The organism is Labrys sp. HAY1-8F (genome assembly GCF_056754975.1).
Genome location: NZ_JBPGWZ010000001.1, coordinates 2,501 through 233,186 on the forward strand (window position 1 = coordinate 2,501; position 230,686 = coordinate 233,186).

The following is a 230,686-nucleotide window of genomic DNA, read 5'->3' on the forward strand; positions in this document are numbered from 1 at the left end:
TCCGGTGAGTATTGATAATGAGAGCGATCAAGCGTCTTAAGGGCATTTGGTGGATGCCTTGGCACTGAGAGGCGATGAAGGACGTGGTACGCTGCGAAAAGCTTCGGGGAGCTGCGAACAAGCTTTGATCCGAAGATATCCGAATGGGGAAACCCACTTCCGACAATTATTATTTTGGGGTCGTGAGACTGGTGGAGCAATCTGCCGGTCCTGCGGTTCTGGATTAATAATTGTCAAATGGAGGTATTTAGTCCCTGAATACATAGGGGATTAAAAGCGAACCCGGGGAACTGAAACATCTAAGTACCCGGAGGAAAGGACATCAACCGAGACTCCGTTAGTAGTGGCGAGCGAACGCGGACCAGGCCAGTGCTCTTGATTGAGTCAGCAAAAGCAGATGGAAAGCTGCACATGAGTGGGTGATAGTCCCGTATGCGACGATGATATCGAGAGACTTGAGTAGGGCGGGGCACGTGAAACCCTGTCTGAACGTGGGGGGACCACCCTCCAAGCCTAAGTACTCCTCAGTGACCGATAGTGAACCAGTACCGTGAGGGAAAGGTGAAAAGATCCCCGACGAGGGGAGTGAAACAGATCCTGAAACCGGATGCCTACAAACAGGTGGAGCCTGCAATGGTGACACCGTACCTTTTGTATAATGGGCCAGCGACTTAGTGAGACGAGCAAGCTTAAGCCGGTAGGTGTAGGCGTAGCGAAAGCGAGTCTGAACAGGGCGTTCAGTTCGTCTTATTAGACCCGAAACCGATGTGATCTAGCCATGAGCAGGTTGAAGGTGGGGTAACACCCACTGGAGGACCGAACCGGTGTCTGTTGAAAAAGCCTCGGATGACTTGTGGCTAGGGGTGAAAGGCCAATCAAACTCGGAAATAGCTGGTTCTCCGCGAAAACTATTTAGGTAGTGCGTCGCATGAATACTCCAGGGGGTAGAGCACTGGATGGGCTAGGGGGTCTTACCGACCTACCAAACCTAACCAAACTCCGAATACCTGGAAGTAGTGTGCGGCAGACAGACGGCGGGTGCTAACGTCCGTCGTCGAGAGGGAAAAAACCCTGACCACCAGCTAAGGCCCCTAATTCGTGGCTAAGTGGTAAAGGATGTGAGGATCCCATAACAACCAGGAGGTTGGCTTAGAAGCAGCCATCCTTTAAAGAAAGCGTAACAGCTCACTGGTCTAAACAAGGGTCTTTGCGCCGAAAATGTAACGGGGCTCAAGCCACGAGCCGAAGCTGTGGGTGTGCATGCGAGAGTATGTACGCGGTAGCGGAGCGTTCCATAGGCCTGTGAAGGAGTACGCGTGAGCGGCTCTGGAGGTATTGGAAGTGCGAATGCTGGCATGAGTAACGACAAACAGTGTGAGAGACACTGTCGCCGAAAGTCCAAGGGTTCCTGCGTAAAGCTAATCTGCGCAGGGTTAGTCGGCCCCTAAGGCGAGGCTGAAAAGCGTAGTCGATGGGAACAAGGTGAATATTCCTTGACCAGTGGGTAGTGACGGATCTCTTCCGTGGTGTGTGCTTATTGGATTGTGCATGCCATCACGAGGTTCCAGGAAATAGCTCCCACATCAGACCGTACCCGAAACCGACACAGGTGGACTGGTAGAGTATACCAAGGCGCTTGAGAGAACTATGCTGAAGGAACTCGGCAATTTGCCTCCGTAACTTCGGGATAAGGAGGCCTCGTTCGTGGGCAACCATGGGCGAGGGGCACAAACTAGGGGGTGGCGACTGTTTAACAAAAACACAGGGCTCTGCTAAGCCGCAAGGCGACGTATAGGGTCTGACGCCTGCCCGGTGCCGGAAGGTTAAGAGGAGAGGTGCAAGCTTTGAATCGAAGCCCCGGTAAACGGCGGCCGTAACTATAACGGTCCTAAGGTAGCGAAATTCCTTGTCGGGTAAGTTCCGACCTGCACGAATGGCGTAACGATCTCCCCGCTGTCTCCAGCATAGACTCAGTGAAATTGAATTCCCCGTGAAGATGCGGGGTACCTGCGCTTAGACGGAAAGACCCCGTGCACCTTTACTATAACTTTACACTGGCATTCGTGCTTGCATGTGTAGGATAGGTGGTAGGCTATGAAGCATGGGCGCCAGCCCGTGTGGAGCCACCCTTGAAATACCACCCTTACGATCATGGATGTCTAACCGCGACCCGTCATCCGGGCCCGGGACAGTGTATGGTGGGTAGTTTGACTGGGGCGGTCGCCTCCCAAAGAGTAACGGAGGCGTGCGACGGTGGGCTCAGACCGGTCGGAAATCGGTCGTCGAGTGCAATGGCATAAGCCCGCCTGACTGCGAGACTGACAAGTCGAGCAGAGACGAAAGTCGGCCATAGTGATCCGGTGGTCCGTTGTGGAACGGCCATCGCTCAACGAATAAAAGGTACGCCGGGGATAACAGGCTGATGATTCCCAAGAGTCCATATCGACGGAATCGTTTGGCACCTCGATGTCGACTCATCACATCCTGGGGCTGGAGAAGGTCCCAAGGGTTCGGCTGTTCGCCGATTAAAGTGGTACGTGAGTTGGGTTCAAAACGTCGTGAGACAGTTTGGTCCCTATCTGGCGTGGGCGTAGGAGAATTGAGAGGATCTGTCCTTAGTACGAGAGGACCGGGATGGACGTACCTCTGGTGGACCTGTTGTGGCGCCAGCCGCAGTGCAGGGTAGCTATGTACGGTCGGGATAACCGCTGAAGGCATCTAAGCGGGAAACCCACCTCAAGATAAGTTCTCCCTCGAAAGCCGTGGTAGACCACCACGTTGATAGGCCGGGTGTGGAAGCGGAGCGATCCGTGCAGCTTACCGGTACTAATAGCTTGATCGGCTTGATCGCTCTCATTTATCAATACTCACTCGCGGTGAAAAATACCGACAGTGACCTGGAACATTCCATTCTTGCTTCAGATTTTGCTTCGCCGGCCTGGTGGCACTAGCGAGGAGCCTCAACCCGATCCCATCCCGAACTCGGCCGTTAAACTCCTCAGCGCCGATGGTACTATGTCTCAAGACCTGGGAGAGTAGGTCGTTGCCAGGCCTGCAAAGCAAAAATCTCGAATACCATGCAAATTACCCGCCGCGGGGTGGAGCAGCCCGGTAGCTCGTCAGGCTCATAACCTGAAGGCCGCAGGTTCAAATCCTGCCCCCGCAACCAATTCTGTCATAAATCGCTAACCGTCCTGATATGAATATCAGGGCGGTTTTTGCGGCTGCCGGAGCTCAACAACAGGGCCGAGAATTCGCGTTTGTCGCCACGAAAATGAGAACTGGCGATGCAAGATTTTCGGTCCTCACAGTTCCGCAACGGCTCGTCACCATCTTCTCCGCCGTTTGCAAACGCGTCGTCCCGCTTGGGCTTGTCACTCCGCCCTTGCCCCCCGTCTTCATCGTCTGCCTGTCATGGCGCGGCGTAAAGCCGTCACCGCCGCTTAAAAGATACGAGGAGGTGCACAATTCGTTCTCGGTGTACATCGACGGTAACGTGGCGACGCCGTCTTGAAGGGGTATTACTCGGGGATATATTACATGAGTATGTTTCGGTGCGGTTTGATCGCGGCGGGAAGGTCATCATTTCCGAGGAGTGCGAGCATTTCCCGTTCGATCGTCCGCTTCAAGGCATCTAGCGGCAATGCGTTCGGCTCCAGGCCGAACGGTTCCTCGAGTTGGTGGCCGAGAGCGTCAAGGCCGAAGAAGGTGTAGGCGACGAGCAGAACGGGAAGTAATGCCCACCAATCCAGCGTACCGGCGAGGGCGAATGGCAGTGTCACACAAAAGACGAGAGCCGTTCGGTGCAGCAGCAAGGAATACGCAAAAGGAACTGGTGTGTAGGCGATGCGCTCGCACCCACCCTGCACCTCGGTCAGGGCGCTGATCTGCTGTTCGATGACCGAGTAGTGAATTGGATCTATCCGCCCCCTATGCATGAGCGTCAGGCAATATTTGCCAATCTGGTCAAGGACGGCATTTGTCAGATTGGGATTGTTTGAGGCGGTGCCGATATCGAACCAGTGCGTGATGGCCTTCAACTCATCTTGACCCCGCAGATGGGCGGCAAGCCCCGCGGAGAAAGCGCATAGTCCCCGGAGCAGGAAGCGCCGGTCATCCGCCTCCAGTGTGGATGTCTGGCGCGCGAGGGATCGACAGGCGATGATCAATTCGCCCCAGAGTCTGCGTCCCTCCCACCAGCGGGCGTAGCAGGCATTGTTGCGAAAGCTCATGAACACCGACAAGGCGATGCCGATCAGGGTGAAGGGAATGGCGCTGATCCGCGCGAAGATGCCCGGATGCTCCTGTGCTGCATAAATCGCCAGCACGCTGATGAGTGCGATTGCGAGGAGACGGGGCGCTATGCGTGGCAAGATGGAGCCGTTGACGGCGAATAGAATGTCCTTGAAGCCGGGCTTTGAGCGCAAGATCATGCAGCCGTCCCTGTCATCGCGATCCCCTCTTTGCGCAGGCGTCGACCTGCAGGCCTAGATGCCGTCGATCTCGAGCAGCGCGATGCTTTCGAGAAAATGGCCCCGGTCGAAATGGCCATTGCAGCGAACGAAGCCTGCGGCTCCCCTGATCTTGGGCGGTCGTTCTGAAAGCATCATTCATGCCACTTCCCGGCCGGACGACACATCAATGACTTGGCGCCGAAGATCCCTGATTTCTTGGACATTTTGTCCGCGCGAAATGGACAAAATGTCTATAGATTTCAAATAGATAGAGTGTTTTACTGCGTGCTCGACAGTTTCTGCGGAGCGGTTTCGAGCATGGCCGACAACAAGCCTCAATATAAGACGTACCATCATCCGGCAGGGGGCTGGGGCGCTGCTGCAGCGACTGCCAAGGTACTGCTGGAGCAGAGCGTCATCACCAAGGGGTCGCGCGCGTTGCTCGCCATGAACCAGCCTGGCGGCTTCAAATGCCCCAGTTGCGCCTTTCCCGATCCCGACCACAAGAAGACTCTCGAATTCTGCGAGAACGGCGCCAAGGCGCTGGCCTTCGAGGCGACCAAAAGAAGGGTCACGCGGGAGTTCTTCGAAAGGCACAGCGTGTCGGAACTCATGGAGCAGTCGGATTACTGGCTCGAAATGCAGGGCCGGCTGACCGAACCCATGCGCTACGATGCGGCCTCCGACCGATATGTCCCCTGTAACTGGGAAGCTGCCTTTGCGCTGATCGGCCATCACCTGAAAGCGCTCGAAAGCCCTCACCAAGCGGAGTTCTATACATCGGGGCGCACGCCCAACGAGGCCGCCTTCCTGTATTCCATCTTCGTTCGGGAATTCGGCACCAACAACTTTCCCGACTGTTCGAACATGTGCCATGAGCCGACGAGCCGTGGGCTGCCTGCCTCCATCGGGGTCGGGAAAGGGACGGTGGTGATGGAGGACTTCGAGCATGCCGAAGCCATTTTCGTCATCGGCCAGAACACCGGCACCAACTCGCCGCGCATGATGACCAATCTAGTCGAAGCCCGAAAACGCGGCGTGCCGATTGTGGCCGTCAACCCGATGCCGGAACGAGCGCTCATACGCTTCACCGAGCCGCAGGATGTCGTGCAAATGGCGACATTCGGGTCGACGCCGATAGCGAGCGAATTCGTCCATATCCGCATCGGGGGGGATCTGGCCCTGTTCAAGGGCATGATGAAGGTGATCTTCGAGCGCGAGGCGCAAGGCGAAAACGTCATCGATACCGATTTCGTCAACCGGCATACCGTTGGCCTGGAGGCGATCCGCGCCGATGTCATGGCGCAGGAGTGGACGGACATCGTGGCGATCTCCGGACTGGAGGAGGACCAGATACGCCGCTGCGCCGAGATCTACATTCGTTCGCGCGCAACCATGATCTGCTACGGCATGGGCCTCACCCAGCATCAGGAGGGATCGCGCCTGCTCCAGCAGGTCGTCAATCTGCTCCTGCTCCGGGGTAATTTCGGCAAGCCGGGAGCGGGGATTTCACCCATTCGCGGCCATTCGAACGTGCAGGGAGACCGCACCGTCGGCATCGACGAGAAACCCTCACAGGAGTACTTGGACCGCGTGCGCGATGTGTTCGGCTTCGAGCCGCCCCGTCATCACGGGCATCACACGGTCGAGTCCGTGGAGGCGATGGAAAAAGGTACCGCCAAGGTCTTCATCGGGATGGGCGGGAATTTCGTTCGCGCCATCCCCGATACCGACAGATCCTATGCGGCGATGCGCAAACTGGCCCTGACGGTCGGCATCGCCACCAAGCTCAATCGAGGCCATCTCGTTCACGGACGCGATGCGCTGATCCTGCCTGTGATCTCTCGATCCGAGGTGATCCATACGGCGGCCGGCGAGCAGTTCGTGACGATCGAAGACTCCATGTCGAACGTCACCGCCTCGCGCGGTGTCCTGACGCCCGCCAGCGCCCATCTCTTGCCGGAAGTGGAGATCGTCTGCCGGATGGCTCTGGCGAGCCTGCCCAACAGCAAGGTCGCCTGGGCGAGCTACATCCACGACTACAATCTCATTCGTGACAAGATCACCGAAGTCTATCCGGACATCTACGCCGGCTTCTCGGAAAAGGTGAAGAACCCCAAGGGTTTTCATCTCGATGTGCCACCGCGGCGCCTTGTCTGGCCAACACCGAATGGCAAGGCGAATTTTCTGCTGCTGCCTGGTCTCGATGTGAACGTGCCGGTCGCTGACCCGTCGATGTTGCGGCTGGCCACGGTCCGTTCGCACGACCAGTTCAATACGACCATCTACAGCAACAATGATCGTTATCGCGGCGTCTACAACGACCGCATGATCCTGTTCATGAATTCCGAGGACCGTGCGGCGCGAGGCCTGGACGCAGGCTCCCGCATTGCGCTGGAAACGATCAGCGACGACGGCGTCATGCGTCGCGTGGAGGGCCTGACAGTGTTGGACTATCCGATGCCCCGAGGGGCGGTCGCGGGATATTACCCTGAGCTCAATCCGCTGCTGCCCCTCGAATATTACGACAAGATCAGCGGGACTCCGGCCGCCAAATCGATACCGGTGCGCGTCGTCGGGGCCTAGAGCAAAGTGCGATTTCTCCGAACCGAACTTTGCTCTAACTCTTTGTTTTTAACGCGTTTTATTGAACGAAAAGTCTATCGACTTTTCTGGAAAACGCTTCGGCCGTCCCGCATCATTGGGAAAAGGATCCCCGGCGTCAGCCAATTCCGAGGACGGTATCTTTCGGCTTGTTTGAGAGGAGGGGACGTTGCTAGGGCAACTGGATGCGGTGATCTTGGCGCGTGCGCAGTTCGCCTTCACGGTGTCGTTCCACTTCATCTTTCCGGCGTTTTCCATCGGGCTTGCGAGCTATCTGATGGTGCTGGAAGGGCTGTGGCTCAAGACGGGCAAGGGCGTCTATGCCAATCTCTATCGCTATTGGCTGAAGATCTTCGCCGTCGTGTTCGGCATGGGCGTCGTGTCGGGCCTAGTCATGTCCTACCAGTTCGGCACGAACTGGTCGGTCTTCTCGACCAAGGCGGGCCCGATCATCGGCCCGCTGATGGCTTATGAGGTGCTGACCGCCTTCTTCCTGGAGGCCGGCTTCCTCGGCGTGATGCTGTTCGGCATGAGCAAGGTCGGCAAGGGGTTGCATTTCTTTGCCACCTGCATGGTTGCGCTCGGCACGCTGATCTCGGCGACCTGGATCATCGCCGTCAACAGCTGGATGCAGACGCCGGCAGGGTTTGCCGTCAATGCCAATGGTCAGTTCGTACCGGCGGGGTCCTGGCTGGCGATCATCTTCACGGCCAGCTTTCCCTACCGTTTGGTCCACACCGTGATCGCCGCCTATCTCACCACAGCCTTCGTGGTGGGAGGCGTCGGCGCCTGGCACCTGCTCAAGGACGGCGACAATGCCGGCGCGCGCAAGATGTTCTCGATGGCCATGTGGATGGCGGCAATCGTGGCGCCCATCCAGATCCTGGCCGGTGACGCCCACGGGCTGAATACACTGGAGCATCAGCCTGCCAAGGTGCTGGCCATGGAGGGCGACTACCAGCCCAGCCCTAATGGCGCACCGCTTGTGCTGTTCGGCCTGCCGGACAATGTGGAGGGGCGGGTGCGCTATGAAGTGTCGATACCGCATATCGGCTCGCTGATCCTCAAGCACGATCCCTATGCACCTCTTCCGGGTCTCACCGATTTTCCGCGAGACCAATGGCCTCCCACGCCGATCATCTTCTGGTCGTTCCGGATCATGGTGGCGCTCGGCTTCGCCATGCTCGGCATCGGCCTGTGGAGCCTGCTCGCACGCATGCGGGGCAGGCTCTATGACTGGCGCTGGCTGCATCGCGCAGCCGTTGCCATGGGACCGGCAGGCTTCGTCGCCGTGATTGCGGGCTGGGTGACGACGGAAGTCGGGCGGCAACCCTTCACGGTCTATGGCTTGCTGCGAACGGCCGAATCCCATTCGCCGCTCGCTGCGCCGGCCGTTGCCGCCTCGCTCATCGCCTTCGTGCTGGTCTATTTCAGCGCGTTCGGGGCCGGCACCTATTATCTCCTGCGCCTGATGGAGAAGGCGCCCGGGCGTAGCGAGAGCCAGCCACCGAACCTGCCGCAACGCGCGGCCGGTATCACGCCCGCAGCAAGCGTCGGCGTTCCCGTGCCGGCGAAGGATTGACCGTGATGGGCAGCATCGATCTCACCATCTTCTGGGCGGCGGTCATCGGCTTTGCTGTGATGGCCTATGTCGTCATGGACGGTTTCGACCTCGGTATCGGCATCCTGTTCCCCACCTTTGCGGTGGGCGAGGAGCGCGACCAGGCGATGAACTCGATCGCGCCGGTGTGGGACGGCAACGAGACCTGGCTGGTGATGGGCGGCGGCGGCCTGCTTGCGGCCTTCCCGCTTGCCTATGCCATCATCCTTCCGGCGACCTATCCGCTGATCATCGCCATGCTGCTCGGGCTCGTCTTTCGCGGCGTCGCCTTCGAGTTTCGCTGGCGCGATCCGCGCCACCGTCCGTTATGGGACGCGGCTTTCAGTCTTGGCTCGTTCGTCGCGGCGTCGGCACAGGGCGTGACGCTCGGTGCGATCCTGCAAGGCGTCCACGTCGAGAACAATGCCTATGCCGGCGGATGGCTCGATTGGCTGAGCCCCTTCAGCCTGTTGACGGGGCTGGCCGTGGTGACCGGCTATGCCTTGCTGGGAGCCTGCTGGCTGATCTGGAAGACGGAAGGGACGAGCCAGCGCCATGCCCGCCGCCTGGCGTTCTGGCTGGGCTTGGCCACGCTCCTCGCGCTCGGCGCTGTCAGCGCTGCAACGCCGTTCCTACATTATGATTATTGGCGACGCTGGTTTGCCATGCCCGGCGTGCTGCTCACGGCCCAAGTGCCCCTGCTCGTGGCGATCTGCACCGCGACCTTCTTCTGGAGCCTGCGGCGCGAGCGGGAGCAGTTGCCCTTCCTGATGGCCCTGGCACTGTTCCTGCTCGGCTTCATCGGGCTCGGGATCAGCATCTATCCCTATGTGGTGCCGCGCGCCGTGACGATCTGGGAGGCGGCGGCACCGCCCGAGAGCCAGGCCTTCATGCTGGTCGGGGCCCTCGTCATCATCCCCCTCATCCTCGTCTATACCGGCTGGGCCTATTGGGTATTTCGCGGCAAGGCCGGCATCCATGGCTATCATTGATGGCGTCGAGAACACCCTTCTGGAAACGGCTCGCCTGGATGGTCGTGATCTGGGCCGCCAGCATCGGCGTGCTCGGGATGATGGCGGCCGCGATCCGGCTATGCCTTCTGCGCTAGTCCGGGATGGATCTTCTCGAGCCGGATCGGCGTTGGACGATCAGGCATGGGCTCGCGCAGCCCACAAGTCTCTGCCTTCGGGGATTACAGCATAGCGGCATTCATCTGAAAGCATCCGACAGGGAGGCGAAATGACCAGAAGAGCCAAACCCGAGAACGACATTCATGGGGCACCGGAGCCGGCAAATGCGCCGGGGCCGACAGCGAAGGCGACGGAGCAGCCCGATCCATCTCCGGCCGGATCAGCCGACGATGCCGCTGCGATCATCGCTAGGCTCGAGGCTGACAATGCCGCGTTGAAGGATCGCTTGTTGCGGGCGCTGGCCGAAACAGAGAATGTGCGCCGCCGTGCCGAGCGTGAGCTGAATGATGCGCGCCAATATGCTGTCGCGAAATTTGCCGGCGACATGCTGGGGGTGGCTGACAATATCGAGCGCGCCATCGCCAACGTGCCGGCGCAAGTCCGCGAAGGCGACGAGGCGGTCAGGACGCTGATCGAAGGGGTAGAGCTCACGGAAAAGGAGCTGCTGCGTTCCCTGGAAAGACATGGCGTCAGGAAGCTCGATCCCCTGGGAGAGCGCTTCGATCCCAATTTCCATGAAGCGCTGTTCGAGGTGCTCGATCCTTCGGTGCCGAGCGGCACCGTCAGCAAGGTCATCGGCGCCGGGTATTCGATCGGAACGCGCTCCTTGCGCCCGGCCAGGGTCGGCGTTTCCAGCGGTGGGCCGAGGCAACCCGCGGAATCCGGGGCCGGAAGGCAGCCCTGACGGCGCGACTGGCAGCGATGGCCGGCCATCGAACCTGTCGGTTTCTGGCTCAGCCGGCTCTGCCTGCGGACACTTTGTCTGCGGTTGCACGGACATGTTGTCCTGATCAACCGGGAACTCTCGCATAAGCCTTTGATATCGCTGTGTATCCAGTCTGGCACGTCTGTTGCTGTCACATCGAGGCCAGCGCTCGGCGGCAGCGCCACAAACAGACGGGACATCATGGCATCGTACTCGACGATATCCGGCCGCCCCGCATGGCCATCCGGAACAGCCAGGTCAGGGCTGGTCCTGGACGAGCCAAAACGCCCAATGCCGTCTCTCGGAAGAGAGGCGAACTGCCCGCTGTCGGGCAGCAAATCCTCCGCCTGAGACATCTCGACCGCGGCAATCACAACAAAAGCGGCAACACATATTCCAGCAATCAAGTAACAGGGAGCATCTTCATGGCTACGATCATCGGAATTGACCTGGGAACGACCAATTCATGCGTTGCAGTCATGGATGGCAAGAATACGCGCATCATCGAGAATGCCGAGGGTGCGAGGACCACACCGTCGATCGTTGCGTTTACAGGTGATGGCGAGCGTCTCGTCGGGCAGCCTGCCAGGCGGCAGGCGGTGACTAACCCGACCAACACGATCTTTGCGGTCAAGCGGTTGATCGGCCGACGCTACGACGACCCCACCGTCGAGAAGGACAAGGCCCTCGTCCCCTACAAGATCGTCAAGGCGGCCAATGGCGATGCCTGGGTGGAAGCCCAGGGCAAGGCCTATTCGCCTTCGCAGATCTCGGCGTTCATCCTGCAGAAGATGAAGGAAACCGCCGAAGCCAATCTCGGTGAGAAGGTCACGCAGGCCGTCATCACGGTTCCCGCCTATTTCAATGATGCGCAGCGGCAGGCGACGAAGGACGCCGGCAAGATTGCGGGCCTCGAGGTTCTGCGCATCATCAACGAGCCGACGGCAGCGGCGCTTGCCTATGGTCTCGACAAGAAGAAGCAGGCCAAGATCGCGGTCTACGATCTGGGCGGCGGCACGTTCGACATCTCCATCCTCGACATCGGCGACGGGGTCTTCGAGGTCAAGTCGACCAATGGCGACACCTTCCTCGGCGGCGAGGACTTCGATATGCGCCTGGTGAATTACCTTGCCGACGAGTTCCAGCGCGAGCAGGGCATCGACCTGAGAAAGGACAAGCTGGCCCTGCAGCGATTGAAGGAGGCGGCGGAGAAGGCCAAGATCGAGCTCTCCACCATCACCCAGACTGAAATCAACCTGCCCTACATCACGGCCGATGCCAGCGGTCCCAAGCATTTCCAGATCAAGCTGACGCGGGCGAAATTCGAGTCCCTGGTCGAAGATCTCGTGCAGCGAACCATCGAGCCATGCCTCAATGCGTTGAAGGATGCGGGACTGGCGGCCAAGGACATCGATGAGGTCGTGCTGGTCGGTGGCATGACCCGGATGCCGAAGATCCAGGAGATCGTGCGCAAGATCTTCGACAAGGAGCCGCACAAGGGCGTCAATCCAGACGAGGTGGTTGCGGTCGGGGCGGCAATCCAGGCGGGCGTGCTGCAGGGCGATGTCAAGGACGTCCTGCTGCTCGACGTCACCCCCCTCTCGCTCGGGCTGGAGACGCTGGGCGGTGTGTTCACGCGCCTCATCGAACGCAACACCACCGTTCCAGCCAAGAAGAGCCAGGTGTTCTCGACCGCCGAGGACAATCAGAACGCCGTCACCATCCGTGTCTTTCAGGGTGAGCGTGAGATGGCGGCGGACAACAAATTGCTCGGCCAGTTCGATCTGATGGGTATCGCGCCGGCCCCGCGCGGCGTGCCCCAGATCGATGTGACCTTCGACATCGACGCCAACGGCATCGTCAACGTCTCCGCCAAGGACAAGGGGACCGGCAAGGAGCAGCGCATCCAGATCCAGGCGTCCGGTGGCCTCTCCGAAGCCGACATCGAGCGGATGGTCAAGGATGCCGAAGCCCATGCCGCCGAGGACAAAAAGCGCAGGGAGACGGTGGAAGCGAGGAATACCGCCGAAGCGCTTCTGCATGCGACCGAGAAGGCGGTTGCCGAGCATGGTGGCAAGGTGGCCGAGGCGGATCGCCGGGCGATCGAGAATGCCATGGCCGATCTGCGCGAGGCGGCGAAAGGCGAGGATGCGGCCGCTATCGCCGCAAAGACGGGCACCCTGCAGCAACTCTCGCAGAAACTGGCGGAGGCGGCCTCTGCGCAGCCGGGCGCGTCGCCCGATACGGGCTCTCGTGCCGGCGGCGATGATGTGGTCGATGCCGAATTCAGCGAGGTGGATGACAATGATGCGAAGAGATCGAGCTGATCCGGCGGCAGAGCCTGTCACGAAAGGCATTTTGACCGAGACGCGGAGCCTTCCTGACTGACCGTGAAAAATGATCTAGCATCGAGGGCCTGCGCCGGGTTGAGGTCCCGGCGCTTTCAGCATCGACCGGAGGCGCGATGGGGCGCCCCCCTTGAAACCTATGAGCCAAACCGCAAAACGCCGTGGAAATGCTATCGGAGTAGGTTGTGAGAAATCCTTACGAGGTTCTAGGTGTTGCCCCGACGGCATCTTCGGCCGAGATCCAGAGCGCCTATCGCAAGCTTGCGAAGAAACTGCATCCGGATCTCAATCCGGGTGACAAGAGCGCCGAGGAGAAGTTCAAGGAAGTCGCTGGCGCCTATGACCTGCTCAGCGACGCCGACAAGCGCAAGCGCTTCGACAATGGCGAGATCGACGCGAGCGGTGCGGAACGCCCGCCGCAGCATTTCTACCGTGAATATACAGAAGCCGATCACGACCATCCCTACGCCGATACTTCCGGTTTCGCCGACTTCATGGACGGGGAAGATGCGTTTGCCGAGCTGCTGAGGCGCGGCCAGCGCGCGCGCGCGAACCGGCGCGGACAGGATCTGCACTATCGGCTGCCGATCGAGTTCGTCGAGTCGGTCATGGGGGCGAACAAGCGCCTGACCCTGCCGGATGGCGGCACGCTCGACGTGAAGATTCCCCCGGCCTGGTGGATGGACAGACCCTGCGCCTGAAAGGCAAGGGAGCGCCGGGCGCCGGTACGGGCGGTCCCGGCGACGCCTTGATCGAAGTGGAGGTCCTGCCGGATCGGCGCTTCACGCGCGAGGGCGACGACATCACGCTGGAATTGCCGGTTTCGCTGTCGGAGGCCGTGCTCGGAGGACGCGTGCGTGTTCCAACCCCTACCGGCGACGTGACGATGTCCGTGCCGAAAGGGTCGAACACTGGCACGACCCTGCGTCTCAAGGGAAAGGGGGCGCCCCGCCGGGGCGGAGGGCAGGGCGACCAGTTCGTCAAGCTGAAGATCGTCCTGCCGAAAGCGCCCGATCCGGAACTCGAAGCCTTTGTTTCGAACTGGGCCAAGGGCAAGGACTTCAATCCCCGTGAGGATAGAGCATCATGAGCATGAACAAGCAGGAATTTCTGGCGAGTTCCGGCATCCAGGTGCAGACGCTGGAAGTGTGGCTCGAGCAGCGCTGGCTTATTCCTCGACCGACCCCGACTGGCGTGCAATTTACCGAAATCGACATTGCCCGCGCACGCCTGATCCACGAGCTGAAGAACGATATCGGAGCCAATGACGAGGGTATCGACGTCATCCTGCATCTGATGGATCAGCTTCATGGGCTGCGTCAGGCTCTGGCGCAACTGCGCGGGGATATGCAGGAGCGTTCGTAGCTAGAGGGGGAGAGTGGAATGAGTGAAAGTCCAATCGCGTCCGAGCAGGGGATCGATGTCCTCATCCTGCAGGCCCTGGTGCGCAAGCTCGTGGCCAAAAGCATCCTTTCGCCGGACGATGTGCGTGCCTTGCTGTTCGAGGCAGCAACCCGCCTCGACATCGACGGCAGCCAGCAGACGCCTCAGGCGGCCCGGGAGATGGTGGAAGAGAGTTTGGCACCGGCGTTTCTGGGCGGCTGACGGTTCTCCGCGTCTGGCCAGGGTGAGGTTGGGAAGGAGTGTTGATGTCTGAGGATCCAGCTCGCGATGCTGCCGGCCCTGCCGCAGATCCACAGTTCGGGCCGTGGCTCGCCCAGGCCTCGATCCTGGTCGTCGACGACGAGCCGGGCATGCGCAATTTCCTGGTCAAGATCCTGGGGCCGCGTTGCAAGCTGATCGCCGAGGCTGCGGACACCAAACAGGCGTCCCAGAAACTCGACCAGCAGCATTTCGACGTGGTCATTCTCGACAATATCATGCCGGGACAGAACGGCCTGGATTGGCTTGCCGAACAGCGTGCCGTCGGGTTCTTTGCCGATGTCATCCTGATGACGGCCTATGCCGATCTGGACACCGCGATCGGTGCCTTGCGGGCCGGCGCCGTCGACTTCGTGCTCAAGCCATTCCGCTCCAACCAGCTTCTCAATGCGGTCGCCCGCTGTCTCGACCGGATCAGGCTGCAGCGCGAGAACGACGTTCTGCATCATGAACTGAAATCGCCGGGCCACCAGATCTTCCTGCGGAACAAGTTGCTCGGCAACTCCAGGGCGATCCAGAATGTGCGCCAGACCATTGCACGCGTTGCGCCCTTGCCGACTTCGGTCCTGCTGACCGGCAAGTCGGGGACCGGAAAGGAAGTCGCGGCGCGCTCGCTTCATTTGCTTTCCGGTCGCTCCGACAAGCTTTTCGTGCCGATCAATTGCGCTGCCATCCCGGCGGACATGATCGAAAGCGAACTGTTCGGCCATTTGAAAGGGGCCTTCACCGGGGCGGGCAGGGCTCGGGAAGGGCTTTTCATGCATGCGCAGGGTGGTACCGTGTTCCTCGATGAAATCGGGGACCTGCCCTTTTCGCTGCAGACCAAGCTGCTGCGCGTCCTGGAAGATCGACGTGTCAGACCGGTCGGCTCGGAGCGCGAAGTTCCCTTCGACGCCCGCTTCATCTTTGCCACCAATGCCGATCTTCCCAAGCGCGTCGAGGCCGGCAGCTTTCGCGCCGATCTCTATTTCCGCATCAATGTCATGCAGGTCCATCTACCGCTGCTGAAGGATCGCGGCGACGACGTGCAGGAACTCGCGGCTCTGTTCATGCGCGAATTCGCCCAGCAGCTCGGCATGCCTCCCGTCACCATCGACGACAGGGTGCGCGCTGCGCTCGCACGCTATGATTGGCCGGGAAATATCCGGGAGTTGCGTAACCTGATCGAGCGGACCGTGATCCTCGGCGGTTTTCCGGAAGATATCGAACGCATTGCCAGTGACGGCGATGACGACAGGGGCGGCCAGAGCCTGGCCGAGGTGGAACGGCGCCACATCCTGTCGGTGCTGCGCGAGGTCAAGGGCGATCGCGAGGAGGCTGCCCGCCGCCTCGGCATCTCGCGCAAGACCATCGATCGCAAATGCGTCAGCTGGAATGTCTAGGGACCAAGCCTCGAAGGCCGGACGAAGAAGAAGATCGGTGCGCTATCGCTTGCTGGCGATTGCGCTCGTACCCATGCTCGTGATCTTGCCATTGCTGTTGGGTATCAGCCTCTACCGTTGGAATGCCCGGTTCGATGCCCTGGCAATCTCCAAGGTCAATGACGACTTGACGATTGCCCATCAATATCTGGCCCGCATTCTCGAGAACACGGATTCTCGACTGGCCTCGGTGAGTGAATCGGCATGTTTCCACGACCTCCTTCAGAACAGCGACTATCCAAGTTCGGCGTTTACCTTGCTCCTCAAGGAGACTGCACAGGCACGCCAGTTTGATTTCCTCTACATCGTCGGCGAAGACGGCAGGATCCTCACGAGTGCCTATGCCACGGCGTCTTCCTCCGTGCGCTCGAGCTGGCCGATCGTCCGGTCGGCTCTCGAAGGGCATTCGAAGACGGCCATCGATGTTTTCGAGGCCGAAGAGCTTGGTGCCTTCTCTCCCGATCTCGCCGCACGCGCGCGCATCGAGATCGTACCCACCATTGGCAGTACTGCCGCTACGCTCTCCCAGGAAACTCGCGGCCTGGTGCTCCAGTCGGCCACCGCTTTGACATTGCCGGATGGTCGGCGGGCGGCCCTGGTCGGCGGCACGCTCCTCAACCAGAACCTAGCCTTCGTCGATACGATCAACGACCTGATCTACCATGAGGCTGGCTTGCCCGAGGGAAGCCAGGGTACGGCTACCTTGTTCCTGGGGGACGTGCGTATCAGCACCAATGTGGGGTTGTTCGAAGGGCGGCGGGCGATCGGAACCCGCGTTTCGGAAGTCGTTCGCAACGCCGTGCTCGGTCAGGGGCGGACATGGCGGGGTAGCGCCTTCGTCGTCAGCGACTGGTTCATCTCCGCCTATGAGCCCATCATCGACAGCTATGGCCGCCGGGTCGGCATGCTCTATGTGGGTTTTCTGCAAAAACCGTTCACACAGGCCAAATATGAGACCTTGCTGACGATTGCCGGGGCGTTCCTGGTGGCGGTGGCGGCTACGGTTCCCCTGTTCCTGATCTGGGCAACCAACATTTTCAGGCCCTTGGAGCGGATGACGGGCGCGATTAGCCGCGTCGAAGGCGGTGACCTGTCCGCGCGAACCGGTCATGTGAAGACGAAGGACGAGATCGGCCAGGTGGCTTTTCACCTCGACCATCTCCTCGACTTGCTCCAACAACGCGATGCGCAATTGCGCCGCTGGAACGACGAGCTCAATCGCCGTGTCGAGGAGCGGGCCCACCAACTGCACCAGGCCACCCTGCAGCTGGAAAACACGACCAGGCAGCTCGTCATGTCGGAGAAGCTTGCCGCGATCGGGGAGATCAGTGCCGGCATTGCCCATGAAATCAACAATCCGATCGCCGTGATGCAGGGCAATCTCGAGGTGATCCGCGAGTTGATGGGCTCCGACGCCGAAAAGGCCAAGGTCGAGTTCCGTCTTATCGACCAGCAGATGGCGCGTATCGGCGAAATCATCACCAAATTGTTGCAGTTTGCCAAACCCCAGGAATATGCCGGCTACACCGAGCATTATGCCGTCGCCACCATCGTCTCCGATACGCTGCCGCTTGTTCAGCATCTCATCAGGAAGACGACGATTACCCTGGAGCGGGAGGATCGCGCATCCCGCCTCATCGCGATGAACCGCACCGAGTTGCAGCAGGTCCTGGTCAACCTACTGGTGAATGCCATCCATGCCATGCCGCATGGGGGGCGACTTTCCCTGCGAAACCACGACAGCGACATGGATGGTTGGGCAGGGGTAGCCATCAAGGTTGCGGATACCGGTGCCGGCATTTCGGCCGACGTGATCGAAAAGATCTTCGACCCGTTCTTCACCACCAAGACGCGCGATGGCACCGGACTTGGCCTCTCGATCAGCCAGATGCTGGTGACACGACAGGGCGGCAGGATTTCCGTGTCGAGCGAACCGGGTAAGGGCACGTCATTCCTCGTCTGGCTGCCCGAAGCAAGCTGACGCCGCCGCAGTGATACGGACATTTTGTCCGCTAGGGCTTCGACATAGTGTCCGCCGCCGTTGGATGCGAAGTTCTATCTGATTGATTTCGCTTTCCTTTCAAATTGGCACGCCAGTTGCTCCTGGAACTGGGCAGCCGTGCCGGACATTCGCGCCGGCGGGTGTGCGGCGGCAGTGAGGAAGAGCAAAGCTATGAGGAGGACGCCGTGCCACGGCATATGGGATCTGCATGCGACCTTCATGCTCGTGGCCCGTCGAGGAGAGGCGCGTGCATTTCGACCGCTTTCGTTTTGACCGGATATCGTTGCCGTGAGGGATGGCTCGATGAACGTTGATAAATACACCGATCGCGCCAGCGGCTTCATCCAGTCGGCGCAGTTCCTCGCCTCGCGCGAGGGAAATCCGCAGCTGACGCCGCTCCACCTCCTGAAAGTCCTGCTCGACGACAAGGAAGGCCTCGTTTCGGGACTGATCGACCGATCGGGCGGCAATTCGCGTGCGATCCTGCAGGCGACCGAAGAGGCTTTGGCAAAATTGCCGAAGGTTTCCGGTACGGGCGCTGGACAGATCCATCTGGCCCCCGAGACGGCGCGCCTTCTGGCTGCCGCGCAGAGCACCGCGGAAAAGGCCGGCGACAGTTTCGTGACGGTTGAACGCTTGTTGCAGGCGCTTGTCGCGGACAAGAGCGGTGAGGTCGGCAAACTGCTCGCCGAGGGTGGTGTCGACCCCCGTAACCTCGGTGCGGCCATCGATGCACTGCGCAAGGGCCGGCCTGCCGACACTGCCTCGGCCGAGAATGCCTATGATGCCTTGAAGAAATATGCCCGCGACCTGACCAGGGCGGCGCGGGATGGCAAGCTCGACCCGGTCATCGGCCGCGACGAGGAAATCCGTCGTACCATCCAGGTATTGTCGCGGCGCACCAAGAACAACCCGGTGCTGATCGGCGAGCCGGGGGTCGGCAAGACGGCGATCGTCGAAGGACTGGCGCTGCGTATCATCAACGGCGACGTGCCCGAGAGCCTGCAGGACAAGAAGCTGCTCGCGCTCGATCTCGGCGCCCTGATTGCAGGCGCGAAATATCGCGGGGAGTTCGAGGAGCGGCTCAAGGCCGTGCTGCAGGAGGTGACGAGCGCCGAGGGCGGCATCATCTTGTTCATCGACGAGATGCATACCTTGATCGGGGCCGGCAAGACCGATGGCGCCATGGATGCTTCCAATCTGCTCAAGCCGGCCCTGGCGCGCGGCGAGCTGCATTGCGTCGGCGCGACCACACTCGATGAATATCGCAAGCATGTGGAGAAGGACGCCGCGCTGGCACGGCGCTTCCAGCCGGTCTTCGTTCCTGAGCCAACGGTCGAGGACACGATTTCGATTTTGCGGGGCCTGAAGGAAAAATACGAACTTCATCATGGCGTAAGGATCGCCAACTCGGCTTTGGTCGCGGCAGCCACGCTGTCGAACCGGTACATCACCGATCGCTTCCTGCCGGACAAGGCGATCGACCTCATCGACGAGGCCTCGGCTCGCCTGAAGATGCAGGTGGATTCCAAGCCGGAGGAGTTGGACTCGCTCGATCGCGAGATCGTTCGCCTCAAGATCGAACAGGAAGCGCTCAAGAAGGAGAAGGACGCCGGCTCCAGGAGCAGGCTGCAGACGCTCGACAAGGACCTGGTCGAGCTCGAAAAGAAGTCGGCCGACCTGACTTCGCAATGGCAGGCCGAAAAGAGCAAGCTTTCCGACGCCCAAAAGATGAAGAGCGAGCTGGAACGATTGCGCACGGAACTCGCCAATGCCCAACGCAAGGGCGAGTTTCAGCGGGCCGGCGAACTCACCTATGGCAGAATTCCGGAGTTGGAGAAAAAGCTGGCTGTCGTCGAAGCCAGCGAGAATTCGTCGATCAGCGAAACCGTGACTGCGGACAACATCGCGCAGGTGGTTTCGCGCTGGACGGGCGTACCCGTCGACAAGATGCTGGAAGGCGAGAAGGACAAGCTGCTCCATATGGAGGACATGCTCGCCAAGCGTGTCGTCGGGCAGGCGCAGGCCGTACGTGCCGTCTCGACGGCCGTGCGGCGCGCGAGGGCGGGCCTGCAGGATCCCAACCGGCCGATCGGGAGCTTCATGTTCCTGGGGCCGACCGGTGTCGGCAAGACCGAACTCGCCAAGGCACTCGCGGAGTTCTTGTTCGATGACGAAACAGCGATGATCCGTATCGACATGTCCGAATTCATGGAGAAGCATTCGGTGAGCAGGCTCATCGGCGCGCCTCCGGGCTATGTCGGCTATGACGAAGGCGGTGCGTTGACCGAAGCCGTGCGGCGGCGGCCCTACCAGGTCGTGCTGTTCGACGAGATCGAGAAGGCCCATCCCGACGTCTTCAACGTGCTGCTGCAGGTGCTGGATGACGGGCGCCTGACGGACGGGCAGGGCCGCACGGTCGACTTCCGCAACACCCTGATCATCATGACCTCCAACATCGGCGCGGAATATCTGGTGAACCAGGCCGAAGGCGAGAAGACGAGTGCTGTGCGCGAACAGGTGATGGCGATGGTGCGCAGCCACTTCCGTCCCGAGTTTCTCAACCGGGTCGATGCCGTCATCCTGTTCCATCGCCTGCAGAAGAGCGAAATGGGACGGATCGTCGAGATCCAGTTTGCCCGCCTGCGCAGGCTCCTGGACGATCGCAAGATCGAGCTTTCGCTCGATGCCAAGGGGCGGAACTGGCTGGCCGACAAGGGGTGGGACCCCGCCTATGGCGCCCGTCCGCTCAAGCGCGCAATCCAGCGCTACGTCCAGGATCCACTTGCCGAGATGATCCTGGCGGGCGAGATCGGCGACGATATGAAGGTGAAGATCTCCGCAGGCAAGAAGAGCCTCATCTTCAATGGCAAGGCTCCGGAAATCGTGGATGAGGATGAATTCGAGGCAGCCTAAAGCAGCGCAATGTCATCCGATCGATAGCTGTATGGCGCATGGGTCAACAAGGGAGAAGTGCGATGAAGGACCAGATCGAGGCACATATGGACGTAATCGGAGCCGATGGCGTGCATGTCGGGACGGTCGATCGCGTCGTGGGCGATCGTATCGAGCTCAAATTGAGCGACAGCTTCGGGGCGCATCGAGGCCACCACCACTATATCGAGATCGGTTTCGTGGCTGGGGTCGAAGGCGAGAAAGTCAGGTTGTCCGCCAATGCCGACATTGCCGTGACCCTCGAAGAAGAAAAATCCGGGCGTCCGGTCGATTTGGGCTGAGGCCGGCAACCGGATGGATAGCCGTATGGAGTCGAGTTTGCCAACCGTCATTTCGCAGCCGGTCGTTGCTCCCCTCTCGCGTTCAGCCATTTTCCTGGTGGTGACGGTCAAGCCCGGCGGGGAGTCGGAGGCGGCGGTCCGGGCGCTGTGCGCGGATCTGTCGGGGCTTTTGCGGGCGGTGGGGTTCCGGGATCTCGAGGGTCGCCTATCCTGTGTGATGGGTCTGGGCTCGCAGATGTGGGACCGGCTGTTCGGAGCGCCCCGGCCGAGGGATCTGCATCCCTTCCGCGAGATCCGCGGCGTCCATCATGCGGTCTCGACCCCGGGGGACATCCTGTTTCACATCCGCGCCCGGCGCATGGACCTTTGCTTCGAACTGGCGACGCAGATCATGGCGCGGATCGGGCACGCCGTCGCCGGCAGCGACGAGGTTCATGGCTTCAAATATTTCGACGACCGCGACCTGATCGGCTTCGTCGACGGTACCGAGAACCCGGTCGACCAGGCGGCGGTGGATGCCACCCTCATCGGCGAGGAGGACGGCGCCTTCGCCGGTGGAAGCTATGTGATCGTGCAGAAATATCTGCATGATCTGACCGGATGGAACCAGGTGCCCGTCGAGCAGCAGGAGAAGATCATCGGGCGCGCCAAGCTGTCCGACATCGAGCAGGACGATGCGCTCAAGGCGCCGTACGCGCATAACGTCCTGACCTCGATCGAGGAGAATGGCGAGGCCTTGGAGATCCTGCGCGACAACATGCCGTTTGGCGACGTCGGCAAGGGCGAGTTCGGCACCTATTTCATCGGCTACGCCCGCTCGCCCCGCCGGATCGAGCAGATGCTCGAGAACATGTTCGTCGGCCGGCCGCCGGGCAATTACGACCGGCTGCTCGATTTCAGCCGGGCGGTGACCGGCTCCTTGTTCTTCGTGCCGTCGGCGACGTTCCTGGACGATGTGGCGGCCGATGCTGCCGCGCCGGCGACGGCCGAACCGGTTCCCGCAGATATCGAGCCTGCGCAAAGCCCTGGTTCGCGGCCGGCTGGCGGTGACGGCTCGCTCGGTATTGGATCGCTCAAGAAGGAAGCAGGCCATGAATAATCTTCATCGGGAGCTGGCACCGATCTCCGACGGCGCCTGGGCGCAGATCGAGGAGGAGGCGACGCGCACCCTCAAGCGCCATCTGGCCGGCCGTCGTGTGGTGGACGTCGAGGGCCCGCAGGGCCTGGCGACATCGGCGGTGGGAACCGGTCATATCCTGCCGCTTGCAGGGCCGGACGAGGGGGTCCAAGCCGCCCAGCGGGAGGTGAAGGCCTTGGTGGAACTGCGCGTTCCCTTCGAGCTGGCACGCCAGGCCATCGACGATGTCGAGCGGGGTGCGGCGGATTCGGACTGGTCGCCGGTGAAGGAGGCGGCGCGCAAGCTGGCCTTCGCCGAGGATCGCGCGGTCTTCGATGGCTTTGCCGCGGCCGGGATCGAGGGCATCCGTCAGGGCCTTTCCAATCCGGCGCTGACGCTTCCGGCCCAGGTGAAAAGCTATCCGGACATCGTCGCACAGGCAGTGAGCCAGTTGCGGCTGGCGGGTGTCGACGGACCCTATGCGCTGGTGCTGGGAGCCGATGCCTATACGGCTGCCACCGGCGGCAGTGATGACGGCTATCCGGTCTTCGAGCATGTCGAGCGCCTGGTGGAGGGGGGAATCATCTGGGCCCCGGCGATCGAGGGCGGGTTGGTGCTGACGACGCGAGGCGGTGATTTCGAATTGTCCGTGGGCCAGGACATCTCGATCGGCTATGCCAGCCATTCGGCGACATCGGTCCAGCTCTACTTCCAGGAAAGCCTGACCTTCCGCCTGCTGACAGCGGAGGCAGCCGTCGCGCTCCTGCCCAGCAAGAAATAGGACGTTGTCGGCATGAGGCGCGCGCTGCCGGCGGGCGCGACCAGGCGACATATTCGGCGCGCCGAGTTTTTGCGTAAACGACCCGGCTGTCAAAAATGCGCAAAATCATCGCCGGCGCGTATGTAGATCCAATCAATACCCGCATGGTCGGCCCACTTGATCGTGCAGGCGAGCAAGTCGTTCAATAGATGGAAGGCACCGATCGGAACGGACGGTACGCTGTCGCCGGTGGACGTGGCGCTGTTGATCGACCAGACGGGGCCTTCCCTGGTGAGCAAGACCCAGTCTCCCCGCTGCGTGGGGTATTCGTTGTCCTTCAACCATTTGATCTCTGCCATGCCGAGTTCCTCGATGGGGGAGGCCCGATGCCGGCCTGACCGTTGCAGATAGTCTGTTTGGGCACAGACCATTTTGGCCGGATGCGGGAACTGCTCGGCCCGCGCAACCTGCCGATCCTGCGGATTGGAAGGCCGTGATCTTCCACTCCTATAGTGCGGTCGCCACGGCGGCGACCGAGGATGCTGCCAGGCATCAGAACAATGCAATGACGCTTTTGAGCGTGACCCAAAGGCCCCAGAAAATCGGAATGGCGACGGCGGCCCAGGCGAACAGGGCCTTGCCCTCCAAGCCGCCCTTGCCGATCCCGAAAGTCCCGATCGTGCCGTCCTGGGCAGAGGCGGGCGCGTCCTGAAGGGCTGCGACCTCGGCTTCGGACATGAACCACTTGTCGGCCAATGGCCGTATCAATGCGTTGGCGATCAGGCCGAGCGCCAGCATGCCGGCAAGAATATACATCGTGAAATCATAGACTTGTGCGCGCGATACCCCGGCAGCCAACTGGAATTCGCGTATGTAATTGACGATCACCGGTCCGAATATGCCGGCCGTTGCCCAGGCCGTCAGCAGGCGACCATGGATGGCACCGACGAATTGTGTCCCGAAGATGTCGGCGAGATAGGCCGGTACGGCCGCAAATCCTCCGCCATACATGGAAACGATGACGCAGAAGATCGCCACGAACAGGAGCTGGCTGCCCGAATGGGCCGCGGATGGCGCGGCCGCATAAAGCGCGATGCCAAGCAGGAAAAAAACGTAATAGGTGTTCTTTCGGCCGATCTTGTCCGAAAGCGAGGCCCAGAAGAAACGGCCACCGATGTTGAACAGGGATAGCAGCCCGGCAAATCCGGCTGCTATCGCCGCAATCGCGACCTTCTGGTCGGGTGAGAGCTTGTCGAAGCTCAGGTCCGGCAGACCGAGCAGCCGGCCGCCGAAGATCTCCTGCAGCATGGGGGAGGCCATGCCGATCACCCCGATGCCCGCCGATACGTTGAGGCAGAGGACCAGCCAGATCAGCCAGAACTGCCTGGTCTTGTGAGCGTTCCTCAGGTGGACATGCCGGGTCGTGATCATAGAGCGCCCGGCCGCGGACGGCGGGGACCAACCCTCGGGGCGCCATCCCGGCGGCGAAATCCGGTAGCCCAGCGCCCCGGCCATCATGAAGGCAAAATAGATCGTGGCCATGACGACGAAGGTCTGCCAGACACCGATGCTGTCCGTTGTCTTGAAAGTTCCCATCAGGAGATTGGCGAGGGGAGCGCCAATCATGGCGCCACCGCCGAAACCCATGATCGCCATGCCGGTTGCCATGCCGCGCCGGTCCGGGAACCATTTGATGAGGGTCGAGACGGGCGAGATATAGCCAAGGCCCAGGCCGATGCCGCCAATGACGCCCGCACCGAGCCACATGAGCCACAATTGGTGGAGGATGACGCCAACCGCGGCCAGCAGCATGCCGCCACACCAGCACAGGGCGGACACCACCCCGGCCTTGCGAGGGCCGGCTTTTTCCAGCCAGCCGCCCCAGATGGCCGCCGAGCAGCCGAGCAGCACGAAGAACAGCGTGTAGATCCAGCCCAGATCCGACACGCGCCAGTTGCAACTCGTGGTGAACAAGGCTGCCATGAGGCTCAGGTCGGGACATCGAGCCGACGGGGCGGGACCGAGAGCCTGCGAAAGCGGCAGCCAGAACACGCTGAAGCCGTAGGCCATGCCGATACACAGGTGAATGGCCAGTGCGGCGGGAGGCACCATCCAGCGATTGAAGCCGGGCTTGGCGATGATCCTTTGCCGATCGAGAAATCCGGTCCTTCGTGGCGCAGACAATACGTCATCTTGTGTGTCCACATCCGTTGTCATGACAATTCCGCCCTGTCTTCTCAGCATTCCGTCGGCTGCATCCGTCGATGTGATCCGGCCCATCGTTCGGCGGGGCCGATGCTCGGCCCAAGGCCGTTGGCAAGGCGTTAGCAAGACGCATGCCATTCGACATGGTGAGAAATATCAATGGATTACGAGATTGGCAGATGGCAGCAGCGGGCAATCTGTCCGAGGCGGCGAACAAAATGTCCGGCCAGGCTGGGTTCGCACGAGGCCGCAAACCATGGCGGCCCGAGCGCGAATACAAAGCCACGAACCAGTGCCAGGCGCCGTCGCGCGATGCGGCGCGTCATGCGCTCATGCGCCGGCGGCGAGCGTCGTCATCTGGATGTGCCGGGACGTTTTGTCCGGCCGGCGCTGACAACTTGTCCGAAATTCAAAGGATCAGCCTGGCGAAAGCCCGGATCTTCCCCTGTTTCGCCTTGGCATGCGGGTTGCTTTCTGATCGGCAAGGCGACAACGCCGCCTTTGTCGACCACTCCGCCTGCACTCGCTGCGCGGTTGAGGCTCGGCAACAGTAGTGGAGTGGCGGCAGGCGCGACCTACATTCCAGCGAGCAGGGGAAGACGATGAAATTGCAACGGCTCCAAAGCAAGGCAAACCTCGACAACTTCATCATCCAGGATGGAGATATCGATCGCTCATATGATCCGCTGAAGTCCCCGCCTGGAGGTTTGGCCTGGACGTTGTGCGTCATAAATATCACCGATGCCGAATATGAATATGCTGCGCTTTCCGAGCAGGGCGGTTCCTACGGCAAGTGGTTCAGGATTCCGGTGACCGGCAAGACCTGCCAAACAGATTACGACGAGTGTCTGCGAACGGGAGGATGGAAGGTCATTTTGAGCCTGCCGAGGGCTACAGCGCCTTTTGACCTTCGGCTGGCGACTGGCCGCGACGAAATCGGCAATGCGACGGGAGCGGAATTTCTCGGGATCGAGCTGGATGGCGCCTACGATGGCGGCGTGGTCGGAATTGACCTCCTATTCTGACGCGGGATCGATGAGCATCCGACCACATAACCATGGGTTGATGCTCAACATCTTGTCATCGATGTCAGAACCGAGTGAGCGAAAATCTTAGTATGCACAAGACCCTTTTGCTTAAGTTATTGCTCGGTGCAGTACGATGATCTGGCTTCGATATGAGCTGTTTGGTCGTTCATCTACATCGTATTCCCTCGCGGGAAAACGCGGTTAGGGGCATCGTGGCGTGCTGCCGCGTAGGACTTGGTTGCGGGCCCCCGCAACCACTCTAAAGCGCGCTGCACTACGATCGCTTTCTCCCCTAGGCAAAATTGAGAGGGCATCCTTTTGAGCCGGCCTACGGCACGCGCAGCGGAGAGAATGGGAAAGCACCGAAATCCGTAGCATCCGCTAGCGCTCTTTCTGTACCTCCCGCTCGGGACATCGATATTAACTGCGTAATGCGGAGAGGTAACTGATCGCATGCTGGTGATCAAATGATCGATTCCTATCCCCAACTCGCCAGCAGAGCAGCATGGAGAACGCCGACCCTACGACCCAACCACCTTCGGCACGCTACGCGCAGACAGCAATCTCCTGGATGAAATCCAGGAGCGCGCGGACCTTTGCGGGCGGGAGATGCCGCGAGGGGTGGTAGGCATAGAGCGGATAGAGTTCCTCCGACCATTCCGGCAGGATCTGAACAAGCTCGCCGCGCGACAGGAACGGCTCCATGCCGATCGCGAGGCTCTGGAAAATGCCTTGGCCGGCCAGGCAAGCGGAGATCGCGACGGAAGGGTCGTCCATGACCAGGCGACTGGAAACCTTGACCTCGTGGACCTCCCTGCCGCGCCGGAACTCCCAGGCGAAGGGCAGGCCGGTCTGCGGATCGCGGAAGAGAAGCGCTTCGTGATGGACGAGGTCTTGGGGGGATTGCGGCTCGTCATGCTTTTCCAGATAGGTCGGTGAGGCAACCGTCAGGATACGGGTCTCCAACAGCTTGCGCACGATGAGGGATGACTCGTCGGGCGGGCCAAAGCGCACCGCCACGTCGACGCCCGTCATCATTTCCTCGCGGTAGTTGCTGGTGGACAGATCAACCGACAGCAGGGGATAGCGGACCAGGAACTGCTGGAGCTTCGATGCAAGCGTCATACGCGCGAACCACGGATCCACCGACACGCGCAGCCGGCCGCGCACGACCGCCGCCGCGCCCGCGGCCTCGGTGGCCGCCTCTTCCAGGCCGGCGAGAAGCGGCATCACCTTCGTGTGGAAGCGGCGCCCTTCCTCCGTGAGGCTGACTTCGCGGGGATTGCGATCGAAGAGCCGTACGCCCACCCGCCCCTCCAGACGCGCCACCGCCCGGCTCACCGCGGAGGGTGTCAGGCCGAGCATCTCGGCGGCGCGGGCGAAATTCCCTGCCTCCGTCACTGCCGCCAGGACACCGATGCCGGTCAGAAGCCGCGTGTCGAAAGCCATTCGATTTCCCTTCGCCTCCGCAGATCCGCGTCGGAACACCTGAGCAGTGAATTGAAGTCACCGTAACATTGATTTTAATACCCGTGAATCACGTCATGGCACAGCCTACAACCGGGCATCGCAGGAATATCCGAGGCGAGCGTCCGGGAAGATCGGGCCTCCTTCGACCCGGACAGGAGTGAGCCATGACCAACCTCACACGCAGGACAATGCTTCAGAGCGGGGGAGTGCTGGGAGCCATCCTGGCTCTCGATGCGGTCGGCCCCGCGCTGGCCGTCGCAAACCCCGCCGGCTCGTCAGTCCGCTTCAAGGCGGTCGACGACGCCTTGCGGGGAGGCGTTTCGAGAAACGACGTGGCCGGCGTCATCGCCGTCGCGGCGACGCCAAGAGGCGTGGTCTATGAGGGTGCTTTCGGCAAGGCGAACGTCGCAACGGGCGCCCCGATGACGCTCGACACGGTGTTCTGGCTGCTGTCGATGACCAAGGCCTTCACGGCGACGGCATGCATGCAGCTGATCGAGCAGGGCCGCCTCCATCTGGACGACGATGCGGCGAAATACTTGCCCGAACTGACCTCTCCCCAGGTCCTCGACGGCTTTGCCGAGGATGGGACACCGCGACTGCGGCCCGCCAGGCACGCGATCAAGGTGCGCCATCTGCTGACGCACACCTCCGGCTATACCTATTCGATCTGGAGCGAGGCCCTGACCCGCTACGAGAAGGTAACGGGCATGCCCGACATCGCGACCTCCAAGAACGCCGCCTTCACGGCCCCGCTCGAGTTCGAGCCTGGCGAGCGCTGGGAGTACGGTATCAGCATGGACTGGGTCGGCAAACTGGTCGAGGCGGTGTCCGATCAGTCGCTCGAGATCTACTTCCGCGAGAACATCTTTGCGCCGCTCGGCATGAAGGATTCGGGGTTTCTGATCGGGACCGAGCAGAAGCGGCGCGTTGCCACTTTCCACAACCGCCGCGCCGATGGCGGGCTGGATCCGGCGCCCTTCGAGATGCCACAACGGCCAGAGTTCTTCACGGGCGGCGGCGGCGCCTTCAGCACGCCGCGGGACTACATGGCGTTCCTGCAGTCGCTGCTGAACGGCGGCACGCTGCATGGCGCCCGAATCCTGCGTCAGGAGACGGTCGCCATGATGATGCAGAATCAGATCGGCGAGCTGAACGTCCACGAGATGCGCTCGGCGCAGCCACCCTATTCCCGCAGCTTCGACCAGTTCCCGGGACAGCCGCATAAATGGGGCCTGTCTTTCGACATCAACACGCAGCCGGGACCGAACGGGCGCTCCGCCGGCAGCATCTCCTGGGCGGGCCTGCTCAACTGCTACTTCTGGCTCGACCCGGTGAAGCACGTCACCGGCGCGCTCTTCACCCAGGTTCTGCCCTTCTTCGACGAGCGCGTCGTCGCGCTCTACGGCGCGTTCGAGCGCGGTCTGTATGCCGGGCTCGCCTGAGCCCACGCGATCGACATCAACTTTCTGGAGAACCATCATGTACGCAATCACCGGAATCTCCGGCAAGGTCGGGGGCATGCTCGCGCGCAGCCTTCTTGCCGCAGGACTGCCCGTCCGCGCCGTCCTGCGCGACGAGGCCAAGGCCGCGGCGTGGAAAACCCGCGGCTGCGAGATCGCCCTGGCCGAGATGGACGACTCGGCAAGCCTGGCCTCGGCCTTCAGGGGTGCCACGGGCGTCTTCATCCTGCCGCCCTCCGAGTTCGATCCGGAACCCGGCTTCCCCGAGGCCAGGCATGTCATCGAGGCCGTGACGTCGGCTTTGGTCGGGGCTCGCCCCGGCAAGGTGGTGTGCATGTCGACGATCGGCGCGGACGCACCGCACGAAAACCTGCTGACCCAGCGCACGTTGATGGAACAGTCGCTTGGGCAGATCGGGCTTCCCGTCACCTTCCTGCGGCCTGGCTGGTTCATGGAGAATGCGCTCTGGGACGTTGCCTCGGCGCGCGATGAAGGCGTGCTGCGCAGCTTCCTGCAGCCCGCTGACAAGCCGTTCCCGATGGTCGCGACACAGGATGTCGGGCGCCAGGCCGCCACGCTTCTCCTCGATGACTGGAGCGGAACGCGGGTCGTCGAGCTGGAGGGGCCGGCACGCATATCGCCGAACGATATCGCCCGCGCCTTCGCCACGGTGCTGGGGCGCCCCGTCCGGGTCGAGACGGTACCGCGCGAGAGCTGGGAGCAGATCTTCCGCTCGCAGGGCACGCGAAATCCATTGCCTCGGATCCGGATGCTCGACGGCTTCAACGAGGGATGGATTGACTTCAGCGAACGGGGCCGGTCGGCGGTGAAGGGCACCACAGCGCTCGAAAGCGTCATCACCGAACTCGTCCGGGCGAGCCAGGCCTGAACATCCACCTGACACCGTGGCCCGTGTGTTGGCTTGGGCCTGCCGGCGGCGCGGAAGGGTGACCGCATCGACCCGTCGGCGGGAAATTCAAGAAAGGAAAACATTATGGAGACGATCAAGACACAGGGTGTCGCGATGCCTCGCCTCGGCTTCGGCACCTTCCGGATGCCGGGAGCCGACGCCCAGCCGGTCGTCGAGAGTGCGATCGCGCTGGCTCTGTCGCAAAGTTGGATTGTAGACGGGCATGGGCGGACCTGATCCGGTTCAGAGGGAGAGGATTTCGAACTGCTCGGCAAGGGACGGTGCTGGATTGAAGAATACCTCGCTTGTCGTTTGCGCATCATATGAACCATCTCGATGCCAGACGTGATCGTCACCGCACAGGCCATTGATTTGAAGCCAAGCATCGACCGGATCCGTCGCTTGATGCGACGGTGATCTTGCTCGATGCGGTTGTTGAGATATTGGCTGGCGCGAATGCCGATAGCCTTCAGCTCCAACCGTCCCTCGCTTCGCAGTCGGCTTTCACTATCACAGGCGATAATGGCCTGCCGGTTGGTCTGGCTTCCATCGATGACGATGCACTCGGGTCTGCCGTGACGCTTCAATGCCGTGCGGATGAAGCGCTTGGCGGCCATCAAATCGCGGTGCTCGCTGAAGTGGAATTCGACAGTGTCGCCGACGCTGTCGATCGCGCGATACAGATACATCCAACGGCCGCGAACCTTGATGTATGTCTCGTCCATGTGCCACTTGCCGGTCACGGCTCGTTTGCGCCGGTTGAGGCGTTTCACAAGCAACGGCGAGAAGTGAATGACTCAGCGATGGATCGTCGAGTGATCGATGCCGATGCCGCGTTCCGCCACAAACTCTTTCAAGTCGCACAGGCTCAGGCCGTAAGCCAGCTACCAACGCACGCAAAGCAGGATCACCGAGCGTTCGAAATGGCGGCCCTCGAACATAAACGCACTCCTTCGGACGGATGGCGCTCTCATTGCAAACATTGCTCAGCGAGGAGTTTGCAACACAACCCAATAACCGGATCGAACAGGATCATCGACGCGCCAAGCGTCGCATCCGGCCTATGTTCGGCTTTAAGTCAATGGCAAGCGCCGGGGTTTTATCCTCTCTGGCATCGAGCCGGTCCACATGATGCGCAAGGGACAGACGAGAGTTGCCCATGATCCACGCCCGTCACTGAAAGCGCAGTTCGAACTCCCGGCAGCGTGAATGGTGGCGTAAACACCTCTTCTTACGAACTCCGTCTGGGTTTGCGACAAACCCCTCTGGAAAAGCAATTTGATCCACGTCACGGTTCTCCAGTTGCGACGCTGGCACGGCTCATGCCGAGCCAAGGAAAAGGCTACGTCATATTGGAAGATGGTCTGCTCGAAGGCGGTTCTGCCACCATTGAATCGTCTCGGACAGCCGGTCCCGCATCGTCCAAACCGGCCGATATCCGACTTCATCATGTAGCCTCGTCACATCCGCGACGATGACGGGAAGCTCATTGGGACGATCCGGAAGAGCCCCGAAGCACAGCTCCCCGACGCCGCCTCGACTTCCTGATCCAGGAGCCGGTTCGGACCGTCATGCTCCACCGATCCGGCGCCCCGGTCGTCGTGCCGTCGCCGCAGCGATATGCGGTGCATAAATTGATTGTCGCCTCACGGCGGCAATCGGATGCCAGCAGTGCTGCAAAGCGTGAGAAGGACATCCAGCAGGCGAGCCTGCTGATCGAGGCCCTCGGCGAAACCCGCCGTGGGGACGATCTTGCCGAAGCCTTCACCGAGGCTTGGAATCGGGGCCCTAACTGGCGCGCAGCCATCCAGCAAGGCTTGAACATGCTAACAGAATGGCAAAGAACGTCAGCCTTATTGACGATCCAGGTCGGCCTGGCTTCGATCGGCGCAAAACTGGATGGCTTCACCGGGACGGGATCGATCGCAAAGACATGACATGCCCTCGATAGTGTGGCGTACGAGGGAAGCTGACGATTTAACTATCGATCGGAGAGCATTCGTCCGTCCTTTCGTCGGTACCGGTGTCTTCCTGCATAAGGCGGTGCCGTAGCGCTCGTTAGAGTGAGAGAGTGGACGGGATTTTCGTGACGGGTTGAGGGTCGGGAGAGAGGTCTCCGGCGCCCGTCATGGAGATTGGTTCCATGACCATTGAGGTTCTTGATAGCCGTCGCGACGCAAGCGATGAATATAAGGTCGATGTCAGCCGCGGTGAGCGGATCGGCCATGTGTCTTCCGAGGGTTCTGTCGCAAACTGAGCGTCAACCATGTGACGGCATGAGTGTCCGCCTCATTCAGAGGATGACTTCATGTTTTCAGGCCGCCATTTCGACCGCTCGGTGATCCTGCTTTGCGTGCGTTGGTATCTGGCCTATAATTTAAGCCTGCGCGATCTGGAAGAAATGATGGTCGAGCGCGGCATCCGGGTCGACCATTCCACGATCCACCGCTGGGTCGTTCGCTTTTCACCGCTGTTGCTGGAGCGGTTCAACCTGCGAAAGCGCACAGTCACCGGGAAGTGGCATGTTGAGGAGACGTACATCAAGGTTCGCGGCCGTTGGATGTATCTGTATCGCGCGATCGACAGCGTCGGCGACACTGTCGAATTCCACTTCAGCGAGCACCGCGATTTGATGGCCGCCAAGCGCTTCATCCGCACGGCATTGAAGCGTCACGGCAGACCCGAGTGCATCGTCATCGATGGAAGCCAGACCAACCGGCAGGCCATTATCGCCTGTGATAGTGAAAGCCGACTGCGAAGCGAGGGACGGTTGGAGCTGAAGGCTATCGGCATTCGCGCCAGCCAATATCTCAACAACCGCATCGAGCAAGATCGCCGTCGCATCAAGCGACGGACCCGGTCGATGCTTGGCTTCAAATCAATGGTCTGTGCAGTGACGATCACGTCTGGCATCGAGATGGTTCATATGATGCGCAAACGACAAGCGAGGTATTCTTCAATCCAGCACCGTCCCTTGCCGAGCAGTTCGAAATCCTCTCCCTCTGAACCGGATCAGGTCCGCCCATGCCCGTCCACAATCCAACTTTGCGACAGAGCCAAATTCCCTGCGGATCGAGACTTTCGTTGCTTGCCAGGTTCGGACCATCATCCGTCGCGCCCGCCAATAATTGCAAGTCCGCGCCTCGCGTCACGGGGGCGATAGTGAGGGTATGGCTATCGATCTGATGCAGCCCAGACATCTTGCACACATAGCCGCTCGACGATAACGATTTAGATAGATGAGCGCCATGCTCAGCAAATGAGCGCATGAGGATCGTATGCCGCGTCGCCCCCTACAGAGACTCCAAGCCTCTCTCGTTGCTCGTCGCTTCTATCTCCAGCAACAGACGAAGTCCCAGATCGCCGATGAATTGGGCATCTCGCGGTTCAAGGTTGCTCGTCTGATCGATACCGCATTGGCGGAGGGGATCGTGCGGATCGAAATTGAGGAGCAGGGCGACCTCAACATGGCGTTGGCCGAACGCCTGCGCCAGATCTACGGGCTCAAGGCCGCCCTTGTCCTCGAAGGTCCCGACCTGCAGTCGAACGAACTTTTCGAACCCTTGGCGCTCCTCGCCGCGGATTTCTTGGAGGAGACGCTCGTGGACGGTCAACTCCTTGGCATGTCTTGGGGACGTACGTTGGCGGCCACGGCCAAGGCGCTCACGAAATTGCCAAAAGTGGATGTCGTTCAGGCGGCCGGAAGCCCGGCTGGCCTCGATCTATCGCAGAATCCAACTGATCTCGTGCATCGTTTCGCACGCGCCAGCGGCGGCGTTGCCTATCCGCTTTTTGGGCCGATGTGGGTGGAAGACAAGGGGCTGGTTGCCAAATTGCGGAACGAGCCTTCCATCGCCAATGCCATGTCTCGATATGACAAGATCGACGTGCTCGTCGTCGGCATTGGCTCTTGGAACCCTCAGGAATCGTGCTTGTGCTCAGGGTTCCCCGAGGATTGGCGGCGGGAGGCTCTCAAGCGCCGCGTATGTGCGGATCTTTGTGCGACGCTTATCGACGACCAGGGGCGCGAAGTATCGAGCCCGCTTGACGATGTCGGCCTCTGTCTTGGTACTGGGCAACTTCGAAAGATCCCTGAGCGGATTGGCGTGGGCGGGGGGGTTCAAAAGTCAGAGGCGATACGGGCTGCCTTAAAAGGGGGGTGGATCACTACGCTCGTGACGGATGCGGGTGTGGCCCGACGCCTCATTTGATGGGTATTTGCATTTTGCTCAAATGAGCGATTATGCACTCACTTGACGAGTAAATGAGATCTGCATATGGTGACCTCAACCAAGGGAGGACCATGCATGCAGTCGGACAGCGAATGGCTCGATCGCGCCAAGGAGGTTGTCCGTTCGGATGCCGACGCTATCCTTGCGGCCCTTGAGGGAATTGATGGCGAGTTCCTGGCAGTGGCGCGGTTGTTCGCCGAATGCCGCGGAAAGATCCTGGTTACGGGCAGCGGCACGTCTGGAAACATTGCCGGCAGGGCCGCGCATCTGCTTTCAGTCGGGGGCACGCCCGCGTTTTATCTACCTCCGGCGGATGGCCTTCACGGCGGTCTTGGTGTGCTTGGGCCCGAGGATCTCGTGCTTGCGCTGTCGAAGGGCGGAAGCTCGGACGAGCTCAACGAGTTCTGCAAGAGGGCCAAGACTCTCTGCGCAGGCCTGATTTCCATCACCGCCGACAAGGCCTCTGCGCTGGCGGCCCTTTCCGATCACGTCATTCATCTCATCCTGCCGGCGAGAAGCGATCTGGGCGCGGTGGTCGCCACCGGCAGCTCGCTGGCAACGGCGGCCATAACCGATGCGCTGGTAGAGGTTTGCCGCGTGGCTCGCGGATATAGTTGGGATAGGTTGCTGTTCACCCATCCTGCCGGTGCGGTCGGCCGAGACGCAGAACAGAGCCTCAAGCGACTTCACGGCGCGGAAGGGTAATCCGATGTCCCGCGACCTGGTTGCCGGCATCGATTCTTCCACCCAATCCTGCACGGTTGTGCTGAGGCGTATCGAGGATGGTGGCGTCGTCGCGCACGCGCGTGCGCCCCATCCGGGCACAACGCCGCCGAGAAGCGAGCAGGCTCCTGAGGCCTGGTGGGATGCCCTTCTTGCCGCCTTTGGTGAGTTGATGCCCTATCAGTCGCGGATCGCGGCGATTTCGGTCGGCGGCCAGGGGCATGGGTTGGTCATGCTTGACGGCGAGGGCAAGTCGCTTCGCAATGCCAAACTGTGGAACGATACGGAGTCGGCGCCGGACGCGCATCATCTGCGCGAGCGACTGCCACCGCAGGAATGGGCACGGCGTACCGGTTCCGTCCCGGCTCCGGCCCTGACGATCAGCAAGCTCGCCTGGACGGAGCGCAACTTCCCCGGTCTGGTGTCCCATGCGCGGCACGTCCTCTTGCCGTCCGACTACATCGTCTTCCGCTTGACGGGACGTGCCATCACCGAGCGGGGGGTCTCCTCCGGCACCGGCTATTTCAACCCGTTCGCCAATAACTGGGATCTCGAACTCGCCGAGATGGCGGTCGCCGGTGTCGACTGGGATCGGATCCTGCCGGAAGTCATCGAGTTCGAGCGAGGCTGCCGGACGGGCGATCGGTGGAGCCGGGCTCCAGGCTCTTGGTGGTGCCGTCGTCGGTGCGGGATCCGGTGACAACATGACGGCTGCCCTCGGCATGGGAATCCGGGCGGGCGACATCGTGATCTCGCTGGGGACGAGCGGTACGCTCTACGGGCTCACTCCCGTTGGCATCAAAGACGGGAGCGGCGCCATCAACGGCTACGCCGACGCAACCGGCGCTTTCCTCCCGATGATCACCACCATGAATTCGGCCAAGGTTACCGATACTTTCCGGCGCTTGCTGCGCACGGATGTCGAAGAATTTGACAATCTGGCGCTGGGGACCGAGCCCGGTGCCGGCGGTGTGGTGCTCGTTCCCTATCTCGATGGCGAGCGGACCCCGAATCTGCCGGATGCGACGGGAACGCTGACCGGGTTTCGCAGCAACGTCACACCGGGCCAGATTGCCAGGGCAGCAGTCGAAGGCGTGATCTGCGGCCTCCTCGAAGGGGGAGACCTGCTGGTCTCGCATGGCCTCGAGACGGATGGCCGCCTGATCGTCACCGGCGGTGCCTCGCGATCCCGGGCCTATCGCCAGATTCTTGCCGATCTGACCGGAAAGCCGGTTTGGACCTGCGACCTGCCTGAAGCTGCCGCTGCAGGTGCGGCAGTGCAAGCCGCTTCGGCCCTGCTGGGGCGGTCGACTGCCTCGGTAGCGGAGGAATGGCGGCCGAACTACGAGGTGGTCGCCGAGCCCAATCAGGATGCTGCCCGCAAAGCCGAGGACGTCAGGGCCAACTACCGTCTAGCCTGCCATCGTGCCCAATAAGACACAAGGTAAGGGAGGTAAAATGACCGACTTAACTCGGGCAAATGTCAAACATAGCCACGGCCTCAAGGTTCCTGCCGAGGCCGGGATTGCATTCGTGCTTTTTGTCGTGTTCATAGCCGGCTCCTTGGCATCGCCCAATTTCTTCACCGTCTCCAACATCTTCGTTCTGTTGTTGAACGGAGCGGTGATCGGTTTCCTTTGCCTGGGGCAATCCTTTGTATTGTTTACAGGAGGCATTGATTTGTCTTGCGGCTCGATCGTCGCAATGACCTGTGTGCTCGCGGCCGTATTCATGGAGACGGCGGGACTGCCCTGGCCGATTGCCACTATTCTGGTGCTCGTGGTCGGGGCCCTCGCCGGCGCCGTGAACGGCGTGATCATCGACAAGACCGGCGTGCCTCCCTTCATCGTCACTTTTGCGATGATGGGCGTCGCCGCCTCGATCCCGCAGATCATCACGGGCGCGGAGTCCATTCGCGTCATGCAGCTGGGTTATCGGATGATTGGACAGGCAAAGGTCTTCGGCATTCCCTTTCCCGTCGTCGCACTTGCCGTTGCAATCGTCGTTGCTGTGTTCTTCCTGAAGCGCACGGTCACCGGCAGGCATATCTTCGCGGTGGGCGGCAATGCGGAAGCAGCCAGGCTGGCAGGGGTCAACACCTCCCGGATCACCATCCTCGTCTATGCGATTTCCGGCTTTTGTGGTGCCTGCGGCGGCCTGATCTACGGTTCCCGCCTGATGACGGGATACCCGACGGCGGGCCGAGGCGACGAGCTGTTCTTCTCGATCGCCGGCGCGGTCGTCGGCGGCGTCAGCCTGTTTGGCGGCATCGGCTCGATCTATGGAGCGATGATCGGCGCAACACTGATCGCGACCATCTCTAATCTCATGAACGTCCTCAATGTGAACGCCTACTGGCAGCCGCTGGTGATTGGCCTGATCATCCTGGTGGGGGTGACGTTCGATACCCTGCGCTCCTCCAGTCGCTTGAACATGCCCTGGACCCGGCTGTTGCAGGGCAAACTCTCGGGTGGCAACTGACGCCGCCTGGAACCGGCGCCGGCCGACACCGGCAGATCACATATCAACGATCACCATCCTAAACGGGAGGAATGCCATGATGGGAATGGGCAAGGGGGTCTTCTTTGGTGCGCTTGTTGCATCGCTGTTGACGTCAACTGTGGCCGTCAATGCCGAGGACAAGAAAGTACTCGGGGTTTCGCTGCCAAACCTGACGAACCCCTATTACGTGGCCATGAAGAAGAGCTTCGAGCAGAATGCGGCTGCGCAGGGCTTTGATGTTCGCGTCCTCATTGCCGACAATGACGATGCCAAGCAGCTTTCTCAGGTCCAGACCCTGGCCCAGCAAGGCGTCTCGGCCGTGGCTCTGAACTGCGTTTCGTCGGGGCCGTGTGTGGCATCGGTCTCCGAACTGAACCAGGCGAAGATCCCGGTCTTTACCATCAATCTGCTGCCCGATCCCGAGAGCCTCAAGGCGCAGAATCTCAAGGTCGAGCAAGCGGTTCAGACCGATCAGAAGGCGGGCGGCGTCTATATCGGCGAGCAGCTCCTGAAGGACATCGGCGCCGACGGGCATGCCGTCATCGGCATCGTCGGCGAGCCGACTTCCGTTTCGGCCAACATCCGCGACGAAGGATTCAAGAGTGCGCTTGTCTCCAACCCCAATGCGAAATTCGTCGCGCTGGTCAACGGCAAGGTCGAAGAGACGACATCCCTGAAAGTGACCACCGAAATGCTGCAAGGCAATCCGGGCATCACGGTCGTCTATTCCGACACAGAGCCGGCCGCGCTGGGGGCCTTGGCGGCCATCCAGCAATTGGGGCGCGAGGACGTGAAACTCTACGCCTTCGTCGACAAGCTGGGCGTCAAGAACATCGAGGACAACTCGATCCTGAAGGCGGGGGCGATTCAGGAACCGGCGAAGCTGGCGCAGATCCAGGTGGAGAACATCAAGAAATTCCTCGCCGGCGCGAAACTGGAGCCGGTGATCAACAGTCCGCCGCTCTTGGTCAACAAGGACAATGCCGCCCAGACGGCGGAGAAGGCCTACTGAGATGATAGACGCGCGGCCCATTCGGGCCGCGCGACCCCTAGAGCAAAGCGCGTTTGGGCGGAAACGCCTCTTTGCTCCAACTCTTTGTTTCGGCGCGTCTTTGCGATTCGAGGTGATTCCGTCAAATCGCAAAACGCCCTGGAGAGGCGGAAATGACTCTGGCGGCAAGCTACAAGGCCCAAGGTATCACGAAGTCATTCGCGGGTGTCGGCGTCCTGCACGGCATCGACTTCGAGGTGAAGGCCGGCACGATCCATGGGCTTTTCGGGCATAACGGCGCCGGCAAGTCCACACTTCTCAAGATCCTCGCCGGTGCCATCATACAAGATCAGGGTGTGCTTTCTCTTGGATCCGAGGCGCTCGCCTTGTCTTCTCCGCGCGAAGCGTTGGCGAAGGGGATCGGCTGTGTCTACCAGGAACTGCGGCTCATTCCCAATTTGACGATCGCGGAGAACCTCTTTCTTGGGCGGGAAATCGTCACCCGCGGCTTAAGAGACAGCGCAGCGATGGATGACTATGCGCGCAAGCTGATGCTCTCTTATGGTCTGGATCTCGATGTGACCAGGTTCGTAAAGGGGCTTTCCCATCCCGAGAAGCAGCTGATCGAGGTGATCGCCAACCTCGACAGCAAAGCGCATTTTCTTTTTCTCGATGAGCCCACGACCGCGCTCGATGGCCAGCAGTCGGCAGATCTTCTTGCTCAAGTCCGCCATATCGCGCGTGAGCGCAATATCGGCATCGTCCTGGTTTCCCATAAACTCGACGAAGTCCTAACCGTTTGCGACGAAGCAACGGTACTGGCCGGCGGCAAGGTGGTCCACCGAGCCCTAGGCGGAAACATCAGCAAGAAGGCCATTGTCGATGCTATTGTCGGCGATGCCCATCCGCATATGGTCGAAAGGACCAGCACGGTCAGCGACGCCAATGATGTCTTCCTGAGCGTGCAGGGCCTCGTCGGGCCTCGTCTGAAAGGCATCGACGTGGAGGCCCGCCGTGGCGAAGTACTCGGTCTCTACGGCCTGGTTGGTTCGGGCCGTACACGGTTTCTGCGATCCCTATATGGCGTGGAGGCAACCTCTTCCGGCCGGATCGAGCTACTGGGCAGGGCATACAGTCCAAAAGGGACCAAACATGCGATTGCCAGCGGCATTGCATTCCTGACTGAGGAGCGCAAGCATGACGGCTTCATCCCGCTGATGTCGGCGTATGAGAATGTGGTTCTTTCGACGCTGCAGCGTTACCGCTTCGGCGGCTTCGTGAATGTAGTCGGAGCGCACAAATCGGCGACGCACACCCTTGCGCGGATCGGGACCCGCGGCCGTTTGGATAGGCCGGTCAAGTCCCTGTCTGGCGGCAATCAGCAGAAGGTGCTGCTTGGTCGGATAATCGAGCAGAATGCAGATCTCATCCTGCTCGACGAACCGACCAAGGGGGTCGACATCGGCGCAAAGGCCGACATCTACGACATCATCCGCAATCTGGCCAATGAGGGCAGATGCATCATTGTCGTATCGAGCGAGGAAGAAGAGCTCATGGAGGTTTGCGATCGTATCGCGATCTTCCAGCACGGTCGCTGCAGCCAAAAGGCGTTGCCGGTCAGGGACTGGTCGCTCGGCAAGCTTCGCGAAGCGGCCTGGGCTCATCGAGCATGATGCAGCTGTCCGCCTCTCTTTTCGCCGCCGATCCGCTCCGGCTCGCGAACGACATTGCGGCGGTGTCGGCTCATGTCGAGTCATTTCATATCGACATCATGGATGGATCCTTCACGCCCGATTTCGGCCTGAACGCCAGGTTGGTCAAGGAGCTGCACTCAAGGACGCGAATTCCCCTGGACGTTCATCTGATGATTCGCGAGCCGCTGGCGGTGGCGATCCGCTATGCGGAAATGGGGGTCCGCTCCATTGCCGTGCATGTCGAGGCCGTCTCCAATTTTGCCGAAATCGCCTCGATTATCAAAAGTAATGGCGTTCGGGTATTTGCCGCGCTTCGGCATACGACCGCCGTGAAGGATCTGGCGGCGATCAAGGGTGAAGTCGACGGTCTTCTGTTCTTGACCGCGCCGGCAGGTGGCGGCGAATTCGACGAGGCTGCATTCGAGCGCCTAGCTGCGCGTCCAAGAGGCTTGAAGTCGGTTGTCGATGGCCGGATCGAGCCTGCACATTTTGCGAAGCTGTGTGCTCTGGACATCAATCTTGCCGTCGTCGGAGCGGCGTTGTTTGCCACGGACCGAGTGGACGAGCGCGCTAGGATGCTGTCGAATATGATCTCCTAGCTGTAGGCGCTTGCTGACGGAGCGGGGAATACTCGCAAACATCGCGGATTTCTGCTTGCATTGACTGCCAGTGGCGGTGCGGGTCTGCTCACGCTTTGCGCCAATTTGCTCGTCAATATCTGTGGCTGCTCGCAATCAACGGTGGCATGCTCAAACTGGGTACCAGTGGAAAGGGAAGGATTCAAAGCGGAACGCCGGCTATACGAAGCTGTTAGGTGAATTCGCGGGCTTGTTCCGGAGCAAGCGTGCCTGCCAGAAAGGCGCGCACGTCCGAAGGCCGGGCGTTGAGCTGGTTTATCGTGGCGGCAGCATTGTAGCCGTTGCGGGTCAATGTTGGCTTGAGGTCACCGATGGCGCGAGACAGAACCTGCTCTACAACATCAGCGGTGACTGGATTAGCCCCGCTTCGCGCGACGAGGCTTTGGGATCAAAGAGCAAAACCCTTCGGCCGCGCCGGAATGGTGGATCGGCCACATCACTCTACGCGTGATGCATTGGCGCACGCATAGTCTTCGCCGCTCACGTGATGAAGCCAGCACGTCCCCGCAGCCTCGGTCTCCAAGAGGGCAATATGGGTGAAAAGGCTGCCAGCCGCCGCGCCGTGCCAGTGGACGGTGTCCGGAGGCACCACCGCGACGTCTCCGGGATAAAGCGAACGTGCCGGCTCGCCTTCGATTTGAACGAACCCGTGGCCGACGGTCGCGATCAGGATCTGTCGAAAGTCATGCTTATGCCACGCGGTCCGCGCTCCAGGCGAGAACGTTACCGCCGTCGCATTCAGTCTCGACGGCCCCTCCGCGGCAATGAATTGGTCAAGGAAAACTTGGCCTGTGAAAGTGTCGGCTGACCCGGACGTCGTCGTCCGCTCATCGGGTGTTCGGATCATGGTTGACTCCTGCTACTTTGGCTCCGCCGGTTCCCCTAAGGTTTCCAGTACAACGCGCGCGGCCGCCATCGATGCAGGCCAGCCGGCGTAGAACGCGACATGGGTGATTAGTTCGCTGATCTCCGCGTATGCGACGCCGTTCGAGCGCCCCAAGACGAGATGATCGGCCAGCGCTTCCGGTCGGTAGGTCGCGACTAGCGCAGCGATCGTGATCAGACTTCGGTCACGTTTCGAAAGCTCCGTGCCTTCCCATACTTCGCCGAGCAAGATGCTGTCTGTGTAGTGGACGAGCGTCGGCACGATTGTCCGCACGCGCTCTCGCAACTGCTGTCGTTGTTCGGCCATGGGCTGTCTCCGCAAAGCATCTCGTTATAGGAAGAGATGTAAGGGACAATCATTGACTTGATAATGGGAATGAAGAGGCATAACCTGTTTAGCATGGCTAAACAGTCGGCATTAAGATCGGAAATCGATCTTTTTGAGGGGATTCCACAATTCTTGGCGGTCGCCCGCAACACCAGCTTCCGGGCCGCGGCGCGAGAACTGGGTGTGACGCCGGGTGCTATAAGCCAATCCGTCAAGTCGCTAGAGCGACGGTTGGGGGCACCACTCTTCATTCGCAGCACGCGCCACGTTGCACTGACGGACGCCGGCAGTGTGCTTGCGGATCGCATCGGCGATGTGCGCTCCGTGGTGGCCGATGCGATCCGCCAGATCGAAGGCTTGCAGGATCGACCTGTGGGAATCCTGCGGCTTTGCATGCGACGCTTAGCGTTTGGACCGATTATCGAACGGGCCTTGCCGAAATTTCGGAGCGCCCATCCGAATGTCGCGATCGACATCGAAGTCCGCGACGGGCCGATCGATCTCATCGCCGAAGGATTCGATGCCGCCGTGCGGATTGGCGAATACCTGGAGCCCGACATGCTTGCCGTTCGGATTGGAAGGCCCTTTCATTGGGTGGTCGTCGGCTCGCCCAACTACCTTGCGGAGAGAGGAACACCCAAGACGCCAAGTGATCTCCTCAACCATGACTGCATTGGCTATCGCATTGGCGGCGAGCCGATGCCGTATCAATGGGAGTTTCGCAATCGAGATCGCGATCTACGCGTACGCCCGTCTGCAAACCTGATTGTCAACGATGCCGGCGCGCTCTGTGCCCTGGCAGAACAAGGCATGGGCCTCGCTTACACTTCGGATAACGTCGCCGAGGAAGCGCTGCGCGAAAAACGCCTTCGTAAGGTCCTGAGCGACTACATGCCGTCCGAGGACGCGCTCTATCTCTATTTCCCCGCAGGGAACCGCAACGAACCGAAGCTCCGCGCGTTTGTCGACACCATAATCGCCTCACGCGATCTTTGAGGCGACATGTCATTTCTCGAAATAAATGCGACTCGCTCGAATTAATTACGATTCGCCGACCGAGTTTGGGGAGGACGATGCGATCGGAGTAGGTGTGGCCGGTTGACTTCAGCGGCGGTCGGCTATCGACGTTATCGCGAGATTCCGCCCGAAAAATTTACAACGGGCTCGCAATCGTCGTCATCTGTTCACATTATGTGAGATAGTCGCGGGCGTGTTGCAAAACTCATTCGCATATGTAGGGGTCTCGCAAAAATCGGGAGATCTGCGACATGACCATTTTAGCTTTCTCTCTCCAGTCGATGGTTAGAAAGTGCATGTATTTTCTTCAGGAGAAGCGATTCTATGCTGAACCAAGAAGTAAGAATGTCGAAGATCGGAGAGATAATTGATGAATATTTGAGAAAATATGCACGTTGAATTCGTTCCCGTGCTTAAGGGCCGAAAGCTAGCCTGGAAGCGAACCGCGTCCAAAGCGGACTTCGATCTCTGCATTGATCCCATTGACCAGTTGGGAAGCCTGCCAAGTTGGTGTTCGTTTACGAGATCAGACGAGATGATCCCGCGAATATCGCAAATTGCTCAGGAGTCATTCAAGGCGGCCATCGCTGATTTAAATGACGTGGTCACGCTTGATGATCTGGCGAGTTTGTTTCAACGCAGGTCAAAGATGCATTTTCAGCGCTTCTCGCTGGAGAATTACATGCAAACCGATTTGGCCCAGGGGCTGGTGCTTATTTCGATAGGACAAGAGCAAGCAGGGTACGAACTTCTTGATAGATTTTGTAACCGGTTCAATCTGGAACGCCACCTAGCCGCTCTCGGCAAAGCAGAGGCAGAGGCGAAACTAACGTCGTCGCATAAATCCTGAATTTGGCGACGTTGCGGAAGTCTGATGCTAAAGTCATTGCAGAAGGTAAGAGTTTCGCGACAACTCCAAAAACAGGGAAGCTAGCCACGCTGTCGTAGAGAGCATCACCGCGAAGACCGTCCGTCGTACCCTTCACCAAGGCTGCGTCGATCTTGTCCTTTGTCTGCCCCATCTTCGTTACTCCGAACTATCGGCGTCGTGAGCCAATCTCAGGCAATTTGATAGAATACTACAAGATTGGCCTTCCCTATGGTCATATAGCTTGTGCGGATTGCTGGATCACGGGTCTCAATCCGCGGTGGGCAAGCGGCCATACAAAAGTGGACCTCGCGCCCCTGACAGGGGTTCGAGGCCCGCAAAACGGCCAGACGATGTGTCCGCACCGATGGAAGGGTCCTGGCGAACTTAGCCCGCAGCCGGTGCCGCGCCGATGCTTGAGTCCCATGCCCGTTTCAGTGGGCGCCGCCGCCACCATTGCCGGCCTGGATCTTCCGGGTCAGGAGCACCGCGACCGCTGCGAGTGCCAGCACTGTGCCAATCACCGCGAACGTGTCGCCAAAGCCCAGAATGAGCGCCTGGCGGTGGACGGTCGCCCCGATCACACCGATCGCCTTGTGCTGGGCAAGGGCGGCATCGGTCACGCCATGCGCCATGAAATACTGTGTCAGATGATCGATCCTGTCGCGCACCTCGTCTCGAAACAAAGTGACAGACTGGCCGATGATGTTGGAGTGAAACTGCTCGCGCTTGGTGAGCACCGTTCCTAGCGCGGCGGTACCGACCGCGCCGCCCAGATTGCGCAGCATGTTCGAAAGGCCCGATGCCGCGCCGGCGTCGCTGGGCGCGATGCCCGCGGTGGTGATCACGCTGATCGGCGTCAGCACCAGGGCCTGGCCAATGGCGCGCACGATGTTGGGCAGGAAGAACTGGTCGCCGGCATTGTCCAGCGACAGGTTGACATTCATGAAGGCGCTTGTCGCGAAAATGCTGATGCCGACGAAAGCGATGAAACGCACGTCGAAATGCTTGAGCAGCAGTGGCACGAACGGAATGATGAGGAGTTGCGGCAGGCCGGTCCAGGCTAGGACCAGGCCGATCTGCTCGGCATTGTAGCGCTGCACCTGGCCCAGATATTGCGGCAGGATGTAGACAGTGCCGAAGAGTGCTACGCCGACCAGCACGTTGACCACGATGCCGATGCCGAAATTGCGCTGTATCAGGAGGCGCAACTGGACCAGCGGCTTCTTGACGGTCAGCTCGATGACGATGAAGGCGGTCAGGAACAGGCCTGCGATCAAGGCGAGCTTGACGATGAAAGTCGACTGGAACCAATCATCCTTGTTGCCTTCCTCGAGCACAGTCTGCAGCGCCGCAAGCCCGATGGCCATGGTGGTGATACCGGCCCAATCTCCCTCCCTGAGGAGAGAGAGCTGCATCGGCTTCTTTTCCAGCGTGAAATAGAGCGCCACGAACATGAGCAGACTCGGCGGCGCATTGACGAAGAAGATGGTCTGCCAGCCGTAATTCTCGGTGAGATAGCCGCCGATGGTCGGGCCGATGGCGGGGGCGAAAGTGACCGACAAGGCGAACATGGCCAGCCCGATCGGTTGCTGGCTCTTGGGCAGTCTGGTCAGCACCATGGTGAATGCCATGGGGATCAGCACGCCGCCGGCGAAACCCTGGAGACCACGCAACGCGATCATCGTGCCGAGATCATGGGCGAAGGCACAGGCTGCCGAAAACAGGGCGAACAGCACCACATTCACCAGCATATAGAGCCGGAACGAAAAGACGCGGCTGAGATAGTCCGTCAAGGGGATCACCACGATCTCGCCGATGAGATAGGACGTCGAGATCCACGCACCATTGTCGACGCCGGTGCCGATGCCTCCTTCGATGTTGAGCAACGAGGCGTTGGTGATCTGAATGTTGAGGATCGCCATGAAGGCGCCGATCATGGCGGCGAGCACCGCGATCCAGGCGTTTGTACTCGCCTTTTCGACCGGCTTCGCCGCAAGAGGCTGGGCTTGAGAAGAGCCGAGCCCAACAATCTGGGTCTGGGTAGACATCGCAGCCTCCTGGCCGCTGTGTGAAAGGGGCGCGCCTTAGTTGATCGCACCAGCCGTCGAGGCGATCCGCGTCGCCTCCGGCTTGGTGTCGATGGACGGGTAGACCGACATGCCGGGTCTAAGCACGACAGGAAGGGCGCCTGCCTGGTCGAGTACGATCTTCACCGGGATGCGCTGTACGATCTTGGTGAAATTGCCGGTGGCGTTGTCCGGCGGCAGCAAGGCAAATTCCTGGCCGCTTGCCGGCGACAGGCTGTCCACATGGCCTTTGAAGATCTGTCCGGGGAAGGTATCGACCTCAATTTCGACCGGCTGCCCGGCCTGGACATCGGTGAGCTGGGTCTCCTTGTAGTTGGCGATGATGTAGGCCTCGCGGCTCGGCACCACAGCCATGAGCTGCGTGCCGGCCTGGACATATTGGCCGACCCGCAAGGTGCGGTTGCCGACCAGGCCGTCGATGGGGGCAACGAGATTGGTATAAGATAGATTCAACTCGGCCTGGTCCTGCGCTGCCTTGGCGCCGGCGAGCGCGGCCTGCACCTGGGCAAGCTCGGCCCGGTTCACGTCGAGTTGCTTGGTGGCCCTGGCGAGCACGGCGGTGTCGCGCGTGACTGCGGCGCGGGCGGCGGCAATGCGGGAGGAGGCCTGCTGCGCGTTCTGGAGGCTGCCGAAGCCTTTCTGCGCGAGCTCGGCATAGCGCTTGTCTTCCTGCTCGGCGAAGGTCTGGTTAGCAAGGTCGACGGCGACGGTCGCCTGCGCCGCGTCGATCTCGGCCTGTTCGGCAACCAGGGCTGCCTCCTTGTTGGCGATATTGGCGCTGGCCGCCGCGACCTGCGCCCGGGCCTGTTCGAGGGCGACCTTGAAGTCGCGGTCGTCGATCCGGGCCAGGACTTCGCCGGCCTTTACCGGCTGATTGTCGTTGACCAACACCGTCGCAACATAGCCGGACACCTTCGGGGAAATCGTCGTGCTGTCGGCCTTGACATAGGCGTCGTCCGTGGCGACCAGGAAGCGGCCGACCGTCCAATAGTCCCAGCCATAATGCGCGGCACCTGCAAAAGCCGCAAGGGCAACGCCGGCAAGCAACAGCCAGCGCGCTGGGCGTGCTTTTCTTGTCGATTGCTGTGGAACGGGGAGGGTAGGCTCATTGACCAGCTCTATGCCGGGCAGTGTCTCGGCCGCAGGGACGGTCTTCTCATTGGTGAAGACGACTCCATGCTTGCTCATGATCCGATCCTTTCCTGGTGGAGCTGCCGGAATCGGGCTTGCTCTCTTTTAGGAAAATTGATATTTTCCTAATTAATCTCAGTTGCTCTTACTGTCAATAGAATTTGGAAAATGGTCATGATCCTAAATGTGGAAACTCCCAGGCGCCAGCGTGGGCGACCGCAGATCCGGCCGGATGCAGAAACCAGGCAGTTGATCGTCGAAGCCGCCCGTTGTGAATTCCATGGCCATGGCTATGCCGGCGCCAGCATGGGGCGCGTTGCCGAACGGGCGGGGGTCTCAACCAAGACCATGTACCGCCTGATCCCGACCAAGGCCGATCTGTTCCGCAGTGTCGTCGCGGCACGGATTTCGCGCTTCTTTCTGGACCTGGACGAGGAGCGCCTCGAAAAGCTACCGATCGAGGCGGCCCTTGAGCATATTCTGGTCGGCTATGGCGCCTTGACCTTCGATGAGGAGGCGGTTTCGAGCCTTCGTCTCGTCATGGCCGAATGCGACCGCTTTCCCGAGATTGCCACCGCCTTCTATGAACTGGCTTTGCGTCCCACCAGCCAGACCATGGTGGCATGGCTCAAGCGGCAGCACGATCTCGGCGAAATCGAGATCGAAGACCCCGAGGCTGCAGTCGGCATGCTCCGCGGCATGATGACCATGGAGCCGCAGCGCGCCATCATGCTCGGCCTGCGCTCCCCGCCCGGACGCGAGGAGATCGCGGCCCGGGCGCGTCGGTGCGCCCGTCTCTTTCTGAACGGATGCCGGGCTCACAGAGACTAGAATCGATCTTTGCGGACGGTCGCGGTTTCGATCAGTCCGGCGACGGTTGCCGGGCCTCAACGCACTGAACGGAATGTCGCGCGCAGGTCTTGCGATAGGGCCTCCGGCTGTTCCCAGGCCGCAAAATGCGTGCCCTCGTCGTGGCGCTTGTAGAAAACAAGGTTGGGATAGGCCTTGCGGGTCCAGCTTTCCGGCGCCTGGTAGATCTCGTCACGAAAGGCGCTGACGCCGGTCGGCAAGGAGATGCCCTTGGGCGCGAAGAAGGCGAGCTTGCTTTCCCGATACAGCCGCGCCGATGAGACCGCCGTGTTCGTCAGCCAGTAAAGCGTGATGTTGTCGACGATATCGTCTTTCGTCAGGCCTTCGCTGGCGCCGTCGAAGACGCGCGCGATCAGGTTATAGCTGCGGATGTCGTGGTCGATGATCCAGGCCGCGAGGCCGACTGGCGAATCCGCCAGCGCATAGAGCGTCTGCGGCCGGCCTGCCATTTCCTGCGCATAGCCAAGCCCGGTCGAATAGAAATCGACGAGTTGATCCCAGGCGTGCTTCTCCTCGCCATTCAAATCCGCGGGCTCCGGGCCGTTCGGGATCAGCGGAGCGATCCGCGGAGGAATGGTCGCGGGCATGTGGGTGTGGATCGCCGCGAGGCCGGGCGGACGCTGCAGCGCCATCTGCTCGGTCACCGCGTTGCCCCAGTCTCCGCCCTGCGCGACGTAGCGGTCATAACCCAGTCGCTGCATCAGCACGGCCCAGGCACGCGCGATATGCTGCGGGTCCCAGCCATTGACGGTGGGCTTGCCGGAAAAGCCATAGCCCGGCAATGACGGGATCACCACATCGAACGCATCGGCCGCACTGCCGCCATAAGCGATCGGATCGGTGAGCGGGCCGATGATCTTCAACTGCTCGATGATCGACCCGGGCCAGCCATGCGTGACGATGATCGGCAGCGCGTTGGGATGCCTCGACTTCACGTGGATGAAGTGAATGTCGACGCCGTCGATATTGGTGATGAAGTTCGGATAGCTGTTGATCCGCGCTTCGGCACGGCGCCAATCATGCTGGTTCGCCCAATAGTCGGCGAGCTTCTGAATGGTCGAGAGACCAACGCCCTGTGTCGGATCGTTCTCGCGTTCCGGCCATTTGGTCGACTTGATCCGACGCTTCAGGTCGGCAAGTTCGTCGTCGGTCGCATGGTAGCGAAACGGCTGGATCGAACTGTCGCCGATCGTCTTATGGCCGACAGCGGCAGCGTCGGACGACGGGTTTCCGGTGCTCGAAGGGGATGCTGTTGCGGTGGATATCAAGGCAGGAAGCATCACACCGATCGTTCCGGCGACGGCCGATGCGACGAAGTTCCTGCGGCCAATCAAGGGGTGGGAGGCAGGCATGGCAGTTCTCCTGAAGCAGTTCTTGGGAAGCCGATGGGCTTCTTGATGAAAAATGTGTGAAAACAAAGAGTTAGAGGGAGAGTGCGATTTGGGGAATTTGCACTTTCCGCGGGGGTTAGAGCGAAGACGCGGCAGGATCGATGAGAAGGCCGCGCCGCGTCCTTGGCTCCGCGTGCGTGGGAGTCGTGAGTCCAGAGTCAGCGGGTTTGGACTACGCAGAAACGGCGAGCGCGACGCTGGCGGTGATGCCGCTACGGGTCATCTTCGAATAGGGGCAGGTCGCGTGAGCGCGCTCGACCAGCCGCTGTGCGACATCATCGGCGATGCCGGGGATGCTGACGTTCAGGCGGGCGGTCAGGAAATACCCCTCCGCTTCATCAAGCGACAGGTTCACCTCGGCGTCGACCGCAGTCTCGGCCGGAAGCCTGATGCCCTGTTCCCTGGCAGCGTGTCCGAGCGCGCCCTCGAAGCAGGCGGACCAGCCTGCCGCGAAAAGCTGTTCGGGATTGGTGCCGGGACGGTTCGAGCCGGGCACCGACAGCTTGACGTCGAGCTGGCCGTCCGAACTTTTTGCCCAGCCTTCGCGGCCGCCGACGGTGTGGACATGTGCGGTGAAGAGAGTCTTGGCAGTCATGGGAAGTCTCCTGTCGTTGTATTCGGTGATGACCGATACTTGGAGGAGACTTGAGACCGACAGCAGACGGCCAAAACGATAGGCAGCCTCTCAGGCGCTGATATGGAAAACCCCAGGTCGATTGTCGCGACGTGCCATGACGTCACCACCTCGCCTCTCGATTGAATTCAGGTTGGTTTGAACGCGCCGAGATCTTTCAGCTTACGCTTCAGGCGTGGCGCTATCCAATCGATGAAGACTCGTACTTTCAAGGGCAGCAGCCCTTGGCGAACATAAACCAGGTGCACGGGAAATGACGGGCTCTCATAGTCGTCGAGTATCGCGACCAATGCGCCCGATTGCAGATCGCCAGCGACCTGGTAGCGGGGGAGGCGGACGATGCCGACTCCACGCAAGGCCGCGGTCAGGGTAGCCGTCGCGGTATTGGCGCGAATGCGGACGTTGGGCTTGCCTTCCTGCCTGCGGCCTTCGCGCTGATAGAGCCAGCCTGGTTCGGTGATGTGGCCGAAGACGGCGCCTTCGTGGCCGGTGAGGTCTTCCGGGCTCGAGGGGCACCCCTTGCGCGCCAGATATTCCGGGCTGGCGCAGGTCACGAAGTCGAAATCGCCGACCTTGACCGCATAGAACGAACTGTCGGCAAGTTCACCCAGGCGAACGCCAACATCGACATGCTCATCGACAAGGTTCACGACACGATCGAGAGAGAGAATGTTCAGCGTGATCTCGGGGTGTTCGCACATGAAGTCATAGGCGAAGGGCAGCACATGGTCATGACCGAACGCGATCGGCACGGTGATCGTCAAAACGCCCCTGGGCGTTTCATATTCACCTGATGCCCGCAGTTCGGCATCCTCGATTTGCGCGATGATCTGGCGGGCCGCATCGACATAGTCGCGGCCCGTATCGGTGAGCTGGACGTTCCGGCTGGTCCGAACCAAAAGGCGCGTGCCGAGATGGCGTTCGAGGTCCGCGACCTTCCGGCTGACGCTCGGCAGCGGTGCATTCAGCTTGCGACTTCCGGCCGACAAACTGCCGGCGTCGACGACCGCCAGCAAAACCTGCATTGCGTCGAGACGGTCCATAAGGCCATACCCCCCACATTACCGGATTCAGCTCTGATCCGTAGTGCTGATAGGGCATTGTATAGACACATTGCTTGTTCGGCATCGCGCGTAGATGCGCGGCGAGCGATCACGCGAGCTAAAAGATACCCGATCCGGGACAGGACAAGGCCGAGAAACCTCACATTGCCGTTGAGGTCGGTTGAACGATATGCCGGGCCTTTCGCTTTTTCGAGAGGCTGGTTTTCATTCTTGATAGCTGCCGCGCGACATCCAGAACCACTAGTTTTCCTTCGATCGCCAGGCATCGCAGGAGCTGATGCCCGTGGATAGCTGAGGAGATACGAGAATGTCAGAGACAATGGGGACCGCCGTCGTCACCGGCGCATCGAGTGGAATCGGCGCGGTCTATGCCGACCGCCTTGCCGAACGGGGGTACGACCTCGTCCTGATCGCGCGCAACGCGGACAAGCTGGCACATGTCGCCGAACGGATCCGTGCCAACACCAGCAGCAAAGTGGACGTCATGTCGGCCGACCTTGCGGATGCCGCGGACCTCGCCCAGGTCGAGGCCTTTCTCAGGGATACCCCGGACGTTACCTTGCTCGTCAACAATGCGGGTCTTGGCGGGGCGCTGAAGCTGGTCAACTCCGACGTCGACCAGATGACTTCGCTGATTTCGCTCAACGTCACGGCGCTCACCCGCTTGACCTATGCGGTCGTCCCGCAATTCATCGCGCGCGGCACCGGTACGATCATCAATATCGCTTCGATCGTTGCCATCAATCCGGAGGCGCTGAACGGCGTCTACGGTGGCAGCAAGGCGTTCGTCCTCGCCTTCAGCCAGAACCTTCAGCACGAGCTCGCTGGCACCGGCGTCACCGTGCAGGTTGTGCTTCCGGGCGCTACCGCGACCGACTTCTGGGCGATCGCCGGCCGCCCGCTTGAGCAGATGCCGGCCGCGATGGTCATGCGTAGCGAGGATCTCGTCGAGGCGGCGCTCATCGGGCTTGACCGGGGCGAGTTTGCCACCATCCCCTCTCTCCAGGATGGCGAACTCTTCGACGCCTACGAGGCCGCCCGACGGGCGATGATCGGCAAGCTTTCCACGGCTACCCCGGCGCCCCGCTACCGCGACGTGGGTTAGGGCTTTGTCGCAAATCTTCAGTGGCCTGAGGATGTCGACCTAACTCTGCCTTTGTGCAGGCGGCGATCGCATCGAATTGTTCTTTGATGTTCGGGGCTAGAGCGAAGGCGAAACGACCCCTGCATCATGCCACAGTCTGCCTGAGTGAAACGCATCCGCTCAGGCGGGGACCGCCAATTGCCCGACGGGAATGTGGCAACGTATGAAACCATCAGCCGTGCGTTGAAGGGGCGGACGGCTTTGCGCGCATCGAGAGTCGACCTGGCGCGGGCAGCGGCCCGCCAATGGGCATCCCTCCCCGTGTACCGACACGGACTGAGGCATCGCCGGCGGCATCGGCTTATAATCGTCCTTGTGCAGGTCGGGCGCGGCGCGCAGCAGCATTTCCGTATAGGGGTGCCGGGGCGAGCTAAAGAGGGCCTTGGTCCGGCTGACCTGCATGAGCTCGCCGAGATAGAGGACAGCCACCCGGTCGGCCAACTGGCGCACCACGGCCAGGTCATGCGAGATGAACAGCATGGCCACGGCATGCTGTGCCTTCAAGGAGGCCAGCAGTTCGACGATCTTGGCTTGAACGGAGACGTCGAGGGCAGACAGGATCTCGTCGCAGATCAAAAGCTGCGGCTTGACGAGCAGGGCCCGAGCGATCGCCACGCGCTGGCGCTCGCCACCGGACAATTGCTCGGGAAAGCGCTCGAGGTAGTCGGCATGAAGGCCGACGCTTTCCAGGATATTTTCAAGCGTTGCCGTCTCGAATTCGATGCCGAAATGATCCAAAGGGCGTTCGAGAATGGCCCGGACCTTGCGGCGCGGGTTGAGGGAGGCATCCGGGTTTTGAAAAATATACTGGATCTGCCGCAATTGCTGGCGTGAGCGCTGGGAAAGCCGCGGTTCCAGCCGTTCGCTGCCCAGGCTGATGGATCCCGACCGGGGCGCCAGACGGCCACTGATGGCGCGCGCGATCGTCGACTTGCCACTGCCGGATTCACCGACCAGCGCCACGATCTCACCGGCGTTCAGTTCGATCTCGATCTCGCGTGCCGTGACCTTCCCCTCCTGGGCGAGCAAGGTCCTCAGCCAGCCGGATTGAGTGTAGGAGAGCGTCAGATTTTGCAGCGAAAGCAAATTGCCAGTGGCATCGGTGTTGCCGATGGGTGTCTTGTCGAGCACCGGCGGCGTCGCGGGCGGCGCAAGTTCTCTCCAGCGCATGCAGGCCACGGCATGGCTGGCGTCAACCTTGTCGAGGGATTGTGGGGTCGAGCGGCAAGCCTCGCTGGCGGTATCGCAGCGCGGCTGGAATTTGCAGCCGCCGGGCATTTGATCCCGCCTCAGGACGCCCTTCAGGCCCCTGGCTCCCAGGGTGGCGTGCTGGATTGTCGGAATGGAGGCGATCAGACCGCGTGAATAGGGGTGGAGCGGCCGCGACAGCAAGGTTTCGCTGTCGGCGGTCTCGACCAATTGGCCGGCATACATGACGCCGATCCGGTCGGCGATCTGGGCTAGCAGGGCAAGATCATGGGTGACATAGAGCATCGCCATGCCGATCCGGCTTCTGAGCTCCGACAGCAGGCGGATGATCTGGCGCTGGGTCGTGACGTCGAGGCCGGTCGTCGGTTCATCCAGGACGAGAAGATCGGGATTGCAGGCAACCGCCATCGCGATGGTGACGCGCTGCTGCTGCCCGCCGGAGAGTTCGTGCGGGTAGCGCCGGCGGACGTCGCCAAGGCCCACCAACGCAAACAGCTCCCGCAACCTGTCATCCATCGAGACATTGTCCGCAAGGGCTCGATGGGTCGAGATCATCTCGCGGATCTGCGACCCCACGCGCATGCCCGGGCTCAAGGCCGTCGTCGGGTTCTGGGGGACGAAGGCAATCTTTCGCCCGCGCAGCGCGGCCAGCGAAGGCGCGTCGAGTTGCAGCAAGTCGGTTCCCTCGAAAAGGACCTGGCCTGTCTGGACCCTGCTGTTGGGCGCCTGGTAGCCGAGCAGCCGATAGGCCACCGTCGATTTTCCGCAGCCCGATTCGCCGACCAGGCCGAAGGCTTCTCCACGCGCGATGTCGAACGAGACCCCTTCGACGATATTCGTCCAACCGGCCGGTCCCGCATAGGCGATGGAAAGATTGTTGACGGCAATCAGCTTCGTCATGGTTCAGGCTCCCATCGCCGGCCGCTGGCCGAGCATGCGCGACAGGCCATCGGTGAACAGGTTGAGGCCGATCACCAGAGAGGCGAGGCCGAGCCCGGGGCCGAATACCGTCGCGGGCGAAGCAATCAGGAGATTGCGGTTTTCGCTGATCATCAGGCCCCATTCCGGGGTCGGCGGCCGGATGCCGAAGCCGAGAAAGCCCAGCGCGCCGATGAGGATGGGCGCATAGCTCAGGCGCAACGAAAACTCGACCAGGAGGATGTTGGCAGCGTTGGGCAGGATTTCGCGCAGCACGATCGACCACAGTCCCTCGCCGCGAAGCTGAGCGACGGCGACATATTCGCGCGTGGCGATTTCCATCGCCGCCGCCCTGGCGATACGGGCAATGCGGGGTGCGTAGACCAGGCCGACCACGAAGACGATCAACAGCGGATTTCCCGCCAGTGCCGGGCCTGCCGCAATGATGACGACCAGGGCCAGGGCCAGGAACGGGATGCTGATCATCGCCTCGACCAGGCGTTGGGAAATCTCGTCGAACCAGCCTCCGACATAGCCCGAAATCAGCCCCAGGATCGTTCCTGCCGTCATGCCCAGTATGGTGCCGCCGCAGGCCAGCAGGAGCACGATGTGGGCGCCATGCATGAACCGGCTGAAGACATCGCGCCCGATCTGGTCGACCCCCATCGGATGCAGCCAGGACATGCCCGACAGGGGCATGCCCGTCGCCATCTGGGCGAAGCCATAGGGCGTCCACAGCGCGCCGATGGCCGCGAACAGCACATGGGCGGCAAGGATCGTCGCGCCGATCCGGAAGGGGCCGGGCGTATCACGCCAGCCCCAGCCGCCGATACGCAGCCTCTGCCGCCTTTGGCGGCTATAGAGCCTGATGAACGTCATGAACCTGTCCTCAAGCGGGGTTGCAGGAGGGTGGCGCCGAGATCGGCGAGCAGATTGGCCGCGATGTAGACGGCTGCGCTGATCATCACCGTCGCCTTGATCAGCGGGATGTCGCGCAATTGCAGCGCGTCGATCAAAAGCGTGCCGAAGCCGGGATAGGAAAATACGCGCTCCACGATGACCACGCCGCCGATCAGGAAGCCGAGATTGAGCGCGGTGACGTTCAAGGCCGGCACGATCGCATTCGGCAGCGCATGGCGCCAAAGCACGGCGCGAGGCTTGAGGCCCTTCAGTTCTGCCAGGCGCACATAGTCCGAGCGCAGTACCTCGATCAGGCTGTCGCGCAGGACCCGGATCGCATAGACGGCCATCATGATGGCCAGTGTGACCGCAGGCAGAACCATGGCGCGCAACGTGCTCGCCCAGCTGCTGGTTTCGGATATGGTCGACAGGGCCGGCAGGATCGGCAATGCCACTGCGAACACGAAGAGCAGGATGGTTGCCAGCAGGAAATCCGGCAAGGACAGCAGCAGCAGCGTGATGAAGGATATCACATTGTCGGCGATGCTGCCTCGTCGTGTCGCCTGGACGACGGCGGGAACGATCGCAAGCACGACATAAAAGGTGAATGCCAGCGAGGAAAGCAGCAGCGTGTTGACGATGCGCGGGGCCAAGACGTCCGCGATCGGCCGGCCGGTGGCAAGCGAAGCACCGAGATTGCCGTGCAGAAGATCGGTGAGCCAGGTCAGATATCGGCTCCAGGCCGGTTGATCGAGATGCATTTGCTGGCGCAGTACTTCCAGAGCCTTCTGCGTGGCATCGCGTCCGAGGATGCGCGAGGCGATGTCTCCCGGTAGGGCCTCCAGGATGAGGAAGATCAGTATCGACACCAGCAACAAGGTGAAGATCGACAGGCCGACCCTGGCAATGACGAGGCGAAGGATCTTCATGGCGCTTCGTTCCCCTGTGTGGTCGAAGCGGGCAGGAAGGCTGCATCGGTGAGAAGGTCGCCCGCCCAGACGTAGAGCAGCACCAAGGGCCTGTCGGCCGACAATGTGGCGTGGGGGAGCCAGGGGGGATGGTGAATGATCTCGCCGGCCTGACGCGAGACCCAGGACGAAGTGCCCGCCTGCCAGAACGAAGGACCGGTCAAGGGATAGTAGATTTCGTCGGCGGGATGATGATGGAGCGGGTAATGGGTCTGCGGGCCCAGGAACATCAAGCCGAAGGCGATCTGACTGTCGGTCAGCAGGGTGGGGGGGCCGTTCTGCGGGCCGCAGATGACGGCATAGCCGTAATTGTCCGCAAAGCTCGGGCTGGGCGGGGCGGCGAGATAGCTGGGACTGCGTGTGACATGGACAACAGGCAGGAGGTCGAGGAGGGCGCTTGCCAGCGGCGAAGGATCGCCGTTGGCCGCAAGCTCCGCCTCGCAGGCCGACTGGATCGGCACGCACGCGCTCGGGATTTCGCGGACGGCCGCGAGGCTCTGGGCCAGAACCCGCAGACGGCTGGCATGGGAGGAAGCCACCGGATGGTGCGGACGGTCCAGGCCGTCAGCGAAATCGAGCATGAATCTTGTCAGACGATGAAGTGGCATGCGCAAACGGCCTTTCTCAGGAGCACTGGGCTCCTGAGGTTGGGTTCGGAAAGAGGTGTTGGAAAAGCAGCTAGTCGGCGCAGCTCAGTTCGGCATAGTCGATGCGATTGACATCGACATGGGGCGTGTAGCCGCTGCAGCCCTGGCGAAGCCCGGCCACGGCCGAGGTGAAGATCGGCAAGATCATGCCTCCCTCTTCGGCCACCATGCGCTGGGCGTCGCGATAGAGGGCCGTGCGCTGCTGCGGATCGGAGGTTTGTCCTGCCTTGACGACCAGAGCGTCGAAGTCGGGCCGATGCCAATGCGTCTCGTTCCACTCCGACTTGGTGTTGAGCGAGAGCGTCAGGGCCTCGGCCGGCGGGCGGGCGCTGGTATAGGAGATCACGGCCGGCTTTTTCAGCCAGATCGTGTCCCAATAGCCTTCCGCGGGTGAGGTGATGACATTGACCTTGATGCCGGCGGGCTCCGCCATTTGTGCATAGACCTGGGCCAGGAGCAGCATGCCCGGATAGGAATCGGAGGTATAAAGATCGAATTCGATGCCGTTGGGATGGCCGGCCTCCGCAAGCAGGGCCTTGGCCTTTTCGACGTCGGCGGCCTTCGGCGGCGTGGCGAGGCCAAAGGGGGAATTCAGCGGGATGGGCGTATCGCCGCCGGTTTCCCCATAGCCCAAGAGCACGGTGTCGAGGATCTTCTGGCGATCCATCACCAGCTTCAGGGCCTGGCGAACACGTGGGTCGTCGAAGGGGGCCGTGTCGGTCCATACCGCAAGATAGAGCGAGGTCGCGCCCGGGGTGGAAACCAGTGAAACGGCGGGATTGTCCTTCAAGGTGATGAGGCTGGCCGGATCGACGGCCAGCGACAGGTCTACCGAACCGGACAGCAGGGCCGAAAGGCGCGAGGTCGACTCCAGGCTGGTGGTGATCTGCAGGCATTCGGCCTTGGGCAGGCCCGTGCGCCAATAATGAGGATTGCGGCGCATCACCCGCACCGGCCCGTTGATCGAGAAGGTTTCCTGCACGAAGGGGCCGGTGCCGTTGCCCTTGGTCTTCAGTTCCTCGCTTTTGGCGCCGTCCCGCACCATCAGGGCATATTTCGTGGCGATCAGCATCGGCAATTCCACCACCGGCTGCTTGACCTTGAAGCGTACCGTGTGGGCGTCGACCGCCGTAATGCCTTGCGCATCGAGGAAGGCGAGCGTCGAAAACCCACCGGGCGAAACGGCCGGGTCGAGCAGGCGGCGATAGGAATAGACCACGTCGGCCGCGCCGAAATCCGAGCCGTCATGGAACTTGACGCCCTTCCTGAGATGAAAGGTCCACTCGGTGGCATCGGCGTTGGATTCCCATTTCTCGGCAAGGACGGGAACAGCTTCCATCGTCTTGCTGCGATCGACCAGAGGTTCGTAGACCGCTCGTATGTGATAGGCGCTGTCAGTGCCGATCAGCGCAGCAGGATCCATGGTTTGTTTTTCGCCGTCGGATTCATAACCCAGCACACGGACGCATTGGCCCTCGGCAAACGCTGCCGTTGCTGAAAGAATGCTTACGCCAAGCGTAAGCGTGAGGATGGAGTATTTTATGAATTGCTTATTCACTTGCGTTCCCCGTTTTTATCATTTGAGAGAATGTTAGTGAGCTTTGCCGGCCCCTTGCAAACGACAAGAATTCGCGGCTAGATGAATGAGATTCATGTGGCAGAGCCAAACGTGGTCCAGAGAACGCTTCCTCCCCTTTCCACCTTGCGCGTTTTCGAAGCGGCGGCGCGGCTATGCAGTTTCAAGAATGCCGCTTTGGAGCTGAATCTTACGCAATCGGCCATCAGCCACCAGATCGCGTCGCTGGAGCGCAATCTCGGCACGCAACTCTTCATCAGGAAGCCAGGACGGGTCGAGCTGAGCCAGAAGGGGACGCTGTATCTATCGGTCATCCAGGATGCCCTGGACCGCATCGCCCTGACCACGGACCTCATCCGCGAGGCGCCGGTCAAGGGATCGCTGACCGTACAGGTCTATGTCACGGTCGCCGTGCGCTGGCTCATACCCAGGCTGCATCACTTCAACGAAGTCTCGCCCGAGATTACCGTCAGCCTGGATGCGAGCCTGCTCGATTGGGATTTCAATCCCGATCACGCGGATGTCGGATTGATCTATACACGCACGCCCGAACGGGCCCGGGTCAGCTACACCTTGTTGAGAAAGGAACGGCTCGTCGCCGTCTGTTCGCGAACCATTGCCGAGGCGATCTCATCACCTCAGGATCTGTCGCATTTCCCCTTCCTGTCGATATCTGGCGCGACCGACGATACCGCGATATGGGCCCAGAGCCTCGGCCTGTCCAATCTCCTGCACAAGAGCGCACCGCGCTACGACAGCACCTTGCTCGCAATCGAGGCCGCGATGAACGGCCAAGGCTTGGTGGTGGTTCCCCATTTCCTGGTCGAGGCGGATCTGCGCAGCGGCAATCTGACGATACCCATGCCAGCCGATGTGATGCAGCCCGGCGGCTGGTATCTTGCGCATCTGCAGAGGCGCAGCAATGAAAGGCCGATCCGGGAGTTTCTGCGCTGGGTGCAGTCCCAGTAGATTGCCCTCGATCCGAACGTTTGGGCACGGAGAGGGATCGGCATTTCGACAAATCTGCCGCCACCTGGGTGACGGCAGAGGATTTGTCGAGCGATATGAGCATCGCTCGTGGCGCGATGCAGGGATCGATTCAATTCGGGTCCTGGCGCCATTCCTTCAAGAAGCTTGCGGCCACCGAAATGTCGGGCGTCAGTGAACGATCCTTGTCGAGGAACGCCACTTTCTTGCGGAAGGACTGCTTGAAAGCGGCTGTCGCAGTCGAGAGAGGGCGATCCTGATGTTCGGCCAGTCGCAGGTCCACGGCCTGGGCTGCCTGGATCAATTCGATGCCGAGAATTGTGAAGCTGTTGTCGATCTGCGCGCGCACCCTGCTCACGACCAGGGGGGCATTGGTGCCGACGTCCTCGACACCGCCGGCAATCGGACGTGAGTCGAAGGAGGTGGGCTGCGCCAGTGCCCGGCTTTCGGTGGCGATCGCCATCAGCGGCGCTTCCACCACCAGGAAGGCATGCTGGGCTTCGCCGGCTGCCAGATAACGCGGCAGTTTGGAGTGCTGGGGATTGTTCAGCTTCAAGGTGCGCTCGGAGGAAGCCGTCGCGTGATGGGCCAGGACGATCCCCAGTTCCTCGAAGGAAATGACCCATGGCAGCGGATCGAAATTGGCAGTCGGCAGGACGGCCCCGCCCTCGACATAGCCCCGCTTGGCCTGGGGCAGATCCGAAGTCGGACGCACTCCCAGTACGATGCCCGGATTGTCGTCGGACGAGTTGATCTGAATCTGGAGCAGGGCCTTGGTCCGCGCGATGCTGTCGGTCATGCTGCCGAACAGATAGGGAGCCGTGCGGTAGCTCAGGGGATCCTGGAGAACGCGTTTGTCGTCCTGCTGCCACAGATAGCTTCCCGACAGCAAGGTCCGCAGTTTCTTGGCCTCGCCGATATAGCTGGGGAAGGGTCTCAAGGCGGTGACGTCATCGAGGAGCGGAGAAACATTCCCGTTCAACCCCTCCAGGCTCAGCGCATAGACTATCTCGGAGCTTGCCATCATCTGCTCCGCATCATGGATCGCCAGCGCCCCGAGCCCGGCCGCATAGGCGTTGGAACTGAGAATGGCCAGGCCATCCTTTCCGAAGGGCTTCAGCGGTTCGATCTTGGCAGCCTGCAAGGCCTGCGCTGCGGGCATGCGCTTGCCCTTGTAGTCGACATCGCCCTCACCAAGCATCGCCAATCCGACATGGCTGAGCAGGGTCATGTCGGCTTGCCCGACCGAACCGCGCGAAGGCATGATCGGTGTGATCTGTTGGTTGAGAAAGGCAAGCAGCGTTTCGGCGACGTGCTTTTGTACTCCGGGGCCACCGGTAAGGATGTTGTTGAGGCGCACGGCCATCGTTGCGCGGACGATATCCAGTGCAGTATCGGGTCCGACGCCGACGGAATGGGCGCGCAGCAGCCCTTCGTTGAAGTGGCGGGATGCCTCCAGGAGTTCGGGCGTCAGTTCACCCTTGGCATCCACCATCTTCCGGTCCTTGTTCCAGCCCACGCCGACCGTCAGACCGTATATTTCCTGCCCTTCCCTGGCGCCCTGCAGCAGAATGTCGAACGCCTTCGACACCTTTTCGAGGCTCTCGGGCGGAACAATGACCTTTTCTCCCTTGGCAACACGGACGATCATCTCGGGCGTCGTATCGCGACCGTTCAAGGTCACATCGGCCAACGCCCCCGACGTCAGCAACAAGTAGCTCCCGGCAATACAAGACAGCAGCCGATATTTTGACATTTGACTTCCCCTTTGAATTGAAGGGAACCTTGGAAAGTCCGGGATATCTTTGCAAACGATGAAAAATTACGTGCGCGTGAATCCTTTTCATGTCGCGTTACAATGGTCGGTTGGCACGGTGCAGTTCAGCCGACGAAGGCCGAGACTCGCGATCAAACGGGTGCTGCCAACCGCCTGCACCATGGTGATGTATCGAACTGCGAAATCGGTCCCAGCGATATCCCTGTGAATAAGCACCGAAGTGGTACCCCTGGCTCGGCGAAGGTCATCGTTTTGACCTAGCTCGTGAATTCTATAGGCGACGGGGGTCATGACCAGCGCCGATCGTGACCTCACGCCAAACGAATTTCCTCGCGCACTGTCAAAGCGTTGTAGTCGTTTGAGGTGGGATCCCGCGCTGGCGCCTATTTACAGGTCAACTCGGGTCCGACAGGTAAAGACGAGGCGAACGGTGTAGATGACGCCAGGTGCCTCCAAACCTACAGTAAAGTGAGATGTGAGGAGATTGTGTTGGCCTTGCTCCTCGGGCCTATCGAGCTTTGGGGGCGAGCAATCCATCCAATGGGAAGTGATCATGACCGGCACGGCGTGGGAAGTGATCATGACCGGCACGGCGATCGCCAGGGTCCCGACGCTCTGGATCTTCTGCTGTTGCAGCGCTTCATCGCGCGTGGCGTCATGCTCTGAGGCGGAATAGGACAACAAGCAATGACGACACTGAAAGAAAGAGACAAGACGGCTTTTCCCGATCCTGTCTACACGAAGACCATTCTCAAACCGTTGTTCGACGGCGCCAAATTTCATCATGCCGAAGCACTGCAGAGGATCGACCGCGCCCATCTGGTGATGCTGGTCGAGACGGGCATCCTCTCGCGGGAGCACGGCTCGATAATCGCCAGGGCGCTGCAGGAGATGCGCCGGGAGGTCGATCCGACAAAGCTCGACTATTCCGGTGACGTTGAGGACTTCTTTTTCCTGATGGAAAAGGAGCTAAAGGGCCGGGTCGGGGCCGACATAGGTGGTCGCCTCCACACCGCGCGCTCCAGGAACGACATCGACCACACGATCTTCAAGCTCGGCCTGAAGGAACGTGTCGACGGATTGCTAACGAAATGCGGGGCGCTCCTCGCCACCTTGATCGCGGTGGCCGAGCGAGAAAAGACGACCCTCATCGTCGCCTACACGCATGGCCAGCCGGCACAGCCGAGCACCTACGGCCATTATCTCGGTGCGGTGTGATCGAAGTGCTGATGCGGGACATCGAGCGTTTCGAGGCAGCCCGAGCCATCGTCGATCAGTCGTCGATGGGCGCGGCAGCTATCACCACGTCCGGCTTTCCGATCGATCGGCACCGGGTCGCCCATCTTCTCGGCTTCGAGCGGCCATTGCAGAACTCGTACAGTTGCATTGCCGCCGTCGACTACATAACGGCGACCTACGGGGCGCTCGAACTCCTGTTCCTGCACCTCGGTCCGATCCAGGACTTCCAGTTCTGGACGAGCTTCGAGGTCGGACAGCTCTATCTGCCGAACGCCTTTGTGCAGATCTCCTCGATCATGCCGCAGAAGCGGAATCCGGTGCCTTTGGAGCACCTGCGCCATCTAGCCAGCCAGGTGGTCGGCCGGTCGAGGACAATGCTCGATGTGATGCACAATACCCCGTTCACAGACATGAACGACAGCGAGGGCGAAACCCAGGAGATGGGTTATGCGGCCCTCGCGGTCGCAGACCGCGTGCTTGACCTGCTGACAGCAGTGGTGAACACGGCCGTCATCGATCCCGAACGCGTTGCAGCCAACCTGAGGCGCTCCTGCGCGACGATCACGGAACTAGCCGACACGTTGGTCCGCTCCGAAAGCCTGTCGTTCAGATTGGCCCATGAGGTAGCAGCCCGTGTCGCGCATGCCGTGGTTGGGATCGCAGGCGATATCGAAAAGGACGGCTACGAGCCGTTCGTCGACGCTTTCACAAAGGTGATTGGCAAACCGCCTAGCTTGGATGCGGAGGGCTTCAGGTCAGCGGTTTCCGCCGCGCACTTCATTGCGGTGCGTGAGCGCTTCGAAGGCCCCGGTCTGAAGGTCCTGGAAACGGCCATCGAGGGCTATCGATCCCAAGAAGCCAAATTCGCAGAGCGTGCCAAGTCACGGTCCGAACGGGAAGCCATGGCGGCGGCGGAACTGGAAACGAAAATTACAGAACTTGCGGGAGGCGCATGATGGCCGGCCTGGAAGACATCTCGGGCGTTCAACTCAAGATCGGCGGCGAGGTCGTCAATCAGCGCAAGCCCAAGCTCGAAACGTTGTGATGGTGTTTCAGAACGATGCCATCTGTCCGCGCATGACGGCGCATCAGAATATCGGATTTGTAAATCGGCATCCAAAGATTGATCCTGGGTAGTTCGCCCGCAACCAGCTGAAAGGACAGCGAAATTCGACTTTATTGGGGGTTGCTGTCGGCGCCGATGGTGTCCCCACGGTATCGCAGATTTTGCCTGAAAGATCATCAGGTTAAGTTAGAGAACCCCGGGGGTGAGGTTCGGTGCCACCTCACAGTTATTCCCGCCGTCAGGACTGTTCGACACACGGAACTTGCCCGGCTCCCAAGGGCAAGATCGCTAAACCGCACTGCATAGGTCATCGCTCTCTGCGGTACGACGACCTAAAGTTTATGCTTCAATTGGATGGTCGGAAGGTCCTGTTAGTTGATAGATGTACAATTGAAGCAACCGGTGGGGAGGTGGCATCGGCACATTCAGTGACAGCATATGAGGAAGCTACGCCGCAGTACGAAATAATCCGCTAGGAGTATTGGAATGTAGATTTTCTAGTACGCTGCGGCGTTCCTGCAATGACCGCAAGTAATGATTAAATCCTGCCCCCGCAACCAATTCTATCATAAATCGCTAACCGTCCTGATATGAATATCAGGGCGGTTTTTGCGTTTGACCGTCGACGTAGATGAACGAAGCAGTTCCATCAGCGCCGCCAATAACAAACGTTGATATAGCGCGGCTTCGGAATGGCGGCGAGGTACGGACGAAAAGCTTCGTAGGCGCAAAACTCTCCCGCGAGCCAGATGAAGTAGTCCTTTCCGCCCGCGCAGACCTCGATCTTCTCCCTAACGGGCTCAATGAAGCCTTGTCCCGGCTCCTGATCAAGCGGCGACCGGTCAACCCATTTGATCGACATGCCGGCCGGTGCGGTGAAGGGCAACCGGTCTTCCGGTCCGCAGGTTTCGATGACGATGTCACCCTGGGCATCGGGCGGCAGTGTTTCTGCGATCCGCGCCATGGCGGGCAGCGCCGTTTCGTCGCCGGCCAGGAGGTAGCGGCTCGCCTTCTTGACGCCGAGACCGCAGGGCCCGGAAATACCGCAGATGTCGCCAGGCTTTGCCTGCAAGGCGAAATTGCAGGCGGGGCCTGCATGGTCATGCAGCACGAAATCGATGTCGAGCCAGCCGGCAGCGGCATCGATGCGCCGGATAGTATAATAGCGGGTCACGACGTTCGACGACCTGCCTTTCCGGTGCGCACTGCCGTACGTTCCTCGATCTGGCATTCCAGAAATTGCGTCGGGCCGATCCTGAACATGGAGCCGGACATGCAGATTGCCGAGCGTGTCGAAATGGGCGAGATCATCACCCGCCAGGCGCAGGCGCTGCATGTGCGGCGCGATACGCTCGACGGCGACGACACTCATCATGCGGCCGCCGTTGTCTTTCTTGCTCATCCTCTCCTCGCGATCAGCACCAACAGGAAGGGCCCGCCGACCATGGTGGCAAGCAGGCCGGCGGGGATCTGAAATGGAAAGATGATGTTGCGACCGAGCCAGTCGGCGACCAGCAGAACCAGGCCGCCGATGATCGCCGAGGCTGCGAGCTGCGTGCCGGCCCGATGGAAACCGGCAAGGCGCGCGATATGCGGGCCCATCAGCCCGGCAAAGCTCAAGGGTCCGACTAGGATGGTCGCCCCTGCCGTCAGCAAAGCCGAGATCGAGAACAGGATGTTGCGGCTAGGAGCGATGGGCACCCCTGCGGCCGTCGCCGTGGCGAGGCCGAGCGAAAGCAATTCGAGCCAGCGCCGGATGAAGGGGATAGAGGCAAGAGCCACGACCAGCAAGATGGTCGACAGCAACGCCTCCCTTGGCCGCACCGCGTAGGTGGAACCTGACAGCCAGGCCAGCAATTGATCGAGGCGCGGATCCTGCGACGTCATCAGCACAGCCATGACGAAACCGGAAACGGCTCCCAGGGTGATGCCAACAAGGAGCAATCGATCCCCCGAGAAGCCGGGCTTGCGCGACAGGCCGAGCATCAGGAAAAGAACGGCCAGGGCGCCGATGGTGCCTGCCGCTATCTGCTCGCCGCGGATTGGCGCGGCAGCCATCAGAAGCAGAAGGATGACACCCAGCATGGCGCCGGAGGAGACGCCGAGCACTTCGGGGGACGCCATTGGATTGCTCGTCATGCGTTGAAGGATGGCGCCAGCCAAGGCCAGCATCGCTCCCCCGCTGAACGCAGCGAGAGCCCGGGGGGCCCGCCAATCCAGGAAGGGCATGATCTCCTCTCTTGCCGCGATTGACCAGCCATCCGGTCCCTGGCCGACGGCCAATGCCAGCCAGAAGGCGGGAACGAGCAGTGCCGCCAACAGGGAGAGCGCGACGGCCGGACGTCTCAGCCTGCCCGGAACGGAGCTTGACGCCATGTGTGTGGGAGCCAGCAGTTTCAGGTGCCTGATCAGCATGAACAGCAGCGGAGCGCCCAGCAGGGCCGTCACCGCTCCTGTCGGAAACAGCCGATAGGTCACCGGTAGGCAGAGCACGACCTGATCCGTGGCCATGAGCAGCAACGAGCCTGTAAGTGCCGACCAGAACAGGTGCTCGCCGGTACGCCTGGCGCCGGAAGCGCGAGCCAATGCCGGACCGGCGAGGCCGACAAAGCTGATGATCCCGACAGAGGCGGTGACGATTGCTGTCAGGGCCGCCGCAGCAACCAGCGCGATCAGGCGATAGGCTGCTATGGACAGCCCGAGGCTCCTGGCGCTGTCGTCATCGACGCCGAGCAGTGTCAACGGGCGCACGAGAAAGACGAGGAGAATCGCAACCGGCAGGAGGCGTGGATACAAGAATTGCACCCCGCCCCAGTCCTGCTGGTCGAGATAACCGGCTCCCCAGAGGAAGATACCGGTGAGAAAATCGTGATTGAACAGGGTGAGCGCGGCGCTGACCGCGCCGCAATAGAGGCTGACGATCATCCCCGCCAGGGTCACGGTGACAGGAGACAATCCCTTGCGCCAGGACAAGGAAAGGACCGCGAGAAGCGCCAGCACGGCGCCGGCAAAGGCAATCCACTCGCGACCCAATGCCAACCATGCCGGAAACCACAGGGTGGCGATGGACAGGACGAGATAGGCACCGGCCGAAATGCCGAGCGTGGCCGGTTCGGCCAGGGGATTGCGCAGGAGGCGTTGCAGGACAGCGCCGGCAAGGCCGAGCCCGCCTCCCACCATCAGGCCGACGACGATGCGGGGAAGCACGGTATGATGCAGGAGCATCTGCGCCGTGACATTGGGATCCGGAAAAACGATCGAACGCCATGAGGCGTTGTCCTGCAACAGCCCTTTCACATTGAAAGCGGCAAGGGACAGAGCGATGATGGCAAGAAGGAGCGCCGGGATCGGCGTGACGGCGCGTGGCCTACTCATCCGCGCCACCTGCGCGGAGAGCAAGCGATGCAAGCCGCGCGAAACGACGCACGGGCGGCAGGCCTCCATAAAAGAGGACATCTGGAATTCGGACGATACGGTTTTGCTTCACAAAGGGCAGGCTTGCGATGACCGGCGCTTCCAGCAGGCTTTTCAGCTTGTCGTAACTGGTGTCGCCCACGCAGAGTAGCCGCGCATCGGGGCGACCCGAGAGCCGGTCGGCGCTGGCCGTGACATGGCCATAGCGGGACACAGGACCGCTCCAGGCGTTTTCGATGCCGAAATGATCCAGCACGCTCTGAAAAAGGCTGTTCCTGCCAAAGACCAGCATGCGTCTGCCATCGATCACCGTCGCAACGTAAAGGGGGCGGCGGTCATATCGGGCCAAGCGCTGTTTTCCCGCCACCAGTTCCCCATCCACCGACTGCGCGAAACGCTCGAAGGCGCTCGACGCGCCAAGCTGCCCGGCAAGATCCGAAAGGGCGTGGCGGGCTTGCACCAGATGGTCGGCTTCCCCGAAAGGATCGGGGTCGAAGAAACAGATCGGCGCTATCGTCGACAGCGGCTCCTGCATCGGCGCAAGGTCGCCATTCATGACCACAAGCTCGGGCTTCAGGCGATAGATCAGCTCGAGATTCGGCTCCGACCGGAGGCCAAGTTCGCGAATGCCCGATGTCAGCGCCGGCTCCACCACCAGCTCGGAATAGCGTTCGAGTTCCGGCATGGCCAGGGGCGCGATACCCAGAGCAAGCAGGTTCTGCCCGCTCACCCAGTCCATCGCCAGGATCCCCTTGGCAGGCTTCTCGGACGAATGAGCGGTGCGGGAAAAACACATGCCTGCCGCCCCACCGAGAAAGGAGCGGCGGGACAAGCCCATGGCCTGCATCACCATCAGAACTTCATCTGGGCGGAAAACGCGACCGTTCTCGGGGCTCCCAGATAGTAGCTGTTCTGCCAGTAATTCTTGTTGGTCACGTTGCTGACATTCAGCCGCAGAGTCAGCGGATTGCCGAACCGCTCGGTCGTGTATCGCATTCCGACGTCAAGGGTGGTGTAGGCGGCAAGGCGGTCGTCATTGGCGTCGTTCGCCCATTGCTTGCCGGTGTAGTAGACGCCGCCGGTCAGCACCAGGCCCTGGATCGCAGGAAATTCATATTCGAGATAGAGCTTCGCCAGCACCTTGGCGACGTTCACTGGCTGTTTGCCGTCAAATTCGCCACCCTCCACCTTGGCATCCAGCAGAGTGACGCCGCCCAGAAGCGTGAGTGCATCGGTTACCTTGCCCGTTGCCGTGATCTCGACACCGCGATGGCGTTGCCGTCCATCCTGGGTGTAGACGCCGCTTGCATTGGTGAATTCATAGGCCTTTTCGATATCGAACAAGGCGCCGGTCAGCAGCATGCCGCCCACTTCCGCCTTGACGCCGATTTCCTTTTGCTTGCTCACCATCGGGGCCAGGACCTGCCCATAATTGCTGCTGGTGTCGGGGGCGACGCCGCCCTGCTCCAGGCCTTCGATGTAGCTGCCATAGAGCGTCATCCAGGGCACGGGCTTGTACATCAGCGATGCCGAGGGGGAGAGGCGCCCCTCATCATAGTCGGGCTGAGTGCGCTTGCCCGCATCGTCGAGCGCATGGGTCATGATGCGGCTATAGTTGACCCCGACCAGGGCAGACCAGCGCTCGTTGAATTCAATCTGGTCACCGATGACGAAATTGTGGTTGCGGACATAACCTTCATAGTAGGGCGATGAGGTATCGTCCGGGAAGGTAGGCCTGGGAAGGTGAACGGGTGAGGACATCGGAAACGGCCCAATCCAGCCCGTGTTCGGACTATAGGACGTCTGCCATGCTCTATCCGAATACATGTGATATCCGGCGGTGACCTTATGGGAAATCGGTCCCGTATCGAACGAGACGTCCGCGAAGGCCTGCGCCGCGTCGAAAATGTTCTTCGTTCTGCCCGAATGGATCCCGATCTGATAGTATTCGCCCGGTGACCGTACCGAATTCATCGTGTGATCCTGAACGGGCCGATCGAGATATTCACGCATATAGGCGCCGCGCAGCGTGATGAAATCGTTGAATTTGTAGGTCAGCTTGCCGGAAAGCCGCGTCTTTTCGAACTCATCGCGGACCCAAGGCTGGCTCCAGTTCTTGCTGGCGTCGGGCGCTGCACCATGAGGAACGCCGGGATTGAAAAACCAGTAGGAATTGGGGACGTCCGTCTTGTACTTGCTGTAGGACGCATTGAGTTCCAGCTTCAGCCTGTCGGTGATGTCCCAATCGAGCGCCCCGCTGACAAGGAAGCGATTGATGTTTTGATCGTCAATCGCAGTGTCACCGCCTTGCTTGACGATGTTGAGGCGATATCCTGCCCGGCCTTCCGGATCGATGCGACCTCCGAAATCGCCATGGATATATTTCTGCTCGGCGCCATAGGTCCCGATGATCACACTGTTCAGGCGCTCGATCGTCGGGCGCTTGTAGACATAGTTGATCATGCCGGCCGGCGCGGCCGCCCCGTATAGGAATCCCGAAAGGCCGGTGAGAACCTCGATGCGCTCCTTGTCCTCGAGGCTGGTCGCGTGGCTGAAGGAGCGCCGCAGGCCATCCTCGGCAGTATCATAGGTGGTGAACCCGCGCATGTTGACCATCGGCGACCATCCCGAACCCTGCGGTGTCTGAATGCGGGTCGTCGGACTGATCCGGAAGATGTCGTCGGGAGACTGGGCCTGGATGTTCTGTATGAGTTCGCGCGGCACGACGCTGACCGAAAAGGGTGTATCCTTGATGGACGTCTGTCCCAGCGGTCCCAGCGAGGAGATGGTACTTGCGCGGTAGCCATCCTTGGCCAATCCGTCCTGCTGGATCGCCGCAGTGCCCTTGCTTTCAACGATGACGGGATCGAGGAGGATCGAGCCGTCCGCGCTTTCGCTGCCCGCCGGCTCCGCCGACATTGCCAGCAGGGTGACGGCATTGCCGCCGGTAAACGAATAGCGAAGTCCCGAGTTCGCAAGAAGCCGTGCCAGCGCGGCTTGAGTGGTCATACTGCCGCTTACGCCCTGCGCACGCATGTTTGCCGCGATGGAGGTCTGGTAGGCGATCTGAATGCCGGACTGGTCTGCAAGCATGCGCAGGGCACGGCCCAGCGGCTGGCCGGGAATGTTGAAGCTGTGGGTGCCCACCGTCTGCGCGACAGCCGACGGCATCGGCAGGATCAGTGCCGGCACGGCGACATAAAACGCCGTGCTCACCAGCAGCCTCGTCGCCAAACGGCAAGACCCGCTTCGCCTTGCCCCCTTCTCCGCTTTACCCTGCACCACCGAGCCCCTCACATATGTCCCCTGGAAACAACCCTTGCGGGCTCCCGCGAAGGGAGTGGCGGCCTGATGCCTCAGCCCTTCGTGACATTGACGCGCGAGAAGGCCGACCGCCTAAAGACGGTGCCGCGATTTTTTTGAATGAAGGGGGACGTCAGGAAATCAAGAGCAGGACGCCGGGAATCCGGCGCACCGACAGGCCTTGTGTTTTTGCCAGCGCCTGGACGGCGGCAAACGCGTCTGCGGTCGAGAAGACCGCACTCACAGGAACGGCAGGATCGATGCCCGGCCGCATCACGATTCGCTCGGGGACATAGCGGCCGAGTTCGGCCATTGCCCGAGAAAACGGCCGGCCCTCGAAAATGATGCGGCCTTTCCGCCATGCGAGCACTGTCTGGGCATCCGCGGACTGGGCCGGCCGCGGCGCTTCTCCTCGCGCATACAGGGTTTGTTCGTTCGCGGCCACCTCGACGCTCATGACGCCCAAATCATCGGGTGCGGTCGAGCTTGCCGGGCCGGCAACGTCGACGCGTCCTTCGGCTGCCGTAACGGTCGCGACGTCGTCCAGTATGCCGACCGAGAAGCGTCCGGCCCTGGTACTGCTGTTGCCGTCCAACGCCGCCACCCGGAACACCGAGCTCCGATCCGGGGCGATTTTGAACTCGGCTTCGCCTTTCAGAAGCTCGATCAACCTCAGACCCGGCCGATAGCCGATGCTGACGGCACTATCCGTGTTGAGGGTGGCCACGGACCCGTCCGGCAGCGTGAACTCTGTCTGGTCCCCGACGGCCGTCGTGAAGTCGGCGCTCCACCAGACCTGCAGCCTTGGCACGGCCACGAGACAGACCGCACCGGCTGCCGTAACCGCACTGCCGAGGATAAAGGTGCGACGCCCCATGAGGGCGCGGCTGCTCGGCTGAAGGGCAGCCTGCGAAGGCATGCCGCCCCCCGGCATCAATACCTTGCAATTGCTGCCAGAACGAACGTTCGCGTTCGAAAGCCAGCTTGTGATCGGGAGATTGATCCCGCCATGCCTTGAAGCGCTGCAGGTCGGCGTCGCTGACATTGCCGGAGGTCAGCCGCACGATCCAGTCACGTGCGTCCAGGCCGATGCGGCGTTCGATGTCCTTGCTGTGCAGGTGCTCGTCCATGCGCTCGAAAACTGGTGCGGATAGGGACTCAATTCGAGCTGTTCTAACCTATTGACGCGTGAACGCACCCGTCACCTAAACATCATCCGGAAAATTTCTCAGTCGGAGAGTTCGTTACGCAGATCGGCGAGGTGTTCGAGCGCCCGGCGGATATGATAGTAGACGGCTTCGCTGGTGATGCCGTGTAACTCCGCAAGCTGGCGATGCGATATGCCGTTGATCCGGTTCATCAGGAAGATAGTGCGGGTTTTTTCCGGCAATTCATCTAAAGCCTTCCGGACTGCCTTCAGGTTTTCGCGACCGATCAGCGCCCGTTCCGGCGAAACCAGGTCGCGGTTTTCCCACAGGATGTCGGTGAGTTCATCGTCTATTTCGTTGCGCCTGCGCTGGCTGCGCAGATGGCTGGTGACGGCATGCTGCGCAACGCGGGTGATGAACCCGGCCGGATTGCGGATCGCATTGTCTTCCAAACCAGCGTTTTCCAGTTTGAGCCAGGTATCCTGCATCAAGTCCTCGGCTGCTGCCGGGCAACCGGTCCTCGCCCTTGCCGCCGCCTGCAGCCGTGGCCGCAGCTTTGCAAAGGCATCGATCAGTTTTCCGAGAGATAGCCTGTCCACGCTTGCCCGCACATCAGTATGAAGGACGATAATGCTCCTGAAGGTGAAGCGATTTCAACCTAGAGGATGAAGAAAAACCCTGCAACAGCAATGATTTGGAGAGATTCCAACTTGGGCGGAAATCCAAGCGGCAGTATCGCAAGTACTGCTTGCGAGGCGGAGCAGCATTGCCCAGCAAGCGGTGCGGCATAACCATCCTGGCGACGGCCGACGTTGTTGGCTGCGCGCTCAGGCAGGAGCTGAGATCACCGTTTGGAGCTATCGAGCAGGACCGTTATGGTCAGTAGCGTGCTAATTTAGCTTTGACGTGGGCGGCTTGCCCAATCGCATCGTAATCTGTCGAAGTAAATCGGCGAGGTGAGCAACGTGGCGTGCTAGGGCGTAGGGCTTGGTTTCGAGCCCCCGCAACCAATTCCGTCAGAAATCAATAACCGTCCAGGTTTGATCACCTGGGCGGTTTTTTGTGTTTAGATGGGCGGTCCATATCTGGAGGGGCGTGGACACGCTCGCATATTTGGTTCGGCCGTATCCAATCGCCCGCACGCCGAAGATGCGTGCCAAGGAGCTTGTTTAATGATGGGTGTTTCCGTCAAAGGTGCGGCCTTTACATCGTAACCGTCGACCAGCGAATTCCGGGTCAGAAGACGCCCTCCGAGATCGTGCATAAACCAATTGCGTAATATTTCTTCGCGATGGTCGACGAGAATGCCGCTAGTCAAGATCTCGGCGCTCTCGCTGGGCAGGCAGGAATTCGCGGGGCCTGATCTGGATGGAACAAAGTCACCTCTCGCCGAGTAGGAATATTTGTCCGTCGAGGCAACGGCTTTGACGTCGATGCCGGACCGCTGATTTCCGATAATGCACCAGCCGGGGTCGAAGTGCACATCATCAATACAAACCAAGAGCGCTACGGCAACCTATGCCGTGTCGCCAATGGGCCGCAGGGCAAGCGCACAAATCGCGGAAAATACGGCCATGAAAGCCATATAGGCGGCAATTGGAACTGTGGTGCCCGCATATTCCGCAAGCAGCATTGTCGCAAGGAGCGGAGAAAGGCCGCCACCGAGGATCGGACCGATCTGCTGCACAAGGGAGAGACCGCTGTAGCGGATACGAGCAGGGAATAACTCGGAAAAGAATGCGCCTTGGGCCCCAAATACCGAGCCGTGTCCGATGGCCAGTCCAAGAGCGATGGCAAGCCAGATCATTGTCGTGCTGGCGTTGTCGAGCATGGCGAAGAACACGAAGGCCAGGGCAGCCTGAAACAACAGGCCGGCTATATAGACGGTGCGGCGGCCTATGCGATCGGAGAGTACGCCGAAGAGGGGTAGCGTCAGGCATTCGAGGGCACATCCTACGAGCACGCCGTTGAGGATGGTTTGGCGAGGAAGGCCGAGTGTATTGACGCAATAGGTGATGGCGAACACCGCATAAATATTGAATAGGCCGCTCTCGGCGATTTTCGCGCCAATGCCGAGGATCACATTGAAACGATGATCGCGAACGGCCTCCACTACGGGGAGGGCGGCCGTCTCCCCTTGTTCCTGGATTCTCTTGAAAGCAGGCGTTTCGGAGATCTGAAAGCGGATAAAGAGGCCAAGGCCGACCAGGACGATGCTGAACAGGAACGGCAGGCGCCAGCCCCAGGAAAGGAAGCTTTCCTCGCTCATCTGCGTCGAGAGGACGCCGAGCAAGGCAATGGGAATCAGGAAGCCTGCGGGGACGCCGATATGGACCAGCGAACTGTAGAAACCGCGGCGCTCGGGCGGCGCATGTTCTACCGTCATGACCATGCCGCCTCCATATTCACCGCCGATCCCGATCCCCTGGGCCAGGCGCAGGACGAGCAGACTGATTGGAGCCCATATCCCGATGGTCTCGTAAGACGGGACCAGGCCGATCAAGAAGGTGCCGGCACCCATGATGATCATCGTCAATAGGAGCGCCGTTTTGCGGCCGATGCGATCGCCGAAATGCCCGAACAGGATGCCGCCGATTGGGCGTGCGCAATAACCGACGAAGAAGGTGGCAAAGGCCGCCAAGGTGCCGACCAGATCATTGTCACTGGGAAAGAATATCTTGTTGAAGACAAGAGCGGTTGCGGTCGCGTAGAGCGTAAAATCATAATACTCGATCGTATTTCCTACAGCGCTCGCCAGCGCGACCTTTCGCATGTCTTTCGCCTTGGTTGCGTGCGAAGAGATCGCTTGGCCCTCGGCTCGAGAATAGTTTGTCGGTAATGGTGTCGTCATTGCTTCCTCGCCATTGGTTTTTGTTGTTTTGGCCGCGCGCTTGGGCGGCTGGCTGCTTGATGTGGTGATGGACCTGACTTGAATGGGGGATTCGGCGGCGGGCTACGCGTGCGGCGCCGGCCGCCGATCTTCGGGTATAAAGTCCGATTTCTCTGAACCGAACTTTGCTCCAACTCCTCGTTTTGGCGCGTCTTTGTGATTTGACGGGAGCCCGTCAAATCACAAAACGCCTTAGGCCTCCTCGTAACGAAGAACGTTCTGGAGTTCGCGTTTGATGTTCTCGAGCTGGGCCGGCGTCGTTTCCGGCATCGGCATGCGCGGCAAGCCGGCCGACGTGCCTTGCAAGGCGATCGAGGTCTTGATGTTGGCTGGCAGGTTGTCGGCGTAGATCGCGTTCCAGAAGCGCAAGAGCGCCTCGTGGATCTCGCGGGCACGGTTGTGCTCGCCGCGCTGGACGGCATTCCAGAGCGAGATGCATACGCCAGGAACGGCAGCCGGATTTGCCGCGATCGTGCCATGACAGCCAAGCGCGAACGAAGGATAGAGCAAAGCGTCCACTGCGGTGTAGACCTTGCAGCCGTCGGGAACGCCGATCATCAGGTCGGCCATCGCCTTGAGGTCCCCAGCGCTCTGCTTGACGGCCTGGACGCCCGGCAGCTCCTTCATGAGGCGGATGAGCAGTGACGGGCTCAGATAGTTCCATGGCACCACGTTGTAGATGATGACAGGCACGTCCGTTGCCGAAGTCAGGGTCTTGAAATGCTCGAAGGTGGCGTTGTCATCCGGCTTGAAGACATAATGGACGGGTGTCACCTGCAGACCCTGGATCGACAGATGCGAAATGGCCTGGGCGCGGCGGACGGCCTCACGGGTGGAATTGGCGATGATGCCGGCCAGGACCGGGATCTTCCCGTCGACTTCTTCCACCGTGATCTCCATCAGGCGGACGAATTCCTCGAAAGTGAGCGTATGGCCTTCACCGGAGCTTCCGCCGACGCACACGCCATGGACCTTCTTCTTCAGATTGAATTTCACGATGTTGCGAAACGCGGCTTCATCGATGTCGCCGGATTTCGTGAAGGGGGTGACGATGGGAGGAATGATCCCCGTGACTTTGTCGAGATTCATAAGGTGAGTTCCTGTTTGACCAGAGGTTGGCCGTCGAACGGCCGATGCATCAGGGCGCACGCCAGGGATCGCTCCAGATGGAGGCGCCATGAAATTCGATTCGATTGGGTGTTTGAGCAGGGCGGTTGCGCTGCCCGAAGTTTCACAGACTTGTGGCGAGCGCCTCCATCCAGATCGCGACAGCCGTCGCGCCACCATCCTGGGTTCCACGGGCTCGCTCGCCCAAATAACTGGCACGCCCGAGCTTGGCCGTCATGTCCGCGGTCTTGCGGGCTCCGTCATTTGCCGCCCTGGCCGCCTCTCGCCAGGCCTGCGCCGGCGAAACGCTGTCGCCAAGCGACTGGATTGTTTGGAGGGCCGGATAGAGCGCATCCAACATGGTCCGATCACCCTCCTTTGCTCCGCCGATCTCGCTGATTGCGGCAGTTGCAATGGCCAGAGCTTCTCGGAAATCATTGGGAGAGAATTGATTGGCCTGCGCCAGATGGCGGCCGGCCCGCGTCAGGGCAATCGCGTAGAAGGGGCCGGAACTTCCGGCGATGGCGCGGCGCAAGGTGTTGCCGATAGCGACCATCGCGTTGGCCGGATTGATCCAGGCACATTCCGGCAGCGCACGAATGGCTTGTGCGCCACGGACCATGCTTGCGCCCAGGTCACCGTCGCCGGCCTTGCTGTCGAGATCCGTCAGGTGGGCCTCCTCCGTCTCGAGTGCATCGGCGACGGCCAGGCCGAGGCGACGCAGTTTTTCTGGGTCGAAGCGACCTGCTTCGCCCAAGGGAGCCTCTGCATCCGTGGAGACGGGAGCGGCAACCAGATGGGGAAAACCTGTCGTCTTGCCACCGCGTGGCCATGCCATGGCAGTGGTGGCGGCGTCCAGCCGTTCGGCGTCTCCCGGGCGCATATCGAGAAGCGAGATCGAACAGCCCGGCATTTCTATGGCCGTGAGGAAATTGCCGGACCAGGCTCTCTCTATGCCGATGCCCAGAGACTGCAAAGCGGCGAGGGCTCGTCGGGCCACAATGGCCAGTTCCATGGGCGGCGTTCCGCCGAGGCCGTTGACAAGCAGGGCTACCCGAGCTCCTGCCTCGAGTGCCATATCGCGGACGAGTTGGTTGACGATCCGACCGGTGATGGCGTCGGCAGACAGCAATCCGACGCGCTCGACTCCCTTTTCGCCGTGAATACCGAGCCCGAGCTCTATCTCGTCCTCGCCCAGCGTAAACCCGGCCTTGCCGGCGACCGGCACGATGCATGATCCGAGCGCAACGCCCATCGTGCCGATGCGGGAAGCCGCCGACCGAGCGATATCGGCGACTTCCGCCAGTCCCTTGCCTTCGGCAGCGGCAGCGCCTGCGATCTTGTGGACCAGGACTGTGCCGGCGATGCCACGGCGGCGGTCACGGGCGACGACGCCGGATAGGGCAACGTCGTCGGCGACCACGACAAGCTCCGTCGGAATGCCCTCGATGGCGGCAAGCTCGCCGGCAAGGCCAAAATTCAAGCGATCGCCGGTGTAGTTCTTCACGATCAGGAGTGCGCCGGCGGGGCCGGCCGTGGCGCGGATAGCAGCGAGGACCGCGTCGACACTCGGCGAGGTGAACACTTCCCCGGTGACGGCTGCGGTCAGCATGCCAGGCCCGACATAGCCGGCATGGGCTGGTTCATGCCCGGCACCACCTCCCGATATCAGGGCAACCGATCTTTCGGCTGGAGCCGGCAGGCTGGCGCGGACCACGACATTCTCGCTGTCGAGCAGGGCCTGGCCCGGCGCGAGGGCCACGATGCCCTCCAGCATCTCCCTCACGACATCGACAGGTTTGTTGATGAGCTTCTTCAAGATTGTTTCTCCTCGCTATTGGTCTTGAAGGAACCGCGACAGCCTTTGCGCGCCCTCTTCGATGAGGGCGGGATCGACGGCAAAGCAGACACGCAGGAAGGACTCGCCGCCGGAGCCGAACGCCGATCCGGGAGCAACGCCGACACTTGCTTCCTTCAGGATCTTGCGCGCCATCTCGTAGCCGCTGTTCATCCCATGGATGGCGAAGAAGAAGTAAAATGTCCCTTCGGGCCAGAAGACGCGGACATTGGGAAGCTTGTCGAGGATGGAGCAGATGATCTCCCGTCCCCTAGCTGACCGCTCGACAAGAGACCTGATGAAGTCATCTCCGTCGTCGAGAGCCGCGATGGCCGCATGCTGGCTGAAGGTCGAGACGCTGGTGGTGTTGTACTGGCTGAGGTTGTCGAAAACCGTCGTCATACCCTTTGGATAGATCAGCCAGCCAATCCGCCAGCCCGTCATGCACCAATTCTTCGAAAAGGTATTGGTGACGATCAACCGATCGGTAGGTTCGGTGATCTGCAGGAAGGACGGAGCCAATCCGCCGCCATAGGTGAAATGGGCGTAGACCTCGTCGGAGACGATCCATAGACCCCTGTCCCGTGCGAAATCACGGACAGCCAGCATCTGCTCGCGGGGCATGATCCAACCCGTCGGGTTGGAGGGGGAATTGAGGGCAATTGCGCGGGTTTTCGGCGTTACCGCAGCGAACAGATCGTCGAGCTCCAGTTTGAAGCCACCCCCTTCCACAGTGCGATAGGGCACCGGAACAACTTTTCCCCCAGAATGCCAATGATCTCGATCAGGTTCGGCCAGGCTGGGACCGGAACGACCACCTCGTCACCCGGGTTCAAAATGGCCTGCATCGCCTGCATGATGGCCTGGACGCCGCCAGCGGTGACGCTGAAACGCCCTGCGCCGACATCGACCCCGAAGTGGCGCCTGTGATAGCGATCGAGCGCTTCGCGTAGCGCAGGTACGCCCGTGGAATAGGTGTAGCGCGTGTGACCGGCGGCAAGAGCTGCAACAGCGGCTTCCCGGACGAACGTCGGCGTCGGAAGATCGCCCTCACCGATCCACAGCTTGATGACATTGGGATCCTCACGCGCGAGATCGGCGATATCGCAGATCTGGTTGAGCTCGATCCTGCTAATCCGTGTTGGGGTGCCCGATGCCGGCCATTCGGCCGCCCGATAGTTCATAACGTCTCTCCTTGAGCAGCGATTGGATACAGCTGCGCATTGCGCCCAGATCGGTACCGCGAGGGAGCCGGGGCAAAATTTCAAAATTCTTTATGGGTGCGATGTGTCGATCGTCGCGATCTTGGGTGCTCGATCCACGCGGCTTCACTAATCGTCTGCGCCCTCCCATAAGCGCATGATGTGACTTTATATTCCGCATTGCGGAATATAATTTGAATTCATCTTCAATTAAATAAATATTTTGCGGTTCGTCAACAAGCGTATTGAATTTTGTTTCATTTTATGTGGTTATCAGGTTGCAAATATATAATATTCCGCAATGCGGAACAAATGGAGCGGGAGCTGGAAATGAAGAAACTCGCCATGATCGCGGCGGTCGTCATGTTGACCGTAACAAGTCAGGCATCGGCGGCGGATGATCTCAAAGGCGCGATCGGGGCGATCATCGAAGCAAAGAAAATCGTGATCATGAACGACCTGTCGGCGGCGCCTTGGCAGTTTCGTGACGCGAACGGGAATGCGGCCGGCTTCTCGATCGACCTTGACCGCATGATCGCCGCCAAGCTCGGCGTCGACCTGCAACTGAGAAACGTCGAGTGGGCGGGGCTGATCCCCGGTTTACTCACACGCAAATCCGACATCCTGGCGACCAGCATGACGGTGACGCCGAAGCGGGCCGAGCAGATCCTCTTCACCAAGGAGAGTTGGTATTCCACGGGGGTCGTCGCGATCGTGCGGCCAGAGGCTGAAAATGTGTCCTGGGAGGACCTCAACCAGGCGGGCAAGAGGATCGCGGTCAAGGCCGGCACGAGTGCGGTCGACATCGCCAAGCAGTTCTTCGCCAAGGCCGAAATTCAAAGCTATCCCAACGACACCGACACGTACCAGGCTCTAAAGACCAACCGTGTCGATGCTGCGCTCAACGATCTCGCGGTACTCGGTGTCGTTCGTAAAGAGTATGGCTTCGTCTCCTCCAAAACGCCACGCGAACTGATCAGCCAGGATAACTGGGCCTTTGCGGTTCGCCCAAAGGATGTCGCCACTCAGCAATATCTGGATGCCTTCTTGTCGGAGATTAAAAAGGACGGACGGCTTGAGGCACTGCGCGTTTATTGGGCCGACAGCGAGGCCTGGAAGAAGGACTTCCTGGAGAAGAACAGCAGTGTATCAGACGAGAGAAAGAAGCTCGTCGATAAACTCGGGATCGGCGCGTATGTGCCGGAAAGCGGCAGCGGCAACCGCATGACTCTCCAATAGAACTCGGCGTCGATCGGGCGCCCGTTAGCACGCAAGACGGGCGCCTACCGCCGATTTTCGATCAAGGGGGAGAAAGCTGCCATGGCGTTTTTTGAGGCGCATGATGTCAATCTGCATTTCAAGAGCTTCCACGCACTGCGTGGCATCTCCATCTCATTTGAGAAGTCCAATGTGCTGGTCATCTGCGGTCCATCGGGTTCCGGCAAGAGCACGTTCATTCGCGCCATCAACAAGTTAGCTGGACCTTTGTCGTCGGGCCGGTTCCTGCTGGAGGGCCAAGATCTTGGGGGCATGCCACGCCGCGATCTATATCGCAGGGTCGGCATGGTGTTCCAACGCTTCAACCTGTTTCAGCATCTGACCGTCTTGGACAATATCGCTCTGCCGCAAAGGCGCGTGCTCCGGCGCTCCCGCAAGGATGCCATCGAACGTGCTATGGGGCTCCTGAAGCGTGTCGGCCTGAGTGACAAGGCCGGTCGCTACCCCGCTCAACTGTCGGGTGGCCAGCAACAACGTGTCGCCATCTGCCGCGCTCTCGCGATGGAGCCCGAGTTGTTGCTGTTCGATGAGCCTACCTCAGCACTCGACCCGGAAATGGTCGGCGAAGTGCTGCAGGTCATGAAAGACCTGGCGGCAGCGGGGATGACCATGGTCGTCGTGACCCACGAGATGGGGTTCGCCAAGGAACTCGCCACCGAGATCGCCTTTCTCGATGGTGGTCAGATGGTCGAGAAGGCCCCACCCTCGGTGTTCTTCAGCGAGCCCAGGCAGGAACGGACCCGCATGTTCCTTGACCAAATCCTACGTCACTAGGCCGGGTGAACATGATCTCCAACGCATATGACCTATTTTGGCAGTACCGCGATGTTTATCTGACCGGGATTCGCAATGCTCTTTCGGCTGCCGCATTCGGATTAGTGCTAGCGCTGGCAATAGGGGTGTTGGCCGGTATCGCCCGCTACAGCTCGCGCGGCCTGCTTCGAGGCGTGGTTGCCGTCTATGTATCGCTGGTGCGCAATACGCCGCTGCTCGTGCAGGTCTACTTCATCTACTTCGGCTTGCCCGCAATTGGCATAACCCTGTCTGCTTTTTCTACCGGCGTTCTCGCCCTGACGTTCAATTCGGGCGCCTACATTGCCGAGATGGTGCGCGGAGGGCTGAACGCCATTCCCAGAGGCCAAACGGAGGCAGCGCTCGCGCTCGGACTACGCCGGCGCATAGTGCTGTACCGGGTCCTCCTGCCACAGGCAGCACCGACGATCCTGCCGGCGATCACCGGGCAATTCGTGCAGCTAGTCAAGGATACTTCGCTGCTCTTCACGATCGCCGTTCTTGAAATCACGAAAGCGGCCGACGACGTCGGCAACGACAGCTATCAGTTCCTGCCGGCCTATCTCGTGAGCTGCGTGATCTATATCGCCCTGTGCGTCGTGCTGAACCTCCTGTCGGACGTCTATGAGAGCCGCGCCGGCTTCTCCAAGCACAAACGAGCATAACTCATGAGCAATATCTTTTCCGTTGCACTCGATGCGTTTCAGCTCATCCTGACGGGATTACCGATCGTTCTGTTCCTGGCGTTCGCCGCATTTGTACCGGCACTCGGCCTTGGCATCGTCGGAGGGCTCCTTGCATCCTCCCCTCTCGCGGTCGTGCGGTTTTTGATCGGCGTCTATGTCTACCTATTCCGCAGCACGCCGTTCCTGATGTTCATTTTCCTGGTTTACTATGGGCTACCGGAATTCGGCCTCGATATTGGCCCTGTCACTACTGCCATCATTGCTCTTTCGTTGTCTCACGGTGCCTATATGACCGAGATCGTCCGAGGCGGTTTGCTGGGGTTGGACAAAGGCCAGAACGAAGCGTCGGTGGCTCTCGGGTTCAGTCTATTCCAGCGCCTGCGGGACATTACGCTTCCGCAAACGCTGATGGCGATCATCCCCTCGCTCCTTGGCCAAATTATCCTGATCATCAAGGATACCTCGCTGGTGTCCGTCGTCGGGATCAGCGAAATCGCCAGGCTCGCCAAGGAGGTGGTGATCCGCACCAACCAGCCCTTTATCGTTTTTACCCTTCTGGCGCTCATCTACTTCGTCGTTTGCTTCTCCTTGGAGTTCATTGCACGCAAGTTGGAAGAAAAGGTAAGACGGATCACTTCAGGGCATTAAAAGTGGGATAGAGACATGGATGAGCACGCAATATTCCAGGAAACGATTATCCCTGACACCTCGACCGCTTCGGAAAGCCGCGACGCTGGCGCCAAGTCGCTGCGCAAGATGGCTCTCGTTCTCGATGCCTTTTCCCGCAGCCGGCCGAACATGACGATTGCTGACCTCTCCGAGGCGACTGGTCTGCCAAAGACGACGATCCATCGGATCGTCACCTCGCTCCGAGAGGTTGGCTTGCTCGATCAGGACGGGAGGCGCCAGGGATACCGGCTCGGTCTGAAGATGTTCCACTATGGCAGCAGCGTGCTTGCGAGTCTCGACACGCCCACGCGCGCCCATCCTCACATCGCCAAGCTTCAACAACTGACCGGTGAGGTCATCCACTTTCACATGTTCGACGGGCATCAGATGGTCTGCGTGGAGCGGGAGCAGATGACCGCCTCGAGCATGACGACGCTGCAAGCGGCGCCCACCTATTGCACCAGTGTGGGTAAAGCGTTTCTCGCCTTTCAAGATGAAAGCCTTGTAAGGAAGATCGCAGGGGAGGGGCTGCGCGGCTACACAGCACACACGATTACTCATCTCGATGATCTCTTGTCGGAACTGGCCCGCATCCAGGTGCAGGGCTTCTCCATCGACAACGAGGAAATCGAGGTGGGGGTGCGATGTATCGGGGCCCCTGTTCGTGACTCCTCGGGTAGGGTGTTCGCGGCGGTCAGTGTCTCCGGTCCGGTCGAGCGCATGCCGGATGGCCGCCTAGCGGGGTTGGCACCGGTGGTTATCCAAACTGCGAATGAGATTTCTCAAGCGCTTGCCGAGTAGCACCCCCGTTACGACCAACTAGCGGACAGCTTCCTCAGCTTGGTCCTCCCCCGCCGTCGCAGTGCATGTCTGGGCTATTGGAGTTGTCGGCGCCATGACGCTCGCCATGATGAGTCGGGCGACGCTCGGGCATACCGGACGGGTTCTCGAGGCCTCGCCTGCCACGCAGTTTATCTATCTCGCGGTGGTGGTTGCGATGGCGCTACGCGTCGCCATGGAGTTCGTGCCGAACCTTTCGGTACCGATGATGTATGGCGCCGCCATCGCCTGGGTCGCTGCATTCATGGGCTTCGCAACGGTATATGGGCCAATGCTTGCGCGACCACCACGTCGAATCTGGGTCCGGCTAATGATTGGGAGGAGGTGACGGTCAAGAAGGTTAGTGGTACTTGATCTATGTTAGTGAGGTTTCTAGCGAAGCTGGATTGAGATCAGGTAGTCGCGCGGCAAACGTCTTGTCCACAAGATGGCGAAGTCAAAGATGGTCAGCAAAGTAGCTGGAAAATTAGCTTTGATGTGGATGGCTCTACCACTCATCCACGCAGTAATTTCTTGCGGGAAATGGCGGGTTCGGACACTGTGGCGTGCGGTGGCGTAAGATTTGGTTGCGGTCCCCCGCAATCATCTTTAATTGCGACCCCGTAGCACACGCTGCGGGGTTCTTCGTTTGTGCTGAAAGCGTAAGGATTCCAGCTAGATCGCCACGAACGTCGATCTGCAGTTCCCCGTCTGCGGGCGTCAGCACGATCTCCTTCATCAGCGAACGGATTTGCTCGGCCGCCGCGATGCGCTCGCCGCGGGAATCGTCCTGGAGTGCCGAATACAAGCCTTCGACTTGAGTGCGATAATGCGCTGCCATATTCGGGTGTTGCAGGGGAGGCGGCTCCTCGGCATCGCGTAGGAATCGCGTCAACTCGTTCTTGCGGACTTCGAGCTTGTGGCTGCGCCGGATATTTCGTCTCGATTTGCGAAAATTTACGACTGATCTTGGTTTCCTCTCAACCGCGAGATCACTGGCGACGACGTCGGGGCCGATCGGACCTTCAACAAGGACGCGCGCCTTCAAAGCTGAAAGCGCGCGCTTGCTCTCGCCTCATGCCAATTAGGCATGACCACTTGGACGAGCGTCTTTCGTCAGCTTCAATGCGAGAAGCCGGCGGCGGTTTCGCTGAGGCTCTTGCCCCTGGTCTCTGGGGCTAACCACTGCGACAACGCGGCCCCAAGGGCGGCGATAGCGGCGGCGATCAGCATGGTTGCAGAAGCGCCGAGATTGGTCATGGACCAAGGCATCAGGAAGGTGCCGACACCGGCGCCAACTCGGCTGACCGCAGCAGCGAAACCGGTGCCGATCCCGCGGATCTCGGTCGGAAACACCTCGCCAGGGTAAATGCTGGTCAGCGTGTTGTATATGGCATTGAAAAAGGAGAAGATGAGAAACAGGATCAATACGATGATCGGTGGCGCTCCTGCCCATAGGCCGAGAACGGCAAGCGGGACGGTAGCGATCCACTGTGGCGGCACGGTTAGCGTGCGGCGGCCAGATTTTTCGATCAGCAGGACGGCGATCACGCTCCCAGCCAATGCAACCATGGAGAGTCCAATACCACCCGCCAATCCGCCGCTGAGGCCGTATTTCTGCAGCACACTGTCGGCAAACGTGGCGATTGCGAAGTAAGGTGTGACGGCGCAGAACCAGAATCCTGACACGAACAGGGTAGCCCGCCAGTATCGACTGGAGAACAGGGTTCCAAAGCTACCCTTTTGATTTTTTCCTTCGTGCTCCATATCCGCCGCGTCGTCGGAACTTTCCAGATAGCGATCTGCGATAACCCGTGCTTGCTCGGCGCGGCCTTGATTCCATAGCCAGCGCGGTGATTCAGGCATCCCGAGCCGACCAATGAACAAGGCAATCGCAATCAGGGTGCTCGTGCCGAGGATCATGCGCCAGCCGAGGTCGGTGTATTCGTTCAGCAAACTACCCACGATAAAGGCAATCATGAAGCCAGCATACCATGCAATGAGAGTGAGCCCCATGAGCCGACCACGTAGCCGGGCGGGCGCGAATTCCGACATCAATGGCCAGCCAACCGAATATTCGGCACCGATCGCAATGCCCATCAGCAGACGCACCAAGAATAATTGCATCGGTGAATCCACGAAGAATTGCATGGTGCCGACGAAGAGCTGCATGACGGAAGTCAAGAGGAACAGGGCCATATCGAGCATGAACAATGGTTTACGGCCGAACTTGTCACCCGCCCAGCCACCCAACGGGGCACCTATCAATATGCCGAACAGCGCGCCTGCCGCGATTAGACCTTCCCAGAACGGAGAAATCGCGAGTTCGGCGGTCATCTTCCCGGTCACCGGGCCGACGATCCCTAGGATATAGCCGTCTAGAAACATTCCACCAGTAAGGACGATAACCATCCTCAACATAAACCGTTTCTTGAATTCGGCCGCCTTGATATCATCTGCGTTTATATCTGTAGTTTTTATTATATTACCTAACGATGTCATCGGTTTCCCCTTCTTATTTGTTGAGACTGGATGGTGATGCCAATGCATTACCGCGGATCCAGCAGGTCCCGCGGTCGCAAAGGAGGGCTTTGGCCATCTGGCGTTGTGTCACCGGCTTTCGCTGAAAGCTGTTTCGATCTGTCGTTCGAAATTGGGAGTGCACGAACCGTTGGCCTGGACCATGGAGGCGGATGGGCAGCATAAGTCGTTCGCATCTACTGCTAATGCAACAAGGCTGGTTGTCCGGGTGAAACACTGGGATCGAGCCGCAGGAGGCCGGCTATCGAGTGACAGGCGAAGGTGAGGAACGATGCTCCTGGTTCAGCCCATTGGGAGCTATCTTACGTCCCCGGCTGGAGGTTTAGGTGTTGACGCGGATCCAGATTTGATCATCGGATAGTACGGCAGGATTTGCGAGAAGGTGCTCGCGCGGGCCATGAACCGTAGAGGAACGCTTAGGTCGACTTGAAACACCCGTGAATTCCGTGCCGAAATATCATCAATTCGCATGGAAATACATCCTTTATCTGGAATGGGTGGATAATATCCACGTGTTGGCTAACTTGTATTTTATATCTTACCTACACAAAACACTGATAACATGGATTTACCCGCGATCACTCGCCTGAAAAAATGACGGGAGGTATAACCTCAGGTTGGTCTCCACCCTCCCAACGACAGCCTGACGTGCGTCCGGTCGCTGGCGCGACACGCTCGAAGGGTAAGATCATCAGCAATGGCTACGTGTAGCTGCGCGCTTCGTAAAAGCTGGACAGCGCTTTCGCTAAAGTCCGGACAATTTGACGAGGTTAGTCCTGGGCAGCCTAGATGCCGTAATGGGCCGGCCTTCGCGAGTATAGCCAAGATTTGTGGCAGTCCCTCAGAATGATGGTGTTGAAACGGAGCCCGAGCGATCGGCTCCAGCATCATGAGAGGAACAGCCGTGGACTACTATGCGGGAATAGATGTGTCCTTGGAAGCAAGCAGCGTGTGCATTGTGGACGCAAGCGGAAAGATCATCCGCGAGGGCAAGGTCGCCAGCGAGCCTGAGGCATCTGTACGCTACTTTGATGAATTGGACTTGTGTGTCATCCGCATCGGGCTCGAGGCGGAGCCCTTGTCGCAGTGGCTGCATGCCGGGCTTTTGGCCTGCGGGCGCGATGTGGTTTTGCTCGAGACACGGCATGTGAAGGCGGCGCTCTCGGCCATGACCGTGAAGACCGACCGGAAGGACGCACGCGGGATCGCCCAGTTGTTGCGGATGGGGTGGTATCGTCCGGTTCATGCCAAATCGGTGGCTTGCAAAGACACCCGTGCGCTTCTCGTTGGACGCAAGCTGCTGCAAAGCAAACTTCTCGACGTCGAGCTCAGCATCCGCGGGATCCTGCGCGGCTACGGGCTCAAGGTCGGAGAAGTCAGTCGCGGAAGGTTCGAGGGACGCATTCGAGAATTGACAGCAGGGCACGCCGTTCTGGAAACGGTGATCGGTGCGATGCTGGCGGCCAGGACAGCGTCGTGGAACGAGTTCACCCGGCTGCACCGCCAGATGCTGAAGATCGCGCGAGAGGATAAGGTTTGCCGGCGATTGATGAGCACACCCGGTGTTGGCGCTTTGGTTGCCCTGACCTATCGCTCGGCGGTCGATGATCCGACGCGGTTCGACAAATCCAGCACCGTTGGCGCCTACTTTGGGCTCACGCCCAAGAAATACCAATCAGGCGAGACCGACCGGGATGGTGGCGTCACCAAGGTCGGCGACACCATGGTGCGAACCGCGCTCTTTGAAGCAGCGCATATCATGCTGACCCGGGTGACGCGCTTCTCGAGCCTCAAGCGTTGGGCTCTCGAGGTTGCGCAGCGCAGGGGCATGAAACGTGCCAAGGTGGCGCTTGCCCGCAAGTTGGGCGTCGTGCTGCATCGCATGTGGGTGGACGCGAGTAAGTTCCGTTGGAGCAAGGCCACCATGGCAGAGTGAAGGAGGTGGACATCATCGAAGCGGACCGGGATCGGCACCGCTTCATCGAGGTCCCGTTGTCGGGACGAGGGCTTGGCAAGGTCGTGTGTAGTGCTGTGAAGGCTTCGGCAGATCACGCCTCCTAGATTGACCTGTCAGCTCTGGATCTGATGGCATGGTGTGGCGGCCTCGCGCTGACCACGGACAGAAGCAAGATCCTGGCGACGAGCTATCATTCAGAGGGACTTGACGAACGAGGGTCCATTACAGAAGCACTACTTTGGCAGATGTGATTTTTGGGATTCCCCCGAGGCCGAATGCGTGATTCATGGGGAGCCAGCATTGATGGAGGCTGGCGATGGATGCGGATTGGCAGAGCGATCTTGAGCGTTGGCTGGATCCGTTTCTGACAGGGCTTGGCAACAAGACGCGGCGCCGGATGTGTCCGGCCTATATCGCAGGATCGATTGGTCCTGGCCGGGTCCCAATGACTGGTCCAGTTTGAATGTTAGTGCATGGTTGGTTTGGGGGCCGCGAAATGGTTCTGTTGCCACGTTTTGAATACCGGCGCTGTGACAAGAACGGCCTTTTTCGGGCTTAGGCCGCCTCAGCCATTGAGGCCGCCGACGCTGGCAACGCTCGCGAAACGATCGCACGATGCGTTCTGGCGTCAATCGCACTCCACGCTGTATAATGCTGGATGCATGCCACGCCGGTAGAGTGTCGTCTTGTCCCTATCGAGGTTTCCTTCTGGATCGATGACAACGCCATAAATTTTCTCCGCGCGATCACGGCTGACCCAGCCTTCCCTCACGTCGTGAGCAACTCTCTGAGGATCCCGCTCGCGGGGATGGCCGTAGCCGCCGCCTCCGCCGCTGATCGAGACCATCGCCTCGTCGGCAGCGATCACAACTTCTGCGCAGGCGGGAACGGGTTCGAGCGATCCGTCCGCCCGACGCCGGAACTGCGCCGAACGGGCGCCCGCCAGGCCGCCACGTGCGCCCGTCGCGGGATTGACATTGCCGTCGCTGACATAGGCGACGGTCATCGAGCAATCGACCGGAGAAAACTCCGAGTAGGCCCCCAGCGCGCCACGGAAGCGGCCGGCACCCTCGGAGTCCGGGATCAGCCGCCGCGCATGCACGAAGATGGGATGACGCAGTTCGTCGATCTCGATGGAATCCTGGTAACACATGCCGGCATTGCCGACATGCAGGATTGTTAGCCAGCCATCCGTCCAGGGTGTGCCAGCGCCACCGGTACAGCCGAGATAGACTTCGTTCACGAAAGGCTTGCCGTCATGCACACCCGAGACGACGCCGCATGAGGGCGGGATCAGCGCACCCGTCTCGGCCTGGCCGAGACCATCGGCAAGTTCGGCCAGTGCAGCCTGAATCGGATTGGCGACGCGATCGGCGATATTGGTCGTTGCCACCGAGCACGAGGTGGGATGGCGCGGTCGGCCCACAACGCAGCCATCGCGCAGATGGATCTTGATCCGCCGGAAACTACCCTCGTTCTTGGGAACGGTATGGTCGATGGAATTGAAAATGCCGATCATCGGTGCGGAGAGCGAGCAAGCTTCCGAGAGGTTGAGGCCATTGGGCATGGCGTCCGGATTATCGGTCATGTCGACCTCGATCATCGCCTCCTCCGGTTTGACGTGCACCGTCGCCTTAATGGTGACACCATGCTCGGGCGTGCCGGGGAACGGATCATGCGTACTGGTGCGCGTCACGCGCCCCTTCGGCAGCGCGCGGATGACCTCGATCATGCGCTTCTCGCTATAGTCGAACCATTGGCGCGCGTAGTCATCGAGTTTGTCCCAGCCGATCTCGGCGCCGAGCGCCAGGATCTCGCGCTCGCCGACCCGCGCAGCGCCGAGCGTGGCTAGATAGTCGCCCCACCATTGATCCGGAACACGGATGCGCATCCGGCACATGCGGATGACGTCCATGACATGCTGGTAGTCGTCCTGCACCTTTACGGCCGGAAAGATCAGCGCGCCCTCGTTATAGACGTCGAGGGCTGCGCCCATATAGGTCGTCGGCAGCGAGTTGCCGCAATCGGCCTGGTGGGCCTTGGCCAGCACGGTGAAGCGGTGCACGCCTTCGTCGTCGATCACCGGGATCAGGATGGAATGATCGGCTGGATGGGTGCAGCCGTGATAGGGCGAATTGTGCAGGAAAGCATCGCCGCGCCGCAGGACCGGATGATTGTCGGTCATGGTGCGTGACATGATGTCTGGCCCGCGCAGCACGTGGTTGGGCAGGCTCTCGGCCGTGGCAAGCAGTTCATGGCGGGCTGTGAGGACCACGCAGGAGAAATCGCGCGCGATGGTCAGGATGCCGGACCGCCCGGTGCGGTGCAGGGTATTCGCCATCTTGCGGGCGATGCCGTCGAAGCGGGCGGTGAGGACGGCGAGCGTGGAGCCATCCATCGTTGTGGTCTCGGACATTTGCTCTTTTCCTCAGCTCTGCACGTTGATGACGAGGTTGCCCGCGCTGTCGCGCCAGGCCCTTGCGCCGGGATCGATCACGATCGAGGTGAAATCCGATTCCACGATCGCTGGGCCGCTCAGCTCCTGGCCCTCGGCGATGGCCTCCAGGCGCCAGACCTCGGCCTCGATCCAGCCCCTGCCGAGGAAATGCACCGGACGGGGCGCGAGCTTCGGCGACCTTGCATCCTTGGCCAGCCGTCCGGGTACGCCCGAGCCGAGGCGGCAGCGAACTTCGGCATTCCAGCTCACCGTCTCGATGGCTGCATTCGGGTCGCTGATCGCGAAGATGTCCTGATGCATCTGGTGGAAATCTTCGACCAGAGCCTCGACCTGTTCGGGATGCTCGAAGGACGGGATGCGCAGCGGGACGTCGATCTCCCAGGCCTGATCGGTGTAGCGGGCCTCGGTCGACCAATCGATCTCGACCGCCTGCGCACCCGCGCCGGGGCCTGCTGCGAATGCCTCGCAGGCAGCTTTGAGGCTGGCCAGAACCTTGTTCACGCCGGCTGAATCGAAGGCCTCGCTCCTGGTGTGAAACACGGCCTGCTGTTGTGCCGTCAGATCGGAAATCAGTGCTCCGGAAGCGGCTAGTGCCGCGCCGGCCTCCGTCACCAGCACTCGGCGGCAGCCCAATCTGCGGGCGATGGCCACGCAGTTGAGACCTGCGGCGCCGCCTCCGGCGACGAAGGTCGCCTGGGTCGGATCTATGCCTTGGTTGACGGTGATGTCCATGATGGCCTGGACCATATGTTCGGTCGCGAGGGAGACGATCGCATCGGCCGCTTCCTCGAGGCTCTTGCCGAGCGGCGCGGCGACGTGGCGGCGGATCGCGTCCAGGGCGCCGGCCTTGTCCAGCGCCATCTTGCCGCCGAGAAAGAACTCGGCGTCGATGAAGCCCAGCGCGACGGCTGCATCCGTCAAGGTGGGTTGGGTGCCGCCCCGCCCGTAGCAGACGGGGCCGGGCACCGCCCCGGCGCTCTTGGGGCCCACATGCAGCAAGCCACCGGCGTCGACCCAGGCGATCGAGCCGCCGCCCGCGCCGATGCTTTTGACATCGACCGAAGGCATGCCGGTCATGTGGCTGCGGAAAGGCTGGCCAAGCCAGGTCTCGCGGCTGCGCGGGATGCGGCCTCGACGCACCAGCGAAATGTCGAAGGTGGTGCCGCCGGTGTCGCCGACGATCAGCGTCTCCGCGGCATCGTCTGCGCCATAGGCCTTGGCCGCGACCGGGGCCATGCTCGGCCCGGAATTGATCAGGTGCACGGGGGCATCGGCAACGTGCGAGGCATCCATGACGCCGCCTTGCGAGGTCACCACGAGAACGCGACCCCGGAATCCCGCCTCGCGCAGGCGCCGTTCGAGGCCGCGCATATAGGCGCCCATTACCGGCTTGAGCGAAGCATCGATGCAGGTCGAGGAGGCGCGCCGATATTCGCGGATCGAGGGGTTGATCCGGTGCGACAGCGTGTAGGGGATGCCCGGCAGGTGTTTCTCGATCAGGGCCCCGACCGCCAGTTCATGAGCCGGATTGACGACGGACCAGAGGAAGGCGACGCCGACCGCCTCGATATTGACGGCCTTCAACCGCTCGAGGATGGCCACCACCGCGGCCTCGTTAAGTGGCGTCCTGACGGCGCCGCTGACGGTGACGCGCTCCGGCACCTCGAAAGTCAGGGCGCGCGGAACATAGGGTTCGGTATAGGGAATGGTGAAGTTGAACGGCTCGATGCGTCCGCCCTCGCGAAATACCAGCGTATCCGGGTGTCCCTGCGTGGTAAGGAAAGCGGTGCGTGCCGTCGAGCCGGTCACGATTGCGTTGATGGCATGCGTCGTCCCGTGCACGAGAAGTTCGCCCCGCCCGAGATAGAGACCGAGATCTTCGCCGGCCGCTTGCGCGGCGAGCCACAGGCTGTCGATGACGCCGGCGACGGGATCGGCCGGTGTCGTGGATGCCTTGTGCATGCTCAGCACGCCATCGGTGGTGGCGACCATCAAATCGGTGAATGTGCCGCCGGTATCGACGGCGAATCGAAGGCCCATGGTTCGGCTCCAGATCTGCGGGGAAGGCGCGGCCGTTGAATGGTCCGCACCGTTGTTGTCGAACTCAGAGCGAGCGCACCGTGAAGGACGGTCCGGGGGTTGCCGCCATCCGGTTGCGCAGTGGTCGGCCGAAGTCGGGCACGTCGATCTCGAAGCAGTCGCCGGAACGGGCCTCCACGCCATTAGCGCAGCTCAACAAGGGCGCGCCGAAGAAATAGGCATGCAGATCGCCAGGTCGCCGGAACATGTCATAGCGGAAATGATAATGTTCGAGATTGCGGACCGAATGCGACATGTTGTGCTCACCGCTCAGGAACTCCCCCTCCCAGATTGGCTGGCCGTCGCGGATCACGCGGATGGCGCCCTTGGTATCTTCCGGCAGGTCACCAAGCAGCAGTTCCGGCCCGATCGAGCAGGCCCTGAGCTTGGAATGGGCGAGATAAAGATAATTGAGCGCCTCGGTGACCTGGTCCGAAAACTCGTTGCCAAGGGCAAAGCCGAGCCGCCAGGGCGTACCGTCGGGACCGATGAGGTAAAGGCCGACGATTTCGGCCTCCTCCCCACCGGCAAGCGCGAAGGCCGGCATCGGCAGATCTGCTTCGGGTGGCACCACGCAGGTACCCACGCCCTTGAAGAACCATTCGGGCTGGACGCCGATTTGCCCATCGGCTGGCTTGCCGCCTTCCAGGCCCATGCGGAAGATCTTCATGGAGTCGGTCATGTCCGCGTCACTGCCATGGGCGATCTCGTGCATCTTGTCCCGGGCCGCGGCGCTGCCGATATGGGTGAGGCCAGTGCCGGTGATCCAGAAGCGAGCAGGCTCGGGATGGTCGAGCGGCGCCAGCAGACGCCCTTCGGCAATGACATCGTCATAGCTCTCGGCTGTTCCATGGGCTTCGCCATTGACCGTCTCGGCCAGGCTTTTGTCGCTTTCGATCGCCTGCATCGCAAGGTCGTAGACTGTGGTCGACCTGACGAGCGGGATCAGCACCTTGCCGCTCTTGTCGGGCGTGCCGACCTTTCTTTCGCCCGAACGGGCCCGGAATTGCACCAGACGCATGAATATCTCCCGAGTTGAGAAGTTGGAGTGCGTAAAACGCGATGCTCAATGAAAGGGGTACGGGGTGGCCGCGCTACGATCGCCTGCGGCGGGAGCGGATGGCCGACGCCAGGCCGAACGGCCGCAGAACCAGGCCCGGGACCTTGATTTTCTTGATTTGATCATCGCGTATCCCTGGATTTAGACCAATGTTCTGCTATACAGAACATAATTCTGTTTAACAAACTCGTATTGTAGCAAGCGCATGTTGTCAACGGACCTCTGTGCTGGCTATCACCGGGCTCGCTCGGCTTCGAATAGGCAAACTGGATAGGGGGAGGAATGCGCGTGCGAGAACCTACAGAAACCTCGGACGACAAGTACCCGCTGCGAAGCGTGGGTCGGGCACTCGACGTACTCGAGGCACTCGGCGCCGGCAGCAGCAAGGGCATGAGCGTGGGCGATATTGCCGACGCCATCGGAGTCTCCCGCTCGACCGCGTTCACGCTTCTGCAGACCATGGTGGCACGTGGCTTCGTTGCCGATACGCGTATTGGTGGCGCCCGGCTCTATCGGCTCGGCCTGGCGCTCGTGCATTTGGGCGACCGTGCCGTCGCGGAAATGGGTATTACGCAAATGGCGACGCCCGTGCTCCAGCAACTCACCGATGCGACACAATTGACCTCACGGCTCGCCGTGCTGGATGACGGTTATGCCGTGGCGATCGGGCGCGTCGATGCGCCTGGGCCGTTCCGGATGACTGCCTCGCTCGGGCGTCGCGAATTGCCGCATTGTTCGTCTGTCGGCAAGGCGCTGCTGGCCCGCCTTCCAGGCGAACAGGTAATGGCAATCCTCACGCGTCTTGGCATGCCGCGCCGTACCGAGCACACGCTGACATCGCATGCCGCCCTCATTGCCGATCTCGAACAGACCGCAGCCCGCGGCTATGCCTTTGACAATGAAGAAGACAATGTCGGCGTCGTCTGTGTCGGAGCCGCTGTCTATGACCGCAGCGGCCAGGCTGTCGCCGCGATCAGCGTCACCAGCATGAAGCTAGGACGCAGCGAGACAGACCTGCATCAGCTGGGAGGCGCGGTCCGAGCCTATGCTGATCGCATCAGCGTGCTCCTGGGCGGGCCGGCCTATGCCGCTTTGCCACCCGTGACCTGAACCAACGTCATTTCCCGCAAGAAGCAGTCCGATTGCCGGCAGCTATTGCTGCCGGCATGCCGTGGCTCGCGCCCTCATGGCCGCCCGTGCCAGCAAGAATTACCGGCGTCATCATATTGACAACATAGGGGCCTGCGATAGAATTCAATTCTACAAAACATAATTCTGCCTAACAGAACAAATTCCAGAGTGGACGGAGCTTCCAATGACTTTGTTTCGCAGCCATGCGCTCGCAATGACGGGTGTTGCCTTGGCCGTAATGGCGTCGAGTGTCGGCGCTCCTGCTGCCGCCGAGAAACCCGTACCGGACGCCGCCAAGACCCATCGGATGCCATGGGGGGAATTCAAGCTCGCGCCGCGCATTGCCAAGAAGCTCGAAGCGGGAGAAAAGGCCAACATCATCGTTGGCATCGAGGGTACAGGCATCCCGATCCAGGGCGCGGAGATGCGTATCGGCACGAAAAAGGGTTGCGAGGCCGCCAACAAGGCGCTCCCGGCTGATTGCCGTCTCGTCGGCCCCGTCAATCCCGACACCGCCAAGCAGCTTTCGGAACTTGAGACGCTCCTCAATTCCGGGCAGGTTGACTGCCTTGCCCTGCAACCGCCGTTGCCCAATCAGTTCACCGGTATCATCAATAAATATGCCGACGCCGGTGTTCCTGTGTTCACGCTGAACATCGATGCGCCCAAGGCCAAGCGGTTTGCCTTCTATGCCCTCAACGAGGTCCAGGCGGGCAAGATCAATGGCGAGGCCACGGCCAAGCTGGTCAAGGCCAAGGGCGTCGACGTCGGGCAGATCGCCATGGGTAGCGGTGCACCGGACCAGCCGTGGGCCCAGGCTCGGATGGAAGGCTTCATCGCTGGTTACAAATCGGTGTTTCCCGAGGCGAATTTCTTCAACGACGCCAAGAGCGGCATACCGACAGGCAAGAACTTCACTACGCAGGAAGTGCTGAATTCGGTGACGCCCTTCCTCACGGCCCACCGCGAGGTCAAGCTGTTCTTCCATACCGATCAGGGCGTGGAGGGCGTCGGCAATGTCATTCGCAATCTCAAGCTCGGCGGCAAGGTCTTCACCTCCGGCTTCAACGTCAGCGGCGCTATCCTGGACGCCATAGACGAAGGCACCACTCTGGTGACAATCGATCAGGGTTTCGACAACCAGGCTCGGGCGCCCGTCGAGCAATGCGCCAAATATCTCGCCAGCGGCGAAACACCGGCCGATCCGCTGCAATATCTGCGGCCGATCGTGATCACCAAGGTCGGTGGCGAAGCCGAGTTGAGCGTCACCGCCGGCCGCGAACGCCTTAAGGCGGCGCGTTGAGTTGACCGATTGAACAGGCGGCGCGAAAGCCTCGGGCTCGCGCCGCTCGTCTGCCCCTTATCGCGCCATTGTCGTTGTTGCTGGAGCTACCATGACGCTGTCCATATCGGAGCTGCTGGGCCGGCAAAAGGTCCTGAACAGCTTAAGAACGCTGGGGCTGGCCTTAGCCATCTTGCTGATTGCCTGTATCGTGCAATCGCAGCGCTCCGCCTTTCTCAGCCCGGAAAATCTGCTGACGCTCGCCCGCTCCATGGTGGCGCTGGGCATGGTGGCTTTTGCCCAGATGCTGGTGATTTTGCTGGGGGAGATCGACCTCTCTGTCGGCGCTATCTATGGGCTCTCCGCGACCGTCACCGCAACGCTCTGGCTCGGTGGCGGCAGTCTGTCCTTTACCGTTTCCTTGCTGCCAGCACTTGCGGCCGGCCTCGGGATCGCTCTGCTGGCCGGCACGCTCAATGGCTTTCTGACGGTGCGGGCAGGGCTGCCCTCCTTCATCACCACATTGGGCATGCTCAATGTCGCAGACGGTCTTTCGCTCCTCGTCAGCAATGCCACGACATTCACCCCGGCCTACAATGATCCATTGCCGTCCCAATGGGAATTATCGCTGTTCCACGGCCTGGGCGGAGCCCTGATGCCCTATGATATTCCGGTGGAGATCCTGTGGTTGCTGGCGGCCTTTATCCTGTTTTGGATCTTGCGCCACAGGACGATCTTCGGTTTCCGCCTGGTGGCCATGGGCGGTAATGCACAGGCTGCCAAAGTCGCTCGTTTGCCAATCAAGAAATACAAATATGTCGTCTTCGTATTGAGCGCCCTGATGGCTGGGCTCGCCGGTATCATCGATTTTTCCTATGTCGGTTCGATCGGCCCGACGCAGTCGAGCTCCCTGTCCTTCCAGGTCATCGCCGCCGTCGTTATCGGCGGTGCGAGCCTGAATGGCGGCCGAGGCACCATGGTGGGAACGTTTCTGGGGGTCATCCTCTTGGCTCTCCTCAACAACGGCCTCGCGCTTCTCGGGGTGGGCTCCTTCGTGCAACTTCTCTTCATCGGCCTGGTAACCATCGGCGCCGTCTGGCTCGACCTCATTTCGCAGAAATTGATTCGCAGCGCCGGCCGGCGCTCGTTTCGCGGCGGCACCGGAGCCACGACATGATACGTCTGACGGCCAAAGGCATTGCCAAACGTTATGGTGCAACTCGCGCTCTCAACGGCCTCGACCTCGATATCGCTTCCGGCGAGATCATCGGCATCGCGGGCCCGAACGGCGCAGGAAAGAGCACGCTGATGCGCATGCTCGCCGGCGAGGAGAAGGCTGATAGCGGCGTGATCAGGCTGGAGCGCCCGGACGGCCCTGTCGACGAGGTCTGGCGGCGCGTCGCGGTGGTCCACCAAGAGCCGCATGTCTGGCCGAACATGACGGTCGAGCAGAATCTCGCCGTCGGCAGGGAAGGGCGCTTGCTGGGTCGGATCGGCCTGGACCCAGCGGTAGTGAGGTCCGTTCTGACCCGCCTCGGCATCGAGCATTTTGCCCATTACGAACTGGCGGATCTGTCGCTGGCGGTGCAGCAGCGCGTGGAGATCGCCAGGGCCATGCTCAGTGATGTCGACGTCTATCTCTTCGACGAGCCTAATTCCGCCCTGACCGAGCAGGAATCGCAAGCCCTTTTCACCACGATGGCGGAACTGGCGCGCGGCGGAAAGGTCGTGCTCCTGATCACGCATCGCCTGAATGATTTCGTCCGCTGCTGCGGCCGCGTGCTGGTGCTGCGCGACGGACGCATTTGCGGTGAGATCAAGGGTTCTGAGATCAGCGAAGCCGCCATTGCCGCCGAACTTACCATGAACGCTGCCGGATCGGTGGCGAGGCCGCCGGCGCGTCGGGCGGCGCCTCCTATGCACACACCGCCGATGCTGCGGCTCGAGCGTTATTCCGATAACCTCGGGGCGTTCCAGGACATCAACCTCGATCTGTTGCCCGGGCGGATCGTTGCGCTTGCCGGCGTCGAAGGATCGGGTGCCCGCGAATTGGCACAGAGCATCGGAGGCTTTCGCGCCGGGCGCGCCGAGGAGAAGGTGCCTGCCGGGCCCATTCGTGCTTCCGTCTCCTATCTCGCCGCAAGCCGGCGCGACACCGTCTTTCCCAACATGACCGTCGGCGAGAATTTCGCCGCGCGGCTGGATCGGGTGGCTCTGGGCCGGATGAAGATATTGCTGGATCCCGGCAAGATGGAGAGCCTGGCCAAGCACAGTATCGCCCGCTACCATGTCAAGACGGGAGGGACGGAACACCCGATTACCTCGCTTAGCGGGGGCAACCAGCAGAAGGTTGTCCTCGGAGCGGCGATGGAAGGCAACAAGGACATCATCGTGATCGAAGAGCCGACGCGCGGCGTCGACATCTCCAGCAAGGCGGATATTTACAAATTGCTGCGCGACTATGCCCGCTCGGGCCGGGCCGTGGTGGTGTTCTGTACCGAAGTACAGGAGATCTTTGACGTGGCGGACGACGTTCTCGTCCTGTCGCGAGGCAGACTGGTCGGGCGCGTGGACATGGCGACGATCGAGGAGATTCCGGCCCTCGCCAACATTCTGGCAGGTTTTGAGCGTTCTCCGGATATGCAGGCGGAGCCCGCTCGTGGAAATGCCAGCTACGGTGACGCCGCGAGGCGGTGTGGATGAACGCGACATAGCTGATGTCGCCCCCGGTTGAGACGGGCCGCGACGAAGCTCCGTTGGCGGCGCCTGGCCCTTGTTCGAAGGTTATCCCTCTGTTTTTTCGGCGCTTGCCTGACCGCGCCTGTCCAAGACATGGCGTACGTCCGCTTCCGCATCGTTCAAAAGTGCGATGACGGCGAGCCGGGCACCTTCTTCGTCGCGAGCGGCAATTCGCTCCAATATTGCGCGATGCAACGGTAGGGAGTGGCGTTGACCACGATAGCTGTCGTTGGAAAGTCTGAAGCTGATCAGCAGAGCCATCTCGACGACGCCAGCCAGGGATGCGATTAGCTCGTTGCCAGTACCGCGCAGCAATGTCTGGTGGAAAGCAAGGTCGGGGCCGGCAAACCTCTCGCTGTCGTCGGCGGTCACCTCCATCTCCTCGAGGATGGCGCTCAATCGAGCGATCTGTTCAGGATCCGCCCTCTTGGCGCACATGATCGCTGCCGCCGGTTCAATCGCGCGGCGTAAATCGAAGATCGAGCCGACGTCCTCGACGCTCGGCGCCGTGTAGCGCCAGGCCAACAGGTCCGGATCGAGGTGGTTCCACTCTGAACGGGGACGAACACGCGTGCCGGTCTTGGGGCGCGCCTCGATCATGCCTTTTCCGGAAAGTACCTTCAGACCTTCGCGCAACACGCTGCGGCCGACACCCAGCCGCGCAGATAGTTCATCGGCATTTGGCAGTATGTCACCTGCCTTGAACTCGCCCGAAGCAATCAGGAATCCGAGTTTTTCCACCACCATGCCGTGCAGGCCCGCAGCTGTGCGCGTGGCCGGCCGATTGCCGATGAAACGACTGTGGTGATTGGCAGGGGAGGACAGAGTTTTTTCTTTCTTCATATTAATCATAAAATTCAATTGCCATGATTGCCTGAAAAGTGTCAACCAGCACCGATGTGAAACAGGGCTCACATGCTTTGTCGCGGGATCAGGAAGCGCGCGGCCAGCACGCATAGCAACACTGTGAACATCAAGATCAACGCCACCAGTGCGTTGATGTCAGGTGAGAAGCCGAGCCGCATCATCGCCCACAATCTGACCGGCAATGTGGTTTGAGTGCCGGTGACGAGAATGGTGATCATGGTTTCGTCGAAGGACAGGGCAAAGGCCAAGATGGCACCGCCAGCCATTGCGCTGGTAAGGTTCGGCAGAATGACTCGCCAGAAGGTCTGCCAGTGGTTGGCGCCAAGATCGAACGAGGCCTCGACCAGCGTTCGGCTCATCGATTGCAGGCGTGTCAGCACCGTGCGGTAGACGATCGCGAGCACGAAGACGGTGTGGCCGATCACCACCGTCACCAGTGACCGTTCCAGGTTGATTTCTCGGAAGAAGATCAGTAGCGCCAAGCCGCTGATCACCGGCGGCATCAGAAACGGGAGGAAGACGATGAATTGCAGCAAGGTGCGCCCACGGCGCCGTCCATGATGGTAGAGCGCCAGCAACGTGCCGAGTACTACGGACAGGATCACCGTGCCGAGGCCGACCACCAAGGTGGTGCGCAGCGCCGCAAGGATATCGCGGTTCCTCGCAAGAGTCGTATAGGCCGAGATGCTCGGCTGCGACCAATCGACCGTCCCATGATTGACGGTGAAGAAGGAAGACACGATCGGCACGAACAGAGGACTATAGAGCAGAACCGCCACCAAAGTGGTGATCGCGCTGAGGAGCACTGTCGAGGGACGAGGCAGAGTGTTCATGTGGGAACGCCCCTGTTGCGGCCGAAGCGCTCGCCGAGAAGGATTGCGACAACCACCACCAGCGCCAGCATCACCGACAGAGCCGCGCCGAAGGGCCAATTATAGGCCGTGCCGAACTGGCTGTAGAGTACCCGGCCGAAGGTGAAGCCATTGACCCCGCCGACCATTTGCGGGGTGAGAAAGTCACCGATCGCCAGCACGAAGACGAAGCTTGCGGCGGACGCCACGCCAGGCAGGCTAAGCGGCAACGTGATGTGCAGGAAGGTCTGCAGCCGGCTGGCGCCGAGGTCGTCGGAGGCGTGGATCAGATTCTTCGATATGCGTTCCAGCGACAGGAAAATCGGCAGAATGGCGAAAGGGATGAGCAGGAGCGTCAGCGTCAGCAGGATGGCATTCATGTTAAACATAAAGAGCGATGAGGGTTCGCGCAGGATGCCGACAGCCACCAGCGCCTGATTGAGGAAGCCGTTGAGACCCAGGATCGAGCGGATCGCGTAGATCTTGATGACGTAGCTCATCAAGAGCGGCACTAGGAGAAGCATCAGCAGTGCATAGCGCCAGCGTCCTTTCAATGTGGTCAGGAAGTAGGCTGCCGGATAGGCGAGCAGCACGCAGATCACCGCCACCGATAGACAGAGGGCGAGCGTATTCCAGAACACGGGCAGGAACACGGGGTCGGTGAAGAAGCGCAGATAGTTGTCGAGCGACGGCTCGTGGCGAATTTCACCATGGTCGACGCTGAAGAAGCTGTAGATCAGGAAGAGCCCCAACGGAGCCAGGACAAACAGCACGGGCAGTGCGAAGGCCAGCGCCGTGACGGACAGCCGCTCCCACTTTGCTGATGACCCGATGAAACCAGATACGCTCATCCCAGCACCAGATGGCCTTCATGCGGGGCGAAGGAAAGCAATATCCGCTGTCCAGCCGCGAGAACGCTACCGCCGGCTCTGCTCGGGAGCCGCATGCGCAGGGGCAAGGCATTGTCACCCGTCGCAATCGTGACGACAGTCGAAGCGCCAGCGAAGGCGAGATTGGCGACATGACCCGTCAGGTGGTTTTCGGTCCCGTCCGTTTCCACCCTATGCAACGCCTCCGGACGGAAGGCTGCGAAAGCGGCTGCGCCTTCGGCCGCATTCAAGAGGCTCGGTTGGTTCTCGACCGAGCAGATCAGGCGGCCGATCGCGGTATCGATCGATCGCAAGCCGCCAGTAACAGGACCCAGCATCCCTGGCACCAGATTGTTTTCACCGAAGAAGCGCGCCACGAATTCGCAGTTCGGCCGATAATAGAGGTCATGCGGCGTGCCGAGCTGGCGGATATGTCCGGCCTGCATCACGCAGATGCGGTCGGCCATGCCGATGGCTTCCTCCTGGTCATGCGTGACAAACAGGAAAGTCGTCTTGATCTCGCGCTGGATCGATTTGAGGAACTCCTGCATCTGGCGGCGCAGTTCGAGGTCCAACGCCGCCAAGGGCTCGTCGAGCAGGATGAGGCGCGGCCGGCAGATCAGGGCGCGGGCCAAGGCGACACGCTGGCGCTGGCCGCCCGATAGTTGCGCCGGATAGCGCTCGGCGAACGGCCCGAGCCTGACCAGCGCCAGCGCCTCTGCAACGCGGCGCGCGATTTCCTTGCGCGGTTCATGCCGGACCGAAAGCCCGTAGCCGACATTCTTCGCCACGGTCATATGCGGGAACAGTGCATAGTCCTGGAACACCGTATTGAACGGTCGTCGGTTGATCGGCATGTGGCTGATATCCTTGCCGTCCAGGTGGATCTGGCCCGCGGACAACGGTTCCAGGCCGCCGATCAGTCTTAAGACAGTGGTCTTGCCCGATCCCGAAGGGCCGAGCACGGTCAGGAATTCTCCGTCCCGGACAGCAAGGTCGATGCCATGCAGAACCGGGACCACGCCATAGGATTTCGACACGGATCGCAGGGTCAGCAGGTCGCTATTGTGGCTCATCTTCTACTCATCGATGCGTATGGCGGCGGCCCGGACAGCTCCGGGCCGCCGATTTGCGTAATCGCATGGAGGGTTCAGGGCGTGGCCTTGACCTCGTTCCACAGGTCCGACCGCTTCTGAGGATCTTCCACATCGCTCAGCCAGATCAGCTTGTCATTGGCACCGGCACTACCGGTTTGGGTGACCGTGTTGCCGAAGCCGGTGCGTTGGGAAAGCTCGCCGCCGACCTTCTTGCTGATCATGAAATTGATCCATTTTTCGGCGGCGGTCTTGTCTCGGACACCTTTGGAGATGACCCAATTGTCGAGCCATGCCAGCGCCCCCTCGCTTGGATTGACGTAGGCGACGTGGGCTCCGACATTCTGCAGCGCTTTGACTTGCTGCTGGCCGTAATTGGCCCAGATCAGCGCCACATCATTGTTCTTGTAGATCTGCTGCGCCTCGTCGGCCGTGGTATAGAAACTCAATACATTGCGCTTGAGGTCGACCAGTTTGTCCTTCACGGACGCCATCTGCCCGCCACTGAGATGGAAGGGGTCAGCGTAGCCGAGAGTCAGCGCCGTGAAGGAGACATTGTGCTCGCCATTGTCATAGGCCAGTACCTTGCCCTTGTATTGCGGGTCCCACAGGACCTTCATCGAGGTGGGTGGGGACTTCACCTTGTCAGTATCGTAAATCAGCCCGATGGAATCGAAGCAGAACGGAATGCCGTAGACATTGCCGTCTTTGGTCACACCACCGACGGACGGAAGATCGCGAAAGCGCGGCAGCACTTCCTTCTGGTTTGGCAGTTGCGCGACGTCGATCGGCGTCACCAGTCCAGCCTTGATGTAGCGCTGCAACTGCGCGGTATTGACGGCGAAAATGTCGAAATCCTGACCTTCACTACCCTTGATCTTGGCCCAGATCTCGTCGTCGCTGCCGATGAAGACGACATCGACGCCGATACCGGTGCTGTCGGTGAATTGTTTGACCCAGTCGGGGTCGGCATAGCCATCCCAGGCCAGCACGCGCAGGTTCTCGGCCAACGCCGCTGACGCCATCATGCCCAGGCCAAGCCCGGCGGCGACCATGCCGAGCAAGAGTTTCTTTAGTTTCATGATTATTCTCCCCTGTTTTATCTTCGATGCCCCGTCCGCCACATTCACACCCAGCCGCCATCGACAATGAATTGCTGGCTCGAGCACATGTGGCTGTCGTCAGCGACAAGAAAGAGTGCCATTCGAGCGATGTCGGAAGGCTGCAGCCGGTCGGGCAGACATTGGCGTTCCGTGATCTGCCGCTCGCCGGCGGCATTGAGCCACAAGCGCATCTGGCGTTCCGTCATCACCCAGCCTGGAACCATGCAATTGACGCGGATGCGCTCCGGCCCGAACTCGCGGGCGAGTGCCCGCGTCATGCCGTAGACCGCTGCCTTGGCCGTCACATAAGCTGGGCAGTCGGAATCACCGACCATCCAGGTGATCGAACCGAAATTGATGATCGAGCCACCGCCCTGTTCCTTCATCTGGGCGCGCACCGCCTGCGCCGCGAAGAATTGGTGCCGCAGGTTCACCGCCATACGGTCGTCCCAGTAAGCGGGGGTCACATCCGCCGTCTGATGGCGGTCGTCATTGCCGGCATTGTTGCACAGAACCCGGATGGGACCGTTTTCCCGCTTCGCCGTCTCGATGGCCGCCCGCAACTGCTCGATATCGCGCAGGTCGCAGTGGATGAAGAGCGGCGCGGTGCCTTGCGCGGCAAGTTCCGCCACGAGCCGCCGGGACGGCTCCTGCGCCATATCGGCGAAGGCAACCCGGCCGCCCTGCGCACAGAAATGGCGCACCAGACTTTCGCCGATGCCGCTGCCGCCGCCGGTGATGAAGACGCTGCGATGGCGCAGGCTCGGGAAAACGGCATAGCTCTCGATACTCGCATCCATGACGCGCTCCTCAATGCGAATGCCGCGGAATGCCGGCATCGCGCCGGCCAACCAGGAAGTCGAAGTCGCAGCCTTCGTCGGCTTGCAGGACGCGCTCGACATAAAGGCTCTGATATCCACCCACCGGCATGGGCGGCGGTGACCAGGCTTGCCGGCGCGCCGCAAGTTCTTCTTCAGGCACGAGCAACTCCAGGCGCCGGCCGGCGACGTCCAATTCTATGAGGTCGCCATCGCGCACCAGCGCCAGAGCACCGCCGGCAGCCGCTTCCGGTGCGACATGCAGGACGACGGTGCCATAGGCCGTGCCACTCATGCGCGCATCGGAGATGCGCACCATGTCGGAGACGCCCTGCTTCAGCAGCTTAGCCGGCAATGGCATGTTGCCGACCTCGGCCATGCCTGGATAGCCGCGCGGGCCGCAATTCTTCAGAACCATCACGGAGGTTGCATCGATGGCGAGATCCGGATCGTCGATGCGGGAGTGGTAGTGTTCGATATTCTCGAAAACCACTGCCTTGCCGCGGTGCTGCAACAGTGCTGATGTCGCCGCCGACGGCTTGATCACCGCGCCGTTGGGAGCAAGGTTGCCCCGCAGGATGGCGATGCCGCCTTCGCGGGTCAGCGGGCGGTCCAGCGGGCGAATGACGTCCTCATTGTAGTTCGGCACCCCCGTCACGAGATCGCCGATGGTCTTGCCGCTGACCGTGATGACGTCGCGATGCAGCAATCCGGCCTGGTCGAGCGCCGCCATCACCGCGGCCAGGCCGCCGGCATAGTAGAAATCCTCCATCAGGAAGCGCCCCGATGGCATCAGGTTCACGATCGTCGGCACGTCGCGTCCAAGCGCGTCCCAATCGTCGAGACCGATGTCGACGCCGATGCGGCGGGCGATCGCGATGAGATGCAGCACCGCATTGGTCGAGCCACCGATGGCACCATTGACGCGAATGGCGTTCTCGAAGGCCTGGCGGGTCAGGATCCGCGACATCGTCACATCCTCGTCCACCAGCTCCACGATGCGGCGGCCGGCCATCTGCGCCAGCACGCTTCGCCTCGCATCCACCGCCGGTATCGCGGCGTTGTCGGGCATGCCGATGCCGAGCGCCTCCACCATGCTGGCCATGGTGGAGGCCGTGCCCATCGTCATGCAACTGCCAGCCGAACGGCTCTGGCCCTGCTCGGCAGAAAGAAAATCCGCCACAGGCATGCGGCCGGCCTTCACCTCCTCGAAGAACTTCCAGACATGCGTGCCCGAGCCGATATCCTGTCCGCGAAATTTGCCGTTGAGCATTGGCCCGCCTGACACGGTGATGGTTGGCAGGTTGCACGAGGCCGCGCCCATCAGCAGTGCTGGCGTGGTCTTGTCGCAGCCGACCAGCAGCACCACGCCGTCGATCGGATTGCCGCGGATGGATTCCTCAACGTCCATGCTGGCGAGATTGCGGAAAAGCATTGCGGTGGGGCGCATATTGCTCTCGCCGAGCGACATCACCGGAAACTCGAACGGCAGGCCGCCCGCTTCGTAGACGCCGCGTTTGACGTGGTCGGCTAGCGCCCGCAGATGGGCATTGCACGGCGTCAGCTCCGACCAGGTGTTGCAGATGCCGATCACCGGTCGCCCATCGAAGGAGTCGTCCGGGATGCCTTGGTTCTTCATCCAGCTACGGTGCATGAAGGCATTCTTGCCTTCGCCTCCAAACCACGCAGCGGAACGCAACAAGCGTTTTCTGGGCATTCCCATCCTCGATGTTTCTTAAATTCCCCGACCTTGTGGACAGCCACGGATGTCGCGGTGCTGCCTCGGTCGCTGTCTATTTTTCATAATATTCATATTATATGAAAAATCAAGTTGATGGTTCCTTCGTTCGCTCATCTGGCCAAGCGAAGGGATGCTCGCTTCAAACTGAAGGGGGGCGGATGCCGCGATCTGGAGCGGCTGCGGGGAGGGCGATGCTTGGACACCGAAGGTCCATCCCGTCTTCTCGGCGAGAACCAATTACTGGGCGAGGTCACACCTTATAGGCATCCGATGATCGCGTGCTTCGGTCGGAATCGGATCCGCTGCCGTAGGCCTTCGTTGTCGCATCGGTTTTGCCGAAAACCAGCTTAAGGGCTGGCTCGGGAAAACTGGGCAGTCCGGATAAGTGGAGTTTCGGCCTGAAGGCGTCATGATGGCCGCGACAGGAGAGACCATGGCGAAACGACCGCGGTGGAACCACACGCCGGCCTTCAAGGTGAAGGTGGCCCTCGCAGCCGCGAAAGGCGAGAAGACGCTCGTCGAGCTGGCACAGCGGTTCGACGTGGACCCGAAACAGATCACGCAACGGCGCAATCAGCTTCTCGATGGTGCCGCGGGCGTCTTCGACGCTGAGGCGAAGACCGCAGCGCCTGCCGCGCCGGTCGACGTGAAGACGTTGCAAGCGAAGAACGGGGAGCTGCCCCTGAGGAACAATTTTTTGTCCGGCGCGCTCGGGAAAGCCGGGCTTCTGAGCGCAAAGCGATGATTGGGCGTCATCACGATCTACCGCTTAGCCGGCAGGCGAAGGTTCTGGGGATCAGCCGGGGCAGCGTCTACTATCTGCCCCGCCGGTTCCGGCTGCCGATCTGGCTCTGATGCGCCGGATCGACGCCCTGCACCTGGAATACCCTTTCGCCGGCAGCCGGATGTTGCAGGGGCTTCTCAATGCCGAGGGTCATGTCGCGGGGCGCCTGCACGTAGCCACGCTGATGAAACGCATGGGGATCGAGGCACTTTATCGCCGGCCGAGCACCTCCAAGGAGAGTGTCAGGAATTTCGTGTGCGGGCTGGCATAATGGGTAGAAGGGAGACCCAGTATGTCACGACGGAAAGAACCGGCGATACCGAAGGAGCTTCTCGATCAGTTGCTGACAGGCGGCCGCAAGACGGTGATGACCGAGATCGGGCGGATCGAGATCGAGGTGCCGCGCGATCAGGCTGGCAGTTTCGATCCGCAGTTGATCGCCAAGTACCAGCGCCGCTTTCCCGGCTTCGACGACAAGATCATCTCGATGTATGCGCGGGGCATGAGCACGCGGGAACCGAAGGTCAGCGCGGAGCAGCAAGATCGTGGGGCATCTGCGCGAGCTCTATGGCATCGAAGCTTCGCCGGATCTGATCAGCACCGTGACCGATGCAGTCCTTGAGGAGGTTGCGGCCTGGCAACAGCGGCCCCCGACGCGATCCGGGTCAAGATCCGCGACGAAGGCATCGTGCGCAACAAGGCCATCCATATTGCCCTGGGCGTCCAGGCCAATGGCACCAAAGTGGTCCTGGGCATGTGGCTGGAGCAGAACGAGGGCGCCGAATTCTGGCTGCGGGTGATGAACGAGCTGCGCCATCGCGGCGTCGAGGACATCATGCTGGCCGTCGTCGATGGCCTCAAGGGCTTCCCGGACGCCATCAACGCCGTGTTCCCGCAAGCCCTGGTCCAGACCTGCATCGTTCACCTGTTGCGCAACTCGCTGGACTTCGTGGCTTGGAAGGATCGCAGGGTCCTCGGGGCGGCTTTGAAGGCCATCTATCGAGCCGTTGACGCCACCGCGGCCGAGACGGCGCTGACCGCCTTCGAGGCTGGCTTCTGGGGGCAGCGCTACCCTGCCATCGGCCAGGGCTGGCGGCGGGCATGGCCGGAAATCATTCCGTTTTTTGCCTTTCCTGACGACGTCAGGCGGATTGTCTATACGACCAATTCCATCGAAGCTCTCAATGCAAAGCTGCGCCGGGCGGTAAGGGCAAGGGGGCATTTTCCCACCGATGAAGCGGCCACGAAGCTGCTGTATTGATCTTGAACCGATCGGAGAAAGAATGGAAAATGCCCGCCCGTGAATGGGCCATGGCCAAAGCTCAATTCGCCGTACTCTTTGGCGAACGCTTCATCAGGGCCATGGCGGCATGATGGTCAACCGCCAGCCCGCACACGAAATTCCTGACAGTCCCGATCGTCCTGGCAAAATCCCGTCCGAATTTCTCGGCCCAGCGCCGGACGGTCTCATGGCTGACGATGATGCCCCTGGCGGCCAACTGGTCTTCGACCATGGGCAGGCTGAGTGGAAAGCGGAAATAGAGCCAGACAGCCTGAGAAATCACCTCGGCTGGGAAACGATGACCACGATAGAGGGAACGGGAAACCTCATTCATCCGCGATGAACTGCCCGAAAACCGATGCCGGCGTCAACGTGAAAGTGCCTCATCCGCACTGGCGGCATCAAGCGAACCGTGATGACGAATGCGTCGCCAATCTCGTCTACAATATCTGTCGCTTCATCTACCTGGAGCGCATCAGTCTCGCCTGAGGAGCCCAGAATGGGTCAACGGTGTTCGACGCCGGCGCTTTTCATCCCGAGATCCCCAGCCGAAAGCACATCCCGCCGGGAAATAGACACCTCAAGGTGTCAAAAACCGGTTCTTTGATCCGTCCCGCTACCGGACAATATCCTCGGTCGTCGCCTCACGAAAATATCTATGAAGGCATGTCCTTTTTCTATTTCACCGCCTTCTCGGCGGTTCCTAAAAGCTGAGCGACCTCCCGCAGTGGGAGCATCTCGTTCAGGAGACACAGAAAATGAATGCAGGCATACAATCGGACGATCTGCCACGGCTCCAGGAAATGCACAACGGCGAAAGGGCCGTACCTACCTTCAGCGAAGCCGAGATGAAGCGTCGGCAGGAGGGCCTGCGTCAAATTCTGGCCGATCTGAGGCTCGACGCTGCGCTGCTGACATCTTACCACAACATCAATTATTTCGCTGACTTCATCTATTGTTCCTTCGCTCGCCGCTACGCCCTGATCGTGACGGACAGCAAGGCGACAAGCATTTCGGCCGGCGTGGATGCCGGGCAGCCCTGGCGCAGGACCTTCGGCGACAACATCACCTACACGGATTGGCGCAAGGACAACTATTTCCACGCGCTTCAGCGCCAGCTGAAGGGGGTGAAGCGGATCGGAATCGAGTTCGACCATGTCACGCTGGAAACTCGCTCACTTCTGGAAGAGGCATTTCCGGACGTGGAGTTCCGTGACATCGGTCAGCCGGTCATGTGGATGCGCACGATCAAGTCCGCAGAGGAAATCGCCATCATTACCGAAGGCGCCCGCACGGCGGACGTTGGCGGTGCGGCAATCAAGGCGCTGATCGCCGAAGGCGTGCCCGAATACGAGGTTGCGCTGGCCGGCACCCAGGCGATGGTCCGCCACATCGGGAAGGTCTATCCACATGCCGAGCTGATGGACAGCTGGGTCTGGTTCCAGTCCGGGGTCAACACGGACGGCGCGCACAACCCCGTGACCAGCCGTCGCCTGCAGAAGGGCGACATCCTGTCGATGAACTGCTTCCCGATGATCGCCGGCTACTACACGGCGCTCGAGCGCACCATGTTCCTGGACCACACCTCCGACGAGCATCTCAGGATCTGGGAAGTCAACTGCCTGGTCCATCGCCGCGGCCTCGAACTCCTGAAGCCGGGCGCGCGTTGCGGCGACGTCGCCGCCGAGCTGAACGAGTTGTATCGCGATCACGGCCTGCTGAAATACAGGTCGTTCGGCTACGGGCACTCCTTCGGTGTCATGTGCCACTACTATGGCCGCGAGGGAGGCGTGGAGCTGCGGGAGGACGTCAACACCATCCTGCAATCCAACATGGTCGTCTCGATGGAGCCTATGGTCTCCATCCCGGAAGGCATACCAGGCGCCGGCGGTTATCGGGAGCATGACATCGTGGTGCTTAAGGAGAACGGCATCGAAAACATCACCAAGTTCCCCTTCGGTCCAGAGCACAACATCATCCCCGCCTAAAGCTGTCGGCGCCATCCAAAAGGGTTGGGCGCCGTCGATTTTCTAGGATGTACCGTTCACAGCGACACTGCTTTGCCCGCGTCACGAGTTCACCTATACCAGTAAACGTGGGTAACGGCGTGGGCACGGCGGAATAGAAGTCGGCCGGGCCAATGTTACAGTCACAAAACGACGAGGTTCTTTAAATGCGGAGTATTCCGACAGATCTGCTGCGAACGTTCGTCACCATCATCGACGTGCGCGGTTACACACGCGCGGGCGAGCGTCTCGGTCGGACGCAACCCACGATCAGTTCCCAGATAAAGCGGCTGCAGGACCTGCTCGGCATTCAGCTTTTCAGCCGTGACATCAAGGAAGCCGGCGGCGTCTGCCTCACCGAGGAAGGCGAGATCGTGGCGACCTATGCGCGCCGCATGCTGCTCCTGAACGACGAAATGATGCTGCGGATTTCCCGGCGCGACACGCGTGGGAAGCTGCGGCTGGGCATACCTAGCGATTATGCGGATCATTTCATGCCCAAGCTCATGGCCGGCCTGACTTTCGAACAGGCGGGTTTCACCTTCGAGGTTGTCTGCGACCTGTCCTACGTCCTGCTGAAGGGCCTGCGCGATGGCCAGTTCGACATCGTGGTCGCGATGACAGCGGACGGTCCCGCAGAGTCGGCCTTCATGACTTGGCGTGAACCCCTGGCATGGGTTGGCAGCAGTCCCGGGGCGGCACTCGAGGAACTCGCTGCGCATCGTCAGTTTCCCCGAAGGTTGCATCTACCGTCGCAGTATGCTCGGCGCGCTACAGCGGGAAGGACGCAACTTCGATCTCGTTTATTCGAGCCCGAGCCAGTCCTGCATCGAATCTGCAATCGCGAACGGCTTTGGCGTTAGCGTATTGGCGAAGCGGGTCCTGTCCGACAAGGTCTGCCAGATCGGCCTCGACAAATCCTTGCCGCGTCTGGAGGATGCTGTCGTGGGCATTTATGTCAGCGACCGAGCCCGCTCCGCCACTCAGAGCTTTGCGGCGCGGTTCGCCGACATGTTCATCGATCATAACGTACACAGGACTTACTGACAGCCGCGCGCTCGGGCGACGCGCCGCACGGTCCCATCTGTGTGGTTCTCTGGCCACCGCCGCATCAGACGTACGATTTCTTCGCGCGCCTGGTCAGCAACATGACCGTTGCGAACAGCAGGGTCGATACCCCGAGCAGCAGGGTGGCCGCGACCATGATGGTCGGATTGATCTGGTCACGGATCCCCGAGAACATCTGCACCGGCAGAGTGCGCTGCTCCGCTCCAGTCAGGAAAAGTGCGATCACGACTTCATCGAACGATGTGGCGAACGCAAAGATGGCGCCCGACACCATGCCCGTTGCGATATTCGGAAGCGTCACGCGAAAGAAGGTTGAAACCGGGGACGCGCCGAGGCTACGCGCCGCCCGCGAGAGGTTGGTGTCATAGGTCGACAGCGTCGCGGTCACGGTTATGACGACGAAGGGCGTGGCCAGCGCGGTATGCGCCAGGATCAGCCCGAGCTTCGTGTCCGTCAGGCCAAGCTTGCCGAAGAACAGATAGGCACCTACCGCCACGATCACCACCGGCACGATCATCGGCGAAATGAGGATCGCCATGACCAGCCTGCGGAACGGGAAATCACGCCGCGATATGCCCAGGGCGGCGAGCGTGCCGAGCGCCGCGGCCAGCACGGTGGTGGCCAGTGCCACGACCAGGCTGTTGGCGATGGCCTTGATCCAGCGTTCGTTGCCGAAGAAATCCTCATACCAGCGCAACGAATAGCGCGCTATGGGAAAGCTGAAGAAGGGATCGTGCGACAAGGAAAGCGGCACGACCACGAATAGGGGCATGATAAGGAAAGCCAGCACGGAGCAGGCGAAAAGGACGACGCAGACGCGTCCCAGCCGCTCCGCTGGCATTGCGTATGTTGGAAGCCACATGATTGCCTGTCATCCTAGCCGGATCTTGTCCGCGCCAACCAAGCGCAGGAACAGCACGTAGATTGCGACCGTGACGGTGAGAAGGACGACGCCGAGAGCGGCGGCCATTCCCCAGTTCAGTTCGCGGTTGATATAGATGGAGATGAGATTGGAAACCATCTGGTCGTTGGCGCCGCCGACGAGGGCGGGAGTTATGTAGTAGCCAAGCGACAGGATGAAGGTCATCAGGCAGCCGGCCACCACGCCCGGAAGCGTTTGCGGTGCATAGATCCGCCAGAAGGCGCTCAGCGGCCCGGCCCCGAGCGACCGCGCGGCGCGTACATGCGAAGGATTGATCGCGCGCATGACGCTGTAGATTGGCAGTATCGTAAAGGGCAACTGAATGTGGGTCATGGCGACCACCGTGCCTAGGCGGGTGTAGATGAGCTGAACCTTCTCGTCTATCAAACCCAGGAACATCAGAACATCATTGATGACGCCATCGGTCTGCAGCAGCGCCACCCATGCCGTCGTCCTGACGAGCAGGGATGTCCAGAGCGGAAGCAGCACCATCAACAGCATCACGCTGCCAACCCCTCTCGGTGCAAGTGTCAGGACGTAGGCAACCGGATAGCCCATAAGCAGCGTGCCTACGGTCACCATTGAAGCTATCAAAAGGGTCCGCCTAAGCACCCCCAGGAAAATTCCCTGGTTTTCGTCCGCCCATCGGAACGAACCGTCCGCGCTTTGGGTCACGTCCAGCGCCATCAAGAGGTAGTAGGGCGTGACTGCCGTGGCGTTACGCTTGATGACGGACCAGATTTCGACGTTCCCCCAGATGGCATTGGATGCCAGCAGCGCATCCTTGAAAGAACCGCTCTGCCCGCTCGCCGCCAGGCGCCCGGCGGCGACAACGACACTGCGGCTTCCGGAAATTTCGTAGTTGAGCCGCTTGCCCAGCAGTGCGGCCGTGCGATTTGCGTGAGCTGCCTTCAGGTCGGTTTCGAATGCCTCGAACACTGCGTCCGGGGGGATTTGAGAACCGTCCCAACCCTCGAGGGCTCCGAGCGTCTGCGGCAGAATCTGTCGTGTTTCAGGGTTGCCGACGGCGGCGATCAGCAGAAACGCGATCGGCAGGAAAAAAGCCAGCAGGAGGAAGCTCTGTAGCGGCAAGGACAGCGCGAAGGCAGCGCGCCGCGCAGGGCGTTCGGCGCGCTTGACCGCCAGGAAAACATCGATCCGGTCGTGAAACCCCGCGGTCATGCCTGCCTCCGAAGCAACAGGCAGTCATCGACGTTGCAGGCCAGCCTCACCGTGTCGCCCGGCTGGAAGGAAAGTCCCTCCCACGCAGTCAGGCGGATGGAAATATTGTCTTGCCCAAGAGCGCTTGCCCTCAGCCTGATGTGATCGCCGAGAAAGAAGGATTCACGGACCTGTCCCGAGAAGACGTTGGAGCGACCTGTCGCCTCCGTGCCGGCGAGCCTTAGCTTTTCGGGCCTTATCATAAGCCGCAAGTCCCTGCCGACGTCCTCCGGTGTTGGGGCGACGCACGTCATCAGCGTGCCGTCCTGCGCCTTCACGACGCTGAGGGGGCCGCATTCCTGAACGTCGCAGACGATGGCGTTGTTCTCGCCTATGAAACCGGCAACGAAGCTGTTTTCCGGGGCGTTGTAGAGCGTAACCGGATCGGCGAGTTGCTGGATGACGCCGTCATGGAAGACAGCGATCCTGTCCGACATGGTCAGCGCCTCGGACTGGTCATGCGTCACATACACCATCGTGATGCCAAACGAGGTCTGGATCTGCTTGATCTCCATTTGCATGTGCTCGCGCAATTGCTTGTCGAGAGCGCCCAACGGCTCGTCCATCAACACCAGGGACGGCTCGAAGACGAGTGCGCGCGCCAGCGCGACGCGCTGCTGCTGGCCACCCGAAAGCTGCGCCGGCTTCCGCTCGGCCATGGCGTCTAGATGAACCATCGACCGGGCTTTGCGAATGCGATCCCGCGCCTCGATCCCCTTGATGCCGCGATAGCGCAGCGGAAAGGCGATGTTCTCGTCTACGGTCAAATGCGGAAATAGCGCATAGTTTTGAAAGACCATGCCGATGTTGCGCTTCTCCGGAGGCAGTTGCTCGACGGGCTTCCCGTCGAGCAGGATGCGACCCTGCGTTGGCCTTTCGAAGCCCGCCAGCATCATCAACGTCGTGGTCTTCCCCGATCCCGAAGGGCCGAGCATGGTGAGGAACTCACCTTGCCGGACCGACAGATTGAGCTCTTTCACCACGAAGTGGATGCCGTCATAGGACTTGCGCACGGACTGGAAGCGAACCAGGTCCTTGTCAGCTGATCCCTTCGACATCGGGTTGCGGACAGTGGGGTACCCTGAGGACTGAGCCTTGATGTTCATGGCCAGGCGCTTCGATCGCTACTGTGACAGCCAGGATATGAACCGGCGGCGAATTTCGTCGCCGTGGTCACCCCAGAAGCCGTTGTCCAACAAGAGGGAGGTGGTCATGTTCGCGGGGCTGGTCGGCAGGTTCGCCTCGTCCTCCGCTGCGACGAAACCGCTGGCCGATTTGCGAACCGGTCCATAGGGAATGTACTTGGTGGTCGCCCCCAGGATTTCGGGCTGCACCGCAAACTTGATGAAGTTCATCGAACCTTCGATGTTCTTGGCTCCTTTGGGGATCGTCCAGAACATGGAGTCCAGGATCTGGTTGTCCCAGACGATTGCAAACTTGCGACCTTCCTTGTTGGCGTCGTGGATGCGGCCGTTCCACGCCGTCGTCATCACCACTTCGCCCGAAGCGAGCAACTGTGCTGCCTGCGCCCCGGCTTCCCACCACAGGATGTCCTTCTTGATCGTATCGAGCTTGACGAAGGCACGGTCGACGCCTTCCTTGGTGGAGAGCAGGGAATACACGTCGGAACTGTCGACACCGTCGGCCAGCAGCGCGAATTCAAGGTTGGTCACCGGGTTTTTCCAGAGGCCGCGCTTGCCCGGGAATTTCTCAGTGTCAAAGAGGTCGGCAATCGTCTTCGGCCCGTCGGCGAGCTTTTCCGTGTCGAACGCCAGGATGGTGGAATAAACGATGTTGCCGACTCCACATTCCGAGGTCGTACCCTCGATCCAATCATCCTGCGAACCAATCTGGGTCCAGTCGATAGACTCGTAAATGCCTTCGTCGCACCCCTGCCGCAAGGTCGGCGCGTCGACATCCACCACGTCGAGCGTGGTATTACCGGTCTCGATCATGGCCTTGATCTTCGCGATCTCGCCGCCGTACTCCTGTTCGATGATGTGGATGCCGGTCTGCGCTGTATATGGCGCGAACACCGCCTGGCGTTCGGCAGCCTGGTAGGCCCCACCAAAGCTCATGATCGACAGGCTTTCCTCTGCCTGCGCGATGGCCGGGCAAAACAAAACCGCGAGCCCCGACGCCAGAATCCGGAAACGATTCCGTGAAGGTTTCATCAAGCTTTCTCCCTCCCAAATTCAGGCGCGATCATGAGATGAAATCGGAATTACGCCAGCACGGCGGAACGTATGGGCTGGCGTGGGAGATAGAAAATTGAATTTCGTTATGACTTGATCGAGTATGAACTTGAGGCACCTCGCGGGGGCCGCGAAATGGTTCTGTTGCCACGTTTTGAATACCGGCGCTGTGACAAGGACTGCCTTTGGCCTGAGCCCCAGAAACTGGTCCGAATTTGGTGAGAAATTCCCGGCTAGGTTTGGCTAACGCCGAACAAGGGAATTCGCGGATGAAGATGTCGAGATTCAGCGAGCAGCAGATCGCGTTCATTCTCAAACAGGCTGATGACGGCACTCGACGAGGTATGCCGGAAGGCCGGCATTTCGATCCAAACCTACTACAGGTGGCGCAGCAAATATGGTGGTCTCATGCCGTCGGAGATGAAGCGTCTGAAGCAACTGGAGGAAGAGGATGTCCGGCTCAAGCGCTTCGTGGCCAACCTCAGCCTCGATAAAGAGATGCTCCAGGTTGTCATCCGCCGAAAAATGTAAGAGCCCGACTCGAAACTCTATGAGGGATAGCAATATCTTGCGATGCGTCTGGTGAGGAGCCTGAGGTTTGCGACGAGGACCCAGGCTTCTGCGCTTTGGATGGTTTTCTCGAAGTCCTTCGCGAGCCTGCGACAGCGGCCGAGCCAGGCGAAGGTTCGCTCGACCACCCATCTTCGCGGTAAGACCCCGAAGCCCCGCGCCTGGTGGGAGCGCTTGATGATATGGAGTGTCCAGGAACCGATCTTGCACAGCCGTTGCCTGAGTTTTCCGCCGCTGTATCCGCCATCGGCGAAGACATGGCGCAACCAGGGATAGCGATGACGGATGTCGTTCAGCGCGGCAACGGCCCCATCGCGATCCTGAATGTTGGCACCATGAACCACGAGCCCGACCAGATGGCCAAGCGTATCGGTGACGATGTGGCGCTTGCGGCCTTGGACTTTCTTGCCAGCATCGAAGCCCCGGATGCCGCCGCTTTGTGTGGTCTTGACGCTTTGGCTATCGATGACGCCAGCAGTCGGGCTGGCCTCTCGGCCTTCCAGGTCGCCCGCTGCCGCGACCAGATGATAGCTGATCGTTTTCAGGAGGCCGCGATCACGCCAGTCGTAGAAATAGCGCTGGACGGTCGTGAACGGCGGAAAGTCCCGAGGCAGCAGCGACCATGCACAGCCGCTCGATGCCAGATAGAGGATCGCGTTCATGACCTCGCGCAAATCCGTCGTGCGAGGGCGCCCGATCGGTCTCGGTTCAGGCAGGAAGGGGTAGATCAACGCCCACTCCCGATCGGTCAGGTCACTTGAATAGCGTTGCCCTCGGCGTGCATGATGGTGCCCATGCCAGCGTACGTGCATGTCAATCTGCGTATCATCGACCCCGCCAAGCAGGCGGCGCTCGCCCCTCGATTCCAGGCGGCGTTACAAGAGGCGGGCGGGCGTATTTTGCACTTTGGCCCTGTTGCGCAGGTGCTCGAAGGCGATGAGACGCCTCTCCCAATGGCTGGCGTGTTTGAGTTTGCAACCCTGGCCCAAGCGCTAGGCTTCTACAATTCGGAGAAAGACGTACCGCGCAAGGCCGAACGCCGAGAAGCTCAGCAAGCGAGGATGTTCGTTGTCGAAGCCGGCTGAAGGCCCCGCGTCAAACGATCGAGTCTGGGAAGCTGCACCCTCATCGGTCGCTTCGCGCCGCCCCCATCATGCCGACGCTCGAAAGACGCGTTGATCTGCTGCGTCTTAGCGCATGGGTGTTGCTTTCTAAAATAGCCTCTTGCCCCGGTGCCCCATCCTCCTTCTCCTGCTTGACTTGCTTTCACCCTCGGGAGATGAATGAGAAATGTTTCGGCGATTGCGAACGAAATTGCCCTTTCACTTCATCGTCGCAGAATTCGGCTTAAGGAGTTGCGATGTCACGAGGTCCGACGTCCTCCTATTCTAGCTGGCTATCTTTTGCGATTATTGGCGTGATCGTCGCAGGTGGAGGCGCCGCCTTTGCCTACACTGCCGGTTGGCTTTCACCTCACGCCCTAACGTCGCAGAAGCTTGTCGACGCTCTCGCACCCGCATCAGGGGCGGCGCCCGGCCACCGGCGCAATCATGCGAAGGGCATCTGTTTCACAGGAGAGTTCGAGGCAAACGGCTCCGGCACTAGTTTGTCGAAGGCAAGCATGTTGGCTGCCGGCAAATATGCGGTCGTCGGTCGCCTTAACCTCGGTACTCCGGATCCGAATGCCAGCGATGCCACGGTCCGGGTGAGGGGGATTGGGGTTCAGATCACCGGAGCCGACGGCCAGCAATGGCGCAGCGCCATGATTGATCCGCCATTCTTCCCGGTTTCTACGCCGGGGGCATTCTACGAGCTCCTGGTCGCGTCGGCGAGCAAGGACCCGGAGGCGATGAAGCGTTTCGCAGGTGCCCATCCTGAGATCGCAGCGTTCGGCGGCTGGGCCAAGAGTGCGCCGTGGACGGCAAGCTACGCTGAGGATCGTTTCAACAGCCTGAACAGCTTCGTCTTCACCAATGCGGCAGGCGCGGAGCAGGCGGTTCGCTGGTCATTGGTTCCCACGGGGCCCGCAACCGCCATCGCACCGGACGATCTGGCCAAGCGCAATGCTGATTTCCTCGAGCAGGAAATCGCCGAAAGAGTGAAGGCGGGGCCCGTTCAATGGAAGATGGTCGTTACTTTGGCTAATCCGGGCGATCCCACTGCGGACCCAAGCAAACCCTGGCCGAATGATCGGAAGGCGGTGGACGTGGGAACGCTTACCGCCACGCAGATCGTCGCCGAAGATCACGGGCCATGCCGGGATATCAATTTCGATCCGACTGTGCTCCCTGACGGCATCCGCACCTCGGACGACCCATTCCCAGCAGCCCGTTCCGCGGCCTACGCCGTCTCGTTCGACAGGCGAACGGCCGAAGCCGGCAGCTATCCCACTCGATAAGGAGCAAAGCGATGACAGCGGCTATCGGCTCCTTCTCGCTCTTGCAGCGGCTGCTGCATTGGGCGATGGCAATTTGCATTCTCGCCATGCTATTCATCGGCGTGGCCATGGTGAGGATGATCGGGCCTGACTATCTGTCCCTGATATCCATTCACAAGAGTTCTCGGCGTCGCCATCCTAGTGCTCGCACTCCTCAGATTGGCAGTCAGGTTGAGAAAAGGCGCACCTCCTCTGCCCTATGATCTGCCGGCGCCCATGAAACTGGCGGCATATCTCTCCCATTTGGCATTCTATCTGCTGATGATCGGGATGCCGTTGATCGGATGGGCCATGATGTCCGCAGCGGGCTACCCCATCGTTCTGGCGGGCGGCTTGCGCCTGCCGCCGATCCTTCCCGCCAGTCGCGAAATGCACGCACTGCTGTGGGACGCTCATTTCTATCTTGCGATGGCCTTCTTTGCGCTGGTCTTGGTTCATATCGCAGCTGCGCTCTTTCACCTTCTCGTAAGGCGGGATGAGGTCTTCAGGCAAATGACGATAGGGACTGAGTGAAGAGTGTAAACAGCCGAATGCGAACACGAATACGCTGCCGAACAAGAGTTCGCATTTATCGACAAGGCCACTGCCTGGTCACGCCACGATCGGTCGTAGCGTGCACAAACAAGTACATTTCGGCTTTGGGGCGCGCATATCGTTCGATATGCCGATTTGCTCAAAGCGGTCCACCATGGGGTCAATGCCATTCCGTCATGATCAACCTGCTCAAGCGTCCATGGGCTGCGCTACCTGTTGCGCCCAGATCTCTAACGCTGCTCATGTGATTGCGCCTCGGCAATCGCCGTCTTGAGACGGACAAGCCTTGACGTCTCAACTCTATCGCGAAATTGCCAGCCTGCTGATGGAAGGGCGGTGTCTCCTCCGCTCCCACCAGAATGTCGACGTATGTTTCCGGATCATGGCGATGTCCGAGCGGTGAGAATTCCGCAACTTCGGTGTCGGTAATCCCGATCTCGGGATGCAGGAAAGAGGATTGCAGGGGTTTCAGATCGAAGAGGCCGCCAAGCAGGAAGGCCGCGCGGATGCCCGATGGTGACTGCGTGTGGTGGAAAAGGAACGTCGACAGATGCGCTCCGGCCGAATGGCCGCTGATCGTCAGTTGCAAGGGATTTCCACCGTAACTCGCAATGTTCTCGATCACCCACTGTTTCGCCCGCCGTACCTGCTCGACGATCGCCGCCATCCTGACGGCCGGCATGAGCGCATAGTCGACGATGACCGCGATGGCGCCGGCCTCGGTGATGGTAGCGGCGACAAAGGAATGGTCTCGCTTCGAAAACATCCGCCAATAACCGCCGTGGATAAACATGTGCACCGGCAATGCATGTCTGGGGCCTGGTGGAAAGAAGAGGTCGACTGTCTCGTCCGGCCCCTGTCCATAGGCAATGTCGGCGAGCATGGGGATGACGGCCCGGGTCGCTTCGCTGCGGCTGATCATATTGGCGACGATATCGTCGAAATCGGCCACATGGTCCCGGATGCGGAAGGGGTCGCCCGCGCTCATAGGGTGACGGCGATATATTTCGCCTCCATGAACTCCGCGATGCCGTGATGCTGGCCACCCTCCCGGCCAAGGCCGCTTTGCTTGACCCCGCCGAAGGGCGCTGCGGGATCTGAAACCAGCCCGCGGTTGAGGCCGATCATGCCTGCCTCGATCTTCGAGGCGACCCGCATGCCACGTGCGAGGTCACCCGTGAAGATGTAGGCTGCCAGCCCGTACTCCGTGTCGTTGGCCCGAACGATCACCTCGCTTTCGTCTTTGAACCGCATGATCGGCGCGACCGGACCGAAAATTTCCTCATGCAGCATCGTCGCGCTTGCCGGGACATCACACAGCACTGTCGGTGGATAGAAGAAGCCCCTGCCAGAGGGAAGCGAGCCACCGCACAGCAATCGGGCGCCGCCTTCGACCGCGTCCCGGACCAGGCGCTCGATGTTCTTGACGGCCTTGCTGGTGATCATGGGTCCGCATTCCGTCGAAGCATCCGCGCCGGTGCCTATTTTGAGAGCCTCCATCCGTTTGCATAATCCTTCGGCAAACGCGTCATGCATGCCCGACTGCACATAAATGCGGTTCGCCGCGGTGCAGGCTTCGCCTGCGTTACGCATCTTGGCGACCATGGCACCGTCGAGCGCCGCCTCGAGATCGGCATCATCGAAGACGATGAAGGGGGCATTACCTCCGAGTTCCATCGAACATGAGATCACCTGCCCAGCCGCTTGCGCGAGCAGTGAGCGGCCTACATGCGTCGAGCCGGTGAAGGAGAGCTTCCTCACGCGCGCATCGGCCAACATGGCCGAGGTGATCTCGCCAGGCCTCGATGTCGTCAGCACGTTCACCACTCCGCGAGGAATCCCGGCCTCCTCATAGATCGCTGCAAGTGCATAGGCCGTCAGCGGCGTCTCGCTTGCGGGCTTGAGGATGACCGTGCAGCCGGCGGCGAGGGCGGGCGCAATCTTGCGCGTCGCCATGGCCGCCGGAAAGTTCCAAGGTGTGATCAGAACACAGATGCCGATCGGCTGATAATCCACTACGATGCGGTTGGCGCCGGTAGGGGCCGTGCCGAATTCGCCGGTGATACGGACGGCTTCCTCGGCGTTCCAGCGGAAGAATTCGGCGGCGTAGGCGACCTCGCCGCGTGCATCCCGCAGGGCCTTGCCGTTCTCCATCGAGATCAGGGTCGCAAGCATTTCCGAGCGCTCAACCATCAGCTCGAAGCAACGACGCAGGATCTCAGAGCGCCGGCGCGGCGCGGTTTCCCGCCAACCCTGGGCCGCGGCCGCTGCGGCTTGGACGGCCAGGGCAGCATCTTCCAGGCTCGCATCCGGCACGGCGGCCAGTACGGCCTCCGTCGAGGGATCGACGACATCGATCAGTTTGCCATTCGAGGACTGCCGCCAGACGCCATCGATGTAGAGGCCTTGCGAGAAGGCCCGAAAATCAAGCGTCCGACAATCGCGCGGGATGGTCTGGTCGAGAGCGTTCATGGAGCTTCTTCCTGTATCTTCAAAGGGCGGAGGCCGCGAGGTCGCCGTCATAGGCGGCCTGGACGAGACGCCGCATGGCGCTAAGGTCGAGAGGCCTGGGGTTATTCTTGATCAGCCGCTCTATGCTCACTGCCTGCTCGGCGGTCCAGTCGAGCTTGTCGGCCGCAAGGCCGAGTGCAGCCAGCGTCGGCGTGATGCCGATGGCCGCAAACAGCCGCTTGATTTCCAGAATGGCGGCATCGGCTCTCTGATCGATGCTCAGGCCGGCACCCGGCAAGCCGAGCGCCAGGCCGATCTCGGCCATCTCGTCCCCGGAAACCGAGCGGTTGTAGCTCATGACGTAGGGCATCATCGTCGCAACCCCGAGGCCATGCGCCGTGTGCGTCAGTGCGCCGGCCGGATATTGGATCGCATGGGCAGCAGCCGTTCCGGCGGTGCCGAAGGCGCAGCCGGCGGCGAGCGCACCCATCATCACATCGGCGCGCGCGTCCTCGTCGGAACCATCGACGCAGGCTCTCTCCAGGCTGCGGCCAAGCAGCCTGATGGCGAGCAGGGCGAAATGATCGGTCAAGGCGCTCTTGCCGATAAAGACGTGTTGTTGTGGGAGACAGGGGTTCCCGCCGCGCTTGGCTGCAGTGAAGGCTTCGATGGCGTGGGTCAGGGCATCGGCGCCGGCGATGGCGGTCAGGCCCGAAGGGCAGGTCATCGTCAACTCCGGGTCGCAGATGGCGGCCGAGGCGATGAGGTAGGGGCTGGAGATACCAACCTTCAAAGTCCGGTCAGGGTCGGAGATCACCGCCACCGGGGTTACTTCCGAGCCGGTACCTGCGGTCGTCGGCACAGCGATCAGCGGCACGGTCGGGCCGGGCACCTTGAACTCGCCGTAGTAGTCTTGGAGCTTGCCGCCGTGGCTGAGCAGCAGCGCTGCGCATTTGGCCATATCGAGGCAGCTGCCGCCGCCGATGCCAATGACGAGGTCTGGGCCGAACGCACGGGCTTCCTGCAAACAAGCAGCAACGCTCTCCCGCGGCACGTCGGGCAATACGCGATCGTGGACAATCATATCGATTGAGGCGGCCTTGAGCGACCCTGCGATCTCATCAAAGAGGCGAGTCGCGGCGAAACGCTCATCCGTGCAGATCAGGGCCCGCCGGCCAAGTCTGGCCGCGACAACGGGCAAGGCATGGCGTTGGCCCTTGCCGAACAAGATCTCGCGCGGCAGCCTCATGGCGGCGAACAGCGTCATATTTGCAGATCCTCTGATGGCCGATGAGCGTGATTTGCCACCGGAAAGAGCGTTGCGGAAACTGAGCAAAAGATGCCGAGGTGCGACCGGCACTTCGCCCTTTTCAGAGCCGGCCTTGCCGGGTAGTGGAGGCAATCTCGTCCGCCGCTTTGATGCGGATCAAATAAAACCATCCAAAATCAGTGCCTTAGACTCGTCGCGTAGCCTCCTACTGCTCATCGCCGCCGCGCCCACAAATGCCTTTCCGCATTTTCTATATAAAATCCTATAGGATATAGGATTGAATTGCGCGAAGCATCGTGGTAGCGATTGCTCGTGTCAAGAGGCAAAGCATGCAGAATACGAGTTTGACCAAGCCGGGCGAAACAGGCGTTGCCAGCAACCAGATCCAGCGCGCCAACAGCCTGGTGGAGGACGTCTATGAGGCGATCTATGCGCAGTTGATGGCGCTGAAGATCGCTCCCGGATCCCGGATAACCGTGGACACCCTGGTCAAGGAATTCAACGTCTCGCAGACCCCCATTCGCGAAGCGCTCGGCCGGCTCGAGGGCGAAGGATTGGTGGTGAAGACCCATCTCATCGGCTATCGCGCCGCGCCCCAGATCACGCGTCGCCGCTTCGACGAACTCTACGAACTTCGTCTGCTGCTCGAACCGCCTGGGGCGGCCAGGGCCGCGGCCTCGATGGATGCCGGCAAGTTGAAGATTCTGCAGGAGGCAGCCGGCGTCATGGCGCGCCGCGAGGGCAAGGACGAGCGCCTGCGCTACTCCAATTTCGCTCGTCAGGACGCCGTTTTCCACGACAAGATCCTGGAATTCGCCGGCAATGAGCTGATCCGCCAGACACTCGGTTTCCAGCATACCCACTTCCACATCTTCCGCCTGATGTTCCACTCGCGCGTCACCGAGGAGGCACTCGACGAACACGAAGCAATCCTCGCCGCCTTCGCTGACCGGAATGCGGCGGCTGCCGAAGAGGCGATGCGTGTCCACATCGAACATTCGCGCGACCGCCTGTTGCCTGCATTCGAATGAGCCACGCCATGTCCGTTGCCGTCAGCATCGACAGGGATGGCCCGTTGCGTCAGGACGGCGAGCCGGTGCTGCGCGCGCAAGGCCTTTCCAAGCAATACGGTCCTGTGACGGTGCTGTCGGATGTTACCCTCGACATCCTGCCCGGCGAGATCCACGCAATCATTGGCGAGAATGGTGCAGGCAAGTCCACCTTCATGCGGTTGCTCTCCGGTTATGACGAACCGACCGCCGGCATGTTGTCGATGGGCGGCAGCCCTGTCAGGTTCGCCAAGCCCGATCAGGCACAGGACGCGGGGATCGTACTCGTGCACCAGGAGATCCTGCTCGCCGAGGCCCTGACGGTCGCCGAGAACATTTTCCTTGGCCGCGAACTCATCCGGGGCGGCATCATGGATGACCGGGCCATGCGCCGGCATGCAGCCGAGAAGCTTGCCGAGATCGGCTGTATGGTCTCGCCCAATGCCTTGGTGGGCAAGATCTCTCTCGCCGATCGGCAACTCGTACAGATCGCCCGGGCGCTGCTCGACCACCACAGGGTGGTCATCTTCGACGAACCGACAGCCGTTCTGACCGGCGAGGAAGTCGAGCGGCTGCTCGGCATCATCGCCAAGCTGAAATCGCAGGGCATCGCGGTGCTCTATATCAGCCACAGGCTGGACGAGGTGCAGCGGCTGGCCGACAAGGTCACGGTCCTGCGCGACGGCAAGATGGTCGGCACCTTTCCCGGTCGGACGCTGAGCCAGATGGATATGGCGCGTCTGATGGTCGGCCGGGAATTGACCGCTCTCTATCCAGAGAAGGCCCCCGTCAGCACTGCCGAGCCAATGCTGAGCGTGAGAAATGCCAGCGTGTCGGGCTTTGCATACGATATTTCCTTCACCCTGCACAAAGGCGAGATCCTCGGCTTTGCCGGTATGATCGGGGCGGGGCGTACCGAACTTTTCGAGGGCATTATCGGGCTCAGGCCCGCAACAGCCAGCATCGAGCTCGCGGGCAGGCCGATCCACATTCGTTCGCCGCGCGAGGCGATCGACGCCGGCATCGGCTATCTGACCGAGGATCGCAAGGGCAAGGGGTTGTTGCTGCAGGAACGGCTGGCGCCGAACCTCACTCTCTCGGCCCTGGCTCGTTTCCATCCGGGCCTTCTCATGCGTAACCGCCGCGAGTCCGGCGCGCTCGACATCGCGGTCCGGGATTATGATATCAGGCTGAAAAGCTTGCGCGTCATGGCCAGCCAGCTTTCCGGCGGCAACCAGCAGAAGCTGCTGCTCGCCAAGGTGCTGCTCGCCGATCCGTCCGTCGTCATCATCGATGAGCCGACACGCGGCATCGACATTGCCAACAAAGCACAGATCTACGTCTTCATCCAGCAACTCGTGGCCGCCGGCAAGGCCTGCATCGTCATCTCGTCGGAAATGCAGGAACTGATCGGCATCTGCAACCGCGTCCTGGTGATGCGGGAGGGGCGCATCAATGGAGAAGTGTCAGGCGAGACGATGACGGAAAGCAATATCGCACTGCTGGCGACCACCGACATGGGCGCCCAATAGAAGGCGGAGGAAGATAATGACGGCGACCGCGAGTTCCGCGCCGATCCGACGCGGACGGGATTTCAATTTCACTTGGACGGATATAGGGCCGTTCCTTGCCCTGGTCGCTCTGATGATGATCGGCTTCGCCGTCAATCCGGATTTCCTGTCCGCGACCAATCTCAGCAATGTCATCACCCGCAGCGCTTTCATCGCTATTATCGCCGTGGGAGCGACCTTCGTGATCTCCGCGGGCGGGCTCGACCTCTCCGTCGGATCCATGGCGGCTTTCATCACCGGTATCACCATCATGGCGATGAACATGATGGCGCCCCATCTCGGGGGCTGGGCGATACCGGCCGGCATGGCGATGGCCTTGATCGTCGGCCTGTTCTGCGGTCTCGTCAACGGCCTCGTCGTTACCGTCGGCAAGATCGAGCCCTTCATCGCCACGCTCGGCACCATGGGTATCTTCCGCGCGTTGATCACCTATATGTCGGATGGAGGTACGATCCCGATCGACCGCTCCTTGCGCGATCTCTATCGTCCCGTCTACTTCGGTTCGGTCGCCGGCATACCCATCCCGATCCTGGTCTCCATCCTGGTCGCGGCGATCGCCTCCTTCGTTCTCTATAAGATGAAGTATGGTCGCAAATGCGCGGCAGTCGGCGCGAACGAGGACGTCGCCCGTTATTCCGGCATTTCCATCGTCCAGACGCGCACGATCGCCTATGTCATCCAGGGCGGATGCGTCGCCATCGCCGCGCTCTGTTACGTACCTCGCCTCGGTGCCGCAACGCCCACGACCGGCCTGCTCTGGGAATTGCAGGTCATCACCTCGGTCGTCATCGGCGGCACGGCCTTGCGCGGCGGCAAGGGACATATCTGGGGCACCGTCGCCGGTGCCGTCATCCTCGAGCTCATCGCCAATCTGATGGTGCTGTCGGACTTCGTCTCCGAATATCTCGTGGCGGGCGTCCAGGGCGTCATCATCATCATCGCCATGCTCGTCCAAAGGTTCTCGAAATAGTCCCGCGCCCGGACCACGCGGGACATACGCAACAGGTCCAATTTCCGGGGAGGAAGCTATGTTCAACAAAAAATGGATTGTAGCCGCCGCGGTGGGCTCGCTGCTGATTGCGGGCCCCGCGCTGGGGGCGGGCAAGAAGGTGATTGCGGTGTCTATCCCGGCTGCTGATCACGGCTGGACGGCGGGCGTCGTCTACCACGCGCAGGCTGCTGCCAAGGAGATCAACGCGGCCTTCCCGGATGTCGAAGTTATCGTCAAGACTTCGCCGTCCGCGGCGGCCCAGGTGAGTGCGCTGGAAGATCTCCAGGCGACCCGCAAGCTCGACGCGCTGGTGATCCTGCCCTATTCCTCCGAAGAGCTGACGACGCCCGTCAAGGCTGTCAAGGATGCCGGTTCCTTCATCACGGTGGTTGACCGCGGCCTCAACGATCCCACTATTCAGGACCTCTATGTCGCCGGCGACAACATCGCTGTCGGCAAGACCACGGCCAACTTCCTGGTCGATAAGCTTGGTGGCAAGGGCAACCTTGTCGTGTTGCGCGGCATTCCGACTGTAATCGACGACGAGCGCATCCAGGGCTTCAAGGACGGCATCAAGGATAGCCAGCTCAAGATCCTCGACATCCAGTATGCCAACTGGAACAGCGACGATGCCTTCAAGCTGATGCAGGACTACTTGGCCAAATATCCTCAGATCGATGCTGTCTGGGCCAATGACGATGACATGTTGCTCGGCGTGCTCGAGGCCGTGAAACAGTCCGGCCGCAAGGACATCAAATATGCGCTCGGGGGCAACGGCATGAAGGACATCATCAAGAAGGTCATCGATGGCGATGCCATGACGCCGATCGAGACGCCATATCCGCCCTCCATGATCAAGACTGCGATCTACATGTCCGTGGCCCAGTTCGTTGGCCAGGCCCCGGTGCGCGGTTCCGTCAAGCTCGATGCCCCCCTGATCACGCAGGCCAATGCCAGGGAATATTATTTCCCCGATTCACCGTTCTAGCCACGACCTGACCAGGGGCGGCCGCAGAAGTCGCCCCATATCCCTGTAGGCGAAGAGGAATAGCTATGCCAGGCAAGAAGATATTGATGCTCACCGGTGAATTTACCGAGGAATATGAGATCTATGTTTACCAGCAGGCGATGGAGGCAGTGGGCCACACCGTTCACGTCATCTGTCCCGACAAGAAGGCCGGCGAACTGATTAAGACCTCGCTGCACGACTTCGAGGGTGACCAGACTTATACTGAGAAGCTTGGTCATTTCTTCACGATCAACAAGACGTTTTCGGACGCCGAAAAACAGCTCGACGAGTATCACGCGGTCTATTGTGCAGGGGGGCGCGGCCCGGAATATATCCGCACCGACAAACGTGTGCAGGCAATCGTTCGCCATTTCCACGAGACGAAGAAACCGATCTTCACCATCTGCCACGGCGTCCAGATCCTCGTGGCCGTCGACGGCGTGGTGCGCGGCAAGACGGTTGGTGCGCTCGGCGCTTGCGAACCGGAAGTGACCCTGGCTGGCGGGACCTATATCGACCTGTCGCCGACCGAAGCTTACGTTGACGGCACCATGGTTTCGGCAAAGGGCTGGACGGCACTCGCTGCCTTCATCCGCGAGTGCCTCAAGGTGCTGGGCACCGAGATTCGCCATAACTGAAACCAGAGGAGCCAGCGCGGGGCTTTGCGCTGGCTCTTACTGATAGTGTCCTGCTATGCCCATGATCAGTCATCGAGCCTCACGGCGTAATTGGGATTGCCGGGCTTCATGTTGTTGGAGAGCAGAACGTAGAATCGAGACCGAGATAAGGCTGCTCAGGGTCGCAGTGCCAAAACCTCTGAATTTAGTCCTGGTCGTGCCGACAAATTTTTTAAGTTTTCGTGGAAATACGACCAATAAAAGGACAAGTATATATGCCTTGTTACCACGCGAATGTCAGTTGTTCGGATGAATAATTGAAAGCGATCGACCCGCTAAGGTACGAAATCTGATCAAGAGCGTATCCTTCCATTCCATTAAATAGGGTGCACATCAATATTCGAGCTCAAGCATGCCGAAAGCATACGCGGGAGCACGCCCGTCGCTCTGCCCTTGTCCTGCAGCCGATGCTTCAACGTTCCCGCCACATGCAGAAGGATACAGGCCAATAGAGTAAAGGCGCAGTATCTATGGAGCGCCTGGAATATCGCTCTTCAACGCATCGGAGGCGCGCCTATTGGTCAGCCTCAAGGCGCAACTCTGTCTGTGCCTCAAAGAGATGGAGGTGGGCGGGCTGAAAATCGAGACCAATGATCTCACCGGCCAAATGCTCCGCTCTCCCGTTGGAGACCACCACCAATTCCGGGGTCGAAGCGGTCGTTAAGTGTGTCGCGGCGCCCGTGTACTCAACCGTCCCTACCGCCACTTTCAGCATCGCGGTGCCGGGCGGCACGACGGAGATGTGCTCTGGACGCAGGCCCGCAATGAGGTTGCGGCCCGGTTGAACCTTATAGCCGAGTTCAATCGACTGGCGCTCACCGAGATCGAGAGCGACGGATTGGCCATCCTCGCCTCCGATCGCCGGGATGAAATTCATGCCGGGCGAGCCAATGAACCCGGCCACGAACTTGTTGACCGGCTTGTCGTAGAGATCCAGGGGACACCCCTGCTGCGGCATTCCTTGGTTTCTGCACGAGGCCGATGCTTTACTGGCAACTCAGGAAAGATCCGCCCGGATAACATTCAACCGTCCGACACTCTTGTGTCGGACGGTTGAATGACGCTCGTCTAGCGGGGCCCGATCAGGCGATGAAGCCAGTCATGCGGCGGCCGGGGAGGGGAGGGTGCCAGGGCTTCGACCTTGCCATCGGCCAGGATCAGATAAGCGGCGTGAATGGACCCATTTTCAAATCGCCCTTGGACGCCGATCACTTCGCCCGATGCTACGAGCTTGCTGCCTTCTCCAGATGGGCCTGTCTCGACCAAAGCTCGGCCAGACGGATCCGACAATACGAACTTGTCGCCATAAATTTCCGCGACCTTTCCTTTCACCGTGACGATATTGCCGCTGGCGAGCGAGGAGATCGCGATGGGAGACGCCGGGGCTATCTGGACGGCGGGACGAGTGAAGCCAACTGCGCCGGCACCGATGACGGCGCCTGTCGCAACCATGATACCTGCGAGAATGGCGCGAACCGTTGCGCTCGCCTGTCTTTTCTTGCCTTTGAGTTCAGCACTGGCCCGAGGGCTGGTTTCGTCTTTGAGATCTGAAGGCATAGTAATGTGGTCTCCTTTGTTGGCAACATGACCACAAATTACCCACGGCGCTCGACCGCGCCCTGAACCGCTACGTTCAGGCTGGGTTTAGCCTCACGGGATAAATCATCACCGTTCTCCTGTTCAGGATTGGTCTGAAAATGCGCGTTTTGCTCGTAGAAGACGATCAGCATCTCGCCGCTCGCATCGCCGACGTTCTCAGAGCGGAGCGATTTGCCGTCGACATTGCCTCCAATGGCGAGGATGGCCAGCACCTGGGAGATACAGAGGGCTATGACGCTGCCGTGCTGGACCTGGGCTTGCCCAAAGTCGACGGGGTATCGGTGTTGAGGAATTGGCGCGCCCATGGTCGGCACCTGCCGGTACTTATCTTGACTGCGCGGGATGGGTGGTCCGACAAGGTCGAGGGCTTTCGGGCTGGCGCGGACGATTATCTCACCAAGCCATTCAGGGTCGAAGAACTGGTGCTTCGCCTTCGCGCACTTGTTCGTCGTGCCAACGGCCATGCTCAAACACAGCTTCAATGTGGGCCACTTAAATATGACACACAAACAGGTGCGTTTGAGCTTGATGGCTATCCTCTGAAACTCACCGCACTGGAGTGGCGGATCCTCTCATGTCTGATGATGCGCAAGTCGGCTGTGGTGGAGAGGCTCGACCTTCTCGAGCATGCGTATGAACGAAACGCGGACGTGGATTCCAATTCACTCGAGGTCATGATTGCCCGGCTACGGCGCAAGCTTGGATACGACCTTATCGAGACGACCAGAGGACGGGGCTACCGCCTTGTGGACAAAGCGTCATGAGCAGGCGCTCTGGCTCTCTCCAGGCACGCCTGTTGCTGTGGGGCATCGGGCTTACCGCACTTGCCATCATAATCGTCGGGTTGACGATCGGCTGGATTATCGAGCGCTTCGTGGTGGGACAGATCGATGGTCAGCTCGACGCTCGAACCGCCGCTATTTCGGATATGCTGACCGACCGTGGTATTCGCGGCGTAAATGAAAATCTTCGATCGACCTATGATCCAACATTCGATCGCTCCCATCAGGGGTGGTTTTGGCAGATTTTTCAGCAAGAGCCGGGTGGCCTAAATTCCTTCGCTCGCTCGACCACCGATCAAGTCCTGGCGCCATCCAGCCTCGATCCGCTGAAAAACGTGGGTCTCATGCAGTTTCTCGATCCGATCAGGCCCTTTGAGGGCACGACCACGCGAGGGTCTCGCGTCCACGCCCGAGCGCGTTCGGTAAGCTTGGATGGAAAGCTCTATTTGGTGGTCGCCGCGGCTCCGAGAGCTGCAGTTCTTGGAGCAGTATGGCAGTTGATCTGGCCTGTCTCGGCCAGCATGCTCCTGCTCGGATTTGGCCTGACGGCAGCGATTACTCTTCAAGTTCGCCTGGGATTGAGACCCTTGCGCCGTCTGGAACGAGATATTGCAAATGTGCGGTCTGGAGTAGCCGCCAAACTTGCCTCGGAGCAGCCGCTCGAACTCGCTTCACTCGTCAGCGAGCTGAACCAATTGATCGAGCACAATCAGCTTGGACTCGATGCCGCGCGAAGACAGGTGGCCAATCTCGCCCATGGTTTGAAGACCCCATTGGCCTCGATCGAACTGGAGCTAGAGAAGCTTGACGTGGAGGCGAAAAGGGGATTGCGGATACCTGTCGAGCAGATCGATCGACATCTGCGCCATCATCTGAGCCGAGCCAGGGCGAACGCCATGAGTGGCATGGCCCGGGAAAGAATACCTCTCGCGCCGGCTGTCCTCGCCATCGTGGAGGTTTTGAAAAAGCTCTTTGCCGAGCGCGCTCTGCAATTTTCTATTTCAATCGATGAGAAGACCAGGGTCATCTGCGAACACAGTGACTTCGATGAGATTGTCGGCAATGTTCTTGAGAACGCGTGCAAATGGGCGAAAGGAGGGATTGCGATCACCACTCATGCAAATCCGGGCCGGGTGGTAGTTCGTATAGAGGACGATGGCTGCGGCGTTCCCGACGCGAAGCTTGTCGACGTCCTCAGACCAGGTGAAAGGCTCGATACTGTCGTCAGGGGAGATGGCTTCGGACTGGCGATCGCGCAGGAATTAATCGAAATTCATGCTGGTTCCATCGAGCTTAAGCGTAGCTCGTTGGGCGGCCTACAGGTCGAGCTTACGTTCAAGGCTTCCTAATTGGTATAGCCGGAAAGTTCGCGACGGAACCTTCGAAACAACCTCCAAATTCAGCAGACGCCATGGCGTTGTCAGACTAAACTAACTTGTTTCGGCCAGCTGTATGAAAACCTAACCGAAGCTCGGTTTAGGCCGCAACGGCCCGCCACTCCAACTTACAACAAAACCCGTGACAGTGCCCCGGTCCCGCCGCCTGGTTTTGATGGGGAACGTTCACCCAAGAACCATGGAGTTTCGAGCGGCTGGCGGGGCAAGGCTCCTGCCGGGCGGCTTTTTAACGGCTTCAGCCCGCGTCTAGCTTCGCCATGAATGCCTTCAACTCATTCGGCGGCATACGCACGAGGTGCTTTTCCCTTGGATAGGCGTTGGATTTTACATCCGACACATATTCCCGGAAGGCCGCGACACGCTCGGCCTGCAGTCGGTCATATTCGGCGGCGAAGTTGCGATAGACCTTGGAATGCCTGGGCATGTGGCCGCGATTCATGCCGAGGATATCCTCCGCGAACAGATATTGCGCGTCGCAACCGGCACCGGCGCCCATTGACAGCATGAATAGGCTGGTGCGCTGCGAGATCGCCTCGGCGACCTCCACGGGCACCACCTCGATCTCAGCCCCGAAGGCGCCGGCCGCTTCGAGCTGCTTGACGGCCTCGAACACCTGGAGGGCGCTGTCGGCCGTCTTGCCGACCGCTTTGAAGCCGCCGGTCCACGTCTTGCGCGAGGGGATCAGGCCGACATGGCCGATGACGGGAACCGCCTCGTCCGCCATACGCTTGATCGTGGCATAGGAGGCGCTGCAATAGACGGCATCGGCGCCGGCCTTGATCATGCGGAACGACCAGCGCACGAAGTCGTCGGCGGTACCGATTTCGTAGAAATTGTCACCCGGCATGGAGAACAGGCTCGGCGCGGCGTCGCGATAGTGCGGGTCGAGGATCAGTTCGGGCGGAATGGAGACGATGTCGACGCCCGCACGCTCGGCGGCCTCGGCCTCCTCCAGCGTGGTGACGCGAAGCATGGTCAGCTGCTTCTGGCCCTTGAGGGCGCGCAGATCGGCAATCGTGGGTCTGGTGCGGGTCATTGCGTGGTTCTCACTCGGCGGCCGTGGCCACGGCCAATTCATGGAATTCGGCGCGGTAGGGCCGGGCCGTGGGCGGCAGTTCGCGGAGCAGGAAATAGTCCTCGTTGCGAAGCTGCCGCAGCACGACGGGAAATACCTCGCGATAGGCGTGCCACATCGAAGGGTTGGGCTCCGGCAGGTCGTGCTTGATCAGCTCATGCAGCCTGGGCAAGGCGTGGTAGGGCACCATCGGGAACATGTGGTGCTCCACATGGTAGTTCATGTTCCAGTAGATGAAGCGGCTGATCGGGTTCATATAGACGGTGCGGGTATTGAGCCGATGGTCCGTCACATTATCGGCAAGGCCGATATGCTGGAGCAGGCCGGTCATCACCATGTGCCAGCAGCCATAGAGGCGAGGCAGGCCGATCAGCATCAGCGGCACCCAGGACCAGGTGGCGAGCGCGGTGACGATGGCGGCAAGGTAGATCGCCATATGCCAGCGTGCTGCTGTCACCGCCTTGTGCCGCTCCATCTCGGGAATGAAGCTCTGCTCGTCCGGCGTCAGGATCCCCAGCGCGTTGCGGCCGAGGGCGATCAGCGAATACCAGGCGTCGATGATGCCGACGAAGTTCAGCACCAGCCGGATCAGGTCCGGCGGCCGCATCACGGCGATCTCGGCATCCCGCCCGACGATGATGGTGTCGGTGTGGTGGCGGGCATGGCTCCAGCGCCAGGTGACGGGATTGCGCATCAGCATGAAACTGGCGATCTGATAGACCACGTCGTTCATCCAGCGGGTGCGAAAGGCGGTGCCGTGGCCGCATTCATGCCAGCGCGAGTCGCTCGAGGAACCGTAGAGCACGCCGTAGACGAAGAAGAAGGGCAGGCAACACCAACTGCCCCAGAACCAGATGCCGCCGGCCGCGGAGGTGAGGATGGCGGCAACCCAGATCACGGTGTCGCGGATGGCAGGTCCATCGGAGCGTTGCATCAGCTCCTTCATGACCTTGCGGGGGATATCGGTGTGGTACCACTCCGCCGACGCCAATCCCGTCTCGATGGCCTGGCGCGTGCTTTCGCCGACCAGGCTGTAGTCTCGTTTCCTATGCATCGTCGCCATGGCCATGCCGTTCAGCTCGTGTCGTTTTCCGGGGCCTCACCCGCTTCTTCCCTGTCTGCGCCGCCCCTGTCACGAGCGTCCCTCCAGGTAGTGAAACAGTCCTGACGGCGGGGGGAAATCCTCCGAGGGCTGCCGGGCGATACCAGCGATGCGGCTCTCCGCCGCCGCGATCTCGGCGCTGCCGTCGAGGACCTTGAAGGTCGCCTGGTAGCGGCGCTCCTCGCCATGCTCCAGCCAGATCATTTCGCCGCGCTCGCGCGCGGCAAGATCACCGAGGACATGATGCGTCGAAGGTTCGATGCCAAGGACATATTCGCCTGGCTGGAAATTCTGCCATTGATAGAGGCAGGGCAACTGGTCGCGCCGCGTCACCACCATCAGTCCCAGGCCGATGCGGTCATTGACCAGGGCCACCGGCTGTTCTCCATCGGCACTGGCGGCGAGCCTGTGCTCCCAGACCTGCTCGCGGAAGCCGGCTTGCGGGGCGGGGGCCACGCGATAACCGATCTCCTGCTGGCGATAGGCCTCGCCGGCATGGGCAGCCCAGACGACATCCTCGACGGGGGCGAGGTAGCGCGAGCCCTCGTCGAGCACGGGATGGCCGATATTGATGTGGTAGAAAAACATGTGTGGCGTCCGCCGGAACCCGTGATTGACCACGCGGTCGCTGATGCGGATCTCGTTACCGCCGAGATCGGCCTCGATGCGGCGCAGGAGATGCAGGTCCTCGCCGAACACGGTCGATTGCTGCACGGTGCCCTCCGCCCACAGGACGCAATGCTCACCGCTCCAGCTCTCGCCATAGCCGGTGAGACGGGCAGGGATGGTGCCAATGCGGCCATGCAGCGAATGCTTGACGCTCTTCCTGCCGGGATAGTTGTAGGTATCGGCCGGTGTTTCCTCGGGACCAAGGATATGGTCGAGGCCGCAGGTCACCACGAGGCCCGAGAAGGAACGGGCCCAGGCAAGGCCGTTCTCTCCCTCGTACTCATGCAAGGCCGGATGCCGGAAACCGGTCGGGGAATGCCAGCCGATCGACTGCCCCCGATACTCGCAATCGGCGATGTCGAGAGCGCGGTCGACCAGGACGGTGAAACGCAGGCCCGTACCGGTACGGAATTCCAGCATGCGAATGCCGCGCTCGACGCCGTCGCCCAGCGTCATCAACCGCACGCCGGCGAATTGCGACAGCATGCCGGCTCGTTCGCCGATCTGGCGGCGCGTGAGGGTACGCCCGAAGAGCTCGACCATTCTCAATGCGCCTTCGCGTCCTTGAGCAGCGCCTTGATGTCGACGCCCATGATGATGCCCTCCACCGTGAGGAGATCGGTCTCCGCCACGGTTCTCTCCGCGACGACTTCGCCACGGCGCATCACCACCAGGCGGTCGCAGACTTCGAAGACGTGGTGGATGTTGTGGGTGATGAACAGCACGCTGTGGCCCGCATCGCGCATATCCCTTACGAAACGCAGCACACCATGGGTCTCCTCCACGCCGAGGTTGTTGGTCGGTTCGTCGAGGATGATCACCTTGGCGGCGAACTGCATGGCGCGGGAGATGGCGATGGACTGGCGCTCGCCGCCGGAGAGCGTGGAGACCAGGGCATCGGCGTCGAGCTTCTTGGAAATGCCGACGCGTTTCAGCAAGGCCGCTGCCACGCGGCGCAGCTCGCCGAAATCGATGGGGGCGAACACACCGAGCCAGCCGAGCTTCACCGGCTCGCGGCCGAGGAAGAGGTTGCGCGCGATGCTCAGGTCCGGGGCGAGGGAGGTGTCCTGATGGATGGTCTCGATGCCGAGATCCATCGCGTCCCGCGCCGAGCGGATCGAGGCCTTGTCACCGCGCACATAGATGGCGCCGCCATCGCTCGGGTGGACGCCGGAGATCGCCTTGATCAGGGTGGACTTGCCGGCACCGTTGTCCCCGAGCAGGGCGACGACCTCGCCCTCGCTCAATGTCAGCGAGGCGCCCTTGAGGGCGTGCACGCTGCCGAAGGACTTTTGCAGGTTTTCGAGCCGCAGGACTTCCGTGGCCATCAACGCCTCCCGCCATTCTTCTGCAGCAGGGCATGCAGGATCAACATCACCAGGATGATGCCGCCGAGGAAGATGTTATAGGCAAGGCCCGGCACGCCAATCAGCACGATGCCGTTGCGGATGGCGCGCAGCATGAGAACGCCGACCACGGTGCCGAAGATGGTACCTCGCCCGCCTGTGAGGGCGGTGCCCCCGACCACGACCATGGCGATGACCTCGAGTTCATAGCCGGTGCCGGCCACCGGGGAAGCGGCGGAGATGCGGAAGGCACTTATCATGCCGGCCAGCCCGGCGAGCACCGAGGTCAGGATGAAAAGCCAGATCTTCACCGCGTCGGCCGGCACGCCGCGGGCCTCCGCGGCATTGCGGTTCGAGCCGATGGCGCTGATCCAGTTGCCGAGCTTGGCATAGTTCAGGAAATAGATGCACAGCGCGGTGAGGCCGATGAACCACCACAGCGAGGTGTAGAGCTTGAAGGCCCCTGCCTGGAAGCTGCCGGCCAGCAGCGTCACCAGGGGCCCAGGCTGGTCCCATGACTTCAAGGGAAAGCCTTGGGTGATATAGAGCGCCACGCCGCGCAGGATCAGCAGCATTGAGAGGGTGACGAGAAAGGATGAAATGCCGATCTTCGTCACGATCACGCCATTGACCCAGCCGATGGCGACGCAGAGGAAGAGGCCGACCAGAAGTGCCGGGCCGATATCCATCACGCCTTGTTGCACCAGCAGCATCACCAGCACCGGTGCCAGCGCGAAGACGGCGCCGACCGAGAGGTCGAACTCGCCTGCGGTGAGCAGCAGCGTCATGCCGAGCGCGATGATGCCGAGCTCTGGCAGGAACGCCATCATGTTGGTGATGTTGAGCGGGGAGAGGAAATTGGCGTCGGCCGCGGCGAAGCCCGCCAGGGCCACGAGGAGGATGACGAGCGATGCCATCTGGGGCGAGCGCGGCAGGCTCGCCCGCAGGCTCCTTTTGGAAGTGTTGTTTTCCACGACCAAGGCCATGACGGTCCCATTCGCTGTGAAAAGGAGGGTTCTCGGCCGAGGCCGGCCCCTTCGGTTACTTGCTGGCGTAAAGCTTCAGGATTGGCTCGACGCTGGAAGCGTCGTAGAGGCTGAAGGTGTGCACGTCGTAGCCGATGGGCTGGCCCGAGGCGGCCAGGTTGAGGAGGGCGACGGGCATAAAGCCCTGCGCCGAAGGGTATTGCCAGGCGGCGGCGTTGACATAGCCCGCCTTGACCGCCTCTGCCGTCTCCCTCGAATTGCCCCAGCCCACGACCGGCACCTGGCCTGCCGAAACGCCGGCACCCTCGAAGACCCGCTTGACGCTGGCGGCCACCGAGTCGCCGAGGGCGATGACCGCTGGCGGCCTGTTGGCGATCATGTAATCCGTCATCTTGGCGATGATGCCGGCCGGGTCGGTGCCGCAATCGACGACGTCATATTTGATGCCGAGCGGATCGAAGACGCTGGCGATGCCTTCGGTCTCCAGCTGCTGGTAGCTGGCACCGGGCACCTCGACGGGCAGGAAGACCTTGTCGCCCTGCTTCACCAGCTTCTTGTCGACCAGATATTTCGCCCAGGTGACGCCGGCCTCCTTGAGATCGGCCCCGACATAGGCCTGGCGGCCGGTGCCGGCGTCATCGGTGTTGTAGAAGATGATCGGGATGCCCGCCGCCTTGGCGGCCTTTACCTCTTCGGTCCACAGGCCCGGCTGCGCCGAGGTGGTGGCGATGCCATCCGGCTTGGCGGCGATGGCCGAGTTGAAGGCCTCCTTCTGGGCGGCCATGTCGCCGCCGCTGAAGGAGATCTTGCAGGTGACCTTGAGCTGGTCGCAGGCCTTGGTGGCGCCGGCGTTCCAGTCGATCCAGAACGCATCGGACGGTCCGCCATGGGAGAGAAGGTAGAAGGTCTTCTGCTTTTCCTGCGCCTGCGGCGCGGCGATCGCCATGGCCAGCAAGGCCGCTGCGGCGGCCAGTTTCAGTCCGAATTTCAACATGTTCGCCTCCCTGGGCTTCAAAGACCGTTCTGGCGGAACTTGCTGTCGAGGAATGTCTTGGCGCGCGGCACGTCGTCCTCGGACAGGTGCTCGATGATCACCGGAATATTCGGATGCTTCTGGGAAAGACGCTGCAGATAGAGATCGTAATTGAGGGAGCCGAGGCCGGGGGCGGGCAGTTCGATCTCGCCGACACCGCGGAAGGTGTGGCTCTCGAGCGCATCCGCGTCGCCGATATCGGCATGTTTCTCGCTCTTGTCGTCGCCCGCGCGTTTCACGTCCTTGGCATGGGCGATCCTGATCTTGTCGCTGAGCGTGTCGAAGACCTGGTTGAGGATCTGGTCCATCCGGTCGATGTTGTGGGTCTCGAAATAGTTGGTCGGATCCATCAGCAGGCCGAGGCCAGGATGGTCGACCTGGGCGAACATGCGCACCGTTTCCTCGACCGAGCCGACGACATTGTTCACATAGGTTTCGAGCAGGAAGACCGCGCCGTGGTCATAGGCCGTCTGGGCGAGGTCGGCGATCACCTTGCGGCATTCCTCGAAGCCTTCCTCGGTCTTGTTCTTGGGGTGATGCACCCAATCGGACTCAGTGTTGAAGGTCCCCGTCTCGGAGATCACATAGGGCGAGCCGAAATGGCGCGCATTGCGGATGATCTCCTTGAGATAGCCGACGCGCTTCTCGCGCTCGGCCTTGTCGGGATGGATGATGTTGGTGTAGCCGGAGATGCAGCAGATCGGCAGGTGGTGATCGCGGAAGGTGTCGCGCACCTTCTTTGCCTTGTCCTTGGTGATCTGGCCGGCGGACAGATCGACATCCTTGAAATGCAGGTCGAGCTGCACGGTATTGAAGTCGAGCGAACGGATCTTCTTCGCCGTCTCCTCCAGGCTATAAGGAAAATAGCCAGTGAAGATACCTGCCTGCATCATGGTCGATTTCCTTCCCGTATCGATATTTCTTGATTTTCAATGGATGGGTATTTCGCTGAGCCTGACGGTGCGGCTCTCTTCGATGGAGCGATATCCCGCTTCCACCAGCGCCATCGTCCTGACATTGTCGGCCACCGAAAGGGCCGGGGCGGTTCCCGTTTCCACGGCGTGCTGAAGCTGCTCCATCACGCCGATGAAGGCGTGCGGAAACCACATGGTCTGCCATTGCGGCATGACCCACTCGCCGCCCGTGGCCTTGGCCGAGGCATAGCTGAAGGTGGAAGGGGCGCCGGTGGGCCAGCCGATGCTGCCCTTGGCCACGCCTTCGGTTCCCTCCACGCGCCAGGTGATGTGCTGATCGTCGCGATAGCCTTCCTGCCTCGGGCCCGACCAGACGTCCTCGAGCGACAGGGCCAGCACTCCAGAGGGGAAGCGTAGCGTCGAGACCGTGATGCCGTCGCGATGGTCGAAGGCCGTGCGGGGATCCTTGCGGGTGAGGGTGGTGATCTCGTCGGGATCGCCGAACAGGAAGCGCAGCACGTCGAGGTGATGCACGCTCATATTGGCCAGCGTCAGCCGATCGTAGTTGCGCAGGAAGGGCTGCCAATGGGGGATCGCGTGCATGTCGATCTGGGCGAACACCACCTGCCCGAGGTCTCCAGCGTCGAGGACCTGCTTGAGCACGCGCATCGACTGGTCATAGCGCATGTTCTGGTTGACGGAGAGGATCTTGCCGGCGGCCTCTGCCTCGTCCCGCAGCTTGATGGCTTCCGATAAAGAGAGGGCAAGCGGCTTTTGGGCGAGGATCGCCTTGATGTGCTCTTGCTTGAGGGCGTGGCGGATGAGGGCCGGCTGCTGGTCGGGCGGAAAGGCAAGGTCGAGTATGTCGACTTTGGCATCCTCGATCAGGGTCTCGGGTGTGTCATGGACGGTCGGGATCTGCCAGCGAGTGGCAACCTTTTCTGCATTTGCCCTGGTGCGAGAGGCAATTGCGACGACAGGAAAGCCTGCCTCCTTGTAGGCCGCCAGATGGCACTCAGCCATGATCATGCCGGCGCCGACGCAGCCGATCGCGTAGCGCCTAGTGCGCACGGGGCTATCCGGCGTGAAACGCCTGGGTTCGTTCATGCATCCTCCCGACGGCCTGTTTGTCCGACCTTTCGGGCGATATTGATGTTGATGTGTTTTGATGTCAACATCATTTAAAATCATTGTAAATCATTCGACCTGGAGGATTCAAAAAAACTGCCGAAAACACGAGGCAAAACAGGTGGATAAGTCACCATTGTCAATGTCCCCGGCATCGGGCCGGCTTGCGTCCTTGCTATAAAAAATCCATCATTTTCCATCAGAATCACCAAGGGCGGCCTTCGCGCCGCATTCGGAAGGCAAGTATAAATTGCGTGCCACCCTGTCAGACGTTGCACGAGAGGCCGGTTTCTCGTCGGCGACGGTCGATCGCGTCCTGAACGGGCGCCCCGGTGTGCGCGGCCGGACCCGCGAGATCATTCTCGAAACGGCCCAGCGCCTTGGCTATGTGCTCGACGATGATACGGCACAGGATGTGGGAAACGAGCGCAGCCTGCGCCTCGATTTCGTGCTGCCCTCCCATTCCAATGCCTTCATGCGCAAGCTGTGCGAGCAGATCGCCGAGCAGGCGGCCTATCGCGCCGGCGTCGACGCGCGGATCCACACAGTCGACGACTTCACACCGGAAAGGCTCGCCCGGGCGCTCTACGGCCTGCAGGGCGAAACGAACGGCGTCGGGGTTATCGCGCTGGATCATCCCACTGTCCGCGAGGCAATCCGATCGCTGGCGGCGACAGGTATCAAGATCGTGACGATCGTTTCCGACATCCAATCCGTGCCACGCGTGGCCTATGTCGGCATCGACAACCGGGCAGCGGGCCGCCTGGCCGGCTATCTCGCCGGCCGTTTCATGGGCGCCGGCAGAACGGGCAAGGTGGGGCTATTGGCCGGGTCGCTGTCCTATCGCGGCCATGAGGAGCGCGAGATGGGTTTTCGCCATATCCTCGCCGAGGAGAATCCGGGGCTGCACATCGTCGAGCTTCGCGAAATGGGTGACGACAACGAACGCGCCTATGCGGAGACGAAGGCCCTGCTGCAACGCCATCCCGACCTTGCCGCGATCTACAATATCGGTGCCGGCATCCCCGGCATCGCCCGGGCGCTGAAAGAATGTGGCCGGGCTCACTCGGTCGTTTTCGTCGGCCATGAGGTTACCGAGGACACCAAGCCGTTGCTGCTCGACGGCACGCTCGATGCCGTCATCGATCAGAACCCGCGGGTGGAGGCGCGCGAGGCGCTGAACACGCTCATCCACTCTCTGCGGGATCAGCCGATCATTGCCCATCCGCCACGCCTGCAAGTGGTGTTCAAGGAGAACATTCCGGAGATCTGAGAGGGGCGGTGCAACCAGGAAAGCCGGACAAATCAGCGCATGCCATAGTGGCGAAGGAGGTTGGCGATTTGCGCATCCTGCTCGTCATTGGGCAGCAACGCTGGCTGCCGGCTGGCGCCAACCGACGCGTCCTGCAAATAGAGAGCGCGCTTGACCATGGCAGGGGCAAACCCAAAGGCGTAGAGCTCCGTGCGAAAAGCCGCGAAAATAGCCTGCTGTCTTTCCGCCTCCGCAACGTTGCCGGAATTGAAGGCACTCAAAATGCCGGCCAGGACATGCGGCATCGCATTGCCCAGGCCCGATATGCAGCCGGCCGCCCCATTCTGGAGTGCCCATAGCACCAGATGATCGGGCCCGGAATAGACTTGGAATCCGTCGATTTCCCTGCCGACTTGAAGATAGGCTTCCAATGTCTCCTTCGCGCCACCCGAATCCTTGATACCGGCAATATTGCCGTGGCGGGCCAGGGTTCGAGCGGTTTGGGGCTCGATGTGGTTCTGCGTGCGCGCCGGAATGTCGTAGAGGTAGACCGGCGTCTGCACGGCATCGGCGACGGTCGAGAAATGGCGAATGAGGCCGTCCTGCGTGCAGGCGATGAAGAATGGTGTGATCACGGCGATGCCGTCGACGCCGATGCGGTCGAATTGGTGCGCCAGCTTTATGGTTTCGAAGGTTGCCGGCATGCCGGCATTGACGATCACCTTGACGCGGCCGTCAACCTCGTCGACCACCTCTTCGGTCAATTGGACCTTTTCCTCGAAGGTGAGCGCCGTGAAATCGCCGTTGGTGCCGGCGCACATGATGTTGTTGCCGGCCTCGACCTGGCGGCGAACCTGGGCGCGCGTCGCCCGATAGTTGATGGTCTCGTCCTCGTTGAAGCAAGTCACGAGGGCCACGAAGGCTTGTCTGGACATGGATCTTCCTCTGAATCGAGCCAGCTTCTCAGGAGGCGGTCCGAAGGCGTGCGGCGCGATGGGCCGCCTGCGTGTCGGGATCGGGATCGAGTGCCGCGGCAAGAAGGGCGCGGGTGTAGGCCTGGCTCGGTGTTTCAAACACCTCGCGCACCGTGCCGAGTTCCACGATGGTCCCCTTGTGCATGACCATGACGTGGTCGGCAAAGTCGCGCACCACCGGCAGATCGTGGGCAATGAAGATAAAGGCGATCCCCATCTGCCGGCGCAATCTGTCGAGCAGTGCGATGACCTGGGCCTGCACCGACACGTCGAGGGCCGACACGGCCTCGTCGCAAACGATGAGTTGGGGTTCGAGTGCAAGGGCTCTGGCGATGGCGATGCGCTGGCGCTGGCCGCCAGAGAACTGGTGGGGATATCGGCCCATATGCTCGGGACCAAGCCCCACCTGCATCAAGAGTTCGGCAACGCGCTCGCGCCATCTTGCCTTGGGCAGGATGTCGGGATGGATGACCCAAGCTTCGGAAATGAGCTGGTAGACGCTCATGCGCGGATTGAGCGACTGCGTGGGATCCTGGAACACCATTTGCAGGTCACGGCGCAGCTTGTAGAGGTCGGCAGGCGACATCGTGAAAAGATCTCGGCCCTTCCACAGGGCGCTGCCGCTGTCCGGTTCGTCGAGACGCAGAAGAATGCGGGCGAGTGTTGACTTACCCGAGCCGCTCTCACCGACGACGGCCATCGTCTCGCCCGGCATGAGATCGAAGGAAACGCCCTTCAAGGCTTCGAAGGCACCATAGCGCTTGCGCACGTCGCGCACCGAAAGAACGGGCTCGCCGCGGGCTGGCGATTCGTGCATCCGGCCTTTGCCGGGCGCCGCGGCGATGAGCTTCCGGGTGTAGGGGTGCTGAGGGTTCTTGTAGACTTGGCGAACTGTCCCGGCCTCGACCAGTTCGCCCTTTTCCATCACCACGACCCGGTCTGCGATTTCTGCGACGACGCCGAGATCGTGCGTGATGATCAGGATGGCCATTCCGGTTTCCTGCTGCAACTCCTCGAGCAGGGCCAGGACTTCGGCCTGAACCGTGACGTCGAGCGCCGTGGTCGGCTCGTCGGCAATCAGGAGGTCGGGCCGGAGTGCGAGCGCCATGGCGATCATCACGCGCTGACGTTGGCCGCCCGAGAATTCATGCGGGTATTTGCCGAGCGCGAATTCCGGTTCCGGGATGCCGACACGCGTCAGCAGGCGTAGCGTCTCGGCCTGGGCCGAGCCGGCATCGGTGCCATGGGTGGTGAGCGCTTCGCGGATCTGCCAGCCGACCGTGTAGACCGGATTGAGATGGCTGAGAGGGTCCTGAAAGATCATGGCGATGCGGCGACCGTTAACCTCTCGCCGTTCCTGCGCCGGCATTTTCAGCAGGTCGACACCATCGAGCAGGATCTCTCCGGACGTGATACGCCCGGGCGGCATGTCGATCAGGTTCATGATGGCGGAAGAGGAGACAGACTTGCCCGAGCCGCTCTCGCCGAGGATCGCCAGCGTCTCACCGCGGTCGAGATGGTAGGAGACGTCGCGAACCGCCTTTACCGCCCCCATGACCGTATGGAACTCGACCGAGAGATTGCGAACTTCCAGGAGAGGGTCAGCCATTCTTGCGAGCCTTCATTTCCAGGCGCCAGCGTTGCGCCGGATCGAGCGCGATGCGCAGCCAGTTCGACAGGAGGTTCAGCGACAGGGTCGTCAGCATGATTGCAAGACCGGGCCAGAAGGACAGCCACCAGGCATTGGTCAAATATTGCCGGCCCTGCGAGATCATCAGGCCCCAGGTAATTTCCGGCGGCTGAATGCCGATGCCGAGGAAGGACAGCGCGCTTTCGGCCAGCATCACATAGGCAAAATCCAGCGTAGCCAGCGTGGTCAGCGTCGGCAGCACGACCGGCAGGATATGCCGAAAGAGGATGCGCGTCCTGGACGCTCCCATCACCCGCGCGGCCTGCACGAACATGCGCTCCCGGATCTCGAGTACTTCGGCCCGGGTGGTTCTGAGGTAGACCGGAATGCGGGTGATCGCCAACACCAGCATCAGGTTCAGGATCGACGAGCCGAGAATATAGAGCACGATCACGGCGATCAGCAGCGACGGGAAGGACATGATGACGTCCGCGAGCCGCATGATCACCTGGTTCATGCGGGGCGTGGAGAAGCCGGCGACAAGCCCGAGCACGGTACCGACACCGGCCGACAGGGCGACGGCGCCGGCGGCCACCAATAGGGTGTTCTGCGTGGCGACGACGATACGCGCCAATAGCGGGCGGCCGAGAGCATCGGCGCCCATCCACCATACCCAGCCGCGTTCCCAGTCAAAGGGCGCGGCATTGCGCCCTCGCAGGTTCTGCTTAGTGGCCAATTCGCCGAGCCAGCCCGGTCCTATGATGGCGAGGATCACGAACACCAGCAGCAGGATGGCGGCGCAAAGAGCGAACTTGTCGGCCAGCAACATGCGGGCCATGCGCGCGGCGAAGGGCGGTTCGGCGGCAATGGCGGTATCGGCCGTGGGGTGGGTCATGAGCGCTGTCCTCAATGACGGATCCGCGGATCGAGCAGCGCGTAGGCAAAATCGATCAGGAGGTTCATGAGAAAGATCGCCAGCGCCGTGACCAGGATTGCCGCCAGCACGACATTGAAGTCACGCTGCAGAATGGAATCGATCATCAGTTTGCCGATTCCCGGGAAGCCGAAAATGGTCTCGACGATAACGGCACCGTTGAGCAGGCTCGCGGCCTGGTCGCCGATCACGGTGATGATCGGGAGCATGGCGTTGCGCAGGGCATGGATGAAGATGATCGGTCCGGATTTGACGCCCTTGGCCCGGGCCGTCTTCACATAGGCTGAGGAGAGTGCGCCGATCATCGATCCGCGCACCACCTGCACGATGATGCCGAACGGACGGATGAACAATACGCAGATCGGCAAGATCCAGTGGAGGGGAGAACCCGTGCCCGAAGTCGGCAACCAGGCCAGGTTTACGGAAAACACGACGATCGCCACGATCGCAACCCAGAAATCGGGAATCGATGCACCGATCAGGGAGATGAGGGAGGAGAGCCGGTCGAAAAAGCCGCCGATGCGGGAGGCGGCCAGCGATCCAACGACGATGGCGGCACTGGCGACCAGCGTCATCGTGATGGCGGCAAGCCAGAAAGTCCAAACGAAGGCCTCGAGCACGACGTCCAGGGCAGGGCGCGCCTTGCGCAGGGACTCGCCGAAATCACCGACCGCCACGTCACCTACATAGCGAATGAACTGGACCAGCAGAGGATCGTTCAATCCATGCAGCTGGCGGAACTGCTCCTTCATTTCAGCCGAGGCCTCGACTGGAAGGAACAGGGCGGCCGGATCGCCCGTCAGACGCGACAGGAAGAAGACCATGACGATCAGTCCGACCAGGGAGATCAAACTGGCCATGGCGCGTTTTTGAATGAAGCTCAGCATGGCGTCCTCAAGGAGGCAGGCGGCAGGATGACCCATCGCCTCGATTGCTGTTGCGACCGGCAAGCCTGTCGTTCGAGCGGACCAGTCTACTTGATCTTGATCTCGGAGAGCTGGAGCATGGAGTTGGTCGCCATGGTCGGCTTGTAGTCCAGGCGCTCGGAAACGCGCGAAAAGCCGACCATGTGGAACAGCAGCACGTCGGCGACGACGTCGTCATGCAGATAGGCGAACAGCTGCGACCACAGCTTGGCCCGCTCGTCGCCGACTGCGGCGGAAGCCTGCTTGATCATGTCGTCGACCTTCGGATCGGAAAAGCCGGACTGGGTGCCGTTGGTCGCGTATTTGAAGAACATCGAGAAGGAAGGGTCGCCTTTGGCATTGTCGTGCATGGCGGCGACGATCTGGGGACCGCGGCCTTCCTTAAAAGGCTTGGAATAATACTGCTCGTGCTCGGCGACCTCGACGAACTTGAGGTCGACCTTGAAACCGACATCCTGCAATTGTGCCTGGATGGCCTCCATGATCTCGGTGACATTGGGAAAGTTCGCGGTGCGGGCGATGATGGTGATCGGCGTGTCGAGGTTGACGCCATCGGCCTTGGCTTGTGCCAGCAGTTTCTTGGCGCCGTCCGGGTCGTAGGCAAAGACCTTGACGTTCGGATTCCAGCCAAGGGTCGGCGGCGGGACGATCGCGGTGGCGAGCAGAGCATCCTTGGGAACCAGCGTGCCGAGGAAGGCCTGCCGGTCGATCGCCAGATTGAGCGCGCGGCGGATGCGGACATCGTTCAGCGGCGCGATATTGTGATCGATGCGCAGATAGACCGTTTCGCTGTCGAGATAGGAGAAATCCGTCGCCGGATTGGTGGCGTCGAGCTGTGAGATCGAAGGCGACAGATCGGCTTCGCCGGTCTGGACCATGGCGGCACGTACAGAGGGATCGGCGCGGAACAGGTACGTGGCCTGCGTGACCTCCGGCTTCGCGCCCCAGTAGTCCTCGCGGCCGGTGAGGACAATCTGCTGGCCCGGCGTCCAATTGGTCAATTTATAGGGACCCGTGCCGACCGGCTCGCGCACGAATTCGAGCGGTGTCTCCTCGGGCACGATGGTGACGAGAGACATCAGCAGCGGCAGGATCGGTTGGGCCGGATCGGCCTTGAAATCGATGGTGTAGTCATCGACGATGGCGGGGGTCACTGTCATGCCACCGAAATAGCGACGCGATTCACAGGCGTTCTTGTCGCTCATGATGCGATCGAAGCTGTGCTTGACGTCCTTGGCATCAAAGGTCGTGCCGTCGGAGAATTTGACGCCATGGCGCAGATGAAAGCGCCAGCTGCCATCGGCGTTCTGCTCCCATTTTTCGGCGAGGCGCGGCATAAGGCCCTTGTGGTTGCGGAGATCGAGCTCGGTGAGTGTCTCGCTCACATTCTGCATGATGACACGCCCGATATTGGAGCGGGTTGCCATGCAAGGCTCCAGCAGGTCCGCCTCCTCAGCCAGTACGATCTTGATTGGCCCGGATCCGGCGAAGGCGGGCGAGAGGGCCGGGCCCAGCATCAGCGCCCCCAAGACAAGCAATTTCTTCACGGCATTCCTCCCTCCGACGTCCTTTCGCCGGTTGCCCAAACCATCTCCTTTTCCCACAAATTTGTCAATTTATTTCATGATGTAAATTCATAAGAGACAGATTTGAAAATTTTATGATTTAAAATCAACTAGTTATTTTAAAAATATAAAAATATCGAACTACTTCGTAACATACAAAAACTTGACAACTTTGTGGTTTTGGCGATGGTAGATGCATATGGGAGGGAATGGATGGACCCCGAGGAAATAGCCCGGAACATGAACGGCCGGCTTCAACACGCATCGCCAGGGCGCCAGGAGACCTTGCTGCCTTCGCCCATGATTCAGAATCATGCCGCCTATCTGCACCTGCTTGGCGATGGCACCCTCATATGCGCCTGGTTCGGTGGCACGCTGGAAGGCAAATCGGATATCTCGATTTTCGCCTCCGTGTTGCCGAGAGGGGCGTCGAACTGGGGCTCGCCGCAGCGACTGAGCTTCGACCCCGCCCATTCGGAGCAAAATCCCGTGCTCTTCACGGCTCCGGACGGAAGGCTGTGGCTCTTCCATACCTCCCAGCCTTCGGGCAATCAGGATGAATGTAGGATCCGCATGGCGGAAGTCCGGCGCGATGCCTCCCAGCCGCTCACGCTCTCGGCCGAGGAGGGGCGCTATCTCGATCTGCCACGCGGTTGTTTCGTGCGGGCGCCGATGACGGTGCGCGATGATGGAGCCTGGCTGCTGCCCATCTTTCGTTGCATCCAACGGTCCGGGCAGAAATGGAACGGCAGCCATGACACGGCAGCCCTTGGCATCAGTCGCGATCAGGGCAGAACCTGGCGCCTTGAAGACCTCGGGCAGTCGATCGGCTGCGTGCACATGTCGCCGGTCTGGCTGAGCGAACGGCGTTTGGTCGCCTTCTTTCGCCGGCGGCAGGCGGACTGGGTCTACAGGACGCAGAGCACGGACGCAGGCATGTCCTGGTCCGTGCCCGAGGCGACCGACGTACCGAACAACAATTCCTCCATCGCAGCGACACGCCTGAGCGATGGCAGGATTGCCATGATCTGCAATCCCGTGAGCGCGGCGCAGTCGGCGGATCGGCGTGCCTCGCTCTATGATGAGCTTGGTGAAGAGGATCGACGTCCCGATGCCGATCCCGCCGGCGGCTGCACGCCGATCTGGGGCGTGCCGCGGGCACCGGTAAGCCTATGCCTGTCGGACGACGGCGGCGAGACTTTTCCGGTTCGTCTTGCCATCGAAGATGGGCCCGGTACGTGTCTTTCCAATGACTCGACCGACGGGCGCAACAAGGAAATGTCCTATCCCTGGCTGTTGGCGGAGCCTGACGGTACCATGCATCTGGCCTACACCTATCATCGGCGTGCCATCAAATATGTCCGGTTGGCCTCAGGCTGGGACGAGGCTGCCGTTCGGAGTCCTTCATGAGCAATATCATCGGCATAACCATGGGCGACCCCTGCGGCGTCGGCCCCGAAATTTCGATCCGCGCGCTCGCCGGCATGTCTGCCCAGGAGCGCGAGACGATCCGCATCTACGGCAATCTACCCACGCTGGAGGCTGCGCGAGCGGCCCTCGGCCTCGATGTCGACCTTGCCCCCCATGTCGTGGATCTGCCGGTCGAGGGGGCGCCGCTGCCCTGGGGGAAGCTGAATCCGGTTGCCGGCGATGCCGCCTTCCGCTTCATCGAGAAGGCGGTGCGCGATGCCGAAGCCGGCGTGATCGGTTGCATCGTCACCGCACCGATCAGCAAGGAGGCCCTGAACCTGGCTGGCCATCACTATGACGGGCATACCGGCATGCTGCGCAGCCTGACGGGATCGCAGGCGGCCTACATGCTGCTCGCCTCCGAGCGGTTGAAGGTCATTCACGTCTCGACGCATGTGTCGCTGCAGGAGGCTATCCGTCGTTCCACCACCGAGCGCGTGCTGGCAACCATCCGCGCCGGCGACGCGCACCTCAAGCGCATCGGGTATGCCGCACCCAAAATCGCGGTGGCCGGCATCAACCCTCATTGCGGGGAGAACGGCCTGTTCGGCACCGAGGATGATGACCAGATCGCGCCGGCGGTCAGGGCGGCTCGCGCCGAGGGCATCGATGCCCATGGCCCTATTTCCGCCGATACCGTGTTCCACCGCGCCTATTCGGGTGTGTTCGATCTGGTCGTTGCCCAATATCACGATCAGGGGCACATTCCGGTCAAGCTCGTCGCCTTCGACACGGCCGTGAACGTTTCGGTGGAGCTGCCGATCGACCGCACTTCCGTCGATCACGGTACGGCCTTCGACATCGCCGGCAAGGGCATTGCCAATCACGGCAACATGATTTCGGCCATTGCCTACGCCCGCAAGCTGGTGTCTGGCGCGGCCAGGCGGGGATGACGCATGACCATCGCTCCAATCACTCTTCATCAGCCCCGCCGCCTCGCTGTCGGTGCCGGCACGGTCGCTGAGGTCGGCAACTGGGCCGGCGATGCCAGGTCAGTCCTGGTGATCGCGACACCGATCACGGCGGGCTTTGCCGATCGTCTGAAACTGCCCGGCCGCGTCACTGTGTTCGATGCCATCCTCGGCGAGCCTGATACGAAAACACTGGATGCTGCTCTCGAAGCCGCGCGTCGCAGCAAGCCGGACCTGATCGTCGGTCTTGGAGGCGGTTCGGTTCTCGACGTCGCCAAGCTGGTGGCCGCGCTCTGGGATTCACAGCAGACACTTGTCGATGTCGCCGGGCCGAACCGGGTGGCAGGCCGCCGCACGCGCCTCGCGCAGGTTGCCACCACCGCCGGCACCGGCTCGGAGGCTGGTATTCGTTCGTTGATCACTAATCCTGGCAAAGGTAACAAGATTGCGGTCGAAAGCCCGCATATGCTCGCTGATCTCGCCGTGCTTGATCCGGAGCTGACCTATTCCGTGCCGCCGGCGGTGACGGCGGCAACCGGTGTCGATGCCATGGCCCATTGCGTCGAAGCGTTCACCAATCGGCGGGCCCATCCGATGATCGACGGCTTTGCCCGCATGGGCTTCCAACTCGTCGGCAAATATCTCGCGCGCGCCGTCAGGGATGGTGGCGACACGGAAGCGCGGGAGGGGGTGATGCTCGGCTCCTATTATGGCGGCATCTGCCTTGGGCCGGTGAACACCGCCGCCGGGCATGCCATCGCCTATCCGCTTGGCACGCGGCTCGGCCTGCCCCATGGCTTGGCGAACGCCATCATCTTCCCGCACGTGCTGGCCTTCAACCAGCCGGCAGTTGCGGGCAAGACGGCCGAGGTGGCGCATGCGCTGGGATTTGGACAGGATCTTTCCAGCGCCGAATTGGTCGAGGCCGCCTGTGATTTCTGCCGGGGCCTCGGCATCGACATGTCGCTTGCAGCCAACGGTGCGAAGAAGGACGACCTGCCACTCTATGCGAGCGAGGCGCATGCGAACCGCCGCCTGATGGATAACAATCCGATCGATATGAGCGTTGATGACGTGCTCGGAATCTACCAGGCGGCCCTTTAGGCAGGCTGCTGCATCGAGCCAGATAACAAACCCCGGCTCTGCCGGGGTTTTCATTTCAACGGCTTACTTGCTCGCCTGGAACAATCGATCCCGGGACCCGGTAAGATGGTCATGCATGAGCTGTCTCGCCTTCACCCCATCGCGGGCGGCGATCGCTTCGGCGATGGCCTCATGCTCGGCAAAAACCCGCGTGAGGCCGGTAGCCTCGCGTTTGACCGAAGCGCCGTGAAACCGCATGCCGACGGCGATGTGGTCCTTCAGGGCTTCCATGGCGGTGAAGAAATAGCTGTTCTGCGCCGCTCGCGCGATGGCGAGATGGAACTGGAAATCCGCGTCTTCCCGATGGGATTGCCGGTTGGTGGCATCGCGCATGAGTTCCAGAGCCTGGCGAATGGCGGCCAGATTGGCAGCATCGTGGCGTTCCGCCGCCGCGGCCGTCGCGGCTGGCTCCACAGTGAGCCTGAACTCATAACAGTTCAGCAGATCGGCGACGTTTTCCAGTTGTCCGAAACCGAGCGGCTCCCGCATGCCGACCGCGCGGACGAAGCTCCCCGCCCCCCGCCGCGAATAGATGAAGCCCTGCTCGCGAAGCCGGCGCAGCGCCTCCCGGATGATCGGGCGCGAAACCTCGAATTCGATGGCCAGATCATGTTCGGTCGGCAGGCGCTCGTCCGGCTTGTATGCACCGGACTTGATGGCACGATGCATGCGCTCGAAGACGAGATCGCCGAGGCTCCTGCGCGCTGTTCCGTCTTGCAAACCCATTTGTCATCCCGTCCTGCGGAGAATCTGGCCGGCGATCCTGCTCAGCGCATCCGGCTGCCCGAACCCCCCCGATTTTGCAATGATGCAATGACCCTGAGCATGGGCCAAGCCCAGCCCCGGCAGGCATTCGCCCAGAAGCCGAAAACGCCTGACCTCCATTTTTTTCAGCACGGCCTGCGCCGTTTCTCCGCCTGACAGAAGCAGTGTCGATGCCTTCGCAAGGCCCGAAAATATACTCTGCGCGAGCGCATGAGAGACCTCCTGCGAGGTCGCGGCCTCCTCGCCCGGCACCGCCTGCACGAGGGTGATGGCGTTGCCGTCGACGATGGGGCCTGCCAGACGGCCATTGGGCGCCGGCAAATAATGTGGATCGAAGGCAGCCTTGAGCGCATCGACCTGGGCGAGGGTGATTGGATCGCGAGATCCAATCACGAACAGGGCGGGTCCATCCGCAATCTCGACCATACTGCCGGTGGCGTGCCCGCTGAGGCGTTCGGCAAGCGCTTCCGCCAGGCCTCGCGCGCCGATCAGCAGATCGACGCCGGCCTCTTCCGATCGGGCGAGCCAGGCGCGCATCTCGTTTTGATCCGACATGTCCGGAATTGTGGCACGCGTTGCATGCGAGCCGAGCGCCTCGGCAAGGGAAATCGGTGCGTCCACGCCGAACCCTTGCACGCATCCGCCCTTCACCATCCGCCCGAAATCAGGGATTGCCGGCGCCATCAACGCGGTTCGGAAGGGGAGGACGTCGAGTTCGGCCTCCACATGCCCCTTAAGGCGCGAGTCCACTTTCTTGAACAGGCGGGCCCCGGTTGGCAGGGCTGCCATTGCAGCGGCGGTCAAACGCTGCGCCGCTGCGGCGGTCAATTCGCGTGAGCCGACATTGATCGAAAGCACGTCCGGCTCTTCCCGGACGGCGTCTTGAATGGCATCAACAGCCAACACCACCTGCGCAAGCATGCCCCGTGCTGCGAATGGCGCGGCGGTGTCCAATGCGCCCGTTAAATCGTCGGCAAGAATGGCCAACATCGCGTTTCTCAAATTGTTGTTATCTTTTGTTCATTATTTAACGTTGAAATGTCAATGTTTTTTGTAAAAATATTACAAATATATCCGGGGACAGATACTCAAAGGAACCGGTAGGGGCCCCGGTTCAGCTGGCGGCGGGACACGGATCAAGGCGGTGAACAACAAGGACCGCAACTTCACACACAGGTCGCTCGAAAAGTTTATCGAGGAAGCCGACGAGAGGCTCTCCGATTATATGAAACGGCTCGACGAGCGTGACGCGGACGAAGACAGCGCTGGCGGCGATGGTAGCGGCTCCGGCCGTGGCGACAGCAAGCTGGCGGAAAGTCCGCAGCCATCAGGGACAAGCGAGACCGGCACAAGGCGTTGCCGGAAGAGGCGGATCGGTTCTGTTGCGAACTCTCCGGTGATTTTGGTCTGGAATGAGTAGGCTGCCGTCTTGGGAGGCGGCTTGATGTTCAAGGGCCGTCATTTCGACCGATCGGTGACCCTGGGGTCTCGTAAAATCACGGAGCGGAACTATCCGGCAGGTGACCGTGCTCAGCAACTGCGGGCATGACCGTTGAACTGCACTACAAAGGTCAATCGCTCGCTACCGCACGACAATCCGAAGTTTGTACATCCGTGGGGGTGAGGACGGCGCGATAATAGGTAGGTATACAGTTGAAGCAACCGACGGGAGAGGAGTAGTATTGGCGTATTCATCAATGCCGGCATACGAAGAAATTACGCTGCAGTATGAAATAATAATCTAGGATTATCGGAAGTAAGTACTGCTATTACGCGACGGTATATCTGCAATGATCGCAAGTAATGATTTGACGTTGCCCTTTTGACCTAATCCAGTTTGAAGTTCGCTCTGGCCTGTCATGAGGACAGAGCATGAAGTGCATCCGCTTTTCGGAAGACCAGATCATAGGGATCTTGAAGGAGCACGAGGCTGGCGTCTCGGTCGCGGATCTGTGCCGCAAGCATGGGGTCAGCGACGCCAGCATCTACAAATGGAAAGCCAAATTCGACGGGATGGAGGTATCCGAGGCCAAGCGACTGCGGTCGCTGGAGGACGTCGCAACAAACTCCGGAGGAGTTTGTGCTGTGAACGCCAAACTCAAGCGGATGTTGGCCGAGGCGATGCTCGACAATGTCGCGCTGAAGGACCTTTTGGGAAGGAAGTGGTGACGCCCGCTGCGGAGCGGAAAGCTGTCGCTCATCTCATCAGCGTGCATGGGATGAGCGCACGGCGGGCGTGTAAAGCCATCGGTTCTTGCCGCATGACGATGCGATACAAGACGACACGGGCCGATGACGCCGCCCTGCGCAACCGGATGAAGGCCATCGCCCATGAACGCCGGCGTTTTGGCTATCCCCTGGCCGTCAGGCGATTGCTTGCAATTGCCGTAAGGCGGCGGGTCCATGTGCTGCTCAAACGAGAGGGCTTCGTGGTCAATCACAAGCGCCTGTTCCGGATCTACCGCGAGGAACGGCTGACCGTGCGTCGTCGCGGCGGTCGCAAGCGGGCGATCTGAACTCGGGCGCCGATGATGGTCCCGTTGCGGCCGAATGACCGCTGGTCGCTCGACTTCGTGTCCGATCAGCTGACGGACGGCCGCCGCTTGCGCATTCTCGCCGTGGTCGACGACTGCACCCGAGAGTGCCTGGCGCTGGTGGCCGACACCTCACTCTGCGGCCTGCGGGTCGCGCGCGCTCGCTCACCTTATCGACGCACGCGGAAAGTAGACGACTACGCGATGAGTTTTTGAACGAGACCCTATTCTCGACATTGCAGCAGGCCCGGGTCGCCCTGGCCACATGGAGGGAGGACTATAACGGGGCACGCCCACATTCGAAGCTCAGTTGGCAGACGCCGGCCGCGTTTGCCGCAACCTTCCATCCGCGCTGGGATCTGGCGCTGCGCTCTGCCAATGGCTCCGCGTCAGTTCCCGTCGCTCACACCGCCCAGAAGGGCCACTCCAACCACCGGGGCGAACTCAGAGCAGGATAAAACTTGGGGGCAACGTCATGGGATCTTGATCGTCGCTGTCCGAAAAGGCGAGTAGAAAACAGCGATGATCGTCAATAGAATCAAGCATCTACGTTTAATCTGGAAAGAAAAATCCACGGCCGCGGATAGCATGTAGGGGCAAATGCATGTTCGCCTTCTTGGCTCTTTGACGCAGGCGGCTCACGATGGTGTCAAGGTTTCCGTAGTCAAAGTCGTAGATGTTTGCGCCCATTGCCTCGACGAGCGCACTCCGCTCGACAGTGTTGCCGCGCTCACGGAACAAGCGCGCCAGAAGGTGTCGCTCGGAGACGGTCAGACGTAGACGGTGGCCCAGGCCGTCGGCGAGTGTCCAGCCTCCTTCCACTAGGGCCCATTGGGGAGTATGGAGGGAGGGCAAATTGATATACCTATTTACACGGTTGTTGAGCGCCACCACTGTTGCAGCCAGTTCTCGGACATCAATGGGTTTGACGAGGCAGAAATCTGCACCTTTCTGAAAGCTGGCGACTCTGTCCTCTATTGCTCCCCGGCCGGTCGCCATAATGATTCCGACCGATTGCGAGGACCGCAAATGAGCAGCGATAGACAGACCGTCTTCACCGCTCAAGCCAATATCGATGATCACGATCTGCGATGGCTTGGCCGCATAAGCTCTATACAGGGCTTCAGCATTGTGAAATCCGTGTATGTTTAGGCCCAATCTGGAAAGGCCCGCTACCATTTCTTCGCGGAAATCCTCGTCATCATCAACAAGATAAACGAGGGGGATGAACGCCCTACCGCTTTGCTCAGACTCTTTTTCGAACATCTACTACCCCCATAGAGCACACGCCCGTAAAATCTATTTTGCGCGACCGCAGCTTTGCCTGCTCCAGTCAGCGATGCCGCAAGCCTCCATCACCGCAGTCAACGGCGCCTGGGGCACAAAGAATGGGGAACCCGTTCGCGCTTGAGAATTTTTCGGAAGTCAGCCGCTCCACAGGCATCAACTCAGCACATGTGGAACACACTCTTCGCCAGGTTCACGTCGATCGTGATTCCTTTCTCGTGGACGTTTCCCTCATGCTGGAGAGGCGCTGGAGTTAGACCTAGTTGTCACGGCCTATCCTCCTCTCTCGCATTCGAGAGCCTTCTTGAGTTCCGGCAGGGCGGTGTAGAGGTCCGCCACCAGGCCATAATCGGCGACCTGGAAGATCGGGGCCTCTTCGTCCTTGTTGATGGCGACGATCACCTTGGAATCCTTCATGCCGGCCAGATGCTGGATGGCGCCGGAGATGCCGACGGCGATGTAGAGGTCGGGAGCGACCACCTTGCCGGTCTGGCCGACCTGCCAGTCGTTGGGGGCATAACCCGCATCGACCGCGGCGCGCGAGGCACCCATGGCGGCGCCGAGCTTGTCGGCCACCGGCTCGATATAGGTGGCGAAGTTCTCGCGGTTGGCCATGGCCCGGCCGCCCGAGATGATGATCTTGGCCGAGGCCAGTTCCGGACGGTCGGACTTGGCCAGTTCCTCGCCCTTGAAGGTCGAGAGGCCGGGATCGGCCGCGGCCGCCGCCGGCTCCACCGCCGCCGAGCCGCCCTCGCCCGTCGCGGCGAAGGAGGCGGTGCGCACGGTGATCACCTTCTTGGCGTCGGCCGAGGTCACGGTCTGGATGGCGTTGCCGGCATAAACAGGCCGCTCGAACGTATCGGGCGAGATGACCTTGACGATGTCGGAGATCTGCATGACGTCGAGCAAGGCGGCAACGCGCGGCAGCACGTTCTTCCAGGCCGCGGTCGAGGGCGCGACGATGGCGTCATAGCCGCCGGCCAGGCTGACGATCAGGGCGGCCGTCGGCTCGGCCAGGCGATGCTCATAGGCCGCATCGGCCACCAGGACCTTTTCGACGCCCTGGAGCTTGGCAGCAGCCTCGGCGGCAGCCTGGGCGTTGGCGCCGGCCACCAGCACATGCACCGGGCCACCGAGCTCGATGGCCGCGGTGAGGGCGCGGTTGGTGACGTCCTTGAGGCCGGTGGCGTCGATTTCTGCGATGAGAAGAGTGGTCATGATATCAATCCTTCTCGGCTCAGATGACGCCGGCTTCGTTCTTGAGCTTGTCGACCAGCTCGGCCACCGAGGCGACCTTCTTGCCGGCCTGGCGTGCCGGCGGCTCCACCGTCTTCACCACGGTCAGGCGCGGCGCGATGTCGACGCCGAGCGCTTCGGGGCTGGTCTCGTCGATCGGCTTCTTCTTCGCCTTCATGATGTTGGGCAGCGAAGCATAGCGCGGCTCGTTGAGGCGCAGATCCGTGGTGATGATCGCCGGCAGGTTGAGCGTGACGGTCTGCAGGCCGCCATCGACCTCGCGCGTGACGTCGACCTTGTCGCTGCCGACATCGAGTTTGGAGGCGAAGGTGCCCTGCGGCCAGCCCAGCAGCGCCGCCAGCATCTGGCCGGTGGCGTTCATGTCGTCGTCGATCGCCTGCTTGCCGAGGATGACCAGGCCCGGTGCCTCATTGCCGATCACCGCCTTGAGCAGCTTGGCCACGGCGAGTGGTTCGACGGTGGCGTCGGTCTTGACCAGGATGCCGCGGTCGGCGCCCATGGCAAGACCCGAGCGCAGCGTCTCGGCCGCCTGGGCCGGACCGATCGAAACAACCACGACCTCGGTCGCCTTGCCGGCTTCCTTCAGACGCAGCGCTTCCTCGACGCCGATCTCGTCGAAGGGATTCATCGACATCTTCACATTGTTGAGATCGACACCCGTGCCATCGGCCTTGACGCGGATCTTCACATTGTAATCGACGACCCGCTTCACGGGCACGAGCACTTTCATTCTTAGATTTCCTGAGTTTGGATTCCGCGACATCACATGCGGCTGCGAAGGCCTTGAGGATCATAGGGCGACTCTGAGATCACCTGCGCCCTGCGCATATCGCCTAGGATTGGTACTTCGAGCTTTGTACCTGGATTGGCCAGTTCTACCGGCAGCAGCGCAAAGGCTATGTCGTGCCCAAGGGTATAGGCATAACCGCCGGACGTGATGCGACCGACAAGCTTTCCACCGTGATAGACGCCTTCGTAGATAAGCGAACTCGCTCCGTCGGTATCTATAGAAATCGTAACCGAACGCCGGTGGATGCCCTGCGCTTTCTGGCAGATGAGTGCCTCACGGCCAATGAAATCGGCCTTATCCAGCCGGATGAAACGATCCAGACTGCTTTCCCAGGCTGATATTTCTGGATTCATATCGCGATACATGGCGCGATAGGATTTCTCCAGCCGCAGCGATTCAAGCGCGTGCAAACCAACTAATCGCAAGCCATGCGGTTCGCCTGCTTTCAAGAAAGCGTCAAGAAGGTGACGTTGGTAGCAGAGCGGGTGATAAAGTTCCCACCCAAGCTCTCCCTCGTAATTGACGCGTAGCAGGCGAACGTCGCTTGCAAGCCCGACCGTGCCAGACTTGACGCTGAACCAGGCAAAGGCCTCGTTGGTAAGATCAATCTCGGTGAGCTCCTGAAGCACATCGCGGGCCTTTGGCCCCACGATCGTGAAGCAACCGCGCTCGTTGGTTACGTTCCGCAGTTGTACGCTGTCGTCCTCGGGCAAGAGCCGGGACAGGTCATCGAAATTCCAGCGCTCTGCTCGAGGCGTCGAGACCAGATAGAATACGTCGTCGGCAAGCCGCGCTACGACATACTCGGCCTGCACGCCACCCGACCGCGTCAGATGATGACTGAGATTGACTCGCCCCGTCTTTGGCAGGCGATTGGCGAGAATGCCGTCGAGCCACGTTTCAGCCGCGGGACCGGATACCTCGAACTTTGTCATCGGAGTCATCTCGACCAGGCCAACGCCATTGCGGACGGCATGAACCTCTTCGCCGACATATTTTCCCTTCTCGGTCCAGCGCCAGCTGTACTGATCCTGGGCTTTTACCCCCGCCGGCGCGAACCAGTTCGGCATTTCCCAGCCATTCAGGACACCCCAGACGGCGCCACGCCCGGTGAGGATGTCATAGGAGGGAGCCGTCTTTTGCGGACGGGCGGCGGGCATATCCTGCCCTGGATAATGCTGCTCGGCATGAGTGCCCCAGCTTTCGCGGACCTTGCGGCGTGTCCATTCCTTGTTCGCATAGTCGCCGAACCTGCGCGGATCGAGTTCGGACGTATCCAGGCTGTTCCCACCCTCGACGATCCGCTCGGAGAGGTAGTAGCCGATCGCACCTCCCCAAAGGATACCTCCAGGCACGCCTTCGGCGAGCCAGACATTTTCCAGGCCCCAGGCAGGCCCCATCAGCGGCAATTCGTCGGCCGTCATCTGGAAGGGACCGCGTACATTCGCCTTGATGCCAACCCGGCCGAGCGCTGGAACGAGGTCCATTGCGCGCTCCCAGTTCCATGCCACTGCGTCGAAATCCTCCTCGACGAGATCGGCCCCGAACCACTGTGGAACGCCATTCTCGGCGAAGAGCTTGAGATGCTCGGTCTTTTCATAGGGGCCGAACATCAGGCCGTCGCCCTCTTCGCGTAGATAGCCTTCGAAGGCCTCGTCGCGCAGGATCGGCATTTCCCGCAGGCCCTCTCGCTTGCGATCCACGATCTCCGGAACCGCATCGGTGATCCAGTACTGATGAAGGATCGGAATGGCTGGAATCTCCAACCCGAGCATCGCGCCGGTCTGCCGGGCATAGTTGCCGGTCGCGGAAATGATATGTTCACAGACGATGTCGCCCTTGTTCGTCAGAACTTTCCATTCGCCGCTTGTAAGACGTTCGAAGCCGCGCACTTCGGTGTTGAGATAGACCTTGGCACCGCGATCGCGAGCGCCCTTGGCCATAGCCTGGGTCACGTCGGCGGGCGCAATGTGCCCATCATCGGGGTGATAGAGTGCACCGAGCGTCGCATGATTGTTCTCCAGCAGCGGCCAGAGCGCCTTGATTTCCTGCGGGGTTACCAACTCGGCCCGAATACCTTGGACCTCGGCCACACTCATGTAGCTCTTGTATTCATCGAGGCGATCGCGCGTATTGGCGATCCGGAGCTGACCGCATTTGTGCCAGCCGACATGCTGACCCGTTTCGGCTTCCAACTGCTCGTAAATCTCAATCGTCTTGGCGATCATGCGACCGATATTGATGCTGCGGGCATAGGAAGGGATAAGCCCCGCGGCATGCCAGGTCGATCCAGCGGTTAGCTGCGTGCGTTCCAGCAGCGCGATATCGGTCCAACCGCGCTTCGCCATCCCATACAAAATGGCTGCTCCAACACAGCCTCCACCTATAACGACCGCCCGAGCGTGAGTTAGCATGAAATTGCCCTAGAAGTGATTTCGGGCAAGATTACAAAGCCACGCATCAATTGTGATGTTGTAAAAAAATGCGCCAGGACATAACCTGAATTCATGCACCGACTTCGATCCCTTGTACCCTCCGCGAATTATCTGTTCGTCTTCGAGGCGGCAGCTCGACGCCGAAGTTTCACGGCTGCGGCTGATGAGCTTAATGTTTCTCAACCGGCCGTAAGTAAGACGATCAAACTTCTGGAAGAAGCCACGGGTCTGAAGCTATTCAGGCGTGAAGGTGGACGTTTGGAGCTTACCGCCGAGGGACATAAACTCTACAGGGAAACGCAGCAGGCGTTCGATCATCTGCACATGGTGTTAACGTCGCTGCGGAGCAAGTATTCGAACGATACCGTCAGGGTATCGTTTTCCGCTTCGTTCGTGCAGCTGTGGCTTTTGCCACGTCTCAAAGGTTTCAAGGCCCAGCATCCGGACATTACCCTGCGCATCGAGGAAAGCGGCCGCGATGACCAGGACCTCAATGAAGAAGATATCGATATTTCTGCGCGGCTGGGCGATGGACAATGGCCAGGGCTGCATTCATGGCATTTCGTGACAGAAGAGGTTGCGCCCGTTTGTAGCCCGGACTATCTGATGGAGCATCCCGCTCTCACCAGCGCTGCTGATCTACCGAGCCACCAATTGCTGCACTTCGAGGAACGGCACCGTACACGATTGAGTTGGCGGGAATGGTTTACTCACCAAAGCGTGGACTTGCCGCGCATTCGGCAGGATTTCGTCTTTACAGATGCAATTGGATCTATCGAGGCTGCTGTCCTCGGCCAAGGCATAGCGCTGGGCTGGAAACATCTCGTTCACGATCATGTCGAGGCGGGGCGTCTGGTTTTCCCGATCGACGCCGTCTACCGTTCGGGTAAGGCGGTCCATCTCATCATGCCAGCGCAACGTCCCGCCAAGCCGGGAGCGATGTTGTTTCGCGATTGGCTGCTTGAACAAGGAGCCGACGTGCCTATTGGAAAGCCTGGCGCGGCGGTGACATTCGCGGCGAATGGCTGACTTGGAACACGCTCAAAAAGGGCAGGGCGGGGAGGTGCCCGCCTTGGCTAAACCTACGATCCGTCTCAGACGCTCTACATACTGCCAGAATAAGGCCGGCGATCAAGGCTACGCTGGACATAATCGATCATCGTGATGAAATCGAAGACCGGCCGCCCGGTTGCAGCCTGTATAGCGAAAGCATAGGGAGGCAGATCGCTGCATTCCAGCAGGATTGATCGCACTTCGGGATGCTGCTTCACCAGCTGGCAGGCCACTTCGATCACCTCGCGTTCGATCTTGTCAGAATCAAGCGTACCCTTTTCTTTGAGAATCGCCTCACGAAATTCCGTCTGCCCTTCCATGCCGGCGATTGCAAGGGGAATGTCGCCGGGCACCGAGCAGGCTGAAAAATGTCGTGGCGTAAGTCGTGAGGCGTCCGCCGTGATGATACCGACACTGCCGCCGCAAAGCGCATGCATGAAGGGTATCTGCATGAGGCTGGAAAGGAAGACCGGAATGTCGACCGCTTCTGCCACTTCTTCCTGGAAGTAAGCCATGAACCCGCAGGCACCGGTGATGGCCCGGACACCTCTGTCCCTCAATTCGACCGCAGCTTCCACGAAAGCTTCCTTCAGAGCCGGATCGCGCTGGTTCAGCAGCCGATCGATGGAAGCGCCACGCACCTCCTGGAACCGCACGGGATAGTCATAGGTGGTTGCGTTGCCGACATTGCCGGGAATGCAGGGATAGGCGGCATCCAGTATGAGGATGCCGATCTGCTCGCCGTACCAGGACTGGGACTTGCGCCGAACCTTGTACACACTCATCGTTATTGTCTCGGTATCATCTGAAAAAAGGAGAGCAGAAAATAGTTCTGCTCCCCTGGCCTGATTATTGAACCAGGCGCGGAGCGCCGGTATCGGCTGCGGTGCCGTCGAGACCGTAGGACTTCAGGATCTTGACGATGGTGCCGTCCTGATGCATCGCCGCGATATCGGCATCCAGGGCCTGGCCAAGGTCGATCGCCTTCTTAGAGTAGGGGAAGGCGGCCTGAGCGGCTTCCTTGGTGGCTTTCACGCGATCATCGGGTGCGGCGATCTCGACCTTGACGTCCCTCAATGCGCCTTTCTGTGCGGCGACGACGCCGGTGGAATAGCCATCGACGGCAACCTGGATACGGCCCGCGAACAAATCCTGCTGCATGTTGACCGAGTTAGGATAGAGCTTCAGCGAGGATCCCAGCATGGTCTTCAGGTCGGCGACCCAGAGATAGCCCTGGACGGTGCCGACCTTCTTGCCTTCCAGGTCCGCGACCTGCTTGAAACCTTCCTTCGAATAGATCGCCATCTGGTCTGTATAGAGGGGCGCGGACAGGCTCATGACCTTTGCTCTTTCCGCGGTGCGATACCAATCGCCGGTCGTGATGTCGGCCTGGCCAGAGAGGATGTACTGGATCGCTGCCGCAGGATCGACAGCCACGGCTTTCACCGTCAGGCATTCTCGCTTGGCGAAATCGGCGGCGATGTCTCCATCGATACCTTTCATCGTACCAGTCTCGTCCATGAACGAATGCGGCGCGTAGGTTGTCACGGCGACGGTCAAGGTTCCAGGTGCGATGGTGGCGAACTTATGCTTGGGCGTGCAATCTTGCGCCGACGCGAGTTGCACGCTTGCGGTCAAGCCAGCAACAACTGCCAAGATCGTATAAGCCTTTGATTTATTTGAAGGCACGCTGGGCTTCCTTTCGATGCGGGTTAACGTTGGGCATAGAGGCCCGCCCGCCTCTCAACATGACTGACGAAGAGGGCGGCTGGTATCGAGACGCAGGCGTAGAGGGCGCCAGCGCACAGAAGAGCTGGAAAGTATCGGAATGTGGTCGAGCCGATCTCGTAGGCACTGCTGATCAGTTCCGGCAGTGCTATCGCGAAGCAAAGCGATGTACCCTGGAAGATAAGGATCGAAAACCCCAATAGGGCCGGCAGGGCGACGCGCAAACTCTGAGGCAGCAGGATGAAGCGCAATTCGTCTATTGGGGTGAAGCAGAGCGCCTCCGAAGCTTCACGCTGGCCCTGCGGTATGGACAACAGGCTGGCCCGCATGATCTCACTCGTATAGGCGCCGGTATTCCAGGCCAGGGCGATGATCGCGGCAGCGAATGACTCGATCGTGAAGTTCAGGCCCGGCAAGCCGAAATAGATGAACTGCAACAGCACCAGCGCGGGTGCGCCGCGCCCTACTTCGACGAGAAACAGGGAAAGAGCTCGCAGGGCCTTGTTGCGGACCATCACGCCGAGGGCGAGCAGGAGGCCGAAGGGGATCCCGACAAGAAGGCTTAAGGCCGTGACCTGAAGGCTGACGGAGAAGCCCGCCAGCAGTTGCGGCATCCACGAAATGATTTCGTCATATGTAGGAAACATCAGCGTGCCACCTTGCTTCGAAGGGCGGCATCCGCTTTGCGCGAAAGCCAGGCCACCGGCAGGCTCAACAAGATGTAGAAGAGCCCAACGATCGCGAAGATCTCCAGGCCCCTGTACGTCAATTGCGAAAGCTGGTTGCCCTGATAGGCGAGTTCTGCCACCCCTATGGTGGAGGCGACAGCGGTTTCCTTCATGAGGCCGATGAGGTAGCTCGCGGTCGTCGGTATCGCTACTCGCAGGGCCTGGGGAGCCACAATGTCCTTCATTGTCGACCAGCGACCGAGGTCGAGCGCAGCGCATGCCTCCCATTGGCCGGCGTGGACCGCATTCAGCGCACCGCGATAGATCTCCGCCATGTTGGCGCCGGCGATCAGGCCGAGCCCACACAAGGCGGCTACGAAGGGGCTGATCGGAAAGTAGGACATCCCGACGCCAAAAAAGATGATGAACAGCCAGAGCATCGGCGGTATTGCCCGAATGATCTGGATGGCGATCAGGGTAGGCACGCGCACCAAGGCCAGACGGTTCATACGCGCCGCCAGAAGTGGCGCACCCAATATCGCTCCAATGATGAAGGAGCCCAGGGTCAGGGCTGCCGTCCAGGCCAAGCCCCCGAGAAAGATCGTTGTATAGGCCATGCTCATCGCTCATGCACCGCGCGCAAAAATCGCTGCGTCCGTTCATGCTGCGGACTACGCATGACTTGGGCCGACGGGCCTTTTTCGACGATCCGGCCATCTGCCATGATCATGACCGTATCGGACACATTCTCGGCAAATCCCATTTCATGCGTTACGACAATCATCGTCATGCCGCTGTCCGCAAGTGTGCGCATGACCGCGAGCACTTCGAGCCCTAGTTCGGGATCAAGAGCGGAGGTCGGCTCGTCGAACAGCATCACTTCCGGGTCGAGCGCGAGTGCGCGGGCGATTGCAATGCGCTGCTGCTGGCCACCCGAACAACGGACTGGAAACTGGGATGCCTTATCGGCAAGTCCGACGCGGCTAAGCAATTGCAACGACCGCTCGTCGGCCTCGGCGCGCTTTCGCCCTAGAACTCGTTCCTGAGGGAGGCTGACATTCCGAAGTACCGACATATGTGGGAAGAGGTTGAAGGACTGGAAGACCATTCCAACCCGTCGGCGCAGGCCGGACAATTCCTCGCGGGAGACTGGCCGTGAGGCGTTGATGGTTGTTGGTCCAACTGTAATCGTGCCGCCGTCCGGCCGCTCCAGATAATTGACGCATCGGAGCAATGTGCTTTTCCCAGAACCACTCGGGCCAATGATCGCAAGGACTTCGCCTGATTTTATTTCAAGGTCGATTTTGTCGAGGACCGTCAGTGCACCATAGTGTTTACTAAGGGAATCAAGACGAATAAGTGGATTGTTATCCTCTTTTTTCATCGTCTTACCTTCCCAGCATTGATACGGTAATTTGTCGTATATCTATAATACTAACAAATTTATGCGCACCGGCAGTCATATAGTTACTCCCCTGGACTTAATATTTATATGAAACAGGAAAGTAAATTTTATAATAATACTACTTTCCTATTTTTGATTTTTGATTTTACTTGATGTTTTTACTTCTGTTTCAAAGCGGGTGTAGCATGAGTGACCGAGGTGGAGGAGTAGGAAAAAAATGCGCCGATACATATCCTCAGGTTATGCATATTCCTTTGGAATTCCGGGGTGCTCTCCAAGTTGGCTTCCACGCAGAACTGACCCGGGTGGGGCATAATTTCCATAGAGAATTGGCTCTGTCGCACTTTTGCTGAAGCGGAATGGTCAGGTCACGCCGATCAATCGCGCCTGTAGCACATCGAGTTTCGCGCGTCCGTACATCTGGCGTTTGATGAGTTTCAGGTGCTTGATCTGCCCCTCAGCCTGCACATTGGGCCAAGGTGAAAGGATAGCGTTGCAGACTGCGACAATATTCTTATCGAGCCTGGCAAACGATCCAACCAGGCTATTCTTGGTCGCCTCAAACCATCCATCGAGCTTTGTTGCCGCCTTCGAACGGATCATGGATTGGAATTCGCCGATGGCGGTGCGAGCAACCATGAGTTCCGGGACGTTCACTTCGATCGCTGTCACGAAAGGTTGTGTGAATTCGAAGAGGCTTGAATTGTCGCCTGCGAAGTAGTCGCGTTCAGATTACTTTGCCTTCGATTTTTTCGCGCTCCATGAATAGTCTCTGTTCATCAGAGGCGCAGGAAAGTACTGTTGGTAGAGTGTGAAATTTCACTGTGACTAGAAATCGAGAAACCGCCTTCACCCTGATCGAAGCTCTTGTCGTTCTCGTCATCATCGGCCTGATCGTGGGTCGGGTGGCACTGCTCGTGCTGAACGACCTCTCCAGCCCCAAGAAGAAGGCTGCCCATCTCCAGGTCAAGGCCCTTTCCAATGCGGTCGACCTCTATTACTTCGACACGGGCTGCTATCCTGCTGCGACCGAGGGCCTGCAGGCCTTGGTGCAGCAGCCGGTGAGCAGCGGCCCTTACGCGCGCACGCCACTTTTGTCCTTGATGTTATCGGCCGTTAGCTCGGCGAACCGGTGGGACGAGGCGCCTGACAAGCGCAACGAGATCACTCTGCCGCGATACACCCATCTTGGCAAAGATGTGTTCGCGATGTGTCCGGGCTGTCGCCTCGCTGACTTGCAGCGCCGCCGCCGCCTTACGGAGTGTCGCTCCCATCATCAATTGCTCGAGCTGACGTATCTCAGCGGGGGTCAAACCGAACGTGCGGGCGACAGCCCCTAGATCGGTCGGCAGCGGGGTAGCGTCGAGTGCGATGAAGACGGCGGCCGTTGCCTGGGGCACGAGCCGCGTTCTGCGCTGTCCGCGTGCAAGCGGCAGAATATGAGCGATGGCTGCGACCCCATCGGCCTTGCTGAGAGGCACCCCCAACCCTGCCTCCGGGAGCTGCGTTTCGTCTTCCTGGGCCATCGCAATGGCCTTGCTCAGTTCGTCAGATACACGAGAGTCGAGGGTGGCCAGACATCCGTCGGAAGCCAGGATCGGCGTTCTCGCATCGAGCATGCGGCGCGCCGTTTCATTGGCGTGCACAATTCGCCCCTTGCCCGTAACGATGACGACACCGGCTGTCACGCTGTCGAGGGTTGCTCCGAGAGCCTGCTGCTCCAAGGTTTTCATATCCAGAAGATCGCTGATCGTCACAGCGCGCCTGATATGCGGGACCAATATTCGCCCGATTACTACCTCGCGGTCGGTATAGACGCCGGTATCCCTGTGGCGGTTGAGGCCGATATGCGCTTGCCGGGTCAGGCTATTGATCAATGTCAACCCAATCGAATCGACGATGCCCTGCGGCTCGCCCCATTCCTTGAGCATTGGTGATTGAGACTGGATCTCCGGGGGTAGATGCCGCGAGAATACCTGCGGTTCGTCGAGGGGCATGTCGCGGAGGGCCGGCAACTGCTCCCAGGATGCCATCTCTTCCCCATAGAGCGGAAAACGCTCCAGCCAATAGGGATCGATCCCAATGGTCTTGATGAGCGAGGCCCTGCCACCGACAAGATCGATCATGGTCAGCGAGGCATTGTGGGCGCGCAGCATTTCTTTGATGCCAATCAGCATCGACTCCCACAGACCAGGGTCAAGAGCGCAATCATAAATCGTGCCGATGAGCGCCGATAGTTCTTCGATGGAGGGAAGATCCTCTACTTTCGAGGCTCGATCTTCAAAGGAATCCATCGAGTTCAGCATAGCATAGTGGAGCAATATGAGAGATGAGAATCGTTGTTGGCTGCCGCTAGCTAGACTAACTGTTGCATCATTACAACGGTGCGGCGGATTCGCAACCAAAAATAGGGTCTATCGGATAAACATCCGATGCATCGGCGCTCCGCCCCTGAGCATAAAAACGGAACGTGGAATTGAGTCCACCCCGCGCCGCGCTGATTTTTGCGAGAGGGCGTAAAGTGCCGGATAGAAGGTGGATAGATGTCCGCGAAGGAGACTAGGCGAGGTGATGGCGCGATCACTCCACTCGTTTATCTTGTTGATGACGATGAGGATTTTCGCGATGAAATGGTGTCGGGGCTATCCAGACTGGGCTTGAACGTACATGGATTTGGCAGCGCTGCGGGCCTGTACCGGGCCTATGCTGCCCTGCCATCCGAGATCGTGATCCTCGACCTCAACCTGGGCGATGAAGACGGCCTGTCCATAGCGGCGCATTTGCGAGCATCGCAACGGATCGGCATCATCATGGCCACGGCGCGGGGGTCTATCGACGACCGCGTTGCCGGCCTTGAGAAGGGCGCGGATGCCTACCTCGTCAAGCCCATCGACGTTCGGGAACTGGCTGCCACGGTGGGGGCGGTCCACAATCGGCTCAACAGGGATCGCACGGTGCCCGCCCCCCCTCAGGTCCTGCAGTGGGCCCTGGTGGAAGGGGGGTGGACGCTCACCGACGGCCTGGGCCACCGCCTGCGCCTGACCGTCTCCGAGCAGCGCCTCTTGGGATGCCTGTTCAGGGAGCGCGGCAACACTGTCGAGAGGAGCGTACTCGTCGAAGCCATGGGCGCGGACATTTACGACTTCAACTACGCCCACCTGGATACCATCGTCAGTCGCCTGCGCCGGAGGGCGACAAAATCCAACATGCTCGTGCCCTTGCATGCAATTCGCGGACTGGGTTTCACTTTCGCCGAATAGGAAAAAACGAGCTTACTTTCTGCAATTAAAAAGCACCTCCGGATTGCGGGAAAGTTGATGATAGGAGAGCCCTGATAGTCACCTGCGGCTTCATTCCCAACTTTGCCTGTCTGTCAGAAGTCATTCCCTCCGATGATGCTGTGTGACGCCAATTTTTTTCCAGACTCGCTAGCTGCGAGCGCATCTGGGATCGCCGGTTTCACCAAGTGGCGCGTAATCGAACACTCCTTCCCAACAATCCACTCTGTATCATCTCAAAAAACCTCTTATCTGGCATGCGAGCGATATTAGCCGCCCTGTTTGGGGGGCTCTCTTCAACAGCGCGGAGTTGGCAGCCGGAGCAGGGCGAGACTTCCAAGCCATCATCGCCCTCGCGGCCGCCTCCATTTTGACCAATTTCGTTATGCCGCCTAAGGCAAAACGCTATGTCATATAGTGACATTGTGTGAATGACTGTGAAAGTAAATATTGAAATCAAGGCGAGTTTATTTTGAATTCCATTAAATTTTACTCTGATGTTGCTTATATATCACAGCAAAATTGCGGATAAATCTATAAGAGTAAGAAGTCAAATTCTTGGGGGGATTTCCATGCGTTCCGTGTATCATACCAGTGCAATCTTTGCCGTCTTGTTGGCGTCGACAGCCACTTCCGTTTTCGCTGCGGATCTTTCGCCCTCCCAGCCGTCTCCCCGTCCCCCTGTTGTCGCCTACGATTGGTCCGGTCCTTACGTTGGTATTCATGCCGGCTATGGCTGGGGCAGCGAGAACGACAATCAAAGCCGTTATTTCGGCGGTGGGGGCCCCATCGGCGGCGGCATCATAATAGTCGGCGGCGTCAATGTGACCAACGTTGGGTCGATTATGGCCGACAAATTTAACGTTGACGGCTTCGTGGGCGGCGCTCATGCCGGTTACAACTATCAGATCAACCAATTTGTCCTCGGCATCGAGGGAGACGTTGATTATTCCGATATCAAGGGGCGCCACATATTCAACGGATCGGTGGGGACGGGAAGCCTCTCACTCGACAGCAAGTGGCAGGCCTCGGCCCGCCTTCGTGCGGGTTACGCAATCGATAATCTGCTTATTTATGCGACAGGTGGCATCGCCACCGGTTCTGCCGAACTTTCGACAACCGGCTATAAACTGCTTATCATTGACAATAATTGGTATTTGCGGCGCATTCGCGGAAGCTCAAGCGAGATTCATATCGGTTGGACTGCCGGGGCGGGTATCGAATACGCATTTACCGAGAATTGGATCGGTCGTGGAGAAGTCCGCTACACTGATTTCGGTAAGAAAGCATATGATACGCCGCTGGGATCTGTGAAGTCTGGATGGGATCAGACCACCGCGACTCTCGGCATCAGCTATAAATTCTAATTTCTTGCTCTGTGTCGAAATTAGGTAGCGAGCTCCTAAACGGATCAGACACGAAAGAAACCCCAGCCATCTGCTCGGCCGTGATGCGTTTGCGCCAAGGCGTGCAATCGCTCCTCTGGGTCGGTGATGTTCTCTCGGGTTGGGTCATATTCTTCGGTGTCGTGACATCCCACGGGTCTTCTTCGCGCTCGACCTGCTACAACGCTTCGTACGAGGCGGAAGGCGGGTGTTTGAGATCGGATCATGGGTGCCGTTGCCGCTACCTATGACGATGGTATCCGGATGATCGGCAGCATATCCGTCTGCGTCCACCGGCAGGGCGCGACGGAAAAAGGGGAATCGAGATCATTGTCTCGGTCGGTCCCGGGGCGATCTCACGAAGAAATCCACGCGGGTCGCATCAGGTGGTCCCTTTGCGAGAGGGGCGCGATGGCCAATATTCCGCTCAGACCGGCGCCGCTGCGGCGCTGGACAGGCCGGTCGTCGCCTGCTCTCCCATCCAATGGATGGGCTGAAATTCAGGGCTACGCGTTCCGGCTCGTGCAGAGGGAGATCAAGCGGGCAACGCTGTCGGGATTCCGAAAGGTATCCTGCCTATTCCGCCGTGTCGAAGCAGGCACCTGATGCCTGGGACCCTGTCGCAGTTCAGTTCACCCAAACGAGGAGGCCGGTTCCCCTTCCTCGATGTCGGCTCATCGAGTGCAGCCAGGATCAATGGAGGCGGCTTGGGTAGAATATTGTCCTCGATATGATTAGCCGCTCCTGATGCGAAGCTTAACTGGTACGTCATTTCTGCAATGATTTGTTTTAATTTTAGTTGAGCAATATATATATTGATGTTATTGTATCTAGAATTAGAAAATATTATTTTCTATATCAATATTTTTAAGTTAATTCTAAAATTAATTAGATAATATATTTAATTCGGGAATTTTCGTTCGAAAATGGCCGCTAGGATAAGAATTATCGTTCAAGTTCCAGTGATTCACGTATTAGGCAATCTTAGGATGACACATCCTGTCACTAAATGACGCTTAAATTCGCTTTTGCATAAAGAAATTGTTGCATGATTGCATCGTTTTCGAAAAAAATACAAACAATAGGGAAATTCATTTCACAAATGGCGCATTATAGTTAGGCATGATGCTACCAATGATAGCCGCGTAAGCGATTATTTGAGTGTTGTTTTCTGTCTAACGTTCAGGAAACCCAAGGGGCAAGTGCAATCATGACAAGCAGGGCACGGGGGAGCGGATCGGCGCGGATGGTGGGACGCACATCGGTGCTTCGCCACTTGCTTCAAGGATGTAGTCCCCGAGCGCTATCCATAGAGAGCGTGTTGTTCGCGACAGTGTTGGCGGCAACCGCAATGCCGTCCCAGGCCCAGGCGCAATGCGCCCCTGCGGCAGGGCCGCTCAACATCTCCTCCGGCAACAGCTGCGTCGATTCGAATGCAACCGGTACGTTCGACCGGTCGAGCGGCACCACGGATGTCGTCAACGTCTCCGGCGCAGGGAGCCAATACACCGGCATCCAGGTCAATCTGGAGGCGACCGGCCCCGGCTCCGGCGCGCATGCAACCGACGGAGGAACAATTCTCCTGAATGGTAGGCCGGAATCCGATGGAATATACCATGACGATGGCAATTACGCCCGAGTTGTTACAGTGGGCGCAGGCAGCCATGGCCTCTATGCCGACAGTGGCGGTCAGATCGCCGTAAATGGCGCCAGGGTTCTTACAGGTGGTGCTGGCGGCCACGGTATTTATGCGACCGGGCCCGGCAGCAGTGTGAAAATGAACTCCGACGGCGTTCAGCTGCCACCCGATACCGGGGTCACTGTGGTGCTCACAACCAATGCCAACGCCTATGGCGTTTATGCGACCAGCGGTGGAACCGTTGAGATGACGGGCATGCCGGATCGGGGCGACACTATTATGACTCTCGGTGCAGGCAGTTCAGCGCTTGTCGCCGATTCCAAAGGCTCGATCACCGTCAACACCATGCTCGCTTTTGTCGATGCGGACAATACGGCGGCTATCACAGTTTCGGACGTCGGCAGCAGCGTGGTCCTGAATACCAGCCAGATAAATACTGCAGGTAACAACAGCGCGGGGATGATCGTTTCTAATGGAGGGGTGGGCACTCTCAACGGGGACAGCAGGGTCACAACCGGCAGTGAATACAAACTCATCGATAATTCGGCTGGACTCATCGCTCAAGGCCCCGGTAGCACGATTCAGGTCAACGACCAAAGTAGCGTGTCCACCTATGGTACGAACAGTGCGGGGGCGATCGCCCAAGATGGGGGCGCAATCGCCTTCCAAGGCTTTGGCATTTTTACCTATGGAATTGCATCGGCTGGCGCGGTGGCGGACGGAACCGATGGCAATGGAACGGCCAGCCAGGTTACCCTGACCAATGCGATCGTCCGCACGACGGGCCCCTCCAGCGCCGGTCTCAGCGTCATTGGCGGCGGCTATATCAAAATGATAGGCGGCCCAAACAGCGAAATCACCACCGGCCTAGCGGACGGCTTTCAGTACGCAAACGGTCAGTATACACAGGCTGATATCGGCAAGGACGCCAATGGCGCAAATGTAATCGGGGCCGGAAGCAGGTTGGAAATCGATGATACCCGCATCACCACAAATGGTGACGGTGCCATCGGTGTCGCGGCCGACCAATCGGGTATTGCCACGATCACCGGCGGCACGATCACCACTAAAGGTGACCAGACCGACAGGGCTGCCGATGGCGTCTGGGCAGCGCACAATGGCAAGGTCACTCTTACCGGGGGTACGGTTGTAGACACCTCCGGCGCGGTCGCCTCAGGCCTGCACGCGGGAGAGCTGGGCGAAATCGACGCCACGAATGCCACGATCGCGACCCACGGCGCGGGGGCGTTCGGTGCCCTGGCCGACGCGGGAGGAGCGGGGAATAACGGAGGCATCGTCAAGATTGTTTCTTCCACCGTCACCACGGATGCAGCCGCTGGCCTTTCCGTCGCCGGAAATGGCCAGATAACGACGACCAATACGGCTGTGACGGCAGGGGGGAACAACTCGTCGGGCATTCTGGGCACCGGCGATGGCAGGGTGACGATGACCGGTGGCTCCCTGAGCGCCACGGGTGATCTGATCAGCGGCACCGCAGGAAACGTCGTCGCCGATCTGACGGGCGTCGCCCCTACGACGGGCAGCGGTATCGTGGTGCACGCCCTGGGCGGTACCACCAGTGGTATCTTTACCAACATGGCGCTGACCGGCAACGTCGTGGGAGACGTGGGCGCCAGGGCCAACGCAATGCTGAAGTCCAGCGAACTGACCGGTGTTGCCATCAATGCCGACAACATGACTGTCGATGCCAACAGCACCTGGAACATGACGGCGAGTTCCACGGTCAACAGCACCGCGACCAGCACCACCAACAATACTGGGTTGATCGTCTTCACACCGCCTTCGGGCGGCGCCTACAAGACGTTGACGACTTCGAATTTCGTCGGAGGTACAGGGGGCGCAATCGGCACGGTCGTCCTGAATACCTATCTGGGCAGCGATGGCTCGCCGTCAGACCAGATCGTGATCGACGGCGGCACGGCGACAGGCTCGACGGCCCTGACCATCGTCAACAATGGCGGCCCCGGCGCGGCGACCATCCAGGACGGCATCGAAGTCGTGCGCGTGGAAAATAACGGAACGACGAGTACCGATGCCTTTCATCTCACCAGAGCCGTTGCCGCGGGCGCCTATGATTACAATCTGTTCAGAGGTGGCATCGCCCCCAATGTCGAGACGGATCAGAACTGGTTCCTGCGCAATGTCGGCCTGAACGAGTCGACGCAGACCGTTTTGCCCTATGCGCAGATCCTGAGCGATTACAGCTTCGCAACACTGGGTACGCTGCAGCAGCGTACCGGAAACCGGGTCTGGCCGAACGGCGCTCCTCCGGAGACAATCTGGTGCAAGGACCCGGCCCAGAACTTCAAATGCAAAGTCAACGGCGAGCAGGCCAGCGTTTATGCCAATGGCGGGCCGGTGATCTATGGCCAGGGCGCCTGGGGGCGTATCGGCGGGCAGTATTCGTCTTTTGATCCGAAGATCGGCTCATCCTACACGCAAAGCCTTGGCTTCATGCAAGCCGGGTATGAGGGCACCGTTTACGAGACCGCCACGGGAACGATGACGCTGGGTGCCTATGGCACCATCGGCACCTCGCGTGCCGATATCGACATCACCCGCGATCCCGCAACGGGCGTGGTGCGACCCAAGGGCAAGATCACGACGACGGGCTACGGCATCGGCGCCAATCTGACCTGGCTCGGCAATAATGGCTTCTATGCCGATACCATCGCCCAGTTCACCTGGTACGATTCGAGCCTGTCCAACAAGCGCGGTGGAAATAACCAGGGATGGTCTGGTGCCGCCAGCGTCGAGGTCGGCAAGCGCATGGATCTCGGTTCCGGCTGGGCGCTGGTGCCGCAGGCGCAGCTTGCCTACTCGCGCGTGAATTTCGACCAATTCACCGATGTCAACGGTGCTAGGCAAAAATTGGGCGAGGGCAATTCGCTGCAGGGTCGTATCGGCGTCAGGATCGAGAACCTGTCGAGCTGGCAGAACGCCAACAACAAGACCGACCGCCTGCAGGTTTATGGTATCGGCAACCTCTCCTATCAGTTTGTGAAGGGCACCAAGATCGACGTAGCCAATGTCTCGGTGCAGCAGCAGAACAAGAGATTGTGGGGCGAGGTCGGGCTGGGCGGCACCTATGCGTGGAACGATGCCTGGAGCGCTTATGGTGAGGCCGACTACGCCGCCGCACTCTCCTCGGGCGCCGGCGACAACTATACTGTCAAGGGCACGCTTGGCATACGCTATAACTGGTAGGCAGGCCTTCTACCTGCCTCGGAAAGGATAAGTTCAGAGGCGCGCGTGAATTGCTTCACGCGCGCCTCATCCGCATCGATCCATATGCGCATCCTGGCGCAGTTTTTCCCGTGTTCCCTGGCAGAGGTGTCGACCAAGGCGAGGCAACATTTGTGGCGCCATCGATCCGCGACACAGACATAGTTGCTCACTGGGGTCGTTTATGTGTGGGTCAAGTCCGGCGAGGTATTGGAAAACGCCCCTGCTTTCGGCGAGTTGGGCTGAACAGTATTTGAGCCAGAGCCGCCTTTGCTCTATTCCACGATCACCTTGGCGCCGATACGGGTACGGGCGTAGAGATCGATGACGTCCTCATTGAACATGCGAATGCAGCCGGAGGAGGCCTTGGTGCCGATGGTCCAGGGCTCGCTGGTGCCGTGGATGCGGTAGAGCGTATCCTTGCCATTGACATAGAGATACATGGCTCGAGCGCCGAGCGGATTGTCGGGGCCTGGCGGAATGGTGTCGGGCATCCCGGGTGCCTGAGCGAGCATTTCGTCGGTGGGATACCAGGATGGCCACTCAGTTTTGCGCTGAAGATCGGCCGCGCCCTTCCAGGCATAGCCCGCCTTGCCAACAGCGATGGCATAGCGTCGCGCCTTGCCATCGCCTTCGATCAGAAAGAGCTTGCTGGCCCCGGTATCGACAATGATGGTACCGCGAGCTTCGCCGGAAGGGTAGTTCACATCTGCGACGACGAAATCGGCTGGAAAGCGGGCGCGGTTGATGAGACGCACCGGATAGCGTTCACCCGAAAAGTGCGACGCGCCCGCGGATGCGGGATGGCCGGTGTTCGCGCAACCGCCTAGGCCGCCTGGCAGGAGGCTGAACAGAACGATCCAGGTTATTGTCGTGATTCTCATAATAATACCTTGCAGGAAAAATCTAGAAAGAGAGTAATTTACTTTACACGGTATCATGACTCCAGATATTTTCTAAAATTACAGAAATTATACGGTATATTCGGAATTGTTCGAAGTATTGTTTTCACGATAGTAATCATTTGCGTCGCGCTTCTGCGGTTCGAGTCATCTGAATCCAAAGCTCGCCGCATAAGGTCCCGTCGACCTTCTGGCAGAGGCGCTCGACAGGGGAGGGAATTTCGTCGGCGGATGTTGAAGCCGCGAATGTCGGCGCGAAGTGGGTATGATAGCGTAGCCCGCGTGCCAACCAGGCCCTGGTCAACGCGGTTTATGCGTCGCGGTAGTTGTCCGTGACAATGTGGACATCAAGGTTGAGCGGCATGTTGGCGTCGATCTGCTTGAGAAAAATTCAGAAACTCAGCGACGCGATGTCGATTGTAGCACTGAATTAGACAATTCGCGTCTGGGGAATACTCTCACAAACACATGCGGCAATACCGCCAACTCCGCCTGGTGAATCGACTATTTTTCGATTTGCCCAGTAGTTTGTTTTTTGGAGATGTCCAGCTGTGTTTCCACGCGCTCCCATGTCTCGCGGGCGTTAGGCCTTGCTGCCGGCATCGATCATGCCCTGGCGTAACAATGCCATCTGCAGGGCGATGAAGTTATCGGTGAGTTCGAACAAGCTTGCATGAATCTCGATCGCGCGCCCCCCCGAACCATGCAGCGTTACATACCCTGCTTTGGCGGCATTCTCGATCACGCGATACACGTGAACCCGTGAGACGCCGAAGCAATCGGCGACGGCGCCATAATGGAAATGAACGGTGCGATCCTTCGGAATCCCCCCTTTCATTTCCTTTGAGACTAATTTGAGCAGGATCTCGAAGCCGGCATCGCGCGCCATAAACGGACGAATCTCCGGCACGAGATCGACCAGCGTGCCGTGGAACTCGAAATAATTGTTACAATAACGAGCAAGCTTAACAAGAAAGGCATCGTCGATGTCGATGTGGCGAGTGGCACCCAGGGGCTCCTGCAATTGCGTGAGCGCCTGCAGATAGGGCGAAATTATCTGCTTGCAGATCGTGATACCAGCGCGCGTCACCTCCAAGTGTTTGATGCGCTTGTCGCACACATCCTTGATTTGGCGCAGATAACCAGCTTTACACATCGTCATCAGCAAGGCACTGATGCGGTTGCGTCCGGCCAAGCCGTGCGCGCTGCAAAAGGTCTGGATATCCGCGACCGTTATGCCCGCCGACAGATCGTTCGGCGACGCGGCAAAATGGCGGCTCAGCACGTGAGCTCCGACCATGAAACGGATCTCATCCGTCGCCATGTGAACCAGGGGCAGGTTCGCCTCGAGGAAAGATACATAGCGGCGGGCAAAAACAGTTCTCGCTACCCCGAAGTCTGAATGTGTCCGTATGGTTCGGGCGTCTGCCAGGATGGTTGATTGGCAGTTTGGCGATGAAATATTCATGTATTTTTGTAAGATGGGGATACACACATTGTGAATCTGCCAAACTCAATTAGAGATCTTGCACTTCTGCTATGGGTATTTATGTTGTTTCGAGAAGTGAGGGGCATATCTTACGCACGTTTCCAAATTGTGCGGAGCGTCCGACGCTGCTATCTTTTTGAATATATTTTTGCCGGTTTGCAATGACAGATAATGTCAGTATATGTCACATAATTTCAGATTTTTCATTTTCACATAAAAAATAAGATATTCTTTAAAATAGATAGATTTATGATTTTTATCATGATTAAAGAAAGTGAAGAAATAATTCTAATATTAATTAAGAAAATCATGTAAAAATTATCAAATTTCTCTATGTAATATTTAAAGTTATACAATCAAATATATATTTAAATAATATTATGGAAATTATTCATACTGTTGGAGGTTTTTGCTAGAAATATTGATTTTTATACTTATTTTTCCTGCTGCATCCGAACCGCGATGCGGTTTACCGCATCCGCAAGGGCCGAAGGCCTTAACCGACTTACGCTTGCCGTCCCGCGCAGCCAACGCAGTCGTCCGCTTCCGCTGGCCTTGCTCAGCGACTTCGATGGCGCTTCCCAATCCGCGACATTCTCGTTTGCTGGCGTTGAGGGCATTTACTAGGAAAGAAATGGCGTTTCGAGCTGATTCACGTACAGTCTACTTTTTTGTGCAACGATCATTAAGTATCGAAGACACTCAAGAGACCAAGATTTTCTATGCTGTCTCGCGACGTCGTTGGTTGCGTCGCTTGAGCATCAATCGACCTTCCCAAAATCCGAGCGCCAGCAAGGTGACGCAGGCCATCCAGGCCATAGACAGCGTGTCCGCCACCGGTACGAGACCAATCACGGCCAGCAACAGGATGGCGCCGATCAGATGCGAGCGGGGAACACGGCCGTAGACCACCTTCTTGTAGATCGCGCTGCCGAACAGATAGATGACCGGTCCGGCGATCAAGGCGATCGCATGGGCCCAGGGTGGCGCTTCGCGGGGGTGGGCAAGCACCAGATCGTTGCCGACCGCGCCGACGATGATTCCCGCGATCAGGATGGCGTGGATGTAGTGGAAATAGGCACCGATCCGGCCGGGATCGTCGGATCGCTCGATGGTGCTGGTGGCATCCTCGCTTGAGGTGCCAAAATACAGCCACCACATCGCGACAGTGGTGAGAAAGGCGGCGAGCAGGGCCAGTAGCACTGTCCCGTCCCAGTCCTGGGCGTCGGACAGGGTAGCCCCGGTCGAGACCAGTGCCTCGCCGAGCGCCACGATGACGAAGGCCTGGCAGCGCTCCGCCAAGTGGCCGCCTTCGATGGTCCAGTCTCGCGTGGAGGAACGCCCCAGGCCGGGCAGCGGGAAGCCGAACATCGGCGCAAGATATTCGCAGGCGATCGCGATGAGCCACAGCGTCATGCGCCATTGCGGGAAGACGAAGGCACCGGCGATCCAGAAGACGGCCGCGATCGCCAACCAGCACAGCATGCGCCGATAATTGGGCGCCAGGGGATGATCCGCCGGCAGCCGCGAGACGATGTAGGTGGTGCGGCCGACCTGGATGGCCACATAGGCAACGGCAAACAGAGAGGCACGTTCGCCGAAGGCTCCGGGAAGGGCGGCGGCCATGACGAGGCCGAGCAAGGTCACCGCGAAGATCAGCGAGCGGATGGCTGGCCTCTCCGGGTCGAACCAGTTCGTCACCCAGCAGGTATATTGCCACCCAAGCCAGACGGCGAACCACAAAATCAGGGTCTCGGCGACCCCCTGCGCATCGAGATGCCCCAGCAGCTTGTGGCTAAGCTGGGTCACCGCGAAGGCGTAGACGAGGTCGAAGAACAATTCCACCGCGGTCACGCGCGCATGCTGGCCGTCGCGCTGGCGTAGCAGAGGATGTAATTTTTCACCGGCGGAAGGGCTCATCGCCACCATCACGAAAATACGCTCAGCGCCTTCGCGATATCCTTGCTCGCATGGGCGGAAAGACATCGAGAAGCACATCGGGATTGCCGATCAGCATGGCCTTGGTGCTGCTGAGGGCATCGAACCCGGCAGCGGCGGGCCACTGACCCGCCGCTGGATTTGCTTTACTTGGTGGTGTAGCCGCCATTGACGAGGATGGTCTGCCCGGTCATCCACCAGCCGTCGGAGACGAGGAAGCGGATATAGGGCACGATGTCCTCGATGTCGGTGAGGCCGGTCTTGGAGAATTTCGACAGGGCGCCGGCGCTCTTGTGATAGGCGACGGCATCCGCGCCCTCGGCCGGATAGAAGAAGGACGTGTCCATCGGACCGGGACCGATGGCGGTCACCGAGATGCCGCGCTCGCCGAACTCCTTGGAAGCGGCTCTCGTGAAATGCTCCACCGGCGCCTTGGTGCCAGCATAGGCGGCATAGAACGGCGTGAAGGCGCCGAGCAGCGAGGTGACGAGCGTGCAGATCTTGCCGTTGTCGTTGAGGTGCTTGCCGGCTTCCTTGAGGAAGAAGAAGGCGGTCTTCGAGTTGACCGCGGTCATCTCGTCATACTCGGCCTCGGAGATCTCGACGAAGGGCTTCTTGAGCACCTTGCCCACGGTGTTGACGGCAATGTCGGGACGGCCGACGGCCGCGATCGTGTCGGCAAACAGCTTCTCGACCGCGCCGGCCGAGGTGAGGTCGCCCTGGAAGGCGACGCCCTTGGCACCGGCCGCGTTGATGGCGGCAACGGTTTCATCGGCCGCCGCCTTGGTGGCGGCGCTGTTGTAGTGAACAGCCACCGCCTTGGCGCCCTGCGCCGCCAGATCGCGCGCCAGAAGCCCGCCCAGATTCTTGGCGCCTCCGGCAATCAATGCCACTTTTCCCTTGATGCTGTGATCGGCCATGCTGAACCTCCTTTTCACGAGTGAATCTTTGGTGACGGCCAGCTTATCGTCTTGAGTTTCGATATAAAGTTACCCGTTAGAACATGATAGCCCGTGTCCCAATACCAATCTGGTATTAGGTTCTGGCCGCATTGATCTTTTCCCGCGTTATTCCTGTCACTTCCTGTCGCTTCCTGTCTCTGCATCGCCCAATACTGCACCTTGTATCGGCGGAGGACGCCATTCCACGACAAAAGTCGGCTACCCGCCGCCGAAGGTGGAACTATACCTGTTGTGATCAGTCGCGAACTTGGAGCTTTTTTTAACGATAAGTGATGAAAGTTGCCGCTTTCGGTTGGAAGAAAGGGCGGAACTCGCCGGTCGGAACCGTGCGACGCAGCCCTGCCAGCTCGCTGTCGGCGCAAGTCTTGCTGCCCCCACAAATCAGTGCGACGTCGTTCTCATGCGTTTGTTCAAGGAGAGCGACCTCGAGCCGGCCACCAGGGCGGAAAACCGCCAGCCTCTCCTCCTGCAATCCAGTGCCGTCGTCGACAGCCCCCATCACGGGATTGGTGGATCAGATTGGAATAGTCCAGTTAGACCTCAATCGACCTGACTATCGCGATGGCGGCTTGGCTCAATACGGCGCAGAAGCGGCAAATGAAACGCTTGGACAATATCTCTGGTGTTTATGCATAATCGAACAGAATCCCAACGAAGGGGAGATCCAGAGATGATTTGCTTACTTTCAGGCTTCGATGTGAAATGATCAGGTGCCTCACGATCAAGAGGTTCCTTTCATGAGAGGCAGCGAGAGACAGAATGTGGAGCCGCTCAGGTCGCCAGCAGCCAGTATGAGGTCCCCACCATGCTGGCGAGCAATTTCCCTTGAAATGTAAAGCCCCAAGCCGGAACCATTTATTCGTTGCCCAGCCGCGCGGTAATATTTTTGGAATATGCGTTCGCGATCGTTTTCGGAAACGCCAATACCATCGTCTATAACGTCGATGAATACAGTATCTTCGTCCGACAGTAGCTGTACTGTCACGATCATACTCTCAGCCGAATACTTCAAGGCATTCTGAATGAGGTTCAACACCGCAATTTCCAGTAAATTGGGGTCGCCTTTCACCATCGCTTCGCCGCCCCGAACAAAGCGTACACGCGTGGCCGCGGTGTCATCCAATCCTGCCTCGGCGGTATCCAGAATTTCGTTCAGATCGAACACCTCGAGTATCGGGAACGACCATGCTTGCCCTGTATCGAGCCGCTCTTCAGCCAGAACGTTTTCAATCAGCATCGACATTCTCTCGACGGCCTGCCGGATCTTAGCGGCACGCATCCTGATATTGTCGGTGTCCCCTGCGGCAGAGAACGACAGATTATTGGCGGCGGCCAAGATCACCGCCAGAGGATTGCGAAATTCGTGCGATACCAGAGCAACAAAGTCCCGTTGCTGAGCCAGGGCATCATTGACGGAAGCAAGTGACTGCCTGAGTTTCATTTCAAGCAGGTGGCGCCGCTCCATCTCTTCCTTGAGCGATGCGTTACTTTCCGCAAGTTCCGCGGTTCTCTCCTGCACCTTGGCCGTCAATTCCTGTTCGGCGAACCGCGACAGGGCAATGACGCGATCCTTTTCCTTACCCAGACTACGCTCGGCAAGCCGAGCTCGTTTGGCGACGGCGGCGCTTAGCAGCACGAGGTGAATCAACGTCCCCCCTGCCAATAACCTGGCCAGGGAGCCGTCAATCCGCAGCGGGTTGGATCCGGTGTACTGCAGCTGCATCACCGACAGCAGGCATATTACACTCAAGAATGCAACTGCCGACAATAAATATTGATACTCCCGGCGAAATACGAGAAGGTATATTGCAAATAAAGCAACGAAAGTAAGAGAAAGTTGCTGCAAACGGGAAACAAAAAAGCCAACGTCGCCATAGTGTCCAGCAAGCGCGAATATCAAGGCAACGCCGTTGAGGAGCGCGATGCCTTGAGAGATACGCCATGCCAAGATCGAGTGATCGCGAAATTCGAACAGCCTTTCCAAAAACAACATCATAAATATACTATACAGGCAGACGATGATGCCCCAGCTTCTGCGGACTATCTCTGGTTCCAGGAAAATCAATACATCGGACGAATACCCCATATGGTATACGCTAATTAGTCCTGAAACTAGAAGAAGTGCGGCATAAATTATAAATAGATTTTCTCTGAGCCAAAAATAATACAACAAGTTCGCAAATATCATTGCGAGAATTGCGCCTACTACGACTCCAATAATCCAATCATTAACCTTAATGTAATTTTCGTATCCTGTTTTCTGCCAAATATTCAATGAGGTCGTGATCGAGGTCGATGACTGCAGCCGAATGTAATAAGCGGTCGCAGCAGGGGGGACGGAAATCCGGAAAACGGCGGAATAGGCGTCGGCCCCCTCTTCAGCCTCCAGATGAAAACGGCTGGGGGGTACGGCTGCCAGGCTTCCGGTTCCATCCGGGGCGTAAAGGGTGACGTGCTCGATCAAGGGCCTTTCGATCTGCAATAGCCACTGACTGGAAGCTTCCGGAGCGGACAGGGAGAACCGGACCCAGACCGCACCTTTTCGATATCCCTGGGTGAGCATCGAAGGAACGGGAACGAACTGAATATTGGGCTGTCCTGAAACGATATCCTCGATGGTGAGCGCGCCACTCGGATCTTCGAGGACGGCGAGATGGCCACTCAGGGAAACCGCGCCTTTGATGCCGTCCGTCGACTTTAATGAAAGACCCCATGAGGCTTGCACCACAAAACAACTAAACAAGATAGACAATGCAACGATTAGATGGGATCGGATGCGGGGAAAGTGCGACATGGAGGGGTGCTGATGCTCGCAAGAGAAGAGACCAAACGGGGTGATGGCGCGATCGCTCCTCTCGTTTATCTTGTTGATGTCGATGAGGATTTTCGCGAAGAAATGGTGTCGGGCCTAATCAGGTTGGGCTTGAACGTACATGGATTTGGTAGCGCTGCGGGCCTGTACCGGGCCTATGCCGTCCTGCCATCCGAGATCGTGATCCTCGACCTCAACCTGGGCGATGAAGACGGCCTGTCCATAGCGGCACATTTGCGAGCATCGCAACGGATCGGCATCATCATGGCCACGGCGCGGGGGGCTATCGACGACCGAGTTGCCGGCCTTGAGAAGGGCGTGGATGCCTACCTCGTCAAGCCCATCGACGTTCGGGAACTGGCCGCGACGGTGGGGGCGGTCCACAATCGGCTCAACAGGGATCGCACGGTGCCCGCCCCCCCTCAGGTCCCGCAATGGGCCCTGGTGGAAGGGGGGTGGGCGCTCACCGACGGCCTGGGTCACCACCTGCGCCTGACCGTCTCCGAGCAGCGCCTCCTGGGATGCCTGTTCAGGGAGCGCGGCAGCACTGTCGAGAGGAGCGCACTCGTCGAAGCCATGGGCGCTGATGTCTATGACTTCAACTATACCCACCTCGATACCATCGTAAGCCGCCTACGTCGAAGGGCTGAGAAGTCCAACATGCTGCTACCTCTACATGCCATTCGTGGACAAGGGTTCATCTTCGCGCAATAGTATGGCTTTTCGGTCACTGTCCAGAAAAATTCGTATTTATACTCGGGGGACCCGGGGGCGTAATCCTTCCGAATGAGATAATTTGTGTCAGGAAGTGACATTGAGAGACATTTTGTGAAATTGTGAGGAATCTGGGGAGTAAATATGTTCAAAAATACGTTCAATTATGGAAATCCCCATGTCCCCTCGACTCGTCGGCAAGCACAAGAAGTCTTCTTCGCCTCTTGGAGCTACTTTAACGGTAGGTAGCCCGGTTCGGGTGGCGCAGCGTAGCCTCGCTCATCCGAAAGCCTTAACGTCCACCATCGCCATTGCCGCCGCGCTGTCCTGCGGTGGAATGGTAGCTGCTCCCGGCGCGGCGTTTGCGGGAAGCTGCGACCCGGCGACGTTCGTATGCACGGGGCCGGCCAGCGCTACCCAAAACGAAACCGGGCAGATTCTTGGAAATGGTACCGCACCGGTAGCGGTCACCACCCAGTCGGGCTTCGGGATCAATGCTGACCATGGCGGGGTTCTCGGTGATGCTTTCTATATCCGGGGAAGCGGTGGCACGAGTTTCATCGACACGACAGGAGCGAATATCACCGGTCTTGGCGGTATCGACATCGCCGAGCAAGGCGGTGGCGCCCTCGTTTTGACGTCGACAGGCTCGATTACCGGAACGGTCAACGGCGGTATTCTTGCCCAAACCTCCGGGACAAGCACCGGCCTGACGATTGACGTCAATAACGTCACGGGCAACGGCTATGGTATCGATGCTGTCAATGCTGGCACCGGTTCCATGAAAATTACCTCCAACGGCGTCATCACCTCGGCGGGCGGTGATGGCATCATCGCTACCATGGGGGGCAATTCCGCGGGTCTGACGATCAATGTCAATGAGGTTAATGCTGGCGATAACGGCATCAATTTGAATGGCAACGCCGGCACCGGCGATATTTCGGTCACCGCCAACACGATCAACGCGGACACCGACAACGGCGGCATCGGCACCGGCATCACCTTCGACAATGGTCCGAACACCCACGACTTCACCGTCAATGTCGGAACGATCACCGCTGGCGGCGGCGGCGGTATCGTTGGCTACTCCAGCGGCAATGGTAATACCGATATCACAGTAGGCTCCATCACCACTGCCGGTGGAGATGGTGTGAACCTCGTTGTCGACGCCAGTCCCGGCGCGGGGTACACGAAGGTCGATGTCGGCGACATCACGGCCAATGCTGGCAATGGTATCTTGGTTAACACGAATGCGAATACGACAGACCTTACCATCACAACCAATAATATAACCGCTGGAGGTGCTCGAGGCATTTATGCTGTCCACAACGGCACGGGAGCGGTGAACGTTACAGCGACCGGCACGGTGAGCGGCGCCGGCATCGATGGCATCAGGGTCGACAGTGCTGGCACCGATGTAACGGTGAACGCCAAGGATACGAGTGGTCCTTCCTCCGCCATTGCGGTGTTTAACGGGGGTACTGGCACGACCGACGTAACCTCGACCGGAAAAGCCGCGGGCGGCCTGGGTTCGGCGTGGGCGGGAATCTATGTCGACAACGGTATCTTGACGACGGGCATCAACATCAAGGCCGTGGATGCCGAAGGTGGCAACGGCATCACTGCGCTGAATCGCGGCAGCGGCGTGACGGCTATCACCGCCACTGGCACGGTGAATGGTAGAGTCACAGGCATCTATGCCGACAATATCGGGGCCAACACCACGGACCTGACGGTCAGTGCCGTGGATGCGACCGGTGGGGATCGAGGCATTTATGCCATCAACAGCGGTAAGGGAGCGGTCAACGTAACGTCGACGGGTGCCGCGACGGGCGGTATCGACGGCGTGCGTGTCGACAACACCGGCACGGATGTCACCGTTAACGTTCACGATACCACCGGCACTGGTTTCGCCGGCGTTGCCGTGCTCAATAGCGGCACGGGCTCGTCGACGGTCAACTCGACCGGACAGGCATTTGGCGGCGCCGTCGGGGAAGGCGGCATCTACGTTGTTAACAGCGCCACCACCACGGACCTGACGGTCAATTCCGTGAATTCGAAGGGTAACGGGGACGGCATCTATACCGAGCAGCACGGCACCGGGACGACGACGATCACCACGACCGGTCTTACCGAGGGGGGCATCCACGGTATCCATGCCCTTTCCACCGGGACGGCGATCGTCATCAACAATTCCGGCACCGTTCAAAACACCTCCGGTTCCTCCCTCGACGGGGCGATTTTCACCAATGGTCCCGCGACGGTCACCAATACCGGCACGATCATCGGCAACGTGAATCTGAGCAGCGCCGCCGGCAACAAGCTCAACAATTCCGGGACCTGGGACACGGCCGGCGCCACCAATGAGTTCGGTGCGGGAACCGCCAACAACGGAGTCAACAACACCGGCACGATCATTGCCGCCAAGGACGGCGATGCCGTCGCCAATACCGTCTTCAACAATGTCGGCACCTTCAACAATGACGGTGTGCTGACCATGGCTGACGGGGGCACCGGCGACATCACTACCATCAACGGCAACTATACCGGCAGTATCGGCACTATCGTACTCGATACGAAACTGGGCGGCGACGGCTCGCCGACCGACAAGGTGGTAATCTCCGGCAATGCCACAGGCTCCACGACGCTGGCGATCAACAATATCGGCGGCGCGGGCGCGCAGACGGTGGACGGCATTGAGGTGATTGAGGTGGGTGGCACCTCGGACGCGAACGCGTTCAAATTGGCCCATGCGGTGGCGGCCGGCGCCTATGACTACGGCCTGTACATGGGCGGCGTGGCGAACAAGGAGAACAACTGGTTCCTGCGTTCGACGAATGAACTGAATGCCGAGGGACAGACCACGGTGGTCTATGCCGGCGCTCTCTCGCACTTTGCGCAGGCGACGCTGGGCACGCTGCAGCAGCGCACCGGCGGCCGGATCTGGCCCAATGGCGGATCGCAGGTCGCGGCTGACCTGCCTTCGGACCAGGTCATGAAATACGCCCCCGGCGGACCGGTGATCTACGGGCAGGGTGCCTGGGGACGTGTTGCGGGGCTCTATGCCTCCTACGATCCGAAGAAGGGCGGTTCCTACACCCAGGGCATCGGCTTCCTGCAGGCCGGCTATGAAGGCACGGCCTATGAGACGACGGAAGGCCAGGTGACGCTGGGTGCCTACGCCACCGTGGGCCGCTCCTGGGTCACGGTCGACACCACGCGCGATCCCATCACCAAGGCGGCACGCAAGAAGGGCAAGATCACCAGCAACGGCTACGGCGTGGGCGTCAATGCGACCTGGCTGGGCAATGATGGGCTCTATGCCGACGCGATCGGCCAGTTCACCTGGTATGACACCACGCTGTCCAACAAGAACGGCAGCAGCCAGGGCTGGGCGAGCGCGCTGAGCCTCGAGGTCGGCAAGCGCTTCGACGTCGGATCGGGCTGGTCCGTGGTGCCGCAGGCCCAACTGTCCTGGACCCATGTGGACTTCTCCTCCTTCACCGATACGCTGGGCAACCGGGTAAGCATCGGCGATGGTGACAGCGTGCTCGGACGCCTGGGCGTGCGGGTCGAGAACCTGGCCAGCTGGAAGGGCGAGGATGGCGAGACCCGCCGCCTGCAGTTCTACGGCATCGCCAATCTGAGCTACGAGTTCATGGGTGACACCTCAGCCAAGATCGGCGCGACAACCGTCGAGCAGCAGGACAAGCGCCTGTGGGGTGAAATCGGGACGGGCGCGACCTATGCCTGGAACGACAAGTCCAGCCTCTATGCCGAGGCCAGCTACGGCCACGCCCTCGCCTCGGGCGACAACTATAGCGCCAAGGGAACGGTGGGCTTCCGCTACAAGTGGTAAGTCGAAAGACCTGCCCATACTTACCAGCACTTCTGTCGCCGCCTTCAAGGCGGCGACAGAGAACGAGAACCGCCTGCAATCTATCGAAACGAAATTTAGTGCGGAGAAGACGTTCGAATAAACTCTTATCTGCTTTCGTATGTCCTCTATAGTCTTGAATCTACGTGGATCTTCGGTTTCGTGATCGCCGCTATATCTGACGATATTTTTCGTTCCTTGTGGTAGCCGGGCGCAATAAGCAATTTCTCAAATACTGTTTTGAAAAATGCGATACATTACGCAAAGGTAATTTAATATTTTTTTTGATATATTTGTTATTTTTTAAGCAAAAATCCCAGCGACTCTTGAAAAAATGCCGGATTTGCGATATTGATTCGCACGTTTGGTGATCGTCGATGTTGGGGGAAGATTATGATTCTCAAACTTTCGGTGCATGACCTAGGCTAACCTCTGTTTAGAAGGGTCAATCATGGCCGCACATGGAAAGTTTAGTCTAAGTTGTTCTGTCCTGGCGATAGCGTGCTTCTGGGCGCCTGCCACGGGTTGGGCGCAATCCGCGACCAACGAGCAACTCTTCAAAATGATCGTGGACCTCCAGAATCGCCAGAAGGCGCTGGAAAGCCAGTTGAAGGTCGCGACTTCCGAAGCTTCCAAGGCGAAGGCGGAATTGAAGCGGCTTGGGCGGAAAACGGCTCATGGGGCGCCGGCCGGAGCGGGGCGCGACTATGTCGAAATGGCCCCGGTTGCCACGCCCGTGGTCGCATCCCTGCAGGCACCGCCCGGCACGCAGGCTGTGGCCGCGGTCAACGGCAAGCTGGAACTGGGAGGCGGTAGCGGCTTTGGCGGCTCGGGCTATGGCTATGCCGGTGGTTCGCTGGCGGTGCCGCTCGGGCAGTCGTTCGGTGCGCAGGCTGACTTCGTCGGCGGGGTGGCGAGCAATACCGGCTTCTATGGCGGCGCCGGTCATGTGTTCTGGCGCGATCCCACCATCGGTGCGATCGGCGGATATGGCAGCTTCCTTTATGGCACCGGCTATTTCGCGTCGCGCCAAGGCAATTCGGTCTATGGCTACCAGAATGCCAAGGGCGGCCTCGAGGGCCAGCTCTACTGGGGCCCCTTCACCCTGCAGGGCGTGGCCGGCCTCGAATACGAGAATCTCAACAGCAAGATGCGGTTCTTCGATGATGTTCGCGTCGCCTGGTATGCGACGGATAATCTCAAGCTGAACGTCGGTCATCGCTACACCGGCGGCCGCAATCAGATCGTCGGCGGCGCCGAATATCTCACGAACTTCAATACCAATACCGCCGCTTCCATCTTCGCGGATGTGGCCTATGGCAAGAAGGGCAGCGGTTTCGACAGCTCCTTCGGCAGCAAGAAGGGCAACGACCTGACCTTCCAGGCCGGTCTCCGCTTCTTCCTGGGCACGGGCAGCAACACCAGCACGCCGGCAGTCTCCTATGGCGACGGTTTCGGCGAGAAGCGCGGCGGGGTCTTCACGGCACCGGATGCGCCGACCGAACGCACCCTCAAGCAGCGTGACCGCGAGGACTATCTGCCGAGTTATATCGGCCGCGATGCCGCCGAGATGCCAAGAGCAACCAAGCGGCCGCCTCCGATTGTGGTCGTCGGCCCGCCGGGTGCGCCTGGTACGCCTGGTACGCCTGGTACGCCTGGTGAGCCTGGTACGCCTGGTGAGGCAGGGCCGCCGGGTACGCCTGGCTCGCCCGGTGAGGCAGGCCCTCCCGGTCCTGCGGGTCCAGAAGGTCCTACCGGTCCTGCCGGTCCTGCCGGTCCTAGCGGTTCTGACGGTGCTACCGGTCCAGAAGGTCCAGAAGGTCCAACCGGTCCAGCCGGTCCAGTTGGTCCAGTTGGTCCTCCCGGCCCCTCCGGTGTATAAGATTGGCTGATCCACGAAGTTCGATCAGTATCCAACCATCGACGGCTCACGAGCGGGGCCGACCGTGATCGGACGGATCTCCAGGACGGCAGGCGCTGTTCTGGAGATCCTTTCGAGCGGGAGGCTCGTGCAAAGCCGAAGGAATTCCAAGACAGGCTGGTCTTGGGCAATTCTGTTCGTGTGGAAGTGGATTGAAAGAATGGCCGGGTATGGGGCTCATGCGTCTTGCCAGACTCTCGATTTCGGATATCCCTTGCGCTAGCGTGGCGGCGTTGAACTTGCCGGACGGTGTCCGAAGTTGATGCTCAAGATCGAATGTGCTTTAGACATGAGACCTTGAACGGGCCGGAAGGTCGATAGCCGCGAGCCACTTGTCCGGCGTAAAGGCTTGCTTCTCGTTGAATGGTGTCCGGAAGGCGCGGCCAGCATGATTGTCGGGTGCTCCGAGGCTATGGATGCCCGTTCCAGTTCTCGACCCGATCCGGATTTTTCGAGCCAGACGACACATTCAACCGGAATCTTCACCATGCAGGCGCCGAAGCTCGAAGTCTTTTCCATCCATCCCAATCCTGCGCGGCTGGTCGCCGCCGGCAGCGAGCGCGAGTGGATGGATCGGACAAGCGATCACTATGCCTATCGCTGCACGCCCTTGACGATCGCCAATGCGACCGGCTGGGAACTGCTGAATCCGACGGGTTTCTCGGCGACCTGGACCGGCGGGGATGGCCGCAACGACATCATTCTACGCCCGCATGTCGCCGGCGAGAAGTTGAATCAGGCTGCCTTCTTCTTCGGCCACGGAATCATGAGTTTTCACCCCGGCTATCTTTTCCGCACCGATCCGGGTTGGGTCGTCTGGGCTCGCGGCTCACCCAATCGTTTCAAGGACGGCATCCACCCGCTCGATGGGGTGGTGGAAACGAATTGGCTGCCCTTCACCTTCACCATGAATTGGCGATTCACGCGGCCCTGCACGGTGCATTTCGAGAAGGACGAGCCCTTCTGCTTCATTACACTGATGCCCGCCGTGACGATCGAGGATGTCCAGCCGGTCATCCGCCCGCTTGAAGAAGAGCCCGGTTTGCACAGGGAATATCTCGTTTGGGCGAGCGAGCGCAGCAAATTCAGCGCGGCGAGAGACGCCGGAGACCCCTTCGCGCGCGAGCAGAAATGGCAGAAGAACTATTTGACCGGCAAGTCCCCGTCGGGAAAAAGCGCAGCCGATGCCGATCATCGCGTCAAGCGGGGGCTCAACCAGCCCGTCTTCGGCTGCCCCGTGAACCATGGCTCGAAGTGAGAGCGCCGCATGAGTGAACTGGCGATCAGCGCACCGCAACTGCAGTGCTTCTCCGTGATATCAGATCCGCCTCGTCTTGTGCCGGGCACCGCCGAGCGCGACTGGATGGATTTCACCAATCAGCGTTTTGCCTATCGTTGCACGCCCTTGACCATGGCCAACACCACCGGCTGGGAGCTTTTGAATCCGACCGGATTCTGGGCAAGCTGGACGGGACTGAACGGCAAGGACGAGGTGATCCTGCGTCCGGACGATCCTCGGGCGCCCATGCACCACGTGTCCCTCGGTTTTGGTCATGGCATTATCACATTTCACCCGGGCTATCTTTTCCGCACCGCGCCAGGATGGATGACGTGGGCGCGTGGTGCGCCTAATCGCCTCAAACATGGCATCCAAGCGCTCGACGGCTTGGTGGAAACCAGCTGGGTACCCTTCACCTTCACGATGAACTGGAAATTCACGGAACCGGGCACGGTCTATTTCGCCAAGGACGAGCCGTTCTGCTTTATTACGCTGGTGCCGAGCCTGCCGATCGAAAGTGTTCAGCCGGTAATTCGCCCGCTAGCGGACGACCCCAAGCTCGAAAGGGAGTACAACATCTGGCTAAGCGAGCGCACCAAGTTCAACATCGGCCTTGCCCAGGGGGATCCGATAACCTTGGAGCAGAAATGGCAGAAGAACTATCTCATCGGTAAGTCCCCGAGCGGACGGACGGTTGCCGACCAGGATCACCGCATCAAACGCAGTCTCAAGCCGCCGGCTTCTGCCGACAAGCTCGAAAGGAGCGAGATCGCGGAGATGCCTGCCCAGGTGACGCCGGCATTGGAGAGAGAGAAACCCGTCCCGGCTATCGTGATGCGCCAGGCCTTCCCAAGTTTCCAGTCCATCTTCGGAACGCCTCCGCACGAGCCAACGCAACTGCCAAAGATTGCCGAGCCTTCGCATGCTCGATTGGAAGAACCGGCGAAGCCGCCACGCAGCAAAAAGGCTCCTTCCGGGAATGGTTCTAAAACAGGCAGGGCTGGGAAGGCACCCAGATCCAAGAAGTAAGCTCGCAAAACTTGAAAGATGAACGTTTTACATAGTCCACCGATGTTCATTCATACCGAGAGCCATTGAAAATGACTCTCGGTTCCGTCTCGCGGTTTTCGCCAAATCATTGATTTGGTATCGAAAATCGCGAGGTGCTCAAGGCTCGCATGCGTCAGCATCTTCGCGACTTGGTATCAGGCGCGATTCTTGCCGTATGAGATGCGGCAACCAAATGTCCAAGCGGAAATATAACTTCGCTATGCCACTCAATACACCATGACACGCGTTCCATTGGGAACGCGGCTTGCAAGATCGATGATGTCGGCATTGCTCATGCGAATGCATCCCGAAGAAACCGGCATGCCGATACTGAAGGGATCATTGGTGCCGTGTATGCGATAAAGAGTGTCGGCTCCATTGGCGTAGAGATAGAGCGCCCGGGCGCCAAGGGGATTTTCGGGCCCACCAACGGTTTTCTTCACGCGAGGATCCCTGCCACGCATGTCACTTGGTGGGTTCCAATCCGGCCATTCGGCCTGATGATTGACATAGACCGCTCCCCTCCAGGCAAATCCGTTACGCCCGGTCGACACAACATAACGAATTGCCTTGCCGTTGGAGAGGGTTAAATACAGAAGGTGCCTTTGTGCATCGATGACGATTGTGCCCGGTGGTGCCTTGGTTGGACTGTCAACGACCGTTCGTGCGTAAGCCGGGTTTGTTCTTACATTAGGCAGCAAAGCCAGGAAACGGGCATCGCGTTGGGACAACCCGCCCGCTATCAACTGTCCGGACGCTGATTGCGAAGCCGTTGTGGTCATATTGGGAGCGCAGCTCACCAATACAGCGCCAGCAGCAGCCGAAACGAGAAGACGCATCAAAAAAACCATCATATTTTCTCGCTTCCAAAATAGCTTCGTTCTTTTTTCGAGGTGGACGTAAGGTATCTAGAAAAATATTCTATATAAAATTGAAAGTAAAGCCGCAGAATCAAAATTATTATTAGAAGTTGGATTTCAAGTGCTTTTGCGATCCGATAGTTGGCGCCCACTCCGCACCTGTTGCTGCGGTGCCTCGGCTTTCCGGCTTTCGTCACTACATGCCCGCGCGCGGTTTCACCGTTCAACGCAAAAATAAACCAACTCTATGGCTGTGGCAGGAAGCTGATCATCATCGATGAGCTTCCTTAGTCATCACGGAGGGGATTTGAACAAAGTACCCTGGGTGTATCTCTAGTGGTCGAATGCACGTTCGAATTGTGTAATTAAGATACACTATATGTCAGAATGTGCCATTTAGTGATATTGTGAAGAATTTCGGTGGAATATAATCTATAGTGTCCATCGGACGTTCGGAATCACGTGTTTTTTGGGTCAATATACATGTATAAAAATCCTAGAATAAATTCAAAGCACAACTTTAAATTTAGAATAACTGTCATGAATTACCAATCTTCTTTAGAATATTGTGAAGATGTTGCTGTTGTGCGCTCGAGGTCACGTCAGACATCGCCGGTGCCGTAGCGTATTCGTTTGGTTGCCTAGCGGCTGCTCTACGTGTCGCGTTTGGCGTGGCCGTGATTAAGCGGTTGCTGCGCCCGAGAGGGTGGTAATCGATCCGGCTGGAAGCGCGAACTCGCAGCTTCTTGTCCTAATAGTGGCGGTGACTTTGTATCAGTGAAAATTGCTTGCTTGGATTTCTGCCTGCGCACTAGCGTCATTAATTCCAGCATCAATGCCATTTTAGCGCTGAAAGTACCACTATTACCTTCAGAAATATCCCGTTTAAACGAAGCAAAAATGAATAATGGGCGAATCATCTAATAGTCTACATGGGCGATAGGTGGAATATATACTATAGGGGAACTGTGAAGTTTCCGCTTGGAAAGGAATTCGATGATCGCAAGAGAGGTTAAACAGGGTGACGTCGCGATCACTCCACTCGTTTATCTTGTTGACGACGATGAGGATTTTCGCGATGAAATGGTGTCTGGCCTGTCCAGATTGGGCTTGAACGTACATGGGTTTGGCAGCGCTGCGGGCCTGTACCGGGCCTATGCTGCCCTGCCATCCGAGATCGTGATCCTTGACCTCAACCTGGGCGATGAAGACGGCCTGTCCGTAGCGGCGCATTTGCGAGCATCGCAACCGATCGGCATCATCATCGCCACGGCGCGGGGGTCTATCGACGACCGCGTTGCCGGCCTTGAGAAGGGCGCGGATGCCTATCTCGTCAAGCCGATCGACGTTCGGGAACTGGCCGCCACCGTGGTGGCGCTCCACAATCGCATTAACAGGGATCGCAAGCTGCCGGCGTCTCCTCAGGTCCCGCAATGGGCCCTGGTGGAAGGGGGGTGGACACTCGTTGACGGGCTGGGCCACCGCCTGCGCCTGACCGTCTCCGAGCAGCGCCTCCTGGGATGCCTGTTCAGGGAGCGCGGCAACACTGTCGAGAGGAGCGTACTCGTCGAAGCCATGGGAGCGGACGTCTATGACTTCAACTATGCCCACCTTGATACCATCGTCAGTCGCCTGCGCCGGAGGGCAAAAAAATCCGGCATGCTTCTACCTTTGCATGCCATCCGCGGACTGGGCTTTACGTTTGCTGAATAGAGGATGCGTGCCTTTCCGTTCAAAGAACGAATAGGCTTTTATGGAAGCGAGTTGGACATGGGGCGCTTTGGGATATGCCTCCAAGACAAGGAGTGTCTGAATCTGCCAGTTTATGAGATTGTGAATAACAACAATGTAAATTATGATTTAGTATATATCGGCCTACAAGAGCAATTCTTGCGCAATAAATTGGTCTACAGCAGAAGCCGGCTTGTATCCGTGGCTCGAATTTTAATGTGTTGCGATGGTTGCAATGATATGGATAAATTTTAGCGGATGTCTTGATAATAAGACGAAAATTCAATTATTACCTAAAAATTAAATGTAGATACAGAATGTTTTGGTATAGGTGGAAATAGGTTCTGAATAACATGTCTCATACGTTGCTTGTATCTACGCAGAACGATGATAATTTCCTGCCACCTTATCATGCTGATGCGCAAGATATACAGAATGTAGCGCTCTGTGGGAGCGCTTTTTTTTATGATGAAGCGCGTATATTCAGGATAATGGACGAAATAAAATACAAGTTTGGCATATTTCGTCTGGTGCGAGGCAAAGAGGATCGTGTCGGAAAAATAACTGATAAATGGTCTCAGCAAAACGGCATTAAAAATATCACGGAGCGGATTTCTTGGTTTAAGCATGGCGGCGTTGCAAGAGCAATGCGAGATGAGCATATACTAAATAAATATTCACCAATATTAGTAGTTTGCTTTATCAGTTTGAATAAATATCCAGATTTATACAAAAGATCAATAAAAAATTATGTAAACGTAATAGAATTCTATTTCCATTAATATTAAATTTGTAAAAATATTTAGTGATTTTCTCTTATAGTCAACGCATTGGTTGTTGATCTCGTGTATGAAAATATATCTAAAGAGATCGGCGGTCGTATAAAGGGTAGTCTAATCTAATGAGGGCATGGGGATGTCTGCTATCGATACAATTGTTGTCGTGTGTCCACTGGCCCTTTGGCGCGACTGTGTTGGCCGAGTTCTCGCTACTGAGTTTTCTGATGTTCCAGTCCTGACTTTCTCCGACCTGCTCGGGTGGTGCGCTGTTAGGGATTGGCACGGCCGTCTTCCATTGCTGGTTATATTCGAAATTGGAAATAGTATAAATTTTGACGACCTTCGTGAAATAATTGCACGTAAGTTGGTAGCAGATATTATTATTATCTCTGATAATGGTAGTTCTTCTAGAATATTTGAAGCGATAAACCTTGGAGTAAAGGCCTATATTCCTAGTGACCAAACCCTTGAGATTGCAATTAAAGCAATACGATTGGCAGTGGCCGGGGGCGTGTTTTTGCCTTTTTCCTCATTTCTTATGGATAAATCGACGTGCAGGCCCGCTCTGGTCCGTACACAATCGAGAAGCTGTTTTCGACTTTCTCGGAGAGAATTCGAGGTTATTGGAGGTATTAGTCGCGGTAAATCTAACGCAGCGATAGCTCGAGATTTAAATATAGCGGAAGCAACAATTAAAGTTCACGTCAGGAATATTATGAAAAAGATGAATGTAAACACAAGAACCGCTATTGCTTTCAAATCAAAAGAAATGCCATTATCTTGAGTATTAATCAGGGAATTAGGTATGTGCATGAGTGCGTACTTTACTAGTTGCGTGTTTGATGTTTATGTTCGGAGACAGAGGCTGTTTGGAAAATCGATTGTGGCCCTCGCCATTCGGCAGGCGCAGGTCTTCGATTTTCCGGTCTGGCGCAGGATCTCATTGGCGCCAATGGTGTTGTCAGACTAACACTAACTTGTCTCGGCCAGCTGTATGAGGGCCTACCGGAGCTCGGTTTAGGCCGCGATGGCCCGCCACTCGGCCAAGGCGCTGAGCGTCTCTGCTCATCGATTTCTCGGCTGACGAGGTGGCGCTCCGAATTAAAGTGATTGTAGATTCGGCTGTGGACGGCGACGAATTTCCGGAGCGTCTTCGTCCTTCGGAATTTGAGCATCGCCGCTTCTCGTCGTCGAAACGGTTGGGGTGAATTCTCCGCCCGGTTGTTCTTCCATTGGCCGACTTCTCGGCGTTTGAGGTTCCCGATTTCCCTGATGGCCGCGCTATAGGAGCGCAACCCGTCGGTGACGATAATCTCAGGACGGTCGTAGCGCCTCACGGCTTTCTTGAGGAATCTTAAGGCGCCAGCCTTGTCTCGCGTTTTGCTCACGAAGAACTCCAGCGCCTCTCCCTCATGGTCGACGGCCCGCCAAAGATAATGGAGCTCGCCGTTGACCTTCACGAAAACCTCGTCGAGGTGCCAGCGCCATCGGCTGAAATCTCGAGCCCTTAGCCGCCTCTTGCGGATATCGCCCGCAAACAGCGGGCCAAAGCGGTTCCATCAAAATCCCACCGTCTCATGGCAAATGTCGATGCCGCGCTCATCCAGCAGGTCCTCCACTTTCCGCAATGACAAGGGGTAACGCACATATATCATCACTGCCAGGCGGATCACCTCTGGCGACGAGTTGGAATAGCGAAAAGGATTGGGTTTGGGGCGCGCCACCCTCGCTCTTCTCTACCCCCCAGGCCGGCCTTGACAATTTGCTCTGACAGAACCTTTGCAACACACCCAGGCTCATCCGCCCATCTGCGGCACTTGAAGCGGCTTCGGCACCAGCTTGATGTTATTCTCCTGAAGCCTTGCCCGCACCTTCGAAAGGATTGCCTTGCGGATCTGGAATTGATGCCCGGCTCTCGCCTTGTACTTGGCGCGGATCACCAACGTCCCTTCTTCGAGAGCGCCAATGCCCTGGCTCTTGAACGGCTCGATGAGGTCGGCGTTCAGTGCCGGGTCCGCGGCGATCTCCTGCCCGATCTCCTTGAACAGTTTGCGCACGAGTTCGACGTCGGTGTCCAAGGCGACCCGGAAAAGCATCTTCTCAATGACCCATTCGCGGCTGAAGTTCTGAATCTTTCCGATCTGCCCAAAGGGAATTGTCGCAACAGGACCGCGCGGGTGCCTCAGAGAAACCGATCGCAACGAAATTCTCTCGACGGTGCCCTTGGCTCCGGAGGTCTCGATATATTCGCCGTGGCGGAAGGCATCGTCGACAACGAAGAAGAGACCCGCCACCACATCCTTGACCAAAGTTTGCGAACCAAGGCCGACCGCCAGACCGAAAATCGACAGGCCCGTGATGAGCGGCCAGACGTTGATGCCCAGCATGACCAGGATCGTCAGGGCACCTAGCGTCAGAAGTGCGGCCTTGGCGAGGCCCGCGAGCACAGGCCCGACGGTGGTCAGCCGCGTGCCGATCACCGCTGTACCGGCCTGCGGCTGGCCGGGCGCGTGAGGCCTGATGCCTGCGGCCATGATGGCCACCCAGTTCCAGCAGAAGGCGATGACCAGTACGAGCATCAGCATTTCGGCGGCCTTCAGCAAGACAGTGCCTCGAGAAACGCCGGCGACATCCAGAATGGGCAGGAGCCAGAGCGTCGCCAGGATTGCGAGAATCGATGCGGCGACCACGATGCGGAACGTGCGCCACAGCACGCCTCTCAGTTCGCCTCCCTGCGATCGGGCCGCGCGCCAGCCGCGCCGTTCCATGGCAATGTCGAGATGTGGACCAGCGAGTACGAGAAGAAGCGAAAGCACCAATGGCCCGCCCCGCATTGGCCTTCCGAGTGTCATGGCCAGTTGGATGAAGACAAAGGCGAGCACGACGAGCGCCACCACGAGCCAGGGCCAACTCGCGGCGAGCTTCCGGCGCAGCGATCCTGTTGTGCTGCCGAAAGATAGAGCTCTCACCACCAATGCGCGATGGCGAACATAGGTCGCCGCGACCATCAGGGTGAACGGCAACGACACGGCGAAGGTGGCAAACAGGTCTCGCAGTGGATCGGCGGCACTCCATGCACGCAGACACGCCAACACCACCAAGCCGGCGGCCGCGATACCGATCGAGATCGCGACGTCACGGCGCCAGGGCCAGCCAACCGACTTGCGCCCGGCCATCAACGGCAAACAGATCGTGGTCGCCAACGCTGCGATCGCGGTGCAATTCAGTAAAGCGCCGCGGAGCACCGGCTCGGTGACGAAACTCAGCAGCACGGCCCAGAACGTCAGCATCACGATCATGCCGGCAGCGAGCAAAGCGACTGCACGCAGCACTGGCCCGGCCTTCCGCTTGCCGACGATCAGCCTGGCAATCGCAGTCGTCGCAAGAACGGCAGCCAAGCAGGTTGCCACCACGCCGACAGCCAGCAGCGCGGGACTGTAACCCGCGACTTCAAGTCCTTGCAGGAAATCACGCCACCCGCCTGGGGCCGAGAGCCACCCCGAGAACCTTGCCGCCAGTCCGTTTTCAATGAGGGCGGTGAAATGACCGAGTATTGCCGATGCAGCCTCGATCTCGTCCATCTTGGAATCAGCAGCCATAATTTCTCTCGTGCACAAGCCGATGATCTTAGACGCTATGAAGCACCAAGCCCTGAACGGTCGTGGTCTGGGAACGCAGCTTCACCGAGGAAAAGAAGGGACCTGGCAGCGTGCTCGTTGAGGTAACCTGGAAAAACCGCCCGTCGACCAGAAAGCCCCAGCGGCCGACATGCATCTCCAGGGAGGCCATCATCGCGCCGTTGAGCTCTTTAAGCACGCCGCGGACGCTCAAGTTGATGGCGGCGGCGGGAAGGTTGCGCTCTTTCCGTTGATCGCGGTCGTCCAGATATAGCTCGTGACGAAGAAGTTTGGGCCGGACGCGATGAGGGGGCTGGTGCGGCGGGGAAGGCTGGCAGAAATCGGAAGCCCTAGCTGGCGTTAGCAATGATGCCGAAATCAACCCGATGGCGAGATTGCGCACTGTTTTCCCTTGGCATTTCACCGTCGCCGACACGCTCCCGCGAGCAGGGGCCGTTGCACGAGGGGGGCATGGCCGACGTCCCCGGGAGGCGGATCGTTAGCGCAAGCTGACACCCGCGCCCGGCCGATCGTTTCGGACCGACAGATGGACCTTGTCCGGGGCATTACGGGCATTGGCCGGTCGCCGGTCTTGCCATTTCGCGCCAATCGCCAAAGCGTTTGTGACGTGCCCCCCACCTTCCCTTCTTTGGATAAACGCGGCTTGATCGCCGCGGCCCCAATCGATCAATCGCAATGATTGCCTCCTCACAAAGGAGCGCGATAATTACGTAACGTAATATAAAAGAGACATTGGACAAACAAATATAATTTCGTAACTTAAGTGACTGGCTCGAGAAAATGGACTTTTCCCTGCGTGCTGATCCTATTCTATGATACCCTCTGGGGAGCGCCGCTCGATTTGCCCGGGCCTGTTGAGGGAATCGAGTTCTCGACGGATCGTAGCCTTTTTAGCGCTGCCGATGCCGTCGTCTTCCATCTGCCCGAATGGCGGTTCAAGCGGACGCCGACCGCCGGGGCGGGCGAAACGCCGCCAGAAAAGCGCCCAAGACAGCTTTGGGTCGCTTGGTCCATGGAGTGCGAGCAACACTATCCATTCATGTCCGACCCCAATTTCATGGCGGCCTTCGATCTCACGATGACTTATCGACGAACCGCAGACGTCACGTTGAATTACGCGAACCCTCATGGTGACATCGCCGCCATGTATGAAAGCTTTCGTCGGCCGCCGTCGCATTACAAAAAAAAAGACGCGCTCGTAGCTTCCTTTATTTCCAGCCGGTTCGATCAAAGTGGCAGATCTGGCTATCTCCAGGACTTAGCCCAGTACCTAGCAATTGATTCCTATGGCCGGTTTATGCGGAATCGCGTCCTTGATCCTGATCTTGGACGTAGGAGCAAACTGAAGACGATTGCCGACTACAAATTCACCATTGCATTTGAGAATGCCTGCGCCGAGGACTACGTCACCGAAAAATTCTTCGACCCATTTTGGGCGGGATCCGTTCCGGTCTATCTCGGCGCACCTAATATCGAGGAATTTGCTCCGGGAGATCGGTGTTATATTGATGCCAGTTTGTATCCTGACCCGCAGTCCCTGGCAAAATACCTCTTGGAATTGGCGTCGGACGACCAAGCATATAACGCCTTTTTCAACTGGAAAACGAAGCCGTTCCGCAAGACTTTCGAGGATCTACTGACAGACTATACGACGCACTGGTCACAGCGTCTCAGTAAATGTGTAAAGGATCTGTTTGCCAATACGTCAATTCAACTGCGCAGAAATTGATTCCTGCGAGTCGCATTTAGATCGAGCAATTACAGTTGTGGTACTCCTTATCTGCAGGAACTATCATCCGTCTTCGCTACACTCCAATGTCGTTCCGTCTAAGTCACCTTCGTAGTCTACAATGAACAAGGGAGACGCAACTCAGGTTCTCGTAGAGAGTAGCCAAAAACATTGCAGCGCGCTTCTAGAAGCCGCTCGGTGCCAATTGACAAGCCTGACATATCGCGTTTCCAGTCGTCGAAATAGCGTTTATTGATCCCGGTATGAACGTTTTGCCTCGGATCAATAGAAGGCACATCCAACCAAGAAAAGATTCTGTTTAGATGTAATTTTGGATTATCAACCAGATCTTCATAATGCAAAATATAATAATGACGCAAATGAGATCGATCCCGTAGAAACCGCTCATAGCATACCAAAGCGTGTTCGATAAGCCAAGGAACAGGTTTAGTGTTCCAACCTCGCTGCCTAAGGGCATATGAAGTCGCGATAGGATGGCGTAAAATAATCAAGAACCGCGAATTGGGAAAGCAATATTGCAGATAACGCGTCCGGATCAGATTTGAGGGCGACTTCTCTACGAACAATGGCCTCGATGAATCCCAATGAATTCCCCATTGCTGCCACAACCGTTCGGCATCAACCGGATTTGCTAGAGAATGACTTTCGTCCATCGCCGAGCCCGTGTAAAATCCGAAATTTCCTACACCGCCGAGCTCCTGATCAATCGGATATACAGTTTGCAGATGTTGCCCTTCATCGTGCGATGCGCCGGTGCTCTCAAAACCGCTAATCATCGGATGAGAGCGCAGGATGCTATGAAGCAAAGTTGTCCCACTTCTGTGTACTCCTCCAATGAAAACGATTTTTTTATCAATACGTTGCACAGTCTCTCATCCGCTTATATTTTCAGTCCGCCCCAACTACCCAGTGTATTGCGCCCGCAGACTTAGGGAGCCATAAATTTTGTGAGAATACGACAGCTTTGCTAGCGGCAAATTTGGCACATCCCGACGTGGCGGCTACTTCGGTTATTCGTTTGCATGTATGATTTCAACCTGCGGAAGCCCCCAGCACTGCGCATTCATGTCCAGCGCCATTATCCCCAGGCCCTCAGTTTCAATCTCTCCTTGGCCCCAACAGGGATGGCGGGGTCGGATCCTCGGATTGGCGACACCGTAAGGAAACGGTGGAAAAATCAATCCGTCACGATGTAGGTCTGCTTTAACGAGAAGCATCGTTCCTCCAACTGCATCTAGGCGAACGACGTCCCGGTCTCGCAGACTATCCATCGTTTTAGTGCCGTGGTCGCACCAGGCGTTTAAATCGAAACTCGGACCCCCTCGCTTCTTCACGCAATGCGGATGGACGATCTCAAATTGCGTAGCTAACAATTGTTGAATTATATCTTCAGGAAAATCTATGACGTCGGCATCGAGCCACAAAACCCACTCCTCGTTGCGGACTGCACGAAAGAGCAGTTGATTGCGAGCTCGTGCCAGGATGCAGCGTCTAAATTTCTGGATTTCAGGAGCCCATCTCGGCACTCCTGTCGGAATTCGGAAACCGAAATCTCGCTTGACCATCGTCACCGCAGCAGCGCGGAGTTGAAACACAGATTCAAGTCCAAGAAGAGCTTCCCAGGTCCCATCCAAGCTATCACTTTCGAGGAAGCCGATCGATAAACTGTCTTTGGGCCAATCCAATCGCTCAATACGTTTGACATACCCATCCAGATGAGCACGGGCATTCTTGATCGGCGTCAATATTAGGACGGATGGACGGCTCGTTGCGTCCTCTGCGGTAGCCGTTGCGAAGGTCGATGTCACGTTTTTGCACCAATGCTAGGATAGACGAAATATGCTGCGATGATCTTTGCGCGCCCGACTAATGCGCGTAGCCCTTGGAAGTCCTGTCTCGGAGAGGAGACTGGCGACTTACTCCCCTTCATGGCTCGTTCCGACCTGCAAGATCAAGCCGATCGGTCGACCCGCGCGTATATTGGGCTATCAAAAAGTGTTAACATGTGATTATTTCTTCAGACGAAGAATATAAGCACAATATATAGATTTTTTCCATTGATATTATGCTGCCATATCGATTGTTAATTCTTACAAGAGATCGTTTTTGCGATATTTTATACCAAATTTCACTCTGGTCTTTCGTTCAAAAATACTAGATCGGAAGGCGCAGCGGCTTAAAGGGATGCAATATATTGCAACGTAAGCCGATATGCGCTCGGTTGCGACAGAGTGGCGCTGCACTGGATGAGAGTAAATACGGCCCATGTACCCGTAAATCACATCGCATGAGGCTGCAACACACCGCCCTTAAGGAAAGGATATAATTAAACCTTCACGAGCTAGCGATACGAGGCAGGCCTCGATATCTGCGCTCGGCTTGGTTTGTAGGCCAAACGATTTTTGAAAGTACTCAACAATATCATCATCACTGTGTTTCCCATCGCAAAGTTCAAATACGATGGCAGCAGAAATATTTAAAAAATGGATATATTCGCCGTCCTCGCCGTAAATTACATATCCATCAGGCGTATTCCTGCATTCGAAACCCAAAGTTTTCTTATAGAATCTTGAACTTTCTCGTGTCACGCAACCCTCCTATTATTGGTCGTCAAGCTTCGTCGGCGACGTGCAGATCTGCAAAATCAGTTATTCACAGTCACGATATCGATGAACCCAACTTATATGGGCGGCTCCTCTAGCCAGTAATGCGGCCTATGAACTTTTTCCGCAAAAGCTTTGAAAGCCCTGGCGGGGCAGCTTTGCTCGTCGGCTTGATCTGTCGTGGACGCATCGCCTTTATTCAGGCCGGCCTCAGCATTAGGCACCGCACGCCCGTTGATGGACAATACCCGCTCAACCACGCGCCCGTCGCCATCTACGCGGATCATCGCGACGATTTCGCAGGTTTCGTTATGCGAGCAATGTCTCTGAGCGCTCGCCTTGGCCGGGATGTCAGCCTCAAGAAGGCAGATCGACCGTCTATCCTTTTCCACGGCCGAGCCAGCCATACCAGATCCAGAACTAAAAACACCGGTATAGACGAAACGCTTAAGCTGGGGGGCGGCCGAAGCGGTGCCAATAGAACACAACCAGAATCCAAACAGGTAGGCGATAAAATGAAGTCGTAGCATCGATTCTCCCTACGGAAGCCTAATTTTCTTACCTGGGCATGACAAGACATATATTTCTCAAAATCCTTGGATTTTGCAATATCGCATGGTGCCCGTCTAAATGACGGATCGTGGTGTTTGGGGGACACTTCGTGATCGTGCGCGGCGGCGCCGTGCAGATCCGAGCGCGGATCGAGTTCGAGATATTCCAGTCGCAGATCGTGCGCCCTAAGCGCGGCCGCGCTTGAAAGGATTGAACTGCTGGGGCCTGGACGGCAATTTGCCAAAATGGGCTGAGTTGCTTGGCATGATGTTTTGTTCCCAGAGCGCTCTTTCGAGGTTGCCGGTGGGCGCGCCGCCCCTGGGCAAAGGCCGCGAATCCTTGCTCGGATCGGGTCGCAGCTGTTTCGATCGGGTCGCATCTATTTCGAGAAGTGACACAGGTGCACGTGGTGACCTGTTGGTTGGGTTGCAGGCTTTCTGGAAACCTTCTGATGCCATGAGGCCAACTCCCTTTTCGGAGCGTGTTTCACGTTCAAAGGCCGCCATCTCGATTGCTCTGGGATCCTGCTATGCGTGCGGTGGTATCCTGCCTATGGCTTGAGCTTGCGGGATCTGAAGGAGATGATGGCCGAGCGCGGCATCAGCGTCGACCATTCAACAATCCAGCGCTGGGTCGTTCATTTTTCGCCTGCGTTGCTGCGCCGGTTCAACCATCGGAAACGTCAGGTCGGAAGCAAGTGGCACATGGACGACCCGAGGGGCAGCGCGGAGCAGCAAGACCTATATCAAGCTCCGCAGTCAGTGGATGTACCTTTGCCGCGCCATCGACAGCGTCGGCGACGCCGTTGAATTCTGGTTCAGTCGGCACCGTGATCTGCTGGCGGCAAAGCGCTTTCTGCGCAAGGCGCTTGCAGCGCCATGGTCGACCCGATCGTATCGTCATCGACGGGAGCCAGGCCAACCGGGAAGCGATTATCTCTTGCGATGCCGAGAGCCGTTTGCAGGGTCGATCTCACCGAGCATTGAAGGGGATCCGCATCCACAAGAGCCAATATATGAACAACAGGATTGAACAGGATCATCGTCGCATCAAACGCCGAGTACGCCCTATGTTGGGCTTCAAGTCATTCTTCTTAGTCGCCGTCACATCGGCCGGCATCGCGATGGTTCACATGATGCGCAAGCGCCAGGGTCGTTTCGCATTCAACCCTGCCTCCTCTCTCAAGGAACAGTTCGAGGCCATTGCCACCTAAATCCGTCCGATGGAGCGCTGTCTTTCACATTCCCAGAAATTTGCAACGCAACCAGACCGCGCCATCTCGAAGGAGATTCGAAGGACGTCGTGCGCGACTATGCCGACCGCGTGGGAGAGGCGGCACGCTCGCTGCAAGCCGCAGGCCGCAGGCTACAAGCCGGCGGCGATCCTGTTCGACACGATCTTTTCGACTGAGGGCCTGCCGCTTCTGCCGAAAGATTATCTTGAACAAGCTGTCGCTCACGTCCGCGCGGTTGGCGGCTTGTTCATCGCCGATGAAGTTCAACCTGGCCTCGGCCGTATGGGCGATCACATGTGGGGGTATCAGGCTTTTGATATCGTTCCCGACTTCGTTACCATGGGCAAGTCGCTCGGAAACGGCCATCCGTTAGCGGCACTGGTCACTAGACCAGACTATGTCGATGCCTTCGCCGCCAAAGCGCTCTATTTCAACACCTTTGCGGGCAATCCCCTGTCTTCCGCCGTCGGCACAGCCATGCTCGAGGTCATTGAAGACGAGGATCTGACGGGCAACGCGCGCCGGGTGGGAGCCTATCTACAGCAACGCCTTGAGCTGCTGGCGCAGCGCCATGACCTTGTCGGCAGCGTGAGGAGTAGGGGGCCGTTCTTCGGCCTGGAGTTCCTGACTACGAGCAAAGGCCCCGCGGTGGCTGAATCCAAACGCCTCATCAATCTCATGCGCGATCGTGACGTTCTGATCAGCAAGGTCGGTTCGCACGATAACATCCTGAAGATGCGTCCGCCGCTGCAGTTCTCGATCGAGAATGCCGATCTGCTGCTTTCAACACTCGACGACGCCATCGCAAAGATTTGAGGCTGACAATGACCGAAACCGTTACGCACGTTCTCGACGAGCAACTCGCAACCATGAACAAAGCGGCCGAAACAGCCCTTTTCAGCTGGATCGGTAGATTCTAGCACATGACGCTAGTCAAGTATCGCGAAAACGCGGTTTACACAGTGTGCAACGATGCCGGACAGCGTTTCGCCCTGCGTGTTCACCGCCCAGGGTACCACTCGGACGCGGAATTGCGTTCGGAACTGCAGTGGATGTCCGCTCTTGCAGAAAACGGTATCCCCGTTCCAGGCATTATCCCGGCACGCGACGGCTCTCTCTTCGTCAAGGTCGAATTGCCGGGGGCGCCGGTCATGCAGGTGGATATGCTTGAATAGCTCAGCGGCCGACCGGTCGGCAGCATCGAAGATATCGCTTCCTGTGCGACGGAAGATCTTTGCGGCTACTACGTCAAGGCGGGCGCGTTCGCAGCGCGCCTTCACAATTTTAGCGAAACCTGGCAGATGCCCGACGGTTTCGCACGTCATGCGTGGGATACACAGGGATTGATCGGTCAAGGCCCCTTTTGGGGGCGGTTCCGGGAGCTTCCGGCGCTGATCGGCCATCGCGATCTCATCGACACTGCCTGTCGCAAGGCAGAAGCGGAGCTGGCGGTGATAGGTCGCTCGATGAAAGTCTACGGCCTGGTCCATGCGGACTTCGTTCCTGAGAATCTCCTGCACGCGGACGGCGCGCTCATGCTGATCGATTTCGACGATGCCGGCTTCGGCTGGCATATGTTCGAACTGGCAACGGCTCTCTATTTTTATCTGGACACGCCCGGCTATGACGCAGTCTCCAGCGCCTTAGTCGCAGGCTATCGCTCTGCCCACCCCCTTACTGACGCGCAATTGCCGCTCTTCCTCCTGCTTCGCAGCATCACCTATCTCAGCTGGGTACACACGCGTAGGGAAACCCAAACCGCTCAGGAACTGACGCCGATGTTCGTTGAGCGGACAGTGGATCTCGCCCGCCGCTATTTGATGTGACGTGCGGCTGGGCTTTCATGGGTGGTTCCGCTCTGATGGGCTCAGGACTGATGCCGCGAGCCGAGCACGGTAGACGGCGGGGCCTTGGCGGCGGTGACAAGAAGGCCGGCTGTGGTTGGCGTCGACCTTCGGCTGCCGGAATGCCCATCATTCGTGATGCTTGGTTGATGGAGACAAACCTGGGTCAAGACACGCTTGAGCCGCAAAGAGATGTCTTTCAACGGGCCTTGTCATGTTAATTGGGAGATTGCGAGGGTCCGTGAAGATGGAGTGGCATGAGCCTGCCCGTCAGTTACAAGCGCCGCTGATTCGTGACCATTTGCTGGACCGCCGGAGGGTAGAGTTTCCGGCTTCCAATCACGGCGGTGAGCTGGGTATTCCGTGGGGATTTTGCAGGAGGATTGGCGGCTGGTTGCCAATGGCACCGTGTGGCCGATCCTCGTTGCTGCAACTGCCGCCGAAGCGCGCAAGCCATCGATTGACGTGAGCGAGGTGCTGAACGCTTTGCGGCATCTGGCCCGTTCCGGCGGAGGTTGGAGTATGTTGCCCAAGGACCCCCCAACCCTGGCAGACAGTCTATTGGTGGGTTCGCCGCTTGGTGCGCCGCCTGCTGTTCCGCACGATCCACGACGTGGCCTTGATGCTCGGCCGGGAGCGGGAGGCGCGCGAGAAGAGCCCCTCGGCGGCAGTGGTCGACAGCCAGTCAGTCAAGGCGCCTTCGGCACCGTCCGATGGCGGCCGCCATACCGGTCGGTTTCGGACAGCTCAATAAGTGAAGCATATTTCCGTCGAAAGGGGGATGTAGTGCGTAGGCAAATCCGGTGTTGATAGGGGTAGTCCATAGCTGCGAACAAGATCGTTAGACCGCCCTGCGTAGGTCATCGCTCGCCGCCGCACGATGACCCCAAGTTTGTGCTTCAACCGGGTCTGCGATGGTCTGACAACAGGTGAGTGTACAGGCGAAGCGACCGACGGGAGAGGTGTGCCGCCACATTCGATATTCGAATACGAAGATGCTAGGCTGCAGTACGAAATAATCCTCTATGATCATCGGAAAGCAGGATTTCTAGTACGCCACAGTGCGCCTGCAATGATCGCGAGTAATGATTAAATCCTGCCCTCGCAACCAGTTTTATCATAAATCAATAACCGTCCTGATCTGACCGACCTGGGCGGTTTTTGCGTTTGAGACCCCAAACGTCATTGTCGCTGGACAAGTGGTTTGCGCAACGACGATCTCCGCGTGAGACCCTGCTGCTGACCCGCCTGTGTCGCGGCTTCGACGCGTTCAGAGCTGGCTCGGTTTGTTTGAACAGTTTCCGAGGGGTCTATAAGTGGATTTCAGCCCTGATTATGCCGCCGCCTCGATTGGCATTGGCGGGTTGAAGTAGGCCTGATCTGGTGTCTGTCCGTCAAGCGACGAATGCGGTCTGACGGTATTGTAAAAATTCAAGAATTTGCCGATCGATGCGCGGGCTTCGGCGACACTGGCATAGGCCTTGAGGTAGACCTCGTCATATTTGACTGTACGCCAGAGCCGTTCGACGAAGATGTTATCTCGCCAAGCCCCTTTTCCATCCATGCTGATCTGGATTTTGTTGTTGATCAGCAGACCGGTGAACTCGTTGCTGGTGAACTGCGAGCCTTGGTCGGTGTTAAAAATGTCCGGCCTGCCGCAGCGAGCAAGTGCTTCCTCGACCGCCTCCAGGCAGAAGGCCGTGTCCATGGTGATCGATACCTGCCAAGACAAAACCCGGCGGGTAAACCAGTCCACGACCGCCGCAAGATAGACGAAGCCGCGCGCCATCGGCACATATGTTATGTCCATTGCCCAGATTTGGTTGGGTCGGATGACCGGCAGCTTGCGCAGGAGATAGGGATAAATTTTGTGCCCCGGCGCCTGCTTTGACGTGTTGGGCCGGCGATAGATCGCCTCGATCCCCATTCGCTTCATCAACGTCCGAACATGGAGCCGGCCAACGCAGTGGCCTTCGCCCTTGAGAAGTCCTTGCAGCATCCGGCTGCCGGCGAACGGATAGTTGAGGTGCAGTTCATCAATGCGCCGCATCAGCGTCAGAGCGCCGGAGGATACGGAGCGAGGTAGGTAATAAACGCTGCCCCGGCTGATCCCGAGCGCCTTGGCCTGGCGGGTGACAGGCAGGTCATGGCTCTTGTCGATCATCGTTTTGCGCTCGCTGACGGGCCGATCTTGCCGAGCGCCTGTTCTAAAAAATCGTTCTCCAGCGTCAGCTCTCCAATTTTGGCATGCAAACGCTTCACATCGATCACCGGCGCGGCCTCGACCTTCGTGTCGCCAGAAAACAATCCAGCGGCCCCTTCCAGAAGTTGTGCGCGCCACGTCGTGATCTGGTTCGGATGCACGTCAAACTGCTGAGCCAATTCCGACAGCGTCTTCTCGCCCTTGATCGCTGCAAGGGCCACTTTCGCCTTGAAAGCCCCTGCATGGTTCCGTCGGATCCGCCTCGTCATCATCGCTCCCGTTGCCGGCATCCAATGCCGCCTTCAGGCTGACTTTCCACTTATACCAACTGTGCAGATTCTCCGAGCCAGCTCTTTCCCCTGATAGTACGATCGCGACGATTAAACAGAAGTACGTACACATTTGCCGTGAACGGCATATAATTTATGCAACTCACGCATTAATTCCATGTCCATAACTCGTTTGTATTGCGACATCCGCTCGGCGTAATCTCCTTCTGAAACTAAAATAAAGTCAGCGTCCACAATAAGCTGGCGAACACCAGAATGGGGATTGTGCATGAATGGTGCGCCCTTGCAGGGTGGCGATCGGCTGACGATCGTCAAGCCGAGGAAGTATGGTACAACTCTACTTGCATTTCTTTGTATCTTGACGCTTGTTTTTATCGGGAATGCATTCAGAACTGGCGATATTGCTTGGTCTTATGTCGCAGAATATCTGTTCTCCCCGCCCGTCTTGCTTGGCGTGGTGGGGACGATCGTCATGACCTTCTGCGCCATGGCGCTTGGCGTTACGCTCGGCATCGCCGCCGCGATGATGCGCATGTCCGACAATAAAGTGCTGCAGGCCATTGCCGGCGGCTATGTCTGGCTTTTCCGTGGAACGCCGACCCTTCTGCAACTGCTCCTGTGGTTCAATCTCGCTCTGATCTTTCCCACCATCAGCTTCTTCGGCCTCTACAGCGTAGATACGGTCGATGTGATGACGCCGTTCGTGGCGGCGCTGCTCGGACTCGGCATCCAGCAAGGTGCCTATACGGCTGAAGTGGTGCGAGCCGGTCTGCTTTCCGTCGACCGCGGTCAGACGGAAGCGGCTCTTTCGATCGGCATGACAAAGTTGCGTGCCATGGTGGGCATCGTGTTGCCGCAGGCCATGCGCGTGATCGTGCCGCCTATCGGCAACGAGACCATCGGTATGGTGAAGTTAACGTCGCTGGCAAGTGTCATCCAATATTCCGAGGTGCTGCGCAGCGTGGAAGATGTTTACTACGCCAACTCACGGGTAATCGAACTGCTGATCGTTGCCACCATCTGGTACATGGTCGTCGTCACCATACTCAGCGGCATCCAGATCTATATCGAGCGCTATTTCTCGCGCGGCTGGGGTCGTCGCAATCAGACAAAGGGGCCGATGCCGAACCTGCCGACGGAAGAGGTGGCGAAATGACCCCGGTGATCTCCGTCAAAGGTGTTCAGAAATCCTTCGGTCAATTCCAGGTCCTCAAGGACATCGACTTCGAGATCGCAAAGGGCGAGGTCGTGTGTGTGATCGGCCCCTCCGGTTCCGGCAAGAGCACGTTCCTGCGCTGCATCAACCAGCTCGAAAGCGTCGACGACGGCGTCATCGTCGTCAATGGCGAGATTGCCGGCTACAGCCGCAAGGATGACAAGCTTTATCCGCTCGGCGACCGGGCCATTGCGCGCCAGCGCCAGGCCGTCGGCATGGTGTTCCAGCGCTTCCATTTGTTCCCCAACAAGACCGTCCTTGAGAATATCACCGAAGGTCCGATCAAGGTGCAGAAGCGCAATGCCGAAGCCTGCCGCGAGGAGGCGCACGCGTTGTTGCGGCGTGTCGGCCTGGCCGAGAAGGCTGGGTCCTATCCCTCGGAACTCTCCGGAGGCCAACAACAGCGCGTGGCGATCGCGCGCGCGCTCGCCATGAAGCCGGAGGCGATGCTGTTCGACGAGCCAACCTCGGCGCTTGATCCCGAGCTGGTGGGCGAGGTGCTCGGGGTCATGAAGGAACTGGCCAAGTCCGGCACCACCATGATCGTGGTCACCCATGAGATCGGCTTCTGCCGTGAAGTCGCCGACCGCGTGCTGTTCATGGATCGGGGCACCATCGTGGCCTGCGGCACGCCGACCGAGATCCTGGAAAACCCGCAGAATCCCCGCGTGAAGACCTTTGTTTCCGCGGTTCTATGACAACAAACATGAAAGAGGAGAACATAATGAAGGGTTTGTCGCTCATGGCAGTGGTTGCGGCGATGCTCGCCGCGACCAGCGCTTTCGCGGACAATAAGCTCAACCTGAAGACCGAGGGCGAGCTGCGTGTCCTGATCAACCCAATCTATCCGCCGATGGAATTCGTGAACCAGAAGAGCGGTGTGCAGGATGGTTTCGACGTCGACCTGGCCAATGCCATCGGCAAGAAGCTCGGTCTGGAGGTCATCTTCATCAGCTCAGCCTTTGCGGAGTTGCAGAGCGGCCTGCAGACCGGGCGGGGTGATGTGATCATTTCCGGCATGAGCGACAATCCAAAGCGCCAGGAAGTCATGGATTTCGTGGATTACATCACCAGCGGCCCGATTTTCTTCACCACCAAGGCCAATGCCGACAAGTATAAGGTCAATACGGATCTGTGCGGCAAGAGGATCGCCGGGAGCCGGACCGGCACCTTTCCCGACAATGTGAAGGCCTGGAGCGAGACGAACTGTGTCGGCAAGGGCAAGCCGGCCGTTCAGTTCGAGGGCACGGCCGACTCTAACGCGGCTCGTCTTGGCATGCGTCAGGGCCGTTACGATGCGGTTGTTCAGGGCGTCGAGACCATCGCCTATCAGATGAGCGTGGAGCCCGACACCTATGTCATGGTCGGAGAGCCGATCCTTACCAATGACGTCTTCGGCATGGGCTTCAAGAAATCGAACACGGCCCTGCGCGACGCCGTCGCTCAGACTCTGGACGGACTGATCAAGGATGGCACTTATGCCGACCTTCTGAAGAAATGGGGCCTAAACCACAATGCCGTGGAGAAGGCCGTCATCAATGGCGTGAAATAGCGACCGGGCAGGCGGCCGGCGGCCCTGGTAAAATGCCACAGGGCCCCCGCCGTTTGGCGCCGCTCGACGGTCATATTCAAATGTCGAACTCCCTTTCCGATAGCGGTAAGCGCCCCTCCTGGCCTTGCGGCAAACGATCTGCCGTTGCCTTAGCCTTCGATGTAGACGGACCGACGGGCGATGCCATGCTCGACGGCAGCCTGCGCGATAATCTTCGCTATTTCACCGAAGGCGCCTATGGCCCCTGGCGGGCAGTACCGCGCCTGCTGGGGCTGCTTGAAGACTATAGCCTCGCCGCCACGTTCTTCATTCCCACCTGGGTGGTCGAGCATTGGCCGGCGCGATGCGAAGCGATCCTGCGCGCAGGGCATGAAATCGCCTATCACGGCCATCGTCACGAGGTCTTTATCGACTGCACGCTCGACCAGCAGCTCGAGATCATGCATCGCTCCGCGACCGTGTTCAAAGAGAGGCTCGGCACTGTGCCCGTCGGTTTTCGCACGCCGTCGGGCGACTGGAGCCCGCAGACTGCTGCTCTTCTGCGCGATTTCGGCGTCGTGTATTCGAGCTCGATGCGAGGAGACGACCGTCCCTATTTCCATCCTTCGCCGGACGGCAAGCCGGGGCTCGTCGAGATTCCCGCACGATGGGACATCGACGACTATACGGCGCTTGCCTATTTCGAGGATCCGGATTTTCCCGCGGGTCTCGATCGCATCTCCGACTTTCGTGTGGTCGAGCGCAATTGGCGCGCCGAATTCGAGGGTTTTCACCGCGACGGTTTGTGCTGGACCACGATTTTCCATCCCAAGGTATCCGCAAAGCCCGGCCGCTTGACCATTTTGCGTGGCCTGTTCGAGGCGATCCGGGCCCATGACGACGTCTGGATCGCCCGCTGCCATGAGGTCGCGCAGTGGTGGCTCGATCAGCATGGCTTTTCCGCCCAAGCGATTGCATGACATGAACATTTCAGAAGATGACGATAGTTCGAGATGCTTTCCGTGGCCGGCTGGCAAATCCTGCGCCGTCGTGGTGACCGTATTGTTTGACGATGGCCTGGATGCCATCGCCCGGGCTCCCGATCTGGAAGCCCGAAGCAAGAGCTTCTCGGTGTGGGAGTATGGCGCCAGGCGCGGCGTCGATCGCTTCCTGGGACTCTTCGATGAACTGGCGCTGCGAACCAGCTGGTTCGTTCCGGGGGTGGTGGCCCAGAAACATGCCGGGTTGATGCGGCAGGTCGCCCACGGACATGAGGTCGCCTGTCGCGGCGTGGCCTTCGAAGATTTCGGACAGCTTTCGGCGCAAGAGCAGGCGAAAATCCTGCTTCGTTCCCGCGCCATCATCGAAGACATTACCAGCCGCCAGGCCGACGGCTTTCGTCTGCCGCAAGGCAGGTGGCCGCGGCATTTCGACCGGTGCCTGGTCGATGCAGGCTTCAAATGGTCGGCATCGCTGAACGGCGACGATCTGCCCTATCTGCACCGTTCCTCGCTGGTCGAGATCCCCGTACATGTAGAGCTGGAGGATCGCCCGTATTTCCAGTTCAATTTCACGCCGCCCTTCCCGAAGGGCCTTGGTCGCATCGCCTCCTATGACGGCGTCCTGCACAATTGGATCACCGAGTTCGATGCCTATCGGCGCCATGGCCTGTGCTACGTCCTGCAGATACGTCCCGAAATGCTGGGCACACCTGGCCGCATCTTCATTCTCGAAGACCTGCTGCGTCACGTGCGTTGCCATGATGATGTGTGGCTGACGACGGCAGGAGAACTCGCGGCCTGGGTGGTGGGGCAGGCATCGCTGCCGTCTCCGGAACATCCGCTGGAAGTCTTCGAGGTTTATTGGAAGGAAGGGGCCAGCGATGAGTGAATCCTTGGCCACGGATCTGGCACGCAAGATCGGGGAGGTTCGGTTTTCGGATTTTCCCGCTGCCACCATCCACAAGGCAAAACTCCATATCCTCGACACGCTCGGTGCTGCCTTGGCGGGGTCGGCTTCGCTGGAAACACGTGCGGTGATCGAAGCCTTCGGCCTGACGCGGGACACCGGCGGCACTCCGGTGTGGGGAACCAGCCTCATGCTGGACGGCCGGACTGCGAGCTTTCTCAACGGCGTGTCGGCCCATGCTTTCGAGCTCGACGACAGCGGCGGATGCGATCATTCCGGTGCGGTCGTTCTCCCCGCGGTTCTCGCCGCCTTGAGCGATGTTCCAGCGCCCGTCGATGGCGCCCGTTTCCTGCAGAGCGTTCTGATCGGCTACGAAATCGGACGTCGCGTGCTGGAAGCCTCGGGTGGCTATGAGGCCCATAACGGCCTGGGCTGGCATTCGACTGGCACTTGCGGTGTATTCGGGGCCGCCGCGGCGGCCGGCATGCTCCTCGGCCTCGATACGCCGCAGTTGACCTCGGCCCTCGGCTTGGCCTGTTCCTACGCCGGAGGAACCTGGGCCTTCATTCGGGACGGCAGCCAGGCCAAGAAGCTCCACGCTGGACGCGCGGCCGAAGGTGGTTTGATCGCGGCAAGGCTTGCCGCCGCTTCGTTGACCGGCCCAGCTGCAATCTTCGACGCGCAATGCTGGGGAGGTTTCTTTCCGACGCTCGCACGCCACATCAGCGATACCAGCCTACTGGTCTCGGATTTCGGCCAGAATTGGCGCTTGAACCGCTGCTCGATCAAACCCTACGCCACCTGCCGCGGCACGCATTCGGCCATCGACGCCATCGGGCTCGTTCTCGGTCGGGACGGACTTGCGCCGGAAGACATCGCGGCGATCCACGTGCGTATGAGCGCTTTTCAGATCGGCATGTGCGGCGGGAAATCGATATCCACTCGGGCCGATGCCCAAATGAGCTTGCCATATGCCCTGGCAGCCGCGCTCGAATATGGGCAGGTGACATTGGCCGAACTCGAGGAGAAGGCCCGCACGCATCCCAACATCGCGCACTGGTTGTCGCTCACGCAGGTCGAAGCCGACCCAGCCATGAGTGATGATGCCGAGCCCGTGATCGTCGTCACCACCGGAAACGGCCGCCGCTTCGTCGAGATGATAGCCGAACCGTTGGGCAGCCCGGCAAACCCGATGCCCGATGAGGCAGTGATCGCCAAGTTCACCGGCCTGGCAACCAGCGTCGTCGGGCTCGAACGCAGCGGCACAATCCGGGACTTCGTTCTGAATCTGGAGCGTCAGCCGACCGTTCATTGCCTGACCGCTTTGCTCCAGCATCCGTCCTCCGCAATTCCACTGTCAGGAACAAAGGCATGATGACGCCCACCGATAAGACCTGGTCTCCTCTGTTCAAGGAGCCGGTATCCGCCGACTTCCGCGATTTCCACGAATGCCTGGATCAGGACAAGCGTATTGCCCTGCACGATGTGGCTGGATCGCAGGTCCATGCCAACATGCTCGCGCGTGCCGGGATCATCTCGCCGGCGGACAACGAGGTCATCCAGAGCGGGCTTGCGGCGATCGCGCAGGAGATGCGTGCAGGCACCTTCGCATGGAAGAAGGAACTGGAAGACGTTCACATGAACGTCGAGCAGCGCCTGACGGAGCTCGTCGGCGATGCAGGCAAGAGGCTCCATACCGCCCGCTCGCGCAACGACCAGAATGCTACCGATATCCGCCTTTATGCCCGTGACGAACTCGACGCGCTCGTCGGCGAGATCAAGGTCCTCATCGCGTCCTTCGTCGATCTTGCCGAGCGGCATGCTGCGACCATCATGCCGGGCTTCACCCATTTGCAGGTCGCGCAACCCATCACCTTCGGCCATCATCTGATGGCCTATGCCGAAATGTTCCTGCGCGATCTCGAGCGCGTCGGCCAGGCTCGCAACAGGCTCAACGTCTCGCCGCTGGGGGCGGCTGCCCTGGCCGGCAGCGGCTATCCCATCGATCCCGAATACAGCGCCCAGGCTCTCGGCTTTGCTGGCGTGTGCCGCAATTCGCTGGATGCGGTATCCGATCGCGACTACATCTGCGATATCGCCAATGCTGGCGCCCTGATCATGGTTCACCTCTCCCGCTTTTGCGAGGAAGTGATCATGTGGTGCACGCCGATGTTCGATTTCGTTGAGGTCGGCGACCAGTTCTGCACCGGCTCGTCCATCATGCCTCAGAAGCGCAATCCCGATCTTGCCGAATTGGTTCGGGGCAAGGCGGCACGCGTGATCGGAAATCTGAGCTTTGCCGTGACGCTCAACAAGAACCTGCCGCTCGCCTTCAACAAGGACCAGCAGGAATGCAAGCCACCGCTCACCGATACGCTGGAGACGACGCGCGGCGCCGTGTCCGTGGTCGCGAAGATGATACGCAGCATCAAGGTACATGAGGACAAGATGCTCGCTGCCGCGGACATGGGCTATTCGACTGCAACCGACCTTGCGGACTATCTGGTTCGCGCCGGCCTGCCGTTCCGCGATGCTCACCATGCAGTGGCGGCCATTGTCGGACTGGCCCGGGAGAAGAGGCTTGGAACCTTGTCGGAACTCTCTCTGGACGACATGCGTCGCTTTGCGCCTGTGACTGGCGACGATGTCTATCAGGTCTTGACCGTGGAAGGTTCGGTCGCCAGCCGCAACCATACCGGCGCAACGGCGCCCGGACAGGTCCGCCGCCAGATCGCATTGGTCCGCGCAATGCTGGCCTGATTATAGATCCAGCTTCAAGTCTGGAACCTGCGCTCTTTTGAAGAGCGCAGGCTTTGCCTATGGTCGAGGATTACCGACAGGGACTTTGAGCCAACGGGGGTAAATTGGAGCACAAGATCGACGCCAATCGCCTGCCGCCCCTGCAGACGCTTCAAACCTTCGCCGTGGTCGCGGCAACTGGCAGCTTTACACTGGCGGCAGAGCAACTGAATCTGAGCCAAAGTGCGATCAGCCGGCAGATTCAGCAATTGGAACACTATTTCGGCTGCAGCTTGTTCGAGCGACATACGCGGAAGGTCGTCGTATCAGCGCAGGGACAGGCGTTGCTGCCCATAGTCGAAAGCATGATCCTGTCATTCAAGAACTCCTTCGAAGCCTTGCGGGCCCAGTCACGGACATTGACGGTGCGCATGACCCCAACCTTTGCGCGCAGGTGGCTGCTTCCACGCCTCCCACTCCTCAAGCAGGCGCATCCGGACTTGAGTATCAACATCGACACGGCCTGGTTCATCCGACCGACCTTCGGTCTTGGCGATGTGGACATGCTGATAACCTATGGCAACGGCACATCTCCGGGAATGGATGTTATTCCTCTGTTGGAGGAACGCCTGACGCCGATGTGTGCTCCCGGCCTGGCCGCCGCTCTCGGGTCACCCGCCGATTTGCACAACCTGTCTCAGTTCACCTTATTGCATTCGAATGTGCGCCACAGCGATTGGGTGCTCTGGTTGCGGGCGGAGGAGCAATACAATTTCAAGGCCTTCAGCCACCAGGTTTTTGATACCCATGATTTTGCCCTTACTGCCGCCGCCGCTGGCTTGGGCGTCGTCACCGGAGATCTGGGCATGGCAGTAGAGGATCTCAGGCGTGGCGATCTGGTGACTCCATTCGATCGGGTCGTGTCGAGCGGCTTTGGCTACTTTGCATTCTATCCGGCCCAGGAGGATGCCAGAAGGAAGGTTGCGGACTTCGCCGACTGGCTGCGTAAAGCCTGCGCCAGCTTCCAGGATTAGAGGCGGCTCTGTCGCGGTGGCAATGTGAAGTCACGACAAAACTAGGTAGCCGCAGATCAAACCGCCAAACTCTCACGTTACTCCGCCAACGATGGGGCCGATCGGGCCCAGGGTGAACCGTCCCGGGTTCGCCGGAGGCCGTTTGGTTTGAGTCAGGCTGCGATGGCTGGGTCATCCAGCGTCGCGTAGTAGCGTTCTTCGGCTTCGGCCGGCGGGATGTTGCCGATAGGTTCCAGCAGGCGGCGGTTGTTGAACCAGTCGACCCAGGTCAGCGTCGCGAACTCCACAGCCTCGAAGCTTCGCCATGGTCCGCGCCGATGGATGAGCTCTGCTTTGTAGAGGCCGTTGATCGTCTCGGCGAGAGCGTTGTCGTAGCTGTCGCCCACACTAGCGACGGAGGGCTCGATACCGGCCTCGGCGAGGCGCTCGGTGTATCGAATGCTGACGTATTGAGAACCTCTGTCGGAATGATGCACGAGGCCACTCCGGTGCACAGGTCGGCGCTCGTGCACAGCCTGCTCCAACGCGTCGAGCACGAAGCTCACATGGGCTGTCCGCGACACCCTCCAACCGACGATCCGCCGAGCATAGGCATCGATCACGAAGGCGACGTAGACGAAGCCCGACCAGGTCGAGACGTAGGGGAAGTCCGAGACCCAGAGCCGGTTTGGCGCCGGTGCATGGAAGACCAGGTTGACATGGTCCAGAGGGCACGGTGCGGCCTTGTCCTGGGTGATCGTGCGGATCGGCTTGCCACGAATGGCACCTTGCAGGCCGAGGTCGGCCATCAGGCGTTCGACCGTGCAGCGGGCAACGTCGAACCCCTCGCGCAACATCTGCCGCCAGACCTTGCGCGCGCCATAGACCTCGAAGTTCTCACCGAACACACGCTCGATCTGCGGCTTCAGCTCCAGGTCCCGCTTCGCCCGAGCCGACAGCTTCCCCGGATCGATCCGTTTGGCGACATACTCACGATAGGTTGACGGGGCGATCGGCAGCACCTTGCAGATCGGCTCGACCCCATAGGCCCTGCGGTGATCGTCGATGAAAGCGATCATGACCGGTGTCGGCGGTCGATCTCCGCCTGGGCAAAATACGCCGACGCCTTGCGCAGGATCTCGTTCGCCTGCGGCAGCTCCCGGTTCTCGCGTTCGACAGCCTTTAGCTTGGCCGCCACGTCCGTCGTCAGCCCAGGTTTGCGGCCGCTCTCGACCTCGGCCTTCTTCACCCACTCGTTCAGCGTCTGCGCCGTGCAGCCGATTTTGGCCGAGATCGACATGATCGCCGCCCAACGGGACGGATGCTCGGCCTCATGATCCAGTACGATCCGCACCGCGCGGGCACGCACCTCAGGCGAGAACTTGTTCGTTGTCTTGCTCATACGGGCTCCACCTTCTCAGGAGTTGGAGCCCTCGGCAAACCCGGCGCGGTTCATTTCGCCAGCGTGGCGACGCCGGCGAGCTGGTCGACGTCGCCACGCTGCATTGTCCACGGCCAGCGCTGTTGAGCCGCCCACCGGCCCGAAGACATCACATATCGAAGGGCCGGCGGGTTTAGCTGTGGGCAATGCCCGGTATGGCCATCATAGGGCCGTTACTGACTGCGATTAGCAGTCGCGAAACAACAAACACAGATCGCGCCCGCGATTACTTTGGCGGATCGGAAAGAGAGCATTGGTGCGGCGGATTGGTCGCGGGCGCGTTGCCCGTCGTATTGGCGTCGGCGCGCTTTTGGCGGCCACAGTGCTGCTGGCCTCTGGCGCAGCGTATGAAGCTATCGCACGCCGGGATGCCGCCACGGCGTTCCCGCCGCCCGGCAAGCTGGCCGACATTGGCGGCCGCCGTATCCACATCGATTGCAGGGGCGACGGCTCGCCGATCGTCATCTTGGAGGCTGGCGCGGACACGAGCGGATCAACGCTCTGGTATCCCGTGATGCAAGCCGTCTCGCAGACTACCCGCATTTGTTCCTATGATCGCGCAGGCCTCATGTGGAGCGACCCCGGCCCGCTTCCGCGCGATGGCGAGGCCATCGTCGCCGATCTGCAAAAGGCACTGGCCGCAACGAATGAGCACGGCCCTTATGTCATGGTTGGCGCGTCTCTCGGCGGTCCTCTCGCCATGCTCTACACCAAGCACCACCCGGCCGACGTTGCCGGCGTCGTGCTTGTCGATAGCGCGCACCCCGACCAGATCGCACGGCTTGAAGACGCCTCCGGCGTTGTGGACGAGCCGGCCCCCTTCCTGTTTCGGGCAATCGCGAACGTTGCATGGACGGGCCTGCCCCGGTTGCTCTTGCCTGCACCTGAACTGCCAGAGCTACCCGACCGCGTAGCGGCCGAGGTCGCCGCCTATCAATCGCCGTCGCTGCGCGCCGCGCTTGACGAGGCCGTAGCGATGCCGGCGATCCTCCAGCAGGCCGGCACCTTTCGCGATCTAGGGAGCCGGCCGCTAGCCGTCCTTTCCCACGCCAAGCAGTGGCAGGATTACAGTGCCGACCAGCAGGCCGTCGCCGGCATGGGCCGGGAGCAATTTGAACGCCATGAGGCCGCGTGGGCGAAGATGCAGGACGAGCAAACCGCGTGGTCGCGCGACAGCACTCACCAGACCTTGCGCGATTCAAGCCACGTCGTGCAGTTGGAGCGGCCCGACGCAGTAATCGCTGCAATTGCCGAAGTCGTCGCGAAAGTGCGACAGGCACGGCGCGAATGAGCGCACTCTTTATATATGTATGCGCGGTTTATGCCTGCCGTTTGGCCGCGAACTTGTAGAACGTGCTGCGGCTGATTTTCAGTGCCTTGCAAATCCCGGCCGGCGTCTTGTCCGTTTTCGACAAGGCTTGAATCGCCTGCACGGTTTCGTCAGGCACACCCGGCCGACCGCCCACGCGTCCCCTAGGTTCCCGACCTGTTGACGGACGTACAGGCCTGGACCGGGTTTGCTGGTCATTTCACGCACGTGCGCCCGGGCGAGGGGCCCCCGAAGTGTGCCGGTGACCTGCTCCCCTGAAAAGTCCTCGCTTTGAGGTTAGCCTGCTCTCTGACAGAGCAGACGGGCCATGAAACGATCGAGGTTCTCGGACGAACACCTCATCGGCATCCTGAAGGAGCATCAGGCGGGATTGTCCGCGCCTGAGCTGTGTCGCAAGCAGGGCATCTCGGATGCGACGTTTTACACTTGTATGGCGCTATGGAGGTGTCGGAGGGCCGGCGGTCCGGCATGAGCAGGTGTGTCGCGAGGGTCGGTGCCAGTGTCACCCGCAGAAGCCCGCGCACGCTCTGGTCGCGCCCGAAGACGCGCGTCTCCAGCTCCTGCGACGACGCTTCCATCTGGATGGCGAGCTCGAGGACCTCCTCGCCCGCAGCCGTCAGGCGGTAGCCCGAAGGCAGCTTTTCGAACATCTGCGCCCCGAGGCGTTCCTCGAGCTGGGCGATGCGTCGCAGCACGGTCGCGTGGTTCACTCCAAGGCGCCCGGCGACGGCCCGCACTGAGCCGCCGCGCGCAGCGGCAAGAAAGTGGCGAACGTCATCCCAGTCGATCATGGTGCATTCCCGCGCCGCCAGCTGCGCCTTCCGAAGCCCACTCTAACAAGCTGAGCTGTAGTGCACGCGAACGCCGCGGCGTTCAATCGGCTGACTGGATCGTTTTTGCACCACCGATGTGCGCGATTCCGCACTCACCGCCAGTCTCCAGCGAACCCATGTTGAGGCTCTCGGGGGACCTCCCCGTACAGCCAAAGACCCGAGACGGCGAACGAGGACTGCACGACATGACAAGATTAAATGGAAAGACCGCCGTCATTACGGGCGGCGCCACCGGTATCGGCCTCGCCGCAGCAAGACGCTTCATCGAGGAGGGCGCCTTTGTCTTCATATTCGGCCGCCGGCAGCAAGCGCTCGACGAGGCTGTGGCCGAGCTTGGGTCCAATGCCCGGGCGGTGAAGGGCTCGGTCTCGAAGGAGGACGACCTCGACCGCCTCTACGCGGCGGTGAAGGCCGAGCGCGGAAGCCTCGATATCGTCTTCGCCAATGCCGGGGCGGGAAGCCCGCTTGAGCTCGGCCAGATCACCGCCGAGCACATTGACGAAACCTTCGACACCAATGTGAAGGGTACGATCTTCACGGTCCAGAAGGCGTTGCCGCTGTTGGGCCCGGGCGGTTCGATCATCCTGACCGGATCGAGCGCCGGCACCACGGGCGCTCCGGGATTCACTGCCTATAGCGCGAGCAAGGCGGCGGTGCGCAACCTCGCGCGGACCTGGGCGGAAGACCTGAAGGGCACCGGCATCCGCGTAAACGTGCTGTCGCCCGGGGCGACGGCGACCGAACTCGCGAAGGAGGCGTTGGGCGAGGAGGGCCAGAAGGCCTACGGCGCGATGACTCCGCTCCAGCGCATGGCCGATCCAGCGGAGATCGGGGCCGTGGCTGCCTTTCTCGCATCGTCGGACAGCAGCTTCATGACCGCCAGCGAGGTCGCCGTCGACGGCGGCCTGGCGCAACTCTGACCCCTGTGTGGTGCCATGCCTGGCCCACGCACAACGAAGGACAAACATCATGAAAAAACTTGAAGGTAAGGTCGCAGTCATCACGGGCGGAAGCAGCGGGATCGGATTGGCCACGGCCAGGCGCTTCGTGGAAGAAGGCGCACACGTCGTGATCACCGGGCGACGCGAGAAAGAGCTGAAGGAGGCCGCTGCCGTCATCAAGGAAAACGTTACGACGGTCGTCGGCGACGTGTCGCGCCTGGACGATCTGGACCGGCTCTATGCCGTCGTGAAGGAGAAACATGGTCAGATCGATATTCTATTTGCAAACGCGGGCGCCGGAACAATCGCTCCGCTCGCGGCGGCGACTGAGGCTCATTTTGACCAGACCTTCGACGTGAACGTGAAGGGGCTGTTCTTTACGGTGCAGAAGGCCCTTCCCCTCTTCCGGGACGGCGGTTCAATTATCCTGACCTCTTCGGTTTCGAACGTGATGGGGTTGCCCGGGTTCAGCGCTTACGCCGCGAGCAAGGCGGCTGTGCGCAACTTCGCGCGCGCTTGGACACTGGAGCTGAAGGATCGCAAGATCCGGGTGAACACGATGAGCCCGGGACCGATCGAGACTCCCGCCCTGGCGACAACGACGGGCCTTACCCCTGAGCAAGCCGAGCAAGCGGTCGCCCAATTTGCCTCGCAGGTCCCCATGGGTCGCAGGGGCCAGCCAGAGGAAGTCGCGGCTGCCGTCACGTTCCTTGCCTCCGATGACAGTTCTTACATCACCGGCGTGGATCTCGCCGTCGACGGAGGGCTGGCGCAAGTCTGACCCCCGACATCAGACGCGATCGGAGAGACATCATGACCTATGCAATCATCGGCTTCGGCAATATCGGCCAGGCCCTGGCCAGGGCATTTGCCCGAAGTGGGATCGACGTATCCGTCGCAACCACGCGCGACCCAGAGAGCTTTGCATGCGCCGCGGCCGCGATCGGACCCGGTGTCACTCCCAAAAGGCTGGCGGACGCAGTCAAGGCGGACATCATCTTTTTGGCTGTCCGTTTCGAGTCCCATCCGGATGTCGCGAAGGCGCTCCCAACGTGGCAGGGGAAGACCATCGTCGACGTGACCAACGCCTACGGCGTGCCTCCTGATGAACTGGGAGGACAGCCTTCTTCCGGGTTCGTTGCCCAGGCCTTCTCCGGGGCAAGGCTGGTCAAGGGCTTCAACCATCTGATCGCTGCCACCCTCGATCAGGATCCGGCCGTGCATGGCGGCAGGCGGGTCGTGTTCCTGGCGAGCGACGATGACGCTGCCGCAGCGGAGATTGCTGCGCTCGCGGAAAATCTTGGTTTCTCGCCGATCAAACTTGGCGGGCTGTCGGAAGGTGGGCTGCTCGTCCAGGCACGCGGGAATGGCTGGGGCCCTCTGATCTTTAAGGACCTGGTCAAGTTCGACGGATGAACACGACGTGCCAACCGGCAGGGCCACGATGCACGGGGCGGATCGAGCGCGGTCCGATCCAAGCGAAATGGAGAAATTCCCATGAGCATTGAGAAGAACATCCAGACCGTGAGGGACTTCTTCGCCGCAATCGGCCGCGGCGACAGGGAGGCTCTGCTGACGCTGGTCGCCGAAGACATCGAGTGGATCATTCCGGGCGAGCACTGGCCGCTGGCGGGAACGCGCCACGGACACGCCGGGCTGGCGGATTTGCTTGAGACGGCATCCAAGTCGATAGAAACATCCACGGAACCCCGGGAGTTCGTAGCGCAAGGAGACCGGGTCTTCGTTGTCGGCTTCGCGAGGGGAAAGATAAAAGCTACGAACAAGACGTTCGAGGACGACTGGATCTTCGCCATCACGGTTCGGGACGGCAGGCTGACCAACATCCGGGAATATGTCGACACGCAAGCACTGGCCCGGGCCTCGCGGATGGACGCGTCTGGGCCTGCGTAGCGCTGGCCGTCCGCAGCCATCAACTCGGGGCAGACGGTGGATCACCCGTGGATTGCCCGCCGCCGCCCACCCATCAAATACCTAACCGTAAGGGAGATTCCGATGTACGACCAATCGAAGCTATCCGAACTGACCCGGTTCGCCCGCATCGATGCGGGTTCCACCGTCATCGACGTTTACCCGGGCGACGGCGACTGGACGCGCCTGTTCTCCGGGGTCGTGGGACCCCAAGGTCGGGTCTACAGCTTCGTGCCGGCCGAAGTCGCCCACTTCAAGAACGATCCGGTCGGCCGCATGCGGACGCTCGCGAAGGAGCCGGGCCGAGAGAACGTCGAAGCCGTATCGGCGGACCTCGTGGCAATGCCGGAGGTCACCCCGCCCGCGAATGTCCTGTGGCTGCACCTGTTCTACCACGATCTCCACACCGCTCTCATCCAGGCCAGAGGCGCGACCGCATCCGACTTCAATCGGGCCGTCTACGAGCGGCTTAAGCCGGGTGGGTACTACGTCATCGTCGACCACGCCGCCGCAGCGGGGACGGGTACGAGCAACACCCAAGCGCTGCATCGGATCGACCCTGCGTCCGTCCGCAAGGAGGTGGAGGCGGCCGGCTTCGTATTGGACGCGCAAAGCTCCATCCTCGCGAACAAGGACGACTCGCACTCGATCAAGGTTTTCGATCCCTCGATCAAAGGCGAGACTGATCGCTTCGCCTTTCGATTTTTGAAGATCTGACTCTGACCAAATCCCCTACGACGAGGTCGGCTCTCTTGTGGGAGGCGGCGTTAACAAGCGCGATGACCGAATGTGGGTCGATTTCGGAACGACAGCTGACCGCAAAAGTTGGTTGAAACCGGATCGTCCGCTGTCGACCCCGCATTCGAGTGTCCGGAACGCGCCCCGTCTCAGCCATTCGACGCGTTGGTCGTAACCCCTGAAAGCCGCTGCGCGATTAGTCGCCTAAGCTTTTGCTCGCCCGTCCAGCCACGCAGCGAGGCCGTCCAGCGTCTGCAGTCCGTATTCCACCGCGCCGAAGCCGATGACCACCTGACGCCGTTCGCGGCTGGGGTGGAGCTGGCGCATGGTCAGCACCGTCTTGCCATCGGCCTGTTCGTCGAAGGTCACCGTGACGCGAAAACGATTAGGGTCGTCCGGGTCGGGCGTGCCATGGTCCATCACGATCCGCTCGTTCGGCACGATTTCCAGGAAACGCATGAGGTTGGGGAAGCGCTGCTCCTTGCCCTCGAACATGCCAACCATATCGAAACGCCAGAACCCGCCCTCGCGGATATCGGCTTTGTGGTTCTCGATATTGAGGGCGGTCGGGCCGAACCATTGGGCGAGTGCCTTGGGATCCATCCAAGCGGCAAAGACCTTGGCGCGCGGGTAGTTCAGTAGCTTGACCAGCACGATCTCGCGATCAAGCGACCAAGTCTCAAACTGGCTTGCCATGTCCTTCCTCGTCCTCTTCCGTCTTGTCCAGATAGACTTCCAGTCGGTCCAGCCGTTCGGCCCAGCGCTGGCGCTCCGCTTCCATCCAGTTCGCCGCCTCGTCGAAGCGCGGCCGCACCAGCCGGCACCAGCGGCTGCGCCCGCGCTTTTCGCTGGCGATCAGCCCGCAATCTTCCAACACCCTGAGATGCTGGGCGAACGAGGGCAGCGCCATGTCGAACGGCTCGGCCAGGACGCTGACCGGCACCTCACCCTCGGCAAGCCGCGACACCACCGCGCGGCGGGTCGGATCGCTGAGAGCATGAAAGGCAAGGTCGAGGGGGGTCGAATGATAGGGCATGTGCATCCGTAAAATGGTCGCGGGCACCGGTCAATGACAAAAAGGCACTTGCCTTAGTGTCTCTGTTCGAACATAAAGGTACTTGCCTTAGTATTTGGCCCGTGCAGGGCGAGTATGCAACCACACGCAGGGAGGCCCCGGTGGTAGTTCGTGTCGATTTCAACATCTCACTCGACGGTTTCGCGACAACGACGGACCAGACGCCCGAGCAGCCGATGGGCGCCGACTGGATGCGCCTCGTCGGCGCATATATCGCGACAAGGACGATGCGTGAGCGCGCGTTCAAGGACACCAGCGGTGAAGGTACGACCGGCGTCGACGACAGATATGCCAGGGCGTATTTCGACAATATAGGTGCGGAGATCATGGGCGCCGGCATGTTCGGACTGCACAGCTTCCCCGATGACCCGAACTGGAAGGGGTGGTGGGGCGACGAGCCACCGTTCCGCGTCCCAGTCTTCGTCCTGACCCACAGGAAGCTGCCCTCGATCGAAATGGCCGGCGGCACGACATTCCATTTCCTCGACGCCACACCGGTCGAGGCGCTCCGGCAGGCTGTTGCCGTCGCGGGTGGAAAGGACGTGCGGGTTGGCGGCGGAGCCAGCACCACCCGCGATTTCCTCAAGACGGGGCTCGTCGACCGTCTCCACGTCGCCATCGTCCCGATCCTGCTCGGACGCGGCATCCGCCTCTGGGACGACCTGCGAGGCTTCGAACTTGGCTACACGGCAGAGTCAGAAACGGCAGAGAGCGGCACCATTCACCTGACATTCCGGCGCTAACCGCTGGCGCATGGACAGCATAATCATGGACTGCCCATAGGCGTCCATGATGTCGGTTTTTCGAACAGTCAGCACCGGTGGCGCCAGTCCGCTTCTGGGTCGGCATTCGACTGTCCGCAATGCGCCCCATGTCAGCCGTTGAAGGCGCGCGAGGTCGCTTCCGAAAGCCGCCGTCATTTAGGTTATGTCATTCATATTATCGCCCTCGAAGAGACCGCGATCGAACCAGCTGTCCTGGCGCAAGGTCGATGATCTGCAACTCACATCCGGTGAGCCGTAATATAGAGGATCGGGAGACCGCTCGAGCCGGGAGCTACCCAGCTCGCACGAACGGTCTGACTGCCAGTGGCGTTGGCGCGAACTGCATCCATGTCGCCAGCCCGGTTCACCAGGATTATTTTCAATTCCGGGAATATTCTGTCGAAATTTCTGAAATGATTTGGACGGAGATGCAGATTGATCTTCAGTAATTGATCGAATCGTGATGAAGACAGCTGGCGCTGAAAACTAAAGGTTGACAATAAGACTCAAGGTTCGTATTTTTTCGATATCGATATTTTCTTGCCGAGTTTTGATTTTACGCGGTTGGCCCCGCGTTCTGAACGAACCTCCCTTTAAAGCATCGTTATCACCATCCGCGGCTCTCAAACGCTGCGATCATTAATCTTGCTATGGAGGGGTTTTTCATGACCACTGGCACAGTCAAATGGTTTAATTCCACTAAAGGTTTCGGCTTCATTCAGCCTGACAGCGCCGGTCCAGATGCTTTTGTCCACATCTCGGCTGTCGAGCGCGCTGGCATGCGCGAAATCGTCGAAGGCCAGAAAATCCGCTACGATCTGGAGCGCGACAATAAGTCGGGCAAGATGTCGGCCTGCAATCTGCAGGCGGCCTAATCGATCCGGGATCTGCTTTCGCTTGACCACGGATGTACTGGCACTGCCGAAAGCATGAGACCAAGTGAGGTCAGGCAATTTGCCTGACCTTTTTTGTTGCGGCTCTCCTGGAGAGCACCCATCACGAGGATAGAGATGATCGGGGACTACACCAAACCGCGTCAACAAGCCGAGGTTGCCTTCGGCAAAACACAGTCGCAGTTCTTCGCGCGCGGGCGCGCTTTCGAGGAGCTCGATTCGATAACGGTTGCCCGGGATGAAAAAATCCTGAGGCTGCGGGAAGCGCGTCTTGCCAGGCAATTGCAGGACGGCATCGAATTGGTTGCCAAGCCAGCCTCGAAACGAACCAGAAAGTCCTGACTTCAGTCAGCAACGCAGTTCAATTGGAATAGAGATTTGAGAAACATCAGAAACGACGAATTTTCTGACCGTCGCAGCAGGGCTATCGACGCAAAAGCAGCTCTCCTGCAGGGCTATCGCGCCGCCAAGGAGGCTGCCGCGCCAAGCCGTGAGACCAGGCAGGCGGAACGAATTGCGATCGCCGAAGCCCGCGAGTTGCGACGCGTCGAACGCGAGCAGATCAAGCTGGCTGAACAAGCCCGGCTCGAAGCAGAGATTGCGCAGCGCAGTGCGATAGCTATGGCGGCCGCGAGCGCTGAGGCAGACGCTCGCGAACTGGCTGCCAAGACGCGCATCTCCCGTGTCATCGAGGACGAAGCAGCCCGTAAGGCTGAACGGGACCGCCGTTACGCCAACCGCAAAGCCCGCCAGATCTGAGGGACTCGAGCCTAGCGTAGCGGATCGAGATTGTCCGGGCTTGGGCTTGAGACCATCGCATTTTCTGGATCGGATTATCTGGGATCGTAGTTCAACCTGGACTCATATGCTACGAGCCTTCATGCCCCTTCGGCCGCTGTTCGCAAGGCGATCCTGGCAGCGCGCATTTCGTGGAAACGTTCATGGGCGCAGCCAGTCACGCTCTTTATTGCGGCGCCTGTGCCTGACTTCTGCACTGTTGAGCAGATCATCAGGCTTTTGATTCAGCAGATCCACGACATCATGTTGCGCGACCTGACTGACAAGGCACCTTGCCAGGCAACCGAAAGTCTCGTTTTTGCAACTTGCCGTTCGAGCCCAGGCGGTTCGATCCTTTCAATCGAGGCCGCGCCTCGGGGGTACGATCTGCGACTGGAATATCTCGAACTCGATCTGCGTTCGGATCTGCTCCGCGCTGCCGCGCACGACCACGAAGTGCTCCTTGTCGAAGTATATCGTCGAAGTGTCGCCGTCGTTGCCTTCGACATAGCAGATGCGGCTCACGTTCACTTCGATCAGATGTAGATCATAGCTTCTCTCGAACCTGCAGAATACGGGGATCTTTGCCGCCACCGCTTCAAGGCGATCATGCGTTTCTGGCGATCCATGCATTTCAACCACCCCACACAAAAACGAGCGCAATGATGGCTCTTCCAACGCGGAAATGTAGCGAGGCCCGCGCGCAAGTCCAGAATGCCGCAGCGGCAGTTCGTCAAAAAAATGCCCGCCACGCACAAGAGGAATAGCGAGCGGGCAAGGGTCGGAACTGTCGATCTCTCCGGGACGAGAGGACAGCCAAACCGCCAGCACTCGCCAGGAATACCTCGATGTCACGTTGGCTCAGCGTGGAGCACGGATACAACCGAGCTGCATGCTGGATAATAGGGGGCGGGAACGGCCGGCATGGGAAATGGTCGTCATCCCCGACCTCACACCGACCAAACTCTTACATGACATTGCCCCTCGAGCCTTGGGCAAAAAAATTGAGGCGACAGGCCGAAGAGGGATCATCGGCCCGGAGATTTCCATGCGTTACAGTCTCGGCAAAACGAACTCGACGCGCCGGTTCAACGCGCGCCCATCCGGGTTGTCCGTGCTATTATCCAGCGTATTCGCAGCGATCGGGCGGCTGTCGCCGAAAGCCTTTGCCGACAATCTTGCCTTCTCTACTCCATGTTTCACGAGCCATTTCGCGACGGCGTTCGCCCGCTGGAGAGACAGGCCCTGATTATATCGGGCCGAGCCTTTGGAATCGGTGTGGCCCTCGACAACGACTATGCCGGTGGGAATGGATGCAATCAGGCGGGCGATATCGGCAAGCGTCGGTTCGGCGGCCGGCTGTATGGTGGCCTTGTCGAAATCGAACAGGATATCGCCTTTCATGGAAACTGTGACGGTTTTCGCCTCTTGCCGCACAGCAAGACCGCTGTGTTGAGCGGCGAGCCTGTCGGCTTTCGCAGACAGATCCAACACAGCATTATTGAGATCGGACGGCAGGCCCTTGAGATCGGACGGCACGCCCTGGAGATCCAGAATCGTAGCCTTGAGATCTCGGATATCACGCTTGTACGAGGGATCTTCCGCGGAAGAGTTGCTTGTGCCAGCCACCATCATGCCCAGCACGAGGGCATACTTGCTTAGGCCGCCCATCGTTATCGATCAGTGAGCTTGATTGCGTCGAGCGTCTCGACACCTGGGATCGTCAACGACACTTCGGTGACGTCTTTTGGTGGAGCGGGAAACCGGCCGTGCCAGGAGCCTGCGATCAGAGAATCCTTGCTGGTTTTGATGATCAGATTGGGATTTGTCAGTGGCTGGTCATTGTTGTCTGTCAGCAGCAGATGCTTCTTGTTCCCGGCAAGAACATAGAAGCTGTTCTCATAGGCGTCCCGGCTGATCGAATCATAGATCCGCTCCAGCTTGTCCGCCACGAGAGGCTTGAAGCGCAGCTTGATCGTCAGGATGTCGCCGTGCCGGACTGCCTCGATCACCTGAGCTTCGGCGGCCCCGCCATTGGTCAAACCCGTGGCCAGGGGGGCGGTCGAAGCAGCCTCGACTTGTGTTTGGGCAGATGCCGTTTGAGCCAATCCAATCACCGCTAGGAAGGTAGCAAGTGTAAAGATTTTCGTAGCAGCTCTGGTCACTTTCACGACAATATTCCTCCGTTCTTCAAAGCTTATGACAATTCATTCGAATCACGAATCGTATACTCGATGGCTTACTCACGTGCGAGAAATTTTGCGACTTCTTAGAACTCACATGTTTGTCCCTTCTCTGACCGCACCCTACCCGTCTCTAATTGCAGTGACGTGGAATCATCGAAATTTCTGACTCGGAGTACCTGCGATCAACGCTAGTCGGGAAGGGCAGATGCACCGGATTGAGCCGTATTTTCCTCTTTCGCACGGGGTGTCTCGCGTCGGTGATCGTCGGATCATCAAAGGTGCCGCGTTCATGCTCGACGCCTTGCCCCGGGCCAAGGCCCTGCTTGGTGACAGAGGCTAGGATGCCGACTGGTTCCGCGCAGCGCTCGCGGAGCGCAAGATTGCCGCTTGCATTCCGTCAAAGATAAATCGGAAGATGCCGATCCCCCGCACAACACCGCGCTCTACCGCCAGCGCCACAAGATTGAGATTATGTTCGGCAAACTCAAGGACTGGCGCCGCATCCACACCCGTTATGATCGCTGCGCGCTTACATTCTTGTCCGCCATCTGCATCGCGGCGACGGTCACCTGCCGGCTCAATCAATGAGGCCTGAGCCTAAAGCCTGTTGCGTGTGAGTTCTCGTTGAAGCGCGACTTGCAAGCAGGCGAAAGATAGCGCGTTCATCGGCAGGCTGCCATCAGCTTGCGGCGGAAGACCTCGGCCGGGGTTTGGTAGCCCAGGCATTGGCGGGGCGTAGGGTTGGACCAACCTCGCTTATGCGGGGTAGTTTAATTGCGTCCGGAAAACTAAAATCGCCGATGAGAGCGTATCGGGCGGAGCAGTTCTTGTTCCCGCCCTAGCTTGGCGGCGATGTGGCCGGCGAGCTGGTCGAGGGCCGAGCTCATCGCCTCGACCTGGGCGGGTGCTCCGGTATCGGCCGGGGGCACGGCGATGCTGGCCTGGGCGGCGGCACTGCGTCCGCCATTGCGGTAATGCAGCCGCCATTGCGCCTGCAGCATGACCACGCCCTCGGCATTGGTGTCGAAACGGCTGACCGAAAGCTCCAGCGTCGCCGCTTCCTTGCCCGACACGGTCTGGCTGGTGGTTACCAGCGAGCCGGCGGGCAGGCGCCGGCGCAAATTCTCGGCGAGCACGCGCTGCACCATGGAGCCCATCGGCTCGCCCCAGCGTTCGAACTCGGAGACGCCGAGCTGGACGT

At 59.8% G+C, this 230,686-nt stretch carries 195 protein-coding genes, 1 tRNA gene, 2 rRNA genes, 20 pseudogenes and 1 other annotated feature (1 of these 219 only partly in view); of the genes and pseudogenes, 116 read left to right on the plus strand and 102 right to left on the minus strand.

Going from position 1 to position 230,686, the window contains the following annotated elements; translation table 11 throughout:
• The first annotated feature begins 25 nt into the window (after positions 1–25).
• From ACR9ZN_RS00020 to ACR9ZN_RS00030, 3 genes are all read left to right on the plus strand, one after another.
• A 23S ribosomal RNA gene (locus ACR9ZN_RS00020) occupies positions 26–2,851 on the plus strand.
• 86 nt (positions 2,852–2,937) lie between these two features.
• Positions 2,938–3,052, plus strand: a 5S ribosomal RNA gene (gene rrf / locus ACR9ZN_RS00025).
• Between the two features lie 40 nt (positions 3,053–3,092).
• Positions 3,093–3,169, plus strand: a tRNA-Met gene (locus ACR9ZN_RS00030).
• Between the two features lie 367 nt (positions 3,170–3,536).
• On the opposite strand, the gene ACR9ZN_RS00035 is transcribed toward ACR9ZN_RS00030, so the two are convergent.
• Positions 3,537–4,433 (minus strand): bestrophin family protein, encoded by an 897-nt coding sequence (locus ACR9ZN_RS00035; RefSeq protein WP_481270959.1) that lies wholly within the window; start codon positions 4,431–4,433, stop codon positions 3,537–3,539.
• A gap of 54 nt (positions 4,434–4,487) precedes the next feature.
• A complete protein-coding gene (locus tag ACR9ZN_RS00040; protein WP_481270960.1) occupies positions 4,488–4,610 on the minus strand; it encodes a hypothetical protein in 123 nt (40 codons plus the stop codon).
• A 162-nt stretch (positions 4,611–4,772) separates the two neighbouring features.
• Between ACR9ZN_RS00040 and ACR9ZN_RS00045 the strand changes: the two genes are divergently transcribed.
• The 15 genes and pseudogenes from ACR9ZN_RS00045 to ACR9ZN_RS00115 all read left to right on the plus strand — a co-directional run bounded on the left by ACR9ZN_RS00045 (position 4,773) and on the right by ACR9ZN_RS00115 (position 23,121).
• The gene (locus tag ACR9ZN_RS00045; RefSeq protein WP_481270961.1) at positions 4,773–7,040 is read left to right on the plus strand and encodes an FdhF/YdeP family oxidoreductase; all 2,268 of its coding nucleotides are present in this window, start codon (positions 4,773–4,775) and stop codon (positions 7,038–7,040) included.
• 187 nt (positions 7,041–7,227) lie between these two features.
• Positions 7,228–8,640, plus strand: a complete 1,413-nt coding sequence (locus ACR9ZN_RS00050) for a cytochrome ubiquinol oxidase subunit I (RefSeq protein ID WP_481270962.1) — start codon at positions 7,228–7,230, stop codon at positions 8,638–8,640.
• Between the two features lie 2 nt (positions 8,641–8,642).
• On the plus strand, positions 8,643–9,650 hold the full coding sequence (gene cydB, locus ACR9ZN_RS00055; protein ID WP_434960273.1) for a cytochrome d ubiquinol oxidase subunit II: 1,008 nt from the start codon (positions 8,643–8,645) through the stop codon (positions 9,648–9,650).
• Positions 9,650–9,766, plus strand: a complete 117-nt coding sequence (locus tag ACR9ZN_RS00060; protein WP_481270963.1) for a DUF2474 family protein — start codon at positions 9,650–9,652, stop codon at positions 9,764–9,766. Before cydB ends, ACR9ZN_RS00060 begins: the two co-directional genes overlap by 1 nt.
• 131 nt (positions 9,767–9,897) lie before the next feature.
• On the plus strand, positions 9,898–10,533 hold the full coding sequence (grpE, locus tag ACR9ZN_RS00065; RefSeq protein ID WP_481270964.1) for a nucleotide exchange factor GrpE: 636 nt from the start codon (positions 9,898–9,900) through the stop codon (positions 10,531–10,533).
• A 446-nt stretch (positions 10,534–10,979) separates the two neighbouring features.
• Positions 10,980–12,881 (plus strand): molecular chaperone DnaK, encoded by a 1,902-nt coding sequence (gene dnaK, locus ACR9ZN_RS00070; RefSeq protein WP_481270965.1) that lies wholly within the window; start codon positions 10,980–10,982, stop codon positions 12,879–12,881.
• A 206-nt stretch (positions 12,882–13,087) separates the two neighbouring features.
• Positions 13,088–13,992: pseudogene (locus ACR9ZN_RS00075) on the plus strand (DnaJ C-terminal domain-containing protein).
• Positions 13,993–13,994: 2 nt separating this feature from the next.
• Entirely contained in the window at positions 13,995–14,267 is a 273-nt protein-coding gene (locus ACR9ZN_RS00080; RefSeq protein ID WP_454819367.1) for a chaperone modulator CbpM, read from the plus strand.
• An 18-nt stretch (positions 14,268–14,285) separates the two neighbouring features.
• Entirely contained in the window at positions 14,286–14,507 is a 222-nt protein-coding gene (locus ACR9ZN_RS00085; protein WP_434960278.1) for a hypothetical protein, read from the plus strand.
• A gap of 44 nt (positions 14,508–14,551) precedes the next feature.
• Complete coding sequence (locus ACR9ZN_RS00090; protein WP_481270966.1) at positions 14,552–15,946, plus strand: sigma-54-dependent transcriptional regulator; 1,395 nt, start codon at positions 14,552–14,554, stop codon at positions 15,944–15,946.
• A complete protein-coding gene (locus ACR9ZN_RS00095) occupies positions 15,939–17,966 on the plus strand; it encodes a sensor histidine kinase (protein ID WP_481270967.1) in 2,028 nt (675 codons plus the stop codon). Before ACR9ZN_RS00090 ends, ACR9ZN_RS00095 begins: the two co-directional genes overlap by 8 nt.
• A 324-nt stretch (positions 17,967–18,290) precedes the next feature.
• Positions 18,291–20,903 carry an ATP-dependent chaperone ClpB gene (gene clpB / locus ACR9ZN_RS00100; protein ID WP_481270968.1) on the plus strand — a complete coding sequence of 871 codons (2,613 nt, stop codon included), beginning with the start codon at positions 18,291–18,293 and terminating at the stop codon, positions 20,901–20,903.
• A gap of 62 nt (positions 20,904–20,965) precedes the next feature.
• Positions 20,966–21,223, plus strand: coding sequence for a DUF2171 domain-containing protein (locus ACR9ZN_RS00105; RefSeq protein WP_481270969.1), 258 nt, complete (start codon positions 20,966–20,968; stop codon positions 21,221–21,223).
• 25 nt (positions 21,224–21,248) lie between these two features.
• Entirely contained in the window at positions 21,249–22,322 is a 1,074-nt protein-coding gene (locus ACR9ZN_RS00110) for a Dyp-type peroxidase (RefSeq protein ID WP_481270970.1), read from the plus strand.
• Positions 22,315–23,121: a family 1 encapsulin nanocompartment shell protein gene (locus ACR9ZN_RS00115; protein ID WP_454818233.1), complete on the plus strand. Its 807-nt coding sequence runs from the start codon at positions 22,315–22,317 to the stop codon at positions 23,119–23,121. Before ACR9ZN_RS00110 ends, ACR9ZN_RS00115 begins: the two co-directional genes overlap by 8 nt.
• A gap of 89 nt (positions 23,122–23,210) precedes the next feature.
• Here the strand turns inward: ACR9ZN_RS00115 and ACR9ZN_RS00120 are convergent, their stop codons facing one another.
• Both ACR9ZN_RS00120 and ACR9ZN_RS00125 read right to left on the minus strand, forming a co-directional pair.
• Positions 23,211–23,459, minus strand: a complete 249-nt coding sequence (locus ACR9ZN_RS00120; RefSeq protein WP_481270971.1) for a hypothetical protein — start codon at positions 23,457–23,459, stop codon at positions 23,211–23,213.
• Between the two features lie 193 nt (positions 23,460–23,652).
• Positions 23,653–25,317 (minus strand): OFA family MFS transporter, encoded by a 1,665-nt coding sequence (locus tag ACR9ZN_RS00125; protein WP_481270972.1) that lies wholly within the window; start codon positions 25,315–25,317, stop codon positions 23,653–23,655.
• A 119-nt stretch (positions 25,318–25,436) separates the two neighbouring features.
• Between ACR9ZN_RS00125 and ACR9ZN_RS00130 the strand changes: the two genes are divergently transcribed.
• Positions 25,437–25,859 carry a hypothetical protein gene (locus ACR9ZN_RS00130; RefSeq protein WP_481270973.1) on the plus strand — a complete coding sequence of 141 codons (423 nt, stop codon included), beginning with the start codon at positions 25,437–25,439 and terminating at the stop codon, positions 25,857–25,859.
• Positions 25,860–25,907: 48 nt separating this feature from the next.
• Positions 25,908–26,330, plus strand: a complete 423-nt coding sequence (locus ACR9ZN_RS00135) for a hypothetical protein (RefSeq protein ID WP_481270974.1) — start codon at positions 25,908–25,910, stop codon at positions 26,328–26,330.
• Between the two features lie 549 nt (positions 26,331–26,879).
• On the opposite strand, the gene ACR9ZN_RS00140 is transcribed toward ACR9ZN_RS00135, so the two are convergent.
• Positions 26,880–27,782: a LysR family transcriptional regulator gene (locus ACR9ZN_RS00140; protein ID WP_454818846.1), complete on the minus strand. Its 903-nt coding sequence runs from the start codon at positions 27,780–27,782 to the stop codon at positions 26,880–26,882.
• A gap of 185 nt (positions 27,783–27,967) precedes the next feature.
• On the opposite strand from ACR9ZN_RS00140, the gene ACR9ZN_RS00145 reads away from it, so the two are divergent.
• From ACR9ZN_RS00145 to ACR9ZN_RS00155, 3 genes are all read left to right on the plus strand, one after another.
• Positions 27,968–29,248: a serine hydrolase domain-containing protein gene (locus tag ACR9ZN_RS00145; RefSeq protein ID WP_481270975.1), complete on the plus strand. Its 1,281-nt coding sequence runs from the start codon at positions 27,968–27,970 to the stop codon at positions 29,246–29,248.
• 37 nt (positions 29,249–29,285) lie between these two features.
• Positions 29,286–30,155: an NmrA family NAD(P)-binding protein gene (locus ACR9ZN_RS00150; protein ID WP_454818842.1), complete on the plus strand. Its 870-nt coding sequence runs from the start codon at positions 29,286–29,288 to the stop codon at positions 30,153–30,155.
• Between the two features lie 105 nt (positions 30,156–30,260).
• Positions 30,261–30,413, plus strand: coding sequence for a hypothetical protein (locus ACR9ZN_RS00155; protein WP_454818840.1), 153 nt, complete (start codon positions 30,261–30,263; stop codon positions 30,411–30,413).
• Between the two features lie 6 nt (positions 30,414–30,419).
• Here ACR9ZN_RS00155 and ACR9ZN_RS00160 read toward each other — a convergent pair.
• Positions 30,420–31,060: pseudogene (locus tag ACR9ZN_RS00160) on the minus strand (IS6 family transposase).
• A gap of 128 nt (positions 31,061–31,188) precedes the next feature.
• Between ACR9ZN_RS00160 and ACR9ZN_RS00165 the strand changes: the two are divergent.
• The 11 genes and pseudogenes from ACR9ZN_RS00165 to ACR9ZN_RS00215 form a co-directional block, all read left to right on the plus strand.
• A pseudogene (locus ACR9ZN_RS00165) lies at positions 31,189–31,385 on the plus strand (DDE-type integrase/transposase/recombinase); the annotation flags it as partial.
• 305 nt (positions 31,386–31,690) lie between these two features.
• Positions 31,691–32,005: pseudogene (locus ACR9ZN_RS00170) on the plus strand (GSU2403 family nucleotidyltransferase fold protein); the annotation flags it as partial.
• 479 nt (positions 32,006–32,484) lie between these two features.
• A protein-coding gene (locus ACR9ZN_RS00175; RefSeq protein WP_481270976.1) for an IS6 family transposase occupies positions 32,485–33,182 on the plus strand; the annotation gives its coding sequence in 2 pieces (ribosomal slippage) (positions 32,485–33,148 and positions 33,148–33,182; 699 coding nt in all).
• Positions 33,183–33,454: 272 nt separating this feature from the next.
• Positions 33,455–34,387, plus strand: a complete 933-nt coding sequence (locus ACR9ZN_RS00180) for a sugar-binding transcriptional regulator (RefSeq protein WP_481270977.1) — start codon at positions 33,455–33,457, stop codon at positions 34,385–34,387.
• Between the two features lie 96 nt (positions 34,388–34,483).
• Positions 34,484–35,113 carry an SIS domain-containing protein gene (locus ACR9ZN_RS00185; protein WP_454818836.1) on the plus strand — a complete coding sequence of 210 codons (630 nt, stop codon included), beginning with the start codon at positions 34,484–34,486 and terminating at the stop codon, positions 35,111–35,113.
• Positions 35,114–35,117: 4 nt separating this feature from the next.
• Complete coding sequence (locus ACR9ZN_RS00190) at positions 35,118–35,831, plus strand: FGGY family carbohydrate kinase (RefSeq protein ID WP_481270978.1); 714 nt, start codon at positions 35,118–35,120, stop codon at positions 35,829–35,831.
• Between the two features lie 4 nt (positions 35,832–35,835).
• The gene (locus tag ACR9ZN_RS00195; protein ID WP_481270979.1) at positions 35,836–36,567 is read left to right on the plus strand and encodes an FGGY-family carbohydrate kinase; all 732 of its coding nucleotides are present in this window, start codon (positions 35,836–35,838) and stop codon (positions 36,565–36,567) included.
• Positions 36,557–37,612 (plus strand): ABC transporter permease, encoded by a 1,056-nt coding sequence (locus tag ACR9ZN_RS00200; protein ID WP_481270980.1) that lies wholly within the window; start codon positions 36,557–36,559, stop codon positions 37,610–37,612. Before ACR9ZN_RS00195 ends, ACR9ZN_RS00200 begins: the two co-directional genes overlap by 11 nt.
• 76 nt (positions 37,613–37,688) lie before the next feature.
• Positions 37,689–38,645, plus strand: a complete 957-nt coding sequence (locus ACR9ZN_RS00205) for a substrate-binding domain-containing protein (RefSeq protein ID WP_454818830.1) — start codon at positions 37,689–37,691, stop codon at positions 38,643–38,645.
• A gap of 152 nt (positions 38,646–38,797) precedes the next feature.
• Positions 38,798–40,297 carry a sugar ABC transporter ATP-binding protein gene (locus ACR9ZN_RS00210; RefSeq protein ID WP_481270981.1) on the plus strand — a complete coding sequence of 500 codons (1,500 nt, stop codon included), beginning with the start codon at positions 38,798–38,800 and terminating at the stop codon, positions 40,295–40,297.
• On the plus strand, positions 40,294–40,917 hold the full coding sequence (locus tag ACR9ZN_RS00215; RefSeq protein ID WP_481270982.1) for a beta/alpha barrel domain-containing protein: 624 nt from the start codon (positions 40,294–40,296) through the stop codon (positions 40,915–40,917). The genes ACR9ZN_RS00210 and ACR9ZN_RS00215 overlap by 4 nt, the downstream gene beginning before the upstream one ends.
• 475 nt (positions 40,918–41,392) lie before the next feature.
• Here ACR9ZN_RS00215 and ACR9ZN_RS00220 read toward each other — a convergent pair whose 3' ends face one another.
• Positions 41,393–41,803 carry a cupin domain-containing protein gene (locus ACR9ZN_RS00220; protein WP_454818824.1) on the minus strand — a complete coding sequence of 137 codons (411 nt, stop codon included), beginning with the start codon at positions 41,801–41,803 and terminating at the stop codon, positions 41,393–41,395.
• A gap of 12 nt (positions 41,804–41,815) precedes the next feature.
• On the minus strand, positions 41,816–42,148 hold the full coding sequence (locus tag ACR9ZN_RS00225; protein ID WP_454818822.1) for a carboxymuconolactone decarboxylase family protein: 333 nt from the start codon (positions 42,146–42,148) through the stop codon (positions 41,816–41,818).
• A 69-nt stretch (positions 42,149–42,217) separates the two neighbouring features.
• Between ACR9ZN_RS00225 and ACR9ZN_RS00230 the strand changes: the two genes are divergently transcribed.
• Together ACR9ZN_RS00230 and ACR9ZN_RS00235 are read left to right on the plus strand one after the other, a co-directional pair.
• The gene (locus ACR9ZN_RS00230) at positions 42,218–43,165 is read left to right on the plus strand and encodes a LysR family transcriptional regulator (RefSeq protein WP_481270983.1); all 948 of its coding nucleotides are present in this window, start codon (positions 42,218–42,220) and stop codon (positions 43,163–43,165) included.
• Between the two features lie 409 nt (positions 43,166–43,574).
• Entirely contained in the window at positions 43,575–44,036 is a 462-nt protein-coding gene (locus ACR9ZN_RS00235) for a hypothetical protein (protein WP_481270984.1), read from the plus strand.
• 452 nt (positions 44,037–44,488) lie between these two features.
• On the opposite strand, the gene ACR9ZN_RS00240 is transcribed toward ACR9ZN_RS00235, so the two are convergent.
• Both ACR9ZN_RS00240 and ACR9ZN_RS00245 read right to left on the minus strand, forming a co-directional pair.
• Positions 44,489–46,105 (minus strand): DHA2 family efflux MFS transporter permease subunit, encoded by a 1,617-nt coding sequence (locus ACR9ZN_RS00240; protein WP_454818814.1) that lies wholly within the window; start codon positions 46,103–46,105, stop codon positions 44,489–44,491.
• 36 nt (positions 46,106–46,141) lie between these two features.
• Complete coding sequence (locus ACR9ZN_RS00245) at positions 46,142–47,332, minus strand: HlyD family secretion protein (protein WP_481270985.1); 1,191 nt, start codon at positions 47,330–47,332, stop codon at positions 46,142–46,144.
• Between the two features lie 117 nt (positions 47,333–47,449).
• On the opposite strand from ACR9ZN_RS00245, the gene ACR9ZN_RS00250 reads away from it, so the two are divergent.
• Positions 47,450–48,106, plus strand: coding sequence for a TetR/AcrR family transcriptional regulator (locus ACR9ZN_RS00250; RefSeq protein ID WP_481270986.1), 657 nt, complete (start codon positions 47,450–47,452; stop codon positions 48,104–48,106).
• Between the two features lie 56 nt (positions 48,107–48,162).
• On the opposite strand, the gene ACR9ZN_RS00255 is transcribed toward ACR9ZN_RS00250, so the two are convergent.
• From ACR9ZN_RS00255 to ACR9ZN_RS00265, 3 genes are all read right to left on the minus strand, one after another.
• On the minus strand, positions 48,163–49,497 hold the full coding sequence (locus ACR9ZN_RS00255) for an epoxide hydrolase family protein (RefSeq protein WP_481270987.1): 1,335 nt from the start codon (positions 49,495–49,497) through the stop codon (positions 48,163–48,165).
• 211 nt (positions 49,498–49,708) lie between these two features.
• Positions 49,709–50,131, minus strand: a complete 423-nt coding sequence (locus ACR9ZN_RS00260) for an organic hydroperoxide resistance protein (protein ID WP_441774279.1) — start codon at positions 50,129–50,131, stop codon at positions 49,709–49,711.
• 167 nt (positions 50,132–50,298) lie between these two features.
• Complete coding sequence (locus ACR9ZN_RS00265; protein ID WP_441774280.1) at positions 50,299–51,213, minus strand: LysR family transcriptional regulator; 915 nt, start codon at positions 51,211–51,213, stop codon at positions 50,299–50,301.
• Positions 51,214–51,541: 328 nt separating this feature from the next.
• Here ACR9ZN_RS00265 and ACR9ZN_RS00270 point away from each other — a divergent pair, with 328 nt between their 5' ends.
• Positions 51,542–52,339 carry an SDR family NAD(P)-dependent oxidoreductase gene (locus ACR9ZN_RS00270; protein WP_441774281.1) on the plus strand — a complete coding sequence of 266 codons (798 nt, stop codon included), beginning with the start codon at positions 51,542–51,544 and terminating at the stop codon, positions 52,337–52,339.
• Positions 52,340–52,498: 159 nt separating this feature from the next.
• On the opposite strand, the gene ACR9ZN_RS00275 is transcribed toward ACR9ZN_RS00270, so the two are convergent.
• The 5 genes from ACR9ZN_RS00275 to ACR9ZN_RS00295 all read right to left on the minus strand — a co-directional run bounded on the left by ACR9ZN_RS00275 (position 52,499) and on the right by ACR9ZN_RS00295 (position 58,443).
• Complete coding sequence (locus ACR9ZN_RS00275; RefSeq protein WP_481270988.1) at positions 52,499–54,487, minus strand: ABC transporter ATP-binding protein; 1,989 nt, start codon at positions 54,485–54,487, stop codon at positions 52,499–52,501.
• Between the two features lie 3 nt (positions 54,488–54,490).
• Entirely contained in the window at positions 54,491–55,384 is an 894-nt protein-coding gene (locus ACR9ZN_RS00280; protein ID WP_481270989.1) for an ABC transporter permease, read from the minus strand.
• Positions 55,381–56,334: an ABC transporter permease gene (locus tag ACR9ZN_RS00285; protein ID WP_454818797.1), complete on the minus strand. Its 954-nt coding sequence runs from the start codon at positions 56,332–56,334 to the stop codon at positions 55,381–55,383. Before ACR9ZN_RS00285 ends, ACR9ZN_RS00280 begins: the two co-directional genes overlap by 4 nt.
• Positions 56,331–56,954 carry a dimethylsulfonioproprionate lyase family protein gene (locus ACR9ZN_RS00290; RefSeq protein WP_481270990.1) on the minus strand — a complete coding sequence of 208 codons (624 nt, stop codon included), beginning with the start codon at positions 56,952–56,954 and terminating at the stop codon, positions 56,331–56,333. The genes ACR9ZN_RS00285 and ACR9ZN_RS00290 overlap by 4 nt, the downstream gene beginning before the upstream one ends.
• A 97-nt stretch (positions 56,955–57,051) precedes the next feature.
• Positions 57,052–58,443 (minus strand): ABC transporter substrate-binding protein, encoded by a 1,392-nt coding sequence (locus ACR9ZN_RS00295; protein WP_481270991.1) that lies wholly within the window; start codon positions 58,441–58,443, stop codon positions 57,052–57,054.
• Positions 58,444–58,689: 246 nt separating this feature from the next.
• Between ACR9ZN_RS00295 and ACR9ZN_RS00300 the strand changes: the two genes are divergently transcribed.
• Complete coding sequence (locus ACR9ZN_RS00300; RefSeq protein ID WP_481270992.1) at positions 58,690–59,565, plus strand: LysR substrate-binding domain-containing protein; 876 nt, start codon at positions 58,690–58,692, stop codon at positions 59,563–59,565.
• 130 nt (positions 59,566–59,695) lie between these two features.
• On the opposite strand, the gene ACR9ZN_RS00305 is transcribed toward ACR9ZN_RS00300, so the two are convergent.
• Positions 59,696–61,294 (minus strand): HAL/PAL/TAL family ammonia-lyase, encoded by a 1,599-nt coding sequence (locus ACR9ZN_RS00305; RefSeq protein WP_481270993.1) that lies wholly within the window; start codon positions 61,292–61,294, stop codon positions 59,696–59,698.
• Between the two features lie 606 nt (positions 61,295–61,900).
• On the opposite strand from ACR9ZN_RS00305, the gene ACR9ZN_RS00310 reads away from it, so the two are divergent.
• The 3 genes and pseudogenes from ACR9ZN_RS00310 to ACR9ZN_RS00320 all read left to right on the plus strand — a co-directional run.
• Positions 61,901–62,026, plus strand: coding sequence for a hypothetical protein (locus ACR9ZN_RS00310; protein WP_481271982.1), 126 nt, complete (start codon positions 61,901–61,903; stop codon positions 62,024–62,026).
• A 21-nt stretch (positions 62,027–62,047) separates the two neighbouring features.
• A pseudogene (locus ACR9ZN_RS00315) lies at positions 62,048–63,555 on the plus strand (lyase family protein).
• Positions 63,549–63,703, plus strand: a pseudogene (locus ACR9ZN_RS00320) (ABC transporter ATP-binding protein); the annotation flags it as partial. The pseudogenes ACR9ZN_RS00315 and ACR9ZN_RS00320, both read left to right, overlap by 7 nt.
• Before the next feature lie 611 nt (positions 63,704–64,314).
• On the opposite strand, the gene ACR9ZN_RS00325 reads toward ACR9ZN_RS00320, so the two are convergent.
• The 6 genes from ACR9ZN_RS00325 to ACR9ZN_RS00350 all read right to left on the minus strand — a co-directional run bounded on the left by ACR9ZN_RS00325 (position 64,315) and on the right by ACR9ZN_RS00350 (position 71,410).
• Positions 64,315–65,067, minus strand: a complete 753-nt coding sequence (locus tag ACR9ZN_RS00325) for a siderophore-interacting protein (protein WP_481270994.1) — start codon at positions 65,065–65,067, stop codon at positions 64,315–64,317.
• A complete protein-coding gene (fhuB, locus tag ACR9ZN_RS00330) occupies positions 65,064–67,040 on the minus strand; it encodes a Fe(3+)-hydroxamate ABC transporter permease FhuB (RefSeq protein ID WP_481270995.1) in 1,977 nt (658 codons plus the stop codon). The genes ACR9ZN_RS00325 and fhuB overlap by 4 nt, the downstream gene beginning before the upstream one ends.
• Positions 67,033–67,932 carry an ABC transporter substrate-binding protein gene (locus ACR9ZN_RS00335; RefSeq protein ID WP_481270996.1) on the minus strand — a complete coding sequence of 300 codons (900 nt, stop codon included), beginning with the start codon at positions 67,930–67,932 and terminating at the stop codon, positions 67,033–67,035. Before ACR9ZN_RS00335 ends, fhuB begins: the two co-directional genes overlap by 8 nt.
• The gene (locus ACR9ZN_RS00340; RefSeq protein ID WP_481270997.1) at positions 67,932–70,295 is read right to left on the minus strand and encodes a TonB-dependent siderophore receptor; all 2,364 of its coding nucleotides are present in this window, start codon (positions 70,293–70,295) and stop codon (positions 67,932–67,934) included. Before ACR9ZN_RS00340 ends, ACR9ZN_RS00335 begins: the two co-directional genes overlap by 1 nt.
• 220 nt (positions 70,296–70,515) lie before the next feature.
• Complete coding sequence (locus ACR9ZN_RS00345; protein WP_481270998.1) at positions 70,516–71,199, minus strand: FecR family protein; 684 nt, start codon at positions 71,197–71,199, stop codon at positions 70,516–70,518.
• Positions 71,087–71,410, minus strand: coding sequence for a hypothetical protein (locus ACR9ZN_RS00350; protein ID WP_481271924.1), 324 nt, complete (start codon positions 71,408–71,410; stop codon positions 71,087–71,089). The genes ACR9ZN_RS00345 and ACR9ZN_RS00350 overlap by 113 nt, the downstream gene beginning before the upstream one ends.
• Between ACR9ZN_RS00350 and ACR9ZN_RS00355 the strand changes: the two genes are divergently transcribed.
• Complete coding sequence (locus ACR9ZN_RS00355; protein ID WP_481271983.1) at positions 71,300–71,536, plus strand: hypothetical protein; 237 nt, start codon at positions 71,300–71,302, stop codon at positions 71,534–71,536. The genes ACR9ZN_RS00350 and ACR9ZN_RS00355 overlap by 111 nt on opposite strands.
• A 74-nt stretch (positions 71,537–71,610) precedes the next feature.
• On the opposite strand, the gene ACR9ZN_RS00360 is transcribed toward ACR9ZN_RS00355, so the two are convergent.
• From ACR9ZN_RS00360 to ACR9ZN_RS00380, 5 genes and pseudogenes are all read right to left on the minus strand, one after another.
• Positions 71,611–72,129, minus strand: a complete 519-nt coding sequence (locus ACR9ZN_RS00360; protein ID WP_481270999.1) for an RNA polymerase sigma factor — start codon at positions 72,127–72,129, stop codon at positions 71,611–71,613.
• Between the two features lie 917 nt (positions 72,130–73,046).
• A complete protein-coding gene (locus tag ACR9ZN_RS00365) occupies positions 73,047–74,303 on the minus strand; it encodes an MFS transporter (protein ID WP_481271000.1) in 1,257 nt (418 codons plus the stop codon).
• 309 nt (positions 74,304–74,612) lie between these two features.
• Positions 74,613–75,509 (minus strand): dihydrodipicolinate synthase family protein, encoded by an 897-nt coding sequence (locus ACR9ZN_RS00370; protein WP_481271001.1) that lies wholly within the window; start codon positions 75,507–75,509, stop codon positions 74,613–74,615.
• A 142-nt stretch (positions 75,510–75,651) separates the two neighbouring features.
• Positions 75,652–77,346 (minus strand): dihydroxyacetone kinase family protein, encoded by a 1,695-nt coding sequence (locus ACR9ZN_RS00375; RefSeq protein ID WP_454818773.1) that lies wholly within the window; start codon positions 77,344–77,346, stop codon positions 75,652–75,654.
• A 15-nt stretch (positions 77,347–77,361) separates the two neighbouring features.
• A pseudogene (locus ACR9ZN_RS00380) lies at positions 77,362–78,548 on the minus strand (pyridoxal phosphate-dependent aminotransferase).
• Positions 78,549–78,896: 348 nt separating this feature from the next.
• Here ACR9ZN_RS00380 and ACR9ZN_RS00385 point away from each other — a divergent pair.
• From ACR9ZN_RS00385 to ACR9ZN_RS00410, 6 genes are all read left to right on the plus strand, one after another.
• Positions 78,897–79,805 carry a substrate-binding periplasmic protein gene (locus ACR9ZN_RS00385; protein WP_454818769.1) on the plus strand — a complete coding sequence of 303 codons (909 nt, stop codon included), beginning with the start codon at positions 78,897–78,899 and terminating at the stop codon, positions 79,803–79,805.
• A gap of 81 nt (positions 79,806–79,886) precedes the next feature.
• Entirely contained in the window at positions 79,887–80,618 is a 732-nt protein-coding gene (locus ACR9ZN_RS00390) for an amino acid ABC transporter ATP-binding protein (protein WP_481271002.1), read from the plus strand.
• 11 nt (positions 80,619–80,629) lie between these two features.
• Positions 80,630–81,301 (plus strand): amino acid ABC transporter permease, encoded by a 672-nt coding sequence (locus tag ACR9ZN_RS00395; protein WP_481271003.1) that lies wholly within the window; start codon positions 80,630–80,632, stop codon positions 81,299–81,301.
• Positions 81,302–81,304: 3 nt separating this feature from the next.
• Positions 81,305–81,970 (plus strand): amino acid ABC transporter permease, encoded by a 666-nt coding sequence (locus ACR9ZN_RS00400; protein WP_454818765.1) that lies wholly within the window; start codon positions 81,305–81,307, stop codon positions 81,968–81,970.
• Between the two features lie 15 nt (positions 81,971–81,985).
• A complete protein-coding gene (locus tag ACR9ZN_RS00405) occupies positions 81,986–82,792 on the plus strand; it encodes an IclR family transcriptional regulator (RefSeq protein ID WP_454818763.1) in 807 nt (268 codons plus the stop codon).
• A gap of 94 nt (positions 82,793–82,886) precedes the next feature.
• Positions 82,887–83,159, plus strand: a complete 273-nt coding sequence (locus ACR9ZN_RS00410; RefSeq protein WP_454818761.1) for an NnrS family protein — start codon at positions 82,887–82,889, stop codon at positions 83,157–83,159.
• Between the two features lie 159 nt (positions 83,160–83,318).
• Here the strand turns inward: ACR9ZN_RS00410 and ACR9ZN_RS00415 are convergent, their stop codons facing one another.
• Both ACR9ZN_RS00415 and ACR9ZN_RS00420 read right to left on the minus strand, forming a co-directional pair.
• Positions 83,319–83,858, minus strand: coding sequence for a hypothetical protein (locus ACR9ZN_RS00415; RefSeq protein ID WP_454818759.1), 540 nt, complete (start codon positions 83,856–83,858; stop codon positions 83,319–83,321).
• Positions 83,859–83,932: 74 nt separating this feature from the next.
• Positions 83,933–85,312, minus strand: a complete 1,380-nt coding sequence (locus ACR9ZN_RS00420; RefSeq protein ID WP_481271005.1) for an MFS transporter — start codon at positions 85,310–85,312, stop codon at positions 83,933–83,935.
• 943 nt (positions 85,313–86,255) lie between these two features.
• Here ACR9ZN_RS00420 and ACR9ZN_RS00425 point away from each other — a divergent pair.
• Complete coding sequence (locus ACR9ZN_RS00425; protein ID WP_481271006.1) at positions 86,256–87,287, plus strand: IS110 family RNA-guided transposase; 1,032 nt, start codon at positions 86,256–86,258, stop codon at positions 87,285–87,287.
• A 649-nt stretch (positions 87,288–87,936) separates the two neighbouring features.
• Here ACR9ZN_RS00425 and ACR9ZN_RS00430 read toward each other — a convergent pair.
• The 3 genes from ACR9ZN_RS00430 to araD1 form a co-directional block, all read right to left on the minus strand.
• Complete coding sequence (locus ACR9ZN_RS00430) at positions 87,937–89,724, minus strand: hydantoinase B/oxoprolinase family protein (protein ID WP_481271007.1); 1,788 nt, start codon at positions 89,722–89,724, stop codon at positions 87,937–87,939.
• Positions 89,725–89,736: 12 nt separating this feature from the next.
• Positions 89,737–91,806: a hydantoinase/oxoprolinase family protein gene (locus ACR9ZN_RS00435; protein ID WP_481271008.1), complete on the minus strand. Its 2,070-nt coding sequence runs from the start codon at positions 91,804–91,806 to the stop codon at positions 89,737–89,739.
• Positions 91,807–91,870: 64 nt separating this feature from the next.
• Positions 91,871–92,866: an AraD1 family protein gene (gene araD1 / locus ACR9ZN_RS00440; protein WP_454818751.1), complete on the minus strand. Its 996-nt coding sequence runs from the start codon at positions 92,864–92,866 to the stop codon at positions 91,871–91,873.
• A gap of 327 nt (positions 92,867–93,193) precedes the next feature.
• Between araD1 and ACR9ZN_RS00445 the strand changes: the two genes are divergently transcribed.
• The 4 genes from ACR9ZN_RS00445 to ACR9ZN_RS00460 all read left to right on the plus strand — a co-directional run bounded on the left by ACR9ZN_RS00445 (position 93,194) and on the right by ACR9ZN_RS00460 (position 98,021).
• Positions 93,194–94,015: an IclR family transcriptional regulator gene (locus ACR9ZN_RS00445; protein ID WP_454818749.1), complete on the plus strand. Its 822-nt coding sequence runs from the start codon at positions 93,194–93,196 to the stop codon at positions 94,013–94,015.
• A 205-nt stretch (positions 94,016–94,220) separates the two neighbouring features.
• Positions 94,221–95,339 (plus strand): sugar ABC transporter substrate-binding protein, encoded by a 1,119-nt coding sequence (locus tag ACR9ZN_RS00450; protein ID WP_481271009.1) that lies wholly within the window; start codon positions 94,221–94,223, stop codon positions 95,337–95,339.
• A 91-nt stretch (positions 95,340–95,430) separates the two neighbouring features.
• The gene (locus tag ACR9ZN_RS00455) at positions 95,431–96,495 is read left to right on the plus strand and encodes an ABC transporter permease (RefSeq protein WP_481271010.1); all 1,065 of its coding nucleotides are present in this window, start codon (positions 95,431–95,433) and stop codon (positions 96,493–96,495) included.
• On the plus strand, positions 96,492–98,021 hold the full coding sequence (locus ACR9ZN_RS00460; protein ID WP_481271011.1) for an ATP-binding cassette domain-containing protein: 1,530 nt from the start codon (positions 96,492–96,494) through the stop codon (positions 98,019–98,021). Before ACR9ZN_RS00455 ends, ACR9ZN_RS00460 begins: the two co-directional genes overlap by 4 nt.
• A gap of 81 nt (positions 98,022–98,102) precedes the next feature.
• On the opposite strand, the gene ACR9ZN_RS00465 is transcribed toward ACR9ZN_RS00460, so the two are convergent.
• From ACR9ZN_RS00465 to ACR9ZN_RS00495, 7 genes are all read right to left on the minus strand, one after another.
• Positions 98,103–98,909 (minus strand): FadR/GntR family transcriptional regulator, encoded by an 807-nt coding sequence (locus tag ACR9ZN_RS00465; protein WP_481271012.1) that lies wholly within the window; start codon positions 98,907–98,909, stop codon positions 98,103–98,105.
• Between the two features lie 59 nt (positions 98,910–98,968).
• Entirely contained in the window at positions 98,969–99,757 is a 789-nt protein-coding gene (locus ACR9ZN_RS00470) for an ABC transporter permease (RefSeq protein WP_454818739.1), read from the minus strand.
• Positions 99,754–100,626, minus strand: coding sequence for an ABC transporter permease (locus ACR9ZN_RS00475; RefSeq protein WP_481271013.1), 873 nt, complete (start codon positions 100,624–100,626; stop codon positions 99,754–99,756). Before ACR9ZN_RS00475 ends, ACR9ZN_RS00470 begins: the two co-directional genes overlap by 4 nt.
• Entirely contained in the window at positions 100,623–101,720 is a 1,098-nt protein-coding gene (locus ACR9ZN_RS00480; protein ID WP_454818735.1) for an ABC transporter ATP-binding protein, read from the minus strand. Before ACR9ZN_RS00480 ends, ACR9ZN_RS00475 begins: the two co-directional genes overlap by 4 nt.
• Before the next feature lie 74 nt (positions 101,721–101,794).
• A complete protein-coding gene (locus tag ACR9ZN_RS00485) occupies positions 101,795–102,820 on the minus strand; it encodes an ABC transporter substrate-binding protein (RefSeq protein ID WP_454818733.1) in 1,026 nt (341 codons plus the stop codon).
• Between the two features lie 44 nt (positions 102,821–102,864).
• Positions 102,865–103,641: an SDR family NAD(P)-dependent oxidoreductase gene (locus ACR9ZN_RS00490; protein WP_481271014.1), complete on the minus strand. Its 777-nt coding sequence runs from the start codon at positions 103,639–103,641 to the stop codon at positions 102,865–102,867.
• Between the two features lie 10 nt (positions 103,642–103,651).
• Positions 103,652–105,376, minus strand: coding sequence for an IlvD/Edd family dehydratase (locus ACR9ZN_RS00495; RefSeq protein WP_481271015.1), 1,725 nt, complete (start codon positions 105,374–105,376; stop codon positions 103,652–103,654).
• 457 nt (positions 105,377–105,833) lie between these two features.
• On the opposite strand from ACR9ZN_RS00495, the pseudogene ACR9ZN_RS00500 reads away from it, so the two are divergent.
• Both ACR9ZN_RS00500 and ACR9ZN_RS00505 read left to right on the plus strand, forming a co-directional pair.
• Positions 105,834–106,419: pseudogene (locus ACR9ZN_RS00500) on the plus strand (IS3 family transposase); the annotation flags it as partial.
• 57 nt (positions 106,420–106,476) lie between these two features.
• Positions 106,477–107,558, plus strand: a pseudogene (locus ACR9ZN_RS00505) (IS256 family transposase).
• A 41-nt stretch (positions 107,559–107,599) separates the two neighbouring features.
• Here the strand turns inward: ACR9ZN_RS00505 and ACR9ZN_RS00510 are convergent.
• Positions 107,600–107,800: pseudogene (locus tag ACR9ZN_RS00510) on the minus strand (IS6 family transposase); the annotation flags it as partial.
• A gap of 5 nt (positions 107,801–107,805) precedes the next feature.
• Here ACR9ZN_RS00510 and ACR9ZN_RS00515 point away from each other — a divergent pair.
• The 4 genes from ACR9ZN_RS00515 to ACR9ZN_RS00530 all read left to right on the plus strand — a co-directional run bounded on the left by ACR9ZN_RS00515 (position 107,806) and on the right by ACR9ZN_RS00530 (position 110,519).
• Positions 107,806–107,955: a hypothetical protein gene (locus tag ACR9ZN_RS00515; RefSeq protein ID WP_481271016.1), complete on the plus strand. Its 150-nt coding sequence runs from the start codon at positions 107,806–107,808 to the stop codon at positions 107,953–107,955.
• A 269-nt stretch (positions 107,956–108,224) separates the two neighbouring features.
• A complete protein-coding gene (locus ACR9ZN_RS00520) occupies positions 108,225–109,454 on the plus strand; it encodes an aminopeptidase P family protein (RefSeq protein ID WP_454818725.1) in 1,230 nt (409 codons plus the stop codon).
• A gap of 185 nt (positions 109,455–109,639) precedes the next feature.
• The gene (locus tag ACR9ZN_RS00525; protein ID WP_481271017.1) at positions 109,640–110,335 is read left to right on the plus strand and encodes a LysR family transcriptional regulator; all 696 of its coding nucleotides are present in this window, start codon (positions 109,640–109,642) and stop codon (positions 110,333–110,335) included.
• A 4-nt stretch (positions 110,336–110,339) separates the two neighbouring features.
• Positions 110,340–110,519, plus strand: coding sequence for a hypothetical protein (locus tag ACR9ZN_RS00530; RefSeq protein ID WP_481271018.1), 180 nt, complete (start codon positions 110,340–110,342; stop codon positions 110,517–110,519).
• Between the two features lie 64 nt (positions 110,520–110,583).
• Here ACR9ZN_RS00530 and ACR9ZN_RS00535 read toward each other — a convergent pair whose 3' ends face one another.
• The 4 genes from ACR9ZN_RS00535 to ACR9ZN_RS00550 are packed head-to-tail and all read right to left on the minus strand — an operon-like array spanning position 110,584 to position 114,857.
• The gene (locus ACR9ZN_RS00535; protein ID WP_454818721.1) at positions 110,584–111,402 is read right to left on the minus strand and encodes an ABC transporter permease; all 819 of its coding nucleotides are present in this window, start codon (positions 111,400–111,402) and stop codon (positions 110,584–110,586) included.
• Positions 111,403–111,411: 9 nt separating this feature from the next.
• Complete coding sequence (locus tag ACR9ZN_RS00540) at positions 111,412–112,644, minus strand: ABC transporter permease (protein WP_481271019.1); 1,233 nt, start codon at positions 112,642–112,644, stop codon at positions 111,412–111,414.
• On the minus strand, positions 112,641–113,789 hold the full coding sequence (locus ACR9ZN_RS00545; protein ID WP_481271020.1) for an ABC transporter ATP-binding protein: 1,149 nt from the start codon (positions 113,787–113,789) through the stop codon (positions 112,641–112,643). Before ACR9ZN_RS00545 ends, ACR9ZN_RS00540 begins: the two co-directional genes overlap by 4 nt.
• An 18-nt stretch (positions 113,790–113,807) precedes the next feature.
• The gene (locus ACR9ZN_RS00550; RefSeq protein ID WP_454818715.1) at positions 113,808–114,857 is read right to left on the minus strand and encodes an ABC transporter substrate-binding protein; all 1,050 of its coding nucleotides are present in this window, start codon (positions 114,855–114,857) and stop codon (positions 113,808–113,810) included.
• Between the two features lie 290 nt (positions 114,858–115,147).
• On the opposite strand from ACR9ZN_RS00550, the pseudogene ACR9ZN_RS00555 reads away from it, so the two are divergent.
• Positions 115,148–115,403: pseudogene (locus tag ACR9ZN_RS00555) on the plus strand (transposase); the annotation flags it as partial.
• Positions 115,404–115,426: 23 nt separating this feature from the next.
• Here ACR9ZN_RS00555 and ACR9ZN_RS00560 read toward each other — a convergent pair.
• Positions 115,427–116,260 carry an IS5 family transposase gene (locus ACR9ZN_RS00560; RefSeq protein WP_481271021.1) on the minus strand — a complete coding sequence of 278 codons (834 nt, stop codon included), beginning with the start codon at positions 116,258–116,260 and terminating at the stop codon, positions 115,427–115,429.
• On the opposite strand from ACR9ZN_RS00560, the gene ACR9ZN_RS00565 reads away from it, so the two are divergent.
• From ACR9ZN_RS00565 to ACR9ZN_RS00575, 3 genes and pseudogenes are all read left to right on the plus strand, one after another.
• Entirely contained in the window at positions 116,243–116,533 is a 291-nt protein-coding gene (locus ACR9ZN_RS00565; protein ID WP_481271023.1) for a DUF1330 domain-containing protein, read from the plus strand. The two genes, ACR9ZN_RS00560 and ACR9ZN_RS00565, sit on opposite strands and share 18 nt — an antisense overlap.
• Before the next feature lie 275 nt (positions 116,534–116,808).
• Complete coding sequence (locus ACR9ZN_RS00570; RefSeq protein WP_481271024.1) at positions 116,809–117,846, plus strand: catalase family peroxidase; 1,038 nt, start codon at positions 116,809–116,811, stop codon at positions 117,844–117,846.
• 11 nt (positions 117,847–117,857) lie between these two features.
• Positions 117,858–118,398, plus strand: a pseudogene (locus ACR9ZN_RS00575) (cytochrome b).
• Between the two features lie 181 nt (positions 118,399–118,579).
• Here the strand turns inward: ACR9ZN_RS00575 and ACR9ZN_RS00580 are convergent.
• From ACR9ZN_RS00580 to ACR9ZN_RS00590, 3 genes are read right to left on the minus strand one after another with little or no spacing between them, the layout of a single operon-like run.
• On the minus strand, positions 118,580–119,407 hold the full coding sequence (locus tag ACR9ZN_RS00580; RefSeq protein ID WP_481271025.1) for an alpha/beta hydrolase: 828 nt from the start codon (positions 119,405–119,407) through the stop codon (positions 118,580–118,582).
• Positions 119,404–120,891 (minus strand): NAD-dependent succinate-semialdehyde dehydrogenase, encoded by a 1,488-nt coding sequence (locus ACR9ZN_RS00585; RefSeq protein WP_481271026.1) that lies wholly within the window; start codon positions 120,889–120,891, stop codon positions 119,404–119,406. The genes ACR9ZN_RS00580 and ACR9ZN_RS00585 overlap by 4 nt, the downstream gene beginning before the upstream one ends.
• A 19-nt stretch (positions 120,892–120,910) precedes the next feature.
• Entirely contained in the window at positions 120,911–122,137 is a 1,227-nt protein-coding gene (locus tag ACR9ZN_RS00590) for an iron-containing alcohol dehydrogenase (protein ID WP_481271027.1), read from the minus strand.
• A 332-nt stretch (positions 122,138–122,469) separates the two neighbouring features.
• Here ACR9ZN_RS00590 and ACR9ZN_RS00595 point away from each other — a divergent pair, with 332 nt between their 5' ends.
• The 5 genes from ACR9ZN_RS00595 (at position 122,470) to ACR9ZN_RS00615 (ending at position 127,398) form a co-directional block, all read left to right on the plus strand.
• Entirely contained in the window at positions 122,470–123,171 is a 702-nt protein-coding gene (locus ACR9ZN_RS00595; protein WP_481271028.1) for a GntR family transcriptional regulator, read from the plus strand.
• Positions 123,172–123,179: 8 nt separating this feature from the next.
• Positions 123,180–124,721, plus strand: a complete 1,542-nt coding sequence (locus ACR9ZN_RS00600) for a sugar ABC transporter ATP-binding protein (protein ID WP_454818699.1) — start codon at positions 123,180–123,182, stop codon at positions 124,719–124,721.
• Between the two features lie 16 nt (positions 124,722–124,737).
• Positions 124,738–125,730, plus strand: a complete 993-nt coding sequence (locus tag ACR9ZN_RS00605; RefSeq protein WP_481271029.1) for an ABC transporter permease — start codon at positions 124,738–124,740, stop codon at positions 125,728–125,730.
• A gap of 58 nt (positions 125,731–125,788) precedes the next feature.
• Positions 125,789–126,739, plus strand: a complete 951-nt coding sequence (locus tag ACR9ZN_RS00610; RefSeq protein WP_481271030.1) for a substrate-binding domain-containing protein — start codon at positions 125,789–125,791, stop codon at positions 126,737–126,739.
• A gap of 65 nt (positions 126,740–126,804) precedes the next feature.
• Positions 126,805–127,398, plus strand: coding sequence for a DJ-1/PfpI family protein (locus ACR9ZN_RS00615; protein ID WP_448954937.1), 594 nt, complete (start codon positions 126,805–126,807; stop codon positions 127,396–127,398).
• 553 nt (positions 127,399–127,951) lie between these two features.
• Here the strand turns inward: ACR9ZN_RS00615 and ACR9ZN_RS00620 are convergent.
• Entirely contained in the window at positions 127,952–128,395 is a 444-nt protein-coding gene (locus tag ACR9ZN_RS00620) for a TOBE domain-containing protein (protein WP_454818693.1), read from the minus strand.
• Positions 128,396–128,505: 110 nt separating this feature from the next.
• Entirely contained in the window at positions 128,506–128,994 is a 489-nt protein-coding gene (locus ACR9ZN_RS00625) for a hypothetical protein (RefSeq protein WP_481271031.1), read from the minus strand.
• Between the two features lie 140 nt (positions 128,995–129,134).
• Here ACR9ZN_RS00625 and ACR9ZN_RS00630 point away from each other — a divergent pair, with 140 nt between their 5' ends.
• Complete coding sequence (locus ACR9ZN_RS00630; RefSeq protein WP_454818689.1) at positions 129,135–129,800, plus strand: response regulator transcription factor; 666 nt, start codon at positions 129,135–129,137, stop codon at positions 129,798–129,800.
• Positions 129,797–131,167 carry an ATP-binding protein gene (locus ACR9ZN_RS00635; protein ID WP_481271032.1) on the plus strand — a complete coding sequence of 457 codons (1,371 nt, stop codon included), beginning with the start codon at positions 129,797–129,799 and terminating at the stop codon, positions 131,165–131,167. The genes ACR9ZN_RS00630 and ACR9ZN_RS00635 overlap by 4 nt, the downstream gene beginning before the upstream one ends.
• A gap of 283 nt (positions 131,168–131,450) precedes the next feature.
• Here the strand turns inward: ACR9ZN_RS00635 and ACR9ZN_RS00640 are convergent, their stop codons facing one another.
• From ACR9ZN_RS00640 to ACR9ZN_RS00675, 8 genes are all read right to left on the minus strand, one after another.
• Positions 131,451–132,251 (minus strand): 3-methyl-2-oxobutanoate hydroxymethyltransferase, encoded by an 801-nt coding sequence (locus ACR9ZN_RS00640; RefSeq protein WP_454818685.1) that lies wholly within the window; start codon positions 132,249–132,251, stop codon positions 131,451–131,453.
• Between the two features lie 10 nt (positions 132,252–132,261).
• The gene (locus ACR9ZN_RS00645) at positions 132,262–133,353 is read right to left on the minus strand and encodes a fatty acid desaturase family protein (protein WP_481271925.1); all 1,092 of its coding nucleotides are present in this window, start codon (positions 133,351–133,353) and stop codon (positions 132,262–132,264) included.
• A gap of 69 nt (positions 133,354–133,422) precedes the next feature.
• The gene (locus ACR9ZN_RS00650; RefSeq protein ID WP_481271033.1) at positions 133,423–134,604 is read right to left on the minus strand and encodes an aldose 1-epimerase family protein; all 1,182 of its coding nucleotides are present in this window, start codon (positions 134,602–134,604) and stop codon (positions 133,423–133,425) included.
• Positions 134,605–134,606: 2 nt separating this feature from the next.
• On the minus strand, positions 134,607–135,389 hold the full coding sequence (locus tag ACR9ZN_RS00655; protein WP_454818681.1) for an ATP-binding cassette domain-containing protein: 783 nt from the start codon (positions 135,387–135,389) through the stop codon (positions 134,607–134,609).
• Positions 135,389–136,393: an ABC transporter permease gene (locus ACR9ZN_RS00660; protein ID WP_454818679.1), complete on the minus strand. Its 1,005-nt coding sequence runs from the start codon at positions 136,391–136,393 to the stop codon at positions 135,389–135,391. Before ACR9ZN_RS00660 ends, ACR9ZN_RS00655 begins: the two co-directional genes overlap by 1 nt.
• A 55-nt stretch (positions 136,394–136,448) precedes the next feature.
• Positions 136,449–137,387: a sugar ABC transporter substrate-binding protein gene (locus ACR9ZN_RS00665; RefSeq protein ID WP_454818677.1), complete on the minus strand. Its 939-nt coding sequence runs from the start codon at positions 137,385–137,387 to the stop codon at positions 136,449–136,451.
• A 17-nt stretch (positions 137,388–137,404) separates the two neighbouring features.
• Positions 137,405–138,319, minus strand: a complete 915-nt coding sequence (locus tag ACR9ZN_RS00670; RefSeq protein ID WP_454818675.1) for a sugar phosphate isomerase/epimerase family protein — start codon at positions 138,317–138,319, stop codon at positions 137,405–137,407.
• Positions 138,320–138,355: 36 nt separating this feature from the next.
• Positions 138,356–139,447 (minus strand): Gfo/Idh/MocA family protein, encoded by a 1,092-nt coding sequence (locus ACR9ZN_RS00675; RefSeq protein ID WP_481271034.1) that lies wholly within the window; start codon positions 139,445–139,447, stop codon positions 138,356–138,358.
• A gap of 271 nt (positions 139,448–139,718) precedes the next feature.
• Between ACR9ZN_RS00675 and ACR9ZN_RS00680 the strand changes: the two genes are divergently transcribed.
• Positions 139,719–140,741 (plus strand): LacI family DNA-binding transcriptional regulator, encoded by a 1,023-nt coding sequence (locus ACR9ZN_RS00680; RefSeq protein WP_454818671.1) that lies wholly within the window; start codon positions 139,719–139,721, stop codon positions 140,739–140,741.
• Between the two features lie 32 nt (positions 140,742–140,773).
• On the opposite strand, the gene ACR9ZN_RS00685 is transcribed toward ACR9ZN_RS00680, so the two are convergent.
• The 5 genes from ACR9ZN_RS00685 to ACR9ZN_RS00705 form a co-directional block, all read right to left on the minus strand.
• The gene (locus ACR9ZN_RS00685; protein WP_454818669.1) at positions 140,774–141,655 is read right to left on the minus strand and encodes a dihydrodipicolinate synthase family protein; all 882 of its coding nucleotides are present in this window, start codon (positions 141,653–141,655) and stop codon (positions 140,774–140,776) included.
• A 28-nt stretch (positions 141,656–141,683) separates the two neighbouring features.
• Positions 141,684–143,303 carry an ABC transporter ATP-binding protein gene (locus ACR9ZN_RS00690; RefSeq protein WP_454818667.1) on the minus strand — a complete coding sequence of 540 codons (1,620 nt, stop codon included), beginning with the start codon at positions 143,301–143,303 and terminating at the stop codon, positions 141,684–141,686.
• Complete coding sequence (locus tag ACR9ZN_RS00695; RefSeq protein WP_454818665.1) at positions 143,296–144,219, minus strand: ABC transporter permease; 924 nt, start codon at positions 144,217–144,219, stop codon at positions 143,296–143,298. Before ACR9ZN_RS00695 ends, ACR9ZN_RS00690 begins: the two co-directional genes overlap by 8 nt.
• 11 nt (positions 144,220–144,230) lie before the next feature.
• A complete protein-coding gene (locus tag ACR9ZN_RS00700) occupies positions 144,231–145,145 on the minus strand; it encodes an ABC transporter permease (protein WP_454818663.1) in 915 nt (304 codons plus the stop codon).
• An 86-nt stretch (positions 145,146–145,231) separates the two neighbouring features.
• Positions 145,232–146,701 (minus strand): ABC transporter substrate-binding protein, encoded by a 1,470-nt coding sequence (locus tag ACR9ZN_RS00705; RefSeq protein WP_454819353.1) that lies wholly within the window; start codon positions 146,699–146,701, stop codon positions 145,232–145,234.
• Positions 146,702–146,962: 261 nt separating this feature from the next.
• On the opposite strand from ACR9ZN_RS00705, the gene ACR9ZN_RS00710 reads away from it, so the two are divergent.
• The 3 genes from ACR9ZN_RS00710 to ACR9ZN_RS00720 are packed head-to-tail and all read left to right on the plus strand — an operon-like array spanning position 146,963 to position 150,234.
• Positions 146,963–148,159, plus strand: coding sequence for a sialidase family protein (locus ACR9ZN_RS00710; protein ID WP_454818661.1), 1,197 nt, complete (start codon positions 146,963–146,965; stop codon positions 148,157–148,159).
• Complete coding sequence (gene pdxA / locus ACR9ZN_RS00715; RefSeq protein ID WP_481271035.1) at positions 148,156–149,112, plus strand: 4-hydroxythreonine-4-phosphate dehydrogenase PdxA; 957 nt, start codon at positions 148,156–148,158, stop codon at positions 149,110–149,112. The genes ACR9ZN_RS00710 and pdxA overlap by 4 nt, the downstream gene beginning before the upstream one ends.
• A 3-nt stretch (positions 149,113–149,115) precedes the next feature.
• Complete coding sequence (locus ACR9ZN_RS00720; protein WP_481271036.1) at positions 149,116–150,234, plus strand: iron-containing alcohol dehydrogenase; 1,119 nt, start codon at positions 149,116–149,118, stop codon at positions 150,232–150,234.
• A gap of 63 nt (positions 150,235–150,297) precedes the next feature.
• Here ACR9ZN_RS00720 and ACR9ZN_RS00725 read toward each other — a convergent pair whose 3' ends face one another.
• Both ACR9ZN_RS00725 and ACR9ZN_RS00730 read right to left on the minus strand, forming a co-directional pair.
• The gene (locus ACR9ZN_RS00725; protein WP_454818655.1) at positions 150,298–150,999 is read right to left on the minus strand and encodes a FadR/GntR family transcriptional regulator; all 702 of its coding nucleotides are present in this window, start codon (positions 150,997–150,999) and stop codon (positions 150,298–150,300) included.
• Positions 151,000–151,002: 3 nt separating this feature from the next.
• Entirely contained in the window at positions 151,003–152,028 is a 1,026-nt protein-coding gene (locus tag ACR9ZN_RS00730; protein ID WP_481271038.1) for a four-carbon acid sugar kinase family protein, read from the minus strand.
• A gap of 154 nt (positions 152,029–152,182) precedes the next feature.
• On the opposite strand from ACR9ZN_RS00730, the gene ACR9ZN_RS00735 reads away from it, so the two are divergent.
• The gene (locus ACR9ZN_RS00735) at positions 152,183–152,458 is read left to right on the plus strand and encodes a hypothetical protein (protein ID WP_481271039.1); all 276 of its coding nucleotides are present in this window, start codon (positions 152,183–152,185) and stop codon (positions 152,456–152,458) included.
• 452 nt (positions 152,459–152,910) lie between these two features.
• Positions 152,911–154,030 (plus strand): annotated as a pseudogene (locus tag ACR9ZN_RS00740) (IS3 family transposase).
• 94 nt (positions 154,031–154,124) lie between these two features.
• Here the strand turns inward: ACR9ZN_RS00740 and ACR9ZN_RS00745 are convergent.
• The 4 genes from ACR9ZN_RS00745 to ACR9ZN_RS00760 form a co-directional block, all read right to left on the minus strand.
• A complete protein-coding gene (locus ACR9ZN_RS00745; protein ID WP_454818649.1) occupies positions 154,125–154,838 on the minus strand; it encodes a response regulator transcription factor in 714 nt (237 codons plus the stop codon).
• A gap of 294 nt (positions 154,839–155,132) precedes the next feature.
• Positions 155,133–156,077 (minus strand): electron transfer flavoprotein subunit alpha/FixB family protein, encoded by a 945-nt coding sequence (locus ACR9ZN_RS00750; RefSeq protein ID WP_481271040.1) that lies wholly within the window; start codon positions 156,075–156,077, stop codon positions 155,133–155,135.
• Between the two features lie 19 nt (positions 156,078–156,096).
• Complete coding sequence (locus ACR9ZN_RS00755) at positions 156,097–156,846, minus strand: electron transfer flavoprotein subunit beta/FixA family protein (protein ID WP_481271041.1); 750 nt, start codon at positions 156,844–156,846, stop codon at positions 156,097–156,099.
• A 32-nt stretch (positions 156,847–156,878) separates the two neighbouring features.
• Positions 156,879–159,320 carry a GcvT family protein gene (locus ACR9ZN_RS00760; protein WP_481271042.1) on the minus strand — a complete coding sequence of 814 codons (2,442 nt, stop codon included), beginning with the start codon at positions 159,318–159,320 and terminating at the stop codon, positions 156,879–156,881.
• A gap of 93 nt (positions 159,321–159,413) precedes the next feature.
• Here ACR9ZN_RS00760 and ACR9ZN_RS00765 point away from each other — a divergent pair, with 93 nt between their 5' ends.
• A complete protein-coding gene (locus ACR9ZN_RS00765) occupies positions 159,414–160,370 on the plus strand; it encodes a LysR substrate-binding domain-containing protein (RefSeq protein ID WP_454818641.1) in 957 nt (318 codons plus the stop codon).
• 74 nt (positions 160,371–160,444) lie between these two features.
• Here the strand turns inward: ACR9ZN_RS00765 and ACR9ZN_RS00770 are convergent, their stop codons facing one another.
• From ACR9ZN_RS00770 to ACR9ZN_RS00795, 6 genes are all read right to left on the minus strand, one after another.
• Complete coding sequence (locus ACR9ZN_RS00770; protein WP_454818639.1) at positions 160,445–161,179, minus strand: aspartate/glutamate racemase family protein; 735 nt, start codon at positions 161,177–161,179, stop codon at positions 160,445–160,447.
• A gap of 64 nt (positions 161,180–161,243) precedes the next feature.
• Positions 161,244–162,083 carry an ABC transporter substrate-binding protein gene (locus tag ACR9ZN_RS00775; RefSeq protein ID WP_481271043.1) on the minus strand — a complete coding sequence of 280 codons (840 nt, stop codon included), beginning with the start codon at positions 162,081–162,083 and terminating at the stop codon, positions 161,244–161,246.
• 23 nt (positions 162,084–162,106) lie between these two features.
• Complete coding sequence (locus tag ACR9ZN_RS00780) at positions 162,107–162,769, minus strand: amino acid ABC transporter permease (protein WP_481271044.1); 663 nt, start codon at positions 162,767–162,769, stop codon at positions 162,107–162,109.
• Positions 162,769–163,407, minus strand: coding sequence for an amino acid ABC transporter permease (locus ACR9ZN_RS00785; protein ID WP_454818635.1), 639 nt, complete (start codon positions 163,405–163,407; stop codon positions 162,769–162,771). The genes ACR9ZN_RS00780 and ACR9ZN_RS00785 overlap by 1 nt, the downstream gene beginning before the upstream one ends.
• A 2-nt stretch (positions 163,408–163,409) precedes the next feature.
• A complete protein-coding gene (locus tag ACR9ZN_RS00790) occupies positions 163,410–164,174 on the minus strand; it encodes an amino acid ABC transporter ATP-binding protein (RefSeq protein WP_454819349.1) in 765 nt (254 codons plus the stop codon).
• 384 nt (positions 164,175–164,558) lie between these two features.
• Positions 164,559–164,867, minus strand: a complete 309-nt coding sequence (locus ACR9ZN_RS00795) for a hypothetical protein (protein ID WP_481271045.1) — start codon at positions 164,865–164,867, stop codon at positions 164,559–164,561.
• 152 nt (positions 164,868–165,019) lie between these two features.
• Between ACR9ZN_RS00795 and ACR9ZN_RS00800 the strand changes: the two are divergent.
• Positions 165,020–165,214 (plus strand): annotated as a pseudogene (locus ACR9ZN_RS00800) (prepilin-type N-terminal cleavage/methylation domain-containing protein); the annotation flags it as partial.
• Between the two features lie 87 nt (positions 165,215–165,301).
• Here the strand turns inward: ACR9ZN_RS00800 and ACR9ZN_RS00805 are convergent.
• Entirely contained in the window at positions 165,302–166,489 is a 1,188-nt protein-coding gene (locus ACR9ZN_RS00805) for a helix-turn-helix transcriptional regulator (protein WP_454818631.1), read from the minus strand.
• A gap of 249 nt (positions 166,490–166,738) precedes the next feature.
• Between ACR9ZN_RS00805 and ACR9ZN_RS00810 the strand changes: the two genes are divergently transcribed.
• Together ACR9ZN_RS00810 and ACR9ZN_RS00815 are read left to right on the plus strand one after the other, a co-directional pair.
• On the plus strand, positions 166,739–167,455 hold the full coding sequence (locus ACR9ZN_RS00810; protein ID WP_454818629.1) for a response regulator transcription factor: 717 nt from the start codon (positions 166,739–166,741) through the stop codon (positions 167,453–167,455).
• A 590-nt stretch (positions 167,456–168,045) separates the two neighbouring features.
• Positions 168,046–168,840 carry an outer membrane protein gene (locus ACR9ZN_RS00815; protein WP_481271046.1) on the plus strand — a complete coding sequence of 265 codons (795 nt, stop codon included), beginning with the start codon at positions 168,046–168,048 and terminating at the stop codon, positions 168,838–168,840.
• A gap of 44 nt (positions 168,841–168,884) precedes the next feature.
• On the opposite strand, the gene ACR9ZN_RS00820 is transcribed toward ACR9ZN_RS00815, so the two are convergent.
• Positions 168,885–169,013 (minus strand): ribonuclease E inhibitor RraB, encoded by a 129-nt coding sequence (locus tag ACR9ZN_RS00820; RefSeq protein WP_454818625.1) that lies wholly within the window; start codon positions 169,011–169,013, stop codon positions 168,885–168,887.
• Positions 169,014–169,025: 12 nt separating this feature from the next.
• On the opposite strand from ACR9ZN_RS00820, the pseudogene ACR9ZN_RS00825 reads away from it, so the two are divergent.
• Together ACR9ZN_RS00825 and ACR9ZN_RS00830 are read left to right on the plus strand one after the other, a co-directional pair.
• A pseudogene (locus tag ACR9ZN_RS00825) lies at positions 169,026–169,246 on the plus strand (IS5/IS1182 family transposase); the annotation flags it as partial.
• 933 nt (positions 169,247–170,179) lie between these two features.
• On the plus strand, positions 170,180–173,725 hold the full coding sequence (locus tag ACR9ZN_RS00830; RefSeq protein ID WP_481271047.1) for an autotransporter outer membrane beta-barrel domain-containing protein: 3,546 nt from the start codon (positions 170,180–170,182) through the stop codon (positions 173,723–173,725).
• Positions 173,726–174,018: 293 nt separating this feature from the next.
• On the opposite strand, the gene ACR9ZN_RS00835 is transcribed toward ACR9ZN_RS00830, so the two are convergent.
• The 5 genes from ACR9ZN_RS00835 to ACR9ZN_RS00855 all read right to left on the minus strand — a co-directional run bounded on the left by ACR9ZN_RS00835 (position 174,019) and on the right by ACR9ZN_RS00855 (position 181,828).
• Positions 174,019–174,627: a L,D-transpeptidase gene (locus tag ACR9ZN_RS00835; RefSeq protein WP_454818621.1), complete on the minus strand. Its 609-nt coding sequence runs from the start codon at positions 174,625–174,627 to the stop codon at positions 174,019–174,021.
• Between the two features lie 601 nt (positions 174,628–175,228).
• Positions 175,229–176,113 carry a hypothetical protein gene (locus ACR9ZN_RS00840; protein ID WP_481271048.1) on the minus strand — a complete coding sequence of 295 codons (885 nt, stop codon included), beginning with the start codon at positions 176,111–176,113 and terminating at the stop codon, positions 175,229–175,231.
• Positions 176,114–176,854: 741 nt separating this feature from the next.
• The gene (locus ACR9ZN_RS00845) at positions 176,855–178,054 is read right to left on the minus strand and encodes a low temperature requirement protein A (protein ID WP_481271050.1); all 1,200 of its coding nucleotides are present in this window, start codon (positions 178,052–178,054) and stop codon (positions 176,855–176,857) included.
• A 164-nt stretch (positions 178,055–178,218) separates the two neighbouring features.
• Complete coding sequence (locus ACR9ZN_RS00850; RefSeq protein ID WP_454811859.1) at positions 178,219–178,992, minus strand: SDR family oxidoreductase; 774 nt, start codon at positions 178,990–178,992, stop codon at positions 178,219–178,221.
• Positions 178,993–179,755: 763 nt separating this feature from the next.
• Positions 179,756–181,828: a sensor histidine kinase gene (locus tag ACR9ZN_RS00855; protein ID WP_454818615.1), complete on the minus strand. Its 2,073-nt coding sequence runs from the start codon at positions 181,826–181,828 to the stop codon at positions 179,756–179,758.
• A 12-nt stretch (positions 181,829–181,840) separates the two neighbouring features.
• On the opposite strand from ACR9ZN_RS00855, the gene ACR9ZN_RS00860 reads away from it, so the two are divergent.
• From ACR9ZN_RS00860 to ACR9ZN_RS00880, 5 genes are all read left to right on the plus strand, one after another.
• Positions 181,841–182,560, plus strand: coding sequence for a response regulator transcription factor (locus ACR9ZN_RS00860; RefSeq protein ID WP_481271051.1), 720 nt, complete (start codon positions 181,841–181,843; stop codon positions 182,558–182,560).
• A 178-nt stretch (positions 182,561–182,738) separates the two neighbouring features.
• Positions 182,739–186,419, plus strand: a complete 3,681-nt coding sequence (locus ACR9ZN_RS00865; protein ID WP_481271052.1) for an autotransporter outer membrane beta-barrel domain-containing protein — start codon at positions 182,739–182,741, stop codon at positions 186,417–186,419.
• Between the two features lie 580 nt (positions 186,420–186,999).
• Positions 187,000–188,319 carry a hypothetical protein gene (locus ACR9ZN_RS00870; protein ID WP_481271053.1) on the plus strand — a complete coding sequence of 440 codons (1,320 nt, stop codon included), beginning with the start codon at positions 187,000–187,002 and terminating at the stop codon, positions 188,317–188,319.
• A 526-nt stretch (positions 188,320–188,845) separates the two neighbouring features.
• Positions 188,846–189,616, plus strand: a complete 771-nt coding sequence (locus ACR9ZN_RS00875; RefSeq protein ID WP_454818607.1) for a DUF6065 family protein — start codon at positions 188,846–188,848, stop codon at positions 189,614–189,616.
• Between the two features lie 9 nt (positions 189,617–189,625).
• Positions 189,626–190,666, plus strand: a complete 1,041-nt coding sequence (locus tag ACR9ZN_RS00880; protein ID WP_481271055.1) for a DUF6065 family protein — start codon at positions 189,626–189,628, stop codon at positions 190,664–190,666.
• Between the two features lie 248 nt (positions 190,667–190,914).
• Here ACR9ZN_RS00880 and ACR9ZN_RS00885 read toward each other — a convergent pair whose 3' ends face one another.
• Positions 190,915–191,541: a L,D-transpeptidase gene (locus ACR9ZN_RS00885; RefSeq protein ID WP_434961264.1), complete on the minus strand. Its 627-nt coding sequence runs from the start codon at positions 191,539–191,541 to the stop codon at positions 190,915–190,917.
• A 1,002-nt stretch (positions 191,542–192,543) separates the two neighbouring features.
• On the opposite strand from ACR9ZN_RS00885, the gene ACR9ZN_RS00890 reads away from it, so the two are divergent.
• The 3 genes from ACR9ZN_RS00890 to ACR9ZN_RS00900 all read left to right on the plus strand — a co-directional run bounded on the left by ACR9ZN_RS00890 (position 192,544) and on the right by ACR9ZN_RS00900 (position 194,841).
• A complete protein-coding gene (locus ACR9ZN_RS00890) occupies positions 192,544–193,260 on the plus strand; it encodes a response regulator transcription factor (protein WP_481271056.1) in 717 nt (238 codons plus the stop codon).
• A 371-nt stretch (positions 193,261–193,631) separates the two neighbouring features.
• Positions 193,632–194,060 carry an SLOG family protein gene (locus tag ACR9ZN_RS00895; protein WP_481271057.1) on the plus strand — a complete coding sequence of 143 codons (429 nt, stop codon included), beginning with the start codon at positions 193,632–193,634 and terminating at the stop codon, positions 194,058–194,060.
• Between the two features lie 133 nt (positions 194,061–194,193).
• Positions 194,194–194,841, plus strand: coding sequence for a LuxR C-terminal-related transcriptional regulator (locus tag ACR9ZN_RS00900; protein WP_434961261.1), 648 nt, complete (start codon positions 194,194–194,196; stop codon positions 194,839–194,841).
• A gap of 43 nt (positions 194,842–194,884) precedes the next feature.
• Here the strand turns inward: ACR9ZN_RS00900 and ACR9ZN_RS00905 are convergent, their stop codons facing one another.
• The 3 genes from ACR9ZN_RS00905 to ACR9ZN_RS00915 form a co-directional block, all read right to left on the minus strand.
• Positions 194,885–195,598: an IS6 family transposase gene (locus ACR9ZN_RS00905; protein WP_481271926.1), complete on the minus strand. Its 714-nt coding sequence runs from the start codon at positions 195,596–195,598 to the stop codon at positions 194,885–194,887.
• A gap of 255 nt (positions 195,599–195,853) precedes the next feature.
• Positions 195,854–197,638 carry a mechanosensitive ion channel family protein gene (locus ACR9ZN_RS00910; RefSeq protein ID WP_481271058.1) on the minus strand — a complete coding sequence of 595 codons (1,785 nt, stop codon included), beginning with the start codon at positions 197,636–197,638 and terminating at the stop codon, positions 195,854–195,856.
• Positions 197,639–197,684: 46 nt separating this feature from the next.
• Positions 197,685–198,077, minus strand: a complete 393-nt coding sequence (locus tag ACR9ZN_RS00915) for a hypothetical protein (RefSeq protein ID WP_481271059.1) — start codon at positions 198,075–198,077, stop codon at positions 197,685–197,687.
• Between the two features lie 414 nt (positions 198,078–198,491).
• On the opposite strand from ACR9ZN_RS00915, the gene ACR9ZN_RS00920 reads away from it, so the two are divergent.
• Entirely contained in the window at positions 198,492–199,424 is a 933-nt protein-coding gene (locus ACR9ZN_RS00920; RefSeq protein ID WP_481271060.1) for a glycosyltransferase family 10 domain-containing protein, read from the plus strand.
• Between the two features lie 116 nt (positions 199,425–199,540).
• Here the strand turns inward: ACR9ZN_RS00920 and ACR9ZN_RS00925 are convergent, their stop codons facing one another.
• From ACR9ZN_RS00925 to ACR9ZN_RS00940, 4 genes are all read right to left on the minus strand, one after another.
• Positions 199,541–200,311, minus strand: a complete 771-nt coding sequence (locus ACR9ZN_RS00925; protein WP_481271061.1) for a sulfotransferase family protein — start codon at positions 200,309–200,311, stop codon at positions 199,541–199,543.
• A 144-nt stretch (positions 200,312–200,455) separates the two neighbouring features.
• Entirely contained in the window at positions 200,456–201,253 is a 798-nt protein-coding gene (locus ACR9ZN_RS00930) for a glycosyltransferase family protein (protein WP_481271062.1), read from the minus strand.
• Between the two features lie 501 nt (positions 201,254–201,754).
• Positions 201,755–202,033, minus strand: coding sequence for a PqqD family protein (locus ACR9ZN_RS00935; RefSeq protein ID WP_481271063.1), 279 nt, complete (start codon positions 202,031–202,033; stop codon positions 201,755–201,757).
• Between the two features lie 92 nt (positions 202,034–202,125).
• Positions 202,126–202,578 (minus strand): hypothetical protein, encoded by a 453-nt coding sequence (locus ACR9ZN_RS00940; RefSeq protein WP_481271064.1) that lies wholly within the window; start codon positions 202,576–202,578, stop codon positions 202,126–202,128.
• A 543-nt stretch (positions 202,579–203,121) separates the two neighbouring features.
• Here ACR9ZN_RS00940 and ACR9ZN_RS00945 point away from each other — a divergent pair.
• From ACR9ZN_RS00945 to ACR9ZN_RS00960, 4 genes and pseudogenes are all read left to right on the plus strand, one after another.
• Positions 203,122–203,813, plus strand: a pseudogene (locus ACR9ZN_RS00945) (IS6 family transposase).
• A 99-nt stretch (positions 203,814–203,912) separates the two neighbouring features.
• The gene (locus ACR9ZN_RS00950) at positions 203,913–204,650 is read left to right on the plus strand and encodes an aminotransferase class III-fold pyridoxal phosphate-dependent enzyme (RefSeq protein ID WP_481271065.1); all 738 of its coding nucleotides are present in this window, start codon (positions 203,913–203,915) and stop codon (positions 204,648–204,650) included.
• A gap of 107 nt (positions 204,651–204,757) precedes the next feature.
• Positions 204,758–205,660 (plus strand): annotated as a pseudogene (locus ACR9ZN_RS00955) (phosphotransferase enzyme family protein).
• Between the two features lie 483 nt (positions 205,661–206,143).
• Positions 206,144–206,396: pseudogene (locus tag ACR9ZN_RS00960) on the plus strand (transposase); the annotation flags it as partial.
• A 615-nt stretch (positions 206,397–207,011) separates the two neighbouring features.
• On the opposite strand, the gene ACR9ZN_RS00965 reads toward ACR9ZN_RS00960, so the two are convergent.
• A protein-coding gene (locus ACR9ZN_RS00965; RefSeq protein ID WP_481271927.1) for an IS3 family transposase occupies positions 207,012–208,150 on the minus strand; the annotation gives its coding sequence in 2 pieces (ribosomal slippage) (positions 207,012–207,860 and positions 207,863–208,150; 1,137 coding nt in all).
• A 289-nt stretch (positions 208,151–208,439) separates the two neighbouring features.
• On the opposite strand from ACR9ZN_RS00965, the gene ACR9ZN_RS00970 reads away from it, so the two are divergent.
• From ACR9ZN_RS00970 to ACR9ZN_RS01005, 8 genes are all read left to right on the plus strand, one after another.
• Entirely contained in the window at positions 208,440–209,327 is an 888-nt protein-coding gene (locus tag ACR9ZN_RS00970; protein WP_454818579.1) for an amino acid ABC transporter permease, read from the plus strand.
• A complete protein-coding gene (locus ACR9ZN_RS00975) occupies positions 209,324–210,085 on the plus strand; it encodes an amino acid ABC transporter ATP-binding protein (protein WP_454818577.1) in 762 nt (253 codons plus the stop codon). The genes ACR9ZN_RS00970 and ACR9ZN_RS00975 overlap by 4 nt, the downstream gene beginning before the upstream one ends.
• Positions 210,086–210,111: 26 nt before the next feature.
• Positions 210,112–210,939, plus strand: a complete 828-nt coding sequence (locus tag ACR9ZN_RS00980; RefSeq protein WP_481271066.1) for an ABC transporter substrate-binding protein — start codon at positions 210,112–210,114, stop codon at positions 210,937–210,939.
• Positions 210,940–211,124: 185 nt separating this feature from the next.
• A complete protein-coding gene (locus ACR9ZN_RS00985) occupies positions 211,125–211,898 on the plus strand; it encodes a polysaccharide deacetylase family protein (RefSeq protein ID WP_481271067.1) in 774 nt (257 codons plus the stop codon).
• Between the two features lies 1 nt (position 211,899).
• A complete protein-coding gene (locus ACR9ZN_RS00990; RefSeq protein WP_454818571.1) occupies positions 211,900–212,808 on the plus strand; it encodes a polysaccharide deacetylase family protein in 909 nt (302 codons plus the stop codon).
• Positions 212,801–214,201, plus strand: a complete 1,401-nt coding sequence (locus ACR9ZN_RS00995; RefSeq protein ID WP_481271068.1) for an MmgE/PrpD family protein — start codon at positions 212,801–212,803, stop codon at positions 214,199–214,201. Before ACR9ZN_RS00990 ends, ACR9ZN_RS00995 begins: the two co-directional genes overlap by 8 nt.
• Positions 214,198–215,586, plus strand: a complete 1,389-nt coding sequence (argH, locus tag ACR9ZN_RS01000; protein WP_481271069.1) for an argininosuccinate lyase — start codon at positions 214,198–214,200, stop codon at positions 215,584–215,586. Before ACR9ZN_RS00995 ends, argH begins: the two co-directional genes overlap by 4 nt.
• Positions 215,587–215,690: 104 nt before the next feature.
• Positions 215,691–216,599: a LysR substrate-binding domain-containing protein gene (locus ACR9ZN_RS01005; protein WP_481271070.1), complete on the plus strand. Its 909-nt coding sequence runs from the start codon at positions 215,691–215,693 to the stop codon at positions 216,597–216,599.
• Between the two features lie 152 nt (positions 216,600–216,751).
• Here the strand turns inward: ACR9ZN_RS01005 and ACR9ZN_RS01010 are convergent.
• Positions 216,752–217,980, minus strand: a protein-coding gene (locus ACR9ZN_RS01010) for an IS3 family transposase (protein WP_481271071.1) whose coding sequence is annotated in 2 segments (ribosomal slippage) — positions 216,752–217,692 and positions 217,692–217,980 — 1,230 coding nt in all. Because the reading frame shifts where the segments join, the coding sequence is not laid out codon by codon here.
• Positions 217,583–217,699: a sequence feature (AL1L pseudoknot), on the minus strand. (Overlaps the previous gene by 117 nt.)
• 295 nt (positions 217,981–218,275) lie before the next feature.
• Here ACR9ZN_RS01010 and ACR9ZN_RS01015 point away from each other — a divergent pair.
• Positions 218,276–219,310: an alpha/beta fold hydrolase gene (locus ACR9ZN_RS01015; protein WP_481271928.1), complete on the plus strand. Its 1,035-nt coding sequence runs from the start codon at positions 218,276–218,278 to the stop codon at positions 219,308–219,310.
• Between the two features lie 346 nt (positions 219,311–219,656).
• Positions 219,657–219,811 (plus strand): annotated as a pseudogene (locus ACR9ZN_RS01020) (transposase); the annotation flags it as partial.
• Here the strand turns inward: ACR9ZN_RS01020 and ACR9ZN_RS01025 are convergent.
• A pseudogene (locus ACR9ZN_RS01025) lies at positions 219,811–220,140 on the minus strand (LysR family transcriptional regulator); the annotation flags it as partial. The pseudogenes ACR9ZN_RS01020 and ACR9ZN_RS01025 sit on opposite strands and share 1 nt — an antisense overlap.
• A 227-nt stretch (positions 220,141–220,367) precedes the next feature.
• Between ACR9ZN_RS01025 and ACR9ZN_RS01030 the strand changes: the two are divergent.
• The 5 genes from ACR9ZN_RS01030 to ACR9ZN_RS01050 all read left to right on the plus strand — a co-directional run bounded on the left by ACR9ZN_RS01030 (position 220,368) and on the right by ACR9ZN_RS01050 (position 223,769).
• Positions 220,368–221,102, plus strand: coding sequence for an SDR family NAD(P)-dependent oxidoreductase (locus tag ACR9ZN_RS01030; RefSeq protein WP_481271072.1), 735 nt, complete (start codon positions 220,368–220,370; stop codon positions 221,100–221,102).
• Between the two features lie 49 nt (positions 221,103–221,151).
• Positions 221,152–221,904: an SDR family NAD(P)-dependent oxidoreductase gene (locus tag ACR9ZN_RS01035; protein ID WP_481271073.1), complete on the plus strand. Its 753-nt coding sequence runs from the start codon at positions 221,152–221,154 to the stop codon at positions 221,902–221,904.
• Between the two features lie 32 nt (positions 221,905–221,936).
• On the plus strand, positions 221,937–222,539 hold the full coding sequence (locus tag ACR9ZN_RS01040; RefSeq protein ID WP_481271074.1) for an NADPH-dependent F420 reductase: 603 nt from the start codon (positions 221,937–221,939) through the stop codon (positions 222,537–222,539).
• 81 nt (positions 222,540–222,620) lie between these two features.
• Positions 222,621–223,034 carry a nuclear transport factor 2 family protein gene (locus tag ACR9ZN_RS01045; protein ID WP_481271075.1) on the plus strand — a complete coding sequence of 138 codons (414 nt, stop codon included), beginning with the start codon at positions 222,621–222,623 and terminating at the stop codon, positions 223,032–223,034.
• Positions 223,035–223,136: 102 nt separating this feature from the next.
• Positions 223,137–223,769 carry a class I SAM-dependent methyltransferase gene (locus tag ACR9ZN_RS01050; protein WP_481271076.1) on the plus strand — a complete coding sequence of 211 codons (633 nt, stop codon included), beginning with the start codon at positions 223,137–223,139 and terminating at the stop codon, positions 223,767–223,769.
• 225 nt (positions 223,770–223,994) lie between these two features.
• Here the strand turns inward: ACR9ZN_RS01050 and ACR9ZN_RS01055 are convergent, their stop codons facing one another.
• Entirely contained in the window at positions 223,995–224,486 is a 492-nt protein-coding gene (locus ACR9ZN_RS01055; RefSeq protein WP_481271077.1) for an SRPBCC family protein, read from the minus strand.
• A complete protein-coding gene (locus tag ACR9ZN_RS01060) occupies positions 224,470–224,826 on the minus strand; it encodes an ArsR/SmtB family transcription factor (protein WP_481271078.1) in 357 nt (118 codons plus the stop codon). Before ACR9ZN_RS01060 ends, ACR9ZN_RS01055 begins: the two co-directional genes overlap by 17 nt.
• 140 nt (positions 224,827–224,966) lie before the next feature.
• Here ACR9ZN_RS01060 and ACR9ZN_RS01065 point away from each other — a divergent pair, with 140 nt between their 5' ends.
• The 4 genes from ACR9ZN_RS01065 (at position 224,967) to ACR9ZN_RS01080 (ending at position 227,281) form a co-directional block, all read left to right on the plus strand.
• The gene (locus ACR9ZN_RS01065; protein WP_481271079.1) at positions 224,967–225,608 is read left to right on the plus strand and encodes a dihydrofolate reductase family protein; all 642 of its coding nucleotides are present in this window, start codon (positions 224,967–224,969) and stop codon (positions 225,606–225,608) included.
• A gap of 686 nt (positions 225,609–226,294) precedes the next feature.
• Positions 226,295–226,504 carry a cold-shock protein gene (locus ACR9ZN_RS01070; protein WP_434961190.1) on the plus strand — a complete coding sequence of 70 codons (210 nt, stop codon included), beginning with the start codon at positions 226,295–226,297 and terminating at the stop codon, positions 226,502–226,504.
• A 135-nt stretch (positions 226,505–226,639) separates the two neighbouring features.
• Positions 226,640–226,864 carry a hypothetical protein gene (locus ACR9ZN_RS01075; protein WP_434961189.1) on the plus strand — a complete coding sequence of 75 codons (225 nt, stop codon included), beginning with the start codon at positions 226,640–226,642 and terminating at the stop codon, positions 226,862–226,864.
• 36 nt (positions 226,865–226,900) lie between these two features.
• Entirely contained in the window at positions 226,901–227,281 is a 381-nt protein-coding gene (locus ACR9ZN_RS01080) for a DUF6481 family protein (protein WP_434961188.1), read from the plus strand.
• 375 nt (positions 227,282–227,656) lie between these two features.
• On the opposite strand, the gene ACR9ZN_RS01085 is transcribed toward ACR9ZN_RS01080, so the two are convergent.
• The 3 genes from ACR9ZN_RS01085 to ACR9ZN_RS01095 all read right to left on the minus strand — a co-directional run bounded on the left by ACR9ZN_RS01085 (position 227,657) and on the right by ACR9ZN_RS01095 (position 229,470).
• Entirely contained in the window at positions 227,657–228,130 is a 474-nt protein-coding gene (locus tag ACR9ZN_RS01085) for a hypothetical protein (protein ID WP_481271080.1), read from the minus strand.
• A gap of 222 nt (positions 228,131–228,352) precedes the next feature.
• On the minus strand, positions 228,353–228,970 hold the full coding sequence (locus tag ACR9ZN_RS01090; RefSeq protein WP_481271081.1) for an OmpA family protein: 618 nt from the start codon (positions 228,968–228,970) through the stop codon (positions 228,353–228,355).
• Positions 228,971–228,972: 2 nt separating this feature from the next.
• On the minus strand, positions 228,973–229,470 hold the full coding sequence (locus ACR9ZN_RS01095; protein ID WP_454818546.1) for a hypothetical protein: 498 nt from the start codon (positions 229,468–229,470) through the stop codon (positions 228,973–228,975).
• Positions 229,471–229,872: 402 nt separating this feature from the next.
• Between ACR9ZN_RS01095 and ACR9ZN_RS01100 the strand changes: the two genes are divergently transcribed.
• On the plus strand, positions 229,873–230,073 hold the full coding sequence (locus tag ACR9ZN_RS01100; RefSeq protein WP_481271082.1) for a transposase: 201 nt from the start codon (positions 229,873–229,875) through the stop codon (positions 230,071–230,073).
• Positions 230,074–230,273: 200 nt separating this feature from the next.
• Here ACR9ZN_RS01100 and ACR9ZN_RS01105 read toward each other — a convergent pair whose 3' ends face one another.
• A protein-coding gene (locus ACR9ZN_RS01105) for a PqiC family protein (RefSeq protein WP_481271083.1) crosses the window boundary here: on the minus strand, positions 230,274–230,686 show its 3' portion. The gene runs 223 nt beyond the window's last position; the window shows 413 of its 636 coding nt (coding positions 224–636); its start codon lies off the right edge, out of view; its stop codon occupies positions 230,274–230,276.

Bases quoted from the DNA above. Each gene is read 5' to 3' on its own strand.
- ACR9ZN_RS00395 (WP_481271003.1), top strand. From the start codon at position 80,630: ATGATCTCCAACGCATATGACCTATTTTGGCAGTACCGCGATGTTTAT.
- ACR9ZN_RS00430 (WP_481271007.1), bottom strand. From the start codon at position 89,724: ATGTCCGAGACCACAACGATGGATGGCTCCACGCTCGCCGTCCTCACC.
- ACR9ZN_RS00260 (WP_441774279.1), bottom strand. From the start codon at position 50,131: ATGACTGCCAAGACTCTCTTCACCGCACATGTCCACACCGTCGGCGGC.
- ACR9ZN_RS00120 (WP_481270971.1), bottom strand. From the start codon at position 23,459: ATGGCAGAGATCAAATGGTTGAAGGACAACGAATACCCCACGCAGCGG.
- ACR9ZN_RS01070 (WP_434961190.1), top strand. From the start codon at position 226,295: ATGACCACTGGCACAGTCAAATGGTTTAATTCCACTAAAGGTTTCGGC.
- ACR9ZN_RS00450 (WP_481271009.1), top strand. From the start codon at position 94,221: ATGACTTTGTTTCGCAGCCATGCGCTCGCAATGACGGGTGTTGCCTTG.
- ACR9ZN_RS01050 (WP_481271076.1), top strand. From the start codon at position 223,137: ATGTACGACCAATCGAAGCTATCCGAACTGACCCGGTTCGCCCGCATC.
- ACR9ZN_RS00970 (WP_454818579.1), top strand. From the start codon at position 208,440: ATGAATGGTGCGCCCTTGCAGGGTGGCGATCGGCTGACGATCGTCAAG.
- ACR9ZN_RS00495 (WP_481271015.1), bottom strand. From the start codon at position 105,376: ATGCCCAGAAAACGCTTGTTGCGTTCCGCTGCGTGGTTTGGAGGCGAA.
- ACR9ZN_RS00250 (WP_481270986.1), top strand. From the start codon at position 47,450: ATGATCCTAAATGTGGAAACTCCCAGGCGCCAGCGTGGGCGACCGCAG.
- ACR9ZN_RS00420 (WP_481271005.1), bottom strand. From the start codon at position 85,312: ATGACATCGTTAGGTAATATAATAAAAACTACAGATATAAACGCAGAT.
- ACR9ZN_RS00560 (WP_481271021.1), bottom strand. From the start codon at position 116,260: ATGCACGTACGCTGGCATGGGCACCATCATGCACGCCGAGGGCAACGC.
- ACR9ZN_RS00790 (WP_454819349.1), bottom strand. From the start codon at position 164,174: ATGAAAAAAGAGGATAACAATCCACTTATTCGTCTTGATTCCCTTAGT.
- ACR9ZN_RS00685 (WP_454818669.1), bottom strand. From the start codon at position 141,655: ATGTCCAGACAAGCCTTCGTGGCCCTCGTGACTTGCTTCAACGAGGAC.
- ACR9ZN_RS00335 (WP_481270996.1), bottom strand. From the start codon at position 67,932: ATGGTGATGCAGGCCATGGGCTTGTCCCGCCGCTCCTTTCTCGGTGGG.
- ACR9ZN_RS00840 (WP_481271048.1), bottom strand. From the start codon at position 176,113: ATGAATATTTCATCGCCAAACTGCCAATCAACCATCCTGGCAGACGCC.
- ACR9ZN_RS00860 (WP_481271051.1), top strand. From the start codon at position 181,841: ATGCTCGCAAGAGAAGAGACCAAACGGGGTGATGGCGCGATCGCTCCT.
- ACR9ZN_RS00765 (WP_454818641.1), top strand. From the start codon at position 159,414: ATGCACCGACTTCGATCCCTTGTACCCTCCGCGAATTATCTGTTCGTC.
- ACR9ZN_RS00940 (WP_481271064.1), bottom strand. From the start codon at position 202,578: ATGCTACGACTTCATTTTATCGCCTACCTGTTTGGATTCTGGTTGTGT.
- ACR9ZN_RS00875 (WP_454818607.1), top strand. From the start codon at position 188,846: ATGCAGGCGCCGAAGCTCGAAGTCTTTTCCATCCATCCCAATCCTGCG.
- ACR9ZN_RS00785 (WP_454818635.1), bottom strand. From the start codon at position 163,407: ATGGCCTATACAACGATCTTTCTCGGGGGCTTGGCCTGGACGGCAGCC.
- ACR9ZN_RS00480 (WP_454818735.1), bottom strand. From the start codon at position 101,720: ATGAGCCACAATAGCGACCTGCTGACCCTGCGATCCGTGTCGAAATCC.
- ACR9ZN_RS00910 (WP_481271058.1), bottom strand. From the start codon at position 197,638: ATGGACGAGATCGAGGCTGCATCGGCAATACTCGGTCATTTCACCGCC.
- ACR9ZN_RS00815 (WP_481271046.1), top strand. From the start codon at position 168,046: ATGCGTTCCGTGTATCATACCAGTGCAATCTTTGCCGTCTTGTTGGCG.
- ACR9ZN_RS00290 (WP_481270990.1), bottom strand. From the start codon at position 56,954: ATGCTCGATTTCGCTGACGGCCTGGACCGTCCGCACCATCCGGTGGCT.
- ACR9ZN_RS00950 (WP_481271065.1), top strand. From the start codon at position 203,913: ATGCCGACCGCGTGGGAGAGGCGGCACGCTCGCTGCAAGCCGCAGGCC.
- ACR9ZN_RS00605 (WP_481271029.1), top strand. From the start codon at position 124,738: ATGACGGCGACCGCGAGTTCCGCGCCGATCCGACGCGGACGGGATTTC.
- ACR9ZN_RS00745 (WP_454818649.1), bottom strand. From the start codon at position 154,838: ATGTTCGAAAAAGAGTCTGAGCAAAGCGGTAGGGCGTTCATCCCCCTC.
- ACR9ZN_RS00095 (WP_481270967.1), top strand. From the start codon at position 15,939: ATGTCTAGGGACCAAGCCTCGAAGGCCGGACGAAGAAGAAGATCGGTG.
- ACR9ZN_RS00625 (WP_481271031.1), bottom strand. From the start codon at position 128,994: ATGCCTTCAGATCTCAAAGACGAAACCAGCCCTCGGGCCAGTGCTGAA.
- ACR9ZN_RS00645 (WP_481271925.1), bottom strand. From the start codon at position 133,353: ATGGCGACGATGCATAGGAAACGAGACTACAGCCTGGTCGGCGAAAGC.
- ACR9ZN_RS00900 (WP_434961261.1), top strand. From the start codon at position 194,194: ATGTCTGCTATCGATACAATTGTTGTCGTGTGTCCACTGGCCCTTTGG.
- ACR9ZN_RS00615 (WP_448954937.1), top strand. From the start codon at position 126,805: ATGCCAGGCAAGAAGATATTGATGCTCACCGGTGAATTTACCGAGGAA.
- ACR9ZN_RS00590 (WP_481271027.1), bottom strand. From the start codon at position 122,137: ATGACGCTGTTCGCCGCCATGAGGCTGCCGCGCGAGATCTTGTTCGGC.
- ACR9ZN_RS00045 (WP_481270961.1), top strand. From the start codon at position 4,773: ATGGCCGACAACAAGCCTCAATATAAGACGTACCATCATCCGGCAGGG.
- ACR9ZN_RS00675 (WP_481271034.1), bottom strand. From the start codon at position 139,447: ATGAACGAACCCAGGCGTTTCACGCCGGATAGCCCCGTGCGCACTAGG.
- ACR9ZN_RS00240 (WP_454818814.1), bottom strand. From the start codon at position 46,105: ATGTCTACCCAGACCCAGATTGTTGGGCTCGGCTCTTCTCAAGCCCAG.
- ACR9ZN_RS00630 (WP_454818689.1), top strand. From the start codon at position 129,135: ATGCGCGTTTTGCTCGTAGAAGACGATCAGCATCTCGCCGCTCGCATC.
- ACR9ZN_RS00870 (WP_481271053.1), top strand. From the start codon at position 187,000: ATGATCGTGGACCTCCAGAATCGCCAGAAGGCGCTGGAAAGCCAGTTG.
- ACR9ZN_RS00695 (WP_454818665.1), bottom strand. From the start codon at position 144,219: ATGACCCACCCCACGGCCGATACCGCCATTGCCGCCGAACCGCCCTTC.
- ACR9ZN_RS00610 (WP_481271030.1), top strand. From the start codon at position 125,789: ATGTTCAACAAAAAATGGATTGTAGCCGCCGCGGTGGGCTCGCTGCTG.
- ACR9ZN_RS00470 (WP_454818739.1), bottom strand. From the start codon at position 99,757: ATGAACACTCTGCCTCGTCCCTCGACAGTGCTCCTCAGCGCGATCACC.
- ACR9ZN_RS01055 (WP_481271077.1), bottom strand. From the start codon at position 224,486: ATGGCAAGCCAGTTTGAGACTTGGTCGCTTGATCGCGAGATCGTGCTG.
- ACR9ZN_RS00650 (WP_481271033.1), bottom strand. From the start codon at position 134,604: ATGGTCGAGCTCTTCGGGCGTACCCTCACGCGCCGCCAGATCGGCGAA.
- ACR9ZN_RS00310 (WP_481271982.1), top strand. From the start codon at position 61,901: ATGGGAAGTGATCATGACCGGCACGGCGTGGGAAGTGATCATGACCGG.
- ACR9ZN_RS00475 (WP_481271013.1), bottom strand. From the start codon at position 100,626: ATGAGCGTATCTGGTTTCATCGGGTCATCAGCAAAGTGGGAGCGGCTG.
- ACR9ZN_RS00210 (WP_481270981.1), top strand. From the start codon at position 38,798: ATGACTCTGGCGGCAAGCTACAAGGCCCAAGGTATCACGAAGTCATTC.
- ACR9ZN_RS00835 (WP_454818621.1), bottom strand. From the start codon at position 174,627: ATGAGAATCACGACAATAACCTGGATCGTTCTGTTCAGCCTCCTGCCA.
- ACR9ZN_RS01040 (WP_481271074.1), top strand. From the start codon at position 221,937: ATGACCTATGCAATCATCGGCTTCGGCAATATCGGCCAGGCCCTGGCC.
- ACR9ZN_RS00105 (WP_481270969.1), top strand. From the start codon at position 20,966: ATGAAGGACCAGATCGAGGCACATATGGACGTAATCGGAGCCGATGGC.
- ACR9ZN_RS00085 (WP_434960278.1), top strand. From the start codon at position 14,286: ATGAGTGAAAGTCCAATCGCGTCCGAGCAGGGGATCGATGTCCTCATC.
- ACR9ZN_RS00390 (WP_481271002.1), top strand. From the start codon at position 79,887: ATGGCGTTTTTTGAGGCGCATGATGTCAATCTGCATTTCAAGAGCTTC.
- ACR9ZN_RS00235 (WP_481270984.1), top strand. From the start codon at position 43,575: ATGCACGTTGAATTCGTTCCCGTGCTTAAGGGCCGAAAGCTAGCCTGG.
- ACR9ZN_RS00980 (WP_481271066.1), top strand. From the start codon at position 210,112: ATGAAGGGTTTGTCGCTCATGGCAGTGGTTGCGGCGATGCTCGCCGCG.
- ACR9ZN_RS00595 (WP_481271028.1), top strand. From the start codon at position 122,470: ATGCAGAATACGAGTTTGACCAAGCCGGGCGAAACAGGCGTTGCCAGC.
- ACR9ZN_RS00780 (WP_481271044.1), bottom strand. From the start codon at position 162,769: ATGTTTCCTACATATGACGAAATCATTTCGTGGATGCCGCAACTGCTG.
- ACR9ZN_RS00655 (WP_454818681.1), bottom strand. From the start codon at position 135,389: ATGGCCACGGAAGTCCTGCGGCTCGAAAACCTGCAAAAGTCCTTCGGC.
- ACR9ZN_RS00325 (WP_481270994.1), bottom strand. From the start codon at position 65,067: ATGAGCAAGAAAGACAACGGCGGCCGCATGATGAGTGTCGTCGCCGTC.
- ACR9ZN_RS00410 (WP_454818761.1), top strand. From the start codon at position 82,887: ATGACGCTCGCCATGATGAGTCGGGCGACGCTCGGGCATACCGGACGG.
- ACR9ZN_RS00245 (WP_481270985.1), bottom strand. From the start codon at position 47,332: ATGAGCAAGCATGGAGTCGTCTTCACCAATGAGAAGACCGTCCCTGCG.
- ACR9ZN_RS00520 (WP_454818725.1), top strand. From the start codon at position 108,225: ATGAATGCAGGCATACAATCGGACGATCTGCCACGGCTCCAGGAAATG.
- ACR9ZN_RS00275 (WP_481270988.1), bottom strand. From the start codon at position 54,487: ATGACGAAGCTGATTGCCGTCAACAATCTTTCCATCGCCTATGCGGGA.
- ACR9ZN_RS00135 (WP_481270974.1), top strand. From the start codon at position 25,908: ATGAAATTGCAACGGCTCCAAAGCAAGGCAAACCTCGACAACTTCATC.
- ACR9ZN_RS00280 (WP_481270989.1), bottom strand. From the start codon at position 55,384: ATGACGTTCATCAGGCTCTATAGCCGCCAAAGGCGGCAGAGGCTGCGT.
- ACR9ZN_RS00060 (WP_481270963.1), top strand. From the start codon at position 9,650: ATGGCGTCGAGAACACCCTTCTGGAAACGGCTCGCCTGGATGGTCGTG.
- ACR9ZN_RS00665 (WP_454818677.1), bottom strand. From the start codon at position 137,387: ATGTTGAAATTCGGACTGAAACTGGCCGCCGCAGCGGCCTTGCTGGCC.
- ACR9ZN_RS00760 (WP_481271042.1), bottom strand. From the start codon at position 159,320: ATGCTAACTCACGCTCGGGCGGTCGTTATAGGTGGAGGCTGTGTTGGA.
- clpB (WP_481270968.1), top strand. From the start codon at position 18,291: ATGAACGTTGATAAATACACCGATCGCGCCAGCGGCTTCATCCAGTCG.
- ACR9ZN_RS00865 (WP_481271052.1), top strand. From the start codon at position 182,739: ATGTCCCCTCGACTCGTCGGCAAGCACAAGAAGTCTTCTTCGCCTCTT.
- fhuB (WP_481270995.1), bottom strand. From the start codon at position 67,040: ATGAGTAGGCCACGCGCCGTCACGCCGATCCCGGCGCTCCTTCTTGCC.
- ACR9ZN_RS00805 (WP_454818631.1), bottom strand. From the start codon at position 166,489: ATGGATTCCTTTGAAGATCGAGCCTCGAAAGTAGAGGATCTTCCCTCC.
- ACR9ZN_RS00525 (WP_481271017.1), top strand. From the start codon at position 109,640: ATGCGGAGTATTCCGACAGATCTGCTGCGAACGTTCGTCACCATCATC.
- ACR9ZN_RS00230 (WP_481270983.1), top strand. From the start codon at position 42,218: ATGAAGAGGCATAACCTGTTTAGCATGGCTAAACAGTCGGCATTAAGA.
- ACR9ZN_RS00145 (WP_481270975.1), top strand. From the start codon at position 27,968: ATGACCAACCTCACACGCAGGACAATGCTTCAGAGCGGGGGAGTGCTG.
- ACR9ZN_RS00690 (WP_454818667.1), bottom strand. From the start codon at position 143,303: ATGGCTGACCCTCTCCTGGAAGTTCGCAATCTCTCGGTCGAGTTCCAT.
- dnaK (WP_481270965.1), top strand. From the start codon at position 10,980: ATGGCTACGATCATCGGAATTGACCTGGGAACGACCAATTCATGCGTT.
- ACR9ZN_RS00620 (WP_454818693.1), bottom strand. From the start codon at position 128,395: ATGCCGCAGCAGGGGTGTCCCCTGGATCTCTACGACAAGCCGGTCAAC.
- ACR9ZN_RS00990 (WP_454818571.1), top strand. From the start codon at position 211,900: ATGAACATTTCAGAAGATGACGATAGTTCGAGATGCTTTCCGTGGCCG.
- ACR9ZN_RS00670 (WP_454818675.1), bottom strand. From the start codon at position 138,319: ATGATGCAGGCAGGTATCTTCACTGGCTATTTTCCTTATAGCCTGGAG.
- ACR9ZN_RS00485 (WP_454818733.1), bottom strand. From the start codon at position 102,820: ATGAAACTAAAGAAACTCTTGCTCGGCATGGTCGCCGCCGGGCTTGGC.
- ACR9ZN_RS00660 (WP_454818679.1), bottom strand. From the start codon at position 136,393: ATGGCCTTGGTCGTGGAAAACAACACTTCCAAAAGGAGCCTGCGGGCG.
- ACR9ZN_RS00730 (WP_481271038.1), bottom strand. From the start codon at position 152,028: ATGTTGGCCATTCTTGCCGACGATTTAACGGGCGCATTGGACACCGCC.
- ACR9ZN_RS00385 (WP_454818769.1), top strand. From the start codon at position 78,897: ATGAAGAAACTCGCCATGATCGCGGCGGTCGTCATGTTGACCGTAACA.
- ACR9ZN_RS00195 (WP_481270979.1), top strand. From the start codon at position 35,836: ATGACGGCTGCCCTCGGCATGGGAATCCGGGCGGGCGACATCGTGATC.
- ACR9ZN_RS01060 (WP_481271078.1), bottom strand. From the start codon at position 224,826: ATGCCCTATCATTCGACCCCCCTCGACCTTGCCTTTCATGCTCTCAGC.
- ACR9ZN_RS00810 (WP_454818629.1), top strand. From the start codon at position 166,739: ATGTCCGCGAAGGAGACTAGGCGAGGTGATGGCGCGATCACTCCACTC.
- ACR9ZN_RS00150 (WP_454818842.1), top strand. From the start codon at position 29,286: ATGTACGCAATCACCGGAATCTCCGGCAAGGTCGGGGGCATGCTCGCG.
- ACR9ZN_RS00545 (WP_481271020.1), bottom strand. From the start codon at position 113,789: ATGAACATCAAGGCTCAGTCCTCAGGGTACCCCACTGTCCGCAACCCG.
- ACR9ZN_RS00565 (WP_481271023.1), top strand. From the start codon at position 116,243: ATGCCAGCGTACGTGCATGTCAATCTGCGTATCATCGACCCCGCCAAG.
- ACR9ZN_RS00465 (WP_481271012.1), bottom strand. From the start codon at position 98,909: ATGATTAATATGAAGAAAGAAAAAACTCTGTCCTCCCCTGCCAATCAC.
- ACR9ZN_RS00540 (WP_481271019.1), bottom strand. From the start codon at position 112,644: ATGACCGCGGGGTTTCACGACCGGATCGATGTTTTCCTGGCGGTCAAG.
- ACR9ZN_RS00295 (WP_481270991.1), bottom strand. From the start codon at position 58,443: ATGGATCCTGCTGCGCTGATCGGCACTGACAGCGCCTATCACATACGA.
- ACR9ZN_RS01090 (WP_481271081.1), bottom strand. From the start codon at position 228,970: ATGGGCGGCCTAAGCAAGTATGCCCTCGTGCTGGGCATGATGGTGGCT.
- ACR9ZN_RS00855 (WP_454818615.1), bottom strand. From the start codon at position 181,828: ATGTCGCACTTTCCCCGCATCCGATCCCATCTAATCGTTGCATTGTCT.
- ACR9ZN_RS00220 (WP_454818824.1), bottom strand. From the start codon at position 41,803: ATGATCCGAACACCCGATGAGCGGACGACGACGTCCGGGTCAGCCGAC.
- ACR9ZN_RS00725 (WP_454818655.1), bottom strand. From the start codon at position 150,999: ATGGGTTTGCAAGACGGAACAGCGCGCAGGAGCCTCGGCGATCTCGTC.
- ACR9ZN_RS00040 (WP_481270960.1), bottom strand. From the start codon at position 4,610: ATGATGCTTTCAGAACGACCGCCCAAGATCAGGGGAGCCGCAGGCTTC.
- ACR9ZN_RS00850 (WP_454811859.1), bottom strand. From the start codon at position 178,992: ATGGCCGATCACAGCATCAAGGGAAAAGTGGCATTGATTGCCGGAGGC.
- ACR9ZN_RS00185 (WP_454818836.1), top strand. From the start codon at position 34,484: ATGCAGTCGGACAGCGAATGGCTCGATCGCGCCAAGGAGGTTGTCCGT.
- ACR9ZN_RS00985 (WP_481271067.1), top strand. From the start codon at position 211,125: ATGCTCGACGGCAGCCTGCGCGATAATCTTCGCTATTTCACCGAAGGC.
- grpE (WP_481270964.1), top strand. From the start codon at position 9,898: ATGACCAGAAGAGCCAAACCCGAGAACGACATTCATGGGGCACCGGAG.
- ACR9ZN_RS00355 (WP_481271983.1), top strand. From the start codon at position 71,300: ATGCCGCCCCCCGGCATCAATACCTTGCAATTGCTGCCAGAACGAACG.
- ACR9ZN_RS00265 (WP_441774280.1), bottom strand. From the start codon at position 51,213: ATGGACCGTCTCGACGCAATGCAGGTTTTGCTGGCGGTCGTCGACGCC.
- pdxA (WP_481271035.1), top strand. From the start codon at position 148,156: ATGAGCAATATCATCGGCATAACCATGGGCGACCCCTGCGGCGTCGGC.
- ACR9ZN_RS00460 (WP_481271011.1), top strand. From the start codon at position 96,492: ATGATACGTCTGACGGCCAAAGGCATTGCCAAACGTTATGGTGCAACT.
- ACR9ZN_RS00090 (WP_481270966.1), top strand. From the start codon at position 14,552: ATGTCTGAGGATCCAGCTCGCGATGCTGCCGGCCCTGCCGCAGATCCA.
- ACR9ZN_RS00995 (WP_481271068.1), top strand. From the start codon at position 212,801: ATGAGTGAATCCTTGGCCACGGATCTGGCACGCAAGATCGGGGAGGTT.
- ACR9ZN_RS00180 (WP_481270977.1), top strand. From the start codon at position 33,455: ATGCCGCGTCGCCCCCTACAGAGACTCCAAGCCTCTCTCGTTGCTCGT.
- ACR9ZN_RS00885 (WP_434961264.1), bottom strand. From the start codon at position 191,541: ATGATGGTTTTTTTGATGCGTCTTCTCGTTTCGGCTGCTGCTGGCGCT.
- ACR9ZN_RS00705 (WP_454819353.1), bottom strand. From the start codon at position 146,701: ATGCTGGGCCCGGCCCTCTCGCCCGCCTTCGCCGGATCCGGGCCAATC.
- ACR9ZN_RS00255 (WP_481270987.1), bottom strand. From the start codon at position 49,497: ATGCCTGCCTCCCACCCCTTGATTGGCCGCAGGAACTTCGTCGCATCG.
- ACR9ZN_RS00110 (WP_481270970.1), top strand. From the start codon at position 21,249: ATGGAGTCGAGTTTGCCAACCGTCATTTCGCAGCCGGTCGTTGCTCCC.
- ACR9ZN_RS00435 (WP_481271008.1), bottom strand. From the start codon at position 91,806: ATGGGCCTTCGATTCGCCGTCGATACCGGCGGCACATTCACCGATTTG.
- ACR9ZN_RS00400 (WP_454818765.1), top strand. From the start codon at position 81,305: ATGAGCAATATCTTTTCCGTTGCACTCGATGCGTTTCAGCTCATCCTG.
- ACR9ZN_RS00755 (WP_481271041.1), bottom strand. From the start codon at position 156,846: ATGAAAGTGCTCGTGCCCGTGAAGCGGGTCGTCGATTACAATGTGAAG.
- ACR9ZN_RS00205 (WP_454818830.1), top strand. From the start codon at position 37,689: ATGATGGGAATGGGCAAGGGGGTCTTCTTTGGTGCGCTTGTTGCATCG.
- ACR9ZN_RS01035 (WP_481271073.1), top strand. From the start codon at position 221,152: ATGAAAAAACTTGAAGGTAAGGTCGCAGTCATCACGGGCGGAAGCAGC.
- ACR9ZN_RS00720 (WP_481271036.1), top strand. From the start codon at position 149,116: ATGACCATCGCTCCAATCACTCTTCATCAGCCCCGCCGCCTCGCTGTC.
- ACR9ZN_RS00890 (WP_481271056.1), top strand. From the start codon at position 192,544: ATGATCGCAAGAGAGGTTAAACAGGGTGACGTCGCGATCACTCCACTC.
- ACR9ZN_RS00710 (WP_454818661.1), top strand. From the start codon at position 146,963: ATGGACCCCGAGGAAATAGCCCGGAACATGAACGGCCGGCTTCAACAC.
- ACR9ZN_RS01075 (WP_434961189.1), top strand. From the start codon at position 226,640: ATGATCGGGGACTACACCAAACCGCGTCAACAAGCCGAGGTTGCCTTC.
- ACR9ZN_RS00640 (WP_454818685.1), bottom strand. From the start codon at position 132,251: ATGACCCGCACCAGACCCACGATTGCCGATCTGCGCGCCCTCAAGGGC.
- ACR9ZN_RS00130 (WP_481270973.1), top strand. From the start codon at position 25,437: ATGCCATTCGACATGGTGAGAAATATCAATGGATTACGAGATTGGCAG.
- ACR9ZN_RS00125 (WP_481270972.1), bottom strand. From the start codon at position 25,317: ATGACAACGGATGTGGACACACAAGATGACGTATTGTCTGCGCCACGA.
- ACR9ZN_RS00270 (WP_441774281.1), top strand. From the start codon at position 51,542: ATGTCAGAGACAATGGGGACCGCCGTCGTCACCGGCGCATCGAGTGGA.
- ACR9ZN_RS00750 (WP_481271040.1), bottom strand. From the start codon at position 156,077: ATGACCACTCTTCTCATCGCAGAAATCGACGCCACCGGCCTCAAGGAC.
- ACR9ZN_RS01045 (WP_481271075.1), top strand. From the start codon at position 222,621: ATGAGCATTGAGAAGAACATCCAGACCGTGAGGGACTTCTTCGCCGCA.
- ACR9ZN_RS00225 (WP_454818822.1), bottom strand. From the start codon at position 42,148: ATGGCCGAACAACGACAGCAGTTGCGAGAGCGCGTGCGGACAATCGTG.
- ACR9ZN_RS00585 (WP_481271026.1), bottom strand. From the start codon at position 120,891: ATGAACGCTCTCGACCAGACCATCCCGCGCGATTGTCGGACGCTTGAT.
- ACR9ZN_RS00455 (WP_481271010.1), top strand. From the start codon at position 95,431: ATGACGCTGTCCATATCGGAGCTGCTGGGCCGGCAAAAGGTCCTGAAC.
- ACR9ZN_RS00975 (WP_454818577.1), top strand. From the start codon at position 209,324: ATGACCCCGGTGATCTCCGTCAAAGGTGTTCAGAAATCCTTCGGTCAA.
- ACR9ZN_RS00285 (WP_454818797.1), bottom strand. From the start codon at position 56,334: ATGAAGATCCTTCGCCTCGTCATTGCCAGGGTCGGCCTGTCGATCTTC.
- ACR9ZN_RS00880 (WP_481271055.1), top strand. From the start codon at position 189,626: ATGAGTGAACTGGCGATCAGCGCACCGCAACTGCAGTGCTTCTCCGTG.
- ACR9ZN_RS00770 (WP_454818639.1), bottom strand. From the start codon at position 161,179: ATGAGTGTGTACAAGGTTCGGCGCAAGTCCCAGTCCTGGTACGGCGAG.
- ACR9ZN_RS00580 (WP_481271025.1), bottom strand. From the start codon at position 119,407: ATGAGCGCGGGCGACCCCTTCCGCATCCGGGACCATGTGGCCGATTTC.
- araD1 (WP_454818751.1), bottom strand. From the start codon at position 92,866: ATGCGTCTGGTGCAATTCCGGGCCCGTTCGGGCGAAAGAAAGGTCGGC.
- argH (WP_481271069.1), top strand. From the start codon at position 214,198: ATGATGACGCCCACCGATAAGACCTGGTCTCCTCTGTTCAAGGAGCCG.
- ACR9ZN_RS00140 (WP_454818846.1), bottom strand. From the start codon at position 27,782: ATGGCTTTCGACACGCGGCTTCTGACCGGCATCGGTGTCCTGGCGGCA.
- ACR9ZN_RS00600 (WP_454818699.1), top strand. From the start codon at position 123,180: ATGTCCGTTGCCGTCAGCATCGACAGGGATGGCCCGTTGCGTCAGGAC.
- ACR9ZN_RS00035 (WP_481270959.1), bottom strand. From the start codon at position 4,433: ATGATCTTGCGCTCAAAGCCCGGCTTCAAGGACATTCTATTCGCCGTC.
- ACR9ZN_RS00895 (WP_481271057.1), top strand. From the start codon at position 193,632: ATGTCTCATACGTTGCTTGTATCTACGCAGAACGATGATAATTTCCTG.
- ACR9ZN_RS00080 (WP_454819367.1), top strand. From the start codon at position 13,995: ATGAACAAGCAGGAATTTCTGGCGAGTTCCGGCATCCAGGTGCAGACG.
- ACR9ZN_RS00115 (WP_454818233.1), top strand. From the start codon at position 22,315: ATGAATAATCTTCATCGGGAGCTGGCACCGATCTCCGACGGCGCCTGG.
- ACR9ZN_RS00515 (WP_481271016.1), top strand. From the start codon at position 107,806: ATGAACTGCCCGAAAACCGATGCCGGCGTCAACGTGAAAGTGCCTCAT.
- ACR9ZN_RS00405 (WP_454818763.1), top strand. From the start codon at position 81,986: ATGGATGAGCACGCAATATTCCAGGAAACGATTATCCCTGACACCTCG.
- ACR9ZN_RS00570 (WP_481271024.1), top strand. From the start codon at position 116,809: ATGTCACGAGGTCCGACGTCCTCCTATTCTAGCTGGCTATCTTTTGCG.
- ACR9ZN_RS00190 (WP_481270978.1), top strand. From the start codon at position 35,118: ATGTCCCGCGACCTGGTTGCCGGCATCGATTCTTCCACCCAATCCTGC.
- ACR9ZN_RS01030 (WP_481271072.1), top strand. From the start codon at position 220,368: ATGACAAGATTAAATGGAAAGACCGCCGTCATTACGGGCGGCGCCACC.
- ACR9ZN_RS00155 (WP_454818840.1), top strand. From the start codon at position 30,261: ATGGAGACGATCAAGACACAGGGTGTCGCGATGCCTCGCCTCGGCTTC.
- ACR9ZN_RS00370 (WP_481271001.1), bottom strand. From the start codon at position 75,509: ATGAATCTCGACAAAGTCACGGGGATCATTCCTCCCATCGTCACCCCC.
- ACR9ZN_RS00365 (WP_481271000.1), bottom strand. From the start codon at position 74,303: ATGCGAAAGGTCGCGCTGGCGAGCGCTGTAGGAAATACGATCGAGTAT.
- ACR9ZN_RS00700 (WP_454818663.1), bottom strand. From the start codon at position 145,145: ATGCTGAGCTTCATTCAAAAACGCGCCATGGCCAGTTTGATCTCCCTG.
- ACR9ZN_RS00550 (WP_454818715.1), bottom strand. From the start codon at position 114,857: ATGAAACCTTCACGGAATCGTTTCCGGATTCTGGCGTCGGGGCTCGCG.
- ACR9ZN_RS00845 (WP_481271050.1), bottom strand. From the start codon at position 178,054: ATGAGCCCTTCCGCCGGTGAAAAATTACATCCTCTGCTACGCCAGCGC.
- ACR9ZN_RS00215 (WP_481270982.1), top strand. From the start codon at position 40,294: ATGATGCAGCTGTCCGCCTCTCTTTTCGCCGCCGATCCGCTCCGGCTC.
- ACR9ZN_RS00635 (WP_481271032.1), top strand. From the start codon at position 129,797: ATGAGCAGGCGCTCTGGCTCTCTCCAGGCACGCCTGTTGCTGTGGGGC.
- ACR9ZN_RS00535 (WP_454818721.1), bottom strand. From the start codon at position 111,402: ATGTGGCTTCCAACATACGCAATGCCAGCGGAGCGGCTGGGACGCGTC.
- ACR9ZN_RS00490 (WP_481271014.1), bottom strand. From the start codon at position 103,641: ATGGATGCGAGTATCGAGAGCTATGCCGTTTTCCCGAGCCTGCGCCAT.